Here is a 170,409-nt window from a genome sequence, read left to right as displayed (position 1 = left end):
GCGACAATACCGATGACGATGATGACAACGACGGCACTCCAGATTCAGAGGATGCCTTCCCGAAGGATGCTTTCGAGGATACCGATACCGATGGTGACGGAACAGGCGACAATGCCGATGACGATGATGACAACGACGGTACTCCGGATTCAGAGGATGCTTTCCCAAAAGATGCTTCCGAAGATACCGATACCGATGGTGACGGAACAGGCGACAACGCCGACGATGATGCGGACAATGATGGTGTACCAGACACTGAGGACGCCTTCCCAAATGATTCCAACGAAACCTCCGATGTGGACGGCGATGGTGTTGGCGACAATGCAGATAACGACGATGATAACGATGGCGTAACCGATTCGGACAACGATGGGGACGGCCTAGGGGACAATGTGGACAACGATGATGACAATGATGGAATCCCGGATAGTGAAGATGCTTTCCCAACGGATGCCAGTGAAACTGTGGATACCGATGGAGATGGTATTGGCGACAATGCCGATACGGATGATGACGGCGATGGATATTCTGATGAGGTAGAACTGATGGAAGGAACCAACCCAACCGATGCGTCCAGCAAACCCTTGGACACCGATGGTGATGGTATCCCCGATACCATGGACGAAGATGACGACAACGACGGCGTTTCCGATTTCGATGACGCATTCCCAACGGACGAAGAACCATTATTGGTACCTGCCCAGGCCTTTACGCCCAACGGCGACGGTAACAATGATGCCTGGATCATCCCGGGGATAGACAACTATCCCAACAACGTGGTCAAGGTTTACAACCGATGGGGACACGAAGTGTTCGCCACAAAATCCTATCGTAACGATTGGGAAGGTTTTTATAAAAGTAGAAACGAAAAGCTTCCTGCAGGTTCATATTTATACATCATAGACCTGGGCGATGGCAGTGCACCATTGCAAGGCTGGATATTCATCAACTATTAATACCAACAAAAAACCATACTACAACAATGAAACTTTTCAATAACATACGATTACTGGCCCTGTTCCTCGTGGTTTGTGCTACGGCAAATGCCCAACAGGACCCCAACTATACCTTTTACCGTTACAATATGAACATTTACAACCCGGCCTTCGTAGGAAGTTCAGAGGCTGCGGAATTCGCTTTGGGCATCCGTAGCCAATGGGCAGGCATCGAAGGGGCACCGGAGAGCCAGAGCGCTATTTTCGGGATGCCGGTCGGGAAAAATGTGGGACTCGGTGCCTCCATCCTAAACGACAGGACTTTTATAGAACAACAGACTTGGGTGGCCATTGATGTGTCCTATAATGTCCAGTTGGATGAAGAGCACACCCTTTATTTCGGAATCAAGGGAAGCGCGAACTCCTACGATGCCAATACCCAAGGCCTTATCACTTACGGCGTTGGTCAGGATGGGGCATTAATGGATTACGAAAGCCGCTTTACGCCCAATGTGGGAGCCGGGGTCTATTTGAAACACGATAGGTATTTTGCTTCCCTTTCTGCTCCAAAGCTGTTGACCCCGGACCGTTTGCAAGAACGGGATGGGAACGCTTTCTTGGGTGTGGACCGCATGCACGCCTACTTGAGCGGTGGATACACCTTCTTGCTAGGAAGGACATTGGACCTTAAGACCATGGGCATGTTCCGCTATGTGGATGCATCTCCCATCTCTGTGGAAGTAACCGGAATCCTGGACTTTGGGGAGCGCTTTGAGTTTGGGGCCAGTTATAGGCACGATGAGAGCATCAGCGGACTGTTCCTGTTCAATATCAGCAATGGGTTCAATTTGGGCTATGCCTATGAGACCTCTATCCAAAATCCGATTGATGGACTGGATAATAATACCCACGAGCTTTTTATGCGGTTGAAAATGTAAACTATATAGTTTACCAAAAGAGAAAGGCTGCCTAAAATGGCAGCCTTTTATTTGTATTCAATTTTTAAATGAATTTATCGTCTCAGTCAGACATTAGGGATTTGCTGAGCATGAAGACTATTTATTCAATGGAGTATTCTACCCTCACCTCACCCTCGTTAGCCTGGAATGGATCAAACTCAAAGACTACCGGAATCATACCATAATACTCCATTTTAATATTATCTGAAAAAGAGCCCATATATTTTCTATCCAACCCTAAAAAGCGAATGGCTATGGTATCATTTACAGAACCTTGCACTTTAAAAAGAGCAACACCATAGGGCTTAAGGGGCTTTTCGTAAGGAACCAAGGTATCAAAAACCGGTTGCGAAAAATCGGTGATCACGTGTGTTCTACTTCGTTTTCCACAGGAAGAAACCACTAGGGAACCCAGAACAAAAGGAAGGATTCTTTTTAGTACCATAAAAAAAGGGATATACTTTTTAACCCTTTAAAGGTATCACAATACGTACACTTGTACCCTTCCCTTCTTCGGAATCGATATGCAGTGTTCCATGGATATCCTCGACCATTTCAGTTACGAGTTGAAGCCCTAGGCCATACCCTTTTTCGTAGTCGGTGCCATGGTCCTCGAACCAAGCTAATTTTTTAATATTTTCCAAGCGTTCCTTTGGGATTCCCTTGCCGTTGTCGCTAACCGTGATCATTAAGGCCCTCTTTCCGTCTTTACCCGAAATATCGAGGTCCACACCGATAGTTCCTTGCGAAGGGGTAAATTTGATGGCGTTCGCGATGAGGTTGCCCACTATGGGCAGCAGTTTTCTTCTTGGAAACTTTTGATGGTCTTCTTTTTGGTTGATAACAATGTCCAGTCGGATTTCCTTATTACGGGCTGGAAGTTCGTAAAGCCCCTCCAGATGCCGCTTAAAACCAGATAGGTTAAAGTAGTTTTCCTGTTGTTGGGCCTTCTGCCTTTCCAGAATATCGTCGGTCAACTCCAGTAACTTGGCAGCAGATGCTTTGATCATTTGCATATACTGCATGAATTCTTCTTCGTCCAAAGGTACATTTTCAGTGCTCGTAGCTAAACCGAGAATGCCTCCAATAGGACCTCGTACATCGTGGGCCAATTGATTGCGCTGTACCGTTGCTTTATCCAATGCTTCCTGGAGTTCATCCCTATTTAACTTGTTCTCCAGTTTCTCCACAATCTCATTTGCAATGAGCCGTAACAACTTTTTCTTTTCCTCTGAAACACTTTTTTCCTGATAGTCCATCACACATAGTGCCCCGATATTCTCCCCGGTCTTCACCTTTAACGGAATGCCCAAGTAGTAGCGGAACCCGTCATCAGCCTTTACAAAAGGCCTGTCGCTAAAACGCTCATCGCGCCCAAGGTGCGGTATTTCCATAATATGGTCGGACTGAATGGTATGTTGGCAAATGGAGTATTCCAGATCCATCTGAAATACATCCAGATTATGCCGGGATACACTCCATTGTGAGTGCTGGTCAATCAAATTGATCAGGGAAATTTCGGTGCCCGCCACATGGGCTGCCAGTTCCACCAAACCCTTGAATTCTTCGTGGAGGTTGCCATAATCAAGGTCAAACTCACTTAATTTCTTAATACGCTTGTATTCTATTCTATTGTGCTCTACATCAGCCATCTTCATAATTCAAATTTTACTTAAAATAGTCAAATCCATGTCTTTTTCAAAAGATCATCCCATACATCCCAGAACGTGAATTTCATTGTAATCGTATTCAAAAATGAAATATTTTTCTTACAAATTTTTTTAAGGTCTGTTTTGTTCAATTTCAAGCACTTAAGTCCATCCCAAAATAGGTTTTATAGCTGGGCGACCTCATCGTCACTGAGTACTGTTTTTTGACAATCTATCGTCGATATATCCAAAAGCAATGTTTACGATAACCACCAATACCGTAAGTATGGCCAATTCCAGCCACATAGCCATGGCCGCCAGACAACCAGCTCCAGCGCTGCACCAAAGCGTGGCTGCCGTGGTCAGGCCTTTTACGCGCTCTTCTTTTTCATTTTGCAGAATAACGCCTGCGCCCAAAAAGCCGATTCCGGTAACAATTTGGCTCAATACCCTAGTGATATCCGTATATTCCTCACCATAAAACCGCATGGAAATCAATACAAATACTGCTGCACCTATGGCGACCAAGGTATTTGTTTTTAAACCGGCTTCCTTGCCTTTAAATTCCCTTTCCAACCCTATCAACAGCCCAGAAATGGTTGCAATGCCCACTTTTAGGGCAAAATCCATCACTTGGGACCAATCATTCGTAAATACTTCTGTCATGCCAAAACATCCTTTAAAAGCTTTTAAGATATAGCCTTAGATAAGTACAACTTAGCCCATTACGTCTTAATGTTAACGTGATTCGTTCGTAGGGACAAGTTTTGGACAAACTCCAAATAATCTGCAAAGGCAATAAAAATCTCAAATGAGGCAAATTAATTCCGCGCACTTGGGCATATTCCTATAGAGTAAGGAAAGACTTTACGTTTCACTAAAATATGTAATGATGCCAAATTCACGCATACAAAACGAAGAACAATACGAAGCCCTTCGCGAACAAGGGTACAGCAAAGAAAAATCCGCCAGAATTGCCAATACTCCTGACGCTGGAAAAAAGGGAGGAAAAGCAAGTCCTTATGAGGAATGGACAAAGGAAGAACTTTATGACCAAGCCAAAGATGTAGGCATTGAGGGGCGGTCCAATATGGATAAAGAAGAACTCATCGAGGCGTTGCGCAATAATTGAAAAATAATAAAATACTAGCCAGCCGGCTGAAACAGCACAAACGAATATCCCTTGTTCGTGTTGAAATAATTCTGTGCAATATGCATGTTTGATTCCTCGGCTATTTCTTCAATATCGCTCCAAAAGAACTTTTTGGAAATCTCCGTGTGGATAGCTTCAAATAGGTCAAAGGATGCGGAAAAGCCATTGGAAAACTCGACAGTCTGCTTTTTCATACTGATAATCTGACTGGAGGCTATCCCCGTCAAAGGATCATAAAACGGAAAATGATCAAAATGTCGGGTATCAAAGTTCGCACCCAGTTCCCGATTCATCCGTTCCAACAAATTCAGATTGAACTGTTTGGTGATTCCTTGACTATCATCGTAAGCCGCAAGGATTTTTCTGGGGTCTTTTACAAGGTCGAAAGCGACCAAAAAATAGTCGTTCCTATCCAATCCAGACTGTACAAACTTGAAAAAGTCGATTACCTCCTCCGTGGTATAATTGCCGATATTCGCTCCCAAAAACAGGACCAATCTTCCGTTGGATGTTTCGGTGAGGGATTGATAGGTTTCAAAATAGTTACCGGCGATACCATTGTAGTCAATGGATTCAATTTCATTTCTGATCTCCGTTTGGTTGATATCCAACACATTTTCGGAGATATCCATGGCAACATATTCCAAATCGCTGAAATAGGGTCGGAACTGTTTGAGCAAATGCTTGGTTTTTGAGCCATCGCCCGCCCCTAGTTCCACAACTTGCAAAGACGAATGTTGCGCAGCAATATCTTGGGCAATCTGATGGCTTTTGTCGTCTATGATCTGCATTTCGCAACGGGGAAGATAGTATTCATCCAACTTCATGATACCTTGGTACAGTGCATCGCCCTTGGCATCATAAAAGTATCGGGACGAAATTTCCTTTGGGGATTTGCTCAGTCCTTCTTTTACGTGTTCAAAAAATTCTTCCATGCAATTTTACTTTTTTACCAATCGAATCCCTGAAAAAATCCATCTACTGGAGGCATGAAAAAAATTACGGTACGTATTTCTTCCGTGGCCTTGGGACGTAGCTACCGAAGCGCCCCTCAACACCATTTGGTTGAGCATAAACTTTCCGTTGTATTCCCCTAGAGCTCCCTCGGCCTGGGTAAAACCAGGATATGGCAAATAGGCAGAGTGCGTCCATTCCCATAGTTGACCCCAAGCCAATTTATCGGCGGCCACTTCCCATTCAAATTCTGTGGGCAATCGCATTCCTTTCCAATTGGCAAAGGCATAGGCTTCGTACATGGAAATATGGGATACCGGTACATCTGGATTTAGCTTTTCCAGCCCATTAAAGTGATACTGTTGCCATACGCCGTCATGGTAATGCCAATATAGGGGGTGTGCAATGCCATTGTTTTGGATAAAATGCCATCCTTCATCGTGCCATAGATTGAAATTGGTGTAACCACCATCTTCCATAAACTCCAAAAATTCACCATTGGTCACCAACCTATTGCTGATTTGGAAATCTTGTAGATAGGCCTTGTGCGAGGGCAGTTCGTTATCAAAACAAAATCCGTCCTCTGTATGGCCGATTTCATACAAACCTTCTTGAAAAGAAATCCATTCCTGTTTTTGGCGCTCAACTTCCCATCCAAAAAAAGCTCCGATGCTGGGAAATGTGGGCTGTGTTCCCAAGATATATTTGATATCATAGGCCAAAAGTTCCTGGTGCTGTTGTTCGTGATGTATCCCTATTTCAACTAGGTCGAGTACTTCATTACTGGGCTGGTCCTTCAAGATGATCTCGATAGCGTTGGTAACATATTCCCGATATTCGTAAACCTTGGAAACACTAGGCCGGGTCATGAACCCACGGTCTTGCCGTTGCGTTCTTTTGCCCATATTGTTGTAATAGCTGTTGAACAAGTAGGCAAAATCGGGATGGAATACCTTGTAATTATTGTCGTGTTTCACCAAGACAAACTGCTCAAAAAACCATGTAGTATGGGCCAAATGCCATTTTGGTGGTGACACATTTTCCATGGGCTGTACCACATAATCTTCGGTTTGAAGCGGGCTGCATATCGTTTCGGTTTCTTTTCTGGTCTTTAAAAACTGGTCTTTTAACTTCATTAACTTTCAATCTTTACTCCCTTCCAAAAAGCATAATAGCCGGCAATCCCCTTCGCCAAGGCAGAGGGATTTGCATAATACCAAGCGGCGTCCTCGTTGGCAACTCCATCCACCACGATCGTCTTGTAATTGGCGGTGCCTTTCCAATGGCAAGTGCTAGTGGTATCGCTGTCCTTAAAATACGTTGGATTGATGCTTTCCGGTGGAAAATAATGGTTGTTTTCGATTATGATTGTGTTGGCACTTTCGGCCACAATCTGATTGTTCCAAATAGCTTTCATATTTTTCTACAATTTAGTCAATGATTCCAACATGGTGGGAATAAGCTCGGAAACGGTAGGATGGGGTTGTACGGAGTCGCGTATCACCTCATAACTTTTATCCGCATACATCATATTGATAAAGCCACTGATAATCTCATCCCCGCCCACACCAAGTACCGTGGCTCCCAATATTTTTTTGGTCTTTGCATCGACCACCACGCTCATATAACCTTTGGTTTCTCCTTTTTCCCTGGCACGGGCAACTTTTTTCATGGGTCGATGTCCTATGAGCACATCCATTCCCTTTTCTTGGGCCTCCTTTTTGGTGATGCCGACCCTGCCCAAAGGTGGGTCAACATAAAGTCCGTAGGTTGTGATTCTATCGGATACCTTTCTGTTTTTGCCATCAAATTTATTCTCAGCAAGAATCTCGTAGTCATTGTAAGCGGTGTGCGTAAATGCTCCTTTGCCGTTGCAATCGCCCAAGGCAAAAATGCCTTTCACATTGGTTTCCAAGTAATCGTTCACCCCTACGAATCCTTTATCATCTATTTTTACACCGGTCTTTTCAAGCTGCAGGTTTGCGGTATTGGGGCGTCTACCAACGGCCAACAAAAGATGACTACCATCTATTTCCAATCGACCCTCCTTGGAGCAATTGATTTGTGCAGTAATTCCACCTTGTCCATTTTTCTTGGCGGACAGACAAGTTGCCCCGAGCCTGAAATCCACCCCCTCCTCTTCCATCATTCGTTGAATGGTTTGACTGGTTTCCTCGTCCTCCCTTCCAATAATGGTCTTACCCCGTTCAATAATGGTGACCTTTGAACCCAATCGCGAAAACATTTGGCCAAATTCCAAGCCGATATAGCTTCCACCGATAATCAAAAGGTGCTCAGGCAATTCTTCCAACTCCAATATACTTTGATTGGTGAGATACGGGATGTCCTCATAGCCATCAGGAATAAATGGGCTGCCACCAACATTGATATAAATTTCCTCGGCGGTCAATAATGTATGGTTTACTTCCACAATCTTATCGCCTTCAAAACGTGCCTCTCCTTTAAAAAAACTGATATTTTCATGATTCTCCACCCCTTTGGCAATGCCATTCACCGAATTTTGAACCAATTTGTCCTTTCGAGCTTTTATGGCGCGAAGGTTTGCTTTGGTTCCCGGTGGAATTTCAATCCCAAGCTCGTCTCCATGCTGTGCCTCCCACATACGTCGGGCACTGGCCACGTAGGCTTTGGTGGGTGTACAGCCATTATTGACACAGGTGCCTCCGAAATGTTCTTTTTCGATGAACGCCACTTTTTGACCTTCCGATGCCAATTTAAAAGCCAAAGGGGTCCCTGCTTGCCCAGAACCAATGACGATTGCATCAAAAGTGGTAATCTGTTTACGGTCCATAATTCGTTCTTTTATTGCTTCCTTCAACTGTTTGCTTTTGTTTAGGGAAGATTACATGTTGCTTTCTTTGGATATTGGTCGTTGTTTAATGGTCAAATTATCTTGGAGAGTGGTTTTTTCTTTGTGCTGTGGTACAACTGGTGGATATTATACTTTGTTTCTAAGCCCGTGGCTACGGTTTCTTGTAGAGCATGATTGCAATCAGTATAAATCCTAAACCCGTTAGGCCCGGTGGAAGAATACGGGCATTTACGGAGATAAAAATCATCGCAATGGCTATAAGAAGCAAAATGACAAGAAGTAGCTTTTTCATGTTTCACATTTAAAGTATGGCTGCAATCGCGTATGGGAGAGATCAAGTGTTGTTTCTGATCAATACTGGTGTTGGAAAAACAAGGACCCTATAAATTGATTACGCATTCATTTACAAGTTACAGGTTTAAAATTTAATCCTCGATGGTGTGGTTGAATATCTTGATAGAAACAAAAAAGCCCTTGTTTTTACAGAGGCTTAAGGAAAGTGATTTCAACTGGTTTTAAACGTTATTGCTTCTGTCCAAAAGGGCTCAAGCAATTCTTGTTTACCTAATTATTTTAATGCTTTTGGCCTTCATAATCTATGTTCAATAACCTTCTTTGGAATTCAAGATCAATTTGAAACTACCATTAGCTTACCTTCCGATAGGCTAAACGAATATGTACCTGAATCCAGCTCATATTTTAGTACAGATACGCCATTTCTAATGGTTTTGCCCCTATAATTTGCACCTTCAATAGATGGGTATTCATCATTATCCAAGACCATGGGCAAATATAAGGTGGCCGTAGTATTGGCCGGCACGGTTGCATTGTATGTGATCATTTGGTCATCATTGTTCATCTGCCAATGACTTTTGATAGTACCATAATTGGATTCGTAGCTCCCTTCCAACGATTTGAAATTCCCAAAAGCTTGGGGCTGTAAAACAAACTGTTTGTACCCTGCCTGACCTTGCTCATGGTCCGTTGTGATGCCCAATTGGTATTCATACATCCATTGTCCAACCGCACCTAGGGCAAAATGATTAAAGGAATTCATACGGTTATCGTTATTCTTTTTAAATGCGGCCTTATATCCGTTCCAACGTTCCCAAATGGAGGTTGCTCCTTTGGTTACCGGATACAGCCATGAGGTGTAATCGGTACTTGAAAACAAACGGTAGGCCTCTTCAATTTTTCCTCCCTTGCTTAGGGAAGGAAGTATGTTTGGCGTACCAGAGAATCCAGTGGTTATGGTATAGGGTAAAAAGTCCTCAGTAACCTGCTCCGAGTTAATCCCAAAACCTCCCAATGGTCCCGTTCTTTCCGGATAAACCACCCTACTCCCATCTGCCGTGGTATTGCTATTGGAAGGTTTTTGAACCAATTCTGCCAAATGTGATTCAGCCTTGGCTTGATTTGCATCGTTAAACACATTAAAGTTCAACGGTGTGGCATAAGAGCTTTGGGAATGCACAATAAGTCCTTCCAAGTTGCGTGTCCTTCCTGATTCTGGGTCTACAAATAGCCTGTTCCATTCTTCTTTGGCCATTGCATGACGATTACGCAACACTTTGGCATATTCCGTTTCTCCAATGGCATCAGCCATAATGGCCGTAACTTCCATCATGTAAATGTATATGGCATTGTTCACCAATTCGGCTGGTGTATTGTTATCCATCGCCAACCAATCGGCAAGTCCATCCGTCTTCGAAGACAAGTGCGGATACTCCTCACTAAAATCATAGTAGTCCATCCCCTCCAACCATAAACGCATGGTTTCCATGTTTTCCTCTATAATTTGGGTGTCCCCATATTGAACGTACAACTGCCATGGCACCATACATACTGCAGCTGCCCAAGTGGTCCCATTGGCAAAAGTGGTATCATCCTTCATATTGTAGGTAGGAACGGTACTGCCGATTCCCCCGGGAGCTTCCGTTTCACTTCCTACCCCTTGGTCATCGCGAAGAGCCACCATCCATTGCCTAAAAAAGTTATAGGTATCGGAGTTATAGGTTCCTGTTCTCGTATAGGCTTGGGCATCTCCCGTCCAACCCATACGTTCGTTCCGTTGTGGACAATCCGTGGGCAATGTGAAAAAATTACCCAATTGACTGCGCTGAATGTTTTTGAAGAGTTGATTGGCCAAATCTCCTGTGGTTCCATCAAAGGTAACCGCTGTGTAAGTTCCAGTTGGTAGGTTATCTGAAGACAAGGACAGTCCTGTCACATTTTCCAAAGGAAGAGGTCCAGAATGCTGGGGAATGGTAACCTGTACATACTGATATCCTCTAAAAGTAGTCCTTGGTTGAATTATCGTTTTAGCAGCATCTTTCGCTATATAAAAATCTGTGGCCATGGCAGCACGATAGTTCTCCGTCAAAATACGTCCCGCTATGCCTTTTCCACCATTGTAGCCATACATCGCTACATATTCCTCATCATCGCCTTCAAAGCCTGGATACAACTGTTCGGCATAACGTAATATTACCGTATCCCCTTTTTTAAGCCAGCCTTCTGGAATGGTGATGTGGGGTACGCCGACCATGTTCACACCCATATTGTAGGTGTAAGTGCTGCCATCTTCGCTATGAGTTTCCATAACCTCTTGGGCCTTTATCCGTTCAACGACCCGAACGGGGCGGTCATGACGGGAAACAATGTCAAAATCGATCCAGTCCCTTGGCTTAACAACCTCAGCAGCTTTCCATTGGGAATCGTCATAAGACGTGGTGGACCATCCATTAACATCTCCATCCACAGAGGTCAATGTTTCCTTTTGCGCATTGTAACGCTCTCCTTGGAAAAAACTACCGTACTCAATAGGACCATCTTGAAACAGTTTCCATGAGGTAGGGTCGGTCACCACATTTTGGCTACTTCCATCGGTGTAGGTAATCACTAGCCGAGCCAAAAGGGCTTCCGTATCCCCAAAAAAGTTAAAATTGCCGGGGGTGTAGGTCATGTAGCCCGTGTACCAGCCAGGAAAAATGATGGCGCCCATGATATTTTCACCGGATTTGATGCTGGAGGTAACATCATAGGCGTAGTATCCCAATGTCTCCCGAAACTGAGTGGCCCCAGGTGCAAACCAATCTTCCCCAATTCGCTCCCCATTGATATACATTTCATTGGAACCCATGGAGGTGGCGTACAATTTCGCTTTAACCACTTCGGAACCTTCTTTGGTCACAAAATTTGTTCGTAGCATGCTCACGGACCCGTGACTAGGGTCTGCATATTGAACCCGAGTTTCATCAGATATGTTAGACACCACTATCCTATCACCTTCCTGTACCGCAACTCCCTCAAATTCTTTAAAAATACCATAGCCCGGACCGGTTTTGGCTCCAAATACTTCATTATTGTTAGGGTCGCTGTGTCCTGAATTCAACAGTTTATAATTTCTATAAACCACTTTGCTTCCGGGTTCCGCTGCAAATCCTATTGAATTGATATGGGGATAGGTCAAGAAATTACCTCCGCCCCCACCAGTTACCGTAAAACCTGTATTTCTAAATTGAGGGGGGATGGGGTTATCGGGGTCATCCAATTCCAAAAGCAATTTTTCTCCATCAATATACAGAGTGATTGTGCTGGCACTGACCGCTATTTTTAGTTGATGGGAATCCAATTTATTCGAAGCGGTAATCAATTTGTTGATGTTGGTATTGGGGTAATTCGCCTTGGAAATAACCATGTAGGGGGTCGTTGCAGAGTCCTCTTTGGTAAATCCTACACGATAGATATTCAACTTGGCACCCTGCTCACCTCCAACCCCAGCAATATCCAATTGTAACCTCAAGTAGTTTTCCCCCTCGGCATTGTTGATGTTCTGAAACTTGTCATTCAACCGAAAATCATTGGCCCCTAGGATTAATGAGGCAGTGTTACCTTCTAAAATTTGGAATTCCGTTTCCAAATCAAACAACAAAGCGGACGCCGCATCAAGTGTTAGATTATTGGTGCCGATAAACTGCGCTCCTTGCCAAGCTGCTCTATCCGGATTCATGATACCCGTTTCAAAGTGGCCTTCTTTTTTATATTGCCGATTTTCGACATCCCAAACTGTCAACTCCCATGTATAGGCAGTTTCAGCTTTTAAGTCATCGCCTTGATAAGAAATATTATTGGAAATTCCACTCAGGACTTTGCCACTGTCCCAAACCACATAACCATCTTGGTCCTTGCGCACTATAATTTGATAGGCCACCTGTTTTTGTCCCACCTTGTCCGATACCATTTTCCACCCAAACAGTGGGTTGGTATCTTCAACGGCCATGGGATGCTCCATGTAAGCGACTCTAAGGGTGTCGATTTTGGTATCTGGGTTGGTACAAGAATTCAGCAACACCACTCCAAAAAGCGACAGAAAGCAAGTTTTGATCCAAGCGGTTTTCATTTGTAATTTTTTATGGTCAGTCAATCTTCTGGATAAAGAAACCCTAGTTTTTCAATATCAATTACTTGGCATACTTGCCACTAATTCAAACAATTCTTTGTCCAATTGGGGCTTTACTTCGCAGGTATTGTCCAAATGCATCGTGGCGGTATTCTCCGTATTGTATTTGGGCCATGTGGGCAACCCGGCATGATTTGGGTCTCCAGTTTTTGCAAAATTGATCCAAGCACTGCTCATTTTATCTGCCAATAGTTGTGCCTTTTCACCTCCACCGGTCATATGATTCGCCCGTTCGATATTATCAAACACAAAAGGCAGCTCCATACAGTGAAGTGATTTGTATTTACCATCAAAAACAGGTGATTGCCAAGTAAACAGGTACATATATACAGGTGCACCGCCTTCTAAATTCGATTTCTGATTGGCTTGGTAAACAGCCCCTGGTCGGAACCTCGTATCTATTGATAGTAGGTCTTCAGGTTTGGTATCGTTGGGATAGGCCTTTTTTACCGCTGCGACATAATCGTCCGCTTTATCCTTGTAGACTTGGGCAATATGGTCCATCACTTCTTTTTCTGATGCATTAAAAAACCGCATGTTGGCAAATGGCGCGAACTCGTTTTTGGTAGTGCCGATCAATAAGGGTACCTCCTTGGAAAGTTCAAGCGCCTCAGCGGACATTAAATCATAAGGTAAAGCAGATCCATCCCTACTAGGACCCCAATTGAGATTAACTCCAGATGAGGTGTTTCCTTCCTCCTTCAATTTATCCGAAACGATTTTCAATGCCTTTGCCCCTGCCGCACTAAGATCTTTGAATGGGATGTTTTGGAGACTGTCCACCTGCTCTGGTGAGATGGAGAGTTGGTTCAATACCTCCGCGGCAATGGACTGGGTAACTTCCTTTGTGGTCAAATTGCCCCTAAAGGCCCCACTTTGGTTGATGGCCTTATGAAATAGACCCTTGGCCCGTGGCATCGCCATTAAGGTATTTACCTTGGCTCCACCACCCGATTGTCCAAAAATGGTCACATTATCGGGGTCGCCACCAAAATTGGAAATGTTGGTCTTCACCCATTGCAATGCAGCGACAATATCCAATATACTGTTGTTGGCTGATTCCTGATACTCTTCTCCATAAGCTGATAGATCTAAAAAACCAAGGATATTCAGCCTATGGTTGATGGAAACGACTACCACATCACCCTTTTTGCTTAGGTTTTCACCATGATAAGAAGGTAATTCTTGACTTGAACCAGCCGTAAAACCACCTCCATGAATCCAAAAAAGGACGGGTCTTTTCTTATCATCTTCGATACTTGGTGTCCAAATATTGATTCGAAGACAATCCTCGTTGGTGTAGCCCCAGTCATGATCAAATACAAACTCAGATTCATCCTGAACCTGAGTGGTCGGTGTCAATAACGGTGCTACAGGGCCATACATGGTGGAACTGCGCACTCCTTCCCAGGGCTCCACCTTTGTTGCCGGTTTAAACCGTTCCGCTGTGGCATACGGAATACCCTTATAGGTAACTATGCCATTATGGATGTAACCTCTCACCTTTCCTGATTCGGTATTGGTCACGGCAATATCTTCCCCTGTGATAACTTCGGATTGTGCTTGTACATGGAACATTGTCCCACATAAAAACAGTACTAAAAAGAATAGTTTGTTTTTCATCGCTTTGTATTGGTTACAGATTGATTGGGTCCATCATTCAATCTTAAAGATTGATGACATTATTGCCTGAGCTAAGGGCTTTACGCTCTCCATTCCAAACAAATTCCCCATCAACTCCTTGAGGCAAAACGATGGTAGCCTTCAATTTTTTTCCGGACTGTTCATAGTTCACCGATATCATCCCTGCTGGGTGTGGCATCTCTCCACCAATTTTTTTGATATCGCCCAAGTGGGGTTCAATTTTGATGGATTTGAAATTGGGTGCGGCACTTTCGATACCTAGTAGAATCCTAAAGAACTCAATATTGGGACTGGATCCCCAAGCATGACAATCAGAACGGGTGGTTTCTACTTGTGATGTTTCGCCCCATGTGGTCAAACCAAGCTCCATATTTTTTCTCCAAACATCCAACCAGTCCAAATATTGGTCTCCATAGCCCGCTTCATTGAGGGCCAAATGCAAATAATAGCTGAAATAAATGGATGCGGGTGCCAACGACTTGTCCTCCAACAGTGACTTACCAATAGCTTTCTTGGTGTCATCATCCACAATGTTGGCCAAAATCGCCAATGAATTGGCATGCTGGGAATATTTGTCCTTGGCTGGGGTATCAGCGAACAATTGTTTGGATTGGTCCCAATACTTTCGTTTGATGGTTTCCGTAAGCTGATCTGCCATAGTTGTGTATAGCGTGACAAATTCTGGTTTACCCAATTCCTTTTCTAGCGCTATCCCCGATTGCAAAGCATGCAACATTTGCAGATCTAGGGCTGCGGAAGAGCCATCCTCGGCCATTGGAGCCATTCCAAAGTTCCATTCGGGCACCCAATCCGTGTAATTCCAACCCGGAACATTTTTTAAGGAGCCATCTTCGTCCAAATAGGTGATAAAATAGTTCAATACTTGACGGGACCCCATTAACTTTTCCGCAATAAATTCGGCATCGCTACCATACATCATATAATCATAAAGCATGCTTACATACCAAAGCGAATAGGTTGGGATCACTTGATCTTGCCTATCTGGATACCTGCTCAACGTATGCCCGTTGGGCTGTCTTGAATAATCAATCAAATTGATGGCATTTTTGATCAAGCGGTCATCACCACTATTGTAAAAGGACACAAAATGTTGTATTCGGGTATCCCCTACGTATTGCAATCGTTCGTAATAAGGGCAATCCATGTAGGTATCCACCGCACAAAGGCGAGCTGTTCTCCAACCGATTTCCATCATCTCGGAAAGTTCTTCGCTATCGGAGAGCAAATTAGCCTTCATTTGGAATGGGTACCCTGTAAAAGTTCCGTAGATATCATTAATGACCAGCGGTTCATTTTTGGTCTTCACATCCAGTTCCACATAGCGGTAGGTCCTATAGGTCAAAGAGGTGTATTCTTGATTATCCATCCCGTTGGAAATGATACTGTCCCTTCTTCCTGTCATGGTCTTCCCTTCGATAATATCCCGGTTGCCCTTGGCGCCTTCACTATCATACAGCCCTTCCGCATACTGCAGGGTTATTACGCTATTTTTACCACCACTGAACAATAAGGTCAAATAAGCATTGGTCAGGTGTTCCTGATCCAATAAAAATTTAGCACTGGAGTTGGCGGCCACTTTTATTGAGGCTGGTTGTTGAGGAAAGCTGGATGGTATTTTTACGCCTTCCGATTTACGTACCTTGGCCAAGCGTTCCTTGGTCAATTCCATTTCGGGCAGTATGGATGGCACCAAATTCCATCCTTCTTGCTGTCTGAATCCAAAACCTTGTTGCACCGCTTCAAAAACGGTATCGGCAGCTTCCCACGAACTATCATCAAAATCTTGCTGCTTCCAACCCGTTACTGCTTTGTTCATATCGATAAAATCACCGGCACCTGCTGCATAATAACCCCTAATGTGCTGTTCCAAGGGAGTATAGCTCTTATCCTCTATCACTTTCCAGCTTTTATCGGTATCCACAACCTTGGCCAATTCGTTTTGCCCTTGAAGGATTAGGGCCGTTTTAAAGGAAAACTGAGCCACGGCACGCAAATCGGCTTCGTTCCAAACCTTTACGGCCAAGGTATTTTCTCCTTGCTGTAAATGCTTAGCGATATCCATGGATTGGTAATTCCAATGCTTAATGTCGCCCCAGTTGGGACCTACGGAAACAAGCGTACCGTTTACAAAAAGCTTGTATCGGTTATCAGCAGAAATTCGGATAGGGAATTCAGCAGGTGTGCTGTCCAGGGTAAAGGATTTGCGGAACAGGTACATTCCGGCCTGCTCAGCATCGACTCCGCCCAAGGTAATCCATGTTGCGGTCCATTCTGGTTCGGCGTTCTGTCTACGCTGGCCGGTAACGGCCAAAGTCGAAAATAAAATCAGTAGTGCTAGTAAATTTTTCATGTTGTCGGTGTAATACTTTTGATAATATTGATCTTGAATTTATTGTTCTTTAGGTAATCTCCCTATTTGCTTCCACATGGCAAGCTCTTCCGAAAATCTATCCTCGATAACCTCACAGGTGGCATCGATCCGCATAGTGGGCTTGGTTTTCATATGATACTCGGGCCATTGGGGCAAATCCTTGGCGGTAGGTTTTCCCGTTTTGGCAAAACCAGTCCAATAAGCAGCCATATTGTGGGATGCGGTAAAACGCTCGGGACGTCCACCTCCAAAAAAACTGGGTCGGTCTTCTTCCCCATCCTTGGGCGGCTGTTCGTTGTTGAATTTGAAGGAAATATCCATGGCATGTGGCGTTCCCATAGGATAATCTGTTCCGGGAATCAACTTTTCAGATTTATACCCAAAATTGTATAGGTATACCGGGGCTCCTCCCTGCTGAGCTTTTCGCTGCGCAATCTCTATGGAGCCCAGCCCCATCATCACAATGGACGAAACTGCCACAAAAATGTCGGCCGGTGAAGCCTTTGGCCGTGCTTTTCTGTATACCTCGATTATGTTGGGGGTATCTTCCCCAAATTGAGGTATCAATCTCGTTTTTAATCCTTCGAAATCCAAAGTGGCAAATTCGGTATCCTTCCGTTCCCAAGCAAAAAAGGTGTATTCGTCTTCGTTCCACCCGACCATTAATGGTTTATCCTTGGAAATGATCGGAGCGTTTGGGTCAAAAGGATGATGAGGTAGTACTGTACCGTCCACCACCGGTCCAAAACCGCCTATAGTAGGTTCGGTCAGTCCCCCTGTATTTTTCTTTTCTTGAAAAGGAGGTACAAATGGAATTCTTGCTTGTACTTTTAATATTTCATCAGTCGGCACCTCCAAAAGTCTCTCCCAATTATTTTTGGTGAACCCAAACTCCCTAAGCACCAATTCGGTGTTCTGTGCTGCCATGCCTTTGGTGAGCATGCGGACTCCTGGTCCACTTTCTATTGATGCTTTGTTAAAGTAAGGTGCCGCCTCTGGCATGGCATAGAGGCAGGAGGTTTTTGCCCCACCTCCGGATTCCCCAAAGATCATCACATTATTGGGGTCACCTCCGAACATATCAATATTTTCGCTTACCCACCTCATTCCTTCAGTGATATCCAAAAGTCCCATATTGCCAGATCCCGCATAGTCAAGTCCTCCTATTTCGTCCAGATACATAAATCCGAGCATTCCCAAACGGTGGTTGGTCTGTACCACGACTACATCAAAATTACGGGCCAGATTGGCTCCGTCCTGTGCTTGCGAACCTCCAGAACCAATAACAAATCCACCGCCGTGGCTGTAGAACATCACAGGGCGCTTCTTACCATCGTTGGCCGGTGTCCACACGTTTAGAAACAAGCAGTCCTCTGCAGGTGGTGGTTCGTTGCGCCGCGGCGCCTGAATGGCGGGAGGACCCAGTTCGTAAGTGTCCCGTACGCCCGTCCAAGGCTCTAATGGAGCAGGTCTTTTGAACCTTCGGTTACCCGAAACTTTACCTGCGTAGGGTATACCTTTAAAAATGTTCACTCCAGTGGAGCGGACCCCCTTTATCTTGCCTTTTGAGGTTTCAACTTCCACCCATTCTTCAGGGATATCCCATGCATTATATCCGAAAGGCAGTATTGTACCGGGAAGGAACAGTAATCCTGATGCGGTTCCAACCGTTTTTATAAAATCTCTTCGTGTTTTCATCTTTTCACTTATTCTACTGCCTGTGAGGTGTTTCACTAAACCTCTAAAATTATCCTATTCCAGCTGCATCCGTCAATTTACACTAAACCCTTTCCCCATGCAAGAGCTGAGTTTGTTTGAAAACATCTATGTTTTTCCAAACTTTCAACCATTGCCCTCTTTTCAACTTCCCTTTCTTTTTTCTTAGCATGAAATATTCTTAAAAAAAGGCGGAAACAAAAAAACTAACCCGGTATCGTAAATACCGGGTTAGATTAACTAAACATAACCCAACTCAATTGCCAACTGTTCCATATTGCTATGGTTAGAAGTTGGGATTCAATAATGTTTCACCAGCAGGTATTGGAAACAACTCCGAAATGGTAGTGAAAGCCACCGGTGGTGGCGCTATACCATCAGGAAAATAATAGTCTTGTGGATTGGCCTTGACCCGCTCACCGAATGCGGTCATAACCGCTTGTGCTGTACCTGTGCGAACCAAATCAAGCCATCTTTTATTTTCAAAAGCCAATTCTACTCTTCTTTCATCCATGATAGCCTGTCTTAACGCAGTTTGATCCAAACCTGCCAAAGGAGCTAGACCAACGCGTTCCCGCACCTGATTCAAAAAAGTAATGGCCTCACTGGATTGTCCAGCTTCATTCAATGCTTCCGCGTAGAACAATAGAGCTTCGGAGTATCTATAAATAGGGAAATTCACACCGGTTAGTCCTGGTGTAGAATGTGGCTGCCAAAACTTATTGATGTATGGATAAAATACCCCATCTACATTTACACTATCAATGGATACGGATTTTCGTGGGTCACCATCCTCATAGCTATCAATAATGTCAGGAGTTGGAATATTGAATCCCTGTTCATTAATTGCTTGGGAATTTGGCACTCCACTTATTGCAGCTACTTGTTCTGCAGTTAACGGCATGGGTATCTGATTGTATGGAAAGAAACTAGCAAAGCCCTCTGTTCCTTCCAAAAATTGGACTTCAAAAATAGACTCACTACTATTTTTGTTTGCCAATTCAAACACACTGGCATAATCGGGAAGAAGTGCGTATTCCCCAGAATTGATCAACTCACCCAAAACCGTTGACGCAGCCGACCAATTTTCTCGAACTACGTAAACATTTCCAAGCAACATTCGTGCAGACCCGCGAGTGGCTCTACCAGCTTCTTGGGATGACTTAGGTGGCAACAACGAAATTGCCTCACTGACGTCGTTCACAATTTGCGCATAAACTTCATCTGCAGATGATAATGGTAATGCAGCATTTTCCCTACTGGTAACTGGCACTGTATGCAAAGGCACGGCGCCATAGAATTGCACCAAATCGAAGTAACTTAGTCCTCTTAAAAATAATGCTTGACCTTTTATGTTCGATTGAAGGGCTTGATCTTCAAATTCAATATCATCTATCAAATCTAAAATTTGATTGGCCCTCGCAATGATCAAATAGTTCGTTACGTACTTAGCTCCAATGGTAGCATTGGCGTTATTTGGATAATGGTCGGCCAAACCTTCGCCGTCTTGCACAGCTCTATAGTTGGGGTTAAACTTATAATACGTGTTGTCCGATGTAAGTTCACCCATACCCCATGCAGAGCCAGGAGCGTTGCCTCCTGCCTGTTGAAGGTCGCGCAAAGGAGCATATGTAGCATTTATAGCTTGTTCGAAATCTGCTTGAGATTCAAAGAAAATAGCTTTACTTAATGAGTCTTCTGGAGGAATATCAAGGAAATCCTCACTACACCCAAAAAGAAATAGGGCTATAATCAGCTGTAGAAAATATGTTGTTTTTTTCATGATTTCTTTTTTAAAATGATAGGTTAAAGCCTAAGGTAAAAGTTCTTGGTAATGGGTATGCGGCCCAGTCATATCCCAAAGCCAGAGCGTTCAACTGGCCTGCACCTGTTTGAGTAGTGCTGACATCCGGGTTGACGCCACGATACCCAGTAAACATAAATGCATTTTGTACCGATCCATATAGCCTTGCTCTTTTAAGGAAAAAGTCGTCCTTAAGCGAGAAATTATATCCCACAGTAATATTACGTACAGCAAGGTAGCTACCATCCTCTATAAAGCGAGTGGAAAACCAGTCACGCTCCATAAATGTTGCCGCAGTTGTTTTACCATATCTACCACTACCTGGGTTTTCTGGAGACCTCCAACGGTCTTGCACATCCCGCAACACATTAAATACACCATCAAGGTTGGTAGTTCCCTGGTCGGAGGTAACCGCAATGTCGTTACCAATAGACCCTTGCATTACAATGGTTGCGTCCCAATTCTTATATTTAAAGTCATTGGTGAAACCAAAGATATAGTCAGGAAATGGGTTTCCGATTACAGTACGGTCATCCTCGTTTCCTCCAAAGGTGATTACTCCATCGCCATTTACGTCTGCAAACTTAATGGTACCCACTTGGGATTCTGCAGCCACTGGAGAACTGTCGAATTCGGCTTGGTTATCATAAACTCCGTCCCAAATCAAGCCCCAAAATTGACCCAATGGTTCGCCTGGTCGGGTAATACTCTGGTAGTTTCCTGCACCGGAGAAAATCCTGTCAACCCCTTCAGCAAGGGAAACGACCCTATTACGATTGAACGCAATATTGAAATTTGATGTCCAGGTAAAGTCTTCATTGGCAAAGTTTCTAGTAATCAACGCAACCTCATGACCCCAAAATTCAATTTCCCCAACATTATCATTGAAGTTTGTGAATCCGGATTCTTGTGGGATATCCACATTGAACAATAAATCAGTGGTATTCTTTTTGTAGTAATCGTAGATGAATTCCACTCTACCGTCAAACAATCTCAAATCCAATCCTATATCGAACTGGTTGGTACGCTCCCACCCCAAATTGTTGTTTCCAAGGGTAGTAACCGCAGCACCACTCACAATAGAGTTTCCAAAAACAGCGTTCAACGAATTATCTACAAGTGCAAACTGTGTGAAGTTACCAATATTGTTGTTACCGATTACACCGTAACTAGCCCTTACTTTTCCGAAACTGAGCCAATCTACGCCCTGCATAAAGTCTTCGTCACTGAACACCCAACCAGCAGAAGCTGATGGGAAATTACCCCAACGATTCTCCGACCCAAAACGGGATGAACCATCTCGTCTTAAAGCAAGGGTAAACAAATATTTGCCTTTGTAATCATAATTGAATCTAGAGAAATAAGAAGTTAAACTCCACTCATTGATGTTATTGAATGATGCTCCTCGCTCAATATTGAGTGCTGACTGAATAGTTTGCACACGGTCATCTGGAAAGTTTGACAATCGAAGTTGTGACGTTTCACCATCAAACTTTTGATAAGCAGCACCTGCCAAAAGCTCTATGCTGTGGTCACCGAAAGTTTTGGTATAGGTTAACGTATTTTCATTCAACCAGCTAAGATATTCGTTCTGCCTCCTTGTGCTCGTAGCTATAACCGGCGGTAGCGCTGTAAATACATTCGATACGGTTGATGGGCTAAAGCTGAAGAAATTGGTTTGACCAAAATCACCATTGATCGTTGTTTTGAATTTGAGCCCATCTATGATTTCATAATCAAGGAAAAGGTTGGCCAAGATTCGTGTTTCCCTGGTTTCGTTGGTAATCTCATTGGCAGCATACACCCAGTTAGGCGTTGGAAAAGCACTGATGCCCGGTGTAAATGCGGTTGGTGGATACGATCCATCCTCATTCTGAAATGGAAATATAGGCCATGTCAACAAGGCATTGTTAATAAGACCACCTCCGGCAACACCGTCTACGTTACCACTATAAAAGGCACCATCTGAGTTTGGAATATTATCGATCGTGTAGGTTGGTGCAACCGATAGTCCAAGATTTACTTTTTTCCCTAATTTAAAGGAAGAATTCGCACGCATGGAATAACGCTTGAAATCGGAGTTGATCATAACTCCTTCTTGATCAAAGTATCCAGCGACGATAGCATGGGATGAACGTTCGGTGCGTGACGACCAGGTTAGGTTTAAACTCTGGATAGCGGCAGTTCTGAACATTCCATCGTACCAATCAAAACCTTCTCCATATTGTTCTGGATTCTGAAATGGCTCTGGAACCGGAACGCCCAAATCTTCGGCAGATTCCTTTTTAAACTGGGCAAACTCCCTTGCATTCATCATATCTGGACGCCCCTGCTGCGGAACAGTCTGAACCCCTCCAAAATAATTGACGGAAAGTTCCCCCCTTTCAGTTTTACCAGTTTTGGTGGTAATCAAAACAACCCCATTCGCAGCTCTTGACCCATATAGGGAGGTAGAAGCGGCATCTTTCAATACGGATATGCTTTCAATCTCATCTGGGTTAATGGTACTGATATCACCAACAATTGGAAATCCGTCCACAACGTATAACGGGTCACTACCCGCCAATATCGAGGCTTGACCCCTTACCCGAACTTGCACTCCTTCTCCTGGTCTACCTGTGGTCTGATTAATTTGAACACCCACAAGTCTACCTTGAAGTTTTTGCGTTATTTGGGGAACAGGCAAATCTGCCAACTCTTGTGTATTAAGTTGCTGTACAGCTCCCGTCACCTTTCTACTGCTCTGTGTACCGTATCCCACGATCACGACCTCATCAAGCTGTTGGCTGTCCACTGATAAAGCAAGGTCAATTTGTGTCCTTCCGTTAACAGGCACGTTCTGGGCCGCATAGCCCACGGAAGAAAAGATCAATACTCCATTTGAAGCCACCTCAATGGTGTAATTACCATCAAAATCGGCACTTGTACCATTAGTGGTGCCCTGCTCCACTACAGTAACCCCCGGCAAAGGCTGGCCCGTTTCGGCGTCTGTAACAGTTCCCTCTACTGTAATTCTCTGCTGTGCATTGGCGGAAAAGCCACAGAAAATTGTCATAAAAAGAACCGCTAGCCATAATGTCTGTTTAGTCCTCATAGTTTGTTTTTAGTTAATTAATTGTGCAATAGACCTTTAGTTAGTTTGTTTTTTTAGGTCAAAAATTGAATCATAAGCCTTGAATGACACCTGATTCACGACAATGTTAAGCTAATGTTAGGGCAAAACTATTCCGTTCTGTACTGTTCTGATACAGATAGGAAAGTTGGCAAAAAATGGAAGTAAATTAAAGGGAGTTCCGCTGGATAACGTGGAATGGGTTTTCCGTGTAGATGGTCTGGTTTTTAAGCACGATCTCCGCAGCTTTTTTACCAAGGTTTTCAAAATCGGTGGAGATGACCGTAATACCTTCGAGCAAGACCTCCTTTAAAGGCGTCTCGTTATAGGAAATGATTCCCACATCCTTGCCCAGCACAAATTTGGTCTGCTTTATTTTTTTGATCAACACCACTAGATCACTTTCTTTAAGGTTGATATATACCGTTTCCTTTTCGATTTCACTGGACTCTATCTCTTCGATGATTCCGAACTCATAGGCATATTGACCGCAAAATTTTATGAATCCTTTTTTAATCTCAATGGGATGATAGGTCTTTTTTCTTAAAAGCAACTTGATCTGTTTGTACTTACGAAGTTTTGGGTTTAACGTAACCAAGGCCGAATAAATATCCTTTTCAAAATCCTGATAAATACTGGACACAGTATTGGGCAGTCCGTCCAAACGTTTATCCAGAACGATCAATTTTTCCAATGGGATTTCTTTTTTGATAAAATTAAGTACATCGTCTCCTCCTTCTTCAAAATGGCTGATTACAACATAATGGGTATAGGTATAGGACCGTTTTTTGGAATCCAGGATCAATTCCTTAAAATGCCGGTAATTGTTTTCATATATAAAAAAATCTATGGTCGCATTGTCACCAAGTGTCCTCGCGAATGCATCATAAATAATTTTTTTATGGGGACTCAATTTATTGAACAATAGAAACACCTTGGCCTTAAGGGCAAGCTCATCCCTTTTTACATAATACCCCTTGCCGGGAACGGATTCAATAATCTTGTTTTTTTTAAGGTGGTCGTAAGCCCTCACCACGGTATCCCGAGAAATATCAAATTCGATCAGCAGTTCGTTCACCGACGGCAACCTATCATCCAATTTTATCTTGCCATTTTCAATAGCTGCCAAAATGGAATCTACGATCTGTTTGTACTTTGGTACTTTTGATTCCTCTTTTATGTCAATCAATCCCATCATTTTAGTAACTTTTAAGAAGTGTTTACTTAACAGTGCAGAACACTTAAAAGAAAATCGGTAACTACATTTACCCACAACAATAATAAAAAAAATAACCTGATGGGGATTAAGACTTTTAAACACGTGGATTATCTATGGGACGAAAAAAAGGCTTTGGAGCTTGGAAACGACCAAGTGGCCCTGTTCCTGTACCGATCAAATATTTTGGGCTCCGATCTTAGGATTACCAACTATGGAGGTGGGAATACGAGCTGTAAGACCATAGAAAAGGACCCTTTGACCAACGAAGAGGTCGAAGTGATGTGGATTAAAGGATCTGGAGGTGATATTGGAACCCTGACCCGATCGGGAATCGCAGGACTTTATACCGAGCGCTTGAGAAACTTAAAGAAAGTTTACAAGGGTCTCCACGATGAGGATAGGATGGTGGGACTATTTAACCATTGTATCTATGACTTGGACAGCCGTGCCCCATCCATCGACACCCCTTTGCATGGCCTGTTGCCCTTTAAGCACATTGATCACTTACACCCCGATGCTTTGATTGCCGTTGCCGCAGCAAAGGACAGTGAAAAAGTGACCAAGGAAATTTGGGGAGACACCATGGGCTGGGTGCCGTGGCAACGACCAGGCTTCGACCTTGGACTTCAATTGGAAAAGTGCTTGAACGATAACCCCGGAATACGCGGTATCGTTTTGGGGAGCCATGGTCTGTTCACTTGGGGAGACACTTCATATGAATGCTACATCAACAGTCTGGAAGTCATAGAAATGGCTTCTGAATATATTGAGAAAAAAATCAAGCAGCAAGGCAGCGTCTTCGGTGGACAAAAAGTAGCATCCTTGCCAGCAAATGAACGAAAGGAAAAAGCTGCACAGTTAATGCCATTGTTACGCGGTCTCTGTTCTTCAGAAAACCGTATGATCGGGCATTTCACCGATGCGGATGTGGTCATGGAATACATCAACAGCAACGATCTGGAAAGATTGGCGCCTATGGGAACCTCATGTCCCGACCACTTTTTGCGTACTAAAATCCAACCCTTGGTACTAAAGCTGGACCCTGAGGAAGATTTATCCAACGCGGATGAGATCCTCAAAAAGCTGGAGCCGGCCTTTGAACAGTACCGAAAAGAATATGCAGCTTACTACGAAAGTTGCAAGCATGACAATAGTCCGGCCATGCGAGACCCCAACCCTGTCATCATTATCTATCCGGGAATTGGGATGTTCAGCTTTGCCAAAAACAAGCAGACCACCCGTGTGGCGAGTGAATTCTATATCAATGCCATCAACGTAATGCGCGGTGCAGAAGCCATTTCGGCCTATACCTCCTTACCAAGGCAAGAGGCCTTTGATATTGAGTATTGGTTACTGGAAGAGGCGAAATTGCAACGGATGCCCAAAGAAAAGCCTTTGTCCAGAAAAGTGGCCTTGGTCACTGGTGCTGGAGGCGGAATCGGTAAGGCCATTGCCGATAAACTTGCCGAACAAGGGGCCAATGTGGTTTTGACGGATATCGCCGAAGACCGATTAAAAGAGGCCGTGGAAACCTACCCAAGGGATGTTGCAAGCTATGCGGTGTGTGATGTAACCAGCTCAGTATCCATTGAAGATGCTTATAAGTCCGCTTGTTTGGAATTCGGGGGCGTGGACCTGGTCGTACATAGTGCAGGTTTGGCCATTTCAAAACCATTGGCAGAGACCACTGAACAAGACTGGGACTTACTTCAAAACGTACTGGTAAAAGGACAATTCGAGCTCTTTAAACAAGGAGTGGAAATTATGAACAAGCAAGATTTGGGCGGAGATATCATCAGCATCGCCAGCAAAAATGGTTTGGTGTCCGGACCCAACAACGTGGGCTACGGAACCGCTAAAGCGGCACAGCAACACATGGTCCGTTTATTGGCAGCAGAATTGGGCGGTAAAGGGATACGTGTGAATACGGTAAATCCCGATGGCGTTATCGTAGGAAGTAAAATCTGGGAAGGTGAATGGGCCGAAGGCCGTGCCAAGGCCTATGGCATTGAAGTGGAAGACCTGCCGGCCCACTATGCCAAACGAAACCTGCTCAATGAAATTATATATCCTGAAGATATAGCCAACGGTGTATTTGCTTTTGTAGGGCTATTGGATAAAAGTACTGGAAACATTATCAATGTAGATGGTGGCATGGCCAACGCATTTACAAGATAGATAAGTTTTTGGTTTAGTTAATTTAAGAATGACCGTAGGTTATACCATAGCCTGCGGTTTTTAAAAAATCAACTCATGGTTTTAGATAAGGAACACATTACATCACACAACCAAAATAACTTTGACAAGCATGATCAAAGTTTTGATTTTTTGGCCAATACCCTATCCAAAAAAGGTTTTGATGTTGAACATATCCTAAAGAAAATAAGCGATTTTCAAGTAGCCATTCCCAGTTGGGCCTTGGGTGCGGGAGGAACACGTTTTGGTCGTTTCTCATACCATGGTGAACCGGGCACTTTGGAGCAAAAAATTGAGGACGTCGGACTCATTCATGCGCTTACCAGATCAGCAGGCGCCATTTCCCTGCACATCCCTTGGGACGTGCCGGAAGATACCGAAAAGATAAAGACATTGACCAAATCGTTGGGGCTCACTTTTGATGCCATGAACTCCAATACCTTTCAAGACCAACCCGACCAAAAGCATTCCTATAAGTTCGGGTCCCTCTGCAGTACGGACGATAATGCGAGGCAACAGGCCATACAACACAATATCGATGTCATTCGACTGGGCGAAAAATTGGGGTCCAAAAGTTTGACCGTATGGCTGGCCGATGGTTCCAGTTTTCCCGGACAGAACAACTTCCAGACCGTACTCAAAAATACGCAGGCCAGTTTGCAGCAAATCTACAGGACCTTACCCGAGGATTGGAAGCTCTTTATTGAATACAAACCGTACGAACCTAATTTCTATAGCACGGTAATCCAAGATTGGGGCACCTCCTTTATGTTGGCCAATGAATGTGGCCCGAAAGCCTATACCTTGGTCGATTTGGGTCACCATTTGCCCAATACCAATATTGAACAGATAGTAGCCACTTTAATGATGAAGGGCAAGTTGGGAGGATTTCATTTTAACGATAGCAAATATGGGGACGACGACCTTACCGTAGGGAGCATCAAACCGTATTCCCTATTTTTGATATTCAACGAATTGGTGTACGGCATGGAAAACAATCCACAGAATCCCTACCCTGCTTGGATGATCGATGCCAGTCACAATCTAAAAGACCCTTTGGAAGATTTGATGCAGTCATTGGAGGCCATACGCTCGTCCTACGCAAAAGCATTATTGGTAGACCAAAAGGCCCTTCGTGATGCACAACAGAACCATGACGTGACCTTGTGCCAGGAAATTTTACAGGAAGCCTATCTTACGGATGTACGCCCACTATTGGAGCGGGCCAGAATATCCAATGGTGGAGCGCTAAACCCATTGGACACTTACAGGCATTTGGAAGTCCGCAAAAAATTGGTAGACGAAAGAGGCAAACATACGATGGCAACAGGCCTATAATCCAAAGCAAATGGCACAAGAAATAATTGCGGTTTTTGACATTGGTAAGACCAATAAAAAGTTTTTCCTTTTTGATATGGACTTTAAGGAAGTCCATCGCGATTACACCTATTTGGAAACCATTGAAGATGAGGATGGACACCCCACCGAGAACCTGAAAGCACTTGAGAGTTGGGTACAACGTACTTTTCAAGACATACTCAAAGCAAAGGAGTACAAAATAAAGGCGGTCAATTTTTCATCCTATGGCGCAAGCTTTGTCCATTTGGATGATATGGGAAAGGTGGTTACACCTCTCTACAATTATACAAAGCCTATCAATGCAACCATCATTGACAAGTTCTATGCGCAGTATGGACCCGAGATACAGTTTTGTAGGGAAACAGGCACCACCCGAGAGGGTATGCTCAACTCGGGCATCCAATTGTATTGGTTAAGACACGAAAAACCGGACGTATTTTCAAAAATCAAACATTCGCTTCATTTACCACAATATCTAAGCTATTTGTTTACGGGAATTCCGGTCAGTGAATATACCAGTATCGGTTGCCATACTGCGCTTTGGAACTATGAAAAGCAGGATTATCACGACTGGGTCTATCAAGAGGAAATCCATAAGATATTGCCATCGATAGTGGATACGGGTACCAGTATCAACTCCAAACTCTTTGGTCACCAAATCAAGATAGGTGTGGGTATCCACGACAGTTCAGCTGCCCTGTTGCCCTATATCCGCAGTATTGATAAAAAATTCCTGCTGCTTTCCACGGGAACCTGGAGCATTGCCCTCAATCCATTTTCAAAACAACTCCTTACGGACGAGGATACGGATTCCAATTGTATCAACTACATGCGTATCAATGGAGCTCCCGTAAAAGCGGCACGCTTGTTTCTGGGCAATGAATACAATGAACAGATCAAGAAACTGGCAGTTCTTTTCGGAGTTTCGGAAGATCATCACAAGACCATGAACTTTGATGCCGACATCTATCGCAAGCTAAAGGACAGTTTTACCCATAAATTCAAATGGATAAGTCTGGATGTGGCACCTCCAAACATTCCAACGCCAGTACAATTCAATTCCTACGAAGAGGCCTACCACCAATTAATGATGGAATTGGTGGAATTACAGATAGATAGTATAAAACTTGCCATTGGAAAGGACCATATCAAACAGTTGTACATTGACGGCGGTTTTGCCAATAATCAAATTTTTGTGGAACTATTGGCCCGCGGCCTGGAGGACATGAAGATCAAAACAACCGACGCATCGTTAGGTTCGGCCTTAGGGGCTGCCATTGCCATTTCCAATATCCAATTGGACCAAAAGTTCTTAAAAGAAAATTACGCTTTAAAAAAACACAGACCCTTAATTACCAATTGATATGGCCCAAAGTTTTGATACCCGATATCCTTCCGTTGACGATCTGAGGGAAAAAGCCAAAAAAAGAATCCCACGCTTTGCCTTTGAATACTTGGACGGTGGCTGCAACGAGGATGTGAACATCCGCAGAAATACCTCGGAAATACGGGACATTACCCTAAAGCCCACCTACATCAAGGACTTTAAAGGTGCCTCTATAAAGACCACACTTTTCGGGGAAGAATACGATGCCCCCTTTGGTGTCGCTCCCGTGGGTCTACAAGGTTTGATGTGGCCCAATTCCCCTGAAATACTGGCCAAAGCGGCCAACAAACACAATGTGCCCTTTATCCTAAGCACCGTGACGACCATGGATATTGAACGGGCCAGCGAACTTACCGAAGGTAAGGCTTGGTTCCAATTGTACAATCCAGCGGAGGAGGCGGTCAGAAATGATATTTTGGATAGGGCAGCAGCTGCGGGATGCCCTGTTTTGGTGCTGCTTTGCGACGTACCCACCTTTGGTTACCGACCCCGCGATTTTAAAAACGGGTTGGCCCTGCCCCCGAAGATGACAATGGCCAATATACTTCAAGTATTGGGCAAGCCAACTTGGGCCATGCAAACACTTAAATATGGCATACCCACATTTGAGACCTTGCGGCCCTACACCCCTGAAGGACTCAATCTAAAGCAATTGGGCAAGTTTATGGACAAAACCTTCTCCGGAAGGTTAAACGAGGAACGCATCAAACCCATAAGAGATAAATGGAAAGGAAAATTGGTGTTGAAAGGGGTGGCCTCAGAGGAAGATACCGAACAGGCCATTCGGTTGGGATTTGACGGTATTATTGTTTCCAACCATGGCGGACGACAATTGGATGCGGGGGAATCTACCATTGCCCCACTGACACGTATTGCCGCCAAATACAAGGACCAGATTACCATAATGATGGACAGTGGCATGCGCTCAGGTCCCGATATGGCACGGGCACTGGCAAGAGGGGCCGAATTTACATTCATGGGACGCTCCTTTATGTACGGAGCCGCAGCCTTGGGCAAAAAGGGGGGCGACCATACCATGACCATATTAAAAGTGCAATTACAGCAAATCATGGATCAATTGTGTTGTGAGGATATTGGTGACCTACATAAGCACCTGATCTAACCAGCATTCACCTAAGAAATAACGATACAAACCAAACCGCATGAGCCAATACAATATTGATGAAGAAATCGAGGAAATCGCAGGTGGCGAATTCGAAAGGGAACCAGTGCCCCAATCAAAACTTAAAAGCTGGAAAAGCTTTTTGGGAATGTATGCCGGTGAGCATGCAGCCGGTACCGAGTTTGTAATCGGGCCACTCTTTTTGACCACAGGGGTCAGCGCCTTTGATTTGATTATCGGACTTCTTTTGGGGAACCTTCTGGCCGTGCTCAGTTGGCGTTTCCTTACCGCCGAAATAGCCGTTAAATATCGGCTAACGCTCTACTATCAATTGGAAAAGATCGTGGGGAAAAATTTAGTGACGGTTTACAATCTGGCCAATGGTATCCTTTTCTGTTTTCTGGCGGGAGCCATGATTACGGTCTCGGCCACCGCCGTTGGTATTCCTTTTGATATGGAAATGCCCAAGTTGACCGATACCATGCCCAACGGAATTACCTGGATCATCATCGTTTTGGCCATTGGGGCCGTAATCTCCATTATTGCGGCCAAGGGTTATGAAACCGTTTCCAAGGCGGCCAACTATATGTCCCCCATCATAGTACTTGCGTTTTTGGCGAGCGGCATTGTGGCTTTGCGCGATCTTGATGTGAACAGTTTCTCTGATTTCTGGAATATTTGGGGAGAAGGCAGTGAACCTTTTCCAGGCCAAATCAAATATACCTTCTGGCATGTTGCCATTTGGTCTTGGTTCGCGAATGCGGCCATGCACGTGGGCATGTCCGACCTCTCCGTGTTCCGGTTTGCCAAAAAGGCAAGTTCTGGATGGACCACTGCGGCAGGGATGTATGTAGGCCATTATATGGCATGGATCGCTGCGGCACTACTTTATGCTGTTTACTTGGAATCAGCAGAAGCACAAGCTGCATTGGCCGGTGGAAACGCTCCCAATGTAGCTCCCGGTCCCCTAGCCTACAATGCACTGGGAATCTTTGGTGCCATCGCCGTGGTGCTGGCAGGGTGGACAACGGCCAACCCTACCATTTACAGGGCAGGTTTGGCATTTCAAGCGATCATCCCTAAAACCTCTACTTTTTGGGTTACCATCATCGCGGGCAGCGTAGCGACCTTAGCTGGACTCTTTCCTGCATTTGCGATGAAATTATTGGACTTCGTGGCACTCTATGGCTTTATTTTGGCACCTATGGGAGCAATCATCGTGTTCGAACACTTTTATGGGAAGAAAGCGAATATCATACTGGATTATGCGGAAAAAATGAACATGAAATTCAATCGTGCGGTGTTTTGGGCATGGGCCATCAGCTTTGGACTTTGCTATGGTATTTCTGTTTATTTTGATGTCTTTTTATCCTTTATGACCTTGCCCGCATGGTTACTTTGTGGTGTACTCTTTTTGTTAATTTCAAAGAAGAATAAATAACTGTAATTCAAACACCGTTTTTCAGTTTTCTAAGAATCTTGGCCGGCACTCCTGCAACCACAGTATTGGATGGGACATCTTTATTGACCAAAGCACCTGCTGCCACGACTGAATTTTCTCCTATGGTCACCCCTGGAAGAATTGTGGCGCTGGCACCAATCCATACATTTTTTTGGATATGTACTTTATTGGGCAGCATCGTTTTTCTTGTTTCAATAGCCGTGGGATGATTTTCCGAAGTTATACTTACTCTTGGACCAATCATGACGTTGTCTTCAACAATGATACCCCCAAGGTCCAAAAAGCTACAGGCATGGTTGATGAACACGTTTTTCCCCAAAGAAATATTCTTCCCATAATTGGTATAAAAAGGAGTAAAAACAGTAGTACTTTCATCAATGGGCGAACCAATGATTTCACTCAACGTCTGTCTAATTTCATTCACGTTTTTCGATGAATTCAATTTGGTGGAAAGTGCTATGGTTTTGTTCACCTCAACCCCAATTTGATCATAATCTGGATGATTCATTGGAATTTCTTCGCCCGATGTTAATCTTTCAAATATATTCATGACTTACATTCAATATTCTGATGGGTTAGTTTCCTTAAGGTATAAAGAACTTTTAAATTACCTGAAATGATTCCGCTTGATGTTTAAAAGTTCAAAAACTGTATACCAAGGACAGATTCCAAGTGAAATCATCCTCTGGTGAAATTTCCGTATCCAAAGCCTTGTTCAATATGGCAGCAATCGAAAGTGGAAAATCCTTCTTATGCAGAGATAAGAAACCAGCCAAATAATACCCTTGTAGGTTATCCGTGGCCAAAAAATAGGCCTGTGGATTAATATCAAAATAATACTGCTCCGTTATATAAAGATTCTTAAAAAAGGTATTCAGCACAAAGAAATTTGTCTGCTTTACGCCTTCATCAAAACCTCTTCCGTGAAGATAATACAAACCAACATCGATATTATCCGAAATCTTATAGGTTGGAACCACTTCTGCCGCCAAATATCTTCTGGATTCCAAGATTTCCTCCGACTGTCCATTTCGCATAATGGAAATGGTCCTAAAATTCAATGCGGGGTGTGCTCCTACCCTAAGGGAAAACCTTTCCTTGGAAATGGCCTTATAACGCCACCAGAAAATAAAAGTCCAGGGTTTTCCCTCCAGAGCAAACCGCATGTCAGGTTCAAAACTCAATCTTCCTTTCGTAAATTTTAGGTCAAATATTAATGCAGGATCTCCCAAAGAAAATGATGGGATAAGGGAAATTCCATTTTGGGTAACACTTGCTGTCCCTCTAAAATCATCCAAGAAGCGTTCTTTTTCGTCCTGTGCAAATGAAAGTCCATGGACAAACAAACACAAAAATACAAGCAGGTAATTGATAAATCCGATGTGACAAAACTTAGGAAAAAAAGATGGTAGTATGCGCAAGCTTGGTCGATCAAAAATTAATGCTAGCATATTTAGTTGATTAACAACCTCAAAAATACTAGGTATCCGTATTTTCAATCATACCCCTATTACGGAAAGACATACCATTTTTACAGGAAAAGTACCTGGATTTACAATTTATCCAGTCTCCTTTGTGATTTTACCGACCCTAAGGGTCTGGCAGTCTCCAATTGTTTCCAAAGGATATAGGAGGCAGTAATGCAGCTCACTTATGGGTGTAAGGATGCTTTTAACTCTTAGGTGAGATGAAAAAAAAGCCCCCATGTTTGGGAGCTTTTTTCAGTGATCGCGGAAGGATTCGAACCACATCCGCCAACCCTTATATTTGCTAGCTTTCGCCTTGCTTATGTTTTGCAACTAACCGAATTACAGACTACTATGAGCAATCTCCTTTCGTAAATAGCAAAATTAATCATAAAATATTAAAAGAAATATTTATCTAGAGTTTCTTTAAAAAAGGAATCAAGAGATTTAATCTTACCAATTATTAAATCAGCTATGTTTTAATTAGGTAAGATCTTTCCTTAAGTCTATTTCTTAACCTAGGTTAAGTATTTTAATTCCGCATCTCTATTCCTTTGCAACTGAAACTATAGAATAACCAGCATTTATTGAAGAAACCACCATTTCGATGACAAAACCAATGAAAACAAAACCCTAACATAAGATGAAATACATGAAAATTTTTCTTTTGATGCTTTTAGTATTGTGTAGTTCATGCAGGCAAGTGGATAAACACTTGGAAGAAGATAAAATGACCCTAAGAATGGAGTTGTTCACTTCTGATATGACTAAATCAGTAGACTTCTACACCAACGTTCTGGGTTTTACCATGGAAGGCAAAAAAATCAATACTTCCTACCAACCTGTCAAAAAGGGAAATGTAATCATTGGTATCGGTCCTATCCATAAACTTTCCAAGGATCACCACTTCAATCCTGATCTTAATCCTACTCACAAAGGTTATGGAGCAGAAATCGTGCTGGAAGTTAAAGATATCAAAGAAGTCTATAAACACGTGAAATCTAGCGGATATCCCATACATGGGGAATTGACTATGCAAACGTGGGGACTTGAGGATTTTCGATTGGTAGATCCCGACGGGTATTATTTGAGAATAACTTCAAAATAAAAAAGAAATAACCTTAAAAGGATACAGGACAAACCCAAATATTATTTGATTTGGAACAAAGTTGCTGAATGATTTCATAGTTTAGTCATGACACAAATGTCATTTACTTAAAACTTCAAATTGAAAAGTGAAATTGTACAACTTCTTGAAGGAGCTATAGCCTTAAATGAGGAGCAGGCCAATGCTGTGACGGAATGCATCCCTATCAAAACCTTTGAAAAAGGGCATATCTTACTTCGTGAGGGACAAGTTTCAAATGAGTCCTACTTTAACATCAAAGGTCTGGTAAGAAAATATTATCTAGTAGATGGGGAGGAAAGAACCACGGAGTTTTATGTAGAAAAGGATGCCATTTCCTCCTTACAAAGTTATAACCTAAATGTACCTGCAAATCATTATTTGGAGTGCATAGAGGATTGTAGGCTGGCCCTTCTATCCAGAGAGAAAGAACAGGAACTTTTTAAACGGGTACCTAATTTTGAATCGCTTTGTAGGGTTTCAGTGGAAGAAGAACTGGGAGCATATCAAGATAAATTAGCCCAATTTATGATATCCAGTCCTGAAAAAAGATACCTCGACCTTATGGAAAACCGACCAGACCTATTGCAAAGGGTTCCACAATACCATTTGGCAAGTTATTTAGGGGTTAAGCCAGAATCATTGAGTCGGATTCGAAAACGTATCGCAAAACATTGATGGGTATATTTTAACGCTCGAAAGGGCCTAACGGCTTCAAGGAATTTCCTCCAAACCCCTTTATCAACAACCAGATGGTAAAGGCTAGTTCACCGACTACCCCAAATACCATCACCAACAATTCAAAACCTTGTTCATACTCCGCATAATTTGGCATGAATAGCTGTGCAGTACAGCTTACCAAATAACCCATTGCGGCCAAAAACAATAGATAGCCCATACTTTTAGGAACCAAATCGGATTTAAAGGATAAATAGCCCAAAAAAGCCAGGTGAGTTCCAAAAAGTAAAAGGCATATCGCCCAAATTTCATCAAACTTTAGCAACAAGGACATCACTGTATGCTGAAGCTCTGGCATTTCCAAACCTAACGGAAGGTCGGTTATTTGGTAAATCTCAATCAAGCACATTAAGGCCATTCCAAAACCAATGGCATGTAGCAATCGAAAAGCCGAGGCCATTACAGATATGTTCAGGCTCACCTTTTCAGTGATATAGAAGAGGGTAAATACTAGAATTACATCAAAAGCAAGCATGGCCACAAAGGCTAAGATGCCCAGTCCGACTTGTGCATGGTTTTGCATAAAATTTATGACCGTAGCTTCTGGGTCCGAAGCCAAAACCATGGTTTCCAATACAGAAAAGTTCGCATAAAAGCCTGTTATAAAAATCAACAGGTAAGCAACCCCCGATACTCTTAATGCCAATTTCAAATTCATTCTGATATTAATTAACGAGTACAAAAGTAACTGGGGATATTTTAGAATTGATTGACTATGGTTAATATCCGTTCAACCCGTTCATGATTGACCTAAACTTAAGTTCATTTATCCAATAACTGTGTTCCATTGATTAACTTTTATTAATTTACTGAATCAATTTCTAGGTTTTGGATGCAAAGGAGATACTGCTATCACATTTAAGGGAAACTATTGATTTAACTTCAGAGGAAGAATCAATGGTATGTGATAGCTACAAAGAAACCCACCTTAAAAAGAAAGAAGTTTTACTTTTTGCAGGTGAGATTTCCAACCATATGCGGTTTATTGCAGCAGGGAGTTTACGAGCCTATCATATGGATGAAGAGGCAAAAGAACACATTGTTCAATTTGGCATTGAAGGTTGGTGGGTAAATGACCTCTACAGCTATTTAACCGAAACTCCCGCCAAACAATTCGTACAGGCCATAGAACCGACCATCGTATTGCAAATACACCGCGATACATTGAACCAACTTTATGAACAAGTTCCCGCCATTGAACGATTCTATAGATTGAAGTTTGAAAAGGCCTATGTTGCCTTACAGGACCGAACCATCAACTCCATGAGCAAATCGGCCGAAGAGCGCTACTTGGAATTCAGGTCAAAGTATAGAAGCATTGAACAACGTGTACCACAATACATGATTGCTTCCTACTTGGGTATTACCCCTGAGTTTTTGAGCGCCCTTCGAAAAAAGATAAAATAACCCCATTTCTTAAGACACCTTAAGATTAAAGGTTCTTCCATGCAATAGGTTTGCGTTGACATAAGAATCAGCGCATTATGAAAAAGATTATTGCATTTACCGGAAGTACCAGTCACAATTCCATAAACCAAAATCTACTGGAATACATCTTACGGGAGTTTCCTGACAACGGCATAGAAATTCTTGACCTAAAATCATATGAATTGCCCATCTATAGTCCCGAAACCGAAAAAAAAGGTATTCCTATTCAAACGAGAGAAATATTTCAAATTTTCAATTCGGCCGATGGTTTTATTTTGGCCTCCCCTGAGCATAATGGACTTCCCTCCGCTTTTTTAAAAAACCACATTGATTGGCTTTCAAGGGTAGATCAACGTTTTTTTCATGATAAGCCCATTCTTCTTCTAAGTGCCTCGCCCGGAAAACTAGGTGGTAGTACCCACCTCAATATTTTGGAAAGATTGCTGCCCAATTGGGGTGGAAAAATGGTTGGTCGATTTTCCTTAGGTGCGTTCCATAAAACATTCGATATAGAAAATAATGAACTGGTAAGGCTGGAAGACAAACTGGAACTAAAAGCTGTGATTCATAATCTATTGAACTACCACAATCAACCTAATGGCAGGTTTAAAACACAATTAGAAATGGATTCATTTATAGATGAAATAAGAAATAATCTAAAGTCCAAAGGATTTATATAATAAGAGAAATCATGAACAAACAAATCATTGCGCATTTATTTGAACTGTGGGAACAAATTGGAAAACATACCGGTTCTTTTAACAAGGAAAAAGGCTTTGCCTTTACAAAACCAGAGCCCCACTCATGGCCCAGTAAAGTTTACAACATTGAGGTTGACAATTTAAATATCGTAGAGTTAAAGAAAAGAATTCGCACAGGTGAAATTCCAAACTCCATTGGAATACCCGAGTGCGAAAACACGAAGAAATTGTTGGAATCGAATAATTTTTGCTCCACCTCTAAGGTAAAAGCCATGGCCCTAAGCACTGACCTGTTGTATTACGATGATATCGACGAATCCGCATTTCTACTCGTGGACTCAAGAAACAAGGCAAGTATGTTTGCGAAGACAGCATCAGCTTCTTTCGGATATTTGGTAGATACCTCTGTAATTCAATCCTTAATCAACAAAGAAAACATGCAGCTCTTTCTGGGGAGATATAATGATGACTTCCCAAGCTGTGGAATGATCTATTTGGACAAAAATGGTATTTCAGGAATTCACATAATAGGTACCAAGCCGGAATATCAGGGATTGGGCATGGGCAAAAAAATGACACGATTTCTCATAAATCAAACAATAAAGTCAAAAAGCAATAGGGTATTTCTTGTGGCATCGGAAGCAGGTGAGCGTATTTATCACAAGCTTGGTTTTGCCACATATGGTATTTTGGAAAGCTTTTCATTAACCGGACCATAAAACTGTATCTTCTAGTTAAGTTCAATAGGCGTCCCATTTTAAAAAATGGACGCCTTCTCTTTTGTTAGGGTGCTGTTTTTCTTTCTTAATATACCTTAAGCATTCCCTTTGGGTTTGCACGTAGGTTTGTCCTAATAAAATTTAGAACAATGGGTAAGGGGAAACTTCTATTCATCTTTTTAAAGGTATTGGTTATTGGCGTTGGGTTTGGACAAGAACTACGTTTTAATCCCGATGTGGTATTGGGTAATCGATCTATCACATATAAACATTTGGTCAAATACTCAGTCAATCAAAAATTGACCGTCGATAATTTAACCCTGTTCGATACCGAGTACAACACCGATGAAAACAACCTCTTTTTTATAAGAAACACCATTTCATATTCCGTGTTCAAAAATGTGAGTGCAAATGCAGCTATCGGCATAAAGAATCCTGGGGCATTTGGCACTGTATCGATGTCCTATTTATTTCGGTCACCAAACTTTCTAGGAGTTTATACTATGGGCGTCACCTATCAAAAAGGAGGTTCATTGGAGCAATCGCTTGTAATGAGCTATACGCCCTTTTTATGGAAAGGTCACCGAGGATACCTGAATCTGCTGGCAACAGCAAATTTGAATTCCAATGAATATACGAGGGGGCTCCAGCAGGTTAAGGTCGGAATTCAAAAAAAGCTACTGACCACAGGGATTGCTGTTAATCTAGACCAGTTCAATAACGCAAAAAGAACACTTACCAATTTCGGAATATTCTTTAAATATAATTTTTAAATCAAAAAAAATTTAATCATGAAACGAAACAAAAATGTTGCTATCCTTCTTTTTAGGATTTCCATTCCCTTTACCATGCTGATTTATGGTATCGATAAAATTACAAACGGTACTGGGTTCATTGGCAGTTTATTGGATGCCTATAATTTGCCCTCCTTTTTGGTTTATGGAGTTTTTATAGGGGAAATAATAGCACCAATAATGCTTCTGTTAGGGTATAGAAGTAGATTGGCAGGTTCACTGTTCGCCTTTAATTGTTTATTGGCCATACTTATGGCCCAAATCCAGTATTTTTTCACATTAAACCAGTTCGGTGGTTGGACATTAGACCTTTTATTTATCTATCTTGTTGCAGGTATTGCCTTTTTCTATAGTGGAGCTGGCAAGCATGCCATTTCCACTTCTCATGCTTGGGACTGATACTTACCATAAAACAAGGTCAATATGTATGCGGTAATCTATGAGTTTAAAGTTATCCAAGGTCAAGAAGAAGACTTTGAGACGCTGTGGCAAATGGTAACAGAGGGGTTTATGCAACATGCTGGAGGGCTTGGCTCCCGTCTCCATAAAACCGAAACGGGTGTTTATATTGCGTATGCCCAATGGCCTGATAAAAAAGCTTGGGAAACTGCAAAGCAAAAATTACCAAAAACTGCTACAGAAAATCTACAACGAATGAACGGGTATTGTAATGAAATTACAGTATTGTTCAATATGGACGTTAAAAACGATTTATTGAAGTAAGGTGGTACTCGCATTGCAAACATGTGCCCATATCCATTTCTTATTTGCTTGTGGTCTTAAAGTTGACTTCGAATGATTCTTCTATGTAATGTTTAAGTAGGGTTTAAAAAGAATCATTAGAGCCACTACATATATTTAAGCAGTGTGCGGTAGATATCCCTTACCGATATCATATCATTCTCGACTTCCGAAGTATTGACAAACACAATGATACCATGACTTCCTTCCCTAAGAAAATATGCATGGGAAATAATACCTGGATCATTGCCGCTATGCCCGATTTTTTCATCATCAATAGTCCAAAAGACATTCTTTTTGAATTCTTTTGAGGCCGGTTGAGATAGCATTTCCTTGTAGCTGGATGCCTTTAAAATATTGCTCTCCCCTTGGTAACCCTTCATTACTGCCGTCATATACTTACTGAAGTCCTCTATATTGGTCATGAACCCACCATCACCATATGTAATAAACTCATATGTTGGAATGGGATGACCGTACCAATATAATGTGGAAACATTTTCCAGATGATGTGTCTTGGATACCCAACCTGAATCATTCATTTGAAGTGGTTTTAAAATGTGCTTCCTTAAAAACTCAGTGTATTCCATACCACTGGCCTGTGCAATAATATAGGCCGCAATATTAGCTCCCATATTATTGTACTTATAGGAAGACCCTGGAACCGTGTTTGAAAAGCCATTTGACGTATACCATTTTCCATCTGTACAATATTGGTTTTTAATGAATTGGGGTGAAGGCATCATTTGGTTTCTATTCAATAGGTTTACCTCTTTTTGTACCTCCTGTTTGAGTTTTTGGGGCAAGTTTTCATAGAAGGGCGGAATTTTATCATTAAAAATGTAAATCTTCCCATAATGCTCTGTATCAAGAATACTTGAGGTATGGCTAGCAAGTTGACGAATGGTTATTGGCTCCTTTGGATAAAATGGATTCTGTATGGTAAAAGGTAAATGATCATTGATCTTATCATCCAAATCCAGTATTCCGATTTCCTGGGCTTTCATTAGGGCCATTCCGAGCAAAGTCTTGGAAATGGATGCAATAGGTTGGACCGTTTTCGTTGCATAAGGTATCTGTTGCTCTTTGTTCGAATAGCCAAAGCCTTTGGAGTAAACAATACTATCTTTATTGACAATGGCCACGGCGAAGCCTACAAGATTACTGTTTTCCTGTATCCTATTCAATTCCTTGGTTATTGAATCAGTCTGATGTTGTGATTGAAGGGAGTAAACTCCCATTACAATAAATAAAAACGATAAAAGAGCTCTCATACAGTACATTTTTCTAATTGATTTGATTTTTCTGTTTGGTTGTTAATTATTTCATTTAGGAACTACCAATACTCATAAATCCTAGAAATTTTGCCATCCTTAAATTCAAAGAGGGCCATTTGGGCCTCTCCCTCTACTACTTTGCCTTCCTCTTTTCTAATAAACCGCTTGCTCACCGCGATGGCATTCAAACCAACAATTTTATTTTCCACTTGAATATCGACCACACTCCCGTTATAACCGCCATTTTTCTGGTTTCGAATGTAACCGTTGTATAGATCTTCTCTAGAATAAACCCCACCATATTGGGGATGCACATAGGTGAAATCGTCGGTAAACAGTTCAAAAATATTGTCAACGTCTTCTGGAGTCGAGCCCGCTTGAAAAACCTTTAGGTTTAATTTGTAGTATTGGTCCAAAACATAAGAGTTGTCACCTGAATGGTCATTAGATGAATCCTGAGCATTGATTTGATTAAAAGTAATACTCAGTAGAACTACGGCTAGGATATATTTAAGCTTCATTTCGCTATTGTTTTTGGATCAGATGTTGGGTTACATTCTTTTTTTTGGTCAACAGCCTTTCTGAATCCGGATACTTTTTCAACAAAAGATCATATAGTTTAATAGCTTCCTGAAACCGATTGTTTTTTTCGTAAAATGTGGCTATTTGGGATACGGCATAATCTCGCTGTTCTATCAATTCTTGGATGAATACATCTTTATCCATGGAATGCAACAAGGTTTCAAAGTGGTAAAAATCATCGGCCCGCATAGCACTGCGAACAATGGTAAAGCGTGACCAAAGAGAAAGGTCAGGTTCAAACCCATAGCGCTTGGCCCTTTCCTGAGCATAATTCAAAGCATACGCCATACCTCCCGCATTGATTAATTTTTTCAGGTTGTTCGTTTCAAACTCCTGATAATATTTAAAATAGTCTCGAAGACCATGATACAAAGTTGGGTATCCTGTAGATCGGTGTTCCTCCAATTCAAACTCAAAATATTTCCAGTCAAGCCCATCAATGGGGTTTGATGTCAGTTTACCGTTCAATTTTTCGGTACTGTGCCTTACATCATACTCATCGGGGCTTACCGCAAAATAAAGCTGGGTTTCCATGTTGGATGAAGTATCCAAATCATCAATAGCATCAAAAATGGGAAATGGACTGGCCATCAAATAGGCATTAAAAAGTGTAGGTTCCTCCATCATCATATGAAAAACAAAGCTTCCACCATATTCCCAACCAAAAAGCAGGTTTTCGTCCTTTGTTCTGAAGTTTTCGTTCACATAGGGCATCAATTCATCTTCCAAAAAGCCCTTGAAATTTTCATTTCCCTCCCCAAAATTTCGAAACCTATCAGGATAACTATTGTTAATCCCTACAATAATAAATTCCGGAGTCAATTGAAATTGTTGGAACGATTGACCTAGACTGACCACATGTAAAAAGAAACGTTGTCCATCCAACACGTAAACCACAGGGTATGTTTTATCTGAATCTTGATAGCTTGGGGGCAGATATATCTGAACCTCTCGCTCTTCATCCAATATTTTAGAGGAAAGAAGGTGGTTGGTGCCGACTACATTCGGAATACCCTCCGATTGAGCTTGTAAAAACATCAAAACTATTGCAATGGTCGCCGTTATTACTTTCATTTTCATAGTAGAAGATTATACCATGGTTTTGTTACAATAGGTCGCTTTCTCAAAATCCCTGATGTTAATGGAAATAATAGGAACTTCGGGGAACATACCTTTCAGTTCCGAAACAATTCGCTTTGATAAATTGGCCTTTTGCTCAGTAGTTCTCCCTTCCATGATGTTTCCAAAAATGTGGATGAAGTCATCCTTTGCATTCCCAACCATATAGTGTTCAAAGGGATTGATCCGCACCTTAATATCCTCGGGGTCAAACAAACCTGTGGATTCAGCGGCATTATAAACCAATTGCATTATGGATTCCGGGGATTGAGATTTTATGACTGTATTGGAACAGTCGAGTACAAAATGTGGCATAGGTATTTTTAATTTATTTGAGTTTTCAACGATTTAACGATTCAACTTCCTTTAAAAAGCTGTCCAATTGGTCTCGATTCAACCACTTACCTTTCAATAGTACACCTTCAATCGTTTTGGTGTTTTTAATATCTTCTAGCGGGTTTTTGTTCAATAGGACCAAACTCGCATTTTTCCCTTCGGTAATAGTTCCTTCCATGGCCATCGAACCCAAATAACGGGCAGGTGTCAATGTGCTGGCTTTCAAAATTTCATAAGGAGATAATCCTGCTTCTTGAAGAAATTGAAATTCTTCGTGCAAGGAAAATCCAGGAACCACAAAACCAAAAGTGTCACTACCTGTCATCAAGGGAACATCTTCTTTTGCCAACATTTTAGTGAAATTCATCATCCATTCAAAGTAACCTTCCAACAATGGCAAAGCATCCATTCCATTGATTACCTTTCCTTTTAAATTTTGTCGATAGGGATTTTCGTCGGATGCCCAATACGCATAATCTCCGGTCAGCATATATGTTGCGACTTCTTTTTTCTTAAGTTTTGCGAAGCTATTGTCGTCCAAACATTGTAAGATCATATCAAAAACCACCAAGGTCGGGGCAATGACAATTCCACTGTTTTTAATTTGCTGTACCGCATTTTTCAGGTATAGGCTATCACTTCTTTGTTCTTCACCGAACAAGTACACAAACTCTTCTACGTGTTCAATGGATTTCATCCGAAGGGAATACTCCACGTCCATCTCACGCTGGGCATGTCCTATCACGGGAATATCATATTCGGCCGCCTTTTCCAAAACTTCCAAATAAATATCTTTGGGCAAATTATCCGCAATCTTTATAAAGTCATATCCTTTTTTGTGATGCTGTGCTATGATGCGCTCTACATCCGCTCTGGTCTTTAAATCGCTTGATTGTAAATAAGGTCCCGAAGTATAGTAATTAGGCCCAAATAATTTCCCATGATCAATACTATCCCTAATGGCAATATGATTTTGCCAATCGTACTCCGCCATGTTTCTAACCGTGGTAACTCCGTTGGCCAAAAGCAATTTGAAATCACGCTTGATCCCTCCTTCTTTATTGCGCCAATGGTAATGCATCTCGTGCAATCCCGGAATCAGGTATTTCCCAGAACCATCAATGAGTTTGGCTGTGGCATATTCCGATGTATTTTCCATGGACTCAACCCGAAGTATCTTTCCATTGGCAATAACCACCCTTTGGTTTTGCATCACGATTTCTTCATGCATCGGAATTACATTCACATTCTCGATAGAAAGCGTATCGGTTTGGCCAAATCCGACTGAAAGGCCAAACATTATCGGAGTTAAGTTAATGACTGTTGTTCTCATGATATTAATTGATTGATGATGAATTGATTTTTTTGAACCACATGTTTTTTACCCTACCGGTGGATATATGGAGACCGATTATTTCTCCTTGTTGATTACGTGATATTTTGATGGTTTCCAATGGCCAAGAACTTTTAAACTCGTCCGGGCCAACCCGCTCCAATTTAAGTTCCCCATGTCTTGCATGGGAACATTTTAAGGTACTATCCTCCACGTAGAACGTGTAATGAGTATCAATTTCAGGGCTATAAAATGTTCCCATAAAATCGCTTAACTCCACCGAAATTTCACGTTGCCCAGCTTCCTTTTGATTCACCGAATGAACCAACGGTTCTGCCTTTTCCCTTGCTTCCGAAAGTAAAATGCCAACAATGTCATCCGCTTTTTCTCCAAATGGCGCGTTGGAAAAATTGGTCAATACAACGACGCCTAATTCTTCCTCTGGATATATGCAAAGAAAAGTGCGATACCCTCCCACTACTCCGGCATGTTGTATCCGCTTTTTAGCAAACATTTCATCTATATAAATGCCAAGGGCATAGTCAATGGGGTGGCCATTGTTTAAACCTCCCAAGGTTTGAAGAACTTCAAAGGATTGCCCCCAACCTGTTTTGGGGTCATAAAAATTATGGGCCCACTTTAATAAATCCTCGGTAGTGGAATATATATTTCCTGAACCGGTATAGGCCCAATAAGCTTGAGCCATTTCAAAAACACTAGCGTGACTATGATAATATGATGTGGCCCTATTGGAGACGATGTGTTGATTATTATCCTCTACATAGGTATTCTTCATTTGTAGCGGTTCAAAAACATTGTTTTGCATCCAAACCTTAAAATCCTCTCCCGTAATTCTTTCAATAATTTCGGCCAACACCACATATCCCGTGTTGGAATACATGAATTGTTCCCCTGGTTTAAAATTCAAATCCGTTTGCATTTGTAGCAACCTCATGACATCTTCATTGGTTCTATAGTCATCACCTCGCCAACCGGCAAGGGCCATCAAATCGTGAAAATCCCTTAATCCGCTTGTATGTTGCAATAAATGTTTTATGGTCATTGGGTTTTTAAAAATGGGATACTCCGGGAAATACTTTTGAACCGCATCATCAACGGATAATAATCCTCTTTTTTGAAGTAACACAATCCCCATTGCCGTGAATTGTTTTGATATGGAACCGATATTGAACAATGTGGAGTTGTTGTTGGGCACCTTATATTCCAAGCTGGCATTCCCAAAAGCGTTTAAGTATAGTATCTCTCCAGATTTCATAACCCCCACTACTCCACCAGGGTGGTTTTCCAAATTCCAGTCATTGAATAATGCATCAATTTGACTTTCCTTTTTGATATCAATCTGCCCAAAACCAAATAGTGGGCAAAGCAACATAACCCAAAAAAATAGGTTGTGCCGTCCAAGAACTTTTATCAACCTGTATGTCCTATTCATATCCTTCATAATTAAGCAAAGCTATTTTGTGGCAATCGCTTAGCAATTGACTTTGGTTAAGAAACCCAGCAACTGATCAGATATCAAAATTAGCTCTAACCCGTTTCCGATTTCTTAAGCTACCTTAAGATTTACTCCAAGGCATCACTCTAGTTTTGTGAAATCAAATGTGAAATCATGAATCAGTATATCAACATTTTATTAGCTTTTATCGGCGGTGTGTTTTTGGCCATGCAAGGGGGATTGAACGCCCAACTTGGTGTGCAGCTGAAAAATCCGCTATTGGCTTCGCTCACGGCCTTCTTCTTTAGTGTGATCTTTGCATTATTGGCAGTACTCCTTACGGTCAAAAACATTCCAAAGACATCGCTCTTGCTCAGCATTCCCAAATATTTATGGTTTACGGGAGCCTTGTTCAGTGTCATCGGAATCGGGCTTTACTATTATACCATTCCTAAACTGGGTATCTCTACCATGATTTCTTTGGGATTGTTCGGACAGCTTATTTTTTCTGCTGTGGCAGGACATTTTGGTTGGTTTGGGCTACCTCAGGAACCTATGGTGATGAAAAAAACATTAGGCCTTTTGGCAATGACCGTGGGTATTTTGTTGATCACTAAAAGCTAGAAAGAATTAATCATAATATAATTTTAAAAAATAAGAAAATGGAATTACTGGAAAACTTGAAATGGCGCTATGCCACCAAAAAATTTGACGCATCGAAAACTATTCAGAAAGAGGATTTAGAACATTTGAAAGAAGCGGTACAACTATCCGTGTCATCGTACGGACTTCAACTGTACAAAGTTTTTATCGTTTCCAACAAGGAACTAAAAGAAAAATTAAAACTAGCTGCGTGGGGCCAAGATCAACTAACCAATGCCTCCCATATTTTCGTGTTCTGCAACTATACCGAAAGAAAAAACGAACATATAGACGAATATATTCAGGCCACCTCGAAAACCCAAGGCACCCCTTTGGAAAAACTCGAAGGATACGGGAATTTAATCAAGGAAAGTTTGTCGGCCAAACCAGATGCAGCTTGGCAAAGTTGGTCCGAAAAACAGACCTACTTGGCCCTTTCCAATTTGTTGACTGCTTGTGCTGAACTTAAAATTGATTCCTGTCCCATGGAAGGGTTTGAGCAAGAAAAATTCAATTCCATTTTGGGTCTTGAAGAAAGAGGTCTGAATGCTGCGGTGATTGCCCCAATTGGTTACCGATCAGAGGAAGACCACACACAATTCAGAACAAAAGTGCGCAAACCAAAAGAAGTTCTCTTCGAGGAATTGTTGTAGTTAGTTTGTTCAAGATGGCTCAAGGAGTACGAAAAATGTAACCTAGCGTAGAGTTTGTTCGTCAAAATCTTTATATCAAAAAACACATCAATTCATGAGACTTTTCATCGTATTACTACTATTACTTATCACTTTCGCTTGTGGAACAAACCATAATGTCACACTTCAAAACACGGATATATTCAAAAAAGAACATCCCGGTTTTGCAACGCAATTTCAAAACAAGGTAAAAGACATTTATCTTGAAAAGGAAATGTATGGGGATTTCATCTTCGCCGTGGTCGACGAAAACGGCTTGGCGTATTCATTTACATTAAATCGGGAAATTTTAAATGGCAAAGAGGCCTCTCTGGGTAACGATACTCCCATTTATATTGCATCCAGTACAAAATCGTTTACAGGCACCTTACTTAAAATTTTAGAGGAGAAGAATGTCATGGATTTGGGCAAACCTCTTAATGTGTACCTTCCTGAATTGGATTTTAGCGATAGTATTGATACCAAGAGCATTACCATCAAAAGTCTTTTAAACCATACCCATGGGACCTTCAGTACGCCGATGACATGGAAAACAGCTTTTTTGGGATACAAGGATGGGAATAAAGAACTGATACATGATCTCAACACTGATTTTCTATTCGATCCCTCAGGCAGGTATCGGTATTCCAATGTAGGACCAATCGTAGCTGGAATAGCAGCGGAAAAGGTAACGGGAAAAACTTGGAAAGTCCTTATGGAAGACCATATCTTTTCTCCTTTAAAAATGGAAAATACAAGTGCCAATGTCAGTGATTTTGCATTTGAAGACATTCGCCCTTCATTAACCGTGACCAAAGAAATGGGAATAATTGAGAAACGTTTTTATAAATCGGATATCACGATGCACGCCTCTGGAGGGATTATTTCCACTATCAATGATCTATCAAAATGGTTGGCGGCAAATATCAATCAGGATAATGTGCTATTAAACAAAGATTCATGGGGGGAACTGCATACCTCAACCGCAACCCAGGACAAAAAATACTTTACGTACCAACGGTCTGGTTATAGTTTGGGATGGGATATTGCGGAATATGGGAATGATAGGATTTTGACTCGATTTGGAGGATTGGCCGGGATAAGCTTCCACATCTCCTTCATGCCCGATAAAAAGGTCGGGGTGATTGCTTTTTCGAACGATAACAGAGCCTACTTATTACCTCATTTAATGGCAAATTATGCCTATAACCTAATCAATGAACAGCATGCGGACAGTATTTTAAAAATTGAGAAAACCTCTTTCGATAATAGCTTTAAGAGGGAAGATGACATACAATATCCCAATGACTCACAAATGCTTTCAGCCAATTCAACCCATGATAGCATCATAGGAACGTATCACAATGAGCAAAACTGGCCCGACATTGAAATTTACAGAGAAAAGGACCACTACATTTTTAATTGGGGAATATTAAAGGGCAAAATATTCCGAAACGATGGGGGTGGCTACAGTAGCAACCTAGGGGTATTCTCAAGAACTTTTCAGGTCAACAAAGATTCCCTATACACCGGGTCACTGATTTACAAAAGATGAAATGGGCCTATAAAAGTACCTCTTGAAGCTTATCTTTAAGGATAAAAATATTTCATAAAAGAATATTTTATTATTGTTTTACAATAATTTATTATATATTTGCAGAAATATTCATCATCTAAACAATGAAAAAAACAAGAGTACTATCTAAAATGTTGTACGCGGTTACAAAGAGCCTTGCTTGGATCTATTTGGTAATTGCACTGTACGGAGTCTTCTCGTGGTTTACAAAAACCAATATTCAAATCGAGGATACCAAGGCTGTAATCAATTATCCCTTTACCGATGTTTCTTTTTTAATATTGGACAACAACTGGTCGTATTTTCTTTTTGCCTTTTTATTGCCCGTTTTGTCTTATACCTTGTTTTTTTGGTTGCTTTCCGATGTGTTCAAAGTGTTTTATCAGGAAAAGCTTTTTACCCAGCCCAATATTGCACATTTAAAGCGGTTTTATTCAGCAAATTTGATTTTACCCATAGTGCTTGTTGCATTTTCATCATTATTCATTGAGATTGATACAGGAATATTCATCATTGTAGCATTACACCTTGTTTTAGGGGTCTTTATTTTTATTGTTTCAGAAATTTTCAATCAAGGACTGTCATTACAAAACGAACAAGATTTATATATCTAAGTTATGCCGATTGTTATAAATATTGATGTGATGCTCGCCAAACGAAAGATAAAGAGCAAGGACCTCGCCGAAGAGATTGGCATAACCCCAGCCAATTTATCCATACTTAAAAATGGAAAAGCAAAAGGTGTACGCTTTGAAACCCTAGAGGCCATTTGCAAGGCATTGGACTGTAAACCAGGAGATATTATTGACTATGTAGCATAGTTCTTCCAACATATTTTAATCATGAATACATTAAAAATTGATAATGTATCCCTTGTGTACAGCAGTGGGTACAAGGCGCTTACTGCCTTAAATCTAGAAATACAAAACGGAATATTTGGACTCTTGGGCCCTAATGGTGCAGGTAAATCTTCCTTGATGAAAACCATTGTCGGACTGCAAAAACCATCGGAAGGAAACATCAGCTTCAATGGTGCCGATGTGGTTCAAAACCCGCTGGATATCCAAAAGCATTTGGGTTTTTTACCGCAATATTTTGGTGTCTACCCAAAAGTATCCGCTTATGATCTTTTGGAACACTTGGCCAAGCTGAAAGGGGTGGTGAACAAGAAGGAACGTCATGATCAAATCATGAGTTTATTGGAAAAAGTGAATCTGACCGATGTCAAAAACAAAGAGGTCCATACGTTTTCCGGCGGTATGAAGCAGCGTTTTGGAGTGGCCCAGGCATTATTGGGCGAACCCAAGATTGTTATTGTAGATGAACCTACGGCCGGATTGGACCCAGAAGAACGGAATCGTTTCAATACACTGCTCAGTGATATCAGCGAGGACATCATCATTATATTATCAACGCACTTGGTAGAAGACGTAAGAAACCTTTGTTCGCAAATGGCCATCATAAAAAAGGGACATGTTATTTCCCAAGGGGCGCCAAAAGAATACCTCGAACAGTTAAATGGAAAATTATGGAGCACAGCGATTTCCAAAGAAGAACTGCCCACTTTGGAGTCCCATCATCAAATCATAAGTAAGCAATTGGTAGAAAGGGTCATGCATATAACCATTCATGCAGATGATTGCCCTGCCGGCTTTACTGAAACACCCCCTACTTTGGAACACGCCTACTTTACGCATTTAAACACCTCTGCATTGTGAAAACCATTATCCTAAACGATATACAGACCATTGTAAAGCAAAAAGCGACATACGCTGCCCTACTCATTTTTGTGGGCATTGGTTTCCTGACCGGGTTTAAATTCAATATTTCAGTTGGGGACGAGCTTGCCGCAAATGCCTCCTACTCTGTTGGTTTTATGATCGGGCTATTGAGCCTTGCCATCATTTTAATCGCCACTGTACTGGGATTTTCGTTATTGTTCAAAGAGCAGGACGCCAACTATGGTTTGATTGTTTTTTCCACTCCCATCAAGAAAAAAGCATTTGCGCTTGCCCGTTTCTGTTCCTTCTACCTGTTGACCCTGCTCGGTTTTTTTGTTCTGATTATTGGATACGTGGTCGGACTTCATTTGTCGGAAAATGTCCAAATGAACCCTGGCTTTAACCTTTGGCACTTTACATACCCCTTCTTGATATTTGGAGCCATTAACACATTGCTCGTCTGCAGTATCCTATTCTTTATTGCACAGACATTTAAAAATAAACTATTGGTAGCTATTTCAGGTTTATTGCTGTATGTGTTTTACATGATAGCCCTGATGTTCTCCAATGCGCCTTTTATGGCGCAGGCTATGCCACAATCTTTACTGGTACAACGTATTTCCGCCCTAGTGGATTTGTTTGGGCTTTCGGGGTATTTTTATGAAGCCAATGACCTCAATGTTTATCAACGGAACAATAAAGTTGTACCCTTCACTGATCTATTACTCATCAATAGACTAATGTTTGCCCTTTTCTCTCTGGGCACGGTATATTTAGGGATTCGTTCCTATTCCTTTCTACCTAATTTTAAAGGGAAGTCCCAAAAAAAGGGCTCAAGCTTACCGCAAAACACATTACAACAACCTTTTTCTACAACAGCCACCAATTTTGGACGGGAATCAAGATGGCGAGCGATATTCTCGTTCATCAAGGTTGATTCCATTTATATTTTCAAAAGCATAGCTTTTATGGCCATTTCCATATTACTGCTGTTTTATGTTGGTGTGGAAATGTTCGATGACATCAATAAAGGCATCCGTATGCCCCAACTTTATGCCAGTTCTGGCCTTTTGGCACAAACCATCAACAATACTTTTCATGCGTTGGGAGGTTTGGTTCTGGTCTATTTTGTAAACGATATCTTTTGGCGGAGTAAGGCCAGCGGGTTTTCCATTATTGAAAACACTACCTACCATGTGGCCAAAAAACCTTTAGGTCATATTGGGAGCGTTTCTTTGTTGATCTTATCCCTAACTGCACTAATGCTATTAGAGGCAATTATTTTTCAGTTGGTGTTCAAATTCCCGCTTTTTGATTGGGAGGCCTATGTTGGGGTATTCATTTTTAATACGCTTCCCTTGCTTTTGTTTGCCATGTTTTTACTTTTCATCAATACAATCAGCAAAAACAAAACTATAGCACTAGGGGTTTCCATATTGAGTTTTTTGCTTTTAGCGACACCCATTGCAAAAAGTATAGTAGATAATTCCCTGTTCCGTTTCTTCTCAGGGTATCGTGGAACTTACAGTGATTTTATTGGCTATGGTGCTTACCTCATTCCATTCCTATGGCGACTCGCTTTTGGGTTCTCTCTTATCGGTATTTTATTTCTTGTGTACAATTTGATCAAGTCTCCCTCTAAAAGATTGGCGACAGGAATTGGAATAATCGTTTGCATGACCATTGCCGCCTTCAGTAGTTCACAATATTTAGAAAACTATATTCCAAAAAAGAAGAAAGAGCAACAAATCGAAGAGCGTGTTTCCTACGAAAAAAAGTATCGAAAATATCAACGAATACATCAACCCACCATCAAAAAAGTGGATACCAAGATTGATTTGTATCCAAACAAACGATCTTACACCATTCAAGGCGAATATCTATTAAAAAACACCTACGAAAAACCAATTGATTCTGTATTGATTTATGTGCCAGAAGATTTTGAGATTAAATCCCTTGTTTATCAATACAAAAACGAAACGATTCGCATGGATGAGCCGATTTCTGAACTGTATCTGAACCAAGCCATTACACCGAATGATTCAGCTAAACTATCTTTTAAAATATCCTATCAATGGTACCCAATAAATGGCCATGACCCTTTTAATGCCATTGTTGAAGATGGTTCCTTTATGAGAATCAGTCGATATTATCCTCAATTTGGATATGATGAAGGGAAAGAACTGGATGACATCCAATTGAGAAAAAAACATGGTTTGGGGGCACCAACTGAACTACGAAAGCTGGAGGCACCTAAAAATGATATCGATGACACTATTGATCTTAACATGCAAATCTCCACGTCAAAAAACCAAATAGCCGTTGGTACAGGAGAATTAACTGAGAAGTGGCAGGTTGATGGCAGAAATTTTTATGAATTCACGGCGGCATCCATTCCATTCCGCTTTGCCGTTTCCTCGGCAGCATATCAAACAAAAAGTGTGGAACATAACAATATTGACATTACGGTCTATCATCATCCATTGCACAAAAACAATGTTGACCACCTTATTGAAAACACCAAACTCACTTTGGATTACTGTATCGAAAATTTTGGTCCTTACCCCTATACATCCATCAATTATTCCGAAGTCTCATCATTTACCCAAGGTTTTGCCGGAACCGCCTATCCCGGAACCATTTTTATGACCGAAAATATGACATTCAATGCCAATCTCACCGTAGGAGACAATCAGGATGTTGTAAACGAACTTGCAGGCCATGAGGTTGCCCATTTTTGGTGGGGTACCAACCAAATTGAACCCGACTATAGGGAAGGCTATTCCATGCTAACCGAAAGTTTGGCCATGTATACAGAAATGATGATTTACAAAAAATTGTACGGAAAAGAAAAAATGATGGAACGTGTGGCCATACATCAGCAGATTTATGACGCCGAAAAGGGATTGCATGAAGAGAAATCCCTGCTTAAAGTGGCACCGGGAGAGACCTATTTAGCCTATTCAAAGGGTGCCATTGTATTTGTGGAGTTGAGTGAATTGATTGGTGAAAACCAATTGAACAAGGCCTTGAGGAATTTTCTAAACCATAACAGATATCCAAAAACAAACCCGGTTGCGACAGATTTAGTGAACGAAATACTTGAAGTAAGTGACAAATCGGACCACAAAAAAATTAAATCATTTTTTGGTTGGGAATAATTTTCGAGATTTCTGACTTCCCTCTTTTTTCAAAAATTATTGAATTTAGAGTTATCCTTGAGGAAGTAATACAATATTTTTCCTGGAAGAACATAGTCTTCCCTAAAAACAGCCGAGATTGATTAAACGCGGCTTCAAAAAACCATGCATGGATTGAAAATCTGAACACAGGCGAGCGAAACCAAGTTTCGCGCTGCAAGCCCCAGATCTTACCCTTAACTAATACTACTGAGCGAGGCAATTTTTATCCAAATCGCAATTGTATTTTTCCATTTTCCGTAAAAAATGTCTTGATTTTACTGGGTTGAACGCTCTTTTCCGTGAAAAATGAAAGTATGGGCATTTAAGTTAATTCAACAACAAAAGCCTCAGTTTTTCAACTAAGTTAGAGTCCAAAAATTCATTTTTTAGTCAAAAGTCCATTGATTTTACTAGTCTGACGGCCTTTTTTAGTCAAAAATGCCATAAACCTTTTTGTTCTATATTTTTGAAAACACCCTAATTATGGGCTTTTCCGAAGGAAAATGAATCAATAGCACCGCGCAAGCGTGCTATCCTCTTGCTCTTCCTATTTTCTTTGCTCGCAAAGAAAACCTGAAAAGCCCTTTGATGTTATAAATCGATTGGTTCAATCTAGGATTTGAAGTAGGTCATTGCACCCTATTCCAATTTTACTTTACGCTTATCTTCCCGAACACAATAAAATTGCAACAGGGACCAAGTGCAAAAGTCCTGGTAAGATTGGGACTAAAAATATTCAATAGTTTTGGAACCTTCTTATATGCAACGAATTCTCTAGATTAAAATACAGAGTTACCAAATTTCTCGTTATCATCAATTGAATCCGACAGTTTAGATTCAAGAATTGATTCCAAACCACTCATATCTTCACTGATTTTTTTATCCAAGACCCGCGCATAAATTTGGGTCGTCGTCAATTTTGTATGACCTAAAATTTTGGAGACAGTTTCAATAGGAACTCCGTTGCTTAATGTAATGGTAGTAGCGAACGTATGTCTGGCCACATGGAAGGTTATATTTTTTGTGATGTCACATGCGTCTGCGATTTCCTTTAAATAACTATTCAACTTTTGGTTGGAAATTTTAGGGAATAATTTTTCCGGTTGTCTTTTTGGATGATACTGGTATCGTTTTATTATTGACAATGCTGGTCCCATTAAAGGAAGCTTGAAGCTGTTCTTGGTCTTTTGTCTTTTTGTACTTATCCAATGCTTCCCATCTATACCCAATACGAGATTGTCCTCGTTAAGGTTCATTATATCAGAATAGGCGATACCTGTGTAGCAGCTAAAAACAAATAAGTCTTTAACAATACGCAACCGTTCAATCACAGTGTGGTAGGTTTGAATTTTTTGAAGTTCATTTAAACTCAAGAATTCCCTTTCCTTTCTTTCCATTCTGATCTTAAACTTTTGAAATGGATCCCTATCGATCCACTCGTTATCAACTGCCATTCTAATCATCTTGCGTAGGCGCTGAATATGCTTCATTGCACTGTTATTTGAAAGATTACTATGATGATTTATCGGATACAGTTTACGTAGATAAGTTTCAAACCCAACGATGAATTGATGATTAAGCTGAGATAATCTGTAATCATCGCATTTATATTGCTTCTGAATATACTTTAATAGGTACTTCTGACAAGTCTTGTAGTGGCTCAGAGTAGCTTTACAAAGACTATGCGCATTGTTCGTATTGTGATACTCAAATAAATTCTTCAAAGTAAGTTCATTTATGTCTTCTCCAAAATAGTGGGCCTTAACCATCTGTGGGGTTATATGTGACGTTCGAGATCGAAGCTCCCGATAGCACTGAAAAAGTTCGGTTTCCACCTCCATTAAATAGGTGTTGATTTCCTGTGCTTCTTTTGTTCGACCCAGAACCCTCGACCCCTTTCGATCCCATATTTCTATTGGAATCGTGTATTTAAGGCTCATGTTAACTCGTTGTGAATCAACGGTTATACGGGCATAAATCTTAGCAGTACCGTCATTCCGCCGGGCAGTACTTATCCAGAAACTGATTGAAAATGTAGACCGAGTTCTCATAGGTTTTGTATTAAATTGAACTAAAATCACCTACGAAAGTCAAATACTAAGTTGCTGTAATATAGATATTTACAATCTTATTCGGTTAACACTTTGAAGAAAAAAATTTACTAACCAAATTGCAAACCAAAACATACCAAATCAAACCAATTTAAACATAGGTCTTAAAATGTTAAAGCCTTGCAAATCAATAAGATATGCAAGGCTTTGTTTTTGTTTGAACTCTATAAGTGATCGCGGAAGGATTCGAACCTTCGACCGTCTGCTTAGAAGGCAGATGCTCTATCCAGCTGAGCTACGCGACCAAACTTTGCGGGTGCAAAGATACTAATGTAAGCGGTTGTAAAAAATATTTTTTTGATTTCTTGCCCTTTTATTGCAATGCTATCATAACCGCTTACATTGGTTTTTATTGAAACCCTATCGCTTTCAACGCTTTATGGCTGATTTTGATCACTTCCAATGGTTCCTTGTCCCAAGTTCTGTCCTGCTCCACAAAATACATTTGCATTCCCGAAGCCTCTTTCTCGTTCAAAATTCTACCAAAATCAATGGTTCCCTCACCAACAGGGGCGAATCGCCCTTCGTCGCCCATATCCTTAACATGCCATAGTTTGAACCTGCCGGGATATTTCTCAAAATAGGCCACTGGATCAGCACCGGCTTTGGTCACCCAATAGAGGTCCATCTGAAAATTGACATATTCCGGGTCAGTGTTTTCCAATAGATAGTCAATAGGCTTTATGCCATCTTCATTGTCCTTGTATTCAAAATCATGGTTGTGGTACAATAGCTTTAATCCTGACGCATCACATTTTTTCCCCAAGGTTGTCAGTACGTTGGCAAAATCTTCCATGGTACCTTTCATCCCCATTGTTCTGTTCTCGCGATCAAAAGTGAACATTCCCATCGGTGGAACCGGAATGGTAAAATAGGTAAAACCAGCTGCTTTGGTATCGGCGATCAATTGATCAGCATTGTCCAAAGTAACCATTCCCATGTGCGTGCTTACAGGGGTCAATCCAATACTTTCCAGATAGGATTTGAACTCCTCTGGTTCCATTCCGTAAAATTTTCCTTCATTGTAGCCTGCTGCCTCTATGTAAGCATAGCCCGCGTCGGCAACTTTTTGAAGAGTGCCTTTGGCATCTTCTCCCATGTTGTCCCTAACGGTATAAAGTGCAAGTCCACCAAAGTTGTCCTGAGCGTAAAAAGTGGTTGTCAATAGCACAAAGGCCAACGCAAGTATACCCTTTGTCAATAGTAATCGTTTCATTTGAAGTGTTTGAATTTAGTTTCAGTTATTTATGTAGCACACAAGATACTGATTATTGGTTTTATGAAATATGTGCTCAAACAAAAAATCCGTTAGATAATTTTATCAAAACGGATTTCTTTTCTCTAACAGCGTACAATGCTTAGATTTCGCTCATTTGAAGAGTAACATGCACTTTGATTTCGTCGTCAACCTTGATCATACCCAGCATTTTTTTGGGAGCTTTCAACTCAAAATCACTCAATTTCAGGTCTAAAGTACCCTTTACGCAAATATCCTTGGCTTGCTCACAATGCAATAGGGTCTGGTACTTGCGGGTAACCCCGGCGATTTTGATCTCCAAGCCAACGCTCACCATATTTTGATTGACTGATGGGGGATCTACGTACAATAATCTTAGCCCGACTTGCGGATGCTTCTCCGTTTTGAGCAACTCTTGAAAATCCCTGTTGATGGCCTTTCCACCGCAATCAAAACAATCATTGACCAGCTTTAGCTCAGCGTTTTTGAAAACAATATGCTCGGATTTTTCGTCGTAGATCAAACGAATGGGTACCTCCAATTCCTGTAAATTGTATTTGCAGGTAAAGTTATTGACATTGGTAGTACCAGCGATCACTACCTCGCTTTGTGGCTCCACCCTTACCTTAGTCTCCCGTTCAGGGTCGCTAAAGGAAAACCAAGACACAAGCACGAGGCCAATGAAAAGTGTTTTCGTTATTTGTGGAATAGAGGTTATCATGATACTTAAATATAACAATTTTAATGTCCAAGACCTAGGACATTATTGCCCTAGGTCTTTTTGAACATTTATAATTTCTAGAAGCTGATCACCGCTTCCAACAAAAGCCCTTTAAACTGACCTTCGTTGAAGATACTAGTGGTATCGAATCCATCATACTGTTGGTTTACGTATTCTATTTTTGCCAAAATGTTCTTGGTCAAGAATACGCCACCGCCCAATTGGAACCTGTCAATAGTCACTTCGGAACCGGAAGGGTCATCGGAAGTTACCGTATTGTAACGGGTAGCCAAATAGAAGTTTTCATTGTTTCCGAATCTGTAGATCAACTCACCGGCCAACTGAGTAGCCTTTCTATCCTCGGTTTCTGCATTGGTCTTACCAGAAGCAGTTTCAATGGTACCAAAGAATTCCAATCCTTTGTATTTCACAAATGGATTGATCATAAAGGCAGTAATTTCATTATTGAATCCAGGGTTGTACCTACCTGACCTAAAGTTGCTGGTGGCAGATGCCTCTGTATCCTCCATCACCAAGTAATATCTTGATCCTGCACGGTCTGCACTATAAAGGTATACCCGTCCTGATTTGTTGGTGCTGTACATGGAACCTGTAAGTCTCAATCGCAAATCTTCATTGATTTGACCATCGTAACCCAATTTGGCCAAAATGGAAGCTCCTGTAGTCTCTGGGTTGGTAACAGCTTGGTTCAATTTTCCATTGGAAAGCCCAAACATCCCAATGAAACCGTTCTTTCTAAAGTATACTTCCCCACCTACCTCTGTGGTAAAGGCATCCATGATCAAGTTTCCTACAAAAGGGTTGTGCATGGCCTGCGCGTTGTCCGTTCTTCTAAAATGGGCATCACCGTAGTTGTTTTCCATGTGACCCACCTTAATGGTGAGGTACTTCATGGCATTCTCCAAGAATCCAGGGCTGATGAAATCCAAATTATCTACCTGAAAATACCCGCCTTTTACATAAGGTTCTGGGTGGTGACGGGAAGACAAATAGGTCCTTAAGTGCATACGCACCCCTTTGGCCAAGGCCACGTCCAAATCCAAGTTGGCCGTTGCCAAGTTAAAGTTATCCCCGATCTCAATCAGCTCCACGGCTCCAGAGTTTTCATGGTCGATAGCCTGAAATTGCAGTGTAGAAGATCCTCCCACACGTACCTTGATCCCATCAAAAGTGGAAACGGAATCCTTAGGGGCCTCAAATACATTGATGCCTGTTTTGTCCGGGTTACGGAAGTTGTCGAGTTGACGGTTTTGGGAAAATCCCGATAGGCTAACTAGGAAAGCAGCAGCCAACAATCCAAATTTTGTGTATTTTTTCATGATTGTAGATTTATTAGTTGAGTATTAAGATTAAATTATTTCCAAACGGTATTGAAGTGAACCTCGATATCATCTCCAGTGGTAATCGTTCCCAAAAGAGCTTTGGGAGGTTCAATATTGTAATCGGTCATTTTCAGAGCCTTTTTGCCTTCAAGGACCACCTTGTCACCGTTGATACTTAGGTTAAAAGGTAGGTCAATGGTCTTGGTACTTCCCGAAATGGTCAGGTTGCCTGTTGCCACTACTTTGTATTTGTTGGAAGTGGCTGTGATGGGCGAAATGCTTTTCACGTTCTTCATCTCAAACACAATTTGTTTGTGGGTTTTGGTATCCAAGGCCTTATAGGTGTTTTTGTCCATGGCTCCTTTACCACTTTTTAAGCTTTCCGCTTCCACCACAAACTTTAAGGATGTGATTTGGGGAAGTTCTCCCGTATTGTCCAAATTGATGGAACCTGATTTTTGCTCTGCCACCTCTTCCCAATCGTGCAATGTGGAAGTTCCTGTAACCAGTACTTCTCCTTCCGAATTATTGAGGGTAAAATCTTGTGCAAAAAGTGCCATCGGAACAAGGGCGAACGATAGCCAAAAAATGACTGCTTTTAAAAGCGAAGGTCGATGTGTGATATGATATTGCATAGTTTTTGGTTTTTGATGGGACAAAGATCTATTGCGAAATATTTTTAAAAGATGATATATGTCAGTTATTTCCTAAAGCCTTGATTTTAAAGGAAAAAACACCCCATATTTTTTTATTTTTTTTGGTTTTCCAATACATTTTGATGGTATTTCAACCTCATTTGGATAAAATTTTCGCAAAAATTTGGCGCATTTTTAATTTGCCCTCTTAAAGACCACGTTATCAAACCCTTCTTGATCAAAATCCTGATTTATATCATATTCTGCGGATAGGTTAGCCAGTAATTTTACAGGAACAATTAGCATGTATCAATCTCTTAATAGATAAAAAGATGGAAACACTCACAGCAAATCAACTCAGCGTCTATTCCTTCGGCAACAAAAAGGCCGATGGTGGCCGCGAAATGAAGAACCTGCTCGGAGGAAAGGGAGCCAACCTTGCCGAAATGAGCCGAATAGGAATACCCGTGCCACCCGGCTTTACCATAACCACAGAAGTATGCACCCAATACAACGAGGAAGGAAAAGAAGCGGTCATCAAGCGCATTGAACCCGAGGTAAGGGATGCCATTACCAATATTGAGCAAACTATGGGAGCCATTTTTGGAGATGATGAAAATCCACTATTGATTTCGGTACGCTCTGGCGCTAGGGTTTCCATGCCGGGCATGATGGACACCGTGCTGAACTTGGGACTCAACGATGAATCCATTAAAGGAGTCATTAAAATGACGGGCAACGAGCGTTTTGCCTGGGACTCCTATCGTCGATTCATCCAAATGTACAGCAGTGTGGTCATGGGCCTCAAACCAGAATCCAAGGATGATTTGGATCCTTTTGAAGAGATTATCGACCATCTAAAGGATAAAAGGAGAATCGAACAGGACACCCAATTTACGGTACAAGACCTGCAAGATCTCGTATACGATTTTAAGGACATCGTCAAAAAAAGAACTGGCAAACCCTTCCCTACCAACCCATGGGACCAGCTTTGGGGAGCCATTCTTGCTGTTTTTGATAGCTGGAACGGTGACCGAGCCATTTATTACCGTAAAATGAACGGATATCCCGAAGATTGGGGTACCGCAGTAAACGTACAGGCCATGGTATTTGGTAATATGGGCGAAGATTCCGGAACAGGGGTTTGCTTTACCAGGGATGCCGGAACCGGTGAAAATATGTTCAACGGCGAATACTTGATCAATGCCCAAGGCGAAGACGTGGTGGCCGGAGTACGTACACCGCAACAAATTACCCTGCTTGGTTCCCAACGCTGGGCGAGACTTGCCCAAATTGAAGAAGAGGAACGCAAGGAAAAATATCCCTCCTTGGAAGAATTGATGCCTGACATCTACAAGGAACTCTTCGAATATCAAAATAAATTGGAGACCCATTACCAAGACATGCAGGACATGGAGTTTACCATCCAGCAGGGTAAACTTTGGATTCTTCAGACCCGTAATGGTAAACGAACCGGGGCAGCCATGGTAAAGATTGCCATGGATCTCCTTAAAGAAGGTTTGATCGATGAAAAAACAGCACTCAAGCGCATTGAACCCAACAAACTCAACGAACTGCTACACCCAGTCTTTGACCCTGAGGCCCTAAAAGAGGCCAATGTCATCGCACAAGGGCTGCCAGCCTCTCCCGGTGCTGCAACAGGTCAAATCGTATTCTTTGCAGACGAAGCCACGAAATTCAAAAACAGTATTCTAGTTCGGGTTGAAACCTCCCCAGAGGACGTGGAAGGGATGCATATTGCCAAAGGTATCGTGACCGCTCGTGGTGGGATGACCTCCCACGCTGCCGTAGTAGCGCGTGGAATGGGCAAATGTTGTGTATCCGGAGCAGGAGCGTTAAAAATCAACTATAAGAACAGAACACTAAAAGTGGGAGACCATGAATATCACGAAGGAGATTGGATTTCCATCAATGGTTCCACCGGTAATATTTTGGAAGGAAAAGTAGCAACCAAGGAACCAGAACTTAGTGGTGAGTTCGCTGACTTAATGAATCTATCCGACACCTACGCCACTTTGGATGTTAGAACCAATGCAGATACTCCAAAAGATGCTTTGGTTGCCAGGAACTTCGGTGCCAAAGGTATTGGGTTGACCCGTACCGAGCACATGTTCTTTGAGGTAGACCGTATCAAGGCCATGCGCGAAATGATTTTGGCAAACACCGTTAAAGGACGCAGACAGGCCTTAAAAGAACTATTGCCCATGCAACGCAGCGACTTTGAAGGCATCTTTAGGGCCATGGAGGGCTACCCAGTAACCGTTCGATTGTTAGACCCCCCATTACATGAGTTTGTACCTCATCAATTGGCCACCCAAAAAGAATTGGCCGAAGATTTACATATTTCGCTGTCAGCCGTAAAAAGCAAAGTGGCCGAGTTGGAAGAATTCAACCCCATGATGGGACACCGTGGTTGTCGGTTGGGCACTTCATATCCGGAAATCACCGAAATGCAGACCCAAGCCATCTTGGAAGCAGCGCTCAAAGTGAAAAAAGACGGTATCATTGTAAAACCTGAAATTATGGTTCCCTTGGTAGGCACTGTGGAAGAGTTCAAACAACAAAAGGCCATAATTGATGCCACCGCTGAGGAGGTGTTTAAAAAACGTAAGGATACTGTGGAGTATTCCGTAGGTACTATGATGGAAACCCCAAGGGCCACCTTGATTGCCGACAAAATCGCAGAAGATGCGGATTTCTTTTCCTTCGGAACCAACGATTTGACCCAAATGACTTTTGGATACTCCAGGGACGACTCAGGAAAGTTCCTCCCAACCTATCTCGAAAAAGGTATTCTAAAACATGATCCTTTTGAAGTTTTGGATCAGGAAGGTGTCGGACAATTGGTGGAAATGGGAACCCAATTGGGACGTAAAACCAAATCCAATCTTAAAGTAGGTATCTGTGGCGAACATGGTGGTGAACCTAGCTCGGTTGCGTTCTGCCAAAAAGTGGGCATGAACTACGTAAGTTGTTCCCCATTTAGGGTACCCATTGCACGGGTAGCTGCAGCGCAAGCCGCCCTAATGTAAGCGTATGTAACCAACCATTTTGTTTTGATCCCCGATGTTTAAAATTTTAAATGTCGGGGATTTTTTCTTTACGGTTGGAATGGACTATCTTAACTATCTAAAATCCAACCGTTATGACCAAGCTTTCCCTTTTTATCTGTTGCTGCACCATTTTGTTGTTTTCCTGCGCACAGACCGAAAAATCCAAATTTGATATTGCCGTCAGTTTCGATGAAAACGTTAGTCCAGAGAACAAAGATGGACGATTATTGCTCATGCTTTCAACTGATGACAGCAAGGAACCCCGATTTCAAATCAATGATGGATTGAATACCCAGCTCATTTTTGGGATGAACGTGGATAATATGGCACCCGGGACATCCATTACTTTTGATGAATCCATTTTTGGATATCCCTACCCCAGTTTAAAAGATGTTCCCCCTGGCGAATACAACGTACAGGCCTTGCTCCATGTGTATGAAACCTTCAATCTGTCCACGGGCCATACCGTGAAACTTCCTATGGACAATGGCGAGGGACAACATTGGAACACCTCTCCCGGCAATCTGTACAGTACACCTTTCAAAATAACAGTAGGTGAAAATGGCATCGACAATGTTTCCGTAATCTTGGATCAAGTCATCCCTCCTATCCCCGAGCCCGAGGATACCGAGTGGATCAAGCATATTAAGATTAAATCTGAAAAACTGTCCGAATTCTATGGGAGGGACATGTATTTGGGGGCCCACGTATTGTTGCCAAAAGGGTTTGAAGAACATCCTGAGGCCAAATATCCGTTGATGGTCTTTCATGGGCATTTTCCAAGCGATTTTGGAGGTTTCCGGACTACTCCACCCGACCCCAATTTGGAACCCGAATATTCAGAACGGTTTGACTTGGAGGGGTACAACATCATTCAGCAACAAGAAGCCTACGATTTTTACAAAAGATGGAACGAACCGGATTTTCCGCGTTTCCTCATCATAGAGATTCAGCACCCTACCCCCTATTACGACGATTCGTATGCGGTAAATTCAGCCAGTCAAGGCCCCTATGGCGACGCCATTACCTATGAACTCATCCCATATATCGAAAAAGAGTTCAGGGGAGTGGGTGAAGGTTGGTCCCGATTCCTTTACGGGGGTTCTACCGGAGGCTGGGAAGCCTTGGCCGTGCAGGTGAAATATCCGGATGAGTACAACGGCTGCTTTGCTGCCTGTCCAGACCCCATCGATTTTAGGGCCTACTGCCTTACCAATATTTACGAAGACGATAATGCATATTATTACGATTCCGAGCACAAGCAATTGGAAGTTCCCTCCCACAGAAATTATTTGGGCGATATCCAATCCACTTTACGACAGGGAAACCATCTGGAATTGGTTTTGGGCGATAAATCCCGATCGGGACAGCAGTGGGATATTTGGGAAGCGACCTATTCCCCACAGGGTGATGATGGCTATCCTGTGCGCATTTGGGACAAAATGACGGGAGACATTGACCACGAGGTGGCCGAGTATTGGAAAGAAAACTACGATCTACGGCACATTCTGGAACGGGATTGGGATAAATTGGGCCCAAAACTGCGGGGCAAGATCCATATTTATTGCGGGGATATGGACAACTACTATTTAAACAATGCCGTTTATTTGATGGAAGACTTTTTGGAAAGTACCACAGAGCCCTATTATGAGGGCGAAGTGTTGTACGGCGATCGTGCAGAACATTGCTGGAACGGCGACCCAGAATTGCCGAACGCCATCAGCCGCTTGCGGTACAATTCCATGTATGTGCCCAAAATCATGAAGCGCATTGCGGAAAGCGCACCCCAAGGTGCCGATTTAACCAGTTGGAGATACCGATAGTAATATGTTTGCCCTCTTTAGAAGAATCAGAAAACAGTTGGTTTCAGAAGGAAACTTCGGAAAATACCTAAAGTACGCTATTGGCGAAATCATTCTGGTAGTAATAGGCATAGTGATTGCCCTACAGGTAAACAATTGGAACGAAAATAGAAAGAGCCGTTCATTTGAACAGGAAATGCTAGCACAAATTCGCGAAAACCTGGAAGTAGATAAAATGGATTTGAAAAAGGTCCATAGAAACTTTGAAAAAGCTATTTCGTCGATTACTAAGATCTTGGAACATGAACAGGAACAGTATCCTGACAGTTTGAAATTTTGGTTGGGCGATATTCTACAGTTTGAACGGTTCGCAGCCATAACAAATTCGTACGAAACCTTAAAATCGAATGGTCTGGATAAGGTATCCGATGATAAACTCCGTAGGCTATTGAGTAATTATTACGAAAACGAAGTGGAACAGGTAAGCCGAGCCATAATTGATGTAGAGTATGCATTTCTAAATGATTGGAAACCTTTGTTGAAAGAACTTTCCATTGAGGATTTTAAGTTCAGACAGTACGTCATAGTAAATGATCCTAACATATTTGATAGGTCATCGGTAGCAAGAAACAACCTAATCTTGAACAAGGATAACTATTCGGGGGGAACCACACGTATTTCACTGGTAATCCAATCTATTGATAGGATTTTGAACAGGTTATCTGCCGAGCTGGAAAAATAATTTATCAAAATGTGTCGCTTTATGACACCAATTTGGGCTCCAACCATAGCCAACCCAAACACAAAAGAAGTAAAACGTAAAACCATAGCGGAGAAATAGGTTGCAAACTCCCATTGGAGGAAGCTGACTTGCCCCTAAAACGGTTGTCCGTTCCAAATTTACGCTTGTTGGCTTGGATGGTATGTGCCGTAGCAACAGACGACCATCGATCTTTATCAAAAACGTAATAGGAAAACACGACCGTACTATCCTTTCCGGACCGAACTTGATTCCAACCTATTTTTCTAGGATATTGGGTGCCCGACCATTTTGACGGAAGACTCGCATCTTGCAGTAACGCAATAGGGCTTCCATCCGAATTCTCCAATTGAGGGTTTTCCTCAAGGGTTCGAATTTCAAACAAAAAGGGTTCATCTACCTTTGGGATGGGGGTCAATGCCTCAAAAGCCATTTCGGATTCTTGCGGTTTGGCAATTCCATTGAGTATTTGGGTCCAAATGCTTGCGTATATTTCATCATCACCATCCAACACCAATTGATAGGTGTTTTGCAGCACCGTACTGCCCAATTTCCCTTTTTCCATGGGCACGTAGCCGGCTATTATGGTGGAATCGATTGCTATTGGCTGTTGTCTGACAACTGTTTCAAATTGATAAGGATATGTTGCCAGTGTTTCACCTGCTTGTCCCAAGGAGATTTCAGTCCTTCCATCGCGTTCAAATCCCAATGGAAAACGATTCTTGGACAATCGGAACATGCGTTCATTGGGCTGGACAAAAATTCCGAGACCATTTACACGTGCAGATGCTTCAATGGCTCTTTTTGAAGCATTGGAAAGACCTGTGTAGCTATCGGTATCCAGAATCAAAAGGTCGTATTTCTCTAACCGGTCCTTGGTAAATCCATATACTGCTTCGGATGCTCCGTTAAAGTATTCAAATTTGTATTTGTCCTTGGTGAGCTGGGTCCTGGCCTGTAGTTCATGGCCGTTCTCCGCCAAAAAGTTTTTGAGGTACTTCGTTTCAAAAGTTGGAAAGGTATTGACCATCAAAATGCGCAATGATGTACCTTTTTCCACATGTATGGGAATTGGCTCTTTTGAAAGTACTTTGCCATCACCATCTTTTTCCCACAGTTGATACACAAATGTGCCGCTTGCCTTTGTAGTGGAAGACAATCGCACCGTTTGCTGCTTTGCCTTTCCAAAAACTACGGAATCCAATGGATTACCTCCGTTATCCGCTAAAATGGCCCAATGTCCTTCGGTTGGTTGTGCATATTGAGCGAACAATGACAACCGTTCGCCAAGGGGAATGTTGGTATCATGAGAAATTTTAGTCCATCCCATAAGGGGTTCCGCTCCCAAAAAGGATACGGTGGCATCGTCGAGCTGCCAAAGGTCGTAGGTCTCCAATCCCTGTCCCAACAAGAATAAGGAATCAGCTTCCTCCAAAATGGATAAGGTTTTTCCAGGGGAATAATTTTCCATCGGAATCCGCTTGTAGATAGATCGTAAACTGTCCAATTGGGCGGTACGGTATCCTTTGGTCAGAATAATGGCTTTGCCCTTGGTTTCTTCCTGAAAGGTGGCGGGACGCCATATTATCATGGCCAAAGATGCCACGGCCATTAATGCCAACACCGATTTTACCCAAAAACGTTTCTCATTCCGTTGTTCCCATTCCTTCCAAACAAATACCGTCAACAACAATAGCGCGATCAGCACCACAGGCCATAAGATGTTTTGGCTCAACAGCTGCACTCCATCACTCATACGCCTCCAGTTCCTTTAGGTACAGTTGATTGATTTCATCAGGGTATACCGTTCTTTTGACAGGGTTATCATCCACTTCGGGCAACACCGACAATAATTTCCGTTGCACTTCCAGATAGCTTTCTCTGGTCCTATCCGAAGCCTTTTGTAAATCCCGAAGTCCTTGTAGTACTTTAACAAATGTAAGGGGTTCGGCGATGGCTTTTTGGGCCAGTTCATTTCCTGCCTCTTCAAAAAGGGAGGCATCGGGTTCGCTAAAATTTGTTTCACCTTGAATGAGGAGTTCCAAACGATATATGGCTTCACGAGTGGCAGCAAAGGACATTTCGTAATCAAATCCTTCCTCTTTGGTAACGTTGGTAATCCCCTCGATATCACCACTAAGTCGATTCTCCTCCTTGATCGGTGGAGGGTCAAAACCAATGCGGTGGACATAGATTCGGGCACTGTTCTTAATGTCCTGAATAATCTCTAAGGCATCGTATTGATAGGGCAAGGATTTTTCCGGCTCATACAATCTGAGGTACAATTCCGCATCCCACATTATGGTCAAGGCATCCCGAAGCTTGGCTTTGAGGGATTTTTCAAAAAGTGTGGATGCTTCAGGGTCACCATGGTCGTGCACGTATTCGTGCAAAGGGTCTTCTTTCTCTTCCTCGGTGCCATGATCGTGATCGTCTTCCACCACCAGGTTGTGCTCGTTATCGCTGTCATGTTTGTGGCTATATTCATCCAGCAGGTCCTCTTCCCCACCCTCGTGGTCGTGGTCATGGTCTGCCTCACCGGCTTCAGGCGATACTTGCCCTGGGGCGGATTGCATTTCGGTCTCATCGCCCATAAATTGTCCGTACTTTAAGCGCAATTGTTTTTGATCAAAACCAAGTTCGTTGCTCCTGAACTTGAAATCTTTTTCGGAAATTTTACCGCGTTCTGAAATCAGTTTTTCCGTATCAATAATCAACTGGCGCTGACTCCTAAAATAATCGGGCATCAAGTCCACTCCCAAGTTCCCTTCCACCGCGAACATATCCGTGACCGTATCCCGAATCACCGCAAAGTAGGTTTCGCTACGCGCCACATTGGGTGTTGGTGATTTTTGGTCCAGGGCCTCCACATAAAAATAGAGTTCATCCCCCGGGTCCATGTTGAGGGCGTACAAATCCAGTTGTTGTTGCAATTGCACCAACTTACTTCCTTTTGGGATGGTTTGATCAAAGCGAACGGACTCCTCCCTAAACTTTACGGACTCTCCCGAACCCTTACTGACCGTGGCAATGATGTAGGCATCCTCAACTCCAAAATCATCCGAAATATTGGCATTGAACATCAAACGCTTATCTTCCTCAAACTCAAAATAGCTGTAATTGTCCAATCCCTCCAGCTGTACCAAGGGTGGTTCGTCGCTGACCATTTCCATGGAATACAGGTCGCTTACATAATCGTTTCCGTCACCATCGGTAAAAGTGAAGCTATAAAAGCCCGAAGCTTCCAAGGGCTTGGTCAATCGGTATTGGTTTTGCACTTTGACAAAATCAAAATGCTCTCCCATCAGGTCCATTTGAACCTTTTGTACTTCGCCATCAAATTCGAGATGCCATGTAATCCTGGAACCTTGCACCGCTTTGATGTTGGGCAAAGAAGTCTGCACGGTTGGTTCTTTGGTATAGGATGGGTATTGAACGGTCACTTTCGTATCGGTGAGCTCAGGGATTTTAATGGATGATAACAAACTATCCTTCGGAGCAAAAGTAATAACGTCCTCATTGGGTGCACCATTACTCGAAAATGGGTTCAGGGAAGTCCAGATGGTATTGGCCATCAGTCCGATAAGCACCAGTCCAAACATGACCAATGCTGCCTTGAATAGTTTTTGAGGTGGTCGTGTCTTTGGTAAAACAGGTTCTAACTGGGCGGCAACGCGGTACTGCTGTAATTTTGATAGGTCTGAAAGCTCTTGGGCAGACACCAATAATAGTCCACTGCTATATCCAGCCTGTGGCAAGTGGGCATCAATATAGTTGACAGCCCTTGCTTCATTTATTTTCCAAGGTCTTTTGATCCAAACGGAAACAACCAGGGCCACCAAAAGGCTTAGGATACCATATCCCATCTTGTGGGTAAACAGGTATATCATCCCTCCAAAACCAACGGCATATAACAGTGCCTCGGCATACAGCAATTGTTGCCAACGTTTCTGAAACTGTTTTATGTGGGCTGCTCCGTTCACTGCTTTCTGTACTTTGATATCAATCGTTCTACCAGCATCAATCCCGCCACTAGACCAAATACCCAAAGTGAAATATCCACTATAGTGGCGCGTTCCCTTTTTCGTTTGGGCGCCACATAATTGGGCTTTAAAGAGGCTTCGTCCATCTGACGTCTGTCCATATTTTTGGTAAGACTTTCAACCTCCTTATTCACACCCAAAATACCCAACAATTGTTCCGTGAATCGCTGCTCCACCGTATTCTTGGGATTTAAACGGGAGGTTAAATGAAAAATATCTTTTGCAGGTCCGGGCTCGATCAACTGTTTTGCCATTACATCCGGTTTCAGAACTAACCATTTCCCTTCGCTTGTTGTCAAGGGTTCTTCACTCAACCATACCTGTAGATCGGTACTTTCGCTTGAGCTGTCCTTCATAACTTTGATAGGCTGCCCCAAATAGGCGGACAATGCACGAAAAGAGGCTTCAAGATACTTTTCTTCCCTTTCAAAATCCTCGTCCACTTGAAGATTGATTAGAAGGGTATCCAATGTTTGTAGCGGAACGATAGTAGTTGTTCCTTCTCCAAGTTGCAAACTATCTCCTGCCCTTGTAAGTTGGTATCCATCTTTAATCACTTCCTTATTGATGCGGGTTCCCATGCTATTGCTGGAAACCGTAACAAGTTGAACAGCCTCGGTGTTTTTGAGGGCAATGAGGGGACGGTCAAGAATTTGCTCACCTTCGGTGATCACCCAGTGGATGTTCTTTTGGGTGTTCGGTCGTTTGGATTTGATGCCCCTGGCCAATGCTTTTGTGAATACGACCAAACTATCCGAAGGCAACGAATCCAATCGTTGTGCCAATTGCCAATAGTTGGGAGTCTCCTGTTCCGCTTGGTAATCCGTATCCAAATCCCATTCCGGAAATCCGTTGGTAAACAACCTTACGGAGGCATCTTCTTGTAAACTATCCAAAATGGTGGTCAAAGTGGGCTCGTTGGCCAGCGAAGGCTCCACCAAATAGGTAACCTGTTGTTGATTGCCCTTGGTACGCCATTGTGGGCCCGCCATCAACAATACGATAAGTGCCAAAATCAGCATACGTAACAGCAGGAGTAACCATTCGTTCAATTGAATGCTGCTGGATTGGCGTGAATTGGATTCGTCCAACAACTGAACACTCCCGATTTTGATGGTCTTTGCCTCCTTTTTGCTCCACAAATGAATGGCCAATGGGACCAAAAGTCCCAATAGTGCCCAGAGATATGTTGGATTCGCAAAAACCATTTACACCAATCGAATTCGTTCCTTTAAAAATAATTGGAGGGCATCACCCAAATCATCATCCATCCGAAACAGATGATAATGCACCCCTTGTGAGAGCAATTGCTCCTTGGTCTGTCCTATTTTGTTATCCAATGCCCTCAAATACCCAGCCTTGGCTTTGTTGACATCTACCTTGACCTTGGTTCCGGTTTCCAAATCCTCAAAAGTGACGGATTTTTTGTAATCGAAATCCATTTCCGCACCTGTCATAATTTGAATTACCACGACCTCGTTATGTGCGGTTTTCAGGTTCTTCACAAAATCCGAGAGCTCGGAAACATCCTCATACATATCGGTCATGAAAAAAATGAGTTCCTTTTCGCCCCGATTATGGATTTTTCTTGAGGCAATTGAAAATTGCGGCCACTTTCCTTTGGTGGAAATCTTCAACAGCTCCAACAATAATCTGTTAAAGTGTTTTCTGTCCGCTTTGGGATAAATGCTTACAAAATCATCTTCGTTAAGGGCAAAGAGTCCCACGGAATCACCTTGCTTTTGTGCCAAATGGGAAAGACAGGCGATCATGACGCGCGCAAATCCCAATTTGGAAATGCCGTGCTCCTCGTGTGCCATGGAATCGCTGGCATCCACGATAAACTTAACGGCTACATGGCTATCCACTTCGGATTGTTTGATGTAATATCGTCCCGATCTGGCCAACATTTTCCAATCGAGCAATCGTAGGTCATCACCAGGTTCATAACCCCGATATTGACTGAACTCCATGCCAGGGCCCACGCTCTTGCTACGGTGCAGACCGGAGGTAAAACCTTCCACCACAATTCGGGAAATCAGGCTGAGGCCCGATACCGTATTGATCACATCCGGTTTTAATAGGTCGTGGTAGTCCCTTGTTGCCATTATTTGTCCTTAACTTGAACGGTTTTAAGTATTTCCTGGGTCACTGTGTCCGAAGTGATACCTTCTGCCTCCGCCCTAAAATTGACCAGAACCCTATGTCTCAACACGGGTAAGGCAACGGTTTGTAGGTCCTCCAGAGTTACTGCCAATTTACCGTTTAAGAGGGCATTGGCCTTGGCGGTCAGGATCATGGCCTGACCTGCACGCGGACCTGCACCCCAATCCACCCATTTTTTTACGTAGTCGACTGATGTGGTGTCGGGCCGGGTGGCGCGTATCACATCGCTCACATATTGAATCAGACCATCGCTGATGGAGACTTCCCGCACCAAATGTTGTAATCGGATGATGTCCTCTCCTGACAACACCTTGTTCAATTGTGCCTTTTTGGTTCCGGTGGTTGCCTTTAAAATCTCGGTCTCTTCTTTATCCGTCGGGTAGCCAATTTTAATGTATAACAGAAACCTATCTTGTTGTGCCTCTGGCAATACAAAGGTCCCTGATTGCTCTATCGGGTTTTGGGTGGCCAAAATGAAAAACGGCCTGTCCAGTTTATAGGTTTTATCGCCGTAGGTCACCTCGAACTCCTGCATGGCCTCCAAAAGTGCTGCCTGCGTTTTGGGAGGGGTCCGGTTGATCTCATCCGCCAATATGATATTGGAAAAGATAGGGCCTTTATTAAACTTGAAGAATTTTTTGCCTGTACTGTGGTCTTCCTCCAGTATCTCGGTACCGATAATATCGGATGGCATCAAATCCGGGGTAAACTGAATCCGTTTGAATTTTAGGTCAATCGCATCCGAAAGCGTTCGTATCATCAAGGTTTTTGCCAATCCCGGAACACCTTCCAGCAAAGCATGTCCACCTGCCAAAAAGGTAATCAACAGCTGTGAAACGGTCTCTTCCTGACCAATGATCACCTTCCCAATCTCCTGCTTCAGGGCCGATAATTTTTCGGAAAGCCCCTCCACTTCGTTTGCAATTTGTTGTAGTTCTTTGTTCAAATCAATAGTGTTAAGAAGTTAATGCGTACAGCACGATGTTGACCCCGAAACGGGTGTTGTCGATTTTGTACCATCGTTTGTTTCTAAAATCGTAATCCCATTCGCATCCATAATCCTTGTTGCTGTAGAGCACGCCTATGCGTCCGTTGATGACGATGGCCTTGAGGTATTCGTGCACCAAATCATCTCCCCATCCGTTCAATTCTTGGGAAGTGGTAGGTGGACCATCATCAAACTCAAAAAAAATAGTGTAGATTTCGTGATCGTTGGGAATTTTTTTCAATTCGCCAGCCCCAAAAATTTCTTCCATTTGGCGTTCAAAGGATTTAGCAAAAAGACCGTCAATATCGTGGTTGCAGTCATCAGCAAAGACAAAACCGCCATTACGGACGTACTTTTCAAAATTTTCCCGTTCCTTTTTGGTGAACTGCACCAGTTTATGGCCGGAAATATAACAAAACGGGCTTTTAAAGATATCGTCACTGGCCAACGGGATGATTTTTTCCTGTGTATCCACCTTAAGTGTGGTGTATTCTACCAAGGAATTAAGCAAATTGGAGGGCATACGCTGATCCACATCCCAATCTCCTGATTCATACTGCAAGCGGGTGAAAAAAAATTCGTTATCCAATGCCATTTGGGTCGTAGGCTAAAATCTTTACCAAAATAAAAAACTGGCGGTCGATACAAAGTCGACCACCAGTTTGTTGTTTTTATTATGCTTATACCGCGTCGGAAAGACTGGTGAACGTAAAGTCACGAATCTTCATGTAAGGTATCAGGTTACCGTTTACACGAACCTGTTGTCCGAGCGATTCCAAATTGTTCAACATAATGATCGGACTCTCATTGAACCTGAAGTTTTTTACAGGGAATTTGATCTGTCCATTTTCAATATAGAACGTTCCGTCCCGGGTCAAACCAGTATATAGCAAGGTTTGTGGGTCTACACTTCGGATATACCAAAAGCGTGTCACCAAAATACCTTTTTTGGTTCCTTTGATCATATCTTCCAAACTTTCGTCACCGCCTTCCATAATTGCATTGCTTGGGAATGGCACGGGCTCAACACCCTTTTGCTCTGCCCAGTAACGGTCATAGGCCAAGTTTTTGACCACCCCGTTCTCGATCCAACTGGTTTTCTTCAAAGGCTGTCCCGCTCCGTTCCATGTGGAGGTAGGCACATCGGGGTGTAAGGGATCGGACCAAAGATTCACTCTTTCGTCCACAATCTTTTGTCCCAATTTATTGCCTCCGTCCTTAGCGGACATAAAGCTTCTTCCTTCATCGGCAGACCTTGCATTGAACGAACCAAACATATTACGCAAAAGATCTGCGGATGCAGCCGGTTCCAAGATCACAGTGTACTTACCGGGCTCTATGGCACGCGCCTCTCGGGACATCACTGCCTTGTCTATTGCTATTTTTGATGCTTCGGCAGCGTCAAACTTGTCAATATCGTTGTAATCGCGGGTCACCCAACCGGAACCTGTACCGTCGTTGGTACGCATGGTCACCGTAAAATCCACGTTGGTGGATTGGTTGTAGGCAAACAGTCCATTGGAATTGATCATCGCCGAAAATTGGGCCGAATCATCCAAAAAGCCTGCTGCAGTTACATCTTTTGCAGCGGCGGGAACAATACTGCTATTGGCCACCTCAGCTCGGTACTCCGGAGTGATGTTGGCAGTCGATTCCTTGTATGTAATAGCCTCATCGTATGTTTGTGGTCCCAAGGGCGGCATAAATTCAGGGTTCTCGGGGGATAATTGCGCGAGCTCCTCTGCCCTTCTGACCACCTTTTCCAAGGATGCATCGTCAAATTCATCGATGGTTGCCGTTCCCACCTTTTTGCCAAAGCTGGACTGTACCACTAGGCTTTGGTTGGATTGATATCCTGCAGTGGACACGGTGTTTCGTGCATAACGAATGTTTCCGCTGTTCCTTCCACTCAGGTTTATTTCGCAGGCATCGGCCTTGGAAAAGCTCAATGCCTTTTCCAAAATCTTTTTTGCTTCTTCTCTAGTATATATAGCCATTGTCTTAGTATTTAATTTGAATAAACCTTAAATGGTCCTACCTGTATTGATTACATTGATTCCGTTAAACCTGGAAGTAGAACTTCCGTGGGAAACGGCACTGACTTGGGAGGGTTGCCCCTTACCATCAAAGAAGGAACCGAACAATCGGTAGTCGTCTTTGTCACAAATTTTTGCACAGGAATTCCAAAATTCTTGGGTATTGGATTGGTAGGCCACATCTTCCAGCATACCGGCTATCTCACCATTCTTGATTTCGTAGAACAAGGTTCCTCCAAATTGGAAGTTATATCGCTGTTGATCGATGGAATACGAACCACGGCCCAAAATGTAGATTCCTTTGTCCACATCCTTGATCATGTCCTGCAACGAGTATTTTTCGGTACCGGGTTCCAAGGAAACATTGGGCATACGCTGGAACTGCACATCTTCCCAACTCTGCGCATAGCAACAACCGTGTGATTCGTTTTGGTCGATCATGTGGACTTGGTCACGGATGGCTTGGTAGTTCACCAATGTACCATTGCGGATCAAATCCCATTTTTTGGTCTTCACGCCTTCATCATCATAACCTACGGCACCTAAAGATCCTACTTGGGTCTTATCGGCCACAATGTTTACGATATCGCTTCCGTAGTTAAAGTCCTTGGATTCCCATTTGTCCAAAGTGGCAAAACTGGTTCCCGCGTAATTGGCTTCGTATCCAAGTACACGATCTAGTTCCAAGGGGTGTCCCACGGATTCGTGAATGGTCAAACCAAGGTGGTTGGGCTCCAACACCAGGTCGTATTTACCAGCTTCAACAGATTTTGCGGAAAGCTTTTGCTTGGCCTGTTGTGCGGCCATGGTGGCATCTTCCACAATATCGTAGCTCCTATTGTAAAGCTTGATTCCCTCAGGACCGGACAATTTTTCGGAATCCAATCCATCCATATACTCATAACCCATTCCCATAGGGGCGCTCAAGGCTTGACGGCTCTTGAATTTACCCGCCTGACGGTCAATGGCAGTTACGTTAAAGGTCGGCCAGATACGGTGTACGTCTTGATCAATGTACGATCCATCGGTAGAGGCAAAATATTTTTGCTCGTTCACCATAAACAGGGCAGAGTTCACAAAGTTGGCCCCATTTTCCATGGCGGCGGCATTGGCACTCAACAAAAGATCCACTTTTTCGGAAATAGGTACTTCTTTAAAGTCCTTTTGGATAGGTGTTTTCCACGAAACCTCGCCATGTCCTTGCACGGGCGCTAAAACCACAGGTTCCTTTTGGATTTTAGAATTGGCCTTGGCAATCGCTACGGCCTGTTGGGTTGCATTTTTAATGCCGTCCTCTGTCACATCATTGGTAGAAGCGAATCCCCAGGTGCCATTGGCAATCACACGGATTCCGATTCCAAAGGATTCAGTGTTCACTACGTTCTGTACTTTATCTTCCCTGGTAAAGACATATTGGTTCAGGTATCTTCCTATCCTCGCATCGGCATAGGTGGCTCCCATGGACTTTGCCGTGTTAAGGGCAACATCGGCCATTTTCTTTTTGAGTACGGTATCCATCCCTGGTTCGAGCAGTGCTTCCGCGGGAATATTGTTTCCCATAAGAAGCGAGGGCATCATCATGGCCCCTGCACCCATACCAGCGTACTGTACAAAATCTCTTCTTTTCATATGTTAGTTATTTGATTTATTCTGAGTTGATAAAAGGTGGGTATGTATGTAAAATAATCCATTCAAATCCGTGGGTCTTAAAATTAAGGAGTGCTCTTGTAGCTTTATGTTAATTTTAACCTAAAATCCAAAAGCAGACACCTTTTTCATCTTTGTGAGTGGCTGGACCGCATTTTTTGGTATCACTTTTTACGGATTTGTTACACTTTTTGTCCACATAATTTGAATGGCATGGGTCAATCAGGGATATTTTAACATTCCTATGATTGACCAGCCCAATTTCATTGGAGAAATACTTTTACTACCTTGTCAATGTATTTCAAACAGCTCAATACCAACGAATGCTCATTCCCATTCTTATTGGCCTCTATATATTAATTGCCCTAATCATGGTGGTAAGCCTGTTATTGAACGGTGTCAGGCCCAGCAAAACCTTAGCTTGGTTACTGGCCATTTTTACCATTCCGGTGGCAGGAGTTCTTTTATACATTTTGTTTGGTCGAAACAGAAGAAAGAGTAAAATGTTCTCCCTAAAAAATGAGTTTGGCCCGCTGGAACAATCGGAAGGAATCCATTGTGACCCGAAACTATCCATAAACAAGCACAAAATCACTTCCTTGATTACCAAAACGGCCAAATGCCCAGTTACCTGCCACAACGAATTGGAACTTTTAAAGGATGGACAACAAACTTTTGAGCACATCTTCCATGCCCTCGAAGAAGCCCAAGACCACATCCACTTGCAGTATTACATTTTTGAGGATGGACTGTTAGCGGATAGGCTTTTGGATGTGTTTGAACGTAAAGTGAATGAAAATGTGACCGTTCGATTACTATATGACGGTATAGGCAGTTATTCGCTAAGCAAAAAATACCTGAAAAAATTAAAGGATATAGGTGTGGAAACGGCCCAGTTCCTCCCTTTTAAATTTGGTCGGTTCTTGGCTTCATTGAATTACAGGAACCATCGAAAAATCATTATCATCGACAACAAAATCGGCTTTACGGGAGGTATCAACATTTCGGATAAATACCTAAAGGGCGACCCTGCCTTGGGCAAATGGCACGATACCCACTTAAAGATCGAAGGCGAGGCGGTCGATTTTTTAAATCGATTGTTTGTGACCGACTGGTTCCTGGCGAGCGAGAAAAAGGTGGATGTTTCTACCTACAAAATCCATAAAACCTTGGAGCGCGATACTTCCCTACAAATTGTGCCCAGCGGTCCGGATGATGATTTTGATGTGATGGAACAGGTGTATTTTTCCATCATCAACAGTGCGGAGAAATATCTTTACATCGTCAACCCCTATATTATCCCCAACCATGCCATTTTACAGGCCTTAATGACCGCAGCGCTCAGCGGTGTGGATGTTCGCATATTGATGTCGACCAGCACCGATATCAAACTGGTGGATTGGTGCGTAAGGGCGTATTTTGAATCCTATTTAAAGGCAGGGATCAAAATTTTTCTCTACGCCGATGGTTTTCTTCACAGCAAGGTAATGCTCTGTGATGATGAGATTGCCAGCATTGGAACGGCCAATCTGGATAATCGGAGCCTTCAACAAAATTATGAGGCCCAGGTCTTTGTGTACGATGCACCCCTTTGCCAACAGATGAAATCGGATTTTTTAAAAGATTGTGAACGATCCTTGCTGTTGGATGATTACGAAGCACATAAAAACCGGCCTTGGACCAAAAAGTTGATCGAAGGCTTTGCCAAGCTATTGAGCCCACTCCTATAACATAATGGTTTCAAAACCCAGCTCGTTGGTATTGGTTTTCCCTTCTTCCCAACAATCCAAGTTGTGGATGGTAGTCTCAGCAATACGAACAAGGGCTTCCTTGGTGGCAAAGGCTTGGTGAGGGGTCAGTAGCACATTGGGCAGGGCAATCAGCTCTTTCAGCTGTTCGTCCGTAATGCCATTCTTGCTATGGTCCTTAAAGAAAATACCCCTTTCGTGTTCATATACATCGGTTGCATAGCCACCAAGTCTACCGCTTTTGAGTGCTGCCAGTACATCCTCTGTTTTTACAATGCCCCCACGAGCTGTATTGATCAATATGGCACCTGGCTTCATGGCCATGAGAAGCGTTGTATTAAAAATATGATGGGTATTGTAATTTAGCGGAGTATTAATGCTTACGATATCCGACTTCCTGCAGAGTGCTTCCAAAGGAAGGTATTCCACTTCGTAATGATTTTCCAAATAGTGATTGCGTTCCAAGTCGTGGGCCACGACCTTACATCCGAAGGCATGGAATATTTTCACCAAAATGGAACCGATCCGTCCCGTTCCGAAGATACCCACTGTCTTTCCGTTGAGGTCGGAGCCAATAAGATTGTCCAACGTAAAATTAAAGGCCCTTACCTGAGTGTTGGCCTGAACCAACTTGCGGTCCAAAGCCAGCAAAAGGCCTACGGCATGTTCGGCAATGGCATGTGGCGAATATTCTGGGGCATAGGCCACCTTCAACCCGATGCGCTTGGCCGATTTTACGCTGACATTGTTGTAGCCCGTGGATCGCAGGGTAATGTACTTTACGCCAAGGTCATGGAGAATTTCGAGTACCACAAGGCTGGCATCATCGTTGGAGAAGATACACACGGCATCATATCCTGCCGCCATTACCGCCGTTGTGGTATCCAAGGCTTCTGGGACAAACCTTATTTTATGCTTTCCATTGTTCGCTTTCTCCAAGTTCTTTATTTCAAAATCCTTGGCACTGTACACCAGTACTTTCATCCTTTTAAGAGCTATATTAATTCAATAATCGTTTTTGTCTTCTGCGCTTCATTACTTGGGATACGATATCAAAAATCTTGTTTTTTGCATCACGGTACCGTACAAAGTAATCCGATACTTCCTTGGCAAGGTCGTTGTGCGTATCCAGATAAGCGGCCTCCATTTTCTCTTGGTTGACCTCATCTACCATAATTTGGAGCTGGTTTTCGTGCAGCTGCACCTTTTTGAAGAGTTCCACCAAATCCCTTTCGCAGATGTTCAACGCATCCACAATGGGCTGTATGGTTTTGAACATGTCGGAGTCGATGATGTCCAAGGTATAGTCCTTGATCATGCTGTTCAGGAATTTTTGCTCGTCCCGGGCAAATTTCATCTCGGAACACCATTGTCTGGTCTCTTCGTGCAGCTCATCTGCACTGAACCATTCCCGATATTGTCGTTTGTTCGATTTTGTTTCCATCACTGAATTACATTTTGCGGCAGACGGAGACCATCTGCCGCTTGTTTTTAACTATGCCACTTCAATCACCTTTTTTTGGTTGTTTTTGGCCGCTTCCATTTTATGGACCTTAAGGGTAAGGATACCGTTTTGGTATACCGCCTTAACATCTTTGGAGCGATCTACGGTGGGTGGCAGTTGTAAACTTCTGGTAAATGCATTGTAGTTGAACTCCCTTCGGGTAAAGTTCTCTTCCTCTTCGGTCTTCTCTTTACGCTTTTGGGCCGAAACCTCCAATACATCATCTTTCATAGTGATCTTGAAATCTTTCTTTTCAAATCCCGGTGCGGCAAACTCAATTTCAAAATCATCTTTGTGTTCCTTGACATTCATGGATGGATGGGTTTTCTCCAAATTGAAAAAATCATCATCCACAAATGCATCCCGACTGAAAAAATCAATCAGTCTTTCGTTCCATGGAAATCGCTTTCCGTCCAATTTTACCAATGACATAACTAGTTGATTTAACAGATTAAATAATTGCTTGACTCTCCGATATGGTCAACGCCACATCAGTACAAGGGCTTCTTTTTCTTGAGTATGGCCCCAGCATAATCGTACACCTCTTTTTTCAAATTGATGTAAGTCTCAATATACCGGTCCACTCTATTCTTGAGGCTTAAGTGCTTTTCGTAGTAATGGCCATCGCACTCATCTTGCGTGCATTCAAAGATGCCGCCCAGTCCATTTTCATGATTTTTGATGAATTCCGATAACGAACAGCGTTCGGCCTTGGAACTATCGAAGTGTTGTTTGAAGTTTTCCAAACGTTCGAACAATTTGGGAGTCCGTGGCTCAAATACATAGGAATCGAGCAGTCTTTGAATAAAAGCCATCTCATCCGCTATAAACTGCAGATAGGATTTCCATGTCTGTAATTCTCCATGCATTACCGCTATTTGTCTCTCCCTCTTCATCGTTACGGCAGTTACATTAAATTTGGATTGAATGTAGTACAAACTAGCTAGCTATGAAATGACCTAAATCATGTTCCGGGGCAATCTTAATCGCCTTCGGGATATCGGTCATCCATTCCAAAAGAGCGTTTTACCAATGCTTTAAACTGGTTTTCGGTCATACTATCGGCTGTCTCCGTCAATTTGATTTTGCTGGCTAGGGCCGAGTGTCTAGATCTTAAGGCATCCGTAAACTTATCAGGGGTTTCGGCAGGGCCAAAAATGGCAAGTTCATCGGCATCGGAAACCTTTTTGGCAAGCGTATCAAAATACTTTTTTAACTGATGTTTTTCCCTTTCCAAATACTTGCTGTCCTGCACCACGTCCTGTGGGCCCCATTTGGTCTTGGATCGTGCCCCGCCTTTGGGGTTGAAAAAATCCAATTCCGAAGGAATAGTGAACATACTTTCCTTCCCATTGTTCAATACCACAACGTTGGCTTCCTGCTTGTCCAACCAAATTCCTATTTGCTTCATAGTTTCATCAATTTTTCAATTATCATTTTCTTTCGGATGGCTCCTTCGCTTTCCATCCCTTTTAACCCATTATAAAATAAGCAAGGTCAGAAAACTGCCCTATGATTTTCGTCAGTTGGACGTGTCGGGCAGGATCAAAAACGGAATCTTCAATTTTGTATTGAGCTCTTTGATGATTCCCTTTCCTATAAATTCCAAAAAGAAATGATGGGGATAGTACACCATGCAAAGCATATCAATGCTCCATAGGTCCACAAATTCCAATATGGTGTTTACCTTGCCCTCGAACACCGGGAGTTTGACCTCTTTGGATGCGCTCTCGGAAATGGCCTCCAAAAAATCCGCCCTATTTTGCTTTGAGGCGTCTTTCCCTTTATCGTCTTCTATACTCATGGGAACAATGACACTATCCAGTAACGCACTAAAAAACTGAAGTGCACTAACGCTTTCTGCGTGAATAGGCCTCACATAATTTGATGCAAAGGCCATTTTATCGACCCTTTTAAAATCAATTTCCAAGGGGATGATGAGTACTGGGCAATGGGCAATCTCCCGCACCAATTGCATGGCATTGTTCCCAAAAAGAATGTCCTTTACTTCTTCCTTGGCCTTGTTGCCGATTACCGTAAGATCCATATCGTTTTCCTTGGCATAATCAGCAATGCCTTTGGCCATATCGGAGCACAAGGAAACCTTTTTCCACGAATGCTTGTTGTTTTTGCCCACATCACGAATGAGCCGGTGCTGCAGGGCATCCAAGTTTTTGGTGGATTCCAATTTTGAGCTTTCCAAATCGGAACTTCCCTCGGTACCGCAAACGTGTACGATATGAAATTCGCTATCGGTATCGGCGAACAACCGGGCTGCATAATATATCGCATTATAGGAGTTGTTCGAAAAATCGGTGGGTGCTAAAATGTGTAACATGGCAACGGATTAAGGGTTTAACGGTAATACCAAAAAAGGCACTTTGCTGTGCAGACCAATATTTCTGATGGTAGGCGCTATAAAGAGGCGCTCCAAAAACGTATGCTTGTTCCTGACCATGGCCAACATGTCCACAGACACCGTATCCTGAAAGTCGTTGATGGCGGCAATCAAATCTTGGTCGGGCATATCATAAAATTGATGGTTCCGTTCCAAAAGGCGACCTTCCAGATAGCCCTTGTTGTCCATTTGGCTCTCATCAAGACCTTCGGGCGAGCTTACGTGCAAAACATGCAATTTGGCACGGGACAGTTTCAAAATCTGGAGTACCGTATCCAAATTGGCCCTTTTAAATTCTACTTCGTAATCGGTAGGGAACAACATATTTTGGAGCGGACGGTATTCGAATTCAGAGGGAACGGCCAATACCGGAACCGATGATTTCTGGATTACTTGTACCGTGTTCGAACCAAATAGAATTTCTTTGGCTCCGGTGGCTCCTTGGGTGCCCATCACAATAAAATCGATATCCTCTTTTTGGGAAACCGATTCCAGTTCCTCCGCCAAGGAATTGAAGGCGGCATGGGTAACAAAGCTGTGCCGGGCTACGGGCAATAGTGACTTTATCTTCTTTTTGGTCCGTTCCAAGGCTTCCTCTGCCTTGTTCCTTTCGTCATCGGGCAGGCCCAATTGTCCTGGACTGCCCAAGGCATAGTCTACCCTATACACCGGAGGGGTATAGGCATGTACCAAGTAGAAGGTACAAGTGGCGTGTTCCAATAGCTTTACTGCATAGGTAATGGCATGAAAAGCATTTTCCGAAAAATCAGTGGGCAAAAGTACTTTGATCATGGTTCTCGATTTTTGGTTCCTACAGTATCAAAGCTACCCGTTCCGTTGCTGATTATCTATGATTTACATCAGATTGGATGATTTTTTTCCAATGTACTATTCGTGGATTACATAGAATGGAATCTTAGTGTGAAAACTGATTTGCTCCACAATGGAATCGAACAGGATCTGTTGGATAAAATTCAGGTTCTTGGCCACCATGAACATCATGTCGATTTCCCGGCTCTCCACAAAACACTGAATGGCCGACTTTACCTTTTTGTTGGTTATGGTATGAAAGCTGTGGCTCTCTGGAAAGGTTTCCTTCATAAAATCCAAAAGGTACTCCTTGTTGTTCTTTTGTTCCTCATTCAGATGGTCGCCTGCCTGCAGTGCATGCATAATTCGAAACTTTGACTTGCCCAATTGCACCATTTCAATCATGGGCCGAAGCATTTTTAAGGAGTAGAAGATGTTCAAATCGGTTGGGAAGGCAATTTCGCGGGGTTTGGAAAGTTCAACTTGCTCGGGAACCACAAGGGTATTGCACTGCACCTTGGTAATCACATCCCCGGTATTGGTGCCGATCACTTTTTCCTTGATACCCGATGCCCCTTTGGTACCCATGACGATTAAATCAATGTTTTGTTCGTCCAAATGTTTTTTGATCGTTGGGATAAAAAACCCGTACTCGTGCAATGGAAAAAAGAAATGATTGGCCTCGGCACTATGTGCCCTGGTATCTTTTACCAAATCGGCAAGTTTTCTTTTGGTATTATCGGAATCCCCATCACTATACTGCATGGTTTCAGCATCGTTCTTCGTGTCCAGAAGGGTACCGACATATAGGATATAAAAGTTACATTCTTCGGAATCGAACAGCATTTGGGCATATTTTAGCGCCCGAACGGAATTCTCCGAAAAATCGGTTGGGACCAGAATATTCTTCATCTGTCATGAATTGATGGCGCAATATGGACATTCACAAAAAATAATGGAATGATAAATATCACTTACGCCCCATCATGACCGATTTTTTTCAATTTACACGTGCCAATGCCTCCCTGTCGATTACTGAAATGGTGCGGTTTTCTATGGCAATGAGTCCTTCGTTCTTAAAATCGGAAAGTGTGCGGATAAGGCTTTCCGTGGCTATCCCGGCCACACCTGCTAAGTCGCTACGGGCAATTTTAAGGGCGCCGTCCTTGTCCCTGTTAATGGCCTTGGAAAAGAGCAAAAGGGTCTGGGCCGTTTTCTTCCGCACCGAACTATAGGCCATTTGCAACAATTGCTTTTTGATGTCGGTCAGGTTTCCGGTTATTACATCCATCAATTCCAAGGTCACGCTCCTGTTGTCTTCCAAAATGCCCTTTACTTTTTCCTTGGAAATTCCCGCAAGTTCCACATCTTCCATGGCTATTGTGTATTCTTGATAAGGCAGGTGATCGGTTAGGGAGGTAAAGCCCAAAAAATCATCTGCCGAATAAATTGAGGTGATCAATTCCTTACCCTCTTCATCCAAACTGCAACTTTTCACCACCCCTTTCAGGATAAGATATACCATATTGGAGTGGTCACCTTTATTGTAGATGGTCTCGTCCTTTTTATAGGACAACAATTCCCCGTGGTCATCAAAAAAATTCTTCAATTCGTTCAGGGAACGGATTTCGTCTTCTTTTGCCTGTTTAGGGTGTTCCTGGAGCACGGTGTTCATCTGTTTGGCCTTCTCCAATCGACATTCGATGGCGGATAGTAGCTCCTCTTCCTCAAAGGGTTTGGTCAAATAATCGTCCGCACCTAGGTTCATTCCTCGGCGAACATCCTGTTTTTCTGTTTTGGCGGAAACAAAAATGAACGGAATTTGCCGTGTACTTTCATGGGAGGACAGTTCCTCAAGAACGCCATACCCATCCAGTTCGGGCATCATAATATCACAGAGTACCAAATCGGGAACCTCCTTTTTGGCCATGTCCACAGCTATGAGCCCATTGGATGCCGTACAAACTTCAAAACCGGACAATTCCAACAGTTCGGCCACATTTTCGCGTAGCGAGGTGTCATCTTCAACCAGTAAGATCTTTTTCATTTTCCTTGTTATTTATTGGTATGTGAAGAGTGAAGGTCGAGCCTCGCCCAATTTCACTCTTAAACGTTACGTTAGCATTGAGGTTGTGCATATGTTGCCGGACCGTGTTGAGTCCGATACCAGTGCCCTGTACCGTAAGCACGTTGGTGGCCCTAAAATATCGATCAAATATAAAGGGTTGGTCCTCCTCTGGAACCCCAAGACCCTGGTCCACCACATCAATTTTTAATTGTTCCCGTTCTTGGTGTACCTTCAGCTCGATATCGCTGTCCTCAGGAGAATATTTTATGGCATTATGGACCAGATTGGAAAGTGCCAACCCCATGATTTTTTCATCAAACTCGATAACTATACCATCGATATTCTGGGGATATTGTATGCGTTGACCCTCCTTGAGCAGGGTATTGGCATCGTAAACCACCTCATTGATCAATTTGCTTAACGGAAATGAAGTCAAGGCGTAATTTACTTTGCCAGAATCCAAACGCTCAATGGACAAGAAATCGGTCAAAATATTGTCGAGGTACCGCACCTTGGACTTAATGGTAGCGATATGCTTATCGCGTTTGTCCTGCTGTTCCGTGGTGGTATATTTGGTCAATAGGGAGGTAGAGGTAAGTATGCTGGACAAGGGTGTCTTGAACTCGTGCGAGACCAAGGAAAGGAACTTTGTCTTGAGCTCGTTTAGCTTTTTTTCTGCCTTCAATGCTTCCCGCAATTGCTCCGTACGCTCCTCGACGGTGTTTTCCAGTTGTTGGGTATAGTTTTTACGTTCGGTGATATCCAACACTATGGCTACACCCACCCTTCGCTTTTCAATATAGGACAATTGCAAGTGCACCTCCACAGGATAATGGGTCCCGTCCTTTCGCTGATGAACGGACTCAAAAATGACCTTCTCCCTTCGTTTTGCGATAAGTGGAGACAGTAACCGCTGCATTACTTCTGCTGATACTTCCGGTTTGATATCCATTACCGACATGTTGGTAAGCTCTTGGATAGAATAGCCCAAATTGCGCTGTGCCCCTTGGTTTACATTGATAAAAATGAAAGATTCAGCATCAAAAACATAAATTTCGTTCAGCGACTCGTCGAAAATCTGAAACCAATAATCAATGGTCTGCTCCGCTTTCTTTTTCTCGGTGATATCCATGATCAAGGCCAGCACATAGTGCTGTTCCTTCATCTTAAAAGGATTTAGGCTGATTTCCAAAGGAAATTCCTCCCCGTCTTTACGGATACCCACCAAATCCAGTCCTTTTCCCATCTGCCTCGCTTTGCCCTCGCCCATAAACCGATGGGCCAATTGCCCGTGTTTGTGCTTGATGCGCTTGGGAATAAGGATGTCCAGAGGCTGGCCCAGAAGTTCGCCTTCATTATAGTTGAACATTTTGTTGGCCGCCTTGTTACTGGCCGTTATCTGTTGCTGGGCATTGACAATAAGGATGCCTTCGGAGATGACCTCCGAAAACATGCCCAATACGTTACTTTCTTCGAACTTTTCCAAAACTTAGACTAAAAATACTGATTTTGGTCATGCTTCCCTACCGAATAGATCGGTATATTTAAACTTGGACTAAAAATTAAGAAAATGTTGGAATCTGATAAAAATCTACAGAACGAATTGTATCAAAATTTAGGAAAATTGTTCTACTCCATTGCCATGGCGGACCACAGTGTTCACATGAAAGAGATGGAAAAACTCAATGAGGTGGTGCGCGACCATTGGTTGGAAGTAGATGACGCTGAGGATGAGTACGGTACGGATGCCGCCTTCCAGATTGTTTCCGTGTTTGACTGGCTATTGGAATACACCAAGGACAGTGAAGAGATATACGAGGAATTTGAAGCCTTTTATACAGACCATAAAATCCTGTTTACCAAAGAGATCAAGGATTTGGCCATGTCCACCTCACGGGCCATCGCTTCGGCCTTTGCCGGAAGCAACAAATCGGAGCTCATTCTTTTGGGACGATTGCAATTGCTTTTTGACAATTGATCATATCCTTATGGTCATCACAGGAATTTTTGCATGATTGGAGACCGTTTCGGCCAAGCTGCCTACGATGAAACGGGCCAATCCTTTTCGACCATGGGTAGGAATGACCAATAGATCAGCATTTTTTTCAAAACAATATTGAAGTATGCCCTTCTCCACCGAATTATGGTCGTAAAAGTTAATGTTAACGTCCTTTCCCAATTCCTGCTTAAAGGCCTTCAAGCGTTGCGTCACATCGTCACGGCCCATAAAATTGGCACCAGCGCTGTGCACATAGACCATTTCCAAAGAAGCTCCGTTGCTTTCGGCAAATTGTTCCGCTTTCTTGTAGACGGGAATGTTCTCCACATCAAGGTCGGAAGCCATTACTATGCGTTGCAACTGGAACGCTTCCGGTTTTGACTTGATGACCATAACAGGTAGGTCGGAAGAGCGCACCACTTTTTCGGTATTGGAGCCCACAAAAAGTTCCCGAATACCACTAGCGCCGTGTGAGCCCATAACGATCAAGTCACAATCTTGTTCCTGGGCCACCTTATTCACTTCCTCAAAATCCTTATAGTTTTGGATAATGGCATTCACAGCGACACCTTTAAGGTATTTCTGCTCGGTCAACTCCTTTATCTTATCCTTGGCCAGTTTCAAAAAATATTTAGCCTCCGCCTCTTCCGCGAGTTCGGAATTGGCCAATACGGAATCGGACATACCGATCATATGAAGCAAAACAATGCCACTCCCATGCTGCTTCGCCAATTTGGAAGCAACCTCAAGGGCGTATTTGGAAAAATCTGAAAAATCAACGGGTACCAATATTTTTTTCATCGCATCACCTTTTGGAAACACAATAACTAATGCAATAGTTATGTGGATTATATTTCATTTTTTGTCTTCCCTTAAAGGTAATCTGCTAATTTTCATATTCCTATGACGACGGTCATACGGACATCCCCATCATTTTAATGCATCCAATTTACGTTTCAGGGCAGCGACTTCTTCTTGCAGACTTTCCACTTGCCCCAAAAGATGATGTATGGCCTGTATCCCTTCGGGATTGATATCCAGCTCGTTGTGCAAACGCACCATTTTTTCCAATACGGGAAGCTCTTCCACATGAAGCATTCTTTTGTCGGGTTTATCTTTTACTTGTAAAATCTCATACTCATACATGGAGTACACAAAAGATTCCCCTACCCCGTGAAGCTCACAAAAGGTCTCTATGGATATGTAGTTTTCTTTTTTCATGTCTTTTTATTTTAGGTTGGTTTTCTCCAATGCTTCAAAAAGCTCCTTTTGCTCTGCGGTCAAATTTTTGGGGACTTTTACTTGATAGGTCAAATACAGGTCACCGAATTGCCCTTCCTTTTTATACTTGGGAAAACCCTTTCCTTTCAGTTTGACTTGGGTACCATTGTCTGTTCCGGGCGCTACTTTCAATTTTACCTTGCCCGTTAGGGTCTCCACTTGGATTTCACCGCCCAAAACAGCTTTTGTCAAAGGAATTTCCACCGTCTTGTAAAGGTTGGCTCCGTCTCTCCTAAAATCGGTGTTGTTGACAATGGAAAAGGTAATATAAAGGTCACCTGCAGGACCGCCCTCTACTCCTGGGCCTCCATGACCTGTTATTTTGATGGTCTGGCCATCCTCTATTCCCGCTGGAATGGTCAAGCGGATATTCTTGCCATTTACGGTAAGGGTCTGCTTTTGCGTCGTGTACACATCCATAAGGGACAATTTCAGCTCTGCATTGTAGTCTTTTCCCCTAAATCGGACGCGTTGTCCCCTGCCACCAAAACCGGCCGACCTGCCCCCGAACATGGATTCAAAAAAATCGGAAAAATCCTGTGCCGAACCGCCCGAACTATAGGTATATCCTCCATAATCCCCTTGGTTCGCCTGCTGCGACCTCGCACGTTTTGCTTTTTCAAACTCCTCCGCATGCTGCCAGTCCTTACCGTATTCATCATATTTTTTCCGCTTATCCGGGTCTGATAGTACCTCATTGGCTTCGTTCACCCTTTTAAAGTTCATTTCGGCCTCTACATCATTAGGGTTCAAGTCCGGATGGTACTTTCGGGCCAGTTTGCGGTATGCTTTTTTAATCTCTTCGGTAGATGCCTTTTTATCTACTCCCAAAACCTTGTAATAATCAATAAAGTCCATAGTACGCTATTAGATTCAAGCTTTTTGATGCTCTAAGTCCTCCTATCAAATTTCGCCAAAATTTCACTTTTTCGCCAATGATCTTTATCAGTTAACCCACTGTTCTCTATCCATTCCCCTCGCATTTTCATATGTAACGGACAAGGTTTACCTTTAGGTGGATTCAATTGCCGTACTATGATCATTCACCAATTCGACCAAGCCCATTCCATTCTCAATACCTTCATCGCCGAAATCAGGGACATTACAATACAAAAAGACCCCATGCGATTTCGCCGCAATATTGAACGCATTGGTGAGATTTTGGCCTATGAACTGAGTAAGAGCCTAGATTATTCGCAAAAAGAGGTGACCACACCCCTGGGCACCAAATCTTCTTTCTTGTGTTCGGACCAATTGGTGCTCTGTTCCGTTCTTCGTGCCGGGCTGCCCTTGCACCATGGCATTTTGAGTTATTTTGATGGGGCCGAAAACGCATTTATCTCCGCATATCGACATCATCCGAACAATGATGATGCCTTTGAAGTGATTGTAAAATATTTTGCTGCACCTTCCTTGGATGGAAAAATATTGGTACTTACCGACCCCATGTTGGCCACGGGAAAGACCTTGGAAAATGTGCTCGATGCCTTAAAGAGCCATGGAACGCCCAAACAAATCCATATCATATCGGTCATCGGATCCAAAGATGGCTTGGCCAAAGTACAGGACGTTTTTCCTGAGGACACCCATTTATGGATTGCTGCCGTGGATGAGGGATTGACCAGCAAGGGATACATTGTCCCTGGCCTTGGGGATGCAGGTGATCTCAGCTACGGCATGAAGCTGTAACGCTTCTTTTAAAGCATAATCTCAACCACTTCGTGGAGTTTCGGAATATGACAGTCCCAGCCGTATGCTTGATGAATCCTATCCTTATAAATGGTCATGGCCGAAGCTTCGCCATGGACCAAAAACACCTTTTCTGGGACGTTTTTTATGCTACCCATCCACGCCAACAGTTCCGATTGGTCCGCATGGGCCGACAAGCTTTCCAAATGGTGGACCTTGGCTTTGATTGGAATGTATTTTCCGTAGATTTTTAGTTCGGTTGCTCCTTCCAATAGCTTTCTCCCCCGTGTTTCCTCTGCTTGGAAACCAACCAGTAAAATAGTGGTGGACTCCTTATCTGCCAATTGTTTGATGTAGGTGAGCACCCGACCTCCAGTGACCATACCGCTGCCCGCAATTACTATTTTGGGTCTTGGATCATCAATGGTTTCCCAGGTTTCCGCGTAAGAGCTCACCACATTTATATGACGATACATATTTCGGTACTCCGAAGACGAAAGTTTATGCCACCCCGGAAATTGTCTGAACACGTCCAACACATTGTTTCCCATGGGACTGTCCACAAAAATGGGAATGTTGGGAATCCGGTTTTTCCGGTACAATGTCCACAATTGGTACATGAGGGATTGCAGTCGTTCCACGGCAAAGGAAGGTATGATGAGGGTTCCTTTTTGGTAAAGCGTCTGTTCGATCAAATCCGATAGTATGCCCTCCACATCCTCTTCGGGGTGCAGTCTATCCCCATAAGTGCTTTCCACGAACAAGTAATCCGCCCATTCGGGTTTTTTGGGCGGGTTGAGCAATAAATCTTGTTGCCGTCCTACATCTCCAGAGAACACGAACAACTTTCCGTATAGGCTTAATTCCAAATAGCAAGAGCCAATAATATGTCCGTTGTACAAAAAGGTAACGGAACATTGATCTGACAGGTCGATGGTATCCCCTTCGTCCACCTGTTCAAAAAGTTTAAGGGTGAGGCCAACATCCGTTTTGGCATACAAGGGAAGCGCAGGGTCGTGCTTGCTGTAGGCTTCTTCATTTGCCTTTTTGGCTTCCTCCTCTTGAATTTTGGCACTGTCCTCCAATATAATCCGTGCAATTTCCAAAGTAGGTGCTGTTCCCAGTATCTTTCCCCTAAATCCTTGACGAACCAAAAGGGGCAAATAGCCGCAATGGTCCAAATGTCCGTGAGTTAACAATACATAATCCATTTCGGAGGGGTCTACGGGCAAGGGCTGCCAGTTTTGCCGGCGCAGTTCCTTTACGCCTTGAAACAGACCACAATCCACCAAAACCTTGATATCCTCTGAGTACAGATAAAATTTGGAACCAGTAACGGTTCCCGATGCGCCCAAAAAATGTACTTGTACCGTTTTCATCGATTGGCTAGAGATTACACAAGGATTTCATTTCTTTCAGAATCCGTTGCTTTCGTCCGTTGGAAACACCTAGGTGATCCAGTAAGAATCCATTTTTGACCAATTCACGACAAAGGACAATGTCCCGTTCCAACAAAAAGTGTTTCTCTCGATTGGAAAGTAAGGTGGAAACGGTAATGGGATACAGCCGAAGCCTATCTATCCGTTCCTTAAGGCCATCACCGTGCGGATAGTCCCAGCTCAACAGATACAGTCCAGCACACTTGCCATATTCAAGAGCATCCTGACTGAAACGCGTGTTGGTGACCACCCAACCTTTGGTTGTGGTAAATGTTTTATCCCTTTTACTTTCCAAGGGTGTCTTTACGTCATTATATCTGGAGTTGATATAGAGCGGAACCTTTACATTGCATTTGAGCCCGTCATCACTATGGAATTTGCACTCGATTACATTCAGGATGTTATTTTTTGTGGCCAGAACATCGATTTCGTGGGACACGCAGGTACCCTGAACGATTTCCCCAACCTTGGTTTCAAAACCGGAATAATGTAGAATCCCGCTGATGAATTTTTCAAAGGGAAAACCCGTGGGCCCAAGTTCATAAATGGCTTTCTTCAGTTTATATTTGGAGGCGTAAACCGACTCTTTTTTCTTCAATAGGGAAAAAGCACGGTTGTAGATTTCCCTTGTGGTAATGCCATGATAGAGTTCATCCTGTACTTTTTGTACAATTTCTTCCACCATATCATTGGATGCGCCGCTGAACTGTAATGAGTTTTTCAGCTTCTCCATGGAAAAATCTACCTTTTCCCCTGTTGATTTGGTGATATGAAACTGCTTGGTCGGCATACCACTAAAATACGTAACCTTTTTATTTCCAATTAGAGATTTTTTGAAAATGAAAAATCAGGATACAGCCGTTTCCGAAACATCCACTTTTTCAACGGTCTTTCCTTTTTTAATCGCCAAACGGGCATCTTCCAAAACCAAATAGAGACATGGTACAATGACCAAGATGATGGCCGTGGCAAAAACAATCCCGAAGCCTAAGGAAATGGCCATGGGAATGAGGTAAAACGCTTGGCTGGAAGTTTCCAAAATAATCGGTGCCAGTCCCCCGAAGGTGGTCATGGTAGTCAAAATGATGGGTCGGAACCTTCGTAATCCCGCTTCATGTATCGATTTATAAATTGGGTCGCCTTCCTTACGGCGCTTGTTGGCGTAATCAATCATAATCAACGAATCGTTTACTACAACCCCCGACAAGGCGATGACCCCCATCAAACTCACCAAGGAAAGGTCGTACCCCAACAAAATGTGTCCGATAACGGCCCCTACAATCCCGAATGGAATGGCTGTCATCACGATCAAGGGTTGCACATAGCTACTAAAGGCAATGGCCAACAAGGCATAAATCAACAACATGGCAATGGCAAACCCGGCCTTTAGCGTACTTGTACTTTCCCGCATGTCAGCTTGGCTCCCTTCAAAGGTCCATGTAATTCCTGGGAAATCGGCCCTGAGTTGGGGCAATGTTTCTTCCTGTACCTTGGCGATTACACGCCCTACGGCATTAGCGGGCTCGGTATCCATTCCCACATTCACCACCCTACGGCCATCCCTACGATTGATACTGGTGAAGGCTTCCCGTTGCTCTACCTCAACCACGTCCATTAAGGGAACTTCTACCCCATCCTGTGTCCGGACCAAAAAGTTTTCCAAATTTCGGATATCCTTGCGTTCTTCCATAGGCAGTTTCACACGGACTTCGATTTCGTCCATTCCGCGAAGTTGCCTCATGGCCAAGGCTCCAAAAAAGCCATCCCTAACCTGTCTTCCGACCTCGTTTGAGGTAAGGCCCAGGTTACGTCCTTGCGGTAAAAGCTTAAAATCGTATTGGAGTTTTCCTTTGTTGTAATTATCGGTAACATCGCGGGTGTTGGCAAAAGCATCCATTCGTTCCACGAAGGCTTCACTTGCCTTTTCCAGAACATTGATATCCGAATGACTGAGGTCGACACTGATGGCTTGCCTTGCCCCTCCCGGACCTCTTTCCGCTTCAAATGTAATCTGATCTACCCCTTCAATGTCCCCAATATTGTCACGCCAAAGTGCAATAACCTCTCCTGCGTTGATATCCCTTTGGTCTGGGGGCAACATCACAATTTCCACATCAATAAAATTTTGTCCGCGAACGTTGGTCTTGATGCCTTCGGCAACTTCATACAAATTGTGCTCTTCGAACATGCTCTGGGTGGCATTGGAAATATCGTGGGCCACTTTTGCCGCTTGATCGGACGTTGTGCCCACTGGTAAACGGACTCCTGCCTCAATTTCGTCGGCAGCCACCTCGGGCATTAAAATCATCCCCATGTGTCCGCTATAACCATATCCTCCCACAATCAATAATAAAGCTATGGCACTGCATAGGGTAATGTAGCGATGCTTTAAGCATTTGTCCAATAAAGGGCGATAACGTTTGTCAATAAATTGGTTGAAGCTGTTAGCGAACGAGCCTTGCCATTTTTCCAATTTTTGAACCCATTTGTTCTTACTGGTGTCTTCTTTTAGGTGGGCCAAGTGTGAAGGTAAAATAAAGAGTGCCTCCAGTAATGAAACGGCCAAAATTACAATCACGACCACAGGTAGTGGTTGCCAAAACTTCCCGGTTTCTCCAGGCATGAACAATAAGGGAACAAAAGCTATTATGGTTGTGGTGATACTGAAAATCACTGGTTTGGAAACGTCTTTGGTTCCAGCAATGGCCGCTTTCATTGGGCTTAAGCCTTTTTTACGGTACTCATAAACGTTCTCTCCCACTACAATGGCATCATCCACCACAATTCCCAAAACCACCAAAAAGCCGAACATGGATATCATATTGACACTTATTCCAAGCATGGGAAGGAAAATCATTCCACCTATAAAGGAAACTGTCATGCCCATCATCACCCAAAAAGCCAATCGGTATTCCAAGAAAAGGGTCAAAATCAGCAAAACAATGATAATGGCCAGCACCCCGTTTTCGGTGAGCAAGGATAATCGCTCCCGATAATCGGAGGCACGGTTGCTATCCGTACGGTACTTTATGCCCGGTGGCAATTGATAATCTTCCAAAATGCCCAGAACGGCATCCTCGATTTCCAGAGGGGATTGATCGCCAATCCTAAAAATTTGGAGTTCTACGTAATTCTGTTGGTTAAATTGACCATGAAAGCCGGTTTCTTCGAATCCATCGGTAATGGTTGCAATGTCATTTAAACTTACCTTGGCTCCAGAGGGTGCCGAAACTATAGTGATATTTCCGTATTCGTCCGCCCATTGTTTGCGTTCCTTCATCCTCAGGAGAATTTCCCCACTTTGGGTCTGGACGGCCCCGGCAGGAACATCGTTGCTACTTTGACGGATAATGTCGGCCACTTGGCCAAGGGTAAGGTTGTATTTTTGGAGGTTGTTACGTGTAATTTCTATCCGGGTCTCATAATCGGGCACATTATTGAGTTCCACCTGGGTAATGGAAGGATCGTTCAGCAGCAGAGTACGTAAACGTTCGGCCAGTACTCGGAGTGTCCAAATATCCGCATCACCGTAAAGCCCTATTTGGATGACATCCCTTTGTCTAGACCTCAGACTAACCTCTGGACGTTCAATATCATCTGGAAAGGTACGGATCCGGTTGATGGCCTGATCAATATCCTGAAAAGCCTTCATGCGTTCAGAACCAGCAACCAATTCAATACTGATTTGCCCTGAGCCTTCACTTGCTTCCGAAACAATTTCCTTGATACCCTGAACACTTCGTACCGCCTCTTCCACCGGTTGCAGCACCCCTTGCTCCACTTCTGCGGGAGAAGCCCCGGGGTAGGCAACGGATACATCCACAAAATCCAGTTGAAATTCGGGAAACACCTCCTTTTGAATGGTGTACATGGTGAAAATACCGCCACCAAGGAGTATCAACATCAAGAGATTGGTGGCAATGGAATTCCTTGCCATATAACCAATGGCGCCTTCCTTGCGCACCTTTCGATTCTTTTTCTTTTCTTCTTCCATCACATCAATTCTTTAATCATTGCTGCCCGCAGTGCTTTCTTCTGACCTCGTCCTAAGTTCGATTCCATTGGAAACCGTGCTGAGATTGGTGGTTACCACCATATCTCCCTGCTCCAATCCTGACCTCACGTAAGCGTAGCGATTATCCGTTAGGATGATATCCAACTCGCGTATCTCCAATAGACTGTTCTTCATCACCCATGCGGTTTGATTGCTTCGGACCAAATCCCTGTCGAGCCTCACCACATTGGGAATGGAATCTGCCTGAATGTTCACTTCCACAAAGGTTCCAATCATTAATTTTGGGGCACCTTCAAGTTCTTCAGACGTAGCCAACGGGTCATCTACCCTGACCAGAACCCTAGCTAGTCGGGTTTGTGCATCCAAAGCACCTATTTGCCTATCCAAATACCCCTCCCTATGCGCATCCTTTGGCCAAGCGGTAGGGTTTTCGATATGAACCATTGAGCCTTTATCATTGGTGGATTCCGGAAATCGAAGCCATTGCAGTCTGGAAATGGGTACAGTTGCCGTAACCCAGTAACTATCGGTCCCTACAATCCTTCCCAAAGCATCGCCCTGGGCCACTTGCGAACCTATGGTCACATTTTGACTTAGGATATGGGCATCAAAGGGTGCTCGTATAGTTGTTCTTTCCAAATTCAATTGGGCTTGATTTACCGAAGCTTTCGCAGCTTCGATAGTAGCCTTTACGGCATTTAATTGCGGTTTGCGCAGTACCAACTGGGTTTCATCCTCCGAGAGTGGATTACTCCCAAATAGCGAGTCCCTTGTAATGAGCTGTAGGTCTTGTTCAGCGATTTGCTGCCTCCCCATTTCGGTGGCCAAGGTGGTTTCCGATTGTAATAGCTCACTTTTTCTAAGTTCCAAAGTATTTCGGTAATCCGATGGGTCTATTTGTAGAAGAACTTCGCCTTTTTTTACAAATCCGCCTGGCGTGAATGCCGGGTCTCTGCGGATAATCTGGCCGGATACCAAGGGGCTTAGGGTAACATCCTCCACAGGCTGAACCGTACCCGTGGCTACTATGGTTGGCGCATAGGTGCCTTTTTCCGCCTCCACGATATCGACCAAGATGGCAGTTTCAATGCTGGCTCCTTCACTTTGTGCTTCAGGCTCGGTGGAAAAAATGAGTACGGTAATCAAGATTCCCCCGACCAATATGGCCAAACATATCAAAATCAGTTTTTTACTGCTCATAGAATTCGTTTAGTTTACTGTTTTCGTCATCCAAGGTCCTTCCCGTTTCAAATCCCCCAGCTAGGGCACGGTGAAGCGCTATTCTGGTTTGTACGTGCTGCAATCGGGCCGCTACATAATCCCTTCGCAATTGTTGTTCTTGGTCCAGTCCCAAAAGCACATCCAAATAAGGACTGAAACCGTTCAAGAACTCGACCCGTAGCTGTTTGTTACTTTTTTCGGCCAGTTCCAATTGGCGTGCGATATTTTCCAATCGTTCGGTTTGTTTCACATCCTGTACCAAGGCATCTTCCACCTCCCTAAAAGCCACTAGTGTAGCTTGCCCGTACTCATACAATCGTTGTTGTTTAATGGCTGTGGCCCTATCTGCTTCGGCCTTTAGCCGTCCTCCGTAAAAAAGGGGTGCTAAAATATTTCCAGTTAAGGAATAGGCCCAATTGTCGAAGAGGTTTTCAAAATTATTGGAACGAAACTGTCCCCGCCCACTTAATGAAATCCGTGGATATTTGCTTTGCACCGCTGACGCCATATCCCTATCGGCGGCCAACAGCAGTGCGAAGGATTGTCGCAAATCGGGCCTGCGACGCACCAAATCCAATGGTAGGCCGGTGTCTGGAAGTTCCTGAATTTCGGGTAAGTTGGCTGCCTCCATAGGCAGTACACCTTGTGGCTGCTTGCCCAACAGCACTGCCAGTTGATTCTCCAAAAGGGCGACGTTCGTTTCAAAAATAATCTGTTGTTCCTTGGTGCTTTCCAAGAGCTGGGCCTGTCTTAAAATATCCACGGCCCTAATCTGTCCGCCCACAAAACGTGAACGAATCAATTTGATTATAGCCTCATTGGTCTTGATCTGGTCTTTGGTAATTTGAAGTTGTTTCTTGGCGGCGAGCAACTGGTACCAAGTGGTCGCTATTTCGGCGGAAAGGGACAAGGCTATGGCCTGATAATCAAAAAAGCTGGCCTCCGATCTAAATTTTTCCGCATTGACCGCCGTTCCGATTCTTCCCCACACATCCAATTCGTAACTGGACAAGAAACCCAATTGGGTATTTTCACCACCCACGAAGTCAGGTTCGGGCAATGTTCGGGCTGTTTGTGCCGAAGCTTCAATCGCCGGCCATTTATTGGAAGCTTGTGTGCGTATGACCGCCCTTGATGCCACAAACTGTTGCCACGTGGCCGCCAAGTTCAAATTGGACTGCATTGCACTATCGATCAGCGCATTCAATTGCTCATCTTGAAAGGTTTCCCACCATTTTTCGTTGAGGAGGGTATCCTTTCCCGTTACACTGAATTCCTCAAATTCGTCCAAAGGAGGGGCAAGATTGGAGTACCTTGGGGAACAATGAGTGGCGATAAGACCCAAAAATGATAGGAGTGATAGGACGAAAAAAGTTCGCACATAACCTTGCCTTGGAAATTTCCCCAAAATCCTAGTCTTTTTCATAGCGTTTTTTAACGTACTGCAGTTATAAGCAACCAAGTACTTTTATAAGTAAATGAATTTCAACAAGTTTTGAAAAAAAAATATGTCAACAACAGAAGCCACCCCTCGAACAACAGCTTTTGTCCCAATAAAAAGCCTGAGGGATTATTTGTAGTGATTCTTTACAAAACAAAAAATTCATCCATGTTTCGCTAAAAATCATTAATGGGATATTGGCACAGATTGTTTTGGCCTTTTTGATAGCATTGAATTGTAGTCTACTGTCAGACTAGTTATATAAACAGTGCCTAATGGGTTAGGAAAAGGGTCAACTTGTTTTCAAGGCTATGCTTTTAGCATAGACCATCTGTTGATTACTAACTCAATACCGTAAATTTTATTCTTTCTCCTTTTTCAGTACAGCCAATGGGGAATTTCTCACAATCCCAATACTATTGGTCACACCCAAGGTAAAAACCAGGAGTGTTATCGCAGGTAAAATTATGAAAAACGGCACCGCAGAAGGTGCAAAAGCAGTTTCAAAAAGTAGCCATGCCAGTAATGAGCTGGCCAAAACTGCCAAAACCACTCCCATAAAGGCACCCAAAAAACCTAAAATGGTATACTCGATAGCGATCATTTTTAGAATTTGTGCACTTTTTGCACCCAAAGTCCTTAGCAACGCTCCTTGTTTTACCCTTTGGTGCTTACTGCTATAAATAGCTCCCATCAATACAGCAACCCCTACAAAAATGCTGAAGAAAGCCATAAAATTGATAATCCATCCGATCTTTCCCAAGATGTCTTCCAGCAGGGCGAGAATCCGTTTAAGGTCTAAAATGGAAACATTGGGAAAATCGCGTACCAACTGTTGTTGGAGGCTTGCCGAACTTTCATCATCCGATGTTCGCAGCGTCATGACCCCAAATTGAGGGGCATTCTCGAGCACTCCCGATGGAAAAACAACGGAAAAATTGGGTTGTAGTCTACTCCAATCCACTTCGCGTATGCTCTGCACCGTGGTCTCCATAATCCGACCCTGTACATTAAAAGCGACCGGGTCTCCAATGTTTACTTTTGCCATGTTGGCAAAGTCACTGCTTACGGAAATGGGGATTTCGGCATTGGATTCCGCTTGTTTTACCCATTCCCCTGCCATAATCCTTTCCGAGCCGATAAGACTATCGCGATAGGTCACCCTGAATTCATGGTTCAATATCCACCTGCCCACTTGTGAGGTGGAATCTTTTCGAATGTCCTCCACATGTCGGCCGTTCAAGGTCTCCACCCGCATGGTGACAATAGGAATCTTGTCAATTACCGGCATTCCTGCGGATTCCACCGTTTGTGCAATGGCTTCCACTTGTTGCTTTTGAATGTCCATTAGAATCATATTGGCACTATTGGCACTATCCTCAATGGCCGCTTTCTCCAACAACATATCCTTGGTAAAATAAAGGGTGCTGATCAAGAATGTTCCTATCCCAATCGATAGGACCAATACCAAGGTTTGATTTTGCGGACGAAATAGATTCTTTAGGCTTTGACGGGCCATAAAACTCCATGAATAGGGGAAAAATCGTTTTAACAAGGCCATAAAAAAACGGGCCACAGCGGTCAAAATCAAAAAAACGACCAGCAGGCCGGCCACAAAGAGTAAAGACCTCACCAAATCGCCCAGCAACCAATAGGAAAAACCACAGATAAAGAGTAAAATGCCCATGCCTACGGCGGCAGTGGCCCGTTTGGAATTGGACCTTGGTTCCTGTACCACCCGAAGCGCTTGCAATGGTGACACGTAGAGCGTTTTCATAAGGGGGTAAAGGGCAAACAAAACGGACATGGCCACCCCAAGTAAAAGACCCAGCAATATGCTTTGCATCGAGAAAGTGATATCCACATCCACAGGCAAGAGGTCACCCAAGAGTACAGGAAAAAGCTGTTGAAGGAGATACCCCAATATAGTTCCCAATAAACCACCAATGATGCCCATGCAGGCTATCTGGACAAAAAATATCAAATAACTCTGTGGTTTGGAAGCCCCCAAACACTTAAGCACGGCAATGGACCTTATTTTCATCCGGACGTAAATGCCCATTCCACTGGCGATGCCCACACAGCCCAACAAAAGCGCAATAAACCCTACAAGATTTAGGAATTTAGCGAAATTTTCATACCGTCTGCCCAATCTTCTCGCTTCGGAGAGATGCGTATCCAAATCTGCTTCTTCCAAATCCAAGATAGGTTCCACCTCCTTGCTCAACAAGGCCATATCCTGACCTTCATCAGCCTCAAAATAATACTTGTATTCGATTCGGCTTCCGGTCTGCACCAACCCGGTCATTTCGATATACCGATAAGGAATGAGGACCGGCGGGGCAATGGCGCCAAACACCGAAGTGCTACCGGGCACATTCTCCAAAGCACCGGAGATAGGCAAGGTCACGGCCCCCAATTTGATACTATCCCCTTCTTGTAGTTGGAGTTGTAGCATGGTAGTGGCATCCACCAGTGCACCACCGTTTTTGAAAGTCTCGCTTGCCGAAGATGGCTCGGTCTCCAAATCCCCGTAAAAAGGGAAACCTCCTTCTACACCCCTAACTTCCATGAGTTTGGTGCCCTTGTTTGCAGGGAAAGCAGCCATGGAAAGGAAGTTGATTTCCTTTGCATCGGCACCTCCAAGGGAATCCATAATTCCCATCACCTTATCATTGACAGGCTTATCACTTTCAATAACAAAATCCGCCCCCAAAAGGGATTTCGATTGTAGGGCAATGTTCTCCCGCAGTACCCGGCTAAATGAATGCACACTTACCACGGCTGCCACGCCCAAGGTAATGGAGAAAACAAATAACAAAAGTTTACCATAGCTCGCCCGACCATCGCGCCAGGCCATTTTGAGCAACCAAGAAAATCCAGCGTTGTTCTTTCCCATACTACCCTACGGTTTCCTCGATTTTGCCCGATCTAAGGCGAATACTTTTATCCGTTTTTTTGGCCAACTCCAAGTCATGGGTCACAATTACGAGTGCTGTACCCTGCTCCTTGTTAAGCTCGAAAAGCAGGTCCTCTATCCGAGTTCCTGTGTCGTCATCAAGATTTCCAGTAGGCTCATCGGCGAACAAAATCGATGGGCGGTTGGCGAAAGCACGTGCCAGGGCGACCCTTTGCTGCTCCCCTCCGGATAATTGTGACGGATAATGACCTTCCCTCTCCTGAAGTCCCACTTTGGCCAATAGTTCCTTTCCCTGTTCCTTGGCTTTTTTTGCCCCGCGCAGTTCCAAAGGAACAACAACGTTCTCAAGAGCGGTGAGGGTGGGTAGCAATTGAAAGTCCTGAAAAACAAATCCCACATTTTGGTTTCTTAACAATGCCCTTCCGTCTTCATCCAAATCGAACAAATTGGAACCGCAGAGCCAAACCTCACCCTGATCTGTAGTGTCCAGTCCGGCACAAAGGCCCAACAATGTGGTTTTTCCACTACCTGAAGGACCTACAATGGCAAAACTTTGGCCCTTATCCACCTCAAAAGAAACATTATTGAGTACATTTAAGTCATGATCCCCACTTTTATATGTTTTAGAGAGGTTTTGAACTTTTAATATCTTTGACATACCATGTTTTTGGTTAAAACTCTCAAAATACTAAAATTGCCCATGACCAAGAAAATCCCAAGCTTCCGCAGTCCGTTAATGTTTTGTTATTTTTTGATCTTACTAATTTCTGGCTGTGGTGAAAAGAGTTCCAAAAAAGAAAAACAGGAATCGGTTCCAGCAGAAGAAACGGTAGTTGCCGAGTCTGCCGATTCCAATAAAAAAATACTCTTTTTTGGCGATAGTTTAACCGCTGGCTACGGTCTAGAAATGGGTGAGGCTTTTCCGTCGGTCATCCAACAAAAAATTGATTCTTTGGGGCTGAATTACTCCGTGATCAATGCTGGGCTCAGTGGCGAGACCACCGCTAGTGGCAAAAATCGATTGGATTGGGTGTTGGAAGAGGACATTGATATCGTTATCATCGAATTGGGAGCCAATGACGGGTTGAGAGGGATTCCATTGACCGAAACAGCTTCCAATCTTCAGGCGATGGTAGACCAAGTACAGAAAGAGCTGCCCAATGCCAAGATCATATTGGCCGGTATGAAGATTCCTCCCAATATGGGTCCAGAGTATACCGCTGAATTTGAGAACATTTTTCCAAATTTGGCAGCACGTGAACAAATAGCACTTATTCCATTTTTATTGGAAGATGTTGCGGGTATTCCCGAGCTGAATCAGGCCGATGGCATACATCCAACCGAAAAAGGGCAAAAATTGGTCGCTGAAAACGTGTGGAAAGTGCTAAAACCCATGCTTTAAGGTAGAAATAGGCAATAATGACGTACTTTTGGGGTTTAGTATTTTGGATTTAACCTAGCCCCAGATGACCTCAACTGAATCCATCCTTCACAATGCCGCACTTCCCTTTGCCATTTTGGATGAGAACAAGTCTTTCTTGGACTTCTCCAAAACCTGGCTGGACCAATTTGGCCTAACAGATGATATTGAAGGGAAAAGTTTCTTTTCGGTAATGCCCGAACTTCCAGATGAATTGGAATTGGATATTGACTACTGCTTGGAGGGAATCGAAAAGAGATCGGACACTAAACGTAAAGTCCTGAAAAATGGGGATTATGTGTGGTACGATTGGAAAATCAACAATATTTCGTGCAAAAGTGAATCCTCCACTTGCATTCTCATCATTTTGGAGGATGTGACCCATAGACGAAGGGAAGAAGACCTGATGATGCGGTCCCAAGAGGTGGCAAGAATAGGAGGATGGGAAGTCGACTTTGTAAGGAACACGATTTATTGGTCCAAAATCACTAAGGAAATCCACGAAGTTCCCCAGGATTACGTGCCCGATCTGGAGAAGGGCATCTCCTTTTATAAAGAAGGACATAGCCGTGAAACAATCAGTAAATTGGTCCAAGAATGCCGGGAAAAGGGTAAATCTTGGGATACCGAACTTCAAATTGTGACCGCAAAAGGAAAGGAAGTTTGGGTAAGAGCGATTGGGGAACCTGAATTGTTGGACGGAAAATGCGTACGCATCGTTGGCACCTTTCAAGATATTGACAGACGTAAAAAAACCGAACTTGAGTTCAAAAAGTTAAGCGATAGATTATCCATAGCCACAAAAACGGCGGGTATTGGAATTTGGGAGTTTGATATCTCCAACAACCAACTACTTTGGGATGATAATATGTACCGTTTGTACGGCATCAAAAAAAATGATTTTAAAGGCGTATACGAAGCATGGGAAGCTTGTGTTCACCCGGATGATGCCGAAATTACTGCCTCAGAGGTCAATGATGCAATTGCAGGTATCCGAAACTTTGATACGATTTTCAGGGTTCGATGGCCCAACGGAGAAGCCCGCTGGATCCGGGCAGAGGCCACGGTTATTCGGGACAGGGACGGAAATCCCTTAAAAATGATCGGGATCAACGAAGATATCACCGCCTTAAAGGTCACCCAACTACAATTACTTAAAAGCGAGGAATCCCTTCAGTCCACTTTGGAAAACTCTTCTGTTGGAATGGCACTGGTAGCGACGAACGGTAAGTTTATCAACGTCAATCAAAGCTTGTGCAAAAGTATCGGGTACCGCAAGGATGCTCTCCTCAACATGCGGTTCCAAGATATAACACATCCCGATGATTTGGAGAACGACCTTTCCCTCCTAAAAGAACTCATCCATGGAAAGCGCAGTACTTATCAAATTGAGAAGAGATATATTCATAAAAATGGAAGCTTCGTCCATACCATACTTACAGTGACCGCAGCACGCGGTATTGATGGGGACATCACGCATTTCATCTCACAAATGGTTGATATTTCGGAACGAATCAAGGCCGAGGATAAATTAAAGGGGCTTTTGGAACTTTCGTCCAACCAGAACAACAGCCTATTGAACTTTGCACATATCGTGTCACATAACCTAAGGTCACATGCCGCCAACCTGACGATGATCAATGGCTTTTTGAACGACGAAACCTTGGGCGACAGCGAGCGATCGGACAGTTTGACCATGTTGGGCAGAGCGACCAGTGGGCTCAACGAAACAATTTCGCATCTCAACGAAGTGGTGCAGGTAAAATTAAGGACCGATGAAAATCTAAAGTCCGTACACCTCAACTACATCGTCCAAAAAGTGCTGATGGATCTACAGGCCATCATAGAGAAGGACGATATCCGAATCGAGGTGGATGTACCCAAAGAATTACAGATCAAAGGGGTGCTGGCTTATTTGGAGAGCGTTGTGCTCAACCTTGTTTCCAATGCCATCAAATATCGTGATCCAAAAAAGAAAGATAACTTCGTATCCATTACAGCTTTTGAGGAGGGACAAACCATTATGTTGAAGGTAGCTGACAATGGTTTGGGCATAGATTTGGAAAAATATGGCCAAAAACTATTTGGGATGTACAAGGTTTTCCATGGGAATAAAGATGCCCGAGGTATAGGTTTGTTCATAACCAAGAACCAAATCGAGTCGATGGGAGGCAGCATCTCTGTGGAAAGCATCCCTTTAAAAGGTACAACGTTTTGCGTGACTTTTGTGAAAGATTGAGCCTTTACCCTTTTCTTGAATTGCCCCTATTTAAATTGATTTCAACACAAAGAGCTAAAATTCAATAAGTTATAACCAAAAACTGTCTTTTTTGGGCTCATCTGTGCATCTACGGACAGTAAAGAACCCATCCCAATTATAATGGCAAAGCCGTATATTTAGGGCGCACACCAAAACTAAACAACCAAACATGAAGGTTTTTTTACATCTTCAGCAGCTTCTCGTGCGCCAATTTCAATTGTCGCTTTCAAAGTCCTGCCTATTTTTATTCAGTATTTTATCCAGCATTTCCGTATCCGCCCAGCAATCGAAAGATTCCCTGGAAATCATCACATTATTGGAAAAAGAAGGAAGGACCTGGCGTATGGGGGACAAAGAGGGACATGCCGAATGCTGGCTGGAGCGGCCTTATGGACGCATTATGGTTTCTACGGCAGATGGAAACACCTTCAACCTGCCCTCAAAAACCATGATCGCCCCTCAACCGGGCATGATGGGAGATGGTGGATTTGCCTTTCATTCCAATCACAGAATGAAAATCGGCAGCGATATGGCATGGGTGAACCATGATGAAGTTTCGGTGGACACCAATGGAAAGGTGTCCCTATCCCATGAAACACGTTTTTTGGAAAAATGGAACAATCAATGGAAATTAGTGGGACAGTCCATCCATACCTACAATAACCCTACAAAACAAAAAATGGATACTACCAGTTACATACAGACCGTAGACATCGAAACCGGGAGCATTGAAACGGTACTAACGATAAATGAGCATTTTGAAGCCCCCAATTGGCACCCGGAAAATTATTTGATCGTAAACAGTAGAGGGAAGTTATATACCTTGGACCTTGAACGTAAAGAGCTGGAACTATTGGAAACCGGCTTTGCCGACGAATGCAATAATGACCATGGCATTTCTCCAGATAACAAATGGCTGGCCATTAGCCATAACGACAGGGAACACCCCTCAACCAAACCCTACAAACCTGCCATTTACGTTCTTCCTATTGGTGGTGGTACGCCGCGAAAGGTAACCTCTAAAGTGCCTTCTTATTGGCACGGATGGTCGCCAGATGGCAAAAGATTGGCCTATTGCGCCGAGCGAAATGGAAATTATGACATCTATACCATCCCAGTGGAAGGTGGTGAGGAAAAAAGACTGACCAATGCGGAAGGGTTGGATGATGGCCCTGAATATTCCCCAGATGGTAAGTACATCTATTATAATTCCTATAAATCCGGGCACATGCAATTGTGGAGAATGGACCCAAATGGCAAAAACCAGGAACAATTGACTTTTGACAAAAATTCCAATTGGTTCCCCCACCCTAGCCCAGACGGCAAATGGATTGTATATATCGCCTATACTTCGGACCAAAAACAGAATCACTTATTCGGTAAGCAAGTAAAGTTAAGATTGATGAATCTGGAAACAAGGGAAATTAAGGATATTACCCCCGTGTTCTTTGGGGGCCAAGGCACCATCAATGTGCCCTCATGGAGTCCCGATAGCAAAAAGGTCGCTTTTGTGAGCTATTCCGTCAACTAGAAGAAAATAAGAAACCAAAACACATGAAAAACAACGATTCCAACAAAAGAAGAAAGTTTTTACGTCAAATTGGGGCCACTACGCTGGCTACGGCAAGCACCCCCTTTATCTCATTTGCAGCCCAAGAAAAGGCCGAAGAGCGCATACTTCGCTATCAAAAAGGGTTTGGGAGCAACGATACCGTCCGTATCGGTGTGATCGGCTACGGCGTCCAAGGCCATTTTGACCTATCCACTGCCCTCCGTGTTCCTGGAGTAGAGCTTGCCGGTATTTGTGACCTTTATGAAGGCCGACTGATTCGGGCACAGGAAGAATTTGGCAAGGACTTGTACGTTACCCGAAATTACAAGGACCTGTTGGACAGGGACGATATTGATGCGGTGCTTATCTGTACCACCGATGTGTGGCATGCGCAGATGACATTGGATGCGCTTGCCAAAGGCAAGCATGTGTATCTAGAGAAACCGATGGTTCATAAAATCGATGAAGGCTATCCGGTTATGGAAGCGGCAAAAAAATCGGGCAAGGTGGTCCAAATTGGTAGTCAACGTGTAAGCAGTGTGGGCTATGAAAAGGCAAAAGAGCTCTTGGCTGCCGGAGAAATCGGGGACTTGAACATGGTTTCTGCGGCATGGGACCGTCAAAGTTCCATCGGAGCATGGGAATACACCATTCCAGACGACGCCAGTGCCGAGACCACGGATTGGGAAACCTTTATCGAAATCACTGATAAAATGCCATTTGATGCCAAAAAGTTCTTTTGGTGGAGGGCCTTTAAGGAATTTGGAACAGGCGTTGCCGGCGACCTTTACATCCATTTACTGAGCGGTACACATTTGATTACCAATTCAAAAGGACCAGAGAGCATTTATAGCACTGGACAGTTCAGTTACTGGAAAGATGGCAGGAACATGCCCGATGTGATGTCCGGTGTCATGCAATATCCAGATAGCGAAGAGCATCCTGCTTTCCAGTTGAACCTACGGGTGAATTTCATCAGCGGTACCGGAGGTCAGGAGGTCATAGAGCTAATTGGTTCGGAAGGCACCATTACCATCAATGGGGACGATATTACGGTGGGATACAGCAAAATGCCCGAAGCTCCCGGATTTGGAGGTTATGATTCTGTTTTCACCTTCCCTGAAGAAATGCAAAAGCGGATGACTGCCGCTTATAATACCAAATGGACCGAGGCACAACAAAAAAGACATCCAAAAGGTGATGTAATCTATAAAGCTCCTGAAGGATACAGCTCACATTTGGATCACTTCACCAACTTTTTTGACGCCATCCGTGATGGTAAAACGGTTGTGGAAGATGCAGAGTTTGGATTTAGGGCAGCCGCTCCAGCACTTGCCTGCAACACCAGCTATTTTGATAAAAAAATCATGCATTGGGATCCCAAAAACATGAAATTGGTGTAGTTGCACCCCTAATAAACCTTTAAGGTTTTCTGAGACAGAGACATCAAAAAGCGCCATGCCTTGGGTACGGCGCTTTTTTTATGAAAAATCGGAAATCCAATCAAATTTATCCTGGATGATGAATTCCTTGCGCTCCCTCAGATAATCCAGAAAGGCCACGGCAGCGGGTGAAAGATTTTTGGATTGCAACCAAATCAAGTTCCAATTGGTAATAATGGGCAACCCTTTCACGGGCACAATTTTGAGGTCTTTGTTACGAAGTGCGTTCTTGTTTCCGATCAATGGCATTATGGAACATCCCAATCCCGCAATTACGGCCTGTTTTACAGCTTCGTTGGAGGTAAGCTCCATGGTTTTGTTGACCTTAAAATTATTCTTTTCGATAAAGCCTTCCATCGCATTGCGCGTTGCAGACCCAGGTTCCCTATAAATCAGGGGCGTTCGTTCAAAAAGATGCTTTTTTGAAGGCGATTTTGGTAATTCCCGATCATAATTGCTTACATAAAACAATTTATTGGGCATCAGTTCGACACCATCTACTTTCAATTTATCCGGTAACACCGAAACCAGGGCAAAATCAACCTCATTGAGTTCCAAACTCCGGACGACCTTAGTTTTGTTCGTCACGTCCATTATAAGATCTACCCCGGTATGTTCTGCCATAAAATCCGACATAAAATAAGGCATCACATACTTGCCGGTGGAAACGACCGATATTTTAAGGCGACCCGATAATTTTCCTTGATACGCCATGGTCCGGTAGTTGATTTCTTGTACTTGATTCAAAATCTTTTCGGCAGCTCGGGCAATTTCCTTTCCAAAATCCGTGACAAAAAGTCGTCTGCCCACCACTTCCGTGAGGGGAATCGGAAACTGATCTTGAAAATTTTTCAACTGTATGGACACTGCTGGCTGGGTCAGGTGAAGCTCCTCTGAAGCCTTCGTAATGCTCTGTAATTCAGTTATTTTCAGGAATATCTGTAGTTGGTGCAAAGTGTAGTTCATAAAAGAAGTTAATGTTTGTTATTATAAATATAAATAAAATTTAATGACTTATTTACCTAACCTTTGCAACAAAGAATAAATCTAAACTCACATCCATGGAAACAAAGCAATTATCAAAAGTGACCACTGAACAAAAAACGATTCAGTTGGTAGATGGGACATTCACACCAAGTGAGGCCTGCGATGTTATCTCCTCATTGATCGATGAAAAAATCAACTTTCACAAAATCCAAAGACTCAAAATTTGGGAAGGGAATCACCATAGCAAGACCAACCTATTGGACAGTCGCATCGGAGAATTGGAGGAAGAAAGACAAACAGCCCGAATGATCATCAACCAGGCGCGAGCTGAAGGCCGCAATGTTCAAATCAACGGCGTTTTGGAATTCAAATTTGTGGATTAATTCAACATACTTCCTAAACCATCAGCAAATGCTAAATCAAGACAACATGCAAAAATCAAAACATATTATCCCCGTGCTTTTGGGACTGCTTATCATGGTCCTAATGATCGCTATGTCATACCTAAATCAATCCATGTTCCTAGATCGCATCTTACTGTGCAGTTTTATCGTAGGGGTGGTATTGTTGGCCAAAGTGCGTAGCGGTGTTCAACGTGTCGTTCCAGAAGAAAAAGACAAATAGGAATTTCCTCAAAAAAACACGAAAATGACTCAACTCACAACCATCATCAGGAAATCATCCGAAAAAACAGTCTTTACCGGGGCCATCCCGGTTTTATTTTGGCTGATGTTTATCGGTAACCTGATCTTTACCGCATTTCACTTTCCCAATGTACCCGAATGGAAATGGGGCGAATTAGTAAAATTCAATGGCTTTTCGGCCTTATTGTGGACCACGGTTTCCTTTTTTGGAGGTGTGATTACCACCTACGCCAGCTCCTATTTTAAAGATCGTGGGCAACGCTCCAAATTCATGCTCCTGTGTTTGGGCTTTACCATTGCCGTTATGCTCTTTTTGGTATCCGAACACATTGTGTTGCTCATGTTCAGCTGGCTATTGATGGGAGCCGTGATGTCCAATTTGATAGGTCTGGATTCCCGCTGGGGAGAGGCCAGGGAAGCGAAACGTTTTGCTCGTCAGTATTTTGTGATTGGTAGTGTTTTTCTGAGTATCGGTTTGCTTCTTTTAGCATCGTATAACCACACCATCACCTTGAGCGGTGTGATCAATGGTATTGGTAAAACACCTGACCATATTATTGTGATTGCGGCCCTATGTATCATTGTAGCGGCATTGATCCAATCAGCCATATTTCCCTTTCATAAATGGTTGTTGTCCTCGATGACCGCCCCTACCCCTGCCTCCGCTTTGATGCATGCCGGATTCGTGAACGGTTCGGGCATTGTATTGACTGTTTTGGCCACTGTAATTGTGGCCTCCCATACCATGGATGTGCTCTTTATAATTGGGGGACTTACGGCCATCTTGGCGCAGTTCACCAAACTTATCCAAACCAATGTAAAACAGCGGCTGGCCTGTTCCACCATTGCACAAATGGGCTTTATGATCATGCAATGTGGACTTGGTTTCTTCAATGCGGCGATTGCCCACCTAATCTTACACGGATTTTACAAGGCGTACTTGTTCCTATCTTCTGGGGAGGAAATCGAACGCTTGAACCCTAAACATCCCCCTGTCATTAAGATCAAATGGTTGGAAGCCTTGGTCGTATTGCTATTCAGCTTACTTGGGGCCTTTATTTTTGCCAGACTTACCGGAAAAGGCATGGAGTGGGATAGCGGAATTTTCCTCACGCTTATCGCGTCAATTACGGTTGGACAGGCCACCTACAATATCGTGAAGCAAAAAACATTCAGCGGCCTACAAAAACTTATAGTTCCCCCCTTTCTTTTTGTGGCCGGGATTGGTGCCTATGCCCTCTTTTACAATGGTGTATCCGCGCTTATGACCGGTATGGAAATCATATCCGTCCCTTCACCGGTAACCCCGCTACAGATCACATTTGGAGTAGTGTTTTTGACCGGTTTCTTTCTGATGAAACTAGGGGTGTACCGCCAAATACCATGGCTGTACGTAAAACTGATGAACCTATCCCAACCATCAAAAAAGACCATTTTAATGTATAAAACCAAAACACAATGAACCCGACCACCATTAGCACACTCATAGAAAAAGCTGCAGATCATATTGGCAGCACTTGGCCACTCTATTCCTTTGTGACCTCGAATCCGTTGAGCGGTTACGAAAAATTGCCTTTCACAGAGGCAGTACAGCGGGCGAAGGAAGTTTTGGGAACCTCAGTTTACCCAAAGGCATCGGTTTACCGAAAAGCCCTGGAAAATGGAGACATCAATGCTGGGGTCTTGCAAAATGTACTGCACAAACACGGCTATAAAAAGCTTCCAGAACATTATTTGCCATTGATGGAATCCGAGCAAACAGTAGAGAATATCAATCCATTTGCCGAATTGGACAGGGCCATGGTAAAGTGGTTGTCCGCTTTTATGGACGAAGGATTGGCAGAATGGGAGATGCCATTTAAATCCTCCGGATTCTACAACGCTTGGAGAAAGCTCGCTCCCTACGACGAGATTTTTGGGAACATCGGAACCAACGATATTCCAAAAACCAGTCAGGAAGCATTGATCCAGCTTACCAATAATTTTTCCGAAAAGGAGATTCAGGAGTTATTCACCCAACACTTGGCCGCTTTGCCGGGGTGGATAGGGTATATTAAGCTAAGGACACAGAACCAAACGGAATGGCAAAAACAATACCCCATCAATCTGGAACAGTATCTTGCCGTTCGATTATGGACAGCCAAACAACTTGGTATAGCGTTGTTGTCCAATGAAATAAAGACTCAGCCAGATACCGAAATCGCGGAGCTACAACACTTATGGCTCAAGGCATGGGAAAAAAGCTGGCAATTGGAATTGGTCCACACTCTTGGCAACTCGCCCAAAGAAATCGACTTGAACAAGAAAAAAAGCAGTGTTCCCGATGCGCAACTGGTATTTTGTATCGACACGCGTTCGGAATTGATCCGTAGGCACGTGGAGTCCAAAGGATTTTATGAAACCTTTGGTTACGCGGGCTTTTTCGGGATTGCCATGGATTATGAGAACTCCCAAAACGGTATTACACAAAAATCCTGTCCCCCAATCTTGGATTCGTGCTACACCGTAAAAGAGGTGGCTCAAGAAAACAAGGAAGTTGAAAAGCAAAAACTGGACAGGAAAAATGAGGTTTCCCAATTCTGGAACTACTTCATGAAACGAATGAAAAACATGTTGCCCTCCACCTTTGGCTTTGTGGAAGGCTCCGGTTTCTTTTATGGACTTCATCTTATGGCGCGTACCATAAGTCCAGCTTCGCTCTATCGTTTTTCCCACAAGAGAAAGACAGGACACGAGTCGGTTTGCGACCCACAATTGCAAAACGCCCAAAGCACCCATGATCTAAATGTGCCGATAGCGGAACAGGCCGCTATCGTAAAATCCGGTTTTGATTTGATGGGATGGCAAAATTTTGCTCCCTTGGTCGTTTTTGTAGGCCACGGAAGCCACTCGGCCAACAATCCATTTGGTTCCAGCTTGGATTGTGGTGCCTGTGCGGCCAGCCCTGGGCGACACAACGCAAGAATGCTGGCCAAAATGGCAAACAACACCGATGTTAGAAAGCTATTGGAGAATCAATATGGCCTCAAGATTCCGGACACAACCTGGTTCTTGGGAGCGGAGCACAATACGACCACGGATGAAATCGAACTGTTTGACAAAGATATTCCATCATCCCATCAACAGTTATTGGACAACCTAAAATCAAATCTTGAAAAAGCCCAAATTACAGCGACCCAAGAACGGTTGGGCGCTATGGGCAACAGTGTAGCCATGGCGCAAATCAATGCCAGTAACTGGGGCGAGACCCGTCCGGAATGGGGATTGGCCAAAAATGCAAGCTTTGTGATCGCACCTAGAAAAACTACCCAACATATTGATCTGGACGGAAGGTGTTTCCTGCATTCCTACGATTGGAAAAACGATACGGATGGAACCGCTTTGGAAGCCATTATGCAAGGGCCCATGGTAGTGACCCAATGGATCAACAACCATTATTACTTTTCTACCGTGGACAACGGAAAGTTTGGTGCAGGAACCAAGACTACCCACAATATTACAGGCAAGTTTGGGGTAGTGCAAGGTAATGGCGGCGATTTACAGACAGGGCTTCCATGGGAGTCCCTCTACAACGCCGATAACGAGCCCTACCACTCCCCTTTGCGGCTTACTGTGGTAATCCAAGCACCAAAGGAACGGGTAAATACCATTCTTTCGAAGTACGAAGCACTCAAGTCGTTAGTGACCAACGAATGGATTCACCTGATTATTATGGATCCAGAGAAAGGAACCAGCATCCACTGGTTGGACCAACAAGAATTGGAACTTAAAGAGGAGGAACAGTTTATCAATGGGTTTTTAAAACGAAAAGTACACGAAGAATTGACCATTGCCTAACACATGAAAACACCTGCCCACGGAAATGACCTATTTGTAGGAAGAACCGTGACCATTGCTACGATGCATGGGAAAGAGCAGGTTTTGGCACCCCTATTGGAGCGCGAACTACAGGTTCGCTGTACGGTAGCGGAAGATTTGGACACGGATGCTTTCGGAAGCTTCTCAGGAGAAATACAGCGAAAAGGCACTCCTTTGGAAGCACTGAGGGCAAAGACCAAAAAAGCAATTGAGTTGGTCGAGGGAAGTTTGGTGGTGGCCAGTGAAGGATCATTTGGCCCCCACCCTTCCTATTTTTTTATCCCGGGAAACGAGGAAATGGTCATGTTGACCGATACCGTGAACAAACTCGAAATCGTAGGTCGACATTTGACCGAAAAGACCAATTACCATAAAAGAGAAATCAAAAGTCTATCGGAATTCGAATCCTTTGCCAAAGAAATTGGTGCACCCGAGCACGGTATCATCCTTAAAACAATACATGGAGTGCAGCAGGTTTGGAAGGATTTTTCATCCTTTGAAGAAACCGTGCACACTGTGGAACGGCTACTTCATAAAGGAGCATCCTTGCAAGCTGAAACCGATATGCGAGCCATGAACAACCCTACGCGCATGAAGGCCATTGAACAGGCCACCTTGGATTTAATCAAAAACATCAAATCGTGCTGTCCCAAATGCCAAGTCCCTGGTTTTTCGATTCAAGGAGTACAACGGGGATTGCCCTGTGAATACTGCGGGATGCCGACCAAGTCCGTGAAAGCGCACGTATACAACTGCCAAAAGTGTGGCTTTACAGAAACGCGCTCAAACCAAAGGGAATACGAAAACCCGCAATACTGCGATTATTGCAACCCATAAACCTGATCAAACCGTCTTTTTTTCCTCTTTTTTTGATGCAAGAATACCGGTCAGCAACGCGACGGCAATAAAGCTCAACGAAAACCACTCAGGGAAGGTGTAATGGTGTGCCAGGATCAGCTTAACCCCTACAAAACTTAAGATGGCCACCAAACTATATTTGAGATAGTAGAACCTATCGATCATATGGGCCAAAAAGAAGTACATCGACCTAAGACCCAAAATGGCAAATATATTGGAGCTGAAGACCAAAAAGGGGTCGGAGGTAATCGCCAAAATGGCCGGGACGCTGTCCAAAGCAAACAGGATATCGGTAAACTCGATCACCACCAAGGCAATGAACAACGGCGTTGCTGCGGTTATATGCCTTAGTTTGATGAAAAACTTCTGTCCTTGCATCTGCGAAGTGATGGGCATTATTTTCCGAAGGTTTCGATATACAAACGACTGCTTCGGGTTGAACGGTTCCTCTTTGGAAAACAACATACGAAGTGCGGTAAAAATCAGAAAAGCTCCGAAAATATAGGTGGTAAAGCTAAATTTCTTAATAAGGGCCACTCCGAAGAAAATCATCAACGCTCGAAAGATGATGGCCCCCAAAATACCCCAAAACAAAACCCTGTGCTGATATTTTTGGGGAATTTGAAACGATGTGAAAATAACCGCGATGACAAAGATGTTGTCGATACTGAGGGATAATTCAATAAGGTAGCCTGTAATATATTTTAAACTAGCGTCCATTGGGGTCAGCCCATCCACATTGTCCACCTTTCCTGTTCCATAGAGCCAGTAAATGACCCCGGTGAACAAAAGCGATAACGTTACCCAAACTGCGGTCCAAAAGGAGGCTTCCTTAACACTGATAACGTGAGCCTTCTTATTAAATACACCAAGATCTAGGGCTAAAAAAACGAGGATTCCCAAAAGGAACAGAATCCATACAATCATACATTCGAAGATTTAGGGTGCAAAATTAAACATTGGAATTGTTGCGGGCGTAACCCGCAGGTTAAATTTTAAATTTTTCAAAATACTAAGATTTTGACCAAAACCACGTTAATAAAAATCCAAATCTACGAGTAAACATCAAATGACGTGCATCAGTTTTGTTGATTGGTAAAAAGGCCAACACAAAATCCCCACGATGATTGTTGTTCGAATAGGCAAAATCTGAAGAAAAGCAGAGGTTTCGATGGTTTTTATATCACTTTGACTAAGATGGGAAAAATTCTTCCAAATCGCGCTTTCCTTCAATAAGGTCGAGAATGGTGGTCTGCTCCAACACCTTGATGAAGTTGGAAGTTGCGTCCCCCACATGTTTGTGGAGTACACATGGATTGTCCACATCACAGCTTCGACTTCCCATAACACAGGAATGTACCCTTTTCTCGCCATCGATAACGCGAACGATATCCATTAAGGTACCTTTTCGGTCTTGCTCGCTGAGATAAAAACCTCCCTTGGGGCCTCGCATGGAAGAAATAACCCCTTTCTTGGATAGCTCCTGTAATAATTTGGCCAAATAAGCTTCGGGAACATGAACGGCATCAAAAATATCCCTCACCATGATCTTATGGTCCTCATCGGAGTTCAGCGCCAGATATAGCACTCCTTTAATGGCATATTTTGATGAGTTGGAAAGCATTGCTTTAAATAAAAATCAAAGATTAAAAGATATTTTTATCCTTTATATGACTTAAATCATGTTATAGGTGTTTTGACCACTATACTTTTGAACCATAATTCATAATCATTTATGCCATGAAAGCAACCATAAAAGGAATAACACTTCTACTCGCCCTCATCATGATGGCATGTGGAGGAAAAAAAGAATCAAAAAAAGATGAGGGTTTTAGCGTGGAACGCAAAAAGGCTCCCACGGAACAGCCTGCACAGACCTCAACCGATGTGGTAAAAGCTTCCGAAAGGGTCGACCTGTCCACCAAAGGTGTAGGACCCGTTAAATCGGTTGACCTAGCTCCGGAAATCGACCAAGCCATGGCGGCAGAGGGCCAAAAAGTGTATGACCAAATGTGCTTGGCCTGCCATAGGATCGGAAAAAAATTCATCGGTCCACCGCCCAATGGCATTTTGGAAAGAAGAACCCCAGAATGGGTAATGAACATGATTTTGAATCCACAAGAAATGGTTCAAAAAGATCCTTTGGCCAATGACCTTTTAAAGGAATTCAATGGATCTCCCATGTCCAACCAAGGACTTACCAAAGATCAGGCAAGAGCAATCCTCGAATATTTTAGAACTTTAAAATAGACCTTATGAAATCAACCTTAAAACTTAGCATGCTTGGATTATTAGCCCTGTCCGTAATCCTCGGAAGCTGCAAAAATCAATCTCAAGAGAAAAAAGAGGTGACGAATCCAAGCCAGGACGAAGCTGTTCTGGAAAGCAACAAGGGACAGGCCTTTATTGAAGATGAGGCATCTACGCCGAATATCCTTCAAATTGCCTTGAAGTCATCCGATCACAGTACGCTCGTGGCCGCAGTACAGGCCGCCGAACTGGAAAATGCATTGGTGAATGCCGGACCATTGATGGTTTTTGCCCCTACCAATGCCGCATTTGATGCGCTTCCCCCTGGGACAGTGGAAGACCTCCTAAAACCGGAAAACAAAGATGCTTTGGCCAATATCCTGAAGTATCACGTGACCCCCGGGAACTACTCAAAAGACTTTTTGAAGAATTTCAAAAAGCTGGGACAGGCCAATGATCAAAACGTAGCGGTCGAGGTCAAGGACAATGAAGTCTATGTCGGTGGCGCAAAGATTATTGCGAGTGTTTCCGCAGGTAACGGAATTGTACATGTGGTGGACAAGGTCATCTTGCCGCCTACCCAATAATAAATCAAAAACAAGTAAAACTAGATATAATGAAAATCAAAAACCCTTTTATATTGACCTTGGGTGCGGCACTGATGCTGGCGTCTTGCGGTCAACAGAATCAAAGTTCCAATGGGGCCCTCTCTTCGAGCGCTGCCGAAAAAGTATATGTGGCTCCAGGAGAGCAAGACGAATACTATGCCTTTTTATCAGGAGGATATAGTGGGAACCTTACCGTGTACGGGTTGCCTTCTGGACGAATGTTCAAGGAAATTCCTGTTTTTTCCCAATTCCCAACATCTGGGTACGGATATTCCGAAGAAACCAAACCTATGCTCAACACCTCTCATGGTTTTGTGCCATGGGATGATGCCCACCACCCCGACATTTCCCAGACCAATGGGGAATTGGACGGTCGTTGGATCTTTATTAACGGTAATAACACCCCAAGGATAGCACGTATTAATCTGAGCACTTTTGAAACTGAGGAAATCATCGAAGTACCCAATAGTGCGGGTAACCACAGTTCTTCCTTTATTACGGAAAATACAGAGTATGTGGTGGCCGGAACGCGTTTTTCTGTGCCCATTCCGCAACGGGACATGCCCATTAATGAGTACAAGAGCAATTTTAAAGGGTCTTTGTCCTTTATCAGTGTAGATCCAGAGCATGGTCATATGGACCTCAAATTCCAATTATTGATGCCCGGTTTCAACTACGACCTCTCCCACCCTGGTAGGGGAAAATCGCATGGTTGGTTCTTTTTCACTACCTACAATACCGAGGAAGCGCACACCTTGCAAGAGGTGAACGCCTCCCAAAACGACAAGGATTTTATTGCTGCGGTCAACTGGAAGAAAATTGAGGAATACGTGAACAATGGCGGTGGCACCAAAATGCCCGCCAATTATGCACACAACTTGTATGACGAAGGCAGTCACACCGCCACAACGACCATGAAAAAAGAGGTCTTGACCGTGGATCCCCTAAAAGTGCCCGGAGCTGTGTACTTTTTGCCCACACCTAAGTCGCCACACGGTTGTGATGTGGACCCAAGTGGACAGTATATTATCGGAAACGGGAAACTCTCCGCAGACTTGACCGTACACTCCTTTGATAAGATGATTGCGGCCATTGAAGGCGAAAAATTTGATGGTGAGGCCTATGGTATTCCCATCTTGAGTTTTGAAGATGTTTTGGCAGGACAGGTAAAGAGTGGTGGCCTTGGGCCATTGCATACCGAGTTCGATGGTAAGGGAAATGCGTACACCACGTTCTTCATCTCTTCGGAGGTAGTAAAATGGAAATTGGGTACCTGGGAAGTTATCGACAGAAAGCCCACCTACTACTCTGTGGGTCACTTGATGATTCCCGGTGGTAACTCCAGAAAGCCATTCGGCAAATACGTAGTGGCCATGAACAAGATCACCAAAGACCGATATCTGCCCACTGGCCCAGAAATGGAGCACTCGGCACAGATTTACGATATCTCCGGGGATAAAATGGAATTAATCTATGATTTTCCAACTCATGGGGAGCCCCATTATGCCGCTGGGATACCGGCCGACATTTTAGCCCCAAAATCAAAGAAAATCTATCGATTGGATGAAAACGAACACCCTTACGCCGTAAAATCACCCGTAGATGCCAAAGTGGTGCGGGATGGCAACGAGGTGCATATTTACATGTCAACAATACGAAGTCATTTTACTCCGGATAATATCGAAGGGATTAAAGTAGGCGATAAGGTGTATTTCCATATCACCAACCACGAACAGGATTTTGATGTACCCCATGGCTTTGCTATGATCGGCCAGAACACCTCTGAGTTGTTGATCATGCCCGGACAGACGAAAACCTCGGTATGGGAACCCAAGCAGGTCGGCGTATGGCCCTTCTACTGTACGGATTTCTGTTCGGCACTGCACCAAGAGATGCAAGGATATGTTCGCGTATCCCCAGCCAACTCGAATGTAGAATTAAAATGGTCCCTAGGAGAATAATGTAGATTGAAGGACCATTGTACAAAGCGGGCCGCCAAAAGGTTCGGCCCGCTTTATTTTTCAAGACCAGCAACACCCACCCACCAAAAAGCCACATTCAGTTTACAACTTAATACAACTACACATGAAAAAGGCTAGTTTACTTATGATCATTGGCCCACTATTATTATTGGGATTGTACGTTTTTCCACTTTGGAACATTGTATTGGGAGCTCCTCAGTACCCTGACCCTTTGGGCATGAACATCCACATCAATGGTCTTCAAGGCGTCAACGAATTTGATATTCAAAATATTGATGGTCTCAACCACTATATTGGAATGCATACACTCCCAAAAGCAGAGGAAATGTGGGAGTTCAGTGCCTTTCCCATCGTAATCGGTATTATGATCTCTTTGGGTGTATTGGTAGGTATTTTTGGATATTTGAACAAAGTAAGTTACAAGTGGTTTATTGGCTGGTTCCTATTGATGTCCGTCCTTGGGGTATTGGGCATGTATGATTTCAACCTTTGGTTGATAGACTATGGTACCAACTTAGATCCCAATGCCATTATGAAGTTGACCAATCCCGATGGAACGCCCATGACCTATAAACCACCATTATTGGGCCATGTAAAAATGCTCAATTTTGATGTGACCTCTATGCCAGCCGCCGGAGGATGGCTTATGTTCGTAGGCATGATGCTTACCCTAATCGCTTCCTTTATGGGATGGAAGAACTCTCAAAACCTAAAATCCATATCATGAAAAATCAGTTTACCCCCTATTTGATACTCTTGGCACTTTGCCTAAGCTGTTCCATAGGCCCAAAATCCATCGACTACGGCCATGTGGGATGCCACTTTTGCAGTATGACCATTGTGGACCAACAACATGCGGCCCAATCGGTCACCCAAAAAGGCAAGGTTTTTAATTTTGATGCCATTGAATGTATGCTGAACCAGCTCAAAAAGGAAGACCAATCCGAAATAGCGCTGTTCTTGGTGAACGACTACGAACAACCAAGAGAATTGGTGGATGCTACCAAGGCCACGTATTTGATCAGCGAAAATATACCTAGTCCCATGGGCGAATATCTCAGTGCTTTTGCCAATGAGCAGACAGCTATCAATATCAAAAACGAACAAGGCGGTACACTTTACACTTGGTCAGAAATCAAAAACCGATTTAAACCGTAAACCAAAAAACCATGACAGATTTGAAACCCTTACAATGTGAACGTCTTTTGGCGGATAACTATGTGGGACGATTGGCCTACATTGCCAACAACCAACCCTATGTTGTGCCCTCCACCTATTATTTTGATCCGGAGGAAAAAAGCATTTTGTGTTTTGCCTCCAACGGACATAGAGTGGACTCCCTACGAAAGCACGACAAGGTATCCTTTCAAGTGGACAGAATCGAATCCTTCCGTCATTGGGAATCCGTGCAGGTACATGGCAATTTTCAGGAACTTACGGGAAACCGAGCCAAGCATTATTTACAACTTTTTGCGGAGGGTGTGCAGCGTACCATAGATCATAAAAATGCGGAACGACCCCATTTCTTGAGTCATTTTTCCGGAAGATTGCAGGAAGCGGAAATGCCGGTGGTATATCGCATTGCCGTCACTGAAATAACCGGGAAATCGGTAGAAGAATCCTAATCAGTAGCAATTCAGAATTGAAAAAAGCCCTCAGAGATCACAACACAGAAATTTATAAACGGTACTTGCTTCATGTCTACAATCCATCCATATCACAAATTTATCCTATCCCTACTGCTCCTGCTGTGGACGCCTTTGGTTTGGGCAAAAACATGGAATGTGTGTGGCGACTGCGAGCACAGTTCCCTTAAAGAGACCATTGCCCTCGCCCAGCCCTACGACACCCTGCTGGTACAAAAGGGCACGTATCGTGAATACGAAATTTTGGTGGACAAACCCTTGGTGATCAAGGGAATCAATTATCCTATTGTGGATGGGGAGGAAAAAGGAGAAATCTTCAGGGTAACCTCGGACCATGTTACCTTGGATGGGCTTTTCGTCATCAATGTTGGGGTAAGCTACACCAAGGACAACGCCGCCATTCGGGTGGTGCAAAGCAAAGATTTTACGATAAGGAACATGGTTTTGGAACAGCTGTTCTTTGGTATTTATTTGGAGAAATCCTCACACGGCAAGGTGTACCACAATAGAATTATCGGTGAGGCTGTGGACGAATACAATTCAGGAAATGGTATCCAACTTTGGTACTCCACCGACGTGGAAGTGACCAAAAACCATGTACAAGGTACCAGGGACGGCATCTATCTGGAATTCTCGGACCGAATCATCATCAGTGAGAATGTAAGTATGGACAACTTGCGGTATGGTCTTCATTTTATGTTCTCCAACAACGATGTGTATACCAAAAATACCTTTGAAAACAATGGTGCCGGAGTGGCGGTCATGTTTTCCAAGCACATTACCATGGAAAACAATATATTTCGAAAAAATTGGGGGACTGCGGCCTACGGTATGTTGCTCAAAGAAATCAATGATGCGGAAATCACGGGAAACACCTTTGAGGAAAATACTATTGGCATCAATATTGAGGGTTCTAACCGAATCACCTATGCCAACAACGATTTTATTGGTAACGGCTGGGCCATCCGCGTAGTAGGCGCCTGCTATACCAACCGTTTTGAAGCCAATAATTTTTTGTACAATTCCTTTGACATCTCCTATAACAGTAAACTGAACGACAATGTGTTCGAAGGCAATTTTTGGAGCAGCTATACCGGTTACGATTTGGACAAGGATGGTATTGGCGATGTACCCTACCGTCCTGTAAAACTGTTTTCCTATGTGGTTAACAGAACCCCCGAGACCATTGTACTGCTGCGGAGCCTCTTTATGGATATCATCGATTTCTCGGAAAGGGTCTCCCCCGTATTTACGCCCGACAATTTAAAAGATGCCCAACCCTTAATGCAGATGAGGCCATGACCATAACCATAGAGAATTTATACAAACGATTTGGAAAAAATCACGTCCTAAAAGGAGTCAACCTCAGCGTTGAACCAGGACGCATTTATGCCATCCTTGGACCCAATGGCTCTGGAAAAACCACCATGATCAAAAGTATTTTGGGAATGGTGATTCCCGACCAAGGAGAAATTTCCGTACTGGATCGGCCCATCAAACATGGATGGAAGTATCGTAAACAGATTGATTATCTGCCCCAAATTGCCAATTTTCCCCCTAACATCAAGGTCCAAGAACTGATCGATATGATCAAGGACCTCAGAAACAGTACCAGTGCCGAAGAGGAACTGATCGACCTTTTTGGCCTGGAACCGTTTTTGGACAAAAAATTGTCCACCCTATCGGGGGGCACCAAGCAAAAGGTAAATATTGTGCTCACCTTTATGTTCGACAGTCCATTGATCATTTTGGACGAGCCCACAACTGGACTCGACCCATTGGCACTGATCCGTTTAAAGGAGCTGATCCAAAAGGAAAAGTCGAACGGAAAGACCATTTTGATCACCTCCCATATTATGCAGTTCGTGGAAGAAATAGCCAACGAAATCGTCTACCTCTTGGAAGGTGAAATTTATTTCAAGGGAGGTATTGGCAAACTATTAGATCAGACCAACGAGATAAATTTTGAACACGCCATCGCGGCCTTAACTACCAAGAAGCCATGATCAAAATATTGAAATACAGTTTTTACGACCTGATACGCAGCCGTTGGAGCTATGTCTACTTTCTGTTTTACCTAGCTCTAGGTTTTGTACTGCTGTTTCTGAACAATGATGTATCCAAGGCGGTGATTACCCTTATGAACGTAATTATTGTTCTGATTCCGTTGATCGGAACCATTTTTGGTGTGATGTACTACTACAATTCAAGGGAATTTACCGAACTGTTGTTGGCCCAACCCATCAAAAGGAGCTCCATATTCATGGGACAATATTTTGGGGTCGCAGGCTCGTTGACCTTAAGTTTGGTCTTGGGCCTTGGTATCCCATTTCTACTATATGGATTGTTGCGAAGCAATGCCATCTTCGATTTTTCACTGTTATTGGTCACCGGGGCCTTCCTCACCTTTATTTTTGTAGGGCTTTCGTTTGTGATTGCCATCTCAAATGAGAACAAAATCAAAGGTTTTGGTTATGCTGTGTTGCTCTGGCTGTTTTTGGCCGTGGTGTACGATGGACTCTTTTTGATGTCATTGATCATCTTTGAGGAGTATCCCTTGGATACATTTTCGCTAGTTTCCACCATGCTCAATCCCATTGATCTTTCCAGGATTTTGATACTGCTCAAACTGGATATTTCTGCCCTCTTGGGGTATACGGGAGCCATTTTCAAAAAATTCTTTGGTACCGACCTTGGCTATCTCACCTCAATGGCCATTCTATTGCTTTGGACGGCATTGCCTATTGGAATCTTGAGGTACAAGGCCAAACGAAAGGATTTTTAAAAATCGATACATTCGTTGATTCATATAAGGTATGATGAATAAAAAACGATATGGGAAACAAGTACGGCTTGGATTGCTATACTTCTGCCTTGCGGCCTTGTTGGGCCTGCTGCTACGCTCCTTTCCCTTATTCGGATTTCAATTCAATTACCGATACGTGGTCCATGCCCATTCACATGTTGCACTTTTGGGGTGGGTTTATGTGGGGCTGACCACCTTGCTCCACTATTGTTTTGTGAAAAAAAAAGGTTCATCCGTAGCATACCAACGGATCTTCTGGTGTACCCAAGGGACTTTGATAGGAATGCTGTTAACCTTTCCGTTTACCGGATATGCCTTGTTTTCCATCATCTTTTCCTCACTATTTCTTATCGTATCCTATGTGTATGTGTACCATTTCTGGAAAAACATCAAACCGAAATTCAATCAAAGTAAAGCACTCCGGTGTGCCAAGGCCGCATTGCTTTATCTAGTAATCTCCAGTATAGGCCCATGGGCATTGGGGGCCATAATGAATACCTTAGGACCCCAATCCATTTGGTACCGATTGGCTATCTACTTTTACCTGCACTTTCAATACAATGGATGGATGGTGCTCGCTTTGGTAGCACTTTTTTTATTCGTCTTGGAACAAAAGGGTATCGAATTGCCCCAAAAAGGCTTCACTCAGTTTTTCAGGATGGTCAATTGGGGTATTGTACTCACTTTTGCATTATCCGTGCTTTGGACCGAACCGCCAATGGGTTTATATGTGGCAGCAGGACTGGGCGCTTTGGTTCAGTGTTATGCCTTTGTACAATTGGGAATTCTTGTAAAGAACAAAATCCACCTTTTATCCTTATCGAAACTTCAAATATCCCTCATGCGGATAGTGGTCATTCTCGGGCTCATGAAAATGAGTCTTCAATTGCTTACCGCCCTGCCCTATTTTGCCCGATTGGCCACCATTTATATGGACCTGACCATAGGGTATCTGCATTTGACGTTTTTGGGAGTCGTTAGTATAGGTCTGTTCTTTTTTGTGGATTATTATGGATTGATGAGAATTGCACAAAGGCCCTTTGTATGGTATTTCTCGGGCTTCGTTCTTTCCGAACTGCTCATCTTTTATAAAGGAATAGCAGCATGGATGCAATGGGAACCCCTCGGTAATTACGCGGTAATCCTGATCTTGGCGAGTATGCTTATGCCCATTGGATTGATTTTGATGTTATCCAAGAATCGATTTCACCATTGATTTTTTTTATGGAGCCCTATTACATCGATACCCATAATAGTTTATATTTGAATCCATTGAGATGAAAAACATACTGAAAATAATAAAAGACATTTTTGTCCGATTTAATTTTTTGGTTTATCTTTGTATTGACAAAAGGTTCCTATGATGTTTTCAAAAGCCTGTGAATATGGTATTCGGTCAGCGGTTTACATTGCCCTGCAATCATTGGAAGGCAGGCGTGTAAGCGTCGGTGAAATCGCGGAGGAAATAGATTCACCTGTCGCCTTTACGGCCAAAATTTTGCAGCAGCTCACTAGAAACAACATCGTACGTTCGGTAAAAGGACCCCACGGAGGTTTTGAGATTGAACGGGAAGATATGGATACCGTTAAACTGAACATGATAGTAAAGGCCATTGATGGAGACAAAATCTATATGGGCTGCGGTCTTGGCCTCAAAGAATGCAACGAACATAAACCCTGTCCCCTTCATGATAGATTTTTGGACATCCGCAACAATCTTAGCACCATGCTCAGAACCACCAGTCTCTACGAATTGGCCGTTGGCCTGGAAGAAGGCTTGACCTATCTGAAACGATAAAAAAATTTAAACTAAAAAAAGACAATTTTATCCGAATTATAAAAACCCCTAGTACTATGAACAATACAATCGAAAAAACAATAGGAGAATGGGTAGCGGAAGATTACCGCACCGCACAAGTATTCAAAAACCATAAAATTGATTTTTGCTGCAAAGGAAACCGCACGTTATCCGAGGTGGTAACCACAAAGGGAATTACACTGGAAAACCTATTGGAAGATCTTCAAGCTGTGCAAAATTCTGAAAAAACGGATCAGCCGGACTTTAAGACTTGGCCATTGGACCTACTTATCGATTATATCGAGAAAAAACACCACCGCTATGTGGAGCAGCAAATCCCCGTCCTAAAGCAATACCTGACCAAACTCTGCAAGGTGCATGGTGCACAACATCCCGAACTGCATCAAATTTCGGAGCATTTCCATGCCTCAGCGGGTGAATTGGCCATGCATATGAAAAAAGAGGAGCTCGTTTTATTTCCTTGGATACGGAAAATGCTCCATGGACCATCTGATCTTAAAAGTGACGGCAAGGCACCATCCGAAACGGTTCGAACCCCTATTAACGTCATGATGCAGGAGCATGATAACGAAGGGGAGCGATTTCGACAGATAGCAGAATTAAGCCAGGATTACACCCCTCCATCGGATGCCTGTAATACCTATCGGGTCACATTCTCTCTTTTAAAGGAATTCGAGGACGATTTGCACCGCCATATCCACTTGGAAAACAACATATTATTTCCCAAGTCGGAGATATTGGAAGCTCGATTAATGCAATAGGTATATTATGAATAATCGTACGGTTGTACCGAAAAATATATATTCCAAACTTTTTCGGGAATATAGAAGAGGACAAATGGGCTACGCCGCCATTGCCATTATAGGCCAGAGCTGTTTAGGTTCGGCGGCTGCCATGCCCTTTTGATGGGAAGTACCAAAATGATCCTAAAAATGGTCTTGCTTTTTCTTATCACCATTTTCTGTATGGCATACAACGGCGCTGTTCTGGCCCAGCTAAAACCAATAAGCTCTTTTAACCTATTGATACTTAGTCTGGGCTTTAGCACATTGGTCATCTTGGGACATTTAATCTGAGCAAAAACAACATGATGGAAAAGAAAAAAATCGCAACGATTGAAGATATACAGTTGATAGTGGATACCTTTTATGGTAAAATCCGCAAGGATACCTTATTGGGTCCCATTTTCGATCATATCATTCAGGACCGATGGCCCGAACACTTGGAAAAGATGTACCGCTTTTGGCAAACCGTGCTGTTGGATGAACATACCTACAAGGGCAGTCCTTTTGCACCGCATGCCCATCTTCCTTTGCGAGCCGAACATTTTGAGCGCTGGAAAACACTTTTTTTCGAGACTTTGGATGATTCTTTTGAAGGTGAAAAGGCGGAAGAGGCCAAATTCAGGGCTAGAAAAATGGCAGAAATGTTTCAATTGAAGATTTCCTTTATACAGCAAGCGTGATTTACACTCCAACCTATTGTCCACCATCAAGCCTGTTATAGTCAATCTTGAAGTTTATACCCAGGTTTGTTCTGAAGTTTTTTTGATTACATGGTCTGTAAAATCAATCCGGTTCCCTGAGCAACAACTCTTCGGAATCACCTTCTTTCTTAAGGCTTTTCACCCATGTAAACCCATTCTTTTCGTAAAACTCCCTGAGACCGGGCTCCTCAACGGTCAGCCAAAATCCTTTACTGCGATAAAGCCCCTTAATGCAGGTCAACCAAAGGCTTCCCAACTGTTTTCCTCTGTGGGCCTGGTCTACAAATAGATACCCTATGTAGAGGTATCCTTTTTCAATATAGGGTCTTACATCATCATCAAATACCTGCATGTCGGCGGGGAGACCTTCGAACACCATGCCACCCGCAACAATACAATCCTTTTCGGTGATCACAAACAGTTCCATGGCATCTCGGGATTCCGCAATACATTGTTGAAAATAAGGAGGCCAATCCTCTGGCATGGCTGCCGTAAAGCTATCCAGTGGGCCCTCCCACTTTAAAAACTGTTTTTGATGTTGACCAGAACCTACAGCAGACCCCATGACCATAATTTATCAGAATCCTCCAGCCAACGATCACCGATATCAGTGCGGTAATACCCATTGTTGACGATAACGTTTTGAATGCGATTGTACATGCTTCGCTGTGCATCTCGCATGGTAATGCCCGACCCCGTTACCAAAACAGCAATCCCCGTATTCCCGGTGATGAGCCATTGATCATTGACTTTTTTAACGTGCATCGGATGTACTCCATCCATTTGGTCCTTTTTGAATACCACTACGGCATCCTTTGAAAAAAGCTCAAAGGTCTTTTTATCATCATAAGGGAAAGGTGGAACCACGATGTAGGCCCCAACTTGAAACCCTTTTTTGACCTGAATCTGATTTTGGGTGCCCGCTGCCACCCCTTGGAGCATTCCTCCGAAGGATTCCAAAATGCCCGACCGCTGAATAAAGACCTGCGGATATCCAAAACGTGAGGTGAATTCCAACGGATAGATACCTACCCCGTTAACGATGCAGTTTACGTCGATATGTCCACGAAAACCTTGCTCGGCGAGGGTCCGTTCAAAGGGTTTTAGTGTTTTTTGGAACAAAGGGGAATCGGTTGTCCAGAACATACTGGTTCCCATCTCCCCTGTGGATACGCCCAATTCCTTTGGAAATAATTTTTTATGCTCAAACGTAATGTTAACCGGGGTCAAAAAACGGGTTCCGTTAAAATAGGCTCCGATGGCTACCTCGATTCCTTTGACCTTGTGCTGCAATTGAAAAGTGCCGAAGCGATCTCCCCACGATTTTTCATAGGCGTACAACATACGAATCACGTCCAGACCACGATCGTCGTTGCCCACAAATAAGAGTTGCTTTAATTCCTGGGTCTCCCCCGATGGTTTTAAAACGTAGGCATTGGGATGTGCTTGGATGTGAGCAATGGCTTCTGAAAAGGAATCAAAATCCTTGGATGCCAAGGTTTTGATCTTGTGCCGCCGAAGTTCCGATTGTCCAAAATTACGATCAAGCTCCAATCGGTCGGTATACGGGGTACCCCCAAAGACCAATTTTCCGGCAGCCCTCAATTCTTCACATTCCTTTCCGTAGCCCGTATAATCGAATACAATACAATCCGCCCACTCTATATGCTTTCTCCAGTCGGTGGCCTTGGCTACAAAACCATTGCCAATTTCACGCGATGCCCTATCTTCTATGAACATTTTAACCTGATAGCCCTCATTTTTAACGGCCAGGGCTATGTCCAGAATCTCTCCCCATCGAGAAACAAACAACATTTTTTTTCCGATTTGGGAACTTTTTTTTCGGCGTTTCGCCGAGGGGTCTTCTTTACTTTCTTTTTCTATCATTTATGTATGCTTGCAACATGTGCAATTCTGTTCAAATAGCTATGGTTATTTAATCAAAACCAATTTTGTGATGCGATAACTTTCGTACGTGTCGCCCGTTTCATCGTCCAACTCCTCGTCTATGGTATAGCTCACTTTATATAAACGGTCTACCGTGGATGCATCCAACAAATCAAAACTGTCCCATACGGAATCGTCCACATCTTGGAATTCATATGGGTTTCCATCTTCACCCGAAAAATAATAAGTGTCATCCTCAAAACCGTTGTAAGTGGCAGTTATGGTCTGCTCTTGTACCATGGGCGATAAAGACAACACCAATGTCAATAATATAATCATGTTTTTCATCACAATAAGAATTTAGTTGATTGAACCGTAAATAAGATAATGCCTTGTGAAAAAAGGGATATATAACCTCCCGAACGGGAAGGGCAAAACATCAAATGAATACGTGTGAACCAAAGGAAAAGAAGTCTCGGTTCCGTTATTCCAGGGAGTCAGCATCATTTGTCGGGAACCTACGCCGTAGATGATTTTGGACATGGACTCCAAGTAAGCCAAAATCCCCGATAGTGTGTTCGCAATCATGGTCTTTTGCCTAAGGCAAGACACTTAAATTACGAATCAAAGGACGTAAAAAATCGCGTAGGTTGTATCGGGAACCGATAAAAAATATTTCGGGGTTCGATCTTCTTAAAAAGCCCTTAGTTAGGGTCCCGTTTTACCCGGGACCCAACTTTAGGGGGAGTCAAACATCCTAGCAACATCAGTTGTTATAGTTCTTATCCAAGAACTCATATCGTGTGTCATCGGTAGCCTCGGTCAGTTTACTTTCCGTATCGATGATCATTACAGGTGGGGTGTTGTCGTTTTTTTCCGCAGCTTCCCAGTCAGGAAGGGCCTCACCATTGGGGTTTCCATTTTTGATGAAATTGGCAAAGAACTCCTGCATGGTCTTGGAAGCTTTGTAATCCTCTGCGGTCCAAGCATAATCGTCCACAAGGCGCAGATTACCCATAGCGTACTCGATTTCTGCAGCATGAGGCGCACCAATAGCTTTGGGCATTGGTGGTGCATCGGAATTTCGCTCTACAGTTCCCCCTGCCAATCCAGACATTAAATTTTGATCTCTTAGCGGTGGTCTTATTTTGCTGTACAAATAACGATAAACGGGCTGGTCGCTGTGATCACGGTGCAAATCGAACCATTTCCAAGTGCTGTAAGCGATAAAACGGTCGGACGCCAAGTTGGTGGCGGCCCATTGAAGCTCCTCAGCCGTACTATGGGGATATAGCTCCAATACTTTTTGGTAGTCTTTTGGATACGCCTCCCTTACCTTAGCCACAAATCCATCTTGGGTAATGGGACCTTGGGTAAAAGCCATTCCCGGGATTTCCGCGGAATTCCATCCGACCAACAGCGGTACTTGTGCCTGTTCCTTTGAGGCAAAAATATCGGTCAATGGCTTGGGAAGCAAATAGCCGTCGATCACCATGGGAAATCCAAATCGCTGGGATTCGGTGTAGATTTCATAAATCTCACGGGTACTCATCTTCCGCAGTTCGGCGATGCTTTCAATGCCTACGCTTTCCAAAAATTGTGCTCCTTGTTTTTCGGCCTCGGCCAATGGCACTGGAGCCATGGTTGGTGGAATGGCAGCACCGCTCTCCCCTATTGCCCCATTGATCAAATCTTTAGACAGTGGGGAAGCCATCTGTACGCTTACGCCAATGGAACCTGCCGACTCCCCAGCAATGGTCACTTGGTTTGGATTGCCTCCAAATGCGGCAATGTTGTCCCGTACCCATTTCAAGGCCATGTTTTGATCCAATTGACCATAATTTCCGGAAGCTTTATAAGGTGCTTCTGCAGAAAGTTCTGGATGGGCAAAGTTTCCAAAAATATTTAGACGATAGTTGGTGGTAACCACAACGATACCTTTTTTTGCCATGCTCTCACCGTCATATCGATACTCCGACGCATCACCGGCCACATTGCCTCCGCCATAAAAATAAACCAGTACAGGAAGATTTTTATCGGTTCGTTTGGCCGGCGTCCATACATTGAGGTAGAGACAGTCCTCGCTTACGCCGTTGGACCGTGATTTCATGTCGCCAAAAACCATGGTCTGCATGGGTCTTGGACCAAAAGCCTTGGTTTCTTTAACGCCCTCCCAAGCATCCAAAGGCTGAGGAGCTTTCCAACGTAGTTCCCCTACAGGTGGTTTGGCAAAAGGAATCCCAAAGTATTTTTGAATTCCTGTATGGGTATCATATAAACCTTCTATAATCCCTTTTTCGAGGGTGACCTGAACAGGGAATGCATTTTCGTGCTGTGCGGTAAGTCCCGATATTCCAAAAAGAACTACCATTATGGCAAATAGTTGTTTTTTCATTGTTCCTTGATTTTCTATTGTTACATAGTGTTACAATAATACTTTGTTTTTATGTAAAATTGTACTTTATTTAGAAAAATTTCGATTTGACCCTTAAAAAGCAAACACTACAACAAGAGGATTATATCCCAAATCTGGCTTTTGACTCCGTTATTTTCGGGTTTAACGGCAAAAAGCTCAAAATACTGATATTGGAATACAGAAACACCGGTCTCTTTGCCCTGCCAGGAGGCTTTATCCGGCGCGATGAGAACTTGGATGAAGCCGTTAAAAATGGGGTTAGGGAGCGAACGGGACTAACAGATATTTATTTGGAGCAGTTTCAGACGTTTGGCGAGGCCAACCGTGCCGACCCAGAACCCATGAAACGGATTTTGGAAATGAACGGTCTTGATCCGGCATCCCATCAGTGGCTCTTGGGCAGGTTTATTTCAGTTGCCTACTATGCGTTGATCAACTTTGAAAAAGTAGTGCCCAAACCAGATCCTTTATCGGATGGAATCGATTGGTATTCGCTGGATGAGCTTCCACCCCTGATGATGGACCATAAGACCATTATTGAAAAAGCCTTGGAGACCCTTCGGGAAAATCTGGAAAAGAAATTACTTGGAACCAACTTGCTTCCTGAAAAGTTTACCATGAAAGAGCTACAACAAGTTTACGAGGCCATTTATGGTACATCACTTAATCGTAGCGGCTTCCAGCGAAAGATGTTGAGCTCAAACACGCTGGTACGGCATGAAAAAAGGTTCTCGGGAAATGCCCACAAGGCGCCCTATCTGTACAGCTTTAAGGCCAATAAGGTCGTTCAACCCATAGAATAACCAGCAATCGTAAGCCTAGCTTTACAATTAAAAAAAATGGTTATTTTAGACTAGCCCAATAAGGGCTTTTTTATATACTCATGAAATAAGTACTTAACCAATTTCGTTTACCTGATGGACCAATTTGATTTTAGGTACTTGACCACTGTTGTATTCACATCGATTTTTGGCGTTTTTGGGATATACCACCTGCTCTCGTTCGTTGTATTGAAGCACAGGCTCTTGCTGTACTATTTTATTTTGATTTTAGGGCTTACCCTGCATTGGAGCCTTTACTTTTTTTTGAACGGTGCTTTTGGAGGGGAGTTTGCGGTACTTGCCGACAAGGCATCCTTGACCACTGCCATGATCACCACCTCGGGCCTTTTGCTGTTTACCAAAAGTTACCTCAACATAACGGCTGACAATCATCCGCTTTTATCAAAAATTTACAAAGTAACCCAACAAATTGTGGTTGGTCTACCCGTGTTGCACATCACCAACCACCTGACAGCACAAATAGGTTGGTTGAACGATTTTTTGGTATTGATGGCCGCTTTTATGGCGATGTATGCGATACTTCTGAACATTTTTTCCGGTATCCGATTGTTTCGTTCCCATGAACTGAACCGTTATTATTTGTATTCCTATACTCCCATTCTGATGGCCGCCCTATTGTACATCGGAACATGGTTCGCAAAACGGTATTATGATTTCGATGTCAATCCCATCCTCCTTACCACCTCCATTTTAGTCACCTTTCAGCTCATTCTTTTTTCGCTGATCATAGGATTTAAGTACAAGGCCATTGAGGAGCAACACATGCAAATGCAGGTAAACGCCAATAAAAGGTTGGAAGCGGAAGTGGCTAAGCAGACAGCGGACCTGCAGATGGCAAAAAAAGCATTGGAAGACCAAAATGAAGAGCTCGAAAAAATCAATCAGCTCAAGAACAAGCTTTTCTCATTGCTCTCACACGACGTAAGGGCCCCTTTGAACAATGTGGTCACCATTATCGAATTGATCCAACAAGATATTGAAGACAGCGAACTCAAACCGATAACGGAAAACCTTAAAAACGAAATTTCCGATAAGGTCTCCATGGTCAACGATTTGTTGAAATGGTCCTACCAACAGTTGGATGGGGTCGGAATGGATAAAGAGGAATGCGATTTGAACAAGGTATTGGAATCCATCAAAGATGAATTTTCCAGAATGGCCCAGGATAAAAACATCACTATTGAAATGGAGGTTTCGCAACCCACTCTTGTTATCGACCCTACCATGTTGCAAGTCGTGTTGCGAAATCTTACCTCAAACGCCATCAAGTTCAGTGATAACGGGCAAAAGGTCGTTTTATGGTCGCAAAAGCAAGGCGAACATATTGAGTTGGGGGTTAAAGATTTTGGGATGGGCATGGAAAAGGATTGGTACCAACGGCTTCAAAACGACAAACGGCCCGAAATCAGGAAAGGTACCAAGGGCGAAAAAGGGACTGGCTTTGGTCTGGTAATCGCCAAGGATTTTGTGGAAATGAACGGGGGCCAGCTCATTTGCGAGAGCGAAATGGGCAAGGGGACTAATTTTATTTTACGGTTTCCTGCAGACAGCGAAAACACCAAATCACAGACAAAGACATCAAATAGTCCCGTTCATTCCCTGTAGAGGATTTTCACCAAGATAAGACTGATTTAGGTGATTTAAGGGACCATAGTGAGGCCTATGCGATGGATTCTTTATGGGCATACCGATTTTTGACCGATCTCCAAATGACAGTAACGTATCCCTCAAAGTTGGACACTTAAAGCTTTGAAAACCTGTGAATATTCAAAAAGAGAACCAAACGAAAATGAACGCCACCTATCAGGAAATTCCCAATTGGAACCACGATTTCAGCGCCGTTGGGATGGTTCACAACGATTATTTGATTAATTTTAAAACGTTCACTCCAGCTATTAAAATCCCAGTGTTGTTTTTTTATGGTGAGAATGATTGGACCATAGGGCCTGAACATTATAAAGGAGTTTTATTCCCCAATATGGTATTGTGGAAAAGTTCATCGGGACATATTCCTTTTATGGAAAACAAAGACGACTTGGAAACAGCGATGGATGTATTTTTAAACACATACAAAATCAATCATCCTTAAACCACAGCCTGATGTGAACAAGAACAATTGTTGATCAAGAACCCTGAAATTTTTCAAAAAACATACAGCACCCAAGAACAATCCTTAGAAAATGCCTTCGGCATTGGGGCAGGGGCTGTATTTTTTCATCCCATATAACATGAAATTAAGCGACATAGACAAGGTTGAACTAGTGTATCTCCAAATCGAGGATTACTTGGAGATAAAAGATGTGATGCAAACAGCGTATACCTCAATGCCGGATGCTTATTGGAGGGAGGCCCATATCGGCAGCCTTTTGACCAAGTTTCCCGAAGGGCAGGTGGTAATCAAGGTCAATGGCCAGATAGCGGGTTGCGCACTGTCCATTATTGTAGACTATGACAAGTTTGACGACAACCATTCCTATAAGGAAATAACGGCCAATTATACTTTCGACTCCCATGATAACGATGGCGATATGCTTTATGGCATCGACGTATTCATTAAACCTGAGTTCAGGGGATTGAGGCTTGGAAGGCGTCTGTACGATTACAGAAAGGAACTCTGCGAAAAATTGAACCTAAAGGGCATCCTCTTTGGCGGTAGGATACCTAACTATCACAAATATTCCGATACGATGTCCCCTAAGGAGTACATTGAAAAAGTGAGGCGCAAAGAGATCCACGACCCCGTTCTGAACTTTCAGATGTCCAATGATTTTCACCCGGCACGTATCTTAAAAGGTTATTTGGAAGGGGATGTATTGTCCAAAGAGTTTGCCGTCTTGTTGGAATGGGACAATATTTATTATGAAAAGCCTGCAAAAAAGGCGGCCATCAAGAAAAAGGTGGTTCGATTGGGGCTTATCCAATGGCAAATGAGACCTTATCGGGATATCGAGGCCTTGCTGCAACAAGCAGAATACTTTATTGATGCTGTAGCAGGATATCGGTCGGATTTTGCCTTGTTCCCTGAGTTTTTCAATGCACCATTGATGGCCAAGGACAATCACTTGAGCGAATCCGAGGCCATTAGAAAGTTGGCCATGCACACCTCCGAGATAGTCCAACGGTTTTCGAATTTTGCCATTTCATACAACATCAACATTGTGGCGGGAAGCATGCCCGAGATTAGAAATGACAAACTGTACAATGTGGGCTATCTCTGCAAAAGGGACGGGACCACGGAGCGGTATGAAAAATTGCATGTGACCCCCGATGAAGCCAAAGTGTGGGGCATGCAAGGTGGCGAACAACTCAAAGTTTTTGATACGGATTGTGGAAAAATAGGAATACTCATTTGCTATGACTCTGAGTTTCCAGAATTGAGCAGGTTATTGGCAGACCAGGGCATGGATATATTGTTTGTACCTTTCCTAACCGATACACAAAATGGGTACTCAAGGGTAAGGAACTGTTCACAGGCAAGGGCCATAGAAAACGAATGTTACGTTGCCATTGCAGGAAGTGTGGGCAACCTACCCAATGTGCACAATATGGACATCCAATATGCCCAATCCATGGTTTTTACACCTTGTGATTTTGCTTTTCCTACCAATGGCATCAAGGCAGAAGCTACGCCCAATACGGAAATGATCTTGATTGCGGACCTTGACATCGATTTATTGAGGGAGCTTCATCAATTCGGTAGCGTTCGGAATCTTAAGGACAGAAGAACGGATTTGTTTGATCTAAAAAAGAGATAGGAGTTTACTGTGTTTCAAGAATTTTCGCTTCAATACTGCTACTGTGCTGGTCCGCGTTGGAGGTACTTTTTTAACGACTTGGGTCAACAATCATTCAGGGGATATTAAAACAAAAAAACCTGGCAATCTAAAGATTGTCAGGTTTTATGTCGGGGTGGCAGTCTTATAACTACCTACCTATATAACTGTTATTCAATTGTTTATATGCATTTTTTAAGTCTATGCACCTAGTACCACAACAAAACCAAAAAAGAGCATTTGAGATATAATTTGACCTCCTTTGATAGAATAAAAGTATAAAAAAAAAAATTTGAATGGCTATTCAAATAAATCTACCCTTTTTTTGTTCGTATATCACTCATCTGAACTGACAAAAAATTTGAATATGAACCAATCCCAAACTCTAACATCTTTTAGAACAATTATCAAATAAGTATTAAAGGTCTTTAACGATCCGGCACTTACAAAATCCACTTTAAATCACCAACTTTTTATAACGAAACCGTCCGTAGAAAAAATCACGCATCAGCAAAACCTTACGCGTTTGCTTATCTATCCAAAATTCGCTCCATTGATTCTCATTGTGGTCTATTTTCAGTACCCAACAACCGAATTCTTGATCATTAATGGACAGCTTTTCTTCCCTTACCTTTTGATAGGTATGGTATTCAGGTTTTGATTTGGAACCTGGATGATAAAAATTGATGTCAAACTGCTTATAATCCTCAAATGGAAGCATCCCTAGTATTTCCAAGTCCAATTCCCAATTGAAAGCCAAAGCCGTATTTTCCATGGTAAAGGGAGCTTGGTTATGCTTGACGGTATCGTTGTCCGTAAAGACCTTATCATCTTTAAAGTGGTAGTACTTGCGCAGCTCATCTTTTCGGCTTTCATCCATATCATTTACAACGATTTCTTCTGAAATAGGCTGAAATCCTTGACCCACCCTAATCGTATACCTATGGACTTCTTTATAGTTCTGCCGAACCCCGCTAATAGTATAGGTATTTTCAACAGTCTGCCGTATATCCCGGTCCCAAACCTCTATATTGTATTTGGGGGCGTTCGGCTCATTCTGGAAATACACAAGGTAAGTACTGCGCTCCAATCGTAGTCGGTCCAGATTGAGATTGTTGTTTTTGGCATCAATTTGAATCGTTTGACAACTGGCACCATAGGAAAGTAGTACACAAAAAACTGCAATGAATTTTCTCATGATTGGGGTTTTATATAGTTTAGAATAATCGTATTGAATTCTTCCGGTTGGTCCAAAAAGGACTCATGTGCGGCATTTTGAATGATTTTAAGTTTAGAATCGGTTAGCAATTGATGGGCATCTTCCATTTCTTCCGGTACTGAAATCGCATCATATCTACCGGTAATCAATAGAATAGGCTTCTGGATTTTGGGCAAAAAAGCCCATAGTGGGGTTTGTCTGTTTTCATCCCATACCTTTTTTTGAGCATACCAAAGGTGATCACCAACGAACTTATTGTCCTTATTGTTCAAGTATTTGATCGGATTATAGGGCCGAGCGAAAACAGTTTTGAAAACCATGCCCAATCCAATGCTGCGCTTGGCCGGTTCAAAAGCACTGTCAACATAGGCATTCCATCTTTTGGAGTCTTCTGCGGTTTGGATAGAATCCCGATTCTCCATCCATTCAAATGCCTCTTCCCAATAACCCGTATTACCCCTATCGGCCATTTTTTCCCGGGCCAAGTTTTTAAGATATAGTGGACGATAGTAATTGTACCGTTTTGAAGAGAAATCCGTGGTAATGGGCGTATTAAAAGCTATACCTCCAGTGATAAACCCACTTTCTTCGGGAAATCTACCCAGTGTTTCCAACACATGCCTGCCCCCATTGCTATGACCAAATAAATATATCCTTGCATTGAATTTCTCTTTTAAGGATTGTGCAATATTTAGGATATCCTTCAAGTTTTGAATTTGGTTAATGTTAGAAGTATCTATTTTCTTTACCGGTTTATTAAGACCTCTTTGATCGAAATAAGCGATGGCAACATGCTTTTCCAATGTTTTTTTCCATCTCGGATAATCGGAACGTCCAAAATCGATACCGTTGGCTGCATCACCACCCTGCACATAGAGTAGAATGGTCTTATCATCTAAATTTCCCCGGACAAACACCGGTAAATCTTTTGAGGTAGGTTCAACATAGTAAAACGTCTTGATGTGTTGCGCTAGACCCACCTTACAAAGTAGGAGTATTAGAAATGTGACTGCAGGTTTCATGGTATTGATCAGGATTATTGATGATTAATTTTACTTCCGTCTATTTTTCGAGGCGCCCAATAGGGGTCTTTTTCAGGTATCCCCTTGATATTGAAATCATGCAGCCAATGACCCGTAAAGGCCTTGCCATTGTCGCTAAGGGTTACATACATGTCAATGAACATGGGAGAAACGGCTATCAAGTGTACTTCATCTACTTGGATCGTTGAAACCATGATCGGACATGTAATCTTTTTTTTGCTTCTTTTGAATGTTATGGAGCCATAAATCATGGCATCGTCATCCAACGACAGCCGTAGCAGGCCTTCCGAGTCCTTATTTCGAAGTGAGGTTGTTGCTATGTGCCATGAACCCAACAGTTCCTGTGTTTGAGTTTTCGAGAACGCCTTTTCTTCCAAAAACAATTCGGCAATGCTTTGAGCCTCCCTGGCATTAAAAAAGACATGGTCCCCGGTATTGGCCAAATAGGCAAAAACCAATTCTTCTTCAGGATAGATCATAAGATGGGCCACGCTTGTAGGCAACGATCCACTATGAAAGAACACTTGACTGCCCAATCTGTTCGTACCGGTCTCCCAGCCCAAACCGTAATAGGTGTCTGTTCCATTGCTAAGTTGGTAGGTACTGGTCAACAGTTCTCGTGTTTCGGGTTTCAGATAGGTATCACTGATCAGGACATCACCCATATGCACCAAATCATTAGCGGTGGACAGATAGCCCCCACCGGCATACATAAAGCTTCTATCCTCGGATGGGGCGAGCTTTCTTTTCTTATCGTACACATAGAACTTGGAGGTATCATCAACCCTTTTGTCGGGATAATCGAAAATGGTATTGTCCATTCCCAATTCATCCCAGGTATTTTCCATCAGGGTAAAGAACGAGGTATTCGATGCCTTCTCCATCACAGCACTCAAAAGCACCCACCCGTAACTGGAATATGCATATTGAGTGCCCGGTTCAAACAATATATCATCGTTTTCAAATCTTTCCAATGATGCCAGTACGGACCCATAATGCTTGGTATTGAACTCAGGGTCACTCGCATTATAGTGCCTGATACCTGAGGTGGATGACGCTAGGTGCCTGGCGGTTATGGTATATCCCTTATCAGGGAAAGTGGGCAAATACGTTCTGATATCCTTATCCATATCCAATAGGTGTGATTCCATCAGTTTGCCCAAAGCCATTGCTGTGATGGGCTTTGAGACACTGGCTACCCTGAATTTTGTTTCCGTGGTCACCTTTAGACCGTTTTCCAAATCCCTAACCCCAAAACCTTCGGACCATACCAATTGACCCTTCACCATCACCGCCACTTGGCAACCAGGTATGTTGGTTTGCTGTCGATGGGCTTCAATTAAAAATCGGGCTTTATCTATTGCTTCTGTATAGTCTTGGGCCATGGTAACATGTATACCCAACAGTAATAGGCCAATGGTCGTTAAGGTCGTTTTCATGGGTTAAAGACTGCTTTTTATGATATTGCCGTTCAACAATATAATGGTGATACTATCTTGGTCGATCAATTTGGAAGCATTCATAAAATAGTCACAATGGGATTTATAGACCTCCCTAGGCCTGAGTCCATTAATGGATTTGAGGGTATCCCCTATTTTTAAGGGTATGTCCTGATGTATACGATTGACCGTCCAAAGGGAATCATTGAATATTCCAGGTATGAACTTTTTGGGTTTGTCCACGACAATGGATGACATTGGAATCAAGGTGATCTTATCGTGGTCGTAATTGAGGTACACCGTGAAATGCTCCAGAACATCATTGCCTAAAAGGGCTTTGTTCAAGGAAGAAAACTCAATGGGAATTTTACTTTTATGGTTTCCCAAAGCGAGTTCTAGAACTTTTACCTCCAAGGTATCAAGATTACTGCCAAATATGCCCGAAGTAGATTGGTCCAAGAAGATCTCGGACTTGGTATCCGTAAAGTATCCGGCATACTTTTTTGGTAAAACCAACCCACCGTTATACCCTAGATCGAACAGCACATTTTTAATTGTCTTACCTGCTACTTGGATTTCAATTTCTGGTATGCCCGATAGAAAACCGGTACTGAAGTCCATAGCATCCTCAAGCCCTACCTTTTCCCCTTCAAAGGTTTCATTTGAGGAATAAAGTCGCTTTCTTTGAAAATCGACTTTCCAGTTTCGGAGTTGGATCAGGTTGGCACCCATAATACCATCCTCGGCCAAACAAGGGCTATAAGAGTCTTGGGCATACACCAATTTTCCGGCAGCTATGTCCTTATAGGCCGTTTGTCCCAATCTGATCGTACGGGCGGAAGTCATTTCCACCTCCCTTGTAACCCCTTGGGCAGTGCCATTGCTTTTGGTAAAAACCGTTGGTAGCTTTAAAGAATCGGCCAACTGCTTTTCAATTTTCGTATAAAACGCCCCCGTATCAAAAATGAAGTGATGGGCTTCTGGGCTGTCCTCTAAAAAAGCATCGACCACGATTATTTTTTTCTTAAACGTAAAGTTTACGCTATCCACATCGGGGCCCATCACATCCGATTTTGCGTTCATGTTGATTTGGGTTACCGTATTACAGCCATGACAACAAGCCACAAGTACGATGTACAGGATTTTCAATTGATATTTCATTCTTGATCAGGGTTACTTTGTTTTACGAAGATGTTGTCGTTCTATTCTCCTTTGCCAAAAAATCAATACGGGAACGCCGATCAAAGACGGCAAGGCAAAGCCCAAAAAGGGATTCATGATATCGTATCGGGTGACCAGGGTAGACAAAAATGCCGTGAGCGTCGCAATATAGCCTCCCATCATATTTCCAATATGGGACAAATACCAATGATAGGCCTTCTTTGGCCTAACAATGAATGGATGCAAGTTGACATAAGAAATCAATAACCCGCCCATTCCAAAACCCATGGATAGCAGGGCACCACCAGAAAGGGGACCATTCTTGAACAGATAATGGACGCCCAAACCAAGAAAGATCAGGTTTGCGATCGTATTTACCACCCCTGCAAACCAGTCGAACCATTTGGGTCGTTGCGCTTTGTGCAGCTTTTTCAACCGTAATATCCGTACCCCACAAAAAACACTATAGTAGCTTAGGAACGCAATCAAAAACAAAAATCTATTGAATGTATAACTTGCCATGGCGATACCGGTCACAAAAACCATCGTCATCGCCAAAACATAGATTCTTCCGGATTTAAGGTGGACCGATTTTCCCTTTTCACTACTTAGGGCAACACCCCCAGTGACCAAGGCAAGGGCACCAACAATAATGTGCAGATACAGCACAAAATCCATCAAAGGCTCAATCATAGTTTGCAGATTTCAGGCAAATATGACATCCGCTCTTAAAAAGAACAGCATGGATTTAGAGGTATGTTATGGGTGGGAAGTATTTGTTATAAATGGGAAGGTCGTTTTCCTAGGAGACCAAAAATGATTCAAGGGCCTTGATTTTGGTTCGGGACACATTAATGGTCTCATCACTGTTTCTCAGTTCCAAACTCAAACCTCTCGCATTGCCATTAATGCTGGTGATATAATTTTTGTTCACGATATATCTATTGTGACATCGAAAAAAGTGTTCCTTGGGCAAAGAATTCTCCACGTTTTTTATCCGTTGCCGAATGACTTTTTTAGCAATCTTAGCATTATGTTGATAGTGAACTTCGATATAATTCCCTTCAGACTTGATAAACATAAGGTCCTCAAATTTGAGCTGTAATGCGATATCATCATTGTCGGATCGGAACAAGACCTTTTCCTCCCCAAGGAAGTGCTCGTTTTTAATGCTTGAGATTTCTTTTTTTAGTTTTTCGGACAATTGGTTTGCCTTTTGAAACTGTCTCTTTTGATAATTTCTCTGCTCAACAAGAATGGATATCACTATTGGGATGATACAGATACCAAAGGTGATTTTCGATGTTCTCAAAAGCACGTTCAACAATAGGTTGGAAGGTGTGACAGCATCGTATTGATACATTACCATCGTGATAAACACAGATGATATCGATAAGATGATCACGGATAATATAAACGCATACAATAGGAACTCTTTACCTATCGTCCAGCTGTCCTCGCCCATATAACTTGGCAACAGTTTTTTTAGGCCCCTGATACCAAAATAAATGGCACCAGCAATGATGAGGGCTATCACCAAAGCAATGACCACCCTTTCAAAAAGGTCTATCGATGAAAATCCCAAGGGCGCCAAAAAAATAATCAATAGGAAGGTGATACTGGAGGGAACCCAAACGCTATAGCGGTTGAATATAAAGGGGTATGGCTTTTTTAAAAAATCAAGTATCATGATGATTCAAAAGTATCAATATAATTTTGATCGTTTTGCTATATACCCTCTCAACTTCCTTATTCCTTAATGTCACTTCCTATCCCAATGCATCCATAACTGACTTTTCACGAAAAGAAGAAAGTTGACCCCCTTGTTATCATGTAGAGGAAACTATCACCTACCTAGGTACTTGTGGCAGCTATTTCTTTGTAACCAATTGAAGTATGATACTTTTCTATGAAATGGCCTACATACTGTTTAAAAAATGGTTGTCTTATAGATAAGGCCTTAATAATAAAGCCCATAAGCGATAACCCATCGCCGATAAATGCAATCCGTCATTGGTGTACTGTATATCCAATCTTCCATTTTCATCCAAAAAATGCGGGTACAGATCTATAAGGTTTACTTTTTTTTGTTTAGTCATTTTTCGAAGATACCTGTTGATCTTTAAAATATGTGAAGCCTTGTTATAATGGTTCATAAACCGTTTAAAAGTTCCATTCACTGGCAGCAGGGTCTGAACATATATCTGGGTAGACGGGGATTCCTTTTGAATCCGATCGATTATGATACTATAGTTTCTTAGGATAATATCATTGGAAATGTTTCTGGCCAAATCATTAATCCCCAGCAAGATGAATATTTTTGCCGGTTTACCCTCAGTAATTTCGTCCAAGCGTTCTAGCACACCGTAAGTCGTGTCACCCGATATCCCACGATTCACAGCATTGTCAATATCCAGTAATTCGTTCCATTGCGTTCCTGCCGTTATACTGTTACCTAAAAAAATAATATCACGAGTGTTATTCGGGAACATTCTAAATTGGGCGACCTTGTCCCTGAAACCACTCGGTCTCCCGAGACTATCCACATTGGTGTTTTGCTGGGCATGGATACCGAAGTTGAAGCCAACAAAACACATCATACATATGATGTTGGGTTTAAAATTATCTCTTACTCTTACCATTTGACCATAAATTTGTTTTTGTATTTAGACTACACATGTTATTAAGCATTACCATGATAGAATGGACTTACTAAATTCCGTGGCTTTTCCTAAACCCGATGATGCCACGTGTCTATTTGGTTAATTTCGAAGTTAACTCAAGTAAATCTAGATGCATGGGCATTCCCGGATATCGTGACCATACTCCAATAAATGAAACCATGATTTTATTTTTTAATGGGAGCGCTTTGATGGGCCTTAATACCAATCCATTTTTGAATAATGTTTCTTTAGGTATTTTTTCACCTCTACTATGTCACTTTTGGCAGTTAAGTCGGGAACATGCTCGGACAAGGGGATAGCTTTCATTTCCCCTGGAAATTCCACAAGCATGTTCAGCAATGCTGTTGGCAATTCCTTTTCGTTGCGTATCGGATGGACAGGACAGTGCTTCAGAAAAGGAAAAAGCTTTTCACCGTCAAATGTAAAAATGTTCATACTCACCCTAAGTTTACCAAGGTTGTCTTTGTATTTATCTACCTCATCACTTTTTGGTTTTTCGATAATATCAATCAAATTAGAATCATCATCCATTTTGACCAGCGCAAAGCGTGAAATACGTTCCGAATCAAATTCAAGCGCATCACGATCATATGCAATTAGGGCTTGTGAGGATTTCGTATGGCGTATCCTATCAAACGCTCTTATGGAATATAGATTATCGCTATTGCATACGCTAAAACGCAACTTCTTCAATTCAGGGTACTGCTCCATAGCTTGGTAAAGGGCATCAGCGGTCCCGAATGGCTTTTCTCTACCAGATGGGATGGCTTGTATAGCGAATACTACTTCGAGTCCGTGAAACCCATCGTTTCCCCCATAAAACTCTTGGAACAACTCCCCTTTTTCGCCAATGACGATATAAACTTTTTGATATCCAGCTTTTTTGGCATTATACAGCACATAATCCAACATAGGACGTCCATCTGCACCTAAACCAATCAAGCCTTTACTCCGTTCGTTAGCCTGTTGTAGTTCTTCTGGGCTCAATATGGATAGGTTCCGTACATTTTTCTTCATTCTTGAAGAAGCCCCTCCAGCCAGTATAACCAGACTATTTAGCGATTTCATGTTACTCTGTTTAATTGTTTATTTTTTTTACTCTAGCACCTGGATCCACTTGAACCGTAAAGGCGTCCTTGGCACCTACCGCCCTTATGGATGCAATAACAGTATCTTCTTTGTCCTCAGGAGAAAGAACCACAATACACCCTCCCCTTCCTGAGCCAACGATTTTCGCCCCATAAGCGCCTGCTTCAAGGGCAGCATCCACCATATTATCTATTAAGGGAACAGTTATGTTCAAATAATCCCGTAGTATCCCATGATGCTCCAACATCAGAGCACCTATTTTTTTCAAATCAAGTGTAGGTCTCCTGAATTCCAACAATGCCTCCCTTGTAATGCTATGATTGCGGACTGCGGCCACAAAGAAGACCTGTAAGTCTTCGGGCACATAAGCAAGGAAACTCCCTATATTTTCAATACTCACCTTACTCAAGTCAAATTCCTTAAGGTATTTTTTAATGGTCAAAACAGACAATTGTGCCTTATCCCTCAATTCACGAAGAACTCCTGAAGTATCTTTTGGAATGCCCGATACTCCGACAATAAGGCCTGGAATAAACTTCTCAAATGTCTCGTAGTACAAGGGGGTACCGGTTTCCAGATAAATCACATGTCCCAGACCAATACTGTATTGGTCCATTTTACCGCCCGGCATGCCATGATAAACCACTTCTGCCTGATAGGCCATCTCAGCTACAAATTTGGGTGTAACGGGCACATCACAACCAAAGGAAGTGATCAAAAATTCCACCCAAGCTACCACGAGTGCACTTGAGCTTGAAGTTCCGGCATTGATAGGAATGTTACCCGTAATAACAATATCATATCCTTGGTCAGGATAACAACCATAATCTGCCAGCAAGTCTATGGCAGCTATAAAAAAATCATCTTTTTCCACAGTAATGATGCCCTTATTCAAATCAATGCTTCTTTTCTCTCCAATGTCGGGTTGATCAATGTTCAAAAGACAGTTTGCATTTTTTTTGGCCTTTAATGTGATATGTCTGCTTATGGCACAGGCTATCACAGGTAGTTCCAAATAATCCTGATGGTCACCAAATAGACAAGTCCGTCCAGGAACCTTTACGATAATCGTCTCTTTATCCTTTGTACTAATAGTTCCCTTCATTACTGCTTCTTATGTTCCATAGTGATAGGAATGATGTCAAGTGACCGCCAAATGAATTTGTACCAAATCTTTAGACTGTGCATATCAATACTTCCCATTCATCCAATCGAACGATTTTCTTTTAATCCATTGGCCCCGAGTAAAATCAGGAAAGTCTTGGGATTCACCATTGTTGGCAATGGATGCCTCAGAGAGGGGGGTGACGGCACTCCAAGCTGCGGCATCATAAACATCCAAGGGAGGTGCAATGTTCGCCTTAACACTTTCTATAAACGCATTCATCACAAAAAAATCCATCCCTCCATGTCCGGCATCCTGGGCCATATCCCCATATGTTTTCCACAAGGGATGATCATAATCCTTTAACCATGAATCCGCCTGGTCCCATTGGTGTGGGTCCGATTGACCCTCCACATAGATTCTATTACCATCCACTTCCCAAAGGCCCTTGGCACCCTGTACCCTAAAGCCCAAAGAATATGGTCTTGGTAGATTACAATCATGGGTAATGATTATCGTCTCGCCATGGGCAGTTTCCAGAGTGGATGTGATAACATCCCCCTGTTTAAACTTTACCTTGGCATTGGGATGTTCCTCCCCACCGACCTGAACAACATAATTGTGCAAGCCTATCCCCTTGGTGGCATGAGAGGTCATGGAAACCAATCTGTTTCCTCGATTAACATCAGCCATTACAGCTATTGGACCAAGCCCATGGGTGGGATAAACATCTGCATTTCTTTTGACCGAATGTATGGTACGCCATTTGGACTCTGAAACTCCTTTTTCACCAAACTCAGCTCCCTTTCTATAAGCAGTATTACCGTCGTTGAACTTCACATGTCTTAAATCATGCTGGTATCCACAACGAAAATGAACCAGTTCACCAAAAATCTGTTTTTTTACCATATGAAGCACTGCCATTACATCACGCCGATAGTTCACATTTTCAAGAATCATCATATGCGTGCCAGTTCGTTCATGGGTGTTTACTAGATCCCAGCACTCTTCGAGCGTGTTCGCCGCTGAGACTTCTACTCCAGCATATTTGCCAGCCTCCATTGCATCGACTGTCATGCGGGTATGCCATAGCCAAGGTGTTGATATGACAACGGCATCCAATTCTTTTATGTCCAGTAGATTTCTATAATCATAGGGGTTGCTTCCAAAGGATTTGGGCTTTTTTTTACCCACCTTGGCTATCAAATCTTCGGCAATGGCAATTCGGCTTGCATCAATATCACATATAGCGGAAATATGGACATCATCACGCTTCAACAAATTGGAAAGGTGGGTCGTTCCCCTAAGCCCTACACCAATCAATCCGATATTGATCTTACTTTTGGATATTTTATTTATCGCGCCAAGGGCGAAGCTGGGCGCCAAGGCCAAGGCAGTGCCCAGTATGGAGGTATTTTGGACAAATCTTCTTCTTGAATTCATATCAGTAAATCTTGTTGTAACTTATTATCAGTATTCTGGCATTAAAGAACTTTGGCCTGGCCTGGTACTGGAACAGGATAATTGCCGTTTGCATCAGGTTTCGTTGGGGTTGGTGAATCCCAACTCAACTGCTCAGGCATAAGCTGAAGTTCCGAAGCCAAAGCCTCTTCCCAGCCAATGACCTTACCACTATAAGTGGCCATTCGCCCCATAATAGCCGTCATCGTGCTTTTGGCCCCATTGAAGGCATCATTTATTACACCCTTGTTCCGGATGGAGGCAAATAGTTCATTATGTTCCTCCTGATATGGGTTATGACCTTTTGAGTTTTCTATGGATCGTATTTCTTTGCCGTTCACATCGTAAATTTTGGCAGCACCGGCGTCTCGTGTATCGACCTTCCCATTGGTCAGTTGGAATGCTTCACCCACACGATACATGGTGTTGGGCTGGTGCCTACATTGACTTGAAATCACCGCTCCGCTTGGATAGGTGAACTCCACGAAGTGGTGGTCGTAAATCTCACCATGATCCGGTCCTTTTCTGACCATTCGACCACCCATTCCTTGCGCTGAAACTGGATATTCCCCGATAAACCAATTGGCAATGTCAATATTATGAATATGTTGTTCCAGAATATGGTCGCCACAGACCCAGTTGAAGTAATACCAATTTCTCATTTGGTACTCCATCTCCGACTGCCCAGGCTGTCTAGGGCGCACCCAAACGCCTGAACTGTTCCAATAGACCTGCCCAGACATAATTTTTCCCAATTCACCACTTTTAATCAATGAGTTCACTTTGATGTAGTTTTCCTGATAGTGGCGTTGTAGGCCAACCACGACATTCAGTCTCTTGGATTCTGCCAATTTGGCCATTTCCAATACCTTACGGATACCTGGTGCGTCCGTGGCAACAGGTTTTTCCATGAACACATGTTTGTCGTTTTCTATGGCATAGGCGAAATGATAGGGCCTAAATCCAGGAGGGGTGGCCAAGATTACTACATCGGCGAGCTCAATAGCCTTTTTATACCCATCAAAGCCAACAAATTTATGTTTGTCCTTAACCTTTATTTTTCCAGTATCCTTATATTTTTCATATAAATGGCCATAGCTTGAATTCAACTGATCTTCAAAGAGATCGGCCATAGCCACCAATTGTACATGATCATCGGCCTCTAAAGCCTGATTTGCAGCACCTGTCCCACGTCCGCCACAACCCACAAGGGCAATTTTCAACTTTTTCTCGTTAAACACATTGACCATCCCGTGTCCGTGTATCGATGGCAACAGTATTGCACCTGAGGCCATGGATGCGTTCTTGATGAATGTTCTTCTAGATTTGTTGTTTGTTCTGTCCATATGTATATTCTTTTGGTGTGTTCTAATTTTTAATCCAATCCGTTGTCGCTCCAATATGCGTTCATCTCCTCCTTAGGTGGAACCTCTTTTGGGCGAACTACCCTAAAACCAACAAACGCTGCATCCGTAAACCACCATTTACTGCGTGGAAACTGTGGATCTCTTTCTTTCCATATAGGTTTAGAATCCAATCGGGAGGCACTTCGCAATTGCTCCGGACCATCTTTGAACGAACCTCCCCTGAGCACAATGGGATATTCAGTGACCACTGGTTCAAAAGGCAGTATTGTATTTTGATAGCCATCCGCTTTGTATTGATCTAAGGTCCATTCGGCCACATTACCATACATATCATAAAGCCCCCAGGGATTGGGCTTCTTTTTGCCTACCGGGTGATATGTGTCATTACTATTGTTTTGGAACCATGCAAAGCCACCCAACTGTGAGATATCCGTCCCAAAATGATAAGGGTCTACGCTTCCCGCTCTTGCCGCATACTCCCATTCAGCTTCAGTGGGCAATCGATAGTATCTTCCAGTAATTGCAGAAAGCCATTGACAAAATGCAGAAGCAGCCCTTTGTGTAACATTCACCGCTGGATAATCCTTTTCCCTGCCCATGCCCAAGCTCATGTCGACATATGGGGTAGTTGCTCCGGATATACCATCAATGTCAAGTTGAACCTCTTCCCCTTTGGTTTTGTGGTCAAGATGGTCAATCGCCCTTTCCACAAAGAGATTGTATAGCTCCCAGGTAACTTCAAATTTTGACATCCAGAACCCATCCACCTGTATTTCGCGAACTGGGCCTTCATCAAGGTCTCGGCCGATTTCATCAGCTTTGCTCCCCATTAGAAAGCTTCCCTGTGGGATCGATACCATTTCTAGGGTCGCTGTAGATCCGGGGAGAGTTTCCGTGTAAGATTCTTGTCCATGTATTATGAGCATACCTAGCCATATACAACCGACAGTTCCAATGATTTTTTTTATTTTTTCCATTAAAAAGAGTCACTTTTTAGATACGCTTCGATTACGGCTTGCTCGCCTTCGATCCCGGGTCTGGAATTCCCGTGCTCCATTCCGACGATGCCCTTGAAACCTTTACCATGTATATGCTTGAACACATTTAGATAATTGATTTCCCCGGTGGTAGGCTCCTTCCTACCTGGATTGTCACCAACCTGAAAATAGGCAATCTCATCCCATGATGCATCCATATTTGGAATCAAGTTTCCTTCCTGTATTTGTTGGTGGTAAATATCAAAAAGGATCTTACAGGACGGACTGTCCACAGCCTTGCATATTTCATAGGCTTGGGGGCTTTCGGTGAGGAACAGTCCGGGATGGTCCCTAAAATTCAGGGGCTCCAAGACCATGGTCAGACCATGGGGCTCCAACAATGCACTGGCCTGTTTGAGGGATTCCACCACATGGGCCGTTTGATATCCTCTGCTCAAACGTAGGTCCACATGTCCGGGCACTACCGTCATCCATTGGGCATTGACGCGTTTGGCAATCTCAAGGGACCCCTTGATTTCTTCCAAGAATTTTTCCCGAAGCGCCAAATCTCCATTGGTAAGGTTAGGTTTGTTCCATGAGATTTCGTGGGCCACGAACACCCCCATTTTCAAACCAAGCTTTTCCATGGTACTTGCCATTTTTTCCTGTAATATTAAGGAGCGACCCTTCATCCCGTTATCCTCGAATGCCGTAAAGCCCATATCGGCCATGAAATGCAATTGATCGATAGGGTCTTTTCCTGCAGAGGCTCCGAACATTCCCAAATGTGGTGCGTAATTCAGCTTAAATTGGGCAGGTATGTTGGACAATTTGCTATCCGTCGCATTGCGCTGGGCAAAAAGTCCTGGTACCCCGAGTCCTAATGCTCCCGAAAGCATCACATTGTCCTTCACAAAATTTCTTCGGTTCATATTTCAATATTGATTTAAGGTTTTCAGTATCATTGTCTTGATTATGCCCAGCAATTCAGCAGATTCATTATTGATTTGAGGTTACAGGCATACGAAAGGTAGATGTTGGTAATTGTGCAGCATTCACCAAATTGCCACGGCTCCATGCCTGCCACCCATAGTATAAATATTTGGGACTCTCTTGGACCCGAATCACCACCTTTCCATGTTGTATTTCTGCATGAACAGGATTTAGGCCATCCACGGAGAATCCATGTACTTCCATCCCATCATTGCTGGCAAGTCCTTCCCCATATGCAAACGTTACCATTAATCGCCCCTTATTGAACTCCACTTTTTGGACCAAGGGCCCCGATGGCACAGTATCCCGATTGTACGTTTTGAACAAGGCCCATCGAGCCAAACGTTCGCCCACCGCTTTTTTATTTCTGGGATGTACATCATTTTTGGCCCCAATGTCCGATGTAACGGCCATTCCCCCATTGGTGATCATGGATAATAGTTTTCTTTGCTCGTTGCGGAATTGGGGCCATAGATGCGCATCATAATTCACCGTATCTATCGAGGACAATTGTGCCCAGTAAAATGGCAATTGTGCATCCTTCCATCCAATCCTATAATCATTAACCATCAATGCTTGAAGATCAGCATATTCCTTTACCCTCTCTTCTTCTTGCGCGTTGCTTTCCCCTTGATACCAAATAATACCTTTTATAGGTAATGGGAACAAGGACTTCACCCCAGCTTCATATGCAAATCCTGGTTTATAGGCATGATTAGGGCCTAACGTATCCTCAGGTACCGATTTCGCCTCTTCAAGGTTCTGTTTGCCCCTTTCACGGACCCATATTGGCAAATGGTCATTGTATAGCCAATTGTCGGTTACCTTGGGCTTATATTTTTGGGATTCCGACAGTGAACCCGTACTGATGAAAGTTTCCAATGGTGCCCCTCCGATAGCTAAATTGATCAAGCCAATGGGCACCCCTGTGGTATGCAGGATTGCTTGACCGAAATAGTAGCCGACGGCACTCATATCCTTTGCCGTTTTTGGATTGCTAGCTTCCCAGTGACCCTGATAGAAACTTTGTGTGTTCAACCTTCTTACGATTGAATCTCCAAAAATTTCGTTGTACACATTTTTTCCTGCGTAGGTGGGATTGTAAAAACGAAACAATCTTTGGTTAGTTTTATTCACTTCCTCAGCGTAGTGCAATTCCTTTTCTAGTGGCCATTCCATATTGGATTGCCCGAGACAAAGCCAAATATCCCCAATCAGTACATTTTTCAATGAACATTGTTCCCCTGCATGTCGTATCGTTAAAGACCGCCCAGTAGTATCTGCTTCCCGAGGGTCAAAGGATATACGCCACGATCTGTCATATTTGACCACATCGGATTTGGTTTCTCCATTAAATGTAACCTCAACGGTCTCCTTCGGCTTTCCCCAACCCCAGATATGAATGGGTTTGTTGCGCTGTAAAACCATGTTATCCGTAAATATGGAAGGAAGTTTTAATTGTGCGCTTGCAACCGGGATTCCGCATTGGATGAAAAGTCCAATAACGAATAATGCAATTTTTAATTTAGTTTTTACTTTCATTCTTATGTAGAAAAATTAAGCATTTCAAAGGGATACACATCATTGTAACAATAGCACAAGACCCATCGTAGGATACCGACCTTATTCTCATTACATCAGGTACTACACATGGCAAAGCTTTATGGCAGGCATATGCCAATTTATCCATTAGTTTTTTTGAACAGAAGGCTAAAAATGTACCCAAACCCATAACAGGAGACAACCCCAAAGAAGGCATACATCAAAAAGCTTATCTCGGTATAAACGCTGATGTACCAAATAAGTACGGCACTGGCAAACAACCCCAACAATGTACCTTTGGCATTGGCCTTTTTTGTAAGCATGCCCAACAAGAACATGCCACCCAAACCTCCTGTAAATAGTCCGAGATACCTATAAAATTCATCCCAGAGCGATTTTATGTTGGAGTTGGCCATCCAAAGTGCGAGCAACATCCCGATAAGCCCCGTAAGTACCGTAACTATTCTTGCTATACGCAATAATCGTTTATCGGCCACCTCTTGATTGAACCGTTTGTAAAAATCGTTGCAAAAGGCTGTGGAAACCGAGTTTAGACTACTGCTAATGCTACTCATGGCCGCAGAAAAAATGCCTGCTACCAAAAGACCCGATACCCCAACCGGTAATTCCTTTACAATATACATGGGAAAAATAGCGTCGTTATTGGAAATGGTTGGAGACAAACGTTCCGGAAATTCAGAGTAAAAAACAAACAATAATGTTCCCAGACCAAAGAAAATGATACTGGCCGGTAACGTTAAAACAGCATTGGTATACAAAGTTTTTTGGGAGTTCTTTACATCTGTACTGGTCAGGTACCTCTGGACTATGGTCTGGTCCGTTCCTTGTGTCACCATTGCCGAGGCAAGTCCGCCAATGGTCACGACCCAAAAGGTGGATTTAGTGAAATCAAAATCCATATTGGCAACATTGAACTTGTGTTTTTCAGAAGCATAACTAATCATATCCCCAAATGAACTATCGGTGTGCAGCATGATCCATACTACCGCCAGCACGCTTCCTCCCAATAATACGACCACCTGTAACACATCCGTCCAGATAACCGCCTCAATTCCACCAAATGCCGTATATGCGATACAAAGCAAGCTCATGATCAATATACTGATCTCCACTGGAATACCTGTTACTATGGATATGGCCAAAGAGGGCAACAAAAGCACAATACCGATACGTCCCAATTGAAATAAGATAAAGGACAGACTACCGAAGGCCCGAGCCGCATAATTAAAACGGTCCTCTAAAAACTCGTAGGCCGTAGTGATTTTCAATCGATTAAAAAAAGGTATGAAAACCAAGGAAATCAATGGTGTAATGGCAATGGCCGCCATATTCAACATAAAAAAGGACCAATCGGTAACAAATGCCTTTGCTGGAATAGCCATAAAGGTAATCGCGCTGAGCAAAGTGCCAAAAACACTTAGCCCACTGGCCCACCATGGTATACGCCCTCCACCTACAAAATAATCGTTGGTCGACTTTTGTTTATATGAAAAATAAACTCCTATGAGCAATGATAGCATGAGGTATCCGAACAATACGACATAGTTGATAGTACCAAAGGGTTTCACCGCCTCCCCTTCCGTAATTTTTTGAACGACATTAGTCCGGACACCCGGTGAAACTTCACCAGAAACAACGACCACATCCTCTTCTTGCTCAAAAGCAAGTGCGGTGACAGGCAAGGGCCTGGGCAGGGAATCATAAACGAACCACTTTCCTGTAATGGTGTTGTATGATAAGACCTTGTTTGAAAACCCGGGATGATTATTTAAAATATCGTCCCGTTCCTGCACCATTTTTTTTAATAGGGAGTCGTTCTTTTCCATTTGCATCTCCAATGCCATATTTTCGAGCCGATTGAAAAGTATCTCATCGGAACCACCATAAACCAAAATGTGCATAGACCCCATGGCCCTTGCATAAGCGCCCATCAAGACCAACGGCGTATTGTTTATTTTCACTTCCCCTACTTTACTCCAGCTTCCTTGCTGCAGGTCATATGCCAAAAATGCGGTGAGTGGAACTGATTTTTTACCAGTTTCTTGATTTCTGCCGCCGATGACGAATAATTTTCTGGAGTGCTGGGTATCCTGTATCGCTGCCACATGCAGAGCTCTTGGTTCCCCCGGAAAGTCCGATAACCGTTCCCAAGATTTTGTATCAAGGGACAACCTGTAAAAGGAATTCGTGGTGGCATTGGTATTTTTCCCCCCGACTACATACACATATCCATTATCCAGCACTGCGGAGGAATAGGCCAATGGTTCGGGCAGGTCGGGATACTCAGTTAGGGTTACAGATTTTCTTTCAGTATCTATCTGCAATAGTAGAACTTGATCTGTGCTTCCCTGTGCATTCTCACCGCCAACTAACAAAATACCTTCAGGCAAAACAACACTTGCACCATAAGCCAGTGGCTTAGGTAATTTGGTTGTCGCCCTGTTCCATTGCCCACCATCTAAATAATAAATGGCATCACTCCATACCTTGGAACCACCTTCCCAAGGAAGTCCATTGGGAAAATTGGCCCCACCGGCAGCAATCAGGACACCTTCCTGTTCACCACCCATCATTCCTGCAAAGCCATTGCCGACATCAAGATCTGAACCTATTATGGGGGGCAGCGAATCCAAAACCAGTTTTTGTTGATTTTGCCCGGTACAAATACATGTGACACAACATAGGACAATACATAATATAAACCGTTTAATTGTCATTTCGCTCTGCTTTGGTAGTTAATCTAAATTCTAATTCTTTAGCCTCTTTAACACCTTGCTGTGTTTGCAAAATAGGTATACAGGTAAACATCCATTTCCACGAAGGCTCATCAAAAGGCACCTTCAAGAGTATAGTGTTCCATCCTTTCCGCAACGGGATTTTGGTCGGTTCACGATAAAAGTAATCTTCATCAATAAAGGGAACCTCGTCCGATTTCACCGGAAAGTCTGGTTGCCTCCATTTTGGAGGGGCTATACTATTTCCGTTCACCCATATTTTTGGTTGGGTATGATGCCATGACCCCTGTTTGGGAAAAGGGCCTCCTCGACGTCCCCCGGAACGCGACCATCCATGAAATCCTATCCAAAAATCCTGTTTGCGCACATCGGGTGAATATATTTGGGTCGTGGCGTAAAAAGTTCCGCGCTCTGCATCCGTTATCGAAGGAAATCCAAAAAAGTGCTTCAAATGAATAGTTCCCCCCATATAAGGGCCTTTCCAACTATACGGATGACCATCGATCAAGTAGCTTTCCTTGATTTCCGTTTCGATTGGAAAAGATGTCGAAACATCACCATTATGATCAAAAGGCCCTATGATCTGCCATGGTACATGGGTTTGGGAAACATAAGGAAATTCTTTGCTCGAAAAGAACAGATCACGGTGCATGATCACTTTTTCCTCCAAGCTTTGAAAGGCCTTGAATCCATCCGAATCGACTTCTGGAAGGATGGTCCAATACAGTTGGTCATAGTCTGGCCTTCCGTTCCAAATAGCATCAGAATAAAAAACGATGGATGGGTAGACGGGGTTCTGGCGTAAAATATCACGCTCTTTGGACACAGCATTATCAGGCCATGCACACAAGATACCACCCAGGGCCATAGCATCGCCACCTTTTTGGACGCCAGGCTGTTGAAAAAACAACCTTACCATTCCAGCCAAAGGGTCCAAATGGTTGATATAATTGGCTCTAGAGTCAATAAATTGCCTCCCTTTGGATGGAGGGTGCTGTGCCCATAATTGCTGTACGGTGACAATATCATTGTCCAGTTCAATTCCTTCTTTCCATGTGATAACCTTTCGATTGTTTTTCTGGATAAAAAGGGCAATAGTCTCTATAAACGCGTGCGGAACCTCCTCGGCCCTATTTCTTACCTCATCGGTGCCCATGTGTATATAGGGCATCTCATTGGCATCAGCAAGCGACATAAGCTCATCGAATAAATCCAAAAGAATGGCCAACACCTCTGGGTTACTCATTTTTTGGAAACCAAAGGCCCTGCGGAACGCCTCCGTATGACCGGGAATATCAAATTCCGGAATGACAGTGATGTTCCGCGCTTTACAAAAAGCCAAAATCTCCTTGAAATCCTCTTGCGAATAATACTGGCCCACATCCCTGGAAAAGGCACCGTCCGATTGCAATTGTGGATATTTAAGACTTTCCAATCTCCATCCTGGGTTATCGGTTAAATGCCAATGAAAAATGTTGTACTTGTAATTGGCCAGTACCTCAATCTGTTCTTTCAATTGGTCTACAGATTGAAAATTTCTTCCGGTATCGTGCATAAAGCCCCTGACCGCAAATGAGGGCCAGTCCGTAATCGTAACCATAGGTAAATGTGCGGCCCCATCCAATTTTCGAAACAATTGTTTTAAGGTTGCGATAGCATAATAAGCACCTTTCCTCGATGGTGCGGAAATCGTCACCACAGTATCTATTCTTAAATTATAGGCCTCATCGTTTGGTCCAAGGGAACTATTTCTTTGCAGTGTTATGGCTAAACCCGCTGTTTCATATGGAACCCCCTTTCCCTCTAAAAAGTCCTGAAGGAACCTTCCCGTATCCTTGGTAAAATCATTGGATTGTATGGAGAACCCATTAAAACTGACCCTTCCGTCCCCGTATTTGATATCCTTTGGAGTGGGTATAATAGGGTATTCGCTTTCCAGTTCTATTTCCATGGACTGTGAATAACCTTCACCTATGATTGCAAAAAAAAGGAAGCCTACCATACCGATCACGTACTGTATTTTGGTACAAATAGGAATGATGTATACTATAAGTATCTTCATTTTAATAGGTTAGGACCCAATCAACTCGTTCAAGGGGATTTTTTGAAAATATAGCTCCTTTTTTCCTTCATAAAGAATCCCCAAATAGTTGTCATCGATTATGGAAAGACATGAATATCCGTAAGTATCATCGGCATATAGTTCTATTTGGTTGCTCTCAGGCCAGGTCATTCCCAGATCAAAACTGGTTTTAATGGTGATGTGGTTACGACGGGTCTTGGAGTCTGGATTCGAAAAAAACAAAACCTTTCCTCGTTCAGGATGCTCATATGAAACGATACTCGCCATACAATTGGGTTCGATCAAGGCCTTTCGGGAGCTTGGATGTTCCACCCAAGTTTTACCCATGTCTCGGCTTACGGCCACAGATCGACCGTTCAAACTGTCCTTTCTATTGGCCCTATTACGGTCATCACGCATATTGAGCATTAGGGTTCCTTTGGATATTTGCACCACCTGTGCTTCGGTGGTCTCCGATTTGGCACCGGTACCCACTTTCCAGGATTGCCCCCCATCCTTACTGTAAATAATTGTTGAATGTGGAATCCGGTCCTTATCCTTAAACTGCGCAGGAAATACCAAGGTACCGTTGTCCATGGTAATACCCGCCCCTGGACCGTTAAAGAACAGTTGCCATTCAGGATTTTTTGTCGTCTCGGTAATATTGATTGGGGATGACCACGTCAAACCATCGTCCTCACTTTTTACCAGCATGAGCTGACCGGTTTTTTCCTCGGACAATCCGGGCTGGGAAGCATTCCATGCGCGCTCTCCTGGATATCCATGAAGCCAAAGGGCTGCCACCCAAATGGTATTGGTCGCTCGGTCCACGAGAACTGCTGGATCACCTATACCATTTTCATCTTCCGGCAGGCCATTGAATTCCCCCATATCCATGATTACCTTCATCGGTTCCCAAGTTGCTCCGCCATCCGTACTACGGCTCATCCCTACATCGATATTTTCTTGCAGATCTACAGGGTCATTATAGCGATTATCGTAAACAGCGATCAAAGTCCCGTTATTTGTGGTCGCCATTCCAGGTATACGATAGGTATCGATACCATCCTGACCCTGTTGTCTCAGCGCAATACCCAAACGCTGTGGTTGGGAAACCGCCTCCATTTGAACTGCAAGCTGGGAACCATCGGAAAATAGGACATTCAATAATTGTACATCGATTTTCCCTATTAAATTAGGCTGCTCGTTTACGCGAACCGCAAGCCAGAAGTATTGTTTGCCTTCGGTTAAGGACTGAATTCCACTAATGGAAAATGATTCCGCCAGATTTTTCGTTTTTTGGACCACCGATGCCTTCCCAAAATCATCCTCATCATGATAATGCAGTGTTGCTTCCACCAAGTCACCTATGTTAGTGGTCCCCTCCAAGGAGAATTCGAATTCCTCGACACTCAGTGTATCGGAAAGTTCAGGTACAGTCAGTTCCACCTTTAGTACTTGATTGTTATCTTTTCCTACCAAAACAGGCAAGATAGGTTGCTGTGCCTTTGCTTTGATGATATAGTTTTGTTTGTCACTGCATGAAAATGACGATAGAACAACAAGGACACTCAACGATAATTTGGATATAAGACGGAATAGATTCATTGTAGGGTATTTTTATTTTCGATTGTTTCAAATGCTTTCCAGCATTGATAAAGGGCACGTGGAACATGAAAACAGCCTTTCCATTTACCTCCCTTTAATGTTAAATGTGGGTATCCCTGACGATTTAAGTAACCGAACCATTCCCCATGTTCAGGGTCGGGAAAACGGCTCCAAGTGTACTGATGGACCTTTTCATACCATGCCCATATTTTGGGACATTCCGTGAGCTGGTACATTTTGGCCAATGCCACCAAAGCCTCTAGATGCACCCACCATAATTTTTGATCGTGTTCCAACTGTTGCGGTGGATGCCCCTTGGCATCCATAAAGTAAAAAATTCCACCGTATTGGTCGTCCCAACCATAGTCAAGAAGTCGTAATACGGTCTCTTTGGAAGTAGTCATCAAATCCACATCCTTTCTTCGGGACGCTATATCCGCTATAAACCACATGGCCTCCAAACCGTGGCCTGGATTGATCAACCGTCCCTCAAACGAATCGTTCAACGATCCGTCAAGATTGACATTTTCATAAATGAGGCCTGTCTCTTTTTTTAAGAACGTTCCCATTACCTCATCCACACAGGCATCCAAGGTGAGCTCCACCTGATCGGACGGCAGCACGTGTTCCAATTCCAGTACCAAGTTGGACAATATCATGGGCAGGGTGAAATTTTTAAGCGCTCTTGTCCCAGTACCCTTTTCATATTTTCCTTTGGGGCTATCCCTTCTTTCCAGAATATTCTGGTATGTTTTCTCAGCAATTTTCCCAGCTTCGCCATCCCCCGTTGCTTTGGCGTATTGGGCAAAAGCCATGGCAGCAAAACAATCAGAGAATATATTATAGGGCTGTACCAAGGGCTGTCCATCCGAAGTCAATGAAAAGTAGAAATTACCCTGTGGGTCCTTCCCAAACCTTTGAAGGAAGTCGATACCGGCTTTGGAAATGTCAAGCCATTTTTCATTTGGCTCCACGGTATTGTAGAGCATGGCAAATAACCAAGCCTGTCTTCCCTGTAGCCAAACGAATTTATCAGTATCATAAACCTTACCGAATCGATCAAGACAGGTAAAGTACCCCCCATGGGCAGGGTCAAGGGAATACTTTTCCCAAAATGGAAGGACATCCGTCAACAGAGCTGTTTTGTAAATTGAAGAATATTTCATATTATGTATGACATAATACAAATATACATAAATTTTCAATATATTTGTACTCCTCCTTAAAAGGAATTATGTTTATTTGCCAGCATTGGCATCCAAGATGCGCTAAGGCAGCAATTCGTTAATCTATGAAGCAGTTAAAGAAATTAAAGCCGGTCGATACCCTTTCACTTGTAGACAAAGTTGAATTGAGCTTACTGGAGTTTTTCAAAGTGAACGAGATGGGTCCAGGCGATCCCATCCCCAAGGAATTGGATTTTGCCAAGAGCCTAGGTGTCAGTAGAACTGTTGTTCGGGAAGCGCTGCTGCGGTTAAGGACGCTTGGACTCATCGAATCCAAAAAACATCGGGGCATGATATTGAAGCAGCCCGACATTATCAATAATTTTGAACGCATCATGGACCCGACCCTTTTGGGCACGGAAACCTTAAAAAATCTGTTCGAACTACGTTTGATCTTGGAGATGGGTATGGCGGATTTTCTCTTCGAGCACAAGACGGACAAAGACATTGATGAACTGGAGGCCATAGTTGAAGAGGAAGAGGCCACTGATACGGGCAAGGTTCGATTTTCTTTGGACAAAGAAATTGCCTTCCACGGCAAGCTCTATCAAATTTCAAAAAATGACACCCTACAACGGTTCCAAGGTTTATTGTTACCTGTTTTTGAGTACGTTTACCTAAGGGATACCGAAAACCGTGATTTGGATGAATACCATTACACCAAGGGTACGTTTGTAACGCACCGAATGCTTCTGGACAATTTAAAAATAGGATCACCCGAAACATTTCGAAATGCCATGAGACGCCATCTAGAACCACATTTTGATCATATTTTTAAATACGAAAAAAAGTAAGCTTTCGTCCTCATGCAGTTATCAACATAATTCGTCATTACCGGATTTAACATGCTGTTTACCAAGTGATGGACGCACAACACCAACTGTTATTGGTGAAGGTTACTTCCCTTTCTGTGGAGGTTCTAGCGAAATCATCCTATCCCACCTCTTTTTACGCGCTCTATTTCGCCACGAAAAAAGGCCCGATACAATCGGACCTCCTTCTCTTGAATCAAATAACTAAACTAACTAACTCAAATCATTTCGCGTACCTTTTTATTCCCAACCAGGGGTTTGGTCCAATAACGGATTACGCCCGATCATGTCGTCAGAAATTGGTAATAACAACTTGTACTCATCTCCTGGGTTAAGGAAACTGATATTGTCAATGACAAAATCGTCGCCCGCACGCCTAAGGTCCCACCAGCGCTTTCCTTCGGCTACAAACTCCTTGTAACGTTCGGTCAAGATTGCGTTGGTATTGGCAACTTGTGTACCATTTGAATAAGCGTGAATATTGGGATCGTAATCTTCACCATAGGCCCTTTGGCGAATTTGATTGATTTCCCCTGAAGGATCTTCCCCTAAGTAATTTTTGGCCTCTGCCAACAGTAACAGTACATCGGCATATCTATACAAGGGTACATCATTTTCAAATATTCGCTCGGTAGCGTCTACCCTTCCCAAAAATTTGTTCAATATGGAACCAAAGTAAGTAGGCTCGTTGTACATGGCATATCCTGCACCACCATTGTCATCGGTGTATAACTGGATAAATGTCGCCTTCTTTCTGTCGTCCGCATTGTCATCCAATAGCAGGATGGTCTTTTCGGATGGTCCATAACGATTCGCACCTGCAATGATAAAATCGCTCATGGATTCGCCATCAGCATTGAACTGCGGATTGATTTCCGTCGTCCTTCCCGTAAAACTGTTGTAAATATTGGAAGCTTCGTCCCGTTGATATTGCAAAGCAAATATGAATTCATTATTTCCTTCATTGGCCACACCCCATAACTCATCAATACTTGGGGCCAGTCCAATACCAATGGGAGCTATCTGCTCCAACGCATCCTTGGCCGTAGTAAAGTCGGCGCTACCACCTCCCATCAAATTTCCGGACCATATATATACATCCCCCTTGAGAGCCAAGGTCGCGGCCTTGCTCCAAAAGTTTCTATTGCCTTCCCAGAAAGTAGTATCTGAGCCAAATGCGGCCAATGAGGCCTCAATGTCCGATTTTACCTGGTCCATTACCTCAGCCTGAGTAGATCTTTCCCTACTCAACCCGTTGGGGTCCACAGTGGACAAAGGTTCCAAGATAATCGGCACATCGCCCCAGGTCTTTAATAAGGTATAGTAATAAAATGCCCTCAAGCCATAGGCTTGACCCAATAAATGGTCTTTGTCCGATTCGTTGATGAACTCCACATTGGGTACATTGGCCAAGAAGTCGTTTACCCGATGTATCTGGGTGTAAAACCCGGCCCATCCTCCAAACGGAGCGGTTGCCTGGGTAAAACTGGATTCGATCAAGGCTAGGTTGGAAGGGGACTCATACGTTCGTCCGCCCCATACATCACTTCGTATTTCACCGAGCAGCCACAAGTCTGCGGCTTCCCCGCGCAAGCTGGCAAATAGGCCGGTATGGGCGGTTCTTGCACCTTCCTCTGTATCCCAAAAACCTCCGGTAGTCAGTTCACTCGGTGCGTCCAGCTCCAATTCGCTTTCACAGGAATAGAAGCTTATTATTGCTGTTAGAATATATATATACTTTTTCATCACTCTAATTTTAAAATGTTACATTAAGTCCGATAGTTATCGTCTTTGGCACCGGAAATTCTCCGTACTGCACCCCTCCAACCTCTGGTGTATCACCACTCATGCTCTTAAAGTAATGCAAGTTGGTTCCCGTAAGGTTTAGGCTCAATCTTTTGATTACATCACCAAAATAGGCTGATGGAAAATCATAGCGGAGCGTCACCTCCCTCAAGGCCAGGTAATCCCCTTTCTCCCAAAACTGTTCATTAGCTTCGGTCTGCAGGCTGGCAACGCTTTCATTACCCCTCCATACGTTCTTGGTTCCGTTCACAAAAACAAATCGGGGCCAGTCCGTATCGGTGTTGTCCGGTGTCCATGAATCAAGCACTTCCACCGGTTGTGCCAAGTTCCCTTGTGTCTGTCCATATCCCTTGTTACGAATATGGTTCCAAACCAAATGTCCGGTAGCAAAATCCGTTTGCACAAATAGACTGAAGTTTTTGTAGGTCACGCTAGTGTTAAAGCCCCCAACAAAATCAGGAGTTGTACGACCGATGACCTTTCTATCCAGGTTATTGATAATCCCATCTCCATTTTGATCGACCCACTTGACATCACCCGCCCATCGCTGGTTCCTACTTGCGGCAGGAGCAAATTCGTCCGTAATGGCATTGTCTGCATCCGCTTCAGCTTGATTGGCATAGATACGCTCTTGTTCAAAAGCAACGATAAGGTCGCCACCAAAACGTTGGCCTTCCTGCAAACCGCCGACCCATTCTTCTTGGCCGGTTGACGGATTCCAAATCAAGCTGCCCCCCTGTCGGTTTCGCTCATTATCGTTTTCGGGCAAAGCAACCACATAGTTTCTATTTCTGGTGAACGTTGCCCCCATATTCCAAGTAAAGTCTTCCTTTCGAATGATATCACCATTGACCTGAAGTTCAAAACCTCTGTTCCTATAGGTACCGTTATTGGTCAGTATACCACTGAACCCAGTATAGTAAGGCAATGTCAGACTGGCCAATTTATCCTTGATATCCCTGGTATAGACGTCTGCAATAAGGGACAATCTGCTATCAAATAGGGAGACATCCAATCCAACATTGAAGGTGGTGGCCTTTTCCCATTTTAGGTCAAGCGTGGCCAAACTGGTATTGGCGTATCCCGTCTGTCCGTTATACACACCTTGGGAACCATAGGAACCATAGACTCCATAGTTGCTCAATACATCTTGGTTACCATTCACACCATAACTAAGCCTTGGCTTAAATGTAGTTAACACCTTTTCCAATCCCCAATCCTGGAAAAACGATTCATTGTGGGCGTTCCAACCAAAGGAAACCCCTGGGAAGAATCCGTACTTGTTATTGCCAAGTCTGGAAGAACCATCGTTTCTAAAGGTAAAACCGAATAAATACCTATTATCATAATCGTACAGCAATCTACCGAAAGTGGAGGTAATCACATATTCGGTTTCAAAGCTAAATGGTATACCATTGGCCTCGGCACCTGCATTGAGGGTCTCGATCAAATCGGTAGGGGAATTACGTGTGCCTGCAGATGTTCGAAAGAAGTTATCCTTAAAATATTCTGCCCCGATCAAGGCATTTACATTGTGTCGTCCAAATCGTTTGGTGTAGTTCAGCGTACCGGTATACTGATTCCTCAGCGTCCTATCCAGACTTACCGAAGCCTCTCTTGCCGTGCGCAATGGGCCATCTGTACTTCCTGTCCTAAAGGCCCGGTTAAAGCTTTCGTTATGGTTGTTGATTGCAAAATGACTACCTGTCAAAGACAAGGTCAAATCGTCAATGATGTCCCATTCCAGCCCTACGGAAAGCTGCAAACGCTGCTCCAGATTTTTACGAACAAATTTGTCCTGATAATACAATGGATTACCAAATCCTTGATTTTGCCCTACAGCAAACTGATCAGAAAAGGTACCATCAGGATTGCTATCAAACGTCCGTGCTGTGGGAGCCTGTCCTTGAAATCTTCTAAATACAGTGTCCTCACTGCCCAAAGGGCTTAAATTTAAATTAGAGTGCGAGTACAGGATATTCGAGTTAACCTCAACTCGATCTGTTACCTTGTAAGATCCGCTAAATTTGCCGGAATACCTCTTAAAACCAGAACCTAAGATAAGCCCTTGGTTATCAAGAAGCCCCAATCCCATATAATAAGTTCCTTTCTCGTTGCCCCCATCAAAAGAGAGGTAATGGTCTTTGGATTCACTGTTTTGATAGATGCGGTCACCAACGCCCTTGTTATCAAAAAATAGTATTTGTTGTGCAGGATTCAATATATCCGGTATCGCACGCCATCCGGGCTGATCTAGCAAATATTGATTGTCCGCTGTCAACAATTGGGTCGTAAATGGATCATTGGTCGTATTGTTTCCAGTTCCCGCACTTTGATTGGCATCCAAAAACGCACCGAAAGCACCTGGGTTATTCGTTGCCTCCCTGAACCAGGCTATGGACTGTCTATTGTAATTGATGTGATCCGCAGCTCCCAGATATTGTTGGTCGTTACGCTCTTCGTTGATGCTGTAACGGTATTTATAATTAATGGAAGACCTTCCTGCCTTACCCTTTTTGGTGGTTATCAAGATAACACCATTGGCCGACCTTGCCCCATAAATGGCTGTTGCCGCGGCGTCTTTAAGAACTTCCATCGATTCGATATCATCCGAATTGAGGGCAAAAAAGGAACTTGGCACACCATCTACCAATATGAGTGGCGAATCACTTCCATCGAAGTTGGTTCCGCCCCGGAGTACTACTTGTGGTGTAGCTCCAGGTTGCCCAGTGGTATTGGTCACCCTAAGTCCGGCTACCGTACCCTGCAAAGCTGTGGCAGGATTAGATCGCGTGGCACTTTCCAGTACTTTGGTATCCAATTTGGCCACAGAAGAGGTAAGGGTGGAACGTGATTGACTACCATAACCCGTTACAACAACCTCATCCAAGACCGCTGTACTTTGGGACAGCATGACATCAATAACCGTTTGGTCGGTTATCTCCACTTCTTGCGCGGTAAATCCGATATAACTGAATACCAAGACGTCCCCAGTGGCAGCTTCAATGGAATAATTTCCATCAAAATCCGTTTGTGCACCATTGGTGGTACCCTTTACCAATACAGTGGCACCCGGAAGTGGTATCCCTTCTTGATCTGTGACAGTACCGGTGATTTGGCTTGACTGCGCGTAAACCGAAACTGCAAATACATTCAGCAACAGGGCTAATACGAACAGGACCGAAGTCCTATTCATGCCCAAGGCCCTTATCGGACCCGATGCCTTATTCTTTTCAGCATTCTTTGAGAGTTTCATAGATGTAATAGTTTGATTAATTAAGTGTTATGAGCAAATATATATAATTATTTGTATTATGTATTACATAATAATTTAAAATCTTTAAATGCGTTTGTCTGAATCCCTATGACATGGCTCAGGAAAATACTCAGAAATCCCTTCTTTTTTGAACAGTTTAAAAGCTTTTAGCAATTCGTCATCATTAAAGGTTCTATGCGGAAAGCGGCTAGGACCCATATCCAGTCCCAGATGTCTCATAAAGCTTTTTCCCCCACCGTGATATCCTCCCATGGTTTCCAATATCTGCACAAATCGGATAGCCTTCCCCTGAAGCTGCTTGGCAGCATCCACATTTCCTTGGGAATTGTATTTGGCCACATCATGATAAAGTGGTGCCAAATGGTTATAGGTACTGCCTACCCAGCCCTGGGACCCGACCAATAGACTGTCAACATACTTTTCGTCAATACCAAAAAACATGTCTACAGTATCACCACCCTTCTCCATGCATTGTTTAAAATCTTCCAGATTATCCTCGGTATATTTTATCCCTGCGAAATTGGGAATACGCTTCTTGGCCGTATCAAGGAATGCCAACATGGGAAGGTTCACCCTTGTAAGTACGGGAATATGATAGTAATAAAAAGGTATGTCCGGAGCCGCACTGGCAATTTCTGCGCAATAGTGTACAAGTTCATCCACGGTCTTCGGGCGAAAATAAAAAGGGGGAAGGGCTGCAGTTGCATCCACCATATCAGCACTGTGCAGGGCCAATTCTTGGGCCTCCCTCAGGTTGGTATGCCCGACATGGTTTATGACATAAAACCCCTGCTCCCTTAAAGCGGTCCATGCCTCAATCAATTTCATTCGTTCCGAAGTACTTAAAGAAACAAAGTCCCCAGTGGAACCATTGACAAATGCTCCCGATACTCCGTTGGACATTAAATAGCGGCCATATTCCACAATAACATCCGTGTTAAGCAACCCGTTGGTATGCATCGGTGCATACGTTGCTGCAATGATTCCTTTCATAATTGTATTATGTATTACATAACAAAGTAATTGTTTTTTTTTTAATTATTCAAATATTTGAGCAAAATATGTCTGTCCATATTTTCAAATGGCTTCACATATCCGATTCTTGCATTGGTCAAATAAATGGTTTGCAGACGCAATATTCCTGTACAGTCAATGCACCTAACTTAAGGATAGCAAAGGAAACTACAGTAATGAAAGCAGGTTGGTCAACCACAATGACATGCCCATCCTCTTAGAAACCCCCGTCCTATTTTGGAACTGCCCCGATTGCAATCCATGCCATATGGTCTGCAGCCGACTACCCAAGAAAGTTATCACTCCATAAGCAGTTATTGTTAATATGTATGACATAATTAAATTGACTTTTCGTAGGTCAACTGCCAAAATTAACGGTACTTTGCCCGAGAGTTATTCTCGTTGCACGTTAATGGCCAATAACATCGTATCCAATAGGACAAACTACTTCAGGGCATATCCAAAAGCATGAAAAAGACCCATTTATGGAAACCAGGGAATATGCTACTGCTCGCAGGCATACTGTTGATCGCTATGAATCTTCGACCTGCACTGGCCAGTGTGGGTCCATTGGTATCCGATATTCAAGCATCCACAGGTCTTTCCAACGGACTTTTAGGCCTTTTGACCACCCTTCCTTTGATTGCTTTTGGTATTATTTCGACTTTGACCCCCTTGGTTACAAGAAGACTAGGTATGGGATGGACCTTGTTTTTGGCAATGGCCCTATTGACCTTGGGTATCGTCATAAGATCGTTCGGTCCCATTTTTACGCTCTACTTTGGCACCTTGCTCATCGGAGTAGCCATTTCTTTTGGGAATGTAATGCTACCAAGTCTTACAAAGCGAAATTTCTCAGAAAACTCGGGTTTGATCACCAGTCTTTATTCGAGTGTTATGGCCATTGGTGCCGCCTTGGCAGCAGGCTTAAGCGTTCCCTTGGCCCAGCAGCATAATCTTGGATGGCAAGGCTCTCTGGCCGTATGGGCCGTTTGTGCTTTCCTTGCTGTTTTACTTTGGCTCCCTCAAGTCACTCGACTTAAACGAACTCCACCCAGCAATAATCGCCCAACAGGTCCAAAAACATTATTAAGATCCAAGCTGGCCTGGCAAGTAGCCTTGTTTATGGGACTGCAATCACTAACCTTTTATGTAATCCTGGCGTGGCTACCATCCATCATTCAAGATAGGGGTCACGGTGCCAACTATGCTGGATGGATGCTTTCGCTATCGCAAGCTACGGGCATATTGGGATCTCTATTGATTCCCGTACTGGCCGGTCGGCGGAGGGACCAACGATCCATCGTGCTTTTGTTGGCCGGCATAGAAGTAATCGGCCTGGTAGGACTTATTGTTCCCTCGCTGGGACTGGTTTGGCTATGGGTGTCCTTGATCGGATTTGTGCTGGGCGGTACCTTCGGACTGTCCTTACTCTTTTTGGTACTTCGCTCACGGGATTCAGATGAAGCCACCTCCCTTTCCGGAATGGCACAATCCATAGGATATATCATTGCAGCCACAGGCCCATCCCTATTTGGGGCTATCATAGACATTATAGGTAGCTGGACCCCCGCCTTGGCCGTCCTATTTGTAATAGCTGCACTGAAATTTTTTATGGGTATGGGTGCTGCAAAACCCGGCAAAGTATAGTGGTATCCTACCCATCGAATTATTCCAACCATGTCATCATACTCGCTTAGATGTCCCATTCGTTTGATACACCCTCGAACTCGTTCGTCCTTTTGTTACAGTGGTAGGCCTTTTCCTATTGATTGACGTTTAAAGCTGTTGAACGGATGGCTTCACCAATGTATTCCGCCTTAGCTACTTTCATTGTTGGATGAAGCGATAAACGCAGCTAACCAGTTTTATTGGATAAATCCCGAGTGCTGACTTCATTTATCAACTGCGTTGACAAAGTAAGTTCACTACATTGAGTTTCTTGGGGAAATCCGCCAATATAATGTCCAGAACTTTTATTGTTTCCTAAAATATGCTGACAAAGATCTGCATTGGGATTACCAATTTACCCTAGCTCAATTGCACCTGCACCAAACTGATTCAATCAGCCAATATAAATGTATCCTATTCCTTATTGTTCCCAATCCATATACCCATGAACAGCCGCCTGGCAAAATCGACACTGTTTTTATGTATTCTTTACATTCCCTTATAACTTTTTGATATACGAGGTACACTGCTCAAATGTTTCAAAAATTTGGGACTCTGGTATAAGCGAAGGTATCAGGTTGACCCGCTCCATCATGTATCGCGGCTGTTCCAACACATGGACCAAAAGCACATGGGTGCCTGCTTTTCGAAGTGCAATCAAGACATCTTCAAGTGTATAGAGACCAGACTGATCAAGGTACTGCATGCGGTCCATTCGGATTACAACGATAGATGCCGTTTTAGGGATTTGCTGGGCCAATTGTTGAAAATCATTGGTGGAACCAAAGAACAAAGGCCCTTTTAGATGCTTGATAAAGACATTCTGTTTGAGTTCATCTGTAAAATCAGCTTCATCCGCCCAACCCTTTTCTTCCTTTAATGTCTTAACATCGGACCTTTGGGCGGTCAAATCTCCCATCTTTTTCATGAACATGAGTGATGCGATTACCAGACCTATCCCAACGGCATACACCAAGTTCCAAATAGAAGACAAGATCATAACGACCAACATGATTATCACCTCAGAACTTACCCTGAATGGACCAAACTTAACGTCCCTCGGCAGATGTGGTATGGCCCTTAGACCCTTATAATCGATCACCCCTATCCCTACCGTTACCAAAATACCGGCTAAAACCGCTGCAGGTATCTTGGATGCCACTGGTCCCAATGCCAATAGTACTACCAACAATAGTATGCCTGCTACCATTCCTGATAACCTGGTCTTACCGCCTGCATTGATGTTGACAACGGTACGTATTGTGGCACCTGCGCCCGGAATGCCACCAAAAACTGCTGCAACGCTGTTTCCTATTCCCTGCCCAATCAATTCCTTATTGGGCTTATGCTGGGTCTTAGTCATATTGTCCGCGACCACAGAAGTCAACAGAGAATCGATTGCTCCTAAAAGGGCTAAGGTAAAGGCAGTAAAAATATAAGGCGTAACAGAACTCAACTTAAAAGATCCAAACATTTCCAAATGTGGTATAGGAAATCCACTTGGAATCTCTTGGATGGGTCTATACTCCCAACCGAATCCGTAAGCGACCCCGGAAACGACGACTAATGCCACCAAGGCACTTGGAATCTTGGTCGTGATTCTTTTGAACCCATAAATAATGGCAATGGTGGCCAAGGCCAAGGCCAGTTCCAACCAATCAATCCGTTGCAATGCCCTTGGCAATACCCTAATGGTACCTATAACCCCGGAGGCATCCTTATTCGCCAAGGTCTTTGCCTCCTTTAAAATATGTTCTTCGGACACCTCCCCTGCTCTGGCAATGGTTTCATGGAAATCTTCAAGTACAAGAATTCCTTCCTTTGATTCTTCTTGAAGAATGTTCTTAAGAATTATCTCTTCCGCCTCGGGCCTATATTGATCTACAAATTCGACGTCGTCATTTGGATAGTAGCCTATGGAAGGTAATAACTGGGTTACCAGAATAATGATCCCAATAGCTGTCATAAAACCTGAAACTACTGGATAAGGGATATATCGGATGTATCTGCCAAGCCCTGCAATACCCAACAAGATCTGCAGAAGTCCGGCCAAAAGAAACACCATCAAAATAGCTGGAAGCGCCCTCTCAAGATCACCATCGTTCATGGCGACAATACTGGCAACCACCACCATGGTCACAGCGGTCATTGGTGCGGTCGGACCCGAAATTTGGGTATGGGTACCCCCGAAAAGCGCCGCAAAAAAGCTGATAAAAATGGCTCCATAAAGTCCAGCACTAGGCCCCAGCCCCGAACTGACCCCAAAAGCCAATGCTAAGGGCAGGGCCACAATCCCCGCTGTGATACCTCCAAATACGTCTCCTCTAAAATTGGAAAAAAAATTCTTCATTGTAGATCTTATAATTGTTCAATGCTGTCCCTTTGGGACGACGGATTCCATACTATTAAATAGATGAACTTGAATTAAGCCTGATGACAACGTCTTCCTCACTTGCTATTATTGGTTACTACATTGACTGTTCGCTGTTATGTATGTT

143 protein-coding genes and 1 tRNA gene are annotated in these 170,409 nt (G+C 43.2%); 57 read left to right on the top strand and 87 right to left on the bottom strand.

The features are described from left to right. A partial coding sequence (locus RBB12_RS12505) for a gliding motility-associated C-terminal domain-containing protein (RefSeq protein WP_306031024.1) occupies positions 1-956 on the top strand: 956 nt, incomplete at its 5' end. Between the two features lie 26 nt (positions 957-982). Continuing rightward, positions 983-1,873 (top strand): type IX secretion system membrane protein PorP/SprF, encoded by an 891-nt coding sequence (locus RBB12_RS12500; RefSeq protein WP_306014318.1) that lies wholly within the window; start codon positions 983-985, stop codon positions 1,871-1,873. 121 nt (positions 1,874-1,994) lie between these two features. On the opposite strand, the gene RBB12_RS12495 is transcribed toward RBB12_RS12500, so the two are convergent. The 3 genes from RBB12_RS12495 to RBB12_RS12485 all read right to left on the bottom strand — a co-directional run bounded on the left by RBB12_RS12495 (position 1,995) and on the right by RBB12_RS12485 (position 4,209). After that, entirely contained in the window at positions 1,995-2,339 is a 345-nt protein-coding gene (locus RBB12_RS12495; protein WP_306014317.1) for a hypothetical protein, read from the bottom strand. 19 nt (positions 2,340-2,358) lie between these two features. Continuing rightward, on the bottom strand, positions 2,359-3,552 hold the full coding sequence (locus tag RBB12_RS12490; protein ID WP_306014316.1) for a GAF domain-containing sensor histidine kinase: 1,194 nt from the start codon (positions 3,550-3,552) through the stop codon (positions 2,359-2,361). A 198-nt stretch (positions 3,553-3,750) separates the two neighbouring features. Then, a complete protein-coding gene (locus tag RBB12_RS12485) occupies positions 3,751-4,209 on the bottom strand; it encodes an MgtC/SapB family protein (protein WP_306014315.1) in 459 nt (152 codons plus the stop codon). Between the two features lie 226 nt (positions 4,210-4,435). Between RBB12_RS12485 and RBB12_RS12480 the strand changes: the two genes are divergently transcribed. After that, the gene (locus tag RBB12_RS12480; RefSeq protein ID WP_306014314.1) at positions 4,436-4,675 is read left to right on the top strand and encodes a Rho termination factor N-terminal domain-containing protein; all 240 of its coding nucleotides are present in this window, start codon (positions 4,436-4,438) and stop codon (positions 4,673-4,675) included. A gap of 14 nt (positions 4,676-4,689) precedes the next feature. Here the strand turns inward: RBB12_RS12480 and RBB12_RS12475 are convergent, their stop codons facing one another. The 11 genes from RBB12_RS12475 to RBB12_RS12425 all read right to left on the bottom strand — a co-directional run bounded on the left by RBB12_RS12475 (position 4,690) and on the right by RBB12_RS12425 (position 24,811). Further along, a complete protein-coding gene (locus tag RBB12_RS12475) occupies positions 4,690-5,631 on the bottom strand; it encodes an L-histidine N(alpha)-methyltransferase (protein ID WP_306014313.1) in 942 nt (313 codons plus the stop codon). A 6-nt stretch (positions 5,632-5,637) separates the two neighbouring features. Beyond that, positions 5,638-6,786 (bottom strand): ergothioneine biosynthesis protein EgtB, encoded by a 1,149-nt coding sequence (gene egtB / locus RBB12_RS12470; RefSeq protein ID WP_306014312.1) that lies wholly within the window; start codon positions 6,784-6,786, stop codon positions 5,638-5,640. Beyond that, positions 6,786-7,067, bottom strand: a complete 282-nt coding sequence (locus RBB12_RS12465) for a DUF427 domain-containing protein (RefSeq protein WP_179384743.1) — start codon at positions 7,065-7,067, stop codon at positions 6,786-6,788. Before RBB12_RS12465 ends, egtB begins: the two co-directional genes overlap by 1 nt. A 6-nt stretch (positions 7,068-7,073) precedes the next feature. Then, a complete protein-coding gene (locus RBB12_RS12460) occupies positions 7,074-8,489 on the bottom strand; it encodes an FAD-containing oxidoreductase (RefSeq protein ID WP_306030235.1) in 1,416 nt (471 codons plus the stop codon). Positions 8,490-9,111: 622 nt separating this feature from the next. Then, positions 9,112-12,885 carry a family 78 glycoside hydrolase catalytic domain gene (locus tag RBB12_RS12455; protein WP_306014310.1) on the bottom strand — a complete coding sequence of 1,258 codons (3,774 nt, stop codon included), beginning with the start codon at positions 12,883-12,885 and terminating at the stop codon, positions 9,112-9,114. Positions 12,886-12,942: 57 nt separating this feature from the next. Then, on the bottom strand, positions 12,943-14,568 hold the full coding sequence (locus tag RBB12_RS12450) for a carboxylesterase/lipase family protein (RefSeq protein WP_306014308.1): 1,626 nt from the start codon (positions 14,566-14,568) through the stop codon (positions 12,943-12,945). 43 nt (positions 14,569-14,611) lie between these two features. Beyond that, positions 14,612-16,960 (bottom strand): alpha-L-rhamnosidase N-terminal domain-containing protein, encoded by a 2,349-nt coding sequence (locus tag RBB12_RS12445; protein WP_306014307.1) that lies wholly within the window; start codon positions 16,958-16,960, stop codon positions 14,612-14,614. A 39-nt stretch (positions 16,961-16,999) separates the two neighbouring features. After that, the gene (locus RBB12_RS12440; RefSeq protein WP_306014306.1) at positions 17,000-18,679 is read right to left on the bottom strand and encodes a carboxylesterase/lipase family protein; all 1,680 of its coding nucleotides are present in this window, start codon (positions 18,677-18,679) and stop codon (positions 17,000-17,002) included. Positions 18,680-18,983: 304 nt separating this feature from the next. After that, positions 18,984-20,480, bottom strand: a complete 1,497-nt coding sequence (locus tag RBB12_RS12435; protein ID WP_306014303.1) for a RagB/SusD family nutrient uptake outer membrane protein — start codon at positions 20,478-20,480, stop codon at positions 18,984-18,986. A 10-nt stretch (positions 20,481-20,490) separates the two neighbouring features. After that, complete coding sequence (locus RBB12_RS12430; protein ID WP_306014302.1) at positions 20,491-23,595, bottom strand: TonB-dependent receptor; 3,105 nt, start codon at positions 23,593-23,595, stop codon at positions 20,491-20,493. A 187-nt stretch (positions 23,596-23,782) separates the two neighbouring features. Continuing rightward, a complete protein-coding gene (locus tag RBB12_RS12425) occupies positions 23,783-24,811 on the bottom strand; it encodes a GntR family transcriptional regulator (RefSeq protein WP_306014300.1) in 1,029 nt (342 codons plus the stop codon). A gap of 99 nt (positions 24,812-24,910) precedes the next feature. Here RBB12_RS12425 and RBB12_RS12420 point away from each other — a divergent pair, with 99 nt between their 5' ends. From RBB12_RS12420 to RBB12_RS12400, 5 genes are all read left to right on the top strand, one after another. Next, entirely contained in the window at positions 24,911-27,010 is a 2,100-nt protein-coding gene (locus RBB12_RS12420) for a bifunctional aldolase/short-chain dehydrogenase (protein WP_306014299.1), read from the top strand. A gap of 75 nt (positions 27,011-27,085) precedes the next feature. After that, complete coding sequence (locus RBB12_RS12415) at positions 27,086-28,366, top strand: TIM barrel protein (RefSeq protein WP_306014298.1); 1,281 nt, start codon at positions 27,086-27,088, stop codon at positions 28,364-28,366. Positions 28,367-28,376: 10 nt separating this feature from the next. After that, positions 28,377-29,750, top strand: a complete 1,374-nt coding sequence (locus tag RBB12_RS12410) for an FGGY-family carbohydrate kinase (protein WP_306014297.1) — start codon at positions 28,377-28,379, stop codon at positions 29,748-29,750. A gap of 1 nt (position 29,751) precedes the next feature. Next, a complete protein-coding gene (locus RBB12_RS12405; RefSeq protein ID WP_306014296.1) occupies positions 29,752-30,897 on the top strand; it encodes an alpha-hydroxy acid oxidase in 1,146 nt (381 codons plus the stop codon). 40 nt (positions 30,898-30,937) lie between these two features. After that, complete coding sequence (locus RBB12_RS12400; RefSeq protein ID WP_306014295.1) at positions 30,938-32,338, top strand: cytosine permease; 1,401 nt, start codon at positions 30,938-30,940, stop codon at positions 32,336-32,338. A 7-nt stretch (positions 32,339-32,345) separates the two neighbouring features. Here RBB12_RS12400 and RBB12_RS12395 read toward each other — a convergent pair whose 3' ends face one another. Together RBB12_RS12395 and RBB12_RS12390 are read right to left on the bottom strand one after the other, a co-directional pair. Further along, complete coding sequence (locus RBB12_RS12395; RefSeq protein WP_306014294.1) at positions 32,346-32,909, bottom strand: sugar O-acetyltransferase; 564 nt, start codon at positions 32,907-32,909, stop codon at positions 32,346-32,348. A 91-nt stretch (positions 32,910-33,000) separates the two neighbouring features. Then, a complete protein-coding gene (locus tag RBB12_RS12390) occupies positions 33,001-33,711 on the bottom strand; it encodes a hypothetical protein (RefSeq protein WP_306014293.1) in 711 nt (236 codons plus the stop codon). Between the two features lie 757 nt (positions 33,712-34,468). Between RBB12_RS12390 and RBB12_RS12385 the strand changes: the two genes are divergently transcribed. Further along, positions 34,469-34,933 (top strand): VOC family protein, encoded by a 465-nt coding sequence (locus RBB12_RS12385; protein WP_306014292.1) that lies wholly within the window; start codon positions 34,469-34,471, stop codon positions 34,931-34,933. 120 nt (positions 34,934-35,053) lie between these two features. Further along, a complete protein-coding gene (locus RBB12_RS12380; RefSeq protein ID WP_306014291.1) occupies positions 35,054-35,629 on the top strand; it encodes a Crp/Fnr family transcriptional regulator in 576 nt (191 codons plus the stop codon). Positions 35,630-35,639: 10 nt separating this feature from the next. Here the strand turns inward: RBB12_RS12380 and RBB12_RS12375 are convergent, their stop codons facing one another. Then, the gene (locus tag RBB12_RS12375) at positions 35,640-36,347 is read right to left on the bottom strand and encodes a DUF4386 domain-containing protein (protein WP_306014290.1); all 708 of its coding nucleotides are present in this window, start codon (positions 36,345-36,347) and stop codon (positions 35,640-35,642) included. Positions 36,348-36,517: 170 nt separating this feature from the next. On the opposite strand from RBB12_RS12375, the gene RBB12_RS12370 reads away from it, so the two are divergent. From RBB12_RS12370 to RBB12_RS12345, 6 genes are all read left to right on the top strand, one after another. Further along, on the top strand, positions 36,518-37,096 hold the full coding sequence (locus RBB12_RS12370; RefSeq protein ID WP_306014289.1) for a Crp/Fnr family transcriptional regulator: 579 nt from the start codon (positions 36,518-36,520) through the stop codon (positions 37,094-37,096). 77 nt (positions 37,097-37,173) lie between these two features. Then, positions 37,174-37,797 carry an NADPH-dependent FMN reductase gene (locus RBB12_RS12365; protein ID WP_306014288.1) on the top strand — a complete coding sequence of 208 codons (624 nt, stop codon included), beginning with the start codon at positions 37,174-37,176 and terminating at the stop codon, positions 37,795-37,797. An 11-nt stretch (positions 37,798-37,808) separates the two neighbouring features. Then, a complete protein-coding gene (locus RBB12_RS12360) occupies positions 37,809-38,537 on the top strand; it encodes a GNAT family N-acetyltransferase (protein WP_306014287.1) in 729 nt (242 codons plus the stop codon). Positions 38,538-38,686: 149 nt separating this feature from the next. Then, positions 38,687-39,310 (top strand): hypothetical protein, encoded by a 624-nt coding sequence (locus RBB12_RS12355; protein WP_306014286.1) that lies wholly within the window; start codon positions 38,687-38,689, stop codon positions 39,308-39,310. An 18-nt stretch (positions 39,311-39,328) separates the two neighbouring features. Continuing rightward, on the top strand, positions 39,329-39,730 hold the full coding sequence (locus RBB12_RS12350) for a DoxX family protein (RefSeq protein ID WP_306014285.1): 402 nt from the start codon (positions 39,329-39,331) through the stop codon (positions 39,728-39,730). A 24-nt stretch (positions 39,731-39,754) separates the two neighbouring features. Then, entirely contained in the window at positions 39,755-40,054 is a 300-nt protein-coding gene (locus RBB12_RS12345) for an antibiotic biosynthesis monooxygenase family protein (RefSeq protein ID WP_306014283.1), read from the top strand. 125 nt (positions 40,055-40,179) lie between these two features. Here the strand turns inward: RBB12_RS12345 and RBB12_RS12340 are convergent, their stop codons facing one another. The 6 genes from RBB12_RS12340 to RBB12_RS12315 form a co-directional block, all read right to left on the bottom strand. Next, positions 40,180-41,346: a serine hydrolase gene (locus RBB12_RS12340; protein WP_306014282.1), complete on the bottom strand. Its 1,167-nt coding sequence runs from the start codon at positions 41,344-41,346 to the stop codon at positions 40,180-40,182. A 62-nt stretch (positions 41,347-41,408) separates the two neighbouring features. Continuing rightward, complete coding sequence (locus RBB12_RS12335; RefSeq protein WP_306014281.1) at positions 41,409-41,870, bottom strand: nuclear transport factor 2 family protein; 462 nt, start codon at positions 41,868-41,870, stop codon at positions 41,409-41,411. A 4-nt stretch (positions 41,871-41,874) separates the two neighbouring features. Continuing rightward, positions 41,875-43,011 (bottom strand): alpha/beta hydrolase-fold protein, encoded by a 1,137-nt coding sequence (locus tag RBB12_RS12330; protein WP_306014280.1) that lies wholly within the window; start codon positions 43,009-43,011, stop codon positions 41,875-41,877. Positions 43,012-43,020: 9 nt separating this feature from the next. Continuing rightward, positions 43,021-43,365: a 5-carboxymethyl-2-hydroxymuconate Delta-isomerase gene (locus tag RBB12_RS12325; protein WP_306014279.1), complete on the bottom strand. Its 345-nt coding sequence runs from the start codon at positions 43,363-43,365 to the stop codon at positions 43,021-43,023. 25 nt (positions 43,366-43,390) lie between these two features. After that, positions 43,391-44,719: an amidohydrolase family protein gene (locus RBB12_RS12320; protein ID WP_306014278.1), complete on the bottom strand. Its 1,329-nt coding sequence runs from the start codon at positions 44,717-44,719 to the stop codon at positions 43,391-43,393. A gap of 4 nt (positions 44,720-44,723) precedes the next feature. Then, positions 44,724-46,172: a serine hydrolase domain-containing protein gene (locus tag RBB12_RS12315; RefSeq protein WP_306014277.1), complete on the bottom strand. Its 1,449-nt coding sequence runs from the start codon at positions 46,170-46,172 to the stop codon at positions 44,724-44,726. Positions 46,173-46,349: 177 nt separating this feature from the next. On the opposite strand from RBB12_RS12315, the gene RBB12_RS12310 reads away from it, so the two are divergent. From RBB12_RS12310 to RBB12_RS12280, 7 genes are all read left to right on the top strand, one after another. Further along, positions 46,350-46,799: a DMT family transporter gene (locus RBB12_RS12310; protein ID WP_306014276.1), complete on the top strand. Its 450-nt coding sequence runs from the start codon at positions 46,350-46,352 to the stop codon at positions 46,797-46,799. 38 nt (positions 46,800-46,837) lie between these two features. After that, positions 46,838-47,470 (top strand): NAD(P)H-dependent oxidoreductase, encoded by a 633-nt coding sequence (locus RBB12_RS12305; RefSeq protein WP_306014275.1) that lies wholly within the window; start codon positions 46,838-46,840, stop codon positions 47,468-47,470. Between the two features lie 94 nt (positions 47,471-47,564). Further along, entirely contained in the window at positions 47,565-49,043 is a 1,479-nt protein-coding gene (locus RBB12_RS12300; protein ID WP_306014274.1) for a serine hydrolase, read from the top strand. A gap of 125 nt (positions 49,044-49,168) precedes the next feature. After that, on the top strand, positions 49,169-49,678 hold the full coding sequence (locus RBB12_RS12295) for a DUF2975 domain-containing protein (protein ID WP_293285258.1): 510 nt from the start codon (positions 49,169-49,171) through the stop codon (positions 49,676-49,678). Between the two features lie 3 nt (positions 49,679-49,681). Next, positions 49,682-49,885 (top strand): helix-turn-helix domain-containing protein, encoded by a 204-nt coding sequence (locus RBB12_RS12290; protein WP_293285261.1) that lies wholly within the window; start codon positions 49,682-49,684, stop codon positions 49,883-49,885. Between the two features lie 21 nt (positions 49,886-49,906). Beyond that, positions 49,907-50,782: an ABC transporter ATP-binding protein gene (locus RBB12_RS12285; RefSeq protein ID WP_306014273.1), complete on the top strand. Its 876-nt coding sequence runs from the start codon at positions 49,907-49,909 to the stop codon at positions 50,780-50,782. After that, a complete protein-coding gene (locus RBB12_RS12280) occupies positions 50,779-53,946 on the top strand; it encodes a M1 family aminopeptidase (protein WP_306014272.1) in 3,168 nt (1,055 codons plus the stop codon). Before RBB12_RS12285 ends, RBB12_RS12280 begins: the two co-directional genes overlap by 4 nt. 800 nt (positions 53,947-54,746) lie before the next feature. Here RBB12_RS12280 and RBB12_RS12275 read toward each other — a convergent pair. From RBB12_RS12275 to RBB12_RS12250, 6 genes are all read right to left on the bottom strand, one after another. Next, positions 54,747-56,018, bottom strand: coding sequence for a site-specific integrase (locus RBB12_RS12275; RefSeq protein WP_306014271.1), 1,272 nt, complete (start codon positions 56,016-56,018; stop codon positions 54,747-54,749). A 231-nt stretch (positions 56,019-56,249) separates the two neighbouring features. Next, positions 56,250-56,323: transfer RNA gene (locus RBB12_RS12270), tRNA-Arg, on the bottom strand. 104 nt (positions 56,324-56,427) lie between these two features. After that, the gene (locus RBB12_RS12265) at positions 56,428-57,294 is read right to left on the bottom strand and encodes a sugar phosphate isomerase/epimerase family protein (RefSeq protein WP_306014270.1); all 867 of its coding nucleotides are present in this window, start codon (positions 57,292-57,294) and stop codon (positions 56,428-56,430) included. Positions 57,295-57,436: 142 nt separating this feature from the next. Beyond that, positions 57,437-58,036: a YceI family protein gene (locus tag RBB12_RS12260; protein WP_306014269.1), complete on the bottom strand. Its 600-nt coding sequence runs from the start codon at positions 58,034-58,036 to the stop codon at positions 57,437-57,439. Positions 58,037-58,113: 77 nt separating this feature from the next. Beyond that, the gene (locus tag RBB12_RS12255) at positions 58,114-59,376 is read right to left on the bottom strand and encodes a hypothetical protein (RefSeq protein ID WP_306014267.1); all 1,263 of its coding nucleotides are present in this window, start codon (positions 59,374-59,376) and stop codon (positions 58,114-58,116) included. Positions 59,377-59,411: 35 nt separating this feature from the next. Next, on the bottom strand, positions 59,412-60,014 hold the full coding sequence (locus RBB12_RS12250) for a YceI family protein (RefSeq protein ID WP_306014265.1): 603 nt from the start codon (positions 60,012-60,014) through the stop codon (positions 59,412-59,414). Between the two features lie 332 nt (positions 60,015-60,346). Between RBB12_RS12250 and ppdK the strand changes: the two genes are divergently transcribed. The 3 genes from ppdK (at position 60,347) to RBB12_RS12235 (ending at position 65,632) form a co-directional block, all read left to right on the top strand. Further along, the gene (gene ppdK, locus RBB12_RS12245) at positions 60,347-63,067 is read left to right on the top strand and encodes a pyruvate, phosphate dikinase (RefSeq protein WP_306014263.1); all 2,721 of its coding nucleotides are present in this window, start codon (positions 60,347-60,349) and stop codon (positions 63,065-63,067) included. 113 nt (positions 63,068-63,180) lie between these two features. After that, positions 63,181-64,911, top strand: a complete 1,731-nt coding sequence (locus RBB12_RS12240) for an alpha/beta hydrolase-fold protein (protein WP_306014262.1) — start codon at positions 63,181-63,183, stop codon at positions 64,909-64,911. A 4-nt stretch (positions 64,912-64,915) separates the two neighbouring features. After that, entirely contained in the window at positions 64,916-65,632 is a 717-nt protein-coding gene (locus RBB12_RS12235; protein ID WP_306014260.1) for a DUF6090 family protein, read from the top strand. Between the two features lie 19 nt (positions 65,633-65,651). On the opposite strand, the gene RBB12_RS12230 is transcribed toward RBB12_RS12235, so the two are convergent. The 8 genes from RBB12_RS12230 to RBB12_RS12195 form a co-directional block, all read right to left on the bottom strand. Further along, on the bottom strand, positions 65,652-67,406 hold the full coding sequence (locus RBB12_RS12230; RefSeq protein ID WP_306014259.1) for a hypothetical protein: 1,755 nt from the start codon (positions 67,404-67,406) through the stop codon (positions 65,652-65,654). Continuing rightward, on the bottom strand, positions 67,399-69,699 hold the full coding sequence (locus RBB12_RS12225) for a tryptophan-rich sensory protein (protein WP_306014258.1): 2,301 nt from the start codon (positions 69,697-69,699) through the stop codon (positions 67,399-67,401). The genes RBB12_RS12230 and RBB12_RS12225 overlap by 8 nt, the downstream gene beginning before the upstream one ends. Continuing rightward, a complete protein-coding gene (locus RBB12_RS12220) occupies positions 69,630-70,901 on the bottom strand; it encodes a BatA domain-containing protein (protein ID WP_306014257.1) in 1,272 nt (423 codons plus the stop codon). The genes RBB12_RS12225 and RBB12_RS12220 overlap by 70 nt, the downstream gene beginning before the upstream one ends. Next, a complete protein-coding gene (locus RBB12_RS12215; RefSeq protein ID WP_306014256.1) occupies positions 70,902-71,801 on the bottom strand; it encodes a DUF58 domain-containing protein in 900 nt (299 codons plus the stop codon). It lies immediately after the preceding gene. Beyond that, positions 71,801-72,805 carry an AAA family ATPase gene (locus RBB12_RS12210; protein WP_306014255.1) on the bottom strand — a complete coding sequence of 335 codons (1,005 nt, stop codon included), beginning with the start codon at positions 72,803-72,805 and terminating at the stop codon, positions 71,801-71,803. The genes RBB12_RS12215 and RBB12_RS12210 overlap by 1 nt, the downstream gene beginning before the upstream one ends. 10 nt (positions 72,806-72,815) lie before the next feature. Continuing rightward, positions 72,816-73,436: a DUF4159 domain-containing protein gene (locus tag RBB12_RS12205; RefSeq protein ID WP_218847531.1), complete on the bottom strand. Its 621-nt coding sequence runs from the start codon at positions 73,434-73,436 to the stop codon at positions 72,816-72,818. 91 nt (positions 73,437-73,527) lie between these two features. Continuing rightward, positions 73,528-74,844: a TldD/PmbA family protein gene (locus RBB12_RS12200; RefSeq protein ID WP_179384728.1), complete on the bottom strand. Its 1,317-nt coding sequence runs from the start codon at positions 74,842-74,844 to the stop codon at positions 73,528-73,530. Between the two features lie 27 nt (positions 74,845-74,871). Then, complete coding sequence (locus RBB12_RS12195; protein ID WP_306014254.1) at positions 74,872-76,512, bottom strand: TldD/PmbA family protein; 1,641 nt, start codon at positions 76,510-76,512, stop codon at positions 74,872-74,874. 341 nt (positions 76,513-76,853) lie between these two features. Between RBB12_RS12195 and cls the strand changes: the two genes are divergently transcribed. After that, positions 76,854-78,260, top strand: coding sequence for a cardiolipin synthase (gene cls / locus RBB12_RS12190; protein WP_306014253.1), 1,407 nt, complete (start codon positions 76,854-76,856; stop codon positions 78,258-78,260). Here cls and RBB12_RS12185 read toward each other — a convergent pair. The 10 genes from RBB12_RS12185 to RBB12_RS12140 form a co-directional block, all read right to left on the bottom strand. After that, on the bottom strand, positions 78,255-79,262 hold the full coding sequence (locus RBB12_RS12185; protein WP_306014252.1) for a 2-hydroxyacid dehydrogenase: 1,008 nt from the start codon (positions 79,260-79,262) through the stop codon (positions 78,255-78,257). The two genes, cls and RBB12_RS12185, sit on opposite strands and share 6 nt — an antisense overlap. Before the next feature lie 16 nt (positions 79,263-79,278). After that, positions 79,279-79,722 (bottom strand): hypothetical protein, encoded by a 444-nt coding sequence (locus tag RBB12_RS12180; RefSeq protein WP_179384724.1) that lies wholly within the window; start codon positions 79,720-79,722, stop codon positions 79,279-79,281. A gap of 51 nt (positions 79,723-79,773) precedes the next feature. Then, the gene (locus RBB12_RS12175; RefSeq protein WP_179384723.1) at positions 79,774-80,214 is read right to left on the bottom strand and encodes an Hsp20/alpha crystallin family protein; all 441 of its coding nucleotides are present in this window, start codon (positions 80,212-80,214) and stop codon (positions 79,774-79,776) included. Positions 80,215-80,273: 59 nt separating this feature from the next. Next, a complete protein-coding gene (locus RBB12_RS12170) occupies positions 80,274-80,678 on the bottom strand; it encodes a hypothetical protein (RefSeq protein WP_179384722.1) in 405 nt (134 codons plus the stop codon). Positions 80,679-80,764: 86 nt separating this feature from the next. Next, on the bottom strand, positions 80,765-81,193 hold the full coding sequence (locus RBB12_RS12165; RefSeq protein WP_293285324.1) for a hypothetical protein: 429 nt from the start codon (positions 81,191-81,193) through the stop codon (positions 80,765-80,767). A gap of 111 nt (positions 81,194-81,304) precedes the next feature. Continuing rightward, positions 81,305-82,120: a universal stress protein gene (locus tag RBB12_RS12160; protein ID WP_306014251.1), complete on the bottom strand. Its 816-nt coding sequence runs from the start codon at positions 82,118-82,120 to the stop codon at positions 81,305-81,307. Positions 82,121-82,129: 9 nt separating this feature from the next. Continuing rightward, positions 82,130-82,972 carry a universal stress protein gene (locus RBB12_RS12155; protein WP_306014249.1) on the bottom strand — a complete coding sequence of 281 codons (843 nt, stop codon included), beginning with the start codon at positions 82,970-82,972 and terminating at the stop codon, positions 82,130-82,132. A gap of 96 nt (positions 82,973-83,068) precedes the next feature. After that, positions 83,069-83,902, bottom strand: a complete 834-nt coding sequence (locus RBB12_RS12150) for a universal stress protein (RefSeq protein WP_306014248.1) — start codon at positions 83,900-83,902, stop codon at positions 83,069-83,071. An 88-nt stretch (positions 83,903-83,990) separates the two neighbouring features. Next, positions 83,991-85,037, bottom strand: coding sequence for a response regulator (locus tag RBB12_RS12145; RefSeq protein ID WP_306014247.1), 1,047 nt, complete (start codon positions 85,035-85,037; stop codon positions 83,991-83,993). Next, positions 85,015-86,544 carry a PAS domain S-box protein gene (locus RBB12_RS12140; RefSeq protein ID WP_313882845.1) on the bottom strand — a complete coding sequence of 510 codons (1,530 nt, stop codon included), beginning with the start codon at positions 86,542-86,544 and terminating at the stop codon, positions 85,015-85,017. Before RBB12_RS12140 ends, RBB12_RS12145 begins: the two co-directional genes overlap by 23 nt. An 84-nt stretch (positions 86,545-86,628) precedes the next feature. Here RBB12_RS12140 and RBB12_RS12135 point away from each other — a divergent pair, with 84 nt between their 5' ends. Then, positions 86,629-87,036 carry a hypothetical protein gene (locus RBB12_RS12135; protein ID WP_306014246.1) on the top strand — a complete coding sequence of 136 codons (408 nt, stop codon included), beginning with the start codon at positions 86,629-86,631 and terminating at the stop codon, positions 87,034-87,036. Here the strand turns inward: RBB12_RS12135 and RBB12_RS12130 are convergent, their stop codons facing one another. The 3 genes from RBB12_RS12130 to RBB12_RS12120 form a co-directional block, all read right to left on the bottom strand. After that, complete coding sequence (locus RBB12_RS12130) at positions 87,037-87,858, bottom strand: universal stress protein (protein ID WP_306014245.1); 822 nt, start codon at positions 87,856-87,858, stop codon at positions 87,037-87,039. A gap of 129 nt (positions 87,859-87,987) precedes the next feature. Then, positions 87,988-88,278, bottom strand: coding sequence for a chaperone modulator CbpM (locus tag RBB12_RS12125; RefSeq protein ID WP_306014244.1), 291 nt, complete (start codon positions 88,276-88,278; stop codon positions 87,988-87,990). A 6-nt stretch (positions 88,279-88,284) separates the two neighbouring features. Further along, positions 88,285-89,196 (bottom strand): J domain-containing protein, encoded by a 912-nt coding sequence (locus RBB12_RS12120; RefSeq protein WP_306014243.1) that lies wholly within the window; start codon positions 89,194-89,196, stop codon positions 88,285-88,287. Between the two features lie 177 nt (positions 89,197-89,373). On the opposite strand from RBB12_RS12120, the gene upp reads away from it, so the two are divergent. Continuing rightward, positions 89,374-90,027 (top strand): uracil phosphoribosyltransferase, encoded by a 654-nt coding sequence (gene upp / locus RBB12_RS12115; RefSeq protein ID WP_306014242.1) that lies wholly within the window; start codon positions 89,374-89,376, stop codon positions 90,025-90,027. 8 nt (positions 90,028-90,035) lie between these two features. Here upp and RBB12_RS12110 read toward each other — a convergent pair whose 3' ends face one another. The 7 genes from RBB12_RS12110 to RBB12_RS12080 form a co-directional block, all read right to left on the bottom strand. Then, complete coding sequence (locus RBB12_RS12110) at positions 90,036-91,406, bottom strand: MBL fold metallo-hydrolase RNA specificity domain-containing protein (RefSeq protein ID WP_306014241.1); 1,371 nt, start codon at positions 91,404-91,406, stop codon at positions 90,036-90,038. Between the two features lie 7 nt (positions 91,407-91,413). Continuing rightward, positions 91,414-92,256: an ATP cone domain-containing protein gene (locus RBB12_RS12105; protein WP_306014240.1), complete on the bottom strand. Its 843-nt coding sequence runs from the start codon at positions 92,254-92,256 to the stop codon at positions 91,414-91,416. Positions 92,257-92,313: 57 nt separating this feature from the next. Continuing rightward, the gene (locus RBB12_RS12100) at positions 92,314-95,460 is read right to left on the bottom strand and encodes an efflux RND transporter permease subunit (protein ID WP_306014238.1); all 3,147 of its coding nucleotides are present in this window, start codon (positions 95,458-95,460) and stop codon (positions 92,314-92,316) included. 12 nt (positions 95,461-95,472) lie between these two features. Beyond that, a complete protein-coding gene (locus tag RBB12_RS12095; RefSeq protein ID WP_306014237.1) occupies positions 95,473-96,681 on the bottom strand; it encodes an efflux RND transporter periplasmic adaptor subunit in 1,209 nt (402 codons plus the stop codon). Further along, entirely contained in the window at positions 96,671-98,128 is a 1,458-nt protein-coding gene (locus tag RBB12_RS12090) for an efflux transporter outer membrane subunit (RefSeq protein ID WP_306014236.1), read from the bottom strand. Before RBB12_RS12090 ends, RBB12_RS12095 begins: the two co-directional genes overlap by 11 nt. A gap of 376 nt (positions 98,129-98,504) precedes the next feature. Further along, positions 98,505-101,042 carry an ABC transporter permease gene (locus RBB12_RS12085; protein ID WP_306014235.1) on the bottom strand — a complete coding sequence of 846 codons (2,538 nt, stop codon included), beginning with the start codon at positions 101,040-101,042 and terminating at the stop codon, positions 98,505-98,507. Position 101,043: 1 nt separating this feature from the next. Beyond that, a complete protein-coding gene (locus tag RBB12_RS12080; RefSeq protein ID WP_306014234.1) occupies positions 101,044-101,721 on the bottom strand; it encodes an ABC transporter ATP-binding protein in 678 nt (225 codons plus the stop codon). Between the two features lie 42 nt (positions 101,722-101,763). Here RBB12_RS12080 and RBB12_RS12075 point away from each other — a divergent pair, with 42 nt between their 5' ends. The 4 genes from RBB12_RS12075 (at position 101,764) to RBB12_RS12060 (ending at position 107,698) form a co-directional block, all read left to right on the top strand. Further along, complete coding sequence (locus tag RBB12_RS12075) at positions 101,764-102,465, top strand: arylesterase (protein ID WP_306014233.1); 702 nt, start codon at positions 101,764-101,766, stop codon at positions 102,463-102,465. Positions 102,466-102,529: 64 nt separating this feature from the next. Next, positions 102,530-104,722, top strand: coding sequence for a PAS domain S-box protein (locus RBB12_RS12070; protein WP_306014230.1), 2,193 nt, complete (start codon positions 102,530-102,532; stop codon positions 104,720-104,722). Positions 104,723-104,912: 190 nt separating this feature from the next. Then, positions 104,913-106,274, top strand: a complete 1,362-nt coding sequence (locus tag RBB12_RS12065) for a TolB family protein (protein ID WP_306014229.1) — start codon at positions 104,913-104,915, stop codon at positions 106,272-106,274. 23 nt (positions 106,275-106,297) lie between these two features. Beyond that, positions 106,298-107,698 carry a Gfo/Idh/MocA family protein gene (locus tag RBB12_RS12060; RefSeq protein WP_306014228.1) on the top strand — a complete coding sequence of 467 codons (1,401 nt, stop codon included), beginning with the start codon at positions 106,298-106,300 and terminating at the stop codon, positions 107,696-107,698. Positions 107,699-107,776: 78 nt separating this feature from the next. Here RBB12_RS12060 and RBB12_RS12055 read toward each other — a convergent pair whose 3' ends face one another. Further along, positions 107,777-108,703, bottom strand: a complete 927-nt coding sequence (locus RBB12_RS12055) for a LysR family transcriptional regulator (RefSeq protein ID WP_306014227.1) — start codon at positions 108,701-108,703, stop codon at positions 107,777-107,779. Positions 108,704-108,798: 95 nt separating this feature from the next. Between RBB12_RS12055 and RBB12_RS12050 the strand changes: the two genes are divergently transcribed. Genes RBB12_RS12050 through RBB12_RS12030 form a run of 5 tightly spaced genes read left to right on the top strand, consistent with a single transcriptional unit; the run spans position 108,799 to position 114,063 of the window. After that, positions 108,799-109,107 carry a hypothetical protein gene (locus RBB12_RS12050; RefSeq protein ID WP_293287512.1) on the top strand — a complete coding sequence of 103 codons (309 nt, stop codon included), beginning with the start codon at positions 108,799-108,801 and terminating at the stop codon, positions 109,105-109,107. 46 nt (positions 109,108-109,153) lie between these two features. After that, positions 109,154-109,348, top strand: coding sequence for a hypothetical protein (locus tag RBB12_RS12045; protein ID WP_179384700.1), 195 nt, complete (start codon positions 109,154-109,156; stop codon positions 109,346-109,348). A 24-nt stretch (positions 109,349-109,372) separates the two neighbouring features. After that, positions 109,373-110,830, top strand: coding sequence for a proton-conducting transporter membrane subunit (locus tag RBB12_RS12040; RefSeq protein ID WP_306014226.1), 1,458 nt, complete (start codon positions 109,373-109,375; stop codon positions 110,828-110,830). Then, the gene (locus tag RBB12_RS12035; protein ID WP_306014225.1) at positions 110,827-113,205 is read left to right on the top strand and encodes a DUF2309 domain-containing protein; all 2,379 of its coding nucleotides are present in this window, start codon (positions 110,827-110,829) and stop codon (positions 113,203-113,205) included. The genes RBB12_RS12040 and RBB12_RS12035 overlap by 4 nt, the downstream gene beginning before the upstream one ends. 3 nt (positions 113,206-113,208) lie before the next feature. Continuing rightward, complete coding sequence (locus RBB12_RS12030; RefSeq protein WP_306014224.1) at positions 113,209-114,063, top strand: DUF6671 family protein; 855 nt, start codon at positions 113,209-113,211, stop codon at positions 114,061-114,063. A gap of 6 nt (positions 114,064-114,069) precedes the next feature. On the opposite strand, the gene RBB12_RS12025 is transcribed toward RBB12_RS12030, so the two are convergent. Both RBB12_RS12025 and RBB12_RS12020 read right to left on the bottom strand, forming a co-directional pair. Further along, complete coding sequence (locus tag RBB12_RS12025) at positions 114,070-115,011, bottom strand: TerC family protein (RefSeq protein WP_306014223.1); 942 nt, start codon at positions 115,009-115,011, stop codon at positions 114,070-114,072. Between the two features lie 265 nt (positions 115,012-115,276). Beyond that, complete coding sequence (locus RBB12_RS12020) at positions 115,277-115,708, bottom strand: Rrf2 family transcriptional regulator (RefSeq protein WP_306014222.1); 432 nt, start codon at positions 115,706-115,708, stop codon at positions 115,277-115,279. A gap of 116 nt (positions 115,709-115,824) precedes the next feature. Here RBB12_RS12020 and RBB12_RS12015 point away from each other — a divergent pair, with 116 nt between their 5' ends. From RBB12_RS12015 to ric, 12 genes are all read left to right on the top strand, one after another. Continuing rightward, on the top strand, positions 115,825-116,334 hold the full coding sequence (locus tag RBB12_RS12015) for a c-type cytochrome (RefSeq protein ID WP_306014221.1): 510 nt from the start codon (positions 115,825-115,827) through the stop codon (positions 116,332-116,334). A gap of 5 nt (positions 116,335-116,339) precedes the next feature. Continuing rightward, positions 116,340-116,921, top strand: coding sequence for a fasciclin domain-containing protein (locus tag RBB12_RS12010; RefSeq protein WP_306014220.1), 582 nt, complete (start codon positions 116,340-116,342; stop codon positions 116,919-116,921). Between the two features lie 74 nt (positions 116,922-116,995). Then, positions 116,996-118,903: a Sec-dependent nitrous-oxide reductase gene (gene nosZ / locus RBB12_RS12005; RefSeq protein WP_306014321.1), complete on the top strand. Its 1,908-nt coding sequence runs from the start codon at positions 116,996-116,998 to the stop codon at positions 118,901-118,903. Positions 118,904-119,027: 124 nt separating this feature from the next. Continuing rightward, positions 119,028-119,651: a hypothetical protein gene (locus tag RBB12_RS12000; RefSeq protein WP_306014219.1), complete on the top strand. Its 624-nt coding sequence runs from the start codon at positions 119,028-119,030 to the stop codon at positions 119,649-119,651. Then, positions 119,648-120,082 carry a nitrous oxide reductase accessory protein NosL gene (locus tag RBB12_RS11995; RefSeq protein ID WP_306014218.1) on the top strand — a complete coding sequence of 145 codons (435 nt, stop codon included), beginning with the start codon at positions 119,648-119,650 and terminating at the stop codon, positions 120,080-120,082. Before RBB12_RS12000 ends, RBB12_RS11995 begins: the two co-directional genes overlap by 4 nt. Positions 120,083-120,093: 11 nt before the next feature. After that, the gene (locus RBB12_RS11990; protein WP_306014217.1) at positions 120,094-120,549 is read left to right on the top strand and encodes a pyridoxamine 5'-phosphate oxidase family protein; all 456 of its coding nucleotides are present in this window, start codon (positions 120,094-120,096) and stop codon (positions 120,547-120,549) included. 72 nt (positions 120,550-120,621) lie between these two features. Beyond that, on the top strand, positions 120,622-121,872 hold the full coding sequence (locus RBB12_RS11985) for a nitrous oxide reductase family maturation protein NosD (protein ID WP_306014216.1): 1,251 nt from the start codon (positions 120,622-120,624) through the stop codon (positions 121,870-121,872). After that, positions 121,869-122,576 (top strand): ABC transporter ATP-binding protein, encoded by a 708-nt coding sequence (locus RBB12_RS11980; protein ID WP_306014215.1) that lies wholly within the window; start codon positions 121,869-121,871, stop codon positions 122,574-122,576. Before RBB12_RS11985 ends, RBB12_RS11980 begins: the two co-directional genes overlap by 4 nt. Then, positions 122,573-123,355, top strand: a complete 783-nt coding sequence (locus RBB12_RS11975; protein WP_306014213.1) for an ABC transporter permease — start codon at positions 122,573-122,575, stop codon at positions 123,353-123,355. The genes RBB12_RS11980 and RBB12_RS11975 overlap by 4 nt, the downstream gene beginning before the upstream one ends. 34 nt (positions 123,356-123,389) lie before the next feature. Then, complete coding sequence (locus RBB12_RS11970) at positions 123,390-124,592, top strand: hypothetical protein (RefSeq protein WP_306014211.1); 1,203 nt, start codon at positions 123,390-123,392, stop codon at positions 124,590-124,592. A gap of 147 nt (positions 124,593-124,739) precedes the next feature. Then, complete coding sequence (locus tag RBB12_RS11965; RefSeq protein WP_306014320.1) at positions 124,740-125,174, top strand: Rrf2 family transcriptional regulator; 435 nt, start codon at positions 124,740-124,742, stop codon at positions 125,172-125,174. 56 nt (positions 125,175-125,230) lie between these two features. Next, complete coding sequence (ric, locus tag RBB12_RS11960) at positions 125,231-125,956, top strand: iron-sulfur cluster repair di-iron protein (protein ID WP_306014210.1); 726 nt, start codon at positions 125,231-125,233, stop codon at positions 125,954-125,956. 98 nt (positions 125,957-126,054) lie between these two features. On the opposite strand, the gene RBB12_RS11955 is transcribed toward ric, so the two are convergent. Beyond that, complete coding sequence (locus RBB12_RS11955) at positions 126,055-126,252, bottom strand: hypothetical protein (protein ID WP_306014209.1); 198 nt, start codon at positions 126,250-126,252, stop codon at positions 126,055-126,057. Between the two features lie 30 nt (positions 126,253-126,282). Here RBB12_RS11955 and RBB12_RS11950 point away from each other — a divergent pair, with 30 nt between their 5' ends. Beyond that, on the top strand, positions 126,283-126,660 hold the full coding sequence (locus RBB12_RS11950) for a group III truncated hemoglobin (RefSeq protein ID WP_306014208.1): 378 nt from the start codon (positions 126,283-126,285) through the stop codon (positions 126,658-126,660). Positions 126,661-126,763: 103 nt separating this feature from the next. Here the strand turns inward: RBB12_RS11950 and RBB12_RS11945 are convergent, their stop codons facing one another. The 4 genes from RBB12_RS11945 to RBB12_RS11930 form a co-directional block, all read right to left on the bottom strand. After that, complete coding sequence (locus tag RBB12_RS11945; protein WP_306014207.1) at positions 126,764-127,246, bottom strand: GNAT family N-acetyltransferase; 483 nt, start codon at positions 127,244-127,246, stop codon at positions 126,764-126,766. Further along, positions 127,231-128,496: a phosphoribosylamine--glycine ligase gene (locus tag RBB12_RS11940; RefSeq protein ID WP_306014206.1), complete on the bottom strand. Its 1,266-nt coding sequence runs from the start codon at positions 128,494-128,496 to the stop codon at positions 127,231-127,233. The genes RBB12_RS11945 and RBB12_RS11940 overlap by 16 nt, the downstream gene beginning before the upstream one ends. A gap of 117 nt (positions 128,497-128,613) precedes the next feature. Continuing rightward, complete coding sequence (locus tag RBB12_RS11935) at positions 128,614-128,916, bottom strand: hypothetical protein (protein WP_179384671.1); 303 nt, start codon at positions 128,914-128,916, stop codon at positions 128,614-128,616. Positions 128,917-129,334: 418 nt separating this feature from the next. Continuing rightward, positions 129,335-130,963: a carboxylesterase/lipase family protein gene (locus RBB12_RS11930; protein WP_306014205.1), complete on the bottom strand. Its 1,629-nt coding sequence runs from the start codon at positions 130,961-130,963 to the stop codon at positions 129,335-129,337. An 86-nt stretch (positions 130,964-131,049) separates the two neighbouring features. Between RBB12_RS11930 and RBB12_RS11925 the strand changes: the two genes are divergently transcribed. The 4 genes from RBB12_RS11925 (at position 131,050) to RBB12_RS11910 (ending at position 135,581) form a co-directional block, all read left to right on the top strand. After that, entirely contained in the window at positions 131,050-131,787 is a 738-nt protein-coding gene (locus RBB12_RS11925; RefSeq protein ID WP_306014203.1) for an NUDIX hydrolase, read from the top strand. A gap of 114 nt (positions 131,788-131,901) precedes the next feature. Continuing rightward, positions 131,902-133,431, top strand: a complete 1,530-nt coding sequence (locus RBB12_RS11920; RefSeq protein ID WP_306014202.1) for a sensor histidine kinase — start codon at positions 131,902-131,904, stop codon at positions 133,429-133,431. Positions 133,432-133,615: 184 nt separating this feature from the next. Then, complete coding sequence (locus RBB12_RS11915; RefSeq protein WP_306014201.1) at positions 133,616-133,915, top strand: alpha/beta fold hydrolase; 300 nt, start codon at positions 133,616-133,618, stop codon at positions 133,913-133,915. A 139-nt stretch (positions 133,916-134,054) separates the two neighbouring features. After that, the gene (locus RBB12_RS11910; RefSeq protein WP_179384666.1) at positions 134,055-135,581 is read left to right on the top strand and encodes a carbon-nitrogen hydrolase family protein; all 1,527 of its coding nucleotides are present in this window, start codon (positions 134,055-134,057) and stop codon (positions 135,579-135,581) included. 475 nt (positions 135,582-136,056) lie between these two features. Here the strand turns inward: RBB12_RS11910 and RBB12_RS11905 are convergent, their stop codons facing one another. From RBB12_RS11905 to RBB12_RS11820, 18 genes are all read right to left on the bottom strand, one after another. Further along, the gene (locus tag RBB12_RS11905) at positions 136,057-136,797 is read right to left on the bottom strand and encodes a hypothetical protein (RefSeq protein WP_306014200.1); all 741 of its coding nucleotides are present in this window, start codon (positions 136,795-136,797) and stop codon (positions 136,057-136,059) included. Next, positions 136,794-137,840: an alpha/beta hydrolase gene (locus tag RBB12_RS11900; RefSeq protein WP_306014199.1), complete on the bottom strand. Its 1,047-nt coding sequence runs from the start codon at positions 137,838-137,840 to the stop codon at positions 136,794-136,796. The genes RBB12_RS11905 and RBB12_RS11900 overlap by 4 nt, the downstream gene beginning before the upstream one ends. Before the next feature lie 14 nt (positions 137,841-137,854). After that, a complete protein-coding gene (locus RBB12_RS11895) occupies positions 137,855-139,300 on the bottom strand; it encodes a serine hydrolase domain-containing protein (protein WP_306014198.1) in 1,446 nt (481 codons plus the stop codon). Between the two features lie 3 nt (positions 139,301-139,303). After that, positions 139,304-140,461, bottom strand: a complete 1,158-nt coding sequence (locus RBB12_RS11890; RefSeq protein ID WP_306014197.1) for an aspartyl protease family protein — start codon at positions 140,459-140,461, stop codon at positions 139,304-139,306. 12 nt (positions 140,462-140,473) lie between these two features. Further along, entirely contained in the window at positions 140,474-141,154 is a 681-nt protein-coding gene (locus RBB12_RS11885; RefSeq protein WP_306014196.1) for a hypothetical protein, read from the bottom strand. A gap of 109 nt (positions 141,155-141,263) precedes the next feature. Then, a complete protein-coding gene (locus RBB12_RS11880; RefSeq protein ID WP_306014195.1) occupies positions 141,264-142,151 on the bottom strand; it encodes a LytR/AlgR family response regulator transcription factor in 888 nt (295 codons plus the stop codon). Positions 142,152-142,407: 256 nt separating this feature from the next. Then, positions 142,408-143,061, bottom strand: coding sequence for a GDSL-type esterase/lipase family protein (locus tag RBB12_RS11875; protein ID WP_306014194.1), 654 nt, complete (start codon positions 143,059-143,061; stop codon positions 142,408-142,410). 279 nt (positions 143,062-143,340) lie between these two features. After that, positions 143,341-144,213: a sugar phosphate nucleotidyltransferase gene (locus tag RBB12_RS11870; protein WP_306014192.1), complete on the bottom strand. Its 873-nt coding sequence runs from the start codon at positions 144,211-144,213 to the stop codon at positions 143,341-143,343. A 10-nt stretch (positions 144,214-144,223) separates the two neighbouring features. Next, complete coding sequence (locus RBB12_RS11865; RefSeq protein ID WP_306014191.1) at positions 144,224-145,339, bottom strand: galactokinase family protein; 1,116 nt, start codon at positions 145,337-145,339, stop codon at positions 144,224-144,226. A gap of 84 nt (positions 145,340-145,423) precedes the next feature. Further along, positions 145,424-146,782: a Gfo/Idh/MocA family protein gene (locus RBB12_RS11860; protein WP_306014190.1), complete on the bottom strand. Its 1,359-nt coding sequence runs from the start codon at positions 146,780-146,782 to the stop codon at positions 145,424-145,426. A 41-nt stretch (positions 146,783-146,823) separates the two neighbouring features. Beyond that, positions 146,824-148,146: a Gfo/Idh/MocA family protein gene (locus tag RBB12_RS11855; RefSeq protein WP_306014189.1), complete on the bottom strand. Its 1,323-nt coding sequence runs from the start codon at positions 148,144-148,146 to the stop codon at positions 146,824-146,826. Between the two features lie 29 nt (positions 148,147-148,175). Beyond that, the gene (locus tag RBB12_RS11850) at positions 148,176-149,093 is read right to left on the bottom strand and encodes a formylglycine-generating enzyme family protein (protein WP_293289219.1); all 918 of its coding nucleotides are present in this window, start codon (positions 149,091-149,093) and stop codon (positions 148,176-148,178) included. 50 nt (positions 149,094-149,143) lie between these two features. Next, positions 149,144-150,076 carry a hydroxypyruvate isomerase family protein gene (locus tag RBB12_RS11845; RefSeq protein WP_306014188.1) on the bottom strand — a complete coding sequence of 311 codons (933 nt, stop codon included), beginning with the start codon at positions 150,074-150,076 and terminating at the stop codon, positions 149,144-149,146. Positions 150,077-150,143: 67 nt separating this feature from the next. Beyond that, the gene (locus RBB12_RS11840; RefSeq protein WP_306014187.1) at positions 150,144-151,679 is read right to left on the bottom strand and encodes a sialate O-acetylesterase; all 1,536 of its coding nucleotides are present in this window, start codon (positions 151,677-151,679) and stop codon (positions 150,144-150,146) included. Between the two features lie 140 nt (positions 151,680-151,819). Beyond that, the gene (locus RBB12_RS11835) at positions 151,820-154,333 is read right to left on the bottom strand and encodes a sodium:solute symporter family transporter (protein ID WP_306014186.1); all 2,514 of its coding nucleotides are present in this window, start codon (positions 154,331-154,333) and stop codon (positions 151,820-151,822) included. A 73-nt stretch (positions 154,334-154,406) separates the two neighbouring features. Beyond that, positions 154,407-156,497, bottom strand: a complete 2,091-nt coding sequence (locus RBB12_RS11830; RefSeq protein ID WP_306014185.1) for a beta-N-acetylhexosaminidase — start codon at positions 156,495-156,497, stop codon at positions 154,407-154,409. A 9-nt stretch (positions 156,498-156,506) separates the two neighbouring features. Beyond that, positions 156,507-158,105 carry a sialidase family protein gene (locus RBB12_RS11825; protein ID WP_306014184.1) on the bottom strand — a complete coding sequence of 533 codons (1,599 nt, stop codon included), beginning with the start codon at positions 158,103-158,105 and terminating at the stop codon, positions 156,507-156,509. Beyond that, the gene (locus RBB12_RS11820) at positions 158,102-159,271 is read right to left on the bottom strand and encodes an AGE family epimerase/isomerase (protein WP_306014183.1); all 1,170 of its coding nucleotides are present in this window, start codon (positions 159,269-159,271) and stop codon (positions 158,102-158,104) included. Before RBB12_RS11820 ends, RBB12_RS11825 begins: the two co-directional genes overlap by 4 nt. A gap of 125 nt (positions 159,272-159,396) precedes the next feature. On the opposite strand from RBB12_RS11820, the gene RBB12_RS11815 reads away from it, so the two are divergent. Beyond that, positions 159,397-160,125 carry a FadR/GntR family transcriptional regulator gene (locus RBB12_RS11815; RefSeq protein ID WP_293289233.1) on the top strand — a complete coding sequence of 243 codons (729 nt, stop codon included), beginning with the start codon at positions 159,397-159,399 and terminating at the stop codon, positions 160,123-160,125. A gap of 258 nt (positions 160,126-160,383) precedes the next feature. Here the strand turns inward: RBB12_RS11815 and RBB12_RS11810 are convergent, their stop codons facing one another. The 3 genes from RBB12_RS11810 to RBB12_RS11800 all read right to left on the bottom strand — a co-directional run bounded on the left by RBB12_RS11810 (position 160,384) and on the right by RBB12_RS11800 (position 166,219). Then, on the bottom strand, positions 160,384-161,889 hold the full coding sequence (locus RBB12_RS11810; protein ID WP_306014181.1) for a RagB/SusD family nutrient uptake outer membrane protein: 1,506 nt from the start codon (positions 161,887-161,889) through the stop codon (positions 160,384-160,386). A gap of 10 nt (positions 161,890-161,899) precedes the next feature. Then, positions 161,900-165,205, bottom strand: coding sequence for a TonB-dependent receptor (locus tag RBB12_RS11805; protein ID WP_306014180.1), 3,306 nt, complete (start codon positions 165,203-165,205; stop codon positions 161,900-161,902). Positions 165,206-165,289: 84 nt separating this feature from the next. After that, positions 165,290-166,219, bottom strand: coding sequence for a dihydrodipicolinate synthase family protein (locus RBB12_RS11800; RefSeq protein ID WP_306014179.1), 930 nt, complete (start codon positions 166,217-166,219; stop codon positions 165,290-165,292). A 489-nt stretch (positions 166,220-166,708) separates the two neighbouring features. On the opposite strand from RBB12_RS11800, the gene RBB12_RS11795 reads away from it, so the two are divergent. Continuing rightward, complete coding sequence (locus RBB12_RS11795) at positions 166,709-167,890, top strand: CynX/NimT family MFS transporter (RefSeq protein WP_306014178.1); 1,182 nt, start codon at positions 166,709-166,711, stop codon at positions 167,888-167,890. Between the two features lie 520 nt (positions 167,891-168,410). On the opposite strand, the gene RBB12_RS11790 is transcribed toward RBB12_RS11795, so the two are convergent. After that, positions 168,411-170,261, bottom strand: coding sequence for a SulP family inorganic anion transporter (locus RBB12_RS11790; RefSeq protein WP_306014177.1), 1,851 nt, complete (start codon positions 170,259-170,261; stop codon positions 168,411-168,413). Positions 170,262-170,409 lie beyond the last annotated feature (148 nt).

It is taken from the genome of Allomuricauda sp. MMSF_3307 (assembly GCF_030733585.1).
Lineage (GTDB): Bacteria > Bacteroidota > Bacteroidia > Flavobacteriales > Flavobacteriaceae > Flagellimonas.
Note: the sequence above shows the minus strand (reverse complement) of the source record. Positions and strands in the feature narration are given on the sequence as shown.

What these genes read in the sequence shown, in the direction of transcription:
- RBB12_RS12500 (WP_306014318.1), top strand. Translation starts at nt 983, where the DNA reads ATGAAACTTTTCAATAACATACGATTACTGGCCCTGTTCCTCGTGGTT.
- RBB12_RS12495 (WP_306014317.1), bottom strand. Translation starts at nt 2,339, where the DNA reads ATGGTACTAAAAAGAATCCTTCCTTTTGTTCTGGGTTCCCTAGTGGTT.
- RBB12_RS12490 (WP_306014316.1), bottom strand. Translation starts at nt 3,552, where the DNA reads ATGAAGATGGCTGATGTAGAGCACAATAGAATAGAATACAAGCGTATT.
- RBB12_RS12485 (WP_306014315.1), bottom strand. Translation starts at nt 4,209, where the DNA reads ATGACAGAAGTATTTACGAATGATTGGTCCCAAGTGATGGATTTTGCC.
- RBB12_RS12480 (WP_306014314.1), top strand. Translation starts at nt 4,436, where the DNA reads ATGCCAAATTCACGCATACAAAACGAAGAACAATACGAAGCCCTTCGC.
- RBB12_RS12475 (WP_306014313.1), bottom strand. Translation starts at nt 5,631, where the DNA reads ATGGAAGAATTTTTTGAACACGTAAAAGAAGGACTGAGCAAATCCCCA.
- egtB (WP_306014312.1), bottom strand. Translation starts at nt 6,786, where the DNA reads ATGAAGTTAAAAGACCAGTTTTTAAAGACCAGAAAAGAAACCGAAACG.
- RBB12_RS12465 (WP_179384743.1), bottom strand. Translation starts at nt 7,067, where the DNA reads ATGAAAGCTATTTGGAACAATCAGATTGTGGCCGAAAGTGCCAACACA.
- RBB12_RS12455 (WP_306014310.1), bottom strand. Translation starts at nt 12,885, where the DNA reads ATGAAAACCGCTTGGATCAAAACTTGCTTTCTGTCGCTTTTTGGAGTG.
- RBB12_RS12450 (WP_306014308.1), bottom strand. Translation starts at nt 14,568, where the DNA reads ATGAAAAACAAACTATTCTTTTTAGTACTGTTTTTATGTGGGACAATG.
- RBB12_RS12445 (WP_306014307.1), bottom strand. Translation starts at nt 16,960, where the DNA reads ATGAAAAATTTACTAGCACTACTGATTTTATTTTCGACTTTGGCCGTT.
- RBB12_RS12440 (WP_306014306.1), bottom strand. Translation starts at nt 18,679, where the DNA reads ATGAAAACACGAAGAGATTTTATAAAAACGGTTGGAACCGCATCAGGA.
- RBB12_RS12435 (WP_306014303.1), bottom strand. Translation starts at nt 20,480, where the DNA reads ATGAAAAAAACAACATATTTTCTACAGCTGATTATAGCCCTATTTCTT.
- RBB12_RS12430 (WP_306014302.1), bottom strand. Translation starts at nt 23,595, where the DNA reads ATGAGGACTAAACAGACATTATGGCTAGCGGTTCTTTTTATGACAATT.
- RBB12_RS12425 (WP_306014300.1), bottom strand. Translation starts at nt 24,811, where the DNA reads ATGATGGGATTGATTGACATAAAAGAGGAATCAAAAGTACCAAAGTAC.
- RBB12_RS12420 (WP_306014299.1), top strand. Translation starts at nt 24,911, where the DNA reads ATGGGGATTAAGACTTTTAAACACGTGGATTATCTATGGGACGAAAAA.
- RBB12_RS12415 (WP_306014298.1), top strand. Translation starts at nt 27,086, where the DNA reads ATGGTTTTAGATAAGGAACACATTACATCACACAACCAAAATAACTTT.
- RBB12_RS12410 (WP_306014297.1), top strand. Translation starts at nt 28,377, where the DNA reads ATGGCACAAGAAATAATTGCGGTTTTTGACATTGGTAAGACCAATAAA.
- RBB12_RS12405 (WP_306014296.1), top strand. Translation starts at nt 29,752, where the DNA reads ATGGCCCAAAGTTTTGATACCCGATATCCTTCCGTTGACGATCTGAGG.
- RBB12_RS12400 (WP_306014295.1), top strand. Translation starts at nt 30,938, where the DNA reads ATGAGCCAATACAATATTGATGAAGAAATCGAGGAAATCGCAGGTGGC.
- RBB12_RS12395 (WP_306014294.1), bottom strand. Translation starts at nt 32,909, where the DNA reads ATGAATATATTTGAAAGATTAACATCGGGCGAAGAAATTCCAATGAAT.
- RBB12_RS12385 (WP_306014292.1), top strand. Translation starts at nt 34,469, where the DNA reads ATGAAATACATGAAAATTTTTCTTTTGATGCTTTTAGTATTGTGTAGT.
- RBB12_RS12375 (WP_306014290.1), bottom strand. Translation starts at nt 36,347, where the DNA reads ATGAATTTGAAATTGGCATTAAGAGTATCGGGGGTTGCTTACCTGTTG.
- RBB12_RS12365 (WP_306014288.1), top strand. Translation starts at nt 37,174, where the DNA reads ATGAAAAAGATTATTGCATTTACCGGAAGTACCAGTCACAATTCCATA.
- RBB12_RS12360 (WP_306014287.1), top strand. Translation starts at nt 37,809, where the DNA reads ATGAACAAACAAATCATTGCGCATTTATTTGAACTGTGGGAACAAATT.
- RBB12_RS12355 (WP_306014286.1), top strand. Translation starts at nt 38,687, where the DNA reads ATGGGTAAGGGGAAACTTCTATTCATCTTTTTAAAGGTATTGGTTATT.
- RBB12_RS12350 (WP_306014285.1), top strand. Translation starts at nt 39,329, where the DNA reads ATGAAACGAAACAAAAATGTTGCTATCCTTCTTTTTAGGATTTCCATT.
- RBB12_RS12345 (WP_306014283.1), top strand. Translation starts at nt 39,755, where the DNA reads ATGTATGCGGTAATCTATGAGTTTAAAGTTATCCAAGGTCAAGAAGAA.
- RBB12_RS12340 (WP_306014282.1), bottom strand. Translation starts at nt 41,346, where the DNA reads ATGAGAGCTCTTTTATCGTTTTTATTTATTGTAATGGGAGTTTACTCC.
- RBB12_RS12335 (WP_306014281.1), bottom strand. Translation starts at nt 41,870, where the DNA reads ATGAAGCTTAAATATATCCTAGCCGTAGTTCTACTGAGTATTACTTTT.
- RBB12_RS12330 (WP_306014280.1), bottom strand. Translation starts at nt 43,011, where the DNA reads ATGAAAATGAAAGTAATAACGGCGACCATTGCAATAGTTTTGATGTTT.
- RBB12_RS12325 (WP_306014279.1), bottom strand. Translation starts at nt 43,365, where the DNA reads ATGCCACATTTTGTACTCGACTGTTCCAATACAGTCATAAAATCTCAA.
- RBB12_RS12320 (WP_306014278.1), bottom strand. Translation starts at nt 44,719, where the DNA reads ATGAGAACAACAGTCATTAACTTAACTCCGATAATGTTTGGCCTTTCA.
- RBB12_RS12315 (WP_306014277.1), bottom strand. Translation starts at nt 46,172, where the DNA reads ATGAATAGGACATACAGGTTGATAAAAGTTCTTGGACGGCACAACCTA.
- RBB12_RS12310 (WP_306014276.1), top strand. Translation starts at nt 46,350, where the DNA reads ATGAATCAGTATATCAACATTTTATTAGCTTTTATCGGCGGTGTGTTT.
- RBB12_RS12305 (WP_306014275.1), top strand. Translation starts at nt 46,838, where the DNA reads ATGGAATTACTGGAAAACTTGAAATGGCGCTATGCCACCAAAAAATTT.
- RBB12_RS12300 (WP_306014274.1), top strand. Translation starts at nt 47,565, where the DNA reads ATGAGACTTTTCATCGTATTACTACTATTACTTATCACTTTCGCTTGT.
- RBB12_RS12295 (WP_293285258.1), top strand. Translation starts at nt 49,169, where the DNA reads ATGAAAAAAACAAGAGTACTATCTAAAATGTTGTACGCGGTTACAAAG.
- RBB12_RS12290 (WP_293285261.1), top strand. Translation starts at nt 49,682, where the DNA reads ATGCCGATTGTTATAAATATTGATGTGATGCTCGCCAAACGAAAGATA.
- RBB12_RS12285 (WP_306014273.1), top strand. Translation starts at nt 49,907, where the DNA reads ATGAATACATTAAAAATTGATAATGTATCCCTTGTGTACAGCAGTGGG.
- RBB12_RS12275 (WP_306014271.1), bottom strand. Translation starts at nt 56,018, where the DNA reads ATGAGAACTCGGTCTACATTTTCAATCAGTTTCTGGATAAGTACTGCC.
- RBB12_RS12265 (WP_306014270.1), bottom strand. Translation starts at nt 57,294, where the DNA reads ATGAAACGATTACTATTGACAAAGGGTATACTTGCGTTGGCCTTTGTG.
- RBB12_RS12260 (WP_306014269.1), bottom strand. Translation starts at nt 58,036, where the DNA reads ATGATAACCTCTATTCCACAAATAACGAAAACACTTTTCATTGGCCTC.
- RBB12_RS12255 (WP_306014267.1), bottom strand. Translation starts at nt 59,376, where the DNA reads ATGAAAAAATACACAAAATTTGGATTGTTGGCTGCTGCTTTCCTAGTT.
- RBB12_RS12250 (WP_306014265.1), bottom strand. Translation starts at nt 60,014, where the DNA reads ATGCAATATCATATCACACATCGACCTTCGCTTTTAAAAGCAGTCATT.
- ppdK (WP_306014263.1), top strand. Translation starts at nt 60,347, where the DNA reads ATGGAAACACTCACAGCAAATCAACTCAGCGTCTATTCCTTCGGCAAC.
- RBB12_RS12240 (WP_306014262.1), top strand. Translation starts at nt 63,181, where the DNA reads ATGACCAAGCTTTCCCTTTTTATCTGTTGCTGCACCATTTTGTTGTTT.
- RBB12_RS12235 (WP_306014260.1), top strand. Translation starts at nt 64,916, where the DNA reads ATGTTTGCCCTCTTTAGAAGAATCAGAAAACAGTTGGTTTCAGAAGGA.
- RBB12_RS12230 (WP_306014259.1), bottom strand. Translation starts at nt 67,406, where the DNA reads ATGAGTGATGGAGTGCAGCTGTTGAGCCAAAACATCTTATGGCCTGTG.
- RBB12_RS12220 (WP_306014257.1), bottom strand. Translation starts at nt 70,901, where the DNA reads ATGGTTTTTGCGAATCCAACATATCTCTGGGCACTATTGGGACTTTTG.
- RBB12_RS12215 (WP_306014256.1), bottom strand. Translation starts at nt 71,801, where the DNA reads ATGGCAACAAGGGACTACCACGACCTATTAAAACCGGATGTGATCAAT.
- RBB12_RS12200 (WP_179384728.1), bottom strand. Translation starts at nt 74,844, where the DNA reads ATGGCTATATATACTAGAGAAGAAGCAAAAAAGATTTTGGAAAAGGCA.
- RBB12_RS12195 (WP_306014254.1), bottom strand. Translation starts at nt 76,512, where the DNA reads ATGAAAAGAAGAGATTTTGTACAGTACGCTGGTATGGGTGCAGGGGCC.
- cls (WP_306014253.1), top strand. Translation starts at nt 76,854, where the DNA reads ATGCTCATTCCCATTCTTATTGGCCTCTATATATTAATTGCCCTAATC.
- RBB12_RS12185 (WP_306014252.1), bottom strand. Translation starts at nt 79,262, where the DNA reads ATGAAAGTACTGGTGTACAGTGCCAAGGATTTTGAAATAAAGAACTTG.
- RBB12_RS12180 (WP_179384724.1), bottom strand. Translation starts at nt 79,722, where the DNA reads ATGGAAACAAAATCGAACAAACGACAATATCGGGAATGGTTCAGTGCA.
- RBB12_RS12175 (WP_179384723.1), bottom strand. Translation starts at nt 80,214, where the DNA reads ATGTCATTGGTAAAATTGGACGGAAAGCGATTTCCATGGAACGAAAGA.
- RBB12_RS12170 (WP_179384722.1), bottom strand. Translation starts at nt 80,678, where the DNA reads ATGAAGAGGGAGAGACAAATAGCGGTAATGCATGGAGAATTACAGACA.
- RBB12_RS12165 (WP_293285324.1), bottom strand. Translation starts at nt 81,193, where the DNA reads ATGAAGCAAATAGGAATTTGGTTGGACAAGCAGGAAGCCAACGTTGTG.
- RBB12_RS12160 (WP_306014251.1), bottom strand. Translation starts at nt 82,120, where the DNA reads ATGTTACACATTTTAGCACCCACCGATTTTTCGAACAACTCCTATAAT.
- RBB12_RS12155 (WP_306014249.1), bottom strand. Translation starts at nt 82,972, where the DNA reads ATGATCAAAGTACTTTTGCCCACTGATTTTTCGGAAAATGCTTTTCAT.
- RBB12_RS12150 (WP_306014248.1), bottom strand. Translation starts at nt 83,902, where the DNA reads ATGAAGAATATTCTGGTCCCAACCGATTTTTCGGAGAATTCCGTTCGG.
- RBB12_RS12145 (WP_306014247.1), bottom strand. Translation starts at nt 85,037, where the DNA reads ATGAAAAAGATCTTACTGGTTGAAGATGACACCTCGCTACGCGAAAAT.
- RBB12_RS12135 (WP_306014246.1), top strand. Translation starts at nt 86,629, where the DNA reads ATGTTGGAATCTGATAAAAATCTACAGAACGAATTGTATCAAAATTTA.
- RBB12_RS12130 (WP_306014245.1), bottom strand. Translation starts at nt 87,858, where the DNA reads ATGAAAAAAATATTGGTACCCGTTGATTTTTCAGATTTTTCCAAATAC.
- RBB12_RS12125 (WP_306014244.1), bottom strand. Translation starts at nt 88,278, where the DNA reads ATGAAAAAAGAAAACTACATATCCATAGAGACCTTTTGTGAGCTTCAC.
- RBB12_RS12120 (WP_306014243.1), bottom strand. Translation starts at nt 89,196, where the DNA reads ATGGACTTTATTGATTATTACAAGGTTTTGGGAGTAGATAAAAAGGCA.
- upp (WP_306014242.1), top strand. Translation starts at nt 89,374, where the DNA reads ATGATCATTCACCAATTCGACCAAGCCCATTCCATTCTCAATACCTTC.
- RBB12_RS12110 (WP_306014241.1), bottom strand. Translation starts at nt 91,406, where the DNA reads ATGAAAACGGTACAAGTACATTTTTTGGGCGCATCGGGAACCGTTACT.
- RBB12_RS12105 (WP_306014240.1), bottom strand. Translation starts at nt 92,256, where the DNA reads ATGCCGACCAAGCAGTTTCATATCACCAAATCAACAGGGGAAAAGGTA.
- RBB12_RS12100 (WP_306014238.1), bottom strand. Translation starts at nt 95,460, where the DNA reads ATGGAAGAAGAAAAGAAAAAGAATCGAAAGGTGCGCAAGGAAGGCGCC.
- RBB12_RS12095 (WP_306014237.1), bottom strand. Translation starts at nt 96,681, where the DNA reads ATGAGCAGTAAAAAACTGATTTTGATATGTTTGGCCATATTGGTCGGG.
- RBB12_RS12090 (WP_306014236.1), bottom strand. Translation starts at nt 98,128, where the DNA reads ATGAAAAAGACTAGGATTTTGGGGAAATTTCCAAGGCAAGGTTATGTG.
- RBB12_RS12085 (WP_306014235.1), bottom strand. Translation starts at nt 101,042, where the DNA reads ATGGGAAAGAACAACGCTGGATTTTCTTGGTTGCTCAAAATGGCCTGG.
- RBB12_RS12080 (WP_306014234.1), bottom strand. Translation starts at nt 101,721, where the DNA reads ATGTCAAAGATATTAAAAGTTCAAAACCTCTCTAAAACATATAAAAGT.
- RBB12_RS12075 (WP_306014233.1), top strand. Translation starts at nt 101,764, where the DNA reads ATGACCAAGAAAATCCCAAGCTTCCGCAGTCCGTTAATGTTTTGTTAT.
- RBB12_RS12070 (WP_306014230.1), top strand. Translation starts at nt 102,530, where the DNA reads ATGACCTCAACTGAATCCATCCTTCACAATGCCGCACTTCCCTTTGCC.
- RBB12_RS12065 (WP_306014229.1), top strand. Translation starts at nt 104,913, where the DNA reads ATGAAGGTTTTTTTACATCTTCAGCAGCTTCTCGTGCGCCAATTTCAA.
- RBB12_RS12060 (WP_306014228.1), top strand. Translation starts at nt 106,298, where the DNA reads ATGAAAAACAACGATTCCAACAAAAGAAGAAAGTTTTTACGTCAAATT.
- RBB12_RS12055 (WP_306014227.1), bottom strand. Translation starts at nt 108,703, where the DNA reads ATGAACTACACTTTGCACCAACTACAGATATTCCTGAAAATAACTGAA.
- RBB12_RS12050 (WP_293287512.1), top strand. Translation starts at nt 108,799, where the DNA reads ATGGAAACAAAGCAATTATCAAAAGTGACCACTGAACAAAAAACGATT.
- RBB12_RS12045 (WP_179384700.1), top strand. Translation starts at nt 109,154, where the DNA reads ATGCAAAAATCAAAACATATTATCCCCGTGCTTTTGGGACTGCTTATC.
- RBB12_RS12040 (WP_306014226.1), top strand. Translation starts at nt 109,373, where the DNA reads ATGACTCAACTCACAACCATCATCAGGAAATCATCCGAAAAAACAGTC.
- RBB12_RS12035 (WP_306014225.1), top strand. Translation starts at nt 110,827, where the DNA reads ATGAACCCGACCACCATTAGCACACTCATAGAAAAAGCTGCAGATCAT.
- RBB12_RS12030 (WP_306014224.1), top strand. Translation starts at nt 113,209, where the DNA reads ATGAAAACACCTGCCCACGGAAATGACCTATTTGTAGGAAGAACCGTG.
- RBB12_RS12025 (WP_306014223.1), bottom strand. Translation starts at nt 115,011, where the DNA reads ATGATTGTATGGATTCTGTTCCTTTTGGGAATCCTCGTTTTTTTAGCC.
- RBB12_RS12020 (WP_306014222.1), bottom strand. Translation starts at nt 115,708, where the DNA reads ATGCTTTCCAACTCATCAAAATATGCCATTAAAGGAGTGCTATATCTG.
- RBB12_RS12015 (WP_306014221.1), top strand. Translation starts at nt 115,825, where the DNA reads ATGAAAGCAACCATAAAAGGAATAACACTTCTACTCGCCCTCATCATG.
- RBB12_RS12010 (WP_306014220.1), top strand. Translation starts at nt 116,340, where the DNA reads ATGAAATCAACCTTAAAACTTAGCATGCTTGGATTATTAGCCCTGTCC.
- nosZ (WP_306014321.1), top strand. Translation starts at nt 116,996, where the DNA reads ATGCTGGCGTCTTGCGGTCAACAGAATCAAAGTTCCAATGGGGCCCTC.
- RBB12_RS12000 (WP_306014219.1), top strand. Translation starts at nt 119,028, where the DNA reads ATGAAAAAGGCTAGTTTACTTATGATCATTGGCCCACTATTATTATTG.
- RBB12_RS11995 (WP_306014218.1), top strand. Translation starts at nt 119,648, where the DNA reads ATGAAAAATCAGTTTACCCCCTATTTGATACTCTTGGCACTTTGCCTA.
- RBB12_RS11990 (WP_306014217.1), top strand. Translation starts at nt 120,094, where the DNA reads ATGACAGATTTGAAACCCTTACAATGTGAACGTCTTTTGGCGGATAAC.
- RBB12_RS11985 (WP_306014216.1), top strand. Translation starts at nt 120,622, where the DNA reads ATGTCTACAATCCATCCATATCACAAATTTATCCTATCCCTACTGCTC.
- RBB12_RS11980 (WP_306014215.1), top strand. Translation starts at nt 121,869, where the DNA reads ATGACCATAACCATAGAGAATTTATACAAACGATTTGGAAAAAATCAC.
- RBB12_RS11975 (WP_306014213.1), top strand. Translation starts at nt 122,573, where the DNA reads ATGATCAAAATATTGAAATACAGTTTTTACGACCTGATACGCAGCCGT.
- RBB12_RS11970 (WP_306014211.1), top strand. Translation starts at nt 123,390, where the DNA reads ATGAATAAAAAACGATATGGGAAACAAGTACGGCTTGGATTGCTATAC.
- RBB12_RS11965 (WP_306014320.1), top strand. Translation starts at nt 124,740, where the DNA reads ATGTTTTCAAAAGCCTGTGAATATGGTATTCGGTCAGCGGTTTACATT.
- ric (WP_306014210.1), top strand. Translation starts at nt 125,231, where the DNA reads ATGAACAATACAATCGAAAAAACAATAGGAGAATGGGTAGCGGAAGAT.
- RBB12_RS11955 (WP_306014209.1), bottom strand. Translation starts at nt 126,252, where the DNA reads ATGACCAATGTGCTAAAGCCCAGACTAAGTATCAATAGGTTAAAAGAG.
- RBB12_RS11950 (WP_306014208.1), top strand. Translation starts at nt 126,283, where the DNA reads ATGATGGAAAAGAAAAAAATCGCAACGATTGAAGATATACAGTTGATA.
- RBB12_RS11945 (WP_306014207.1), bottom strand. Translation starts at nt 127,246, where the DNA reads ATGGGGTCTGCTGTAGGTTCTGGTCAACATCAAAAACAGTTTTTAAAG.
- RBB12_RS11940 (WP_306014206.1), bottom strand. Translation starts at nt 128,496, where the DNA reads ATGTTGTTTGTTTCTCGATGGGGAGAGATTCTGGACATAGCCCTGGCC.
- RBB12_RS11935 (WP_179384671.1), bottom strand. Translation starts at nt 128,916, where the DNA reads ATGAAAAACATGATTATATTATTGACATTGGTGTTGTCTTTATCGCCC.
- RBB12_RS11930 (WP_306014205.1), bottom strand. Translation starts at nt 130,963, where the DNA reads ATGAAAAAACAACTATTTGCCATAATGGTAGTTCTTTTTGGAATATCG.
- RBB12_RS11920 (WP_306014202.1), top strand. Translation starts at nt 131,902, where the DNA reads ATGGACCAATTTGATTTTAGGTACTTGACCACTGTTGTATTCACATCG.
- RBB12_RS11915 (WP_306014201.1), top strand. Translation starts at nt 133,616, where the DNA reads ATGAACGCCACCTATCAGGAAATTCCCAATTGGAACCACGATTTCAGC.
- RBB12_RS11910 (WP_179384666.1), top strand. Translation starts at nt 134,055, where the DNA reads ATGAAATTAAGCGACATAGACAAGGTTGAACTAGTGTATCTCCAAATC.
- RBB12_RS11905 (WP_306014200.1), bottom strand. Translation starts at nt 136,797, where the DNA reads ATGAGAAAATTCATTGCAGTTTTTTGTGTACTACTTTCCTATGGTGCC.
- RBB12_RS11900 (WP_306014199.1), bottom strand. Translation starts at nt 137,840, where the DNA reads ATGAAACCTGCAGTCACATTTCTAATACTCCTACTTTGTAAGGTGGGT.
- RBB12_RS11895 (WP_306014198.1), bottom strand. Translation starts at nt 139,300, where the DNA reads ATGAAAACGACCTTAACGACCATTGGCCTATTACTGTTGGGTATACAT.
- RBB12_RS11890 (WP_306014197.1), bottom strand. Translation starts at nt 140,461, where the DNA reads ATGAAATATCAATTGAAAATCCTGTACATCGTACTTGTGGCTTGTTGT.
- RBB12_RS11885 (WP_306014196.1), bottom strand. Translation starts at nt 141,154, where the DNA reads ATGATTGAGCCTTTGATGGATTTTGTGCTGTATCTGCACATTATTGTT.
- RBB12_RS11880 (WP_306014195.1), bottom strand. Translation starts at nt 142,151, where the DNA reads ATGATACTTGATTTTTTAAAAAAGCCATACCCCTTTATATTCAACCGC.
- RBB12_RS11875 (WP_306014194.1), bottom strand. Translation starts at nt 143,061, where the DNA reads ATGATGTGTTTTGTTGGCTTCAACTTCGGTATCCATGCCCAGCAAAAC.
- RBB12_RS11870 (WP_306014192.1), bottom strand. Translation starts at nt 144,213, where the DNA reads ATGAAATCGCTAAATAGTCTGGTTATACTGGCTGGAGGGGCTTCTTCA.
- RBB12_RS11865 (WP_306014191.1), bottom strand. Translation starts at nt 145,339, where the DNA reads ATGAAGGGAACTATTAGTACAAAGGATAAAGAGACGATTATCGTAAAG.
- RBB12_RS11860 (WP_306014190.1), bottom strand. Translation starts at nt 146,782, where the DNA reads ATGAATTCAAGAAGAAGATTTGTCCAAAATACCTCCATACTGGGCACT.
- RBB12_RS11855 (WP_306014189.1), bottom strand. Translation starts at nt 148,146, where the DNA reads ATGGACAGAACAAACAACAAATCTAGAAGAACATTCATCAAGAACGCA.
- RBB12_RS11850 (WP_293289219.1), bottom strand. Translation starts at nt 149,093, where the DNA reads ATGCTCATAATACATGGACAAGAATCTTACACGGAAACTCTCCCCGGA.
- RBB12_RS11845 (WP_306014188.1), bottom strand. Translation starts at nt 150,076, where the DNA reads ATGAACCGAAGAAATTTTGTGAAGGACAATGTGATGCTTTCGGGAGCA.
- RBB12_RS11840 (WP_306014187.1), bottom strand. Translation starts at nt 151,679, where the DNA reads ATGAAAGTAAAAACTAAATTAAAAATTGCATTATTCGTTATTGGACTT.
- RBB12_RS11830 (WP_306014185.1), bottom strand. Translation starts at nt 156,497, where the DNA reads ATGAAGATACTTATAGTATACATCATTCCTATTTGTACCAAAATACAG.
- RBB12_RS11825 (WP_306014184.1), bottom strand. Translation starts at nt 158,105, where the DNA reads ATGAATCTATTCCGTCTTATATCCAAATTATCGTTGAGTGTCCTTGTT.
- RBB12_RS11820 (WP_306014183.1), bottom strand. Translation starts at nt 159,271, where the DNA reads ATGAAATATTCTTCAATTTACAAAACAGCTCTGTTGACGGATGTCCTT.
- RBB12_RS11815 (WP_293289233.1), top strand. Translation starts at nt 159,397, where the DNA reads ATGAAGCAGTTAAAGAAATTAAAGCCGGTCGATACCCTTTCACTTGTA.
- RBB12_RS11810 (WP_306014181.1), bottom strand. Translation starts at nt 161,889, where the DNA reads ATGAAAAAGTATATATATATTCTAACAGCAATAATAAGCTTCTATTCC.
- RBB12_RS11805 (WP_306014180.1), bottom strand. Translation starts at nt 165,205, where the DNA reads ATGAAACTCTCAAAGAATGCTGAAAAGAATAAGGCATCGGGTCCGATA.
- RBB12_RS11800 (WP_306014179.1), bottom strand. Translation starts at nt 166,219, where the DNA reads ATGAAAGGAATCATTGCAGCAACGTATGCACCGATGCATACCAACGGG.
- RBB12_RS11795 (WP_306014178.1), top strand. Translation starts at nt 166,709, where the DNA reads ATGAAAAAGACCCATTTATGGAAACCAGGGAATATGCTACTGCTCGCA.
- RBB12_RS11790 (WP_306014177.1), bottom strand. Translation starts at nt 170,261, where the DNA reads ATGAAGAATTTTTTTTCCAATTTTAGAGGAGACGTATTTGGAGGTATC.